This is a genomic window from Agrobacterium tumefaciens, from assembly GCF_013318015.2.
GTDB lineage: Bacteria > Pseudomonadota > Alphaproteobacteria > Rhizobiales > Rhizobiaceae > Agrobacterium > Agrobacterium tumefaciens.
Genome location: NZ_CP115843.1, coordinates 400,369 through 631,054 on the forward strand (window position 1 = coordinate 400,369; position 230,686 = coordinate 631,054).

201 protein-coding genes, 3 pseudogenes and 2 riboswitches (1 of these 206 cut by a window edge) are annotated in these 230,686 nt (G+C 57.3%); of the genes and pseudogenes, 82 read left to right on the top strand and 122 right to left on the bottom strand.

Annotation, left to right across the window (positions count from 1 at the left end):
• On the bottom strand, window positions 1-856 hold the 5' portion of the coding sequence (locus tag G6L97_RS25140; RefSeq protein ID WP_174004096.1) for a Gfo/Idh/MocA family protein. It extends 305 nt beyond the left edge of the window; 856 of the gene's 1,161 nt are visible here — the first part of the coding sequence; it begins with the start codon at window positions 854-856; its stop codon lies off the left edge, out of view.
• 31 nt (window positions 857-887) lie between these two features.
• Entirely contained in the window at window positions 888-2,138 is a 1,251-nt protein-coding gene (locus G6L97_RS25145; protein WP_111783769.1) for an ROK family protein, read from the bottom strand.
• A gap of 212 nt (window positions 2,139-2,350) precedes the next feature.
• On the opposite strand from G6L97_RS25145, the gene G6L97_RS25150 reads away from it, so the two are divergent.
• The 4 genes from G6L97_RS25150 to G6L97_RS25165 are packed head-to-tail and all read left to right on the top strand — an operon-like array spanning window position 2,351 to window position 7,181.
• A complete protein-coding gene (locus G6L97_RS25150; protein ID WP_111783770.1) occupies window positions 2,351-3,310 on the top strand; it encodes an extracellular solute-binding protein in 960 nt (319 codons plus the stop codon).
• Window positions 3,307-5,313 (top strand): ABC transporter permease, encoded by a 2,007-nt coding sequence (locus G6L97_RS25155; RefSeq protein WP_065687597.1) that lies wholly within the window; start codon window positions 3,307-3,309, stop codon window positions 5,311-5,313. The genes G6L97_RS25150 and G6L97_RS25155 overlap by 4 nt, the downstream gene beginning before the upstream one ends.
• Window positions 5,306-6,367, top strand: coding sequence for an ABC transporter ATP-binding protein (locus tag G6L97_RS25160; protein ID WP_174004098.1), 1,062 nt, complete (start codon window positions 5,306-5,308; stop codon window positions 6,365-6,367). Before G6L97_RS25155 ends, G6L97_RS25160 begins: the two co-directional genes overlap by 8 nt.
• 1 nt (window position 6,368) lies before the next feature.
• Window positions 6,369-7,181 carry an inositol monophosphatase family protein gene (locus tag G6L97_RS25165; protein ID WP_111783772.1) on the top strand — a complete coding sequence of 271 codons (813 nt, stop codon included), beginning with the start codon at window positions 6,369-6,371 and terminating at the stop codon, window positions 7,179-7,181.
• Between the two features lie 259 nt (window positions 7,182-7,440).
• Here G6L97_RS25165 and G6L97_RS25170 read toward each other — a convergent pair whose 3' ends face one another.
• Window positions 7,441-9,345 (bottom strand): AI-2E family transporter, encoded by a 1,905-nt coding sequence (locus tag G6L97_RS25170; protein WP_174004120.1) that lies wholly within the window; start codon window positions 9,343-9,345, stop codon window positions 7,441-7,443.
• Between the two features lie 434 nt (window positions 9,346-9,779).
• On the opposite strand from G6L97_RS25170, the gene G6L97_RS25175 reads away from it, so the two are divergent.
• Window positions 9,780-10,199: a DUF4112 domain-containing protein gene (locus G6L97_RS25175; RefSeq protein ID WP_076844305.1), complete on the top strand. Its 420-nt coding sequence runs from the start codon at window positions 9,780-9,782 to the stop codon at window positions 10,197-10,199.
• A gap of 184 nt (window positions 10,200-10,383) precedes the next feature.
• On the opposite strand, the pseudogene G6L97_RS25180 reads toward G6L97_RS25175, so the two are convergent.
• The 3 genes and pseudogenes from G6L97_RS25180 to G6L97_RS25190 all read right to left on the bottom strand — a co-directional run.
• Window positions 10,384-10,526, bottom strand: a pseudogene (locus tag G6L97_RS25180) (IS630 family transposase); the annotation flags it as partial.
• Between the two features lie 205 nt (window positions 10,527-10,731).
• Window positions 10,732-11,358 (bottom strand): GDSL-type esterase/lipase family protein, encoded by a 627-nt coding sequence (locus tag G6L97_RS25185; protein ID WP_174004099.1) that lies wholly within the window; start codon window positions 11,356-11,358, stop codon window positions 10,732-10,734.
• Between the two features lie 67 nt (window positions 11,359-11,425).
• Window positions 11,426-12,337 carry a 2-dehydro-3-deoxygalactonokinase gene (locus G6L97_RS25190; protein ID WP_174004100.1) on the bottom strand — a complete coding sequence of 304 codons (912 nt, stop codon included), beginning with the start codon at window positions 12,335-12,337 and terminating at the stop codon, window positions 11,426-11,428.
• 115 nt (window positions 12,338-12,452) lie between these two features.
• Here G6L97_RS25190 and G6L97_RS25195 point away from each other — a divergent pair, with 115 nt between their 5' ends.
• The 9 genes from G6L97_RS25195 to G6L97_RS25235 all read left to right on the top strand — a co-directional run bounded on the left by G6L97_RS25195 (window position 12,453) and on the right by G6L97_RS25235 (window position 22,164).
• On the top strand, window positions 12,453-13,361 hold the full coding sequence (locus G6L97_RS25195) for a dihydrodipicolinate synthase family protein (RefSeq protein WP_003517164.1): 909 nt from the start codon (window positions 12,453-12,455) through the stop codon (window positions 13,359-13,361).
• Complete coding sequence (locus tag G6L97_RS25200) at window positions 13,358-14,524, top strand: mandelate racemase/muconate lactonizing enzyme family protein (RefSeq protein WP_174004101.1); 1,167 nt, start codon at window positions 13,358-13,360, stop codon at window positions 14,522-14,524. Before G6L97_RS25195 ends, G6L97_RS25200 begins: the two co-directional genes overlap by 4 nt.
• Window positions 14,525-14,548: 24 nt before the next feature.
• Complete coding sequence (locus G6L97_RS25205) at window positions 14,549-15,820, top strand: ABC transporter substrate-binding protein (RefSeq protein WP_174004103.1); 1,272 nt, start codon at window positions 14,549-14,551, stop codon at window positions 15,818-15,820.
• Window positions 15,821-15,887: 67 nt separating this feature from the next.
• Window positions 15,888-16,814, top strand: a complete 927-nt coding sequence (locus G6L97_RS25210; protein ID WP_013637453.1) for a carbohydrate ABC transporter permease — start codon at window positions 15,888-15,890, stop codon at window positions 16,812-16,814.
• 10 nt (window positions 16,815-16,824) lie between these two features.
• On the top strand, window positions 16,825-17,655 hold the full coding sequence (locus G6L97_RS25215; RefSeq protein ID WP_003492168.1) for a carbohydrate ABC transporter permease: 831 nt from the start codon (window positions 16,825-16,827) through the stop codon (window positions 17,653-17,655).
• A 2-nt stretch (window positions 17,656-17,657) separates the two neighbouring features.
• On the top strand, window positions 17,658-18,740 hold the full coding sequence (locus tag G6L97_RS25220; RefSeq protein ID WP_013637454.1) for an ABC transporter ATP-binding protein: 1,083 nt from the start codon (window positions 17,658-17,660) through the stop codon (window positions 18,738-18,740).
• Entirely contained in the window at window positions 18,737-19,720 is a 984-nt protein-coding gene (locus tag G6L97_RS25225; RefSeq protein ID WP_112401558.1) for an NAD-dependent epimerase/dehydratase family protein, read from the top strand. Before G6L97_RS25220 ends, G6L97_RS25225 begins: the two co-directional genes overlap by 4 nt.
• A complete protein-coding gene (locus tag G6L97_RS25230; RefSeq protein WP_174004105.1) occupies window positions 19,717-21,399 on the top strand; it encodes an SMP-30/gluconolactonase/LRE family protein in 1,683 nt (560 codons plus the stop codon). Before G6L97_RS25225 ends, G6L97_RS25230 begins: the two co-directional genes overlap by 4 nt.
• 3 nt (window positions 21,400-21,402) lie before the next feature.
• On the top strand, window positions 21,403-22,164 hold the full coding sequence (locus tag G6L97_RS25235; RefSeq protein WP_174004107.1) for an SDR family NAD(P)-dependent oxidoreductase: 762 nt from the start codon (window positions 21,403-21,405) through the stop codon (window positions 22,162-22,164).
• A gap of 457 nt (window positions 22,165-22,621) precedes the next feature.
• On the opposite strand, the gene G6L97_RS25240 is transcribed toward G6L97_RS25235, so the two are convergent.
• Window positions 22,622-23,428, bottom strand: coding sequence for an AraC family transcriptional regulator (locus G6L97_RS25240; RefSeq protein ID WP_013637459.1), 807 nt, complete (start codon window positions 23,426-23,428; stop codon window positions 22,622-22,624).
• Window positions 23,429-23,499: 71 nt separating this feature from the next.
• Between G6L97_RS25240 and G6L97_RS25245 the strand changes: the two genes are divergently transcribed.
• Window positions 23,500-23,871 carry a hypothetical protein gene (locus G6L97_RS25245; protein ID WP_174004109.1) on the top strand — a complete coding sequence of 124 codons (372 nt, stop codon included), beginning with the start codon at window positions 23,500-23,502 and terminating at the stop codon, window positions 23,869-23,871.
• 342 nt (window positions 23,872-24,213) lie between these two features.
• On the opposite strand, the gene G6L97_RS25250 is transcribed toward G6L97_RS25245, so the two are convergent.
• A complete protein-coding gene (locus G6L97_RS25250; RefSeq protein WP_060643013.1) occupies window positions 24,214-25,143 on the bottom strand; it encodes a LysR family transcriptional regulator in 930 nt (309 codons plus the stop codon).
• 116 nt (window positions 25,144-25,259) lie between these two features.
• Here G6L97_RS25250 and G6L97_RS25255 point away from each other — a divergent pair, with 116 nt between their 5' ends.
• Complete coding sequence (locus tag G6L97_RS25255) at window positions 25,260-26,126, top strand: aldo/keto reductase family oxidoreductase (RefSeq protein WP_065703213.1); 867 nt, start codon at window positions 25,260-25,262, stop codon at window positions 26,124-26,126.
• A 116-nt stretch (window positions 26,127-26,242) separates the two neighbouring features.
• On the opposite strand, the gene G6L97_RS25260 is transcribed toward G6L97_RS25255, so the two are convergent.
• Window positions 26,243-27,145, bottom strand: coding sequence for a LysR family transcriptional regulator (locus G6L97_RS25260; protein WP_083211563.1), 903 nt, complete (start codon window positions 27,143-27,145; stop codon window positions 26,243-26,245).
• A gap of 91 nt (window positions 27,146-27,236) precedes the next feature.
• Here G6L97_RS25260 and G6L97_RS25265 point away from each other — a divergent pair, with 91 nt between their 5' ends.
• Window positions 27,237-28,253 carry an NADP-dependent oxidoreductase gene (locus tag G6L97_RS25265; protein ID WP_065703215.1) on the top strand — a complete coding sequence of 339 codons (1,017 nt, stop codon included), beginning with the start codon at window positions 27,237-27,239 and terminating at the stop codon, window positions 28,251-28,253.
• Window positions 28,254-28,489: 236 nt separating this feature from the next.
• On the opposite strand, the gene G6L97_RS25270 is transcribed toward G6L97_RS25265, so the two are convergent.
• Complete coding sequence (locus G6L97_RS25270) at window positions 28,490-28,645, bottom strand: hypothetical protein (protein WP_158006605.1); 156 nt, start codon at window positions 28,643-28,645, stop codon at window positions 28,490-28,492.
• Between the two features lies 1 nt (window position 28,646).
• A complete protein-coding gene (locus G6L97_RS25275) occupies window positions 28,647-29,660 on the bottom strand; it encodes a LacI family DNA-binding transcriptional regulator (RefSeq protein WP_065703216.1) in 1,014 nt (337 codons plus the stop codon).
• A 133-nt stretch (window positions 29,661-29,793) separates the two neighbouring features.
• Here G6L97_RS25275 and G6L97_RS25280 point away from each other — a divergent pair, with 133 nt between their 5' ends.
• From G6L97_RS25280 to G6L97_RS25290, 3 genes are all read left to right on the top strand, one after another.
• Complete coding sequence (locus G6L97_RS25280; protein WP_111795197.1) at window positions 29,794-30,717, top strand: sugar phosphate isomerase/epimerase family protein; 924 nt, start codon at window positions 29,794-29,796, stop codon at window positions 30,715-30,717.
• A gap of 20 nt (window positions 30,718-30,737) precedes the next feature.
• The gene (locus G6L97_RS25285) at window positions 30,738-31,910 is read left to right on the top strand and encodes a Gfo/Idh/MocA family protein (protein WP_174004110.1); all 1,173 of its coding nucleotides are present in this window, start codon (window positions 30,738-30,740) and stop codon (window positions 31,908-31,910) included.
• A gap of 133 nt (window positions 31,911-32,043) precedes the next feature.
• Window positions 32,044-32,943, top strand: a complete 900-nt coding sequence (locus G6L97_RS25290; RefSeq protein ID WP_112401537.1) for a sugar phosphate isomerase/epimerase family protein — start codon at window positions 32,044-32,046, stop codon at window positions 32,941-32,943.
• Between the two features lie 282 nt (window positions 32,944-33,225).
• Here the strand turns inward: G6L97_RS25290 and G6L97_RS25295 are convergent, their stop codons facing one another.
• Together G6L97_RS25295 and ggt are read right to left on the bottom strand one after the other, a co-directional pair.
• On the bottom strand, window positions 33,226-33,456 hold the full coding sequence (locus G6L97_RS25295; protein ID WP_060643007.1) for a BrnA antitoxin family protein: 231 nt from the start codon (window positions 33,454-33,456) through the stop codon (window positions 33,226-33,228).
• Window positions 33,457-33,751: 295 nt separating this feature from the next.
• Window positions 33,752-35,509, bottom strand: coding sequence for a gamma-glutamyltransferase (ggt, locus tag G6L97_RS25300; RefSeq protein ID WP_174004112.1), 1,758 nt, complete (start codon window positions 35,507-35,509; stop codon window positions 33,752-33,754).
• A 1,018-nt stretch (window positions 35,510-36,527) separates the two neighbouring features.
• Between ggt and G6L97_RS25305 the strand changes: the two genes are divergently transcribed.
• From G6L97_RS25305 to G6L97_RS25325, 5 genes are all read left to right on the top strand, one after another.
• Entirely contained in the window at window positions 36,528-37,982 is a 1,455-nt protein-coding gene (locus G6L97_RS25305; protein WP_065703224.1) for an HlyD family secretion protein, read from the top strand.
• A 138-nt stretch (window positions 37,983-38,120) separates the two neighbouring features.
• The gene (locus tag G6L97_RS25310; protein WP_065687614.1) at window positions 38,121-40,088 is read left to right on the top strand and encodes a glycosyltransferase family 2 protein; all 1,968 of its coding nucleotides are present in this window, start codon (window positions 38,121-38,123) and stop codon (window positions 40,086-40,088) included.
• A gap of 92 nt (window positions 40,089-40,180) precedes the next feature.
• Window positions 40,181-41,461: a hypothetical protein gene (locus G6L97_RS25315; protein WP_065687615.1), complete on the top strand. Its 1,281-nt coding sequence runs from the start codon at window positions 40,181-40,183 to the stop codon at window positions 41,459-41,461.
• A 221-nt stretch (window positions 41,462-41,682) separates the two neighbouring features.
• Window positions 41,683-41,895, top strand: a riboswitch (cobalamin riboswitch).
• A gap of 103 nt (window positions 41,896-41,998) precedes the next feature.
• Window positions 41,999-42,976: a DUF1852 domain-containing protein gene (locus G6L97_RS25320; RefSeq protein WP_174004114.1), complete on the top strand. Its 978-nt coding sequence runs from the start codon at window positions 41,999-42,001 to the stop codon at window positions 42,974-42,976.
• 24 nt (window positions 42,977-43,000) lie between these two features.
• Entirely contained in the window at window positions 43,001-44,029 is a 1,029-nt protein-coding gene (locus G6L97_RS25325; RefSeq protein ID WP_065703228.1) for a methionine synthase, read from the top strand.
• A 352-nt stretch (window positions 44,030-44,381) separates the two neighbouring features.
• Here the strand turns inward: G6L97_RS25325 and G6L97_RS25330 are convergent, their stop codons facing one another.
• Window positions 44,382-44,789, bottom strand: coding sequence for a helix-turn-helix domain-containing protein (locus G6L97_RS25330; RefSeq protein ID WP_236762717.1), 408 nt, complete (start codon window positions 44,787-44,789; stop codon window positions 44,382-44,384).
• A gap of 233 nt (window positions 44,790-45,022) precedes the next feature.
• Here G6L97_RS25330 and G6L97_RS25335 point away from each other — a divergent pair, with 233 nt between their 5' ends.
• The 9 genes from G6L97_RS25335 to G6L97_RS25375 all read left to right on the top strand — a co-directional run bounded on the left by G6L97_RS25335 (window position 45,023) and on the right by G6L97_RS25375 (window position 54,980).
• Window positions 45,023-45,532 (top strand): molybdopterin-dependent oxidoreductase, encoded by a 510-nt coding sequence (locus G6L97_RS25335; RefSeq protein WP_035201449.1) that lies wholly within the window; start codon window positions 45,023-45,025, stop codon window positions 45,530-45,532.
• Window positions 45,529-47,727 (top strand): ATP-binding protein, encoded by a 2,199-nt coding sequence (locus G6L97_RS25340; RefSeq protein ID WP_244517126.1) that lies wholly within the window; start codon window positions 45,529-45,531, stop codon window positions 47,725-47,727. Before G6L97_RS25335 ends, G6L97_RS25340 begins: the two co-directional genes overlap by 4 nt.
• Before the next feature lie 11 nt (window positions 47,728-47,738).
• On the top strand, window positions 47,739-48,881 hold the full coding sequence (locus G6L97_RS25345; RefSeq protein ID WP_065703230.1) for an HD domain-containing phosphohydrolase: 1,143 nt from the start codon (window positions 47,739-47,741) through the stop codon (window positions 48,879-48,881).
• Window positions 48,882-49,104: 223 nt separating this feature from the next.
• The gene (locus G6L97_RS25350) at window positions 49,105-49,398 is read left to right on the top strand and encodes a hypothetical protein (RefSeq protein ID WP_065703232.1); all 294 of its coding nucleotides are present in this window, start codon (window positions 49,105-49,107) and stop codon (window positions 49,396-49,398) included.
• Between the two features lie 390 nt (window positions 49,399-49,788).
• Complete coding sequence (locus G6L97_RS25355; protein WP_065703234.1) at window positions 49,789-51,606, top strand: methyl-accepting chemotaxis protein; 1,818 nt, start codon at window positions 49,789-49,791, stop codon at window positions 51,604-51,606.
• 55 nt (window positions 51,607-51,661) lie between these two features.
• Window positions 51,662-51,922: a hypothetical protein gene (locus G6L97_RS25360; RefSeq protein ID WP_065703235.1), complete on the top strand. Its 261-nt coding sequence runs from the start codon at window positions 51,662-51,664 to the stop codon at window positions 51,920-51,922.
• A 103-nt stretch (window positions 51,923-52,025) separates the two neighbouring features.
• Window positions 52,026-53,243, top strand: a complete 1,218-nt coding sequence (gene hemA / locus G6L97_RS25365) for a 5-aminolevulinate synthase (protein ID WP_065704574.1) — start codon at window positions 52,026-52,028, stop codon at window positions 53,241-53,243.
• Between the two features lie 155 nt (window positions 53,244-53,398).
• Window positions 53,399-54,133 (top strand): helix-turn-helix transcriptional regulator, encoded by a 735-nt coding sequence (locus G6L97_RS25370; protein WP_035200844.1) that lies wholly within the window; start codon window positions 53,399-53,401, stop codon window positions 54,131-54,133.
• A 292-nt stretch (window positions 54,134-54,425) separates the two neighbouring features.
• The gene (locus G6L97_RS25375) at window positions 54,426-54,980 is read left to right on the top strand and encodes a peroxiredoxin (protein WP_035200842.1); all 555 of its coding nucleotides are present in this window, start codon (window positions 54,426-54,428) and stop codon (window positions 54,978-54,980) included.
• Here the strand turns inward: G6L97_RS25375 and G6L97_RS25380 are convergent.
• From G6L97_RS25380 to G6L97_RS25400, 5 genes are all read right to left on the bottom strand, one after another.
• Window positions 54,970-55,755 carry an SDR family oxidoreductase gene (locus G6L97_RS25380; protein WP_065704014.1) on the bottom strand — a complete coding sequence of 262 codons (786 nt, stop codon included), beginning with the start codon at window positions 55,753-55,755 and terminating at the stop codon, window positions 54,970-54,972. The genes G6L97_RS25375 and G6L97_RS25380 overlap by 11 nt on opposite strands.
• 23 nt (window positions 55,756-55,778) lie before the next feature.
• Complete coding sequence (locus G6L97_RS25385; protein WP_013637520.1) at window positions 55,779-56,738, bottom strand: sugar-binding transcriptional regulator; 960 nt, start codon at window positions 56,736-56,738, stop codon at window positions 55,779-55,781.
• Between the two features lie 20 nt (window positions 56,739-56,758).
• Window positions 56,759-58,228, bottom strand: a complete 1,470-nt coding sequence (locus tag G6L97_RS25390) for an FGGY family carbohydrate kinase (RefSeq protein ID WP_065704012.1) — start codon at window positions 58,226-58,228, stop codon at window positions 56,759-56,761.
• Window positions 58,229-58,343: 115 nt separating this feature from the next.
• Window positions 58,344-59,300, bottom strand: a complete 957-nt coding sequence (locus G6L97_RS25395) for a transketolase family protein (RefSeq protein ID WP_003517089.1) — start codon at window positions 59,298-59,300, stop codon at window positions 58,344-58,346.
• Entirely contained in the window at window positions 59,300-60,109 is an 810-nt protein-coding gene (locus G6L97_RS25400; protein ID WP_065704009.1) for a transketolase, read from the bottom strand. Before G6L97_RS25400 ends, G6L97_RS25395 begins: the two co-directional genes overlap by 1 nt.
• A gap of 438 nt (window positions 60,110-60,547) precedes the next feature.
• Here G6L97_RS25400 and G6L97_RS25405 point away from each other — a divergent pair, with 438 nt between their 5' ends.
• The 4 genes from G6L97_RS25405 (at window position 60,548) to G6L97_RS25420 (ending at window position 64,993) form a co-directional block, all read left to right on the top strand.
• Window positions 60,548-61,528, top strand: coding sequence for an ABC transporter permease (locus G6L97_RS25405; protein ID WP_003517084.1), 981 nt, complete (start codon window positions 60,548-60,550; stop codon window positions 61,526-61,528).
• A gap of 132 nt (window positions 61,529-61,660) precedes the next feature.
• On the top strand, window positions 61,661-62,590 hold the full coding sequence (locus G6L97_RS25410; RefSeq protein ID WP_065704007.1) for a sugar ABC transporter substrate-binding protein: 930 nt from the start codon (window positions 61,661-61,663) through the stop codon (window positions 62,588-62,590).
• A 120-nt stretch (window positions 62,591-62,710) separates the two neighbouring features.
• Window positions 62,711-64,189 carry a sugar ABC transporter ATP-binding protein gene (locus G6L97_RS25415; RefSeq protein ID WP_065704005.1) on the top strand — a complete coding sequence of 493 codons (1,479 nt, stop codon included), beginning with the start codon at window positions 62,711-62,713 and terminating at the stop codon, window positions 64,187-64,189.
• A 15-nt stretch (window positions 64,190-64,204) separates the two neighbouring features.
• Window positions 64,205-64,993, top strand: a complete 789-nt coding sequence (locus G6L97_RS25420; RefSeq protein ID WP_003517081.1) for an SDR family oxidoreductase — start codon at window positions 64,205-64,207, stop codon at window positions 64,991-64,993.
• A gap of 121 nt (window positions 64,994-65,114) precedes the next feature.
• Here G6L97_RS25420 and ribB read toward each other — a convergent pair whose 3' ends face one another.
• The 5 genes from ribB to G6L97_RS25445 form a co-directional block, all read right to left on the bottom strand.
• A complete protein-coding gene (ribB, locus tag G6L97_RS25425) occupies window positions 65,115-65,756 on the bottom strand; it encodes a 3,4-dihydroxy-2-butanone-4-phosphate synthase (protein ID WP_035200834.1) in 642 nt (213 codons plus the stop codon).
• A 119-nt stretch (window positions 65,757-65,875) separates the two neighbouring features.
• A riboswitch (FMN riboswitch) is annotated at window positions 65,876-66,025 on the bottom strand.
• Between the two features lie 667 nt (window positions 66,026-66,692).
• Entirely contained in the window at window positions 66,693-67,019 is a 327-nt protein-coding gene (locus G6L97_RS25430; RefSeq protein WP_141680510.1) for a hypothetical protein, read from the bottom strand.
• A 106-nt stretch (window positions 67,020-67,125) separates the two neighbouring features.
• Window positions 67,126-67,515, bottom strand: coding sequence for a DUF302 domain-containing protein (locus tag G6L97_RS25435; RefSeq protein WP_083211621.1), 390 nt, complete (start codon window positions 67,513-67,515; stop codon window positions 67,126-67,128).
• 89 nt (window positions 67,516-67,604) lie between these two features.
• A complete protein-coding gene (locus G6L97_RS25440; protein WP_035200829.1) occupies window positions 67,605-68,300 on the bottom strand; it encodes a VIT1/CCC1 transporter family protein in 696 nt (231 codons plus the stop codon).
• Window positions 68,297-68,701, bottom strand: a complete 405-nt coding sequence (locus G6L97_RS25445; protein WP_060642919.1) for an OsmC family protein — start codon at window positions 68,699-68,701, stop codon at window positions 68,297-68,299. The genes G6L97_RS25440 and G6L97_RS25445 overlap by 4 nt, the downstream gene beginning before the upstream one ends.
• A 295-nt stretch (window positions 68,702-68,996) precedes the next feature.
• On the opposite strand from G6L97_RS25445, the gene G6L97_RS25450 reads away from it, so the two are divergent.
• Complete coding sequence (locus G6L97_RS25450; RefSeq protein WP_065703999.1) at window positions 68,997-69,203, top strand: hypothetical protein; 207 nt, start codon at window positions 68,997-68,999, stop codon at window positions 69,201-69,203.
• A 41-nt stretch (window positions 69,204-69,244) separates the two neighbouring features.
• Here G6L97_RS25450 and G6L97_RS25455 read toward each other — a convergent pair whose 3' ends face one another.
• From G6L97_RS25455 to G6L97_RS25470, 4 genes are read right to left on the bottom strand one after another with little or no spacing between them, the layout of a single operon-like run.
• Entirely contained in the window at window positions 69,245-70,081 is an 837-nt protein-coding gene (locus G6L97_RS25455) for an oxidoreductase (RefSeq protein WP_272438509.1), read from the bottom strand.
• Between the two features lie 50 nt (window positions 70,082-70,131).
• Complete coding sequence (locus G6L97_RS25460; protein ID WP_174004801.1) at window positions 70,132-70,437, bottom strand: putative quinol monooxygenase; 306 nt, start codon at window positions 70,435-70,437, stop codon at window positions 70,132-70,134.
• A gap of 1 nt (window position 70,438) precedes the next feature.
• The gene (locus G6L97_RS25465; RefSeq protein ID WP_272438510.1) at window positions 70,439-71,170 is read right to left on the bottom strand and encodes an SDR family NAD(P)-dependent oxidoreductase; all 732 of its coding nucleotides are present in this window, start codon (window positions 71,168-71,170) and stop codon (window positions 70,439-70,441) included.
• Complete coding sequence (locus tag G6L97_RS25470) at window positions 71,167-71,628, bottom strand: VOC family protein (protein WP_013637024.1); 462 nt, start codon at window positions 71,626-71,628, stop codon at window positions 71,167-71,169. The genes G6L97_RS25465 and G6L97_RS25470 overlap by 4 nt, the downstream gene beginning before the upstream one ends.
• Before the next feature lie 117 nt (window positions 71,629-71,745).
• Here G6L97_RS25470 and G6L97_RS25475 point away from each other — a divergent pair, with 117 nt between their 5' ends.
• A complete protein-coding gene (locus G6L97_RS25475) occupies window positions 71,746-72,630 on the top strand; it encodes a LysR family transcriptional regulator (protein ID WP_003517057.1) in 885 nt (294 codons plus the stop codon).
• Window positions 72,631-72,968: 338 nt separating this feature from the next.
• Entirely contained in the window at window positions 72,969-74,225 is a 1,257-nt protein-coding gene (locus G6L97_RS25480) for an MgtC/SapB family protein (RefSeq protein WP_003517054.1), read from the top strand.
• Window positions 74,226-74,558: 333 nt separating this feature from the next.
• Here G6L97_RS25480 and G6L97_RS25485 read toward each other — a convergent pair whose 3' ends face one another.
• The 4 genes from G6L97_RS25485 to G6L97_RS25500 form a co-directional block, all read right to left on the bottom strand.
• A complete protein-coding gene (locus G6L97_RS25485) occupies window positions 74,559-76,694 on the bottom strand; it encodes a hybrid sensor histidine kinase/response regulator (protein ID WP_236773690.1) in 2,136 nt (711 codons plus the stop codon).
• A complete protein-coding gene (locus G6L97_RS25490) occupies window positions 76,636-78,144 on the bottom strand; it encodes an ATPase domain-containing protein (RefSeq protein WP_003517052.1) in 1,509 nt (502 codons plus the stop codon). The genes G6L97_RS25485 and G6L97_RS25490 overlap by 59 nt, the downstream gene beginning before the upstream one ends.
• Before the next feature lie 589 nt (window positions 78,145-78,733).
• Complete coding sequence (locus tag G6L97_RS25495) at window positions 78,734-79,483, bottom strand: pirin family protein (protein ID WP_003517051.1); 750 nt, start codon at window positions 79,481-79,483, stop codon at window positions 78,734-78,736.
• A 67-nt stretch (window positions 79,484-79,550) separates the two neighbouring features.
• Window positions 79,551-80,126, bottom strand: a complete 576-nt coding sequence (locus G6L97_RS25500) for an isochorismatase family protein (RefSeq protein WP_174004281.1) — start codon at window positions 80,124-80,126, stop codon at window positions 79,551-79,553.
• Between the two features lie 138 nt (window positions 80,127-80,264).
• Here G6L97_RS25500 and G6L97_RS25505 point away from each other — a divergent pair, with 138 nt between their 5' ends.
• Window positions 80,265-81,146, top strand: a complete 882-nt coding sequence (locus G6L97_RS25505; RefSeq protein WP_013637529.1) for a LysR family transcriptional regulator — start codon at window positions 80,265-80,267, stop codon at window positions 81,144-81,146.
• Window positions 81,147-81,159: 13 nt separating this feature from the next.
• Here G6L97_RS25505 and G6L97_RS25510 read toward each other — a convergent pair whose 3' ends face one another.
• Window positions 81,160-81,489 (bottom strand): winged helix-turn-helix transcriptional regulator, encoded by a 330-nt coding sequence (locus tag G6L97_RS25510; RefSeq protein WP_003517048.1) that lies wholly within the window; start codon window positions 81,487-81,489, stop codon window positions 81,160-81,162.
• 108 nt (window positions 81,490-81,597) lie between these two features.
• Here G6L97_RS25510 and G6L97_RS25515 point away from each other — a divergent pair, with 108 nt between their 5' ends.
• Window positions 81,598-82,584, top strand: a complete 987-nt coding sequence (locus tag G6L97_RS25515; RefSeq protein ID WP_013637530.1) for an NADPH:quinone reductase — start codon at window positions 81,598-81,600, stop codon at window positions 82,582-82,584.
• Between the two features lie 19 nt (window positions 82,585-82,603).
• Here the strand turns inward: G6L97_RS25515 and G6L97_RS25520 are convergent, their stop codons facing one another.
• The 7 genes from G6L97_RS25520 to G6L97_RS25550 form a co-directional block, all read right to left on the bottom strand.
• Entirely contained in the window at window positions 82,604-83,494 is an 891-nt protein-coding gene (locus G6L97_RS25520; protein WP_076844223.1) for a LysR family transcriptional regulator, read from the bottom strand.
• A gap of 77 nt (window positions 83,495-83,571) precedes the next feature.
• The gene (locus G6L97_RS25525) at window positions 83,572-83,847 is read right to left on the bottom strand and encodes a hypothetical protein (RefSeq protein ID WP_065687678.1); all 276 of its coding nucleotides are present in this window, start codon (window positions 83,845-83,847) and stop codon (window positions 83,572-83,574) included.
• Between the two features lie 61 nt (window positions 83,848-83,908).
• A complete protein-coding gene (locus G6L97_RS25530; RefSeq protein ID WP_174004279.1) occupies window positions 83,909-84,373 on the bottom strand; it encodes a nuclear transport factor 2 family protein in 465 nt (154 codons plus the stop codon).
• A 67-nt stretch (window positions 84,374-84,440) separates the two neighbouring features.
• A complete protein-coding gene (locus G6L97_RS25535; protein WP_025591651.1) occupies window positions 84,441-84,989 on the bottom strand; it encodes a carboxymuconolactone decarboxylase family protein in 549 nt (182 codons plus the stop codon).
• Between the two features lie 123 nt (window positions 84,990-85,112).
• Window positions 85,113-87,173 carry a 2Fe-2S iron-sulfur cluster-binding protein gene (locus G6L97_RS25540; RefSeq protein WP_174004277.1) on the bottom strand — a complete coding sequence of 687 codons (2,061 nt, stop codon included), beginning with the start codon at window positions 87,171-87,173 and terminating at the stop codon, window positions 85,113-85,115.
• 54 nt (window positions 87,174-87,227) lie between these two features.
• Window positions 87,228-87,839, bottom strand: coding sequence for a glutathione S-transferase family protein (locus tag G6L97_RS25545; protein ID WP_065687675.1), 612 nt, complete (start codon window positions 87,837-87,839; stop codon window positions 87,228-87,230).
• A gap of 195 nt (window positions 87,840-88,034) precedes the next feature.
• Window positions 88,035-89,450 (bottom strand): aldehyde dehydrogenase family protein, encoded by a 1,416-nt coding sequence (locus G6L97_RS25550; RefSeq protein WP_174004276.1) that lies wholly within the window; start codon window positions 89,448-89,450, stop codon window positions 88,035-88,037.
• Window positions 89,451-89,548: 98 nt separating this feature from the next.
• On the opposite strand from G6L97_RS25550, the gene G6L97_RS25555 reads away from it, so the two are divergent.
• The 3 genes from G6L97_RS25555 (at window position 89,549) to G6L97_RS25565 (ending at window position 93,102) form a co-directional block, all read left to right on the top strand.
• Complete coding sequence (locus G6L97_RS25555) at window positions 89,549-90,451, top strand: LysR family transcriptional regulator (RefSeq protein WP_174004274.1); 903 nt, start codon at window positions 89,549-89,551, stop codon at window positions 90,449-90,451.
• A 341-nt stretch (window positions 90,452-90,792) separates the two neighbouring features.
• A complete protein-coding gene (locus G6L97_RS25560; RefSeq protein ID WP_065687674.1) occupies window positions 90,793-92,160 on the top strand; it encodes an enoyl ACP reductase FabMG family protein in 1,368 nt (455 codons plus the stop codon).
• Between the two features lie 318 nt (window positions 92,161-92,478).
• Window positions 92,479-93,102 (top strand): pyridoxamine 5'-phosphate oxidase family protein, encoded by a 624-nt coding sequence (locus G6L97_RS25565; protein WP_035200808.1) that lies wholly within the window; start codon window positions 92,479-92,481, stop codon window positions 93,100-93,102.
• A 392-nt stretch (window positions 93,103-93,494) separates the two neighbouring features.
• Here G6L97_RS25565 and G6L97_RS25570 read toward each other — a convergent pair whose 3' ends face one another.
• The 3 genes from G6L97_RS25570 to G6L97_RS25580 form a co-directional block, all read right to left on the bottom strand.
• Window positions 93,495-93,683, bottom strand: coding sequence for a hypothetical protein (locus G6L97_RS25570; protein ID WP_236773688.1), 189 nt, complete (start codon window positions 93,681-93,683; stop codon window positions 93,495-93,497).
• 265 nt (window positions 93,684-93,948) lie between these two features.
• Entirely contained in the window at window positions 93,949-94,572 is a 624-nt protein-coding gene (locus G6L97_RS25575; protein WP_174004287.1) for a hypothetical protein, read from the bottom strand.
• A 294-nt stretch (window positions 94,573-94,866) separates the two neighbouring features.
• Window positions 94,867-95,595, bottom strand: a complete 729-nt coding sequence (locus tag G6L97_RS25580; protein WP_174004272.1) for a DeoR/GlpR family DNA-binding transcription regulator — start codon at window positions 95,593-95,595, stop codon at window positions 94,867-94,869.
• A gap of 338 nt (window positions 95,596-95,933) precedes the next feature.
• Between G6L97_RS25580 and G6L97_RS25585 the strand changes: the two genes are divergently transcribed.
• The 8 genes from G6L97_RS25585 to G6L97_RS25620 all read left to right on the top strand — a co-directional run bounded on the left by G6L97_RS25585 (window position 95,934) and on the right by G6L97_RS25620 (window position 105,993).
• Window positions 95,934-96,980, top strand: a complete 1,047-nt coding sequence (locus G6L97_RS25585; protein WP_003517012.1) for an autoinducer 2 ABC transporter substrate-binding protein — start codon at window positions 95,934-95,936, stop codon at window positions 96,978-96,980.
• Window positions 96,981-97,051: 71 nt separating this feature from the next.
• Window positions 97,052-98,551: a sugar ABC transporter ATP-binding protein gene (locus tag G6L97_RS25590; RefSeq protein WP_065662796.1), complete on the top strand. Its 1,500-nt coding sequence runs from the start codon at window positions 97,052-97,054 to the stop codon at window positions 98,549-98,551.
• A gap of 13 nt (window positions 98,552-98,564) precedes the next feature.
• Window positions 98,565-99,542 (top strand): ABC transporter permease, encoded by a 978-nt coding sequence (locus tag G6L97_RS25595; protein ID WP_003517007.1) that lies wholly within the window; start codon window positions 98,565-98,567, stop codon window positions 99,540-99,542.
• Between the two features lie 14 nt (window positions 99,543-99,556).
• Window positions 99,557-100,555 carry an ABC transporter permease gene (locus tag G6L97_RS25600; RefSeq protein ID WP_003517006.1) on the top strand — a complete coding sequence of 333 codons (999 nt, stop codon included), beginning with the start codon at window positions 99,557-99,559 and terminating at the stop codon, window positions 100,553-100,555.
• A 4-nt stretch (window positions 100,556-100,559) separates the two neighbouring features.
• Window positions 100,560-101,642 carry an aldose 1-epimerase family protein gene (locus G6L97_RS25605; protein ID WP_013637543.1) on the top strand — a complete coding sequence of 361 codons (1,083 nt, stop codon included), beginning with the start codon at window positions 100,560-100,562 and terminating at the stop codon, window positions 101,640-101,642.
• Between the two features lie 25 nt (window positions 101,643-101,667).
• Window positions 101,668-102,606 carry a ribokinase gene (gene rbsK / locus G6L97_RS25610; protein ID WP_149916692.1) on the top strand — a complete coding sequence of 313 codons (939 nt, stop codon included), beginning with the start codon at window positions 101,668-101,670 and terminating at the stop codon, window positions 102,604-102,606.
• A gap of 19 nt (window positions 102,607-102,625) precedes the next feature.
• A complete protein-coding gene (gene deoC, locus G6L97_RS25615; protein ID WP_026330875.1) occupies window positions 102,626-103,585 on the top strand; it encodes a deoxyribose-phosphate aldolase in 960 nt (319 codons plus the stop codon).
• 11 nt (window positions 103,586-103,596) lie between these two features.
• Window positions 103,597-105,993 carry an aldehyde dehydrogenase family protein gene (locus G6L97_RS25620; RefSeq protein ID WP_174004270.1) on the top strand — a complete coding sequence of 799 codons (2,397 nt, stop codon included), beginning with the start codon at window positions 103,597-103,599 and terminating at the stop codon, window positions 105,991-105,993.
• Window positions 105,994-106,407: 414 nt separating this feature from the next.
• Here G6L97_RS25620 and G6L97_RS25625 read toward each other — a convergent pair whose 3' ends face one another.
• The 13 genes from G6L97_RS25625 to G6L97_RS25685 form a co-directional block, all read right to left on the bottom strand.
• Window positions 106,408-108,159, bottom strand: a complete 1,752-nt coding sequence (locus G6L97_RS25625) for a nitrilase-related carbon-nitrogen hydrolase (RefSeq protein ID WP_065687646.1) — start codon at window positions 108,157-108,159, stop codon at window positions 106,408-106,410.
• A 24-nt stretch (window positions 108,160-108,183) separates the two neighbouring features.
• Window positions 108,184-108,879: an urea ABC transporter ATP-binding subunit UrtE gene (gene urtE, locus G6L97_RS25630; protein ID WP_003516996.1), complete on the bottom strand. Its 696-nt coding sequence runs from the start codon at window positions 108,877-108,879 to the stop codon at window positions 108,184-108,186.
• Window positions 108,879-109,628, bottom strand: coding sequence for an urea ABC transporter ATP-binding protein UrtD (gene urtD / locus G6L97_RS25635; protein ID WP_013637550.1), 750 nt, complete (start codon window positions 109,626-109,628; stop codon window positions 108,879-108,881). Before urtD ends, urtE begins: the two co-directional genes overlap by 1 nt.
• Before the next feature lies 1 nt (window position 109,629).
• Window positions 109,630-110,769, bottom strand: a complete 1,140-nt coding sequence (gene urtC / locus G6L97_RS25640; RefSeq protein ID WP_013637551.1) for an urea ABC transporter permease subunit UrtC — start codon at window positions 110,767-110,769, stop codon at window positions 109,630-109,632.
• 1 nt (window position 110,770) lies between these two features.
• Window positions 110,771-111,664 (bottom strand): urea ABC transporter permease subunit UrtB, encoded by an 894-nt coding sequence (gene urtB, locus G6L97_RS25645; protein ID WP_013637552.1) that lies wholly within the window; start codon window positions 111,662-111,664, stop codon window positions 110,771-110,773.
• 156 nt (window positions 111,665-111,820) lie between these two features.
• Window positions 111,821-113,071: a transporter substrate-binding domain-containing protein gene (locus G6L97_RS25650; protein ID WP_013637553.1), complete on the bottom strand. Its 1,251-nt coding sequence runs from the start codon at window positions 113,069-113,071 to the stop codon at window positions 111,821-111,823.
• Between the two features lie 249 nt (window positions 113,072-113,320).
• On the bottom strand, window positions 113,321-113,929 hold the full coding sequence (locus G6L97_RS25655) for an ANTAR domain-containing response regulator (protein WP_003516987.1): 609 nt from the start codon (window positions 113,927-113,929) through the stop codon (window positions 113,321-113,323).
• Between the two features lie 12 nt (window positions 113,930-113,941).
• Window positions 113,942-115,093, bottom strand: a complete 1,152-nt coding sequence (locus G6L97_RS25660) for a transporter substrate-binding domain-containing protein (RefSeq protein WP_060641975.1) — start codon at window positions 115,091-115,093, stop codon at window positions 113,942-113,944.
• Window positions 115,094-115,463: 370 nt separating this feature from the next.
• Window positions 115,464-115,937, bottom strand: coding sequence for a hypothetical protein (locus tag G6L97_RS25665; RefSeq protein ID WP_013637555.1), 474 nt, complete (start codon window positions 115,935-115,937; stop codon window positions 115,464-115,466).
• Window positions 115,938-115,980: 43 nt separating this feature from the next.
• Window positions 115,981-116,628, bottom strand: a complete 648-nt coding sequence (locus G6L97_RS25670) for a MarC family protein (protein WP_003516981.1) — start codon at window positions 116,626-116,628, stop codon at window positions 115,981-115,983.
• 65 nt (window positions 116,629-116,693) lie between these two features.
• The gene (locus G6L97_RS25675) at window positions 116,694-117,125 is read right to left on the bottom strand and encodes a hypothetical protein (RefSeq protein WP_013637556.1); all 432 of its coding nucleotides are present in this window, start codon (window positions 117,123-117,125) and stop codon (window positions 116,694-116,696) included.
• Between the two features lie 52 nt (window positions 117,126-117,177).
• Complete coding sequence (locus G6L97_RS25680; RefSeq protein ID WP_113292222.1) at window positions 117,178-119,343, bottom strand: mechanosensitive ion channel family protein; 2,166 nt, start codon at window positions 119,341-119,343, stop codon at window positions 117,178-117,180.
• A 52-nt stretch (window positions 119,344-119,395) separates the two neighbouring features.
• On the bottom strand, window positions 119,396-120,655 hold the full coding sequence (locus G6L97_RS25685) for an alpha/beta hydrolase (RefSeq protein WP_065687664.1): 1,260 nt from the start codon (window positions 120,653-120,655) through the stop codon (window positions 119,396-119,398).
• Window positions 120,656-121,081: 426 nt separating this feature from the next.
• Here G6L97_RS25685 and G6L97_RS25690 point away from each other — a divergent pair, with 426 nt between their 5' ends.
• The 3 genes from G6L97_RS25690 to G6L97_RS25700 are packed head-to-tail and all read left to right on the top strand — an operon-like array spanning window position 121,082 to window position 123,524.
• A complete protein-coding gene (locus G6L97_RS25690) occupies window positions 121,082-121,366 on the top strand; it encodes a hypothetical protein (protein ID WP_035200796.1) in 285 nt (94 codons plus the stop codon).
• A 39-nt stretch (window positions 121,367-121,405) separates the two neighbouring features.
• Window positions 121,406-122,512: an HlyD family secretion protein gene (locus G6L97_RS25695; RefSeq protein WP_113292224.1), complete on the top strand. Its 1,107-nt coding sequence runs from the start codon at window positions 121,406-121,408 to the stop codon at window positions 122,510-122,512.
• Window positions 122,502-123,524 carry a DUF2955 domain-containing protein gene (locus tag G6L97_RS25700; RefSeq protein WP_174004268.1) on the top strand — a complete coding sequence of 341 codons (1,023 nt, stop codon included), beginning with the start codon at window positions 122,502-122,504 and terminating at the stop codon, window positions 123,522-123,524. The genes G6L97_RS25695 and G6L97_RS25700 overlap by 11 nt, the downstream gene beginning before the upstream one ends.
• A 174-nt stretch (window positions 123,525-123,698) precedes the next feature.
• Here G6L97_RS25700 and G6L97_RS25705 read toward each other — a convergent pair whose 3' ends face one another.
• The 3 genes and pseudogenes from G6L97_RS25705 to G6L97_RS25710 form a co-directional block, all read right to left on the bottom strand.
• Window positions 123,699-125,504 carry an adenylate cyclase gene (locus G6L97_RS25705; RefSeq protein ID WP_174004266.1) on the bottom strand — a complete coding sequence of 602 codons (1,806 nt, stop codon included), beginning with the start codon at window positions 125,502-125,504 and terminating at the stop codon, window positions 123,699-123,701.
• A 349-nt stretch (window positions 125,505-125,853) separates the two neighbouring features.
• Window positions 125,854-126,024 (bottom strand): annotated as a pseudogene (locus tag G6L97_RS28270) (AraC family transcriptional regulator); the annotation flags it as partial.
• Between the two features lie 178 nt (window positions 126,025-126,202).
• A complete protein-coding gene (locus tag G6L97_RS25710; RefSeq protein ID WP_174004264.1) occupies window positions 126,203-127,120 on the bottom strand; it encodes an AraC family transcriptional regulator in 918 nt (305 codons plus the stop codon).
• A gap of 156 nt (window positions 127,121-127,276) precedes the next feature.
• On the opposite strand from G6L97_RS25710, the gene G6L97_RS25715 reads away from it, so the two are divergent.
• Window positions 127,277-127,663 (top strand): limonene-1,2-epoxide hydrolase, encoded by a 387-nt coding sequence (locus G6L97_RS25715; RefSeq protein WP_025591684.1) that lies wholly within the window; start codon window positions 127,277-127,279, stop codon window positions 127,661-127,663.
• Between the two features lie 146 nt (window positions 127,664-127,809).
• Here the strand turns inward: G6L97_RS25715 and eutC are convergent, their stop codons facing one another.
• The 16 genes from eutC to G6L97_RS25795 all read right to left on the bottom strand — a co-directional run bounded on the left by eutC (window position 127,810) and on the right by G6L97_RS25795 (window position 146,258).
• Window positions 127,810-128,616 (bottom strand): ethanolamine ammonia-lyase subunit EutC, encoded by an 807-nt coding sequence (gene eutC, locus G6L97_RS25720; RefSeq protein ID WP_003516961.1) that lies wholly within the window; start codon window positions 128,614-128,616, stop codon window positions 127,810-127,812.
• Between the two features lies 1 nt (window position 128,617).
• Window positions 128,618-130,009, bottom strand: a complete 1,392-nt coding sequence (locus G6L97_RS25725; protein WP_060641971.1) for an ethanolamine ammonia-lyase subunit EutB — start codon at window positions 130,007-130,009, stop codon at window positions 128,618-128,620.
• Window positions 130,010-130,018: 9 nt separating this feature from the next.
• Window positions 130,019-130,807 (bottom strand): histidinol-phosphatase, encoded by a 789-nt coding sequence (gene hisN / locus G6L97_RS25730; protein ID WP_113292228.1) that lies wholly within the window; start codon window positions 130,805-130,807, stop codon window positions 130,019-130,021.
• Window positions 130,807-131,742: a choline/ethanolamine kinase family protein gene (locus tag G6L97_RS25735; protein ID WP_113292229.1), complete on the bottom strand. Its 936-nt coding sequence runs from the start codon at window positions 131,740-131,742 to the stop codon at window positions 130,807-130,809. The genes hisN and G6L97_RS25735 overlap by 1 nt, the downstream gene beginning before the upstream one ends.
• A gap of 47 nt (window positions 131,743-131,789) precedes the next feature.
• Window positions 131,790-132,755, bottom strand: a complete 966-nt coding sequence (locus tag G6L97_RS25740; RefSeq protein ID WP_236761972.1) for a phosphotransferase — start codon at window positions 132,753-132,755, stop codon at window positions 131,790-131,792.
• Window positions 132,752-134,041 (bottom strand): Zn-dependent hydrolase, encoded by a 1,290-nt coding sequence (locus G6L97_RS25745; RefSeq protein ID WP_003516956.1) that lies wholly within the window; start codon window positions 134,039-134,041, stop codon window positions 132,752-132,754. Before G6L97_RS25745 ends, G6L97_RS25740 begins: the two co-directional genes overlap by 4 nt.
• The gene (locus G6L97_RS25750; RefSeq protein ID WP_003516955.1) at window positions 134,034-134,795 is read right to left on the bottom strand and encodes a DeoR/GlpR family DNA-binding transcription regulator; all 762 of its coding nucleotides are present in this window, start codon (window positions 134,793-134,795) and stop codon (window positions 134,034-134,036) included. Before G6L97_RS25750 ends, G6L97_RS25745 begins: the two co-directional genes overlap by 8 nt.
• Before the next feature lie 58 nt (window positions 134,796-134,853).
• A complete protein-coding gene (locus G6L97_RS25755) occupies window positions 134,854-136,689 on the bottom strand; it encodes a dipeptide ABC transporter ATP-binding protein (RefSeq protein WP_111783828.1) in 1,836 nt (611 codons plus the stop codon).
• Window positions 136,689-137,606, bottom strand: coding sequence for an ABC transporter permease (locus G6L97_RS25760; RefSeq protein WP_003516951.1), 918 nt, complete (start codon window positions 137,604-137,606; stop codon window positions 136,689-136,691). The genes G6L97_RS25755 and G6L97_RS25760 overlap by 1 nt, the downstream gene beginning before the upstream one ends.
• A complete protein-coding gene (locus G6L97_RS25765; protein WP_013637573.1) occupies window positions 137,606-138,586 on the bottom strand; it encodes an ABC transporter permease in 981 nt (326 codons plus the stop codon). Before G6L97_RS25765 ends, G6L97_RS25760 begins: the two co-directional genes overlap by 1 nt.
• 71 nt (window positions 138,587-138,657) lie before the next feature.
• Window positions 138,658-140,241, bottom strand: a complete 1,584-nt coding sequence (locus G6L97_RS25770) for an ABC transporter substrate-binding protein (RefSeq protein ID WP_173998657.1) — start codon at window positions 140,239-140,241, stop codon at window positions 138,658-138,660.
• 917 nt (window positions 140,242-141,158) lie between these two features.
• Window positions 141,159-142,208: an ABC transporter ATP-binding protein gene (locus G6L97_RS25775; RefSeq protein ID WP_003516945.1), complete on the bottom strand. Its 1,050-nt coding sequence runs from the start codon at window positions 142,206-142,208 to the stop codon at window positions 141,159-141,161.
• Window positions 142,208-143,254, bottom strand: a complete 1,047-nt coding sequence (locus tag G6L97_RS25780) for an NAD(P)-dependent alcohol dehydrogenase (RefSeq protein ID WP_035200777.1) — start codon at window positions 143,252-143,254, stop codon at window positions 142,208-142,210. Before G6L97_RS25780 ends, G6L97_RS25775 begins: the two co-directional genes overlap by 1 nt.
• A 7-nt stretch (window positions 143,255-143,261) precedes the next feature.
• On the bottom strand, window positions 143,262-144,080 hold the full coding sequence (locus G6L97_RS25785; RefSeq protein ID WP_003516943.1) for a carbohydrate ABC transporter permease: 819 nt from the start codon (window positions 144,078-144,080) through the stop codon (window positions 143,262-143,264).
• Complete coding sequence (locus tag G6L97_RS25790) at window positions 144,077-144,940, bottom strand: carbohydrate ABC transporter permease (protein WP_003516941.1); 864 nt, start codon at window positions 144,938-144,940, stop codon at window positions 144,077-144,079. The genes G6L97_RS25785 and G6L97_RS25790 overlap by 4 nt, the downstream gene beginning before the upstream one ends.
• A 67-nt stretch (window positions 144,941-145,007) precedes the next feature.
• Window positions 145,008-146,258, bottom strand: coding sequence for an ABC transporter substrate-binding protein (locus tag G6L97_RS25795; RefSeq protein ID WP_013637578.1), 1,251 nt, complete (start codon window positions 146,256-146,258; stop codon window positions 145,008-145,010).
• 135 nt (window positions 146,259-146,393) lie between these two features.
• Between G6L97_RS25795 and G6L97_RS25800 the strand changes: the two genes are divergently transcribed.
• Together G6L97_RS25800 and G6L97_RS25805 are read left to right on the top strand one after the other, a co-directional pair.
• Window positions 146,394-147,332 (top strand): AraC family transcriptional regulator, encoded by a 939-nt coding sequence (locus G6L97_RS25800; RefSeq protein ID WP_013637579.1) that lies wholly within the window; start codon window positions 146,394-146,396, stop codon window positions 147,330-147,332.
• A gap of 360 nt (window positions 147,333-147,692) precedes the next feature.
• A complete protein-coding gene (locus tag G6L97_RS25805; RefSeq protein ID WP_407655366.1) occupies window positions 147,693-148,952 on the top strand; it encodes a RhtX/FptX family siderophore transporter in 1,260 nt (419 codons plus the stop codon).
• A 54-nt stretch (window positions 148,953-149,006) separates the two neighbouring features.
• On the opposite strand, the gene rhrA is transcribed toward G6L97_RS25805, so the two are convergent.
• Window positions 149,007-149,966, bottom strand: a complete 960-nt coding sequence (gene rhrA / locus G6L97_RS25810) for a rhizobactin biosynthesis transcriptional regulator RhrA (protein ID WP_026330878.1) — start codon at window positions 149,964-149,966, stop codon at window positions 149,007-149,009.
• 161 nt (window positions 149,967-150,127) lie between these two features.
• Here rhrA and G6L97_RS25815 point away from each other — a divergent pair, with 161 nt between their 5' ends.
• The 3 genes from G6L97_RS25815 (at window position 150,128) to htpG (ending at window position 155,085) form a co-directional block, all read left to right on the top strand.
• Window positions 150,128-152,380 (top strand): TonB-dependent receptor, encoded by a 2,253-nt coding sequence (locus G6L97_RS25815; protein ID WP_174004261.1) that lies wholly within the window; start codon window positions 150,128-150,130, stop codon window positions 152,378-152,380.
• Between the two features lie 391 nt (window positions 152,381-152,771).
• The gene (locus G6L97_RS25820) at window positions 152,772-152,960 is read left to right on the top strand and encodes a DUF4172 domain-containing protein (RefSeq protein WP_407655367.1); all 189 of its coding nucleotides are present in this window, start codon (window positions 152,772-152,774) and stop codon (window positions 152,958-152,960) included.
• Between the two features lie 232 nt (window positions 152,961-153,192).
• Window positions 153,193-155,085: a molecular chaperone HtpG gene (gene htpG, locus G6L97_RS25825; protein WP_174004259.1), complete on the top strand. Its 1,893-nt coding sequence runs from the start codon at window positions 153,193-153,195 to the stop codon at window positions 155,083-155,085.
• Between the two features lie 297 nt (window positions 155,086-155,382).
• Here the strand turns inward: htpG and G6L97_RS25830 are convergent, their stop codons facing one another.
• The 3 genes from G6L97_RS25830 to G6L97_RS25840 all read right to left on the bottom strand — a co-directional run bounded on the left by G6L97_RS25830 (window position 155,383) and on the right by G6L97_RS25840 (window position 157,824).
• On the bottom strand, window positions 155,383-155,949 hold the full coding sequence (locus G6L97_RS25830; protein ID WP_236759223.1) for a class I SAM-dependent methyltransferase: 567 nt from the start codon (window positions 155,947-155,949) through the stop codon (window positions 155,383-155,385).
• Between the two features lie 182 nt (window positions 155,950-156,131).
• Entirely contained in the window at window positions 156,132-156,776 is a 645-nt protein-coding gene (locus G6L97_RS25835; RefSeq protein WP_236759222.1) for a YbhB/YbcL family Raf kinase inhibitor-like protein, read from the bottom strand.
• Window positions 156,777-156,930: 154 nt separating this feature from the next.
• Window positions 156,931-157,824: a helix-turn-helix domain-containing protein gene (locus tag G6L97_RS25840; RefSeq protein ID WP_174004255.1), complete on the bottom strand. Its 894-nt coding sequence runs from the start codon at window positions 157,822-157,824 to the stop codon at window positions 156,931-156,933.
• 571 nt (window positions 157,825-158,395) lie between these two features.
• Here G6L97_RS25840 and G6L97_RS25845 point away from each other — a divergent pair.
• From G6L97_RS25845 to G6L97_RS25855, 3 genes are all read left to right on the top strand, one after another.
• Window positions 158,396-160,249, top strand: coding sequence for an ABC transporter ATP-binding protein (locus tag G6L97_RS25845; protein WP_174004253.1), 1,854 nt, complete (start codon window positions 158,396-158,398; stop codon window positions 160,247-160,249).
• A gap of 602 nt (window positions 160,250-160,851) precedes the next feature.
• Window positions 160,852-161,259 carry a pyridoxamine 5'-phosphate oxidase family protein gene (locus tag G6L97_RS25850; protein WP_236759227.1) on the top strand — a complete coding sequence of 136 codons (408 nt, stop codon included), beginning with the start codon at window positions 160,852-160,854 and terminating at the stop codon, window positions 161,257-161,259.
• A gap of 167 nt (window positions 161,260-161,426) precedes the next feature.
• The gene (locus tag G6L97_RS25855) at window positions 161,427-161,744 is read left to right on the top strand and encodes an ATPase inhibitor subunit zeta (protein ID WP_019565897.1); all 318 of its coding nucleotides are present in this window, start codon (window positions 161,427-161,429) and stop codon (window positions 161,742-161,744) included.
• 192 nt (window positions 161,745-161,936) lie between these two features.
• Here G6L97_RS25855 and G6L97_RS25860 read toward each other — a convergent pair whose 3' ends face one another.
• Entirely contained in the window at window positions 161,937-162,239 is a 303-nt protein-coding gene (locus G6L97_RS25860; protein WP_174004251.1) for a hypothetical protein, read from the bottom strand.
• Between the two features lie 177 nt (window positions 162,240-162,416).
• Between G6L97_RS25860 and G6L97_RS25865 the strand changes: the two genes are divergently transcribed.
• Together G6L97_RS25865 and G6L97_RS25870 are read left to right on the top strand one after the other, a co-directional pair.
• The gene (locus tag G6L97_RS25865; protein ID WP_174004249.1) at window positions 162,417-163,235 is read left to right on the top strand and encodes a universal stress protein; all 819 of its coding nucleotides are present in this window, start codon (window positions 162,417-162,419) and stop codon (window positions 163,233-163,235) included.
• A 280-nt stretch (window positions 163,236-163,515) separates the two neighbouring features.
• Window positions 163,516-163,782: a GrlR family regulatory protein gene (locus G6L97_RS25870; protein ID WP_003516916.1), complete on the top strand. Its 267-nt coding sequence runs from the start codon at window positions 163,516-163,518 to the stop codon at window positions 163,780-163,782.
• 203 nt (window positions 163,783-163,985) lie between these two features.
• Here G6L97_RS25870 and G6L97_RS25875 read toward each other — a convergent pair whose 3' ends face one another.
• On the bottom strand, window positions 163,986-164,513 hold the full coding sequence (locus G6L97_RS25875) for an Hsp20/alpha crystallin family protein (protein WP_174004285.1): 528 nt from the start codon (window positions 164,511-164,513) through the stop codon (window positions 163,986-163,988).
• A gap of 302 nt (window positions 164,514-164,815) precedes the next feature.
• On the opposite strand from G6L97_RS25875, the gene G6L97_RS25880 reads away from it, so the two are divergent.
• Complete coding sequence (locus G6L97_RS25880) at window positions 164,816-165,646, top strand: universal stress protein (RefSeq protein WP_236759221.1); 831 nt, start codon at window positions 164,816-164,818, stop codon at window positions 165,644-165,646.
• 42 nt (window positions 165,647-165,688) lie between these two features.
• Here the strand turns inward: G6L97_RS25880 and G6L97_RS25885 are convergent, their stop codons facing one another.
• From G6L97_RS25885 to G6L97_RS25895, 3 genes are all read right to left on the bottom strand, one after another.
• Window positions 165,689-167,461 (bottom strand): heavy metal translocating P-type ATPase, encoded by a 1,773-nt coding sequence (locus tag G6L97_RS25885; RefSeq protein WP_174004283.1) that lies wholly within the window; start codon window positions 167,459-167,461, stop codon window positions 165,689-165,691.
• Window positions 167,462-167,633: 172 nt separating this feature from the next.
• Complete coding sequence (locus tag G6L97_RS25890) at window positions 167,634-170,021, bottom strand: phosphoketolase family protein (protein WP_174004247.1); 2,388 nt, start codon at window positions 170,019-170,021, stop codon at window positions 167,634-167,636.
• 47 nt (window positions 170,022-170,068) lie between these two features.
• Window positions 170,069-171,253, bottom strand: coding sequence for an acetate/propionate family kinase (locus G6L97_RS25895; RefSeq protein WP_174004245.1), 1,185 nt, complete (start codon window positions 171,251-171,253; stop codon window positions 170,069-170,071).
• A gap of 300 nt (window positions 171,254-171,553) precedes the next feature.
• Here G6L97_RS25895 and G6L97_RS25900 point away from each other — a divergent pair, with 300 nt between their 5' ends.
• The gene (locus tag G6L97_RS25900; RefSeq protein ID WP_141680509.1) at window positions 171,554-171,997 is read left to right on the top strand and encodes a hypothetical protein; all 444 of its coding nucleotides are present in this window, start codon (window positions 171,554-171,556) and stop codon (window positions 171,995-171,997) included.
• On the opposite strand, the gene G6L97_RS25905 is transcribed toward G6L97_RS25900, so the two are convergent.
• Window positions 171,940-172,680 (bottom strand): response regulator, encoded by a 741-nt coding sequence (locus tag G6L97_RS25905; RefSeq protein WP_149916675.1) that lies wholly within the window; start codon window positions 172,678-172,680, stop codon window positions 171,940-171,942. The two genes, G6L97_RS25900 and G6L97_RS25905, sit on opposite strands and share 58 nt — an antisense overlap.
• Before the next feature lie 113 nt (window positions 172,681-172,793).
• Between G6L97_RS25905 and G6L97_RS25910 the strand changes: the two genes are divergently transcribed.
• The gene (locus tag G6L97_RS25910) at window positions 172,794-173,549 is read left to right on the top strand and encodes a helix-turn-helix domain-containing protein (protein ID WP_065703969.1); all 756 of its coding nucleotides are present in this window, start codon (window positions 172,794-172,796) and stop codon (window positions 173,547-173,549) included.
• A gap of 24 nt (window positions 173,550-173,573) precedes the next feature.
• Window positions 173,574-175,493, top strand: a complete 1,920-nt coding sequence (locus tag G6L97_RS25915) for a hybrid sensor histidine kinase/response regulator (protein ID WP_112401986.1) — start codon at window positions 173,574-173,576, stop codon at window positions 175,491-175,493.
• A gap of 177 nt (window positions 175,494-175,670) precedes the next feature.
• Here G6L97_RS25915 and G6L97_RS25920 read toward each other — a convergent pair whose 3' ends face one another.
• Complete coding sequence (locus G6L97_RS25920; protein ID WP_127966318.1) at window positions 175,671-175,862, bottom strand: hypothetical protein; 192 nt, start codon at window positions 175,860-175,862, stop codon at window positions 175,671-175,673.
• Between G6L97_RS25920 and G6L97_RS25925 the strand changes: the two are divergent.
• Window positions 175,842-176,027, top strand: a pseudogene (locus tag G6L97_RS25925) (LysR substrate-binding domain-containing protein); the annotation flags it as partial. The gene G6L97_RS25920 and the pseudogene G6L97_RS25925 sit on opposite strands and share 21 nt — an antisense overlap.
• Window positions 176,028-176,223: 196 nt before the next feature.
• Here the strand turns inward: G6L97_RS25925 and G6L97_RS25930 are convergent.
• From G6L97_RS25930 to G6L97_RS25945, 4 genes are all read right to left on the bottom strand, one after another.
• The gene (locus G6L97_RS25930; RefSeq protein WP_060641966.1) at window positions 176,224-176,484 is read right to left on the bottom strand and encodes a hypothetical protein; all 261 of its coding nucleotides are present in this window, start codon (window positions 176,482-176,484) and stop codon (window positions 176,224-176,226) included.
• Window positions 176,485-177,117: 633 nt separating this feature from the next.
• Window positions 177,118-178,119 carry an IS30 family transposase gene (locus tag G6L97_RS25935; RefSeq protein WP_112401988.1) on the bottom strand — a complete coding sequence of 334 codons (1,002 nt, stop codon included), beginning with the start codon at window positions 178,117-178,119 and terminating at the stop codon, window positions 177,118-177,120.
• A gap of 219 nt (window positions 178,120-178,338) precedes the next feature.
• Window positions 178,339-179,712 carry an ISNCY family transposase gene (locus G6L97_RS25940; RefSeq protein WP_174004810.1) on the bottom strand — a complete coding sequence of 458 codons (1,374 nt, stop codon included), beginning with the start codon at window positions 179,710-179,712 and terminating at the stop codon, window positions 178,339-178,341.
• A gap of 239 nt (window positions 179,713-179,951) precedes the next feature.
• The gene (locus tag G6L97_RS25945; protein ID WP_174004292.1) at window positions 179,952-180,374 is read right to left on the bottom strand and encodes a metallophosphoesterase family protein; all 423 of its coding nucleotides are present in this window, start codon (window positions 180,372-180,374) and stop codon (window positions 179,952-179,954) included.
• 901 nt (window positions 180,375-181,275) lie between these two features.
• Between G6L97_RS25945 and G6L97_RS25950 the strand changes: the two genes are divergently transcribed.
• Both G6L97_RS25950 and G6L97_RS25955 read left to right on the top strand, forming a co-directional pair.
• Window positions 181,276-188,205 (top strand): calcium-binding protein, encoded by a 6,930-nt coding sequence (locus tag G6L97_RS25950; protein ID WP_174004294.1) that lies wholly within the window; start codon window positions 181,276-181,278, stop codon window positions 188,203-188,205.
• 131 nt (window positions 188,206-188,336) lie between these two features.
• Window positions 188,337-189,164 carry a hypothetical protein gene (locus G6L97_RS25955; protein ID WP_174004296.1) on the top strand — a complete coding sequence of 276 codons (828 nt, stop codon included), beginning with the start codon at window positions 188,337-188,339 and terminating at the stop codon, window positions 189,162-189,164.
• Between the two features lie 8 nt (window positions 189,165-189,172).
• Here the strand turns inward: G6L97_RS25955 and G6L97_RS25960 are convergent, their stop codons facing one another.
• From G6L97_RS25960 to G6L97_RS28180, 3 genes are all read right to left on the bottom strand, one after another.
• The gene (locus tag G6L97_RS25960; RefSeq protein ID WP_174004298.1) at window positions 189,173-189,862 is read right to left on the bottom strand and encodes an SH3 domain-containing protein; all 690 of its coding nucleotides are present in this window, start codon (window positions 189,860-189,862) and stop codon (window positions 189,173-189,175) included.
• Between the two features lie 315 nt (window positions 189,863-190,177).
• A complete protein-coding gene (locus G6L97_RS25965) occupies window positions 190,178-191,596 on the bottom strand; it encodes a DUF2235 domain-containing protein (RefSeq protein ID WP_174004300.1) in 1,419 nt (472 codons plus the stop codon).
• 303 nt (window positions 191,597-191,899) lie between these two features.
• Entirely contained in the window at window positions 191,900-192,199 is a 300-nt protein-coding gene (locus G6L97_RS28180) for a hypothetical protein (protein WP_323131705.1), read from the bottom strand.
• A gap of 121 nt (window positions 192,200-192,320) precedes the next feature.
• Here G6L97_RS28180 and G6L97_RS25975 point away from each other — a divergent pair, with 121 nt between their 5' ends.
• Entirely contained in the window at window positions 192,321-192,551 is a 231-nt protein-coding gene (locus G6L97_RS25975; RefSeq protein WP_174004302.1) for a hypothetical protein, read from the top strand.
• A gap of 359 nt (window positions 192,552-192,910) precedes the next feature.
• Complete coding sequence (locus G6L97_RS25980; RefSeq protein WP_174004304.1) at window positions 192,911-193,471, top strand: hypothetical protein; 561 nt, start codon at window positions 192,911-192,913, stop codon at window positions 193,469-193,471.
• A gap of 317 nt (window positions 193,472-193,788) precedes the next feature.
• On the opposite strand, the gene G6L97_RS25985 is transcribed toward G6L97_RS25980, so the two are convergent.
• The 3 genes from G6L97_RS25985 to G6L97_RS25995 all read right to left on the bottom strand — a co-directional run bounded on the left by G6L97_RS25985 (window position 193,789) and on the right by G6L97_RS25995 (window position 199,109).
• Window positions 193,789-194,640 (bottom strand): hypothetical protein, encoded by an 852-nt coding sequence (locus G6L97_RS25985; protein ID WP_174004306.1) that lies wholly within the window; start codon window positions 194,638-194,640, stop codon window positions 193,789-193,791.
• A gap of 148 nt (window positions 194,641-194,788) precedes the next feature.
• Window positions 194,789-198,373: an anti-phage defense-associated sirtuin Dsr1 gene (gene dsr1, locus G6L97_RS25990; RefSeq protein ID WP_174004308.1), complete on the bottom strand. Its 3,585-nt coding sequence runs from the start codon at window positions 198,371-198,373 to the stop codon at window positions 194,789-194,791.
• 418 nt (window positions 198,374-198,791) lie between these two features.
• A complete protein-coding gene (locus G6L97_RS25995) occupies window positions 198,792-199,109 on the bottom strand; it encodes a hypothetical protein (RefSeq protein WP_174004310.1) in 318 nt (105 codons plus the stop codon).
• Between the two features lie 193 nt (window positions 199,110-199,302).
• On the opposite strand from G6L97_RS25995, the gene G6L97_RS26000 reads away from it, so the two are divergent.
• On the top strand, window positions 199,303-199,797 hold the full coding sequence (locus G6L97_RS26000) for a nitroreductase family protein (RefSeq protein WP_236762750.1): 495 nt from the start codon (window positions 199,303-199,305) through the stop codon (window positions 199,795-199,797).
• Between the two features lie 287 nt (window positions 199,798-200,084).
• On the opposite strand, the gene G6L97_RS26005 is transcribed toward G6L97_RS26000, so the two are convergent.
• The 9 genes from G6L97_RS26005 to G6L97_RS26045 all read right to left on the bottom strand — a co-directional run bounded on the left by G6L97_RS26005 (window position 200,085) and on the right by G6L97_RS26045 (window position 208,378).
• Window positions 200,085-201,308, bottom strand: coding sequence for a metal-dependent hydrolase family protein (locus tag G6L97_RS26005; RefSeq protein WP_174004312.1), 1,224 nt, complete (start codon window positions 201,306-201,308; stop codon window positions 200,085-200,087).
• A 21-nt stretch (window positions 201,309-201,329) separates the two neighbouring features.
• Window positions 201,330-201,794, bottom strand: a complete 465-nt coding sequence (locus G6L97_RS26010) for a GAF domain-containing protein (protein WP_019567208.1) — start codon at window positions 201,792-201,794, stop codon at window positions 201,330-201,332.
• A complete protein-coding gene (locus G6L97_RS26015; protein WP_019567207.1) occupies window positions 201,791-202,702 on the bottom strand; it encodes a branched-chain amino acid ABC transporter permease in 912 nt (303 codons plus the stop codon). The genes G6L97_RS26010 and G6L97_RS26015 overlap by 4 nt, the downstream gene beginning before the upstream one ends.
• A complete protein-coding gene (locus tag G6L97_RS26020; protein ID WP_019567206.1) occupies window positions 202,702-203,565 on the bottom strand; it encodes a branched-chain amino acid ABC transporter permease in 864 nt (287 codons plus the stop codon). The genes G6L97_RS26015 and G6L97_RS26020 overlap by 1 nt, the downstream gene beginning before the upstream one ends.
• Before the next feature lie 7 nt (window positions 203,566-203,572).
• Window positions 203,573-204,778 carry an ABC transporter substrate-binding protein gene (locus G6L97_RS26025; RefSeq protein WP_142851252.1) on the bottom strand — a complete coding sequence of 402 codons (1,206 nt, stop codon included), beginning with the start codon at window positions 204,776-204,778 and terminating at the stop codon, window positions 203,573-203,575.
• Window positions 204,779-204,823: 45 nt separating this feature from the next.
• Complete coding sequence (locus G6L97_RS26030; protein ID WP_142851251.1) at window positions 204,824-205,525, bottom strand: ABC transporter ATP-binding protein; 702 nt, start codon at window positions 205,523-205,525, stop codon at window positions 204,824-204,826.
• A 2-nt stretch (window positions 205,526-205,527) separates the two neighbouring features.
• Complete coding sequence (locus G6L97_RS26035) at window positions 205,528-206,292, bottom strand: ABC transporter ATP-binding protein (RefSeq protein WP_025591729.1); 765 nt, start codon at window positions 206,290-206,292, stop codon at window positions 205,528-205,530.
• Window positions 206,289-206,948, bottom strand: coding sequence for a TetR/AcrR family transcriptional regulator (locus G6L97_RS26040; protein ID WP_003519311.1), 660 nt, complete (start codon window positions 206,946-206,948; stop codon window positions 206,289-206,291). The genes G6L97_RS26035 and G6L97_RS26040 overlap by 4 nt, the downstream gene beginning before the upstream one ends.
• 524 nt (window positions 206,949-207,472) lie before the next feature.
• Window positions 207,473-208,378, bottom strand: a complete 906-nt coding sequence (locus G6L97_RS26045) for a LysR family transcriptional regulator (protein ID WP_174004314.1) — start codon at window positions 208,376-208,378, stop codon at window positions 207,473-207,475.
• Window positions 208,379-208,499: 121 nt separating this feature from the next.
• On the opposite strand from G6L97_RS26045, the gene G6L97_RS26050 reads away from it, so the two are divergent.
• Window positions 208,500-209,555, top strand: coding sequence for an aldo/keto reductase (locus G6L97_RS26050; protein ID WP_174004315.1), 1,056 nt, complete (start codon window positions 208,500-208,502; stop codon window positions 209,553-209,555).
• A 99-nt stretch (window positions 209,556-209,654) separates the two neighbouring features.
• Here G6L97_RS26050 and G6L97_RS26055 read toward each other — a convergent pair whose 3' ends face one another.
• The 10 genes from G6L97_RS26055 to msuE form a co-directional block, all read right to left on the bottom strand.
• Complete coding sequence (locus G6L97_RS26055) at window positions 209,655-210,029, bottom strand: VOC family protein (protein WP_112291687.1); 375 nt, start codon at window positions 210,027-210,029, stop codon at window positions 209,655-209,657.
• 187 nt (window positions 210,030-210,216) lie between these two features.
• Window positions 210,217-211,665 (bottom strand): FAD/NAD(P)-binding protein, encoded by a 1,449-nt coding sequence (locus tag G6L97_RS26060; RefSeq protein WP_174004317.1) that lies wholly within the window; start codon window positions 211,663-211,665, stop codon window positions 210,217-210,219.
• Window positions 211,666-211,935: 270 nt separating this feature from the next.
• Window positions 211,936-213,183: an SfnB family sulfur acquisition oxidoreductase gene (locus tag G6L97_RS26065; protein WP_112157879.1), complete on the bottom strand. Its 1,248-nt coding sequence runs from the start codon at window positions 213,181-213,183 to the stop codon at window positions 211,936-211,938.
• 26 nt (window positions 213,184-213,209) lie between these two features.
• Window positions 213,210-213,986, bottom strand: a complete 777-nt coding sequence (locus tag G6L97_RS26070) for an ABC transporter ATP-binding protein (protein ID WP_025591740.1) — start codon at window positions 213,984-213,986, stop codon at window positions 213,210-213,212.
• Window positions 213,987-214,057: 71 nt separating this feature from the next.
• Window positions 214,058-215,392 (bottom strand): ABC transporter substrate-binding protein, encoded by a 1,335-nt coding sequence (locus G6L97_RS26075; RefSeq protein WP_174004319.1) that lies wholly within the window; start codon window positions 215,390-215,392, stop codon window positions 214,058-214,060.
• 98 nt (window positions 215,393-215,490) lie between these two features.
• On the bottom strand, window positions 215,491-216,552 hold the full coding sequence (locus G6L97_RS26080; RefSeq protein ID WP_174004321.1) for a branched-chain amino acid ABC transporter permease: 1,062 nt from the start codon (window positions 216,550-216,552) through the stop codon (window positions 215,491-215,493).
• 1 nt (window position 216,553) lies between these two features.
• Entirely contained in the window at window positions 216,554-217,450 is an 897-nt protein-coding gene (locus G6L97_RS26085) for a branched-chain amino acid ABC transporter permease (protein WP_174004323.1), read from the bottom strand.
• The gene (locus G6L97_RS26090; protein WP_174004325.1) at window positions 217,450-218,367 is read right to left on the bottom strand and encodes an ABC transporter ATP-binding protein; all 918 of its coding nucleotides are present in this window, start codon (window positions 218,365-218,367) and stop codon (window positions 217,450-217,452) included. Before G6L97_RS26090 ends, G6L97_RS26085 begins: the two co-directional genes overlap by 1 nt.
• Window positions 218,368-218,473: 106 nt before the next feature.
• A complete protein-coding gene (gene sfnG, locus G6L97_RS26095) occupies window positions 218,474-219,577 on the bottom strand; it encodes a dimethylsulfone monooxygenase SfnG (RefSeq protein WP_019567191.1) in 1,104 nt (367 codons plus the stop codon).
• A gap of 22 nt (window positions 219,578-219,599) precedes the next feature.
• The gene (gene msuE, locus G6L97_RS26100) at window positions 219,600-220,190 is read right to left on the bottom strand and encodes an FMN reductase (RefSeq protein ID WP_019567190.1); all 591 of its coding nucleotides are present in this window, start codon (window positions 220,188-220,190) and stop codon (window positions 219,600-219,602) included.
• A 670-nt stretch (window positions 220,191-220,860) separates the two neighbouring features.
• Here msuE and G6L97_RS26105 point away from each other — a divergent pair.
• From G6L97_RS26105 to G6L97_RS26115, 3 genes are all read left to right on the top strand, one after another.
• On the top strand, window positions 220,861-221,802 hold the full coding sequence (locus tag G6L97_RS26105; protein WP_174004327.1) for a LysR family transcriptional regulator: 942 nt from the start codon (window positions 220,861-220,863) through the stop codon (window positions 221,800-221,802).
• Between the two features lie 169 nt (window positions 221,803-221,971).
• Window positions 221,972-222,727: an SDR family NAD(P)-dependent oxidoreductase gene (locus G6L97_RS26110; RefSeq protein ID WP_142851239.1), complete on the top strand. Its 756-nt coding sequence runs from the start codon at window positions 221,972-221,974 to the stop codon at window positions 222,725-222,727.
• Window positions 222,728-222,955: 228 nt separating this feature from the next.
• Window positions 222,956-223,657 carry an alpha/beta hydrolase gene (locus tag G6L97_RS26115; RefSeq protein WP_174004329.1) on the top strand — a complete coding sequence of 234 codons (702 nt, stop codon included), beginning with the start codon at window positions 222,956-222,958 and terminating at the stop codon, window positions 223,655-223,657.
• 510 nt (window positions 223,658-224,167) lie between these two features.
• Here the strand turns inward: G6L97_RS26115 and G6L97_RS26120 are convergent.
• From G6L97_RS26120 to G6L97_RS26150, 7 genes are all read right to left on the bottom strand, one after another.
• Window positions 224,168-224,443, bottom strand: coding sequence for a hypothetical protein (locus G6L97_RS26120; protein ID WP_003519315.1), 276 nt, complete (start codon window positions 224,441-224,443; stop codon window positions 224,168-224,170).
• Window positions 224,444-224,513: 70 nt separating this feature from the next.
• The gene (locus G6L97_RS26125; RefSeq protein WP_174004331.1) at window positions 224,514-224,894 is read right to left on the bottom strand and encodes a DUF6481 family protein; all 381 of its coding nucleotides are present in this window, start codon (window positions 224,892-224,894) and stop codon (window positions 224,514-224,516) included.
• Window positions 224,895-225,256: 362 nt separating this feature from the next.
• The gene (locus G6L97_RS26130) at window positions 225,257-225,466 is read right to left on the bottom strand and encodes a cold-shock protein (RefSeq protein WP_003519318.1); all 210 of its coding nucleotides are present in this window, start codon (window positions 225,464-225,466) and stop codon (window positions 225,257-225,259) included.
• A 450-nt stretch (window positions 225,467-225,916) separates the two neighbouring features.
• A complete protein-coding gene (locus G6L97_RS26135) occupies window positions 225,917-227,041 on the bottom strand; it encodes an NAD(P)/FAD-dependent oxidoreductase (protein WP_174004333.1) in 1,125 nt (374 codons plus the stop codon).
• 22 nt (window positions 227,042-227,063) lie between these two features.
• A complete protein-coding gene (locus tag G6L97_RS26140) occupies window positions 227,064-228,092 on the bottom strand; it encodes a Gfo/Idh/MocA family protein (protein WP_065704127.1) in 1,029 nt (342 codons plus the stop codon).
• A 19-nt stretch (window positions 228,093-228,111) separates the two neighbouring features.
• Window positions 228,112-229,620 carry an amino acid ABC transporter permease/ATP-binding protein gene (locus tag G6L97_RS26145; RefSeq protein WP_013637619.1) on the bottom strand — a complete coding sequence of 503 codons (1,509 nt, stop codon included), beginning with the start codon at window positions 229,618-229,620 and terminating at the stop codon, window positions 228,112-228,114.
• Window positions 229,621-229,680: 60 nt separating this feature from the next.
• Window positions 229,681-230,514, bottom strand: coding sequence for an ABC transporter substrate-binding protein (locus G6L97_RS26150; protein ID WP_174004335.1), 834 nt, complete (start codon window positions 230,512-230,514; stop codon window positions 229,681-229,683).
• Window positions 230,515-230,686: the final 172 nt, after the last annotated feature.

Sequence of the window (230,686 nt, forward strand, 5' to 3'; positions counted from 1 at the left end):
CCATTCCCTTGCTACCGATCACGCAGAAGCGGCGAAACTGATCTGGAACGTTGAGATTGGTATGAAACGTCATCGTCGCCCCGCCATTATATTCGATAATCGCGGTCTGATAGTCGATAATATCGCCGTCACTCTCAAACACCGCGCCACCCTCTAGCCAGCCGCTCGGCTTTTTATAGAATTCCCGCTGTTGAAACGCGGAGAACTGATCCGGTTTGTTTTCCGCGATAAACGACTTTCGGCCGCCGAAGCTGGCAACGGCCATCGCCCGCTGCCCAACAACGCTGCCATAGAGGTCGAGATCGTGGCAGCATTTCTCCAAGATAAACGGCCCGGCATAGCGCGTATGCCGTCGCCAGTCCCGCATGAAGAATGCTCCGTGGTAGGGTGCGATATGCTCGGATGCCTCAATCGACGTGATGGCGCCGATTTGGCCTTGCGTCTGCGCTGCGCGCAGATCCCGATAAAGGTCAGAGTACCGCAGAACGAGCCCCACGATAACGCTTTCATCGCCATATTCGGCAAGCAAACGCGCCATCGTCATCGTCTGGTTTTCGTCGATCACCACCGGTTTCTCCGTGAAAACCCGCACGCCTGCGCGCAATCCCGCGGTGATATGTTCCAGATGGAAAAGATTGGGCGAACCGACCATAAGAAGATCCGGCTTCGTCTGCGTCAGCATAGCCTCGATGGTTTCGAAACGTCGCGGCGCCGCCATGCCTGCCGACTGAATGGCTGGAAGGCCAGCAGGCTGCGGGTCCATCAAGCCGACAATTTCCAGTTCAGGGCAGGCCTTGCGGAAGGAGGCAATGACATTGGCAAGCAGAAAGCCGAGCCCGGCAATTGCGATTTTCATGTTTTGGTCCTGTCGGCAAGAGTCATGTAAATCAGGATGACGTGTCGTCATCCGTTGGCGCGCCTGCGACCCGATCGAAGCGTCTTTCGAAATCGATCGTCTGGCTGCGTCCGCGCATGGATGAGAGGCGCCTGAAGTCTGGGCTGCCATGGGCAATCACAGGTAGCATGGCAGCGCCGATCGCGGCGGCCTCCGGCCCTAGAGCGCCAGCACACAGCCGGGGAATTTCGCGGTGGCTTCGGGCGCTGACTGACGGCAAAAGGGGATAGGCCCGGTCGATGAGGGAATTGATGAGCGCTGGTGGAAAGTGCCCTCCAACCACGATGGTCTGCGGGTCCATGATGTTTTCAAGCAGCGACACCAGCAACCGCAGGCGCTTCGAATTGAGATCGAGCCATCGCATCAGAATACTGTCGCGTTGAGCGTAAAGTTTCTCCAATGCCCCAGGCCGCGCAATCTCCCTGCTTTCGCACGACAGCATCGCTGCAAGCTCGTCGATCGAAAACGGTGTCTGTTTCCCCGCATCTGGATTGGCAAGTTCCGCCGGCCATGTCAGGAGACCGATTTCTCCGGCATTGTTCCAAAATCCCTGGAGCGGCATGCTGTCATTGATAATGCCTGCCCCAAGTCCGTGCCCGACGAAAATATGGACGTAGTGGCTCAGTCCTCCCGCACTTCCCACCCTCAGTTCGGCAACTGCTGCGGCTGTGGCGTCATTCTCGATAATGGTGGGAAGGCCACATGCATCTTCGATGGCTTCCGCCACCGGCATACGGCTCCACGCATCCCAACCCGGCGGGCCGACGGGATGTTCGAATTCCGCCTCCTGCAATGTGGGCATCGCGATGCCGATGCCCCAGGCGGGACGATCCACCGTAACCGACCGCAGACGCTGTGTCATATCGGCGATGGCACGGATGGTGTCGGATGGATCTTCGAGCGATGCGGATGCGGTTTCGCGACCCAACTCCTGCCCCGCCAGATCGCAGACGATGCCCAGAAGCCCGTCGCGATCCACATGAATACCCAGGCAGCAACCGGCATCGGCCCTGACCCACATCTTCTTTTGCGGCGCACCGCGCGCGCCCTCTTGTTGGATGGTTTCCACAACCACTGAACGGTCTATCAGGTCCTTGCAGATATTGGACATGGTCTGCGGCTTCAAGCCTGTCACATAGACAAGGTCACGCCGGCTTATGCCATTGCCGGATCGGATCAGATCGAAAACGAGGCGACGGTTGTAGCGGCCGGAATATGTGTGATTGCTGCCCATCAAGCTCATCGGGGCCGATTCCTATTTAATAAATTAAATGGAATTTATCAGCCCAGCCTGTGGGCGTCAAGCAGGTCGCAATGCAGATAATCTTAGTCTTCAGTCATAATACTGTAACGCAAGGACCGTAATTCCGCAGAAAAGGCGGCTTGATTTTTAATCTGGTAAATGGATTAATAGGGTCGCCTTCTTCTCAGTGACTTTAAAAAGGGAACATAGTCATGCTGAAATGGACCTTGCGGCGTATCATAGCGGGCGCGTTGGCGTCGGCGTCGATCATCAGTGTTGCGAATGCCGGAGAACTGGTGGTCTACACCGCTCATGGGGAGGCGACATCTGCTCCCATCCTCGACGCTTTTGCCAAGGAAAATCCGGATGTGAAGGTGACCGTCGTGCGCGGCGGTACTGGCGAGCTCATCGAGCGCCTGCGTGCAGAAGGTGGCAATTCCTCGGCAGACGTCATGTGGGGCGGACCGACGCAGACCTTCGAAGAAAATGCAGCCCTCTTCCAATCGTTCGAAAGCAAGTCCGACGCCGACATGGTGACTAACGATCCCAATCGCATCTGGCATCCGTTCACGGTGCTGCTGCAGCCGCTGGTCGTCAGCACCAAACGCGTCGAGGCCGGCTCCATACCAAGGACGCAGAAAGATCTCGTCTCACAGGACTTCGCAAAGAACGGTGGCCTGATTATTCCAGACCCTGCAAAATCCGGCACCGGCTACGTCATTCTTTCCGCTCTTGCTGGCAATTTCGGTTGGAAGTTCGTCGGTCAAATGGCCAAGGGTGCGCGCATTGCTCCCGGTTCCGATGACGCCTTCAACGCCGTACGCGACGGTGAAGCAGCAGTTGGCTGGATTAACGAGGATCTGGGTGCCAAGTGGAAGGCTCAAGGTCTGCCGATCGAAATCGTCTATCCGACCGATGCGGTTACCGGCCAGATCGATGCGCAAGCCATAGTCAAGGGCGCGCAGCACATCGAAGACGCCAAGAGCTTCATCGATTTCCTCGGCAGCAAAACGGCGCATGAAATCGTTCGCGACGCCACCGTTCGACGCTCGGCACGCAAGGATGTAACGCCTCCCGCCGCTCTGCCTGACATGGCTACTCTCACGATCGTATCCGCTGTCGATCCGCGCCCTGTGGTCGTGGCTCGCTTTCAGGAGCTTCGCGGAAAATGAAGGTGCTGCGCGACAATTGGCTGATATTTTCAATCGTCGCGCTCGTGCTCTGCGGCCTGACGATTGTTGTCCCGCAGGTTCGCCTCATGGCCGCCTCCCTCCTGGAGGAGGGCGGCCGTTTTACTCTTCTGCATAATAAAGACGGCTTGCAATTCGTCCCGGAAATGACCGCCCGATACAGCGTTGCTAAACTTTCTGACGGCGTTGCGATAACGCTGAGTTCGACTGACAGTCTGACTGTAGACGTCCAGGATGACCGAACGCTGCGCCTCTCTTCGCAAGAGCCGATTTCGGTTGGTAAGGACGAGGCAGGTTTACTTGAACTCGATCTGGGCTCGGCTCGGTTCACGCTTTCGCAGCAGGCGCCCCGGGGGCTATTCGCGACAACTTCACCAGCGCCTTTAGATATCAACGCGCAGTCGCTCAACACTGTCCTGCTCTCACATGCCGCGAACGCCTACATCACCTTCGAAAACAAATCGCTGTCGCTCTCTGCTGTCCACTATACCGACTTCTTTACACGCTCGGAAACCCTTTCCGCCACGGTAAACAGCCTGCTGATCGCGTTGACGTCCACCGGACTTGCCGCTTTGATCGGCGTATCGCTGGCTTATCTTATCGCACGTTACCGGGTCGCGGGCAGCACTGCTATCGTCTTTCTTGTCACTATGGCTTCCGTGTCTCCACCATTTCTGGGGGCGTACGCCTGGCGCTTGCTCCTGGGACGAAACGGCGTTCTGACCAACTATCTCGGCCTCGATGTCTCGATTGTCGGCTTGCATGGCGTCATTTGGGTCATCACCTGGCTGGTCTTTCCAATCATCTTTCTGCTCAGTCACAGCTCGTTTCAGAGTTTGGACGCTGGCCATATCGAGGCAGCGGAAAGCCTTGGTGCCAAGCCGCCTCGTGTGCGCATGACGGTCGAAATTCCGCTGGCACTCCCCGGCATCATCACCGGTCTCTATCTGGCAACGATGGCAGCCCTGTCTGACTTCGGAACGCCGCGCATCATTGGCCTCGATGTCAACGCACTGCCGGTTCTGATCTATACGTCCTTCCTGAGTGAGGCAGGACGCAATCCGGCGCTTGCGGCCACAGGATCGATTGTGCTCATCACCATCTCGAGCCTGTTCCTCATGGCGCAGCAAATCTATTTGGCGCGACGCGGTTTTGCCGTGGTGTCGTCGCGGGCGCTGGAACGCAAGCCGCTATCGCCTCTTGCTCATGTCACAGTGCTTGGCGCGGTCATCATTGCCCTTCTCATGGCATTCACGCCCCACCTGACGGTGCTGGTTTCCAGCTTCATGGAATGGCGGGTCGGCCTACCCAGGGCGAACTTTACGCTGGAAAACTACGCCACTATGTGGCGCACCGGCATGGGGCCGGCTTGGGTGACCTTGTCGCTTGGTATTGCCGGAACGCTGGCGGCAACAGCAATCGGGTTGGGGATTGCATATGTGATTATACGCAAGCGCTACCGGATCATCGCCCCCGTTCTCAGCCTCACTGTCATGATGCCCTACGTCATTCCCGGCACGGTGCTCGGTATCGGTCTCATCATGATGTTCAACAAGGCGCCGCTGCAACTGACCGGCACCTGGTTCATCCTTCTCCTTGCCTATCTCATTCGTAACCTGCCTTTTACGGTGAAGGCGTCAGAGGCGGCCCTGAGGCGCGTTCACCCGGCTCTCGAAGAGGCCGCAATCAGTCTTGGAGCGCGTCCATTCAGGGTGTTCTTCACCATAACGGCACCTCTTGTTCTGGCGGGTGCGGTAACCGGTGCAACGCTCACCTTCCTTCACATCGTCACGGAGCTGTCGTCTACCATCGTTCTCTATCGTCCGCCGTGGAAGCCGATGACAGCCGTGATCTTCGAGAACACGCTTGTCGATGCCGATTTCGGTGTCTCCGCAGCACAGACCATCCTGCTGATGCTGATCATTTACATCCCTCTCTATTTCATTGTCCGCTACGGCCAAATTCGAGGAAATTCCGGTGGTTGAAACCTCATCTTCCAAAACTCCAACCCAAGGCTGCGAGGTCGTCATCGACGCCGTCTCCAAGACCTTTGGCAATCATGCAGTTCTGAAAGACATCAGCCTCACGATCAGGCCCGGCGAATTCTTCACGCTGCTAGGGCCGTCCGGTTGCGGCAAGACGACACTTTTGCGCGCCATTGCAGGCTTCCACCCAATCGATGGCGGAAAAATCCTGTTCAACGGGCGGAACGTGACCTCGCTCGCCGCCTGGGACAGAAATATCGGCTTCGTCTTTCAGAACTATGCGCTATGGCCAAACCAGACCGTGTTCGACAATGTCGCTTACGGGCTCAAACTGCGTAAGGTTCCGAAGAACGAAGTTGCTGAAAGGGTTCGGGCCGCACTGGCCCAGGTCGAGCTTCACGGCGTCGAGAAGCGCTATCCCGCAGAAATGAGTGGGGGTATGCAGCAGCGCATAGCGCTGGCGCGTGCACTCGTCATCAACCCGCCGCTGCTTCTCATGGACGAGCCCATGTCCAACCTTGATGCGCGTCTTCGCGTGGCTCTTCGCCATGAACTGCGCAGTCTGCAGAAGAGACTCGGTCTGACAGCAATCTATGTGACGCATGATCAGGAAGAAGCCCTCGAAATGTCGGACCGGATCGCCGTGATGCAGAATGGAATCGTGCAGCAGCTTGCAGATCCCGAAACAATTTATTCGCGACCGGCGAACCGCTTCGTTGCCGAGTTCGTCGGTAGCGCAAACTTTCTGGAGGGTGAATTTGATGAGGCCGGCTTCCAGATGGCTGACGGATCGCGACTTCCTATCATAGGAAGTGGCCACCGCGGTAAAGGCACACTTGTCGTACGTCCCGAACAGGTAATGACCCGCGAAAACGGCAGCGCTCTCGTCAATGCAACGGTGAAAGATCGCCGCTTCATGGGCAAGGCCTGGACGCAGAGCCTTCGACTTGAGAACGGTGCGACCATCTCGGTGGAAACACGACACGCACTCGATCTCGACTCTCGCGTCGGTGTGGATTTCGAGACGATAACTTTTCTACCCTCGGGAGTATGAGATGGCGGACCTGTCGCTTGACGAACTGATGCAGCTTGCATTGTCCGCCGCACTTGCCGGAGGCGCTGAACTGAAGACGCATTTCGGCGCCATGTCCCGCGATAGTGTTCAACGAAAAGCTTTGGGTGATTATGCGTCCAAGGCCGATCTTGCTGCCGAGGAGGCTATTGCCGCAGTTCTGGCAAGGGCAGGTGATCGCTACGGTTTCGTGGGTGAAGAAACCGGTACGCGCATGCCAGACGCACGACGCCGCTGGGTGGTAGACCCGCTCGACGGAACCAGCAACTTCATCTGGGGCATTCCCTATTTTGCTGTCAGCATCGCTCTTTGCGACGACGAGGGCGAAATACTGGGCGTCGTCCTTGACCCATTGCGGGATGAGATGTTCACGGCAGTTCGAGGGCAGGGTGCCCGGATGAACGGTAAGGAACTGACACGGTTGGAAGAGAAAAAGCCCGAAGAATCCATCATATCTCTATCTATGCCGATCCACGGACAGTTGAAGTCGATGGACCGCAGTAGTTTCTTCCGGGCCCTGGATACCATCACCAACGAGACGGCAGGCATCCGCAGACTTGGCTCGGCCGCACTTGATCTCGCATATGTTGGCGCGGGCAGGCTAAATGGCTATTTCGAAGACGGCCTCAGCCATTACGACTACGCGGCTGGAAAGATCATTGCCCAGGAAGCCGGAGCGCTTGTTACCTCGCTTAGCGGCGGTGTTGTAAAGGACGGCGGTTCACTGTTGGCGGGAACGTCATCCATACATCAGTGGCTCCAATCCAAGTTTCAGCAAGGGGAGACTCCAAGCTGAAAGGTCTCACAACCGCAAGCCGCTTTTGATGTCGCAACTGTCAAGCTTTAGACCTGACTGCTCTTAGTTCGCCGTAGATACCTAGAGACGCGTGACGTTTTCAATCTTCGTATCGATGCATCGTGCTTTTTCCAGAATAAAGGTTTGTGCGGTGATGAGCGTGCGCAAGTCCAGGGGCTGAAGCTTTCGGGTGGTCCTATACGTTATCAGACGAGATGCGTGCCCCTTGGTAACATCGACAGACTTCTCGTGGCTGCGTTCAGGCAGCCACCGGCGGCACTCGGCGCTGGCGCGCCACTTTTCTCACGGGGCTTTTCAAGACCACAGGGCCTGTGTCGCTCAGGGCTGACACGACGGCCTGCGTCAGCGAAGCGGCAACGAAGTCGGCGCTTATGTCTTGTGGGTCGATTGGCGCTTCGCGCCCGCCTTCTCCCATCGGCAACAATATGCCGACACGAAGAGAAGGTCTTACACGCTTCAAACGACGCACGATCTGTCGTGCGTGCGATTTCGAGTTCTCATTGAGAAACGTAACGACAACGGTGTCGATATCGTCAGCCACCAGAGCCTTTAGATCTCGTCCTTCAATCCTTGTATAGTCTGCTTGTCTGATCTGCGCACCCTGAACCAAGAGAACTTGCGATAACATCGCAGACGCTGCGTCGTCCATGGCCCCTCGGCCTCCCAGGGATAGAATGGATCTGCCTTTACCGTCCGGTAGCGCGATTGTTTCTTTGGTCTCTGGCGCTGAAGTCTGTTCGTCTTCCGACATTCCCTCGTTTTCCTCTTCGCTCGCAATCTCTGCAAGATTTTCAATGAGGGCATGGGCGCTGGAGGCAAGAAGCGTGATCTGAGCCTCTGTCATCACGCCGCGCTGGCGGTCCGCTTCGCCCAGGATCAAGGCAGGAAGACCAACTTTTTCGTAGTAGTCGATGAGATATTCCTCTTCGAGAAACTCTTCGGCGTTGTCAGTCGCTTCGTTGGGGTCGCCGGAGAGCAGCCGCTGGTAGAGCTTTTCCTGCGGTTGGAGGACTGGTTCATTTCCGAGCAGAACATCCAGAAAACTAAACTCGGGGACATATCTGCCAAGAACGACCAGACACACCGTGAGAGGTGTCGACAGCATTAACCCCAGCGGTCCCCAAAGCCAGGACCAGAAGATTGCGGAGATGATGATCGCCATTGGAGACAAGCCGGTGTGGCTACCATAGAGCCAAGGTTCAACGACGTTATTGCTGATCAGTTCGGTGACGATGAAAAGTGCCGCGACCCACGCGACCAACGACCAGCCGGGAGAGATTGCAAGGGCGAGGAACAGCGGCAATACCATTCCGATAACGGGACCAATATAGGGCACGAAACGCAGAACCAGCGTCAGCAGACCCCACAGGATCGCGTTCGGAATGCCAAGCACCCAAAGCCCAATGGTGATGGGAAAGGCGTAAAGTGCATTTACCACCAATTGCATCAGAAGGTATTTCCCAACCCGTTTTCCAGCGTCCTGCAGCGCTGCCGTCGTGCGATGCAGGTCACCAAGTCCAACCAGTCTGATAAACCTGTCGCGAAGGTCCTCACGCTCGATCAACATGAAAATCACAAGAACGATGACCAAACCTGCCGTTGCAAACGGGCTGATAAGCGGAAGAATGAAATTGCCAAGTGTTTCGACCGGATGGGATCGCGTGACGATCTCAACGGGCATCGGCTCTCGCATGGTTGGTGCGGTCGACTGCTCGTCCTGACTTTCGACGGCGCGTGTCTGCAACTCGGCGCCGACACGCTCGACAACCTTGCTCAGATGTTCGAGCACACCATTGCCTGATCCTGCCTGGCTGAGCGCCTGAACCTTGGTGACGATATTGCGCTGATATGTCGGGATGTTTTCGGCAAGATTTGTCACCTGCGTGGCGACGACGAAACTGAACAGCGCAATTGCCATGAAGGCTGAGGCGACCGCCAAAATAACGGCGGCAATCTTGGGCACAGAGTGTTTTCGGAGAAAGGAGACAATAGGTGCCAGAGTGAATGTCAGGAGGAGAGCCAAGGCTAATGGCACGAAGATTTCCTGACCCACGTGCAGGATGACCGCGACGCCAATCAGAATGAGAATCGTTCGTCCAGAAAGCCTGGTGTTAGCCAGCGGACCTTGATGAGAAACGGCCATAAGTTTTCCGATGTCGTTTGTTGTTAAAGCGCCAGTGTCCATCAGCAGTCCGCCTTTAGATGCACCGATGAACTCAAAAAATATGTGCCATGTCCGCATCTGCTTTATGAAGATCAGCTTTAACTCGCGAAAGACGTTAAAGATGCAAGGGCGTGCCTCACATCTTTCTCTCGACCTAGCAGTCCTGTAGTAGCGCCAATGTAAGGGAAAATATTGCTTAAAAATTACTGTGGCCTATCGGAATCGAAAAAGGGGTGTAGGGCCCGAGCGATGCCGGGCGATTGGTGCTGTCACATAGGCAGGATCGAGGCGATTGAGCGTAACTGGTTCGGTTTCAATGGATGCAGATAGCTTGCGCAACGCTCTTGAACGCAACTCTCCACATCCCCATTCATATTAGGCTGAGGCATATCTCTTTTATGGAGCACGATTGTATGACAGCGAGAACGTGGAACGCCCACGGCACATCGGACGACTTCGTGGATGGTGCTGAGCGGCTCCGCCGTCTGCGGCGGCTGTCGGGCATCGCTCGTATGATGGACACAGCGATCCGCATTCCTGGCACGGGAATCCGTTTTGGTGCAGATTCCATCATGGGTTTGCTGCCACTGATTGGTGATGGTGCGGGTGCTATTGTCGGCCTCTATATCGTCAATGAAGCGCGCCGCCTTGGTGTGCCGCAGGAAAAGCTTGCGCGAATGGTTGGCAACATTGCCATGGATGCTCTTGTGGGCAGTGTTCCTGTCTTCGGTGATCTGTTTGATATTTATTTCAAATCGCACCGCCGTAATGTCGATATGATCATCCAGCACTTTGGCATCCATGGCGACGAGTTGCGGCGGAAGCGCAAATAAGCCTCGACGATGGCCCGAAAAAACCTGGCTGCGGTTCTGGAGTCGCAGTCGAGGTGTACCGTTTCCTCGTCGGTGGTCGAGACTGCGTCTTTCAGCCTGTGCGCATTGTTGGCTGTCGCCTTAGGGCGGGTAGGCTCAACTAAGATACTTCAGTGCCGGATAGAGGCCGCCTCGGCGGACGGAGTCGTCCCTGTTTCGCCGGGTCAGCCGGCTTTCCTGCTCGCTCGCAATCCACGCGATGGCTGTCAAAATACCAATCCCAAATCTGGACGCTGCTGAGCGCGTCGATATGCCATCCCGTGACGCAGCTAGAACGCGGCTACGCAGATCATCGTTGAAAGCTCAGGCCATGTTGCTTGCGACCAAATCACCAGTCGGAGCGATGGAATCAGAATTCCGCCAGTAAGGGGGGCCTAAACGCGATTCCGCGTTCAACGGACGTGATCTATAAATCCAATGGAAATCAGCCTGTGAACGATGCTGGGGACAGTTCGGCTCCTTTCAAGAGCCAAAGATAAAGATGCCCCTTGTCTCAGTTCAACAGACCCAACTTTTTTCTAAGTGCTTCCGACCAGACCGCGTAGCCTGCCGCATTCAGGTGAACCAGATCGGGTAAATAATAACGGAACATCGGCAGGCCATTTTCACCAATGAGGCCGGCGTTCGGATCAAGCCATGTCGTGTGTTCGCGGCCGTTGCACCAGTCGCGCGCCGTCTGGTTGAAAAGATCGAATTCGTGGCGGTATATCCAGCGCGCCGGACTGGGCTTGATCGCCAGAACAAAGACGTCCGCCTGCGGTAGCGCTCGAGAGATGCGATCGCGCAAATCCCGCAGGTGCCCAAGCGTCGTCTGCGCCTTGAGGCCGTCGCTGGCAATATCGTTTTCGCCGAAATAAAGCGCCACTCTACCTGGCTTCAAGGGAACCAGGAGCCGGTCGAGGTAGTGGCTGGCAGAGAGGTAAGTGCCACCGCCAAATCCCAGATTGACGATCTCCAGCGAGCCGAGATCCTCGGTGATGGAGCTCCAGATTCGAAACGAGGATGAGCCATAAAAGGCGATCGGATTGTCTGGAAGGCCGATGCGCTGAATGCGGGCCAGAACGGCAATGATATCGTTTTCGTGACGGCTGGTGCCGATATTGGCTGGGAAGTCGTACATGATTGGTCCTAAAAAATTGTCTTGAAAGCCGGATGCCGCCATTTCGGCAACCGGCGATCGGCAAGGGTTATAAAAGCGCTTGCCGCAGGATAGTCAGAGCGCCTTTTGTGAGGGCGTCATCCGCACCCATGGATGTCTTGAGCCCGAACACATCGGCGGCAACCAGATAGAGATCGTTCAGCCCGTCATTGCCGACGATAGCTGCCTCGTCTCCTTCCGCATACCATCCGGCCTCGCGGGCTTGCCGAAACTCCTGCCCGATGACCAGTCCTCGCACATAGGATCGCAACTGATCCGGCGAAAGCCGGCCCGCAAGCCCGCCGGTTCGCGCCGAAAACAGCAGCGACAGCATGGCGGCGGATCGTTTTGCCTCTGTCAGACCCCAGCGATAGGCCTCGTGATCATCGACCGGCGGCTGCGTGGAACCGCGCGCGATGAAGGAGTGATTGATAAGCAGGTTGAAGATTTCACCGGTGACGAATGTCTGGAAGCCATCGATCCTTCCCGCCGTCACCCGCGCCCATTTGCTGTGTGTTCCAGGGATGATCAAGGTGGCGTCTTCGCCAAGGCCGTGGCCGACGATCTGGGTTTCTTCGCCGCGCATCACGTCCGGGAAGGGCTGGCGGGCGGGGTCGGTCAGACCGGGCAGGAAGACGAGATCGGACCCGTTCGGCAGCGACCTGCGCACCGTGCCGGCGGCAAGTTCCGCCGGGCCTGCCGGGCACGGCACATAAGCGACCTCGACCCAGCCGTTGCGGCTGGTGATCATTCCGAGTGCGGCGACGGGCAAGGCACCATGGCTTGAGAACCAGGGTGCGAGTGCATCCATCAGCGCCGCCTCGTGCTCACCCTTACCAAGGCTCGAAATACCGTTGGCGGTTTCCAGATGATCGAGTTCTTCGCCGCCTTCACCAACGAGCGTTGCCCTCAGTGATGTCGTTCCCCAATCAACGATGATCGATGTCGCCGGTGCTGCCATGTCTTGAACCTCCTCGTTCATTTCATCTTGGGGCTTGTCATAGGTCGCAAGTCTATATAGTGTCAATTAGTGAATTCAAGGTATCAAAATATGATACTAAATCGGGAGGAGAAAGATGGTGGCTGGCCTTAAGGGGATTTTGCCTGTTCTGCCTACGCCGTTTCTGGCTGATGGCGGCATTGACGAAGCGGGTATGAAGCGACTGGTGGTCTTTGCGCTCGACAAGGGCGTCGATGGTGTCGTGTTTCCCGGTTTCGCCAGCGAGGTGGAGACTTTGAACGCCGCCGAGCGTGCGGCGTTGCTGAAAATTGTCGTGGATGTGGTGGCTGGGCGGGTGCCGGTCGTGGCCGGGGCAAGTGCGGCCGACTGGCGTGACGTGGTTGAGCACGGGCGGGCGGCATCGGCGCTTGGCATCCGCCACCTGATGGTGCAGGTGCCCAAGTCGGTCGGCACGGATGCGCCGGCGCTGATCGAATTCCTCGGCAGGATCGTCGAGGCGTTGCCCGAAGTTGAAATCATTCTGCAGAATGCACCTGCGCCGCGCGGCTCCGACCTTTCGCCGCAGGCGATCGTGGAGATCGTGCGGGCGTTGCCGCAGGTGACCTATGTCAAGGAAGAGACGCTTCCTGCCGGCCCGGCTATCAGCCACATCGTCGCCCATGCGCCTTCGACACTGAAGGGCGTCATCGGCGGGGGCGGCGCGCGCTACATTCTCGACGAATATGCCCGAGGTGCTACGGCCGCAATGCCGGCGCTGGAGATCGCCGAGGAACATGTTGCCATCGATCGGGCGCTTGTTGCCGGGCGGCAGGAGGAGGCTCGTCGGATTTATGTGCGCACCCTGCCTCTTCTGGTGCTGCAGGCGGTCTATCGCATGCGGCTGACCAAATATGTGCTGGCCCGTCGCGGCGTGATCGAAGGGGTCGGTGTGCGTGCGCCGACACCCGAGCTTGATGCGGCGGCCATTGCCGATATCGACGCCAATCTGGTTGAACTAGGCCTCGTTGCCGTGGAGGCCGCATGAACAGCCCCGTCGCAAGCGTCGAAGTCTTCACGCTGACCCAGCCGCGCAAGGTGCCTTATCTCGGCGCCTTGCGTGAAGGTGAGGTGGTCAATCCCAACGGCTATATCGTACGCAAGGGAAATCGTACGGTCTACCCGACCTTCGACCGCAGCGTGCTGGTGCGCATGACGACCGAGGCCGGTGTTGTTGGTTGGGGTGAGACCTATGGTATCGTCGCCCCCGGTGCGGTCGCCGCTCTCATCAACGATCTTCTCGCCGGTTTCGTGATCGGCCGCGATGCTTCGAACCCTTCGGCGATCTATGACGACCTTTACGACATGATGCGGGTGCGCGGTTATACCGGCGGCTTCTACGTGGATGCGCTCGCCGCGCTCGATATTGCGCTATGGGATATTGCCGGACAGGAAGCCGGCAAGTCCGTTCGCGACTTGCTCGGCGGCGGCGTGGATACGTTTCCGGCCTATGTTTCAGGCCTGCCTGAAAAGACGCTCAAGGCCCGCGGGGAATTGGCGAAATACTGGCAGGACCGCGGTTTCAACGCCTTCAAGTTCGCAACGCCGGTGGCAGACGATGGCCCGGCGGCCGAAATGGCGAATCTCCGGAAGGTGCTTGGACCCGATGCAAAGATTGCCGCCGACATGCACTGGAACCAAACGCCGGAACGGGCGCTGGAACTGATTGCCGAAATGCAGCCCTTCGACCCTTGGTTCGCAGAGGCTCCGGTCTGGACGGAGGACATTGCCGGTCTGGAGAAGGTTTCGAAGAATACCGAAGTGCCGATTGCAGTTGGTGAGGAATGGCGCACCCATTGGGATATGCGCGCCCGCGTCGAGCGCTGCCGCATTGCGATCGTGCAGCCGGAAATGGGCCATAAGGGTATCACCAATTTCATCCGTATCGGTGCTCTTGCTTCCGAGCACGGCATCGATGTCATCCCGCACGCCACCGTTGGCGCCGGCATATTTCTTGCCGCCAGCCTGCAGGCGTCGTCGACATTGCCAACGCTCAAAGGTCACGAATTCCAGCATTCGATCTTCGAGCCGAACCGTCACCTGCTGGAAGGCGACATGGATTGCCGGGAGGGCAGGTATCACCTGCCGTCCGGACCCGGACTTGGGGTAAGGCCGTCGGAGGCGGCACTCGGTCTGATTGAACGTATCTGAACTGGTTTTTTGGAGGAGGAAGCCATGAACAAAACAATAAGCCGATTGGCGCTCGGCACCGCGACCGCCGTTTTGATGACAATGGGCAGCCTTGCCCCGGCCAAGGCCGATACCGTTCTGAAATTCATTTCCTGGCAGACGGACGATGCCGGCACTGGCGAATGGTGGCATTCGGCCATTGCCGCCTTCGAAAAACAGCATCCGGGCGTGAAAATCGAATTCACCAAGGCCGAGCGCAGCTCCTATGCCGACACGATGACGACGCTTTTTGCGGCCAACCAGCCGCCGCAGATCGTGCATCTGGCGTCGTTCGAATTTCAAATGTTTGCCGATAGCGGCTGGCTCGAGCCGCTCGACCCCTGGCTGAAGAAGGACGGCATCGACATGACGGGCTGGGCCGGCCAGCAGAAATGCGAATGGAATGGCGAAACCGTCTGCATCATGACCAACTATTTCGGTTTCGTCATGGCCTACAACAAGAAGCTTCTCGAAGAAGCGGGCGTCGCGGTTCCGAAGACCTTTGACGAGTTTCTGGCCGCTGCGAAGGCGACGACCAAGGATCTGAACGGCGACGGCATTATCGACCAGTTCGGCACAGGCCATGAAACGAAAGGCGGTCCGGGTCAATATCTGACGGAGATGCTGAACTACATCCTCGACGCTGGCGCCTACTGGACCGACAAGGACGGCAATATCACCATCGAAACGCCGCAGATGGTGGAGGGTCTTTCACGCTGGAAAACCGTGATGAAGAGCGGGATCAGCCCGGTCGACATGAGCGCCAGCGACGTGCGCAAGCTGTTTGCCGATGGCAAGATGGCGATGCGGCTTGATGGGCCCTGGCTTTACGGTACGACCGAAAAAGGTTCGGCCAAGGCTGATATCGTTTACGCCGCACCGCCGCTTCATCCGCCGCTTGGCGGCTCGTCCAATGTACTCGCCATGCCGGCCGATATTCCCGACGACCAGAAGGCATTGGTCTGGGATTTCATCAAGCTGACGATGTCGCCGGAATTCCAGCGCAGCTATGCCACCCTTGGCGGCAACACCCCGCCAAGCCCGAAGGCCGACGTCTCGGGTGTTGAAAAGACCATCCCTCATTTTCCGGTGCTGATCGAGACGATGAAGGCCGCGTCCGAGGCGGGGATCGACCGCATTCCGACCGGACTTGAGCTCTTCTACAACGAGTTCAGCAAGATGGTGATGGAAGAAAGCCAGCGGATGATCATTCAGGATCTCGATCCGGCGGCGGTGGCGAAAACCATGCAGGCAAAGGCCGAAGCCATCAAGGGTTGATCCCGTTGTCTTGCCATGGCCCGGAAAGGGCCATGGCCATCATCCGCATCCGGCAGGAGGACCATCCATGACCGAACCCGTTCGGGCTGGGCGTCGCAAGTTCTTCGATCTTGCGCGCCCCAGCCGGCAACATCTCCTCGGCTATATTCTGATTGCGCCCGCAGTCCTGATGGTTGCCGCCATCATCGTCTGGCCGCTCGTTTTGGCCATCGACCTGTCGTTCCAGCAGGTCAAGATACCACGGCTTGGCGGTGCCAGCCGGCCGTTTTCGCTGAGCAATTACACATGGTTGTTCTCCTCGCCGGAATTCTGGCTGGCCTGCTGGGTGACGCTAAAGCTGGTCATCGTCGTAACCGCCGGCAGCGTCGCCGTTGGTCTCAGCACGGCGCTTCTGGCCAATAATCGCTTCAAGGGCCGCACCGTCGCGCGGCTGGGAATGGCGCTGCCCTGGGCGGTGCCGGAAATCATCGCGGTCGTCATCTTTGCGTGGATGTTCGACACCTCCTTCGGCCTGTTCGGTTGGCTGGCGATCAAGCTCGGTTTCACCGACCAGATGATCCCCTGGGTCAGCAGTTCCACGGCCGCCTTCTGGGCCGTTGCCATCACCATGGTGTGGAAGGGCTTTCCTTTCGTGTCGATCATGTGTCTGGCCGGTCTGCAGTCCATTCCCACCGATTATTACGCCGCCGCCAAGGTGGATGGCGCCAGTGTCTGGCAGCGTTTCCGCTGGATCACCATGCCGTTGCTGATGCCGGTTCTCGGGGTCACGCTGGTGCTGACCCTGCTTTGGGTGTTCCGCGACTTTTCCATCATCAAGGTTCTGACCGGCGGCGGCCCGCTGCGTTCAACCCAGACGCTGTCGATCATGACCTACGACCAGGCCTTCCAGTATCACAACTTCGGTCGCGCTGCCGCCGTCGGCGTGCTGACGCTGGTGATCTGCATCATTGCCAGCCTGCTGATGCTCGGCCGGCGCTCGAAATCAATCTACTGAGGAGGCTTTGATGAAACGTAGCTTTGCACAGAGCCTTGCCCTCTACGCGACGGTGATCTTTACGCTGGTGATGATCCTGTTCCCGGTCTACTGGCTGCTGGTTACCGCCCTTTCCACCACCGACGAACTCTACCGCCTGCCACCGACTTTCTGGCCGGACGATCCGCAATGGGACATTTTTGCCCGTGTCTGGGCGGCAAAGCCGATCCTTCTGTGGCTGTGGAATTCGATGCTTGCCGCTGTCGGCTCGGTTGCGCTGTCGATGCTGGTTTCGGTCAGCGCCGGTTACGCCCTGTCCCGCTATTCGATGCGGGGCGGCGCTACCATGGGAATGTTCGTTCTCACAGCCAAGATGTTGCCTGCCACGCTACTCGTTATCCCGCTGTTTTCGATCTTTTCGAGCTTCGGTCTGATCGGCAGCCTATGGACGCTTGTGCTTGCACATTCGACCATGATCATTCCCTTCGCAACCTGGATGCTGAAGGGTTATTTCGACACGATCCCCAAGGAACTGGAACAGGCTGCCATGGTCGACGGCTGCTCGCCGATCGGCGCCATGGTGCGTGTCGTGCTTCCCATCGCAACACCGGGGCTTGCCGCCACCGCGCTTTACGCCTTTGTGCTCAGCTGGGCCGATTACGCCTATGCGCGCACCTTTCTGGTCAACTCGCCGGACAACTGGACCGCCAATCTCGGCATCACCACGATGCAGGGCGAATATGTCACCTATTGGAACGACATCTCCGCCGCATCGGTGTTCATCGCGCTGCCGATCATCGCAATCTATCTGTTCCTTGAACGTTATTTGGTCGGCGGTTTGACCGCTGGCGCGGAGAAATAAGCATGGCCAATATTTCCATTCGCAACGTCAGCAAGTCCTATGGCGCGCTCAACGTACTCAGGCCCTTTTCGCTTGAGATCGAGAACGGCGAGTTCGTGGTGCTGGTTGGACCTTCCGGTTGCGGCAAGTCGACGATGTTGAAAATCCTTGCTGGTCTCGAACCGGCAAGCGAAGGGCAGATCTTCATCGGCGACAATGAAGTCACGGATCTGGCGCCCGGGGACCGCGATATAGCCATGGTGTTTCAGAATTATGCGCTCTATCCGCATCTGACGGTTCGCCAGAACATCGGCTTCGGGCTGAAGATGCGCGGCACGGACAGGCATGAGATTGACCGCCGGGTCGACGATGCGGCGCGCATTCTGGAAGTGACGCCCTATCTGGATCGCAAGCCCAAGGATCTGTCAGGCGGTCAGCGGCAGCGCGTGGCTCTGGGACGAGCGATCGTGCGCCAGCCGCAAGCCTTCCTCATGGACGAGCCGCTGTCCAACCTCGATGCCAAGCTGCGTGTCCATATGCGTGCCGAAATCGGCGCTTTGCACAAACGCATCGGGGTCACCACCGTCTACGTGACGCATGACCAGGTCGAAGCCATGACCATGGCGGACCGGGTCGTGATCATGCAGGGCGGCATCATACAGCAGATTGCCGCACCAGACGAACTGTTCAACAACCCGGCCAATCTTTTCGTTGCCGGTTTCATCGGCTCGCCGGGCATGAACTTCCTCAATGCGCAACTGCGTGACGGCACTGTTACCCTGTTTGGGCAACATGTTTCCGTGCCGGGCGCGGCTGATCGTCAAGGCAGCGTGATCGTCGGTCTGCGGCCGGAACATCTCGTTCTCGGCGATGCGCCGGTCACCTTCGATGTTCACCCGACGCTGGTGGAAAGCCTCGGATCGGAAAAATACGTCTATTTCGACGCGGAAGGCGCAAGGGTGGCCGATGGCGAGGAGGGCAAGTCCAAGGGTCTGATCGCGCGCGTCTCGCATACCGGCAATCTTCCTGGCAACGAGGCACTCCGGCTCGGGTTCGATCCGGCCAAGCTTTATCTCTTCGATGCAAAGACCGGAGAACGGCTATGATCCTCGTCACCGGATCGGCGGGCCGTGTCGGCCGTGCCGCTGTCGCCACCTTGCGCGCACAGGGCCGCACCGTTCGCGGTTTTGATCTCAGGCCATCGGGAACCGGCGGCGAGGAAGTCGTCGGGTCGCTGGAGGATGCGCAGGCACTGTCCGAAGCTATGAAGGGCGTGAGCGCCGTCCTGCATCTGGGAGCCTTCATGTCCTGGGCTCCGGCGGATCGCGATCGTATGTTCGCTGTCAATGTCGAGGGTACGCGCCGGCTTCTGGATGCCGCTTCAGCATCTGGCCTGCGGCGTTTCGTGTTCGCTTCCTCAGGCGAGGTCTATCCGGAAAACCGACCGGAATTCCTGCCGGTCACCGAGGATCATCCGCTTTGCCCCAATTCGCCCTATGGCCTGACCAAGCTTTTGGGCGAAGAGCTGGTGCGCTTTCACCAGCGAAGCGGCACCATGGAAACGGTGATCCTGCGGTTTTCTCATACGCAGGATGCGGCGGAACTGCTGGACGAAGAGAGTTTCTTTTCCGGTCCCCGGTTTTTCTTACGGCCACGCATTCGCCAGCAGCAGAATTTCGGAAACGTTGCTATCGCCGAACTGCTCCAGTCCCGAGATATCGGTGAGCCGTCGCACATTCTGTCGCGCAACGAAAACGGCCGTCCATTCCGTATGCACATCACCGATACGCGCGACATGGTAGCAGGAATTCTGCTCGCCCTCGACCATCCCGACGCGGCGGGCGGCATCTTCAATCTCGGCGCGGATGAACCCGCCGACTTCGCCGTGCTTCTGCCGAAGATTGCGGCGCTGACCGGCCTTCCCATCGTGACAGTCGATTTTCCCGGCGACGGCGTTTATTACCATACGTCCAACGAGCGGATCAGAAACACTTTGGGGTTTGAAGCAGAATGGACGATGGACCGGATGCTGGACGAAGCGGCGGCCGCAAGGCTGGAGCGACGCGCGAAGGAGCAGAGGCGATGAAGCCCGATACCCCGGGCGGCACGGCGGCGCTGGCCAAAGGGCTGACCCTGCTCGATATGGTTGCCGACGCGCCGGAACCGCTACGTTTTGCCGAGTTGTTGCGCGCCTCCGGCCTGCCGAAGCCGACCTTTGCACGCATCCTGCGCACCCTTATCGCCTATGGTCTCGTCCGTCAGGATGCGGCCCGTGGCACTTATGTTCTGGGCCAGCGTTTTCTGGAAATGTCCCATAGGGTCTGGGAGAGTTTCGATCTTGTCTCGGCGGCGACCCCGGAACTCGAGCGGCTGGCGGCCGAACTGGGGGAAACGGTTGCGCTGTGCCGGCTTGACGGCACGGTGACGCAATATCTGGCCGAACGTTCGCCGAATGGCCTTTCTGTGCGCGTCGAGGTGGGGCGCCGCGTCCCCCTGCATTGCACGGCACCCGGCAAGGCACTGCTCGCCTTTCAGGACCCCGCCGTCGGCCGTGCCCTCTTGGACCGTCTGACGCTGGATGTGCAGACCCCGAAAACCATCACCACGCTCGATGCGCTTCAGGCCGACCTGACGTTGACCCGGGCACGTGGTTATTCGATTTCTTATGAGGAGCACTTGCCAGGTGTAAATTCGGCAGCCGCGCCTGTCATGGGTCGCGACAATACGCCGATCGGCGTGCTTGTTGCGCTTGGCCCATCATCGCGGCTCAGTTCCTCCAATATCCATCCAGCCGGGCGCGAATTGATTGCTGCCGCCCGCCGTATCACGGGTGCGGCTGGGGCTGTCGCCATTAGTTCCAGGCCCAGGCCCCGGTCTGTCACCGGCCGTCCGAGTGCCGAGCTGAGTTGCGTCTTACCGTGGGGCGCACAGCTTGGCGAGAGTCCAGTGTGGCACGATGGCGAAAATACGCTCTACTGGGTCGATATTCTGCATCCCGCTGTCCACCGGTTTGATCCAGCGAGTGGCCGGAACGAAACCTGCGAGACCGGGAAGTTGGTCAGCGCGGTCATTCCGGTTCGCGGTGGGCGTCTGCTGGTGGCGTCTCAGGATGGGATCGAATGGCTGGATTTTGCATCAGGTCGCCTCACACCCTTCGTCAGCCCGGAGGCAGGCATCGTCGACAACCGCTTGAATGATGCCAAATGCGGGCCTGACGGCGCGATATGGGTGGGATCGATGAGGATTGACGCCTCCAAGCCCACGGGTGCGCTTTATCGTATCAGCACCGATGGCGCATTCGAACGCAAGGAAGGCGGCATCATCGTCTCCAACGGCCTCGGCTGGAGCGCGGATGGGAAAACCTTCTACTTTGTTGACACGGTACCTGGCCTCATCCACGCCTATGATTGCGATCCCGCGACCGGAACGCTGTCGGGATGCCGCGAATTCGCACGCATTCCCGTCGCTGACGGCCGGCCGGACGGTCTTGCGGTGGACGCGGAAGGAGGGGTCTGGTGTGCGATCTGGGATGGCTGGTCCGTGCGCCGTTATCTTCCAAACGGGAAGCTCGACCAGGTAATTGAGATGCCGGTGCCCCGTCCCACCAGCATCGCCTTTGGTGGCCCGGATCTGTCGACGCTGTTCATCACCAGCGCCCGCACCCGCCTGCCGGCCTCGACACTCGCCGACGCGCCTCTGTCAGGTGGACTGTTTTCCTGCCGCCCGGGAGTTTCCGGTGCGCATGTCTCATTGTTCGAAGGATAAAGGATGAACCTTGAAAACATCTTTGGCCTGAAGGGCCGCGTGGCGCTCGTTACCGGTTCAAGCCGTGGGATAGGGGCGGCGATTGCCGAAGGGCTGGCTGGGGCAGGTGCCCATGTCATCCTGCATGGCGTCAAGCCGGGCGCCACAGCGGCTGTACATGAGCGGATTGTTACGCACGGGGGAACGGCGGATCATCTGGCAGGCGATCTCTCCGAAATCGGGGCTGGTCGGGATCTTATCGAACGAGCAGAGGCGATCGCACCACTCGATATCCTTGTTATCAACGCCAGTGCCCAGATCAATGCCACTCTATCGGCGCTGACGCCAGGTGATCTGGCGTTTCAACTGGCGGTCAATCTGGGCTCGACGGTCGACATGCTGCAGACGGCACTGCCGCGAATGTCGGCTCGGAAATGGGGCAGGATCGTCTCCATAGGATCAGTCAATCAGCTAAGGCCCAAAAGCGTCGTTACCGCCTATGCGGCGACGAAGGCCGCACAGCACAATTTAATTCAAAGTCAGGCTAGAGATTATGCCCGCGACAACGTGTTGCTCAATACTCTCGCTCCCGGCCTCATCGATACGGATCGCAACGCTCATCGCCGCGTCGAGGACCCGGAGGGCTGGAATGAATATGTAAGCGCACTGAACTGGATGGGGCGGGCCGGGCGACCGGAAGAGATGGTGGGGGCAGCTGTCTTTCTGGCGTCGGAGGCATGTAGTTTCATGACGGGCGAAACGATTTTTCTCACCGGAGGTTATTGAGCGGGCGGATATTGGAAAAGTGCAAAATGTCCCGAACGCAGGTGTTGGCCCAGCAACTTTTGCGGTGATCGTCTGGAGAGGTCGTCATTTGAAAAACCAGCGCCGATAATGCGGCGATTGTGCGGGCCTGGCCTCGACGTTGTCATCACCGAGCTGCCGCATACTATCGTCCACTCATGCGTCTGCTTGATTTGCCGAACTTCATCCTCACGCCGCATGTGGCGTGGGCAAGAAGCGCAGCGGTCCAGTCGCTGGTCGATCAGCTGATCGACAATGTCGAGGCGTTCTAGCGCGCCCTTCGTTTGACCGTTATAGCTTCTCATGTAATCGAGAAATGCGCGCATGGCGGCACGTGGGAGGCGGGTCGTAAAAACCATTGCGGTAGGAGAGTGTCCATTGGGAGGAAGCTCCGCCAGCCGGCCGATTTCCTTTCAGGTGTCGCTGTACCTTCTAACGTTCAGCGGTCGAAGTTTCCCAGATATCGGGCAGGCGATGTGCCAAGCGCTTTCTTGAACATGGTTATGAATGCAGAGACGGATTGATATCCAAGATCCCCCGAAACCTGCTGCACCGTTGCCCCCGCTGCAAGGCTTCGGATTGCGACAATCACCTGCAATTGTTGTCGCCAGCGGCCGAAGGTAAGGCCCGTTTCGCTTTGAACGAGACGGGCGAGCGAATTCTCACTCATCGCCACTCGTTTTGCCCATTGCGCCATCGTACTGCGATTGGATGGATCGTCTGCCAGCTCGGATGCAATGCGTGCAAGCCGGGGCTCGTCCGTCAGCGGGAGGTGAAGATGCTCGACCGGCATCCGCGACAATGCCGACAGAAGCAGCGTTTCCATGAGCTCTAAGTCAGCAGTCGCGGCAGCCGATTGGTCGGCCATCTCGATGATCAGTTCCCTGACGAGCGGAGACAGGGAAAGCGTGCAGCACCGGTTCGGCAGATCGGCAGCCCCCGGCTCGATGAACAAGAAGAACAAACGTGCGTTGGCGGTGGCCACATTGCTGTGACGCATGCCCCCTGGAACCCAGACGCCACAATGAGGCGGAACCATCCACATGCCGCTTGGGACGCGACAAGTCACGCCTCCCAGCAGCGGCATGACAAGCTGGTCCTTACGGTGCTGGTGTTCGGGAGCCTCGCGTTCATTTTGAGACACGTCGATCCTCACAGCGCGAACGCGCGATGAAGAGCTTTCGACATCATGGTCGGCGAGGGCACCGGACAGGGATAGTGGTGGCTGGAGGTATTTAGTGATCATTAGAGGGAATATCTAAATTCGTCCGATCGGTTTGTCGATAGGGTCATCTCGCAAGAAGCTGGAGGGTGATCATGACACTTCAAAAACACAACGACCGCTGGTGGTCGGATATCGTCCGGACCGAAATTCGTCTGACCTCGAAAGGACCTCGCAGGCTCTGCATCCTGCCCCCATCCCTGATGGGGACAAGGCCGGATCGTGCCGCTGTTCTGAAAACGATTACAGGCATTCTTTTTTCGAAAGCCCGAGCATTGCTTGCCCGCCAGCCTCCGGCCATGTCGACTGTTGTGCGCGCTGACCCTGTCGAAGCCTATCTGCACGCCTGCCTCGCTGCACCATTCTTTTTCTATGTGTCGCCAGCGACCTACGGCCTCGCAGACAATGTTACCACCGATGAAAAAGGCATCGAGCGCAAGGCCACACTGCCGGGGGATGAGGTGTGAGTTCCCGGCCAGTTGTCACCAGCGGGAACGTCATCTTTTCGCTGAAAACATTTCTTGCGGCCATGGCGTGGCCGATGCGCTGGAACCGCTTGAATCGCCTCACATGGCAGATGGCTCACGTAACCCGCTTTTCAGGCCCATCCTCTACCGTCAATACGAGGGCAAGCCAAAGTGTCTCCGCTGCATCTGTTGCATCCGATATCTGATTAACGGACTGGATTACTGCAAGACGTGCCCATGTCTGAATAGTCGCTCTAGTCCAATGCATGATGCGGGTTATCGCGATATGCACGATGGATCGACAAATGCCTGCGGCAAGAAACAGAGCTAAGGACTTTGAATTCACGGGCCGGGCTGCAAGGATTTCGCTGCATCTTTGTGCGATTGTCTCACGAAATCGATAAATGCGCGCAAAGGCGCGGGCACAAGCCGCCGTCCGGAATAATAGAGGAACGGGCCGGAAAACCGCAGCCACCACTCTTCCATCACCGGTACCAGGTTTCCTCTATCGAAGTGTGGCCTTAGCCAGTCTTCAAAAATATAAATGATGCCAGAACCGGCAATGGCTGCGTCGATACCAAGATCAGTGCCGCCGCCGAACTGAACAACGAGGCTACCTTTAGGATTTATGGCGATTTCTTCCCCATCGCGTTCGAATTCCCAGGAGGGAAGCGCGCGCCCCGAAAACCGGCCTAAAATACAATCATGCGAAAGCAGGTCTTGTGGATGTTGCGGTTTGCCTCTTCTTGCAAGGTAACCCGGCGACGCGGCAAGGGCGTAGCGCTGCTGGCGCGGTCCGATCGGCAAAGCCACCATATCCTGTTCGAGACGTTCGTCATAACGGATGCCTGCGTCGCAGCCGCTCTTTATGATGTCGACGAAATTCTCATCGGTCACGATTTCCAGCCTTATTTCCGGGTAGGCCTTTAGGAACGGCGGCACGATCGGAGGCAGGACCAGCCTTGCCGCACTCATCGGAACATTGAGTCTGAGGTCCCCCGAGGTGCGGCCGCGGCTGCTTTTCACCTCGTCGAGTGCCGATGCCACCTCTGCGAATGCGGGTCCGGTGCGCTCTAGCAAGAGACGTCCTGCATCCGTCAGGAGCACGCTGCGGGTGGTGCGATTGAATAGTCGTACCCCAAGGTCTTCTTCGAGACGCTTCACCGCATCGCTCAACGCCGAGGAGCTGACTCCACTTTCGCGCGCGGCCTGCCGAAAACCTTTGGATCTAGCCACCAGTAAAAACGCATTCAGATCCGTTAAATCCGACACCCTGCTCTCCAAACGTAAAAACAATTGTCCGCCTTCACGGACAAGCTGTCCGGATTATAGCTTCTTGTAGCGTATATGCCACCTGTCTATTTTGGAGGAACACAAGGAGATGGACCATGAGCACTATTGCAACTTCAGGAACCTTCACGCTTGGCGATCATACGGTGCGCCGGCTGGGCTATGGCGCGATGCAGCTTGCAGGCAAGGGCGTTTTCGGGCCTCCGAGCGATCGTCCGGAGGCCATAGCCGTCCTGCGCGAGGCGGTGGAAAGCGGCGTCAACCACATCGACACCAGCGATTTCTATGGCCCGCATGTTACAAACGAGATAATCCGCGAAGCTTTGCATCCGTATGACAACGACCTTGTGATCGTCACCAAGGTCGGCGCAGGCAGGGGCGCGGACGCTTCTTGGTATCCTGCGTTCGCCCGCGCGGAGCTGATACAGGCCGTTCATGACAACCTCCGCAATCTCGGACTCGATGTGCTCGATGTGGTTAACCTGCGCGCTATGTTCGACGTGCACGGTCCCGCGGAAGGCTCACTGGATGAGCCACTTGAAGTTCTGGCGGGTTTAAAGCAACAGGGACTGATCCGGCATATCGGACTGTCTAACGTCACGGCGAAGCAAATCGAGGACGCCGGAAAGATCACCGACATCGCTTGCGTGCAGAACCAGTACAATCTTGCGCATCGGCAGGACGAAACCTTAATCGACACACTCGCCTCCCGAGGGGTTGCCTATGTGCCGTTCTTTCCTCTTGGCGGCTTCTCGCCGCTGCAATCCTCTACCTTGTCTGACGTGGCCGCCCGGCTCAACGCCACGCCGATTCAGGTTGCGCTTGCCTGGCTTCTCCAGCGATCGCCGAACATTCTCCTGATCCCTGGCACATCGTCACGGGGACATCTGCGAGAAAACCTCGCCGCGGCCAGGATAGAGCTCCCCTCGGAGGCACTGTTGGAGCTGGATAACGTGGCTGCTTAATGTCGCTTGTAGAAGTCTGGGGAATTTGTCGACGGGTTGTGATCTGTCCTCACGCCCGCTTTTGGCAACTGCTGCCTAGGCAGCGTCGCCCCAAAAGCAGACATTCGCTGCCATTGTCAGGACAACTTCACTAAGCTGTCGAGGAAAGCGCGGACGGCCGGGTTTGACCGCCGGCTCTCGGGCCACAGCGCCGTGATGTTGTGCCGTTCCACCGCATAATCTGCCAGAACCGGAATAAGCGCTCCACGCCTCACCCAAGTGCTGGCCATGAAATTGGTTGCCATTCCGATTCCGGCACCTGCTGCGATCGTTGCCAGCACGGCTTCGCTCGCGTCAACGATAATGCTAGAGGTGGGCACAATCTCCACCTCCCTGTCTCCTACGTGGAAAGGCCAGCGGAACAGCTGGCCACTACTCTGGTAGCGCAGGCTGACAGTCTCGTGCTCTTCCAATTGGTCTGGGCTGGTCGGCGGGCTGCGCCCGGCCAGATACTCGGGCGAGGCATAACAGCATAGCCGATGTGGCAGAAGGCGGCGCGAAAGCAGGCGCGAATCTGCCACATCACCAATGCGGACCGCTACATCGTAGCCGCCTTCGATAAGATCAACCATGTGATCGCTCAAACGTAGATCTATATTGACCCTCGAATGGAGCCTGCGAAACTGAGGAAGCATCGGCGCTATTACGTGCAGGCCGATAGGCAACGATGCTGCAATCCGTAAAGTGCCGGCGGGCTCGGTGCGCGCTGCTTTTGCCGCCTGCTCTATATCTTCGGCGTCGTGCAGCAGCCTGAGCGCACGCTCATGAAGATCGCGCCCCTCGGTCGTCAGGGCCAGGGAACGTGTCGTACGCGCAAAAAGCGAAACGCCGAGCTGCTTTTCCAGCCGCTGAATGCTTTTGCTGACCGCCGAGGGTGAGATGGACAAGGAGCGGGCGGCGGCGGTGTAGCTTCCGAGCGAGCCGGCCCGAGCGAATGCGATCAACCCAGTCAGTCTATCAATTCCGATTTGTTCCTTCATGGCACTATTAAAGCGAATTATCTGATGATTATCAAGCGAAGGAGATGATCGTATCTTCAGTCATCAAAACGAATATTCAAGCGAGGCCGTCATGACTGATATGATGAAAGCTGTGCGGTTGCACGAATTCGGTGGGCCAGATGTTCTTCGTTATGAAGATGCGCCCCGGCCGGGAATCTCGGCGGACGACGTGCTTGTTCGCGTCCATGCCGCCAGCCTCAACCCGCCGGATCTCTATCTGCGCGATGGTTATCGGGCTCTACCGCCGGAATGGCACCCCAGGCCAAGCTTTCCGCTGATCCTTGGCACGGACGTTTCCGGCACGGTTGCGGCCGTTGGTGAAAACGTGTCGCAGTTCAAGGTCAACGACGAGGTCTATGCGATGGTCCGCTTCCCGCAAAACCTCATGACGGGAAGCAGCGCCTATGCCGAATATGTTCGCGTTCCGGTATCGGAGTTGGCGCTGAAGCCCGCCGGGATCGACCATATCCAGGCTGCCGGTGCGCCCATGTCGCTTTTGACCGCTTGGCAATTTCTGGTCGATTTGGGACATGATTTGCCGAACCCATTCCAGCCCTTCCGGCATGCACCGGTTCCGCTCGACGGCAAGATCGTGCTGGTGAACGGCGCCGGCGGCGGCGTTGGCCATCTTGCAGTCCAGATCGCGAAGTGGCAAGGCGCGAAGGTGATTGCCGTTGCTTCCGGCAAAAACGAGGCGCTTCTCTATGATCTCGGTGCCGATATTTTCATCGACTATACGAAGGCGGCTGCCGAAGCAGTGGTGAAGGATGCTGATCTGGTGCTTGACGCCGTCGGCGGCGCGAATATGGAACGCTTTCTCCCCAGCATTAAGCCGGACGGCGCCCTGTTTCTCGTCAACCCGCTGGGTTTTCTAGGCCATGACGAAGCCGCCCGGCGAAAGATCACCGTCTCAACGACACAGGTGCGTTCGAACGGTGCGCAATTGGCAGAGGCCGGTCGTCTGCTCGATGATCGCTCCTTACGGGTGGTGATCGACAGCACCTATCCGCTGGCCGAGGCATCGACAGCGCATCGTCGTGCTTCAGAAAGTAGCATCCAGGGCAAGATCGTGCTGGTTGCCGCCTGATCACCACTTGACCAGTCAAGGCCCCGGTCGCCGAAGCTTGCAAACTCGCTGCCCAAGGGTTTTGCGGTCGAATCGACCGGCCAATCGCTGCAAGAGCGCCAGTCTGGCGAACAGGCGCCTTTTTTGATGGCGTTTCGTATCTGGTCGTTGTCCTTGTGCTTACAGCGCTTTATGGAAGTCGCCACGTTGATTTCAAATGGTCACGTCTTCACTTTCAATTAGTCATCAACATAGTTTCAAACGGTCATCGGCGAATGGTTTGATGGCTCAAGCTCAATCAAACCTGAATTGCAACAACGGATCGCCTCTTCTGATCCCATCAAGAGGTCGTCGGCAAAGGCGGTGCGGCTCTGCTTATACCCAGCTTTATCAAGGAAAATCTGATACACCACGCTAGGCATTCTCCGCGAGAAAGATCTGGATGTCCGTTGAGATAGAGACCGCTTCTCCAGGCATTCTACCGAGGAGCTTTGCGATGGTCTCAACTGCCAGGCGTGCTTCCAAAAGGGGTCTCTGGTCGATAACCGCGTTGATCTTTCTGGACTTTAGCAGCATCCGTCGATTGGGCGTGAGTTCGTGGGTGATGACCACCGTATTGTCGATTCGGCCAAGGCGTTGCAGGGCACTGACAATCGGCAAAGCACCCGCGGACAGATGATATATGCCTCGTAATCCCGGGTCATCCCGAAATGCAATCTCTACGACACGGCCAGCTTCCTCCTGATTTTCTCCGGTCTCCAGAACCACGGCCAGACTGCATTCAGGATAACGCTCGGTCATGATGTCGCGAAACCCGGCTTCCCGTTCGCGATGGCCAGTGATATCGCGTGAGCCGGCAACCACGACGACGCGGCCGCCTTGCCGTCCGAGGAAAAGGCCCATCAGGTCGCCAGCCACCCGACCGGCCTGCCTGTCGTTCGGCCCCACATAGGCGGCACGCCCGCAATCTGTGAGGTCGGTCGCCAGAGTAACCACCGGGACATTGCGCGATAGGAATGCTACGGCTTCCCGAACCCTGATATCGTCAGGGCTGGTGATGACGAGGCCATCATAGGAGCGACAATCGCGGACGGCTGCGGCGATCGCCGCCGGCTTTCGTGGATCGATGTGATGGACGAAGAATTGCACGTTCAGTGTTGCGTACATTCGCGATGCAAGATCGATACCCTCGCGCAAAGACGAGTGAAACGGGTTTACTGGCGGTTGGATAAGGACCGCGACGCGTAGCGCGCGTGAAGGGGTACGATCTAGGGCCCGGTCAATACCGAGCGCCCGTGCAGTGGCCAAAACGCGGTCTTCTTTGTCGGTACGCACGCCGCCACGGTTGTTGAGAACCCGATCCACCGTCGCGGTCGAGACCCCGGCTGCCTTTGCAACATCCGAAATGCTTATCTTGCGTGCAGTCATTTACCTCTCCGCCCGGTTTTCTGATTGAATCCCATCAAATCCCAACTTTGTAAATCGGAGATCTCCAGCTAAATCTCTGCGTCAGGGAGGGTCGCCCACCAAGTGAGCGACACCAGGGAAGGACCAGAATATTATGGGTATAACAGTCACCACAGCACCGTGCTGCTGGGGCGTCGATGACGTGCGCAATCCAAACCTACCGCCGTGGGAAATGGTATTCGATGAAGTCAAGGCGGCCGGATATGGGGGGGTGGAGCTTGGCCCCTATGGTTATGTTCCGCTGAACATCGACATGGTCTCTCAGGCTCTGACAAGTCGAGGGCTCTATATCGTCGCCGGAACGATCTTCAATGATCTTGTCGCTGAGGAAAACCGCGATAGCCTGCTGCACCAGACGGACGAGATTTGCGCTCTGATCACCCGTCTGCCGACGCCGCCGAAGACGCCGGGCCAGCGATTTCCTGCACCTTATCTGACGGTGATGGATTGGGGACACGACGAACGCGATTATGCGGCGGGTCATTCCGACAGGGCACCCCGGCTCGATGACGCGGCATGGAACGGCATGATGGATAATATCAGGGCGATATCCGCTCTTGCCCGCGAGAAATATGGCGTTCGCGCCACCATTCATCCGCATGCCGGCGGTTACATCGAATTCGAGGACGAGATTGCCCGTCTCGCCATTGACATACCCCAGGAGGTTGCCGGTTTCTGCCTCGACACTGGCCATACCTGGTACGCCGGCATGGACCCTGTCCAAACCCTGCGCAAATACGCCGACCGTCTCGACTACATCCACTTCAAGGATATCGACAGGGCCGTCTTCGGACGCGTGATGGGTGAGCACATTCGCTTCTTTGAAGCCTGCGCGCAGGGGGTCATGTGTCCCATTGGCAAGGGTTGTATCGATTATCCCGCCATTCGCGCCCTTCTTGATGAGCTTGGTTATGAAGGCTTTATCACCGTTGAGCAGGAGCGTGATCCGCGCAACGCGGGCGGTAGCCTCGCCGACGTAAAACTCAGCCGTGACTATCTCAAGTCGGCTGGCTTCTAACAATCCGGGACAGAAACCTCATGATTTACGGAACGCGTCAGACAAAACGACCTCTTCGCTGGGCTATGGTGGGTGGTGGTCGCGGCAGTCAGATCGGCTATATTCACCGCAGCGCCGCCCTGCGTGACCGCTACTTCGATCTGGTCGCTGGCGCCTTCGACCTCGATGCCGATCGCGGCCGCGCCTTCGGTGTTGAACTGGGGCTCGAGCCCTCGCGATGCTACGCCGACTGGCGTGCGCTTTTCGCAGAGGAGGCAAAGCGTCCGGATGGGATCGAGGCAGTATCGATCGCAACGCCCAACAATACCCACTACGAGATCACCAAGGCTGCACTGGAAAGCGGGCTGCACGTTGTGTGTGAAAAGCCGCTGTGCTTCACGGTGGCCGAGGCCGAGGATCTTCAGCGTATCGCCGCAGAGCGCGGCCGTATTGTTGGAGTGACCTACGGCTATAGCGGCCACCAAGTCATCGAGCATGCCCGCGAGCTCGTTGCTGCCGGCGAGCTCGGGGAAATTCGTCTGGTCAACCTGCAATTCGCCCACGGGTTTCACAACGAGGCTGTCGAGCTTCAAAACCCGGCGACCCGCTGGCGCGTCGATCCGAAATTCGCAGGCCCAAGTTATGTGCTCGGCGATATCGGTACACATCCGCTTTATATTTCCGAGGTCATCCTGCCCGACCTCCGTATCAACCGCCTTCTGTGCACCCGGCAGAGCTTCGTCAAGACGCGTGCACCGCTCGAAGACAACGCCATGACCCTGATGGAATATGACAATGGCGCGTTTGGCACCGTCTGGTCGAGCGCCATCAATGCGGGTTCCATGCATGGACAAAAGGTGCGCGTCGTCGGATCAAAGGCTTCGATCGAATGGTGGGACGAGCAGCCAAACCAGCTACGATTTGAGGTTCAGGGCGAGCCGGTACGCATTCTTGAGCGTGGCATGGGCTACCTGCACGCAAAGGCACTTGCCGACGATCGTATCGGTGCAGGCCATCCCGAGGGCCTCTTCGAGGCCTGGTCTAACCTCTACGACCGCTTTGCTATCGCTATGGAGGCGCGCAACGAAAACGATGGCGAACGCCTTGCGAGCCTCCGGTTTCCGGGGATTGCGGCAGGGGTTGAGGGCGTTCGCTGGGTTGAGAACTGCGTTCGTTCCGCCGATCTCGGCGGCGTCTGGGTCGATTATCGGTAGCGCGATGGAGGGAGCAGCACCATTGGCGCAGCTCCATAAATGATTGCCACCCACGCGACGTGGTCCAGCAAGCGATGCTTGTCCGCATCGACGCTCCCGTGAAGGGGCGAATTTATATTATCAGGAGGTTTTGATGAAACACGCACTCGATCCGCATATGATCCGTCATTTATCTCTGGAGGAAATTTGCCGAAAGACCGCCGAGCTGGGATACGACTATGTTGAGCTCTCACCCCGTCCGGACTTTCTCTCCTGGTGGACGCGTCCGAAGGTTTATCCCGAGAGGGTAAAGAGCTTCAAGAAGGCCCTCAAGGACCATGGGGTGGGCCTGGCAACGCTGCAGCCAATGTACCGCTGGGCCAGCCCATACCAAGACGAGTGGGAAACGGCGATAGAGAACTGGAAGCGTGCCATCGAAATTGCGGCTGAGATGGAATGCCCGATGTTGGTCTCGGAGTTCGGGCGAGGGGGATCCCCGGATCGAAGCCTGAATGACCGCAGTGGGTTGCATCGTCCGGAGACGTGTGAGGGGCAGTTTTTCCGTGCGATGGATATCCTCGTGCCAATTCTGGAGCGCGAAGGGCTGATCCTCTCGCTCGAAGCGCATCCAGAGGACTGGATTGAGGAAATCGCCCCTGCCATCGATATCATCAAGACGATCAATTCAAAGGCTGTAAAGGCATCGTTCATCGCGCCCCATACCTTCTTCTACGGTCCCGACATGGTTGCTAACCTGCGAGCGACCGAGGGGCTTCTAGCACATGTTCGCCTCGCAGACACCTATGACCATAACAAGTCTTCGCAACTGCGCTACATTGTAAATCCGCCTGGAGCGAAGGTGCGCGTCCATCAACACACCGACTTCGGCCAAGGTGAGATCAACTGGGAAGTATTCTTCTCAACTCTTGCCGACATGAAATTCGACGGTGTCCTTTCAAATTGCGTTTTCGCTTGGGAGGACCGAGCCGAAGACAGTGCCCGTTTCATGCTTCGTGAGACACAGACGTATGTGAACAAGTACTGGCCAAAGTAACTCCTCCTCAATCGCGGAGTGGTCGAAAAGGCCCTGCGATATGACCAGGCTTTTGTGGCTCGACCAGATCAACCGGCCTTTCGATGCTATCCCACAGTCGCGGGATCGTTCACTGGGCCACCTCTGGTACGAGCGCCTTCAACGCGGAGAAGGCCTTCTCGATTCGACAGAGGTCCGGGCTGACTGTGAATGGCGCATGATTGCGCCACGCTTGCCCAACGAGCCGCGAGGCCGAGAAGCGGCAGCTATTGACGGGGCATGGGGTCGGGACTCTTCAAGAGCTTATTTGGACGCATTCATTGCGGCTCGCAAGGTATCGTTGATGCGCTCCTGCCAGCCCGGACCGTCGGCTTGAAAATGCGCGAGCACATCGCTGTCGATTTTCAATGATACAAGCTCTTTGGTGTTAGGAATTGCAGGCCGTTCAACGGCTGGCGCTGCGACCTTCTTTGCCGGTTTGAACAGCGCCTCGGCTGCGTCTTTCGGATTGGACGGTCGTCGGGGTGTTGCCATGGTCATATATCCTCTTGTGTCGTGCGCTCGAACAGCGCAGCCTGTCAGTTTCTGTTTGCAGGCTGTATGTCAAACACAGCGGTGGTCGCAACCCACGTGTAGTGGTTAGCCGGAAGAACGTAATTGCTGCCGATAAACCGTCAGCCTCCCCCGCGCAATCTGGAAGAGATCGTGCACCGTTATCCACACTTGCATTCGGAGGCCGCAGGTTCTTGTCAAGGTGTTAGCGCCCCTTGGCGAGATACACACCCTTCGTGTTGACCTATTCTCATGCCCTTTCCGCTGGCGGAGCGTTTCACTCCCCTGCCGCCACTCCCTCGCGTCGTGGATCCGCGCTGCCGATCAAACCTTCGGCGGTTATCTCGATGGCATGCAAACCGGAATTCATCTCGCCCGGTTTCACCTCGTAACCCAGCGCCTTCAGTGGCCCTGCAAGACCCTCCGCGCTTGTACCGGCCTCGATGTCGTAGGTGCCGAAGCGGTTGATGAGATGCGGCTGGGAGACGATCGCCTCTACAGGCATGCCCCAATCGATATAGGCGATCAGCGCCTGCGCTACATAGCCGATGATCTGGCTGCCGCCCGGCGAACCGATGGCGAGCAGCGGTTTGCCATTCTTCATCACGATCGTCGGGGCCATGGAGGAGCGCGGTCGTTTGCCTGGCTCAACGCGGTTGGCGATTGGCAGACCGCCATCATGGGTCTTGAAGGAAAAGTCCGTCAACTCATTATTGAGCAGGAAGCCGTTCGTCATCAGACGCGAGCCGAAGCCACTTTCGATCGTTGTCGTCATCGAGACCACGTTGCCGTCCTTGTCGACGATGACAAAATGGCTTGTGGAGGGCAACTCGATCGCCGCATCCCGGCCGAAAAGAAGCGCGTGGTCCCATTCCGGCTCGCCGGCCTTGACGGCATCGTTGGTCAACGCCTTATCGCCGTCGAGCAGCTTTGCCCTCTCGCCCAAATAGGTCTTGTCCAACAGGCCCTTGATCGGCAGCGGCAGGAAATCGGTGTCAGCGACGTAACGCTCGCGGTCGGCGAAGGCGAGACGCTGGGCGTCGCCGATAATGCGCCAACTGTCGACATTTTTTGGCCCAAGCGCCTTGAGATCAAAATTTTCCACCAGACCGAGCATCTGGCCGATGGCGATTCCGCCCGACGACGGCGGCCCCATGCCGCAAACGTCAAGAGCACGATAGGCAAAGCAGACCGGCTCGCGCTCGACGACCCGATAGTTGGAAAGATCGGCCAGCGACAGCACTCCGGGATTGTCGGCCGCCTCGCGCACAGTCTTGACGATCGCCTCGGCAATTCGCCCTTTGTAAAAGGCATCGGCGCCGCCTTTGGCCAGCGCCGCAAGCGTCTCGGCATAGGCCGGGTTCTTCAAAGGAACGCCGGCCCGCAGGGCGGCCCCGGAGGTGTCAAAGAAATAAGACCGGGGTTCTGTATATTTCTTCAACCGGTCTCCCTCGGACGCGATCAGGGAGGCAAGACGCGGTGACACCTTAAAGCCCTCTGTAGCCAGCGTTTCCGCCGGCTTCAGCAGGCTTGCCCATTCGGCCTTTCCATAGCGTTTGTGGGCTTCCTCCAGAAGTCGCACCGTTCCCGGCGTGCCAACAGAGCGGCCGCCGACCACTCCGTCCATGAATTTTAGCGGTTGACCTTTGTCATCCAGGAATAGCTTCGGTGTGGCTTCCATCGGCGCCGTCTCGCGGCCGTCAAACGTGGTCAACTTGCCGCTTTTTGCGTCGTAATAGACGAGGAAGGCACCCCCACCGAGACCGGAACTCTGCGGTTCAACGAGGCCGAGCATTGCCTGCACCGCCACCATTGCATCGATGGCGTTGCCGCCCCTGGCGATCACATCACGCCCTGCCTCAGTCGCCAGCGGATTGGCCGCCGCTACCATGAAGCTCTTTGACTCGATGCGTTTGGCAGTCGCAATATCGGTCGCTTTTTCGGGCGCCACCGTGTCGGACGCCTGCTGCGCGGAGGCGACTGCGGTGGAAAGCATCAAGGCGAAAAATGCCTCACCGAGAAATTTCATTTTCATCAGCCAAATCCTCCAGCGACGTACAACTCGTTAATGTAGCAGGGCATTCAACTGAGCCAGCAGGCAGGCCGAACCTCTATCGACCACGGCACGGCCACTTTTAGAACTCTTCCTTCACTGATGCAAAGCTTCGGTCTTCACCTGTATTTCAGCCCCGTCCGTTGGCTCGCTCCGCTGTTAAGCGTCTGTCTGGCGCGCCGCTCTTTTTCGGCACTATGGTGGCTGCGTCGCCGCATGTCCATCATGTCGAAGGGTCGACCTATCATTCGAAGAATTGGCGGCTTAGACAAGAAGGATGTCGCGTACATGGCGCTTTGGCTGATATTCCCTGTGGTGGTGGCTTTAGCAGCTTATATTTTCGAGAGGTTTATTGAGCGGCCCCTCGCCAGACGTTCCAAGCCGATGAAAGAAAAAGCTCGAAAAATATCGCTTGCGCTCCGATAACTGACTAAGGGGAGCTATTAAGGCTTGAAAAGTGATAGCCTTGGGCAACACTTCAGGTCGCAATCAGTCCCTTCGGCAGCGAGCCTTCTGTTATGATTACCCCTGCACGATGAACGGATCGATGGTAGCAGGGTTGGGAGCCTGTTGCGACGCGATCACGCGAAGATAGCTTCACACCTTCAGGCAGCATCATCCGAACCAGCAAACCACTTACCACGAACACAGACATGTGGACGCTGGCTGTATCGCCAGCCGGTATGGGAAATCAGAATCGCAACGCTGCCTGAAGTAGGCGGACGCGCCTATAGGTTGCAAATTAGGCGGCCGGGTGAGAGCTCGTTCAATAACCAGATGCCATTTAAAAGGCACAGCTGATACGAAACGATTGAAATTTAGCTCTGTAGTTTTTCGTGGACGAGTTTTTGCGATTTCAACGCTGGCAGATGCCTATGATTTAGGCGATATCGAAAAATTCATTAATGCAATCTTAACGATGTTGCGTCGCAAAAAAACTTGGTGGACTATTTTAATACTGCGGGAGGAAAGGCTGTTCAACAAAACAGGAGTTGATATCATGCTGTTCCGCAATAGAAACAAAGAAGTGCGCCAAAGTGCGTCGGTGAAGCTGGCCTCCTATACTGTCCTTGGCGTTGTCGCCACGGTGTTTTCATCTTCTGTGTTTCCGCCGGTCTTCACATCTCAGACGAACCGCGCCCTCATAAATGCACCAGTCATTCCGCTGACGACACCGATCAGCGGTGTGGTAAAGGTATCCGACAAGAACGGTAAGGCTGCTATTGAAAACGACAAGGTCGACAATACCACGCTCATCGGCCTGAAGGTGCAATTGGCAGCACTCGATAATGAACTTCGCCAGAAGAACGGAATTATTGGCGACTATGCCAGCCGCATCGACGATTTGAACAGGGATCTTGCCAGTCAGCAGGCGGCGTTACTGCAAAGAACCGAATCTGACCTACAGGCAGCCAATGCAGCCTTGCAGATGGTGACCTATTCGACCCGAATTGCAAAAGCGGAAGCCACGCGAAAACAGAAGCTGATGGCGAAGGGGATGTATTCTGGAATCGGAGAAGATATAGCGGACACAATACAACTTGAAGATACAAAGCTGCAAGCTGCCAAAGTCGCCGTTGACAAACTCACCAAGGAAATGAACTTCGCGCGCCAAGGCATCTATATCGGCTCCGATTTGCAATCTCTGCAAAATCTTCAGCAGGAAATTCGCACACGGGCCGCAGATCTGCTGCAGATCCGGATGCAGATGACCACCATGCAGACGCGCAAAAGCGAGCTTGAAACGCTGGCATCGGCGGAGAGCGCACGTATTGAAAGGCTGACCCGCGCCGATCTTTCCATTCCACCGGGCACAACGCTCTACAAGCCCGTGGCTGCGACCGGCCGTGAAGTGGTTGCAGGCGACACGCTGGCGGAGGCGCTTGACTGTCGCAACGCTTTCGTCGTGGCGATTTTTTCAGAGCGTCAGGCACAGGCGCTTTCCGTCGGTTCTCGGGTGAAGGTGAGTTCCGATGCCTGGGCGGAAGAATCCGATGGGGTGGTGGAGCGCCTGGTGCCACGTACTACCGAACGTGTCGACCTGGATTATGCCGTGCCCTTTCCACCAACAGAGCGGCGAGAGCTTTACGCCTATATTCGCATGGACGGCAGGGCACAGGAAAAATTGACCGAGAACGGCGCCTGTTCGGTCGGCACGTGGGTGAGTGTGAGCCTGCCGCGCGAGTGGCTCGGCAAAACCCGGAACTATGTGCATGAAGCATCAGCCAGCCTGTTCCAGTTTGCAAAGACCTCCGTCAGCGAATTGCCGGATGTCAGGCAGGCCGCATGGGCACTGATCGAAACGTCGCGTGATACGCTATCCGCACACACTGGTATCGAGTGGCCACAACAGCGGCCGGACGTGCCTGGCCGGGCACATCAGCCCGATATCATCACCCAGCACCCTTTCGGCAATACGGATGCCACCGGAAAGGCACCGCGCACCCAATCCTGACACCCGCATGGATTGGACGGGCCCCGGCGGGAGTGCGATGCAAACCCGCAGGGCGACCCACCACCTGTTTAAGACACTCGAAGCAACCTCATTCACGCGCGGCGTGCCGCGCGCCTGACCAACCATGAGGATAAGTCGATGTATTTCAGCCCTGATGGCGATGTTCAGTCGGTACTCTACGTCAATCTTGTCATCGCCCTTTGCGCGATCCTGTTTACCATACTGGCCGACCCGCGCAGGGTCCTGGACCGGTTGGCCTTCAGTGCGATTATGCTGCTGTCTCTTGGCCTTTACATATTTTGGCGCGCCACCGATACGCTGCCACCCTTCGAGCTTTCTCTGGAGACTGCCTGGAACTACATTTATTTCACCTTCGAGCTGATCTCCGTTCTTTACGCCATCGGCTCGATCCTGATCCTGACGAGGCGGACGGACTGGTCTTTTTTGGCTGATAGAGGGGAAGCCGCGATTGAAAATAATTCGGATGCGCCACTCGTCGACGTCTTTATCTGCACCTACAACGAACCTTTGAATGTCCTTGAGAAGTCGGTTATCGCGGCCCAGGCCATGCAATATCCGCAGCTGCGTGTTTTTGTCTGCGACGACACGCGCAGGCCGGAAGTGAGGGACTATTGCGAGACGGTCGGCGTCAATTATGTGACGCGCCCGGACAATAGACATGCCAAGGCGGGAAATCTGAACAATGCACTTGAACACACCAATGCGCTGCCACAGGTTTCCGATTTCATCATGGTTCTGGATGCGGACTTCGCGCCACAGGCCAACTTCCTTCGTCGCGTAACCGGTCTTTTCGCCGATCCCAAGGTGGCAGTTGTGCAGACACCGCAATTTTACTTTAATTGCGACCCAATCCAACACAACCTCGGCATCCGCAATTCCTTCGTCGATGATCAACGTGTATTCTTTGATGTATTCCAGCCGGCCAAGGACGCGGTCGGTTGCGCTTTCTGCGTCGGGACGAGTTTTGTCGTGCGGCGGGCGGCGGTCAACGAGCTCGGCGGGTTTCCGCATGATGCACTTTCCGAAGATATGCTGCTGACCTACCGCCTGATGGAGCGAGGTTACGTCACACGCTGGCTCAACGAAAAACTCAGTGTCGGTCTATCGGCTGAGGGCCTGCCAGAATATATCACGCAACGCACGCGGTGGTGCCTGGGCACCATTCAGATCGGCCTTCTGCGGACGGGACCATTGTGGCGCGGCAAGTTCACGCTGACACAAAGGCTGCATTATCTGCACGGGCTGTTTTGCTGGCTGTCGAAGCCTTTCATCCTCTGCCTGTTGCTGGCACCATCGATCTACTGGCTCACAGGCGTTTCCGCCCTCCAGGCTGACGAGCTGATGTTCATGAAATTTGGACTGTCGTCACTGGCTTTGTTTTGGGCCTACTCCACCTGGATATCGGGAAAACGCACCCTACCGCTGTTCACCGAAGTGACGCATGCGCTGACCGCTGTTCCCATCACCATCACCTTGTTTCAGGCTATGCGCAAACCCTTCGGACGTCCCTTTAAAGTCACGGAGAAAGGTGGTGACCGGTCACAGGTGCGCATTCATGGGCCTACAGCGCTATTTTTCGCAATCGTCACCGTCACCTCCGCGGTTTCAGTTCTGCTCGCCGTTTACGCATGGGACGCCCCTGTAGAATTTTCGGCGCGAGATTGTCTCAACCTCATCTGGTCGGCGGTCGCCATGGTGATTGCCTTCACCAGCCTCATCTGCTGCATTGAGTTACCACGTGTCGACAAGGAAGAGCCGATCGGCGTGGATCTCGAAGGCCGATTGCGGTGCGCAAGCGAGGTGAAGGCGGTACGGATCGTGGCGCTTTCGACCGAAACCGCGACCCTGGCGGATTTCAACCGGTCTTACGCCGAGGCAGAGTCCCTGTACGTGCCCGATGTGGGCTGGCTGCAGATCGATGCAACGAAGGTGTCGCAAACGCCCGGCAAATTCACTCTCACCCCCACTGCCGACCAGCATCGTGCAATCTTGAGGCTGCTTTTCCGCAATGCGCCCGAAAATGTCGCGGAACAGGGCGACCTCTTGAAGTCCATGCAGATGTTACTCGCAAGGGCCTTCAGCTAAGACAATTCGCGCCAAACCCGGGACCGTGCTCGACGTAAACCGCAAGCTAGAGGCGGGCTTGTTTGGAAGAGCGCCTACCAAACGGAAAACTCATGTCTGTCAAATCGATCGTCGCGACAGTTCTCATGACCTGCTTCACAACAGGAGTGGTCGCTGCTGGCGATGGGCGCACCGGTTCCGGATCAGTTCGCGACCGCCTTGCTGTGAGCTTGTGTGCGGGTCTCGTTGGGAAGATGGACAAATCCACCACCCCCTTCATATTTCGGAGCTTTGAGCCTGCACCAGGCGGCAAAGCGCTTGATCCCGCTCTTTCAAATGCGGGTTTCACCTATGACAATGCCTTGGCGACGATTGCCCTTTTTTCCTGTGGCAACGACGCCGAAGCAAAAAGGGTTGCCGATGCGCTGCTGCTCGCCGTCAACAACGATCGCTATTACAGCGATGGCCGCCTGCGCAACGCCTACCGTTCCGGCCCCGTTGCGAACGAAAATGATGCGATGCTTTTGCCCGGTTTTTGGAGTGAGGCCAGCAAGACGTGGGTCGAGGATGACTATCAGGTGGGCAGCGCAACGGGCAACCTGGCCTGGGCGGCACTTGCGCTTCTCACTGCCAGTGAACGATTAAGCAATCCGTCCTATGTGCAGGCAGCGACCAAACTCATGCGCTGGATCGATGCGCATACGGCGGGCGTCCGTGATATCGGCTACACAGGTGGCACATTCGGTCATGAGCCTGCACCGACCAAACTCGAGTGGAAATCGACGGAACATAATCTCGATGTATATGCCGTTGCGGGTTGGCTCGCCGAAATTGAGGGAGCGCGCGCCTGGCAGGCGATGCGGGACAAAACACGCAAATTTCTTGATGCGATGTGGAATGAGCAGCAGGGACGGTTTTACGTCGGCAGCCAACCGGGAAGCGACACACCCAACTCGAGCCAGTCCGGAATAGATTCCGAGCTCTGGCCCATTCTCGCCGTGCCGGAGTTTCGGGGCCGCAGTGGGCGTGTTCTGCATTGGGTTGATCGGCATTATGCGGTTGCGGGAGGTTTTGATTTTAACGACGATCGGGATGGTGTGTGGCTGGAAGGTACGGCCCAGGCCGCGCTGGCGTTTCAGCAGGTCGGCGATGCCGACCGGGCCGAGGCGCTGCTTGCCACCATTGCCGCACAAATATCTCCCGATAACCTGATCTACGCGACAGTCGGGGACGAACTGACGACCGGGCTGATGATCGGGCCGACCTCGACATTTGCCGACTTCAAATATTTCAGGTTGCCGCATGTCGGGGCCACTGCCTGGGCAATCCTTGCAGCGAAAGGCTGGAACCCTTTTCTTAGAAAGAGCGGTTGTATTCGTCTTTGTGAGGGATAATCGTCCGTCTCGGCGGCAGCAGAAGGATATTGCTCCAGGCCGTTGCGCCGGAGATTGAAAACTGGGACGCATGACGCTGCTGAAAGCGGCGAAAAGCGTAAAACCGCAACGTTGACTGCCGCGCCGAATGCAAGCTACTCGGTCGGAACCGGCGATGGAAACGCAGACTTAAGGACATAAAGATATCGTTATATGATGTTGACCGATGACGTAGCTTACAATATGGTCGTCACGCCTAAGGTTCCCCAGTCGTTGCACGCAACGTGCCGGGGCTAAGAGGGAAGTCGGTGCTCCGTGTCATGCGGAAAAGCCGACGCTGCCCCCGCAACTGTAAGCGGCGAGCTGAAGTCCAATATGTCACTGGTTTACCCCGGGAAGACGGACGGAAGTGATGATCCGTGAGCCAGGAGACCTGCCTTTGGTGAAATAACGTCCACGGGCGGGGTGTCCCAGTGTGCCGTAGCAAAGGCTGCATTGTCGCGGCCTGTCTTGCTATGCGTCCGCAGACCCATGCCCCCAACTTTATAGGGGCACAACATGTCTCAGACCTGCATTTTTACGATCACGAGCGTACCCTTCGATGAGGACTATCGTCCTTCAGAAAATACGCGCATCACCACCAATTTCGCCAATCTGGCCAGGGGCGAAAAGCGGCAGGAAAACCTGCGCAATGTCATGCGCATGATCGACAGCCGCTTCAACGCCCTCGCGCACTGGGATAATCCCAAATCGGACCGATACTCGGTCGAGTTGGAGATCATTTCGGTCGACATGAGCTTCGATGTCGCAGGTGAAAAATTTCCCCTCATCGAGATACTGAAGACGACGATCATCGATCACAAAACCAGTGAACGTATCGACGGCATTGTGGGGAATAACTTCTCCTCCTATGTGCGAGACTACGACTTCAGCATTGTGCTGCCGGAGCATAACAAGAGCGTTCCTGCCTTCAGCATTCCGGCCGACTTCGGCGACCTCCATGGAAACCTGTTCAAGTCTTTTCTGCGGTCGGATGCCTACCGCTCGTACTTTCGCAAGCCGCCGGTCATTTGCATCAGCGCCTCGACCAGCAAGACCTATTACCGGACCGAAAATCATCACCCCGTGATGGGCGTCGAATACCAACAGAATGGGTTCTCGTCCACCGACCAGTATTTCGGGAAAATGGGATTGCAGGTTCGCTACTTCATGCCTGCAGGCAGCGTTGCGCCGTTGGCCTTCTACTTTGTTGGGGACTTGCTGGGCGACTACTCCAATATTGAGCTAATCGGCGTCATCAGCACGATGGAAACGTTTCAGAGAATTTATCGCCCCGAAATCTACAATGCGAACGCAGCAGCTGGGACATTTTACCAGCCCAACCTGAAGCACCAGGACTATTCGCTGACCCGGGTCATTTACGATCGCGACGAACGAAATCGCTTGGCGGTGGATCAGGGTAAGTTCACCGAAAAACACTTCATCAAGCCATACCGCGCCGTCCTTGAGCAATTGTTTGCTCACTGCCCCGCCTGAGCATCACTTAGAAGAGGTCCCATCGTGAAGAAACTTCTCCCCACATCGACCGCTGGCAGTCTGCCGAAACCCTCCTGGCTTGCGCAGCCCGAAAAACTTTGGTCGCCCTGGAAGCTGGAGGGCGAGGAATTACTGGAAGGCAAGAGAGACGCCCTGCGCCTTTCACTGGACGATCAGCAACGTGCCGGCATCGACATCGTCAGTGATGGCGAGCAAACACGCCAACATTTCGTCACGACTTTCATCGAGCACCTCGACGGGGTCGATTTTGCAAAACGCGAGACAGTCAGAATTCGCGATCGCTACGATGCGAGTGTCCCGACAGTCGTCGGCGCCGTGTCTCGCCAGAAGTCCGTGTTCGTCGAAGACGCCAAGTTTTTGCGCCAGCAGACCAAACAACCCATCAAATGGGCGTTGCCGGGTCCGATGACGATGATCGATACTCTCTTTGACGGCCATTATAAGAGCCGTGAAAAGCTTGCCTGGGAATTTGCCGGGATACTCAACGAGGAAGCAAAGGAATTGGAGGCTGCCGGCGTCGATATCATCCAGTTCGACGAACCTGCCTTCAACGTCTTCTTTGACGATGTGAATGACTGGGGTGTTGCCACTTTGGACAGGGCAATTGAAGGGCTGAAGTGCGAGACCGCCGTCCATATCTGCTACGGTTACGGCATAAAGGCCAATACGGATTGGAAAAAGACACTCGGGTCAGAATGGCGGCAGTATGAGGAAACTCTCCCCAGGCTGCAGAAATCCGGCATCGGTATGATCTCCCTCGAATGCCACAATTCTCATGTCCCAATGGATCTTCTGGAACTTGTTCGAGGTAAGAAAGTGATGGTCGGGGCCATCGATGTGGCAAGCAATACCATCGAAACCCCGGAGGAAGTCGCTGCAACGCTGCGCAAGGCGCTTAAGTTTGTCGACGCAGATAAACTTTGCCCCTGCACCAATTGCGGCATGGCCCCCCTGTCTCGTCGTGTGGCAAGAGACAAGCTGAATTCCTTGAGCGCAGGAGCTGAGATCGTCCGAAGAGAGCTCACTGTTTAGTTTTTTGATAGTCTGAACCTTCGGATGGCAGCCGTTCGCCGCCACCGCGCCCATCGCGACAAACGCTGGGAGACTTACGAATGGCTATAAGGTCACGACGCGGATCATCCTGAAGGCTTCGACGGATGTCCGCCTCTTGGCGCCAAGCTGCCAAGACGGCCTGTTCAAGCCGGCAATTCCGAAGAGCAGGTCGTCCCCAGATTAAAAAATTTACACATTCATTACCACTCAACTGAGGATTTGATGGTTTTGATCCTGTCGAGGGTTAAGACAAGTCGCCGGCCGCGGTAATTCCGTCGTTATCCACCGTCCACGAACCCGTATACGTCAAACGGGTGCTGCTTGCTTTACACTACTGCACTCGATATTCGCGTGGCGCGACACCGAACTGGTTCCGAAACGATCGGCTGAAATGCGAGAGGTCATTGAATCCCCATCGGAAAGCGATCTCTCCAATAGAGCAGCCACCTTTGGTACGCAGATCGTCCGCGCATTTTTGCAACCTTTGCCGAAGCAAGAACTGGCTAAATGTCTCGCCGCTGTCTTCCAGCAGTCGGTGAACATAGCGAACCGAAATGCGGAAATGTTCGGCTGCCGTCGCCGGTGTCAGTGCCGGGTCTACCGCATGTGGGAAGATTAGTTTCCGTTTTATCGGCTGCCGCCATCTCCATCCACGAACGCCGATTCTGGCTGCGCCCAAGGTGAATGGGATTGATTTTGTATAATCCCGGCACCACAACGCCTTGAAAAACAGTCTCATTTATAATCTTCTTGTTGAGATTAATATAATTTAAGGAGTTCACCCCTATATTTGGGGTGTCCTTTTGGACGAGCGATGGACGGCATGATGCCGATCCGGCACAGTTTGGCAGTGAGATGTCGTGCTACGTATGTGCCAGCAATCTATGGTCTTCTAGGCGTTTTCCCGAAAATATTGACGCTAAAAGCTGCGCGGAACACCGCTTGCGTTGTCGCGTCTACATGGAGTTCCCGATGCAGATTCGTGTGGTTCTCACATCACTAGCTCTGAGTGCGATATGTTTTCCGATCGGGGCCTTCGCGCTCGATCAACCAAAAGGCGAGGTGGTTTTGACCGTGTCGGCCCATGACTTGGGCCATCCTAACATAAATGGCACAGCGCAATTTGACCTTCCCATGCTCGAAGCACTCGCCAGCCGCACCGCGGAGATGGAAACTCCATGGACAGAAGGCAAGGTTAAGTTCTCCGGCCCACTGCTGAGATCTATCCTTGAGGCGGCTGGTGCTCATGGCTCCCAATTGAAAGTCATTGCACTGAATGACTATTCGGCCAACGTTCCAATGGAAGATGCTGCAAAGCTCGACACAATCCTCGCGACAAGAATAAACGGTGACACCATGTCAGTGCGTGACAAGGGGCCGCTTTTTCTTATCTATCCTTTCGACAAGGATGCGAGCCTTTTTAACGAGAAATACTTCTCGCGCTCCGTCTGGCAGATTAAGACCATTGAGGTTTCCGAGTGACGTTCTCGGCCCGAAGCAGCGGCGATATCATCCGCAAGGCCAGTAAAGCGACGGTTGTTCTACAAGGCTTTGCGGTCATGCTTCTGGTAGGCCTCATCTTCCTCTTCACGGACATTTCCCAAAGGTACCTGTCGTTTCAGGACGGGGTGCGGGAGAACGCATTGTGGTCTGTGTATCAACTCGACCGCGAGGCGCGTCGCCTGCATGAGGCACTTCATGTCATGTTGGCTGAGAGGGACTACTCAACCGTCGCTGTGAAGGCACTCGTTACCCGCTACGACATCCTGTACTCACGGATAAATATTCTGGAGAAAACCTCATTCGAAAGAAAGTTCAAACTCGACTCGTCCGTTGAGCGCCATATCTCGGAGATTCGCTCGGTTGTACTGGGGAAGGTTGGCTTCTTCGACGCTCTCAATGCGCGTGGAACGTTCGAGCCCGAAAAATCGGAAGCTGTTGACGACGACCTTGAAAAGCTCGTGTCAGCGACCGAGAGCCTTCTGGTCTATACAAATAGCAATGTGAGTTCAGAACGCGCTGACGCGCGTGAAGCGTTACTCGCTCTTCAGTTGAAGTCCGGCGGACTGGTCATCCTCTTGGTGGGCTGTGTCGTGGTTCTCATTTTCACGTTGCGCCGCCAGTTGAAATCCGTGCGTCTCGCGGGACTTAGTCTCGAAATGATCTCGAATGAACTCAACGAGGCCTATCTCGACGCCGAGGCGGGTAACCGAGCCAAGTCCCAGTTCATGGCAACGATGGGTCATGAAGTCCGCACACCTTTGAATGCCATCCTCGGTACCGCTGAACTGCTTGAGCTTTCGACATTGACGCCATCGGTGGCGTCGGGCATGCAAACGATCAGACGATCGGGACATGCCCTCCTTGAGGTTATTAACGAGATCCTGGATTTTGCAAAGATTGAGCACGGTAAGCTCGACATCGAGATGAGGCCCGTGGATCTCTCATCCGTTCTTTCGACGACTATCGAAATGGTTCGCGACCGCGCCACCGAACAGGGTAATCAGATCGCACTTGTCGTGCCGCAGAGGTTCAAGACCCCCGCAGTTAGTACTGATCCTACTCGGTTACGGCAGGTTCTTCTCAATCTCCTCAGCAACGCCATCAAATTTACCTCCAACGGGACGATCACTTTATGCGTCAGGGAGCTTGAAACGCCTCAAAATTCGATCCTTCGCTTCGAAATATCAGATACCGGCATCGGGATTGACGAGGATGGCCTTGGCAGGCTTTTCCAGCCTTTTTCTCAGGTGGATGCATCGATCAGTCGCAAATATGGAGGTACCGGCCTTGGTCTGACGATCTGCAAACAAATTGTCGAAGCGATGATGGGCCGAATTGGCGTCGAAAGCGCGAAGGGGCAGGGAAGCACATTCTGGTTCGAAATTCCCGTCGTGGCCGCTGCAGTGCCAGTCCCGCCAGCTAACACGGTCGAGCGTGGACCGTCGGGCACATTGCCTATGCTCAATGTCCTTCTAGTCGAAGACAATCTCGTCAATCAGCAGGTCGCAGCCGGCTTCCTTAATCATCTCGGGCAGAAGGTCACGATTGTCAGTGACGGTTGTGAGGCGGTCGAGGCGGTTGCCCGGCAACCTTTCGATCTGATTTTGATGGACATGCAGATGCCCAGGATGGATGGGATCGAAGCCACACGGCTGATCCGTGACGCCGAAAAGTCCAAGCCCCAAACGCCGATCATCGCAATGACTGCAAACGCCTCGGACGACGATCGCAGACTTTGCGCCGAAGCGGGAATGAGCGGTTTTCAGTCGAAACCCGTTTCGTTGCAGCAGTTGCGTGGCATCATAGAGGCGCTTGACCCTTCCGAACCGGAGGCAATGAACATCGTCGGGCAGGCTCTTGATATCGACAATTCATTCGCGACACGCAGAGCTGAAATCGTTGAAGCTCTCGGGGAAGAAACCTTCGATGAACTGTTGTCCAGCTTCTTCGACGATGCAACCACTCTTCTGCAGGGGCTTCATGAAGCAATGGCCGCAAATGATTATCGCAGCGCTGACCATCTCCTTCACACCATAAAAGGAGCGGCAAGCAGTGTCGGTTTACAGCAGATTGCCGACACATCACAGCAGCTTCGAAGTGGGCCCGTGTCGAAAAACGGCATAGAAAAACTCTCAGAAACCGTCGACGAATTCAGGCAACGCCTCGCCGCTTAAGGAATAAATGCATGCGCATTCTTCTGGTAGACGACAATAAGACGAACCTCTCGCTGCTTACCAAGCTGGTTGAAAAGCTTCCTGGCTGCGAGTCAGTGGCTTTTTCGAAGCCCGAAGAGGTGCTGATATCGGCACCGCGGCTCGACTTTGACATCGCAATTATCGATTTCCAGATGCCTGTTTATAACGGGATAGAACTGCTGACCGAGTTGCTCTGTTTTGAACGGCACCGCGATAAACCAGTCGTGTTCGTCACGGCTGACACAGACACCGCAACCCGGATGGCGGCACTCAATGCAGGCGCAATCGATTTCCTGACGAAACCGGTTAATCCGCTGGAATTTCAAGCCCGCGTTCGAAATCTCGTAGCGCTTGTGGAGGCACGCAACAAGCTTGCCGACAAGGCTGAGTGGCTGCGCACCGAGGTCGATAAAGCGGTTGCCGAACTTCGGGCACGCGAAGAAGAAATCATCGATCGGCTAACAATCGCCGCCAGCTACAAGGATTGTGAAACCGCGTGCCATACCCGTCGTGTAGGGTTATATTCCGAGGCCATTGCAAGGTCCTATGGAATGGATGCAGCACTCTGTTCTGACATCAGGCTTGCCTCACCAATGCATGACATCGGAAAGGTGGCGATCCCAGACGCTGTCCTCTTGAAAAACGGCAAGCTGACAGACGACGAGTTTACCGTCATGCAGGGGCACACGGTGGTCGGATTTGACATCCTTCGCGAGTCGAAATCGGGCCTGCTGCAACTGGCAGCCGAGATTGCCAGCAGCCACCATGAGCGCTGGGACGGGCAAGGATATCCGTTCGGCTTGTCGGGAGACGACATTCCCATATCCGGACGGATTGTTGCGATTGCCGACAACTTCGATGCTCTGACGACCGTGAGGCCGTATAAGGAGGCTTGGTCAGTGGAACGGGCGGTAGCGCACATTCGTGATAACGCGGGTACCCAGTTCGACCCGGGATGCGTCAGCGCATTTGAAACAGCATTGCCGGCTCTGCTAGCTGTCATGGAAAAGGATCGCGCAGCTGCCAACAATCAGGATCCCGTTCACGCGCGCTTCCACTCTGTTGCCGCTGCCGAGGCTCGCCGATCAACGGCAGACGGAACTGGTGTTCAGAATACAATGCAGGTTGCGTGACGCCAAACGCCTAACCACCGACGATCTTTCAGTCGACGTCTAAAGTGAGCGGCAAATGACCGCACGCACACGCAGTCCAGCACGCGGCAGGCGGATGAGCGAAATCAGCGCGTTCCATCTCCGGTATGAGTTTTGCACAAAACGGTCACGATCCGTGAGGTTTGCCAAGCGCCATCACCGCACTCTCCAAAAGAGGTTTTTGGTGCAGTAACCCTTGGGGGGAATGGCGATACCTACGGTCGATCTGGCAGATAAATTCGGATTCTCAGCAGAAAAACCAGCGAATACATCGCGATCGTTTGTTGCCCAAGTGCATGGGGCTTCGATCCTTCTGGTGGCAGACAGAGCGAGTGTTGGGCCTCTTGACCGATTCCAGACGGACGGAATCGTCATAGAAGCGGACAGCACGATTTGCTTCCTCGATCCCGCTTTTGCTTATGGTGTGCGACAGGTTACCCGGAATTCTACTGCCGTGGATAACGACAACAATCGGCAGGAAGTGAGCGACACCAAATAAAGGCTATCCTGATGGAATCGGCGATATACTTTAGTATTGTATATATTAGCATTCAGCAAAGCTTAATCATTTTACCCTATTAATAGGGTGTCCAGACGATAAGTCGGGATCGACATGAGGTCGGTCTCTCCAGGAAAAAGCAAGTCGCTTTCGCGACAGGCTGCTTGGCATGGGACGGCAAATGTCCAATTCCGAAATTTTGATGCGCCGTGACCGGATATAGCACCCCGCGACGGCGGTAACGGCATCACCAACCGAGCTGTCTGCTCCATGGAAGTAGCGTGATTTGCTGCCTCCAACCGGCTGAGTGTGGCTTTCGCACGACTACAAACACGATCAGGGGCCGTGTGTTAGCCTCTCTTACAAGATCGCCCAAGGAGAGATCTGAAGATGTTCGGCAGTTCCAAAATTTCCCGTATGCAGACGATGTCGTTGAACTCCATTACTGCCAACATCATGATCGCGGACGCCGATCTGAAGATCAGATACATGAACGAGGCGGTTACTGCACTGCTCAAGGAAGCGGAGACGGATTTAAAGAAGGAACTCCCGCGTTTCGACTTTGGAAAGCTCGTCGGCAGTAACATCGACATATTCCATAAAAACCCGTCGCATCAACGAAATATGCTCGCCGCGCTAAAGGCGCAGCATCGGGCGACTATCTGGGTCGGGCACCGCGCGTTTGATCTTATCGTTACACCGCTCCTGGAGGGTACCAAAACCACCGGCTTCGTCGTTGAGTGGGCGAACGCGAAAGAACGGCTGCAAAATGTTGATTTGCAGGGCCAGATGGTCGCAATCAGCCGGGTTCAGGGCATCATCGAGTTCACAACCGAGGGTGAAATTATCACAGCGAACGAAAATTTCCTGAAGGCTATCGACTATCGGCTGGACGAGATAAAGGGACGCAGCCACAGTATTCTGGTCGATCCGGAATATGCCAGAACACCCGCATATAAGGAATTTTGGGATGCCCTGCGCCGCGGCGAGTTTCAAGCGGCCGAGTTCACCCGCTTTGGAAAGAACGGCAAGCGGGTTGTCATCAACGCATCCTATAACCCGATTCTGGACTCCAAGGGAAAAGTTACCAAAGTCGTGAAGTTCGCGACTGACGTAACCGAGCGCGTCCACGCGGTTAATACGATCGCCGAGGCGCTGAACAAGCTTGCTCAGGGCGACCTGTCATTTTGCGTTGATCGCCCGTTCGCGCCTGATTTTGAAGGCTTGCGGAACACAATGAATGACGCAATTAGCCAAATGCGCGACACGCTAAGTGATGTCGCGCGCTCGACTGATCAGATCGACACGGGTACGCGTGAGATTAGTCAAAGTGCCGAGGACCTGTCCAAACGCACCGAACAACAGGCAGCTTCGCTTGAGGAAACGGCCGCTGCCCTTGATCAGATAACAGTCAACGTCAGCAATGCCGCAAAGCGGGCCGAGGAGGCTCGTCATGCCGCGGCTACCGCGAGTGGGAACGCAGAGCGTTCGGGCAAGGTTGTTGCCGATGCCGTTGGCGCGATGTCGCGGATAGAGAGTTCGTCCAACCAGATATCCAATATCATTGGCGTCATCGATGAGATCGCCTTCCAGACCAATCTCCTGGCGCTCAATGCCGGAGTCGAAGCGGCCCGCGCCGGCGAAGCTGGAAAGGGATTTGCGGTGGTGGCGCAAGAGGTGCGAGAACTCGCGCAACGTTCCGCACAAGCAGCCAAGGAGATCAAGGGTCTGATCCGCAATTCATCCGAAGAAGTCAGCACAGGGGTGAAGCTGGTTAGCGAGACCGGCGAGGCCTTGCGTACCATCCAGCAGAACATTGTGGCGGTCAACGACCACATGGAGGCTATTACCAGTTCGGCCAAAGAGCAAGCGACAGGTCTGTCGGAGGTAAACTCTGCGGTCAACCAGATGGATCAGGTGACCCAGCAAAACGCCGCAATGGTTGAAGAGACCAATGCTGCCAGTGCGACGCTTGCGCAGGAAACAGCTCGTCTCCGGGATCTCATTGAAATGTTCCAGTTGGGCGGGACTGCGAGCAGGGCTTCGTTGCGGGGCGCCAATCATTCGTCGGACAACACGTCTAACCGGAAGCTCGAGCTTGCGCAGCCTGGCCACCGGCCCGTGCCTTCGCCTGCAAGGCAATTGATCACCAGTATGACTGGCAGAGTAAGTGGCGGAGCTGTTCCCGACAATTGGCAAGAGTTTTAGAATTGACCCTGCTCTGCACGTCACGTCTTCAATTCCTTCACGGAAGGCAGCTCACATGACAAACGTTTTGAACTTTCCAATCGACATATGCAGCAGTGTTAAATTGCCCATAGCTGCCCAGGAAACGATCCGGCAAGACTACGATTTTATGACCGGTGCCGTCGAGCGCCTGCGCGACGAGTTGGCCAAGTTGGCCGTGGAGCTGGAATTAGGAAAGGCGCAGTTGGCTGCGATGATATCCGCGAACGCGCTTGTTTCAGCGATCGCAGAGAAACGCCGACGAATTGCTGCTTCCCACTGGATGGAAGATTCTTGACGGTTCTTTCTGGGTTCAATCGCCTTTTTGTCGCGCCCAGGTCATTTGGGAACCTGGACAGGACAGATGAGGCTACCGGTTCGAGACGATACTGGAGCATGGCATGGACTTCGAGGCATTTTTTACGACGGAACTGCAGAGCCTGCATTCTGAGGGACGCTATCGCGTTTTTGCGGATATCGAACGCCAGCAGGGCAATTTCCCCCGCGCGACACGGTACAACGCCAATGGCGAGCGCAAGGACGTAACCGTCTGGTGTTCCAACGATTATCTGGGCATGGGCCAGAACCCCAAAGTCATCGAAGCCATGAAAGCCGCCATCGATCACTGTGGCGCGGGTGCGGGAGGCACCCGGAACATTTCTGGGACCAACCATCATCACGTCCTGCTGGAACAGGAACTTGCCGATCTGCACGGCAAGGAATCGGCGCTGATCTTCACGTCGGGTTACGTTTCCAACTGGGCGACACTCGGTACACTTGGCCAGAAAATTCCGGGCCTCATCATTTTCTCCGATGCGCTCAACCATGCCTCGATGATCGAAGGCATCCGTTACGGCCGTTGCGAGCGGGTGATCTGGAAACACAATGATCTCGAAGATCTCGAGGCAAAGCTCAAGGCAGCCGATCCAAGCGCGCCGAAGCTCATCGCCTTTGAATCCGTCTATTCGATGGATGGCGATATCGCCCCGATCAAGGAAATCTGCGATCTTGCCGATCGTTATGGCGCCATGACCTATCTCGACGAAGTCCATGCCGTTGGCATGTACGGACCGCGCGGCGGCGGTATTGCCGAGCGCGAAGGCCTGATGGATCGCCTGACGATCATCGAGGGAACGCTCGGCAAGGCTTTCGGCGTGATGGGCGGTTATATTGCCGGGTCCACGGCGGTCTGTGATTTTATCCGTTCTTTCGCCTCCGGCTTCATCTTCACGACGGCCCTGCCGCCGTCGCTCGCTGCCGGCGCAATCGCCTCGATCCAGCATCTGAAGGCAAGCCCCTTTGAGCGCACCCGCCATCAGGACCGGGTGCGCAAGCTGCGGGGGCTTCTGGATGCACGCGGCATTCCGCATATGGACAATCCCAGCCATATCGTACCGGTCATGGTGGGCGATGCCGCCAAGTGCAAATGGATTTCGGATATCCTGCTCGACAATCACGGCGTCTATGTCCAGCCGATCAACTATCCGACCGTGCCGCGCAAGACCGAGCGTCTGCGCATCACGCCGACACCGCTGCACACCGATGCCGACATCGAACAGTTGGTCGGCGCGTTGCACCAGCTCTGGTCGCATTGTGCGCTGGCGCGTGCCGTGGCTTAAGGCCCAACACTGATATTTGGCAGTATATGCAGATCCATACATCTTGGCGCGACTGCATCGTCAAACATTCGGTCATCCGATCATGCCAGACGTTAATTCGTCGTTAACTATTCAACTCCATAAGTAGGGTAGCACATTCAACAATTGAGTCGAAGATGCCAGTCAGCGCCTTGTCTGTCCTCGCACCTGATGCGCTGGATCCCTATGTAGACCTTAGCTCGGTACCCAAGTACCGGTACTTCGGTAAAAACGATCTCATCGACAGGTTTCGCCAAGGCGTGCCATTCGACTACATCTCGATCTCGGGCCTCGACGTTGACCACTATCGTTTCGGTGACGGGTTTTCCATCGATACAGACCTTCCGCCGGGATTTATCGAGGCATATATGGAAGGCAAGCTGTCCAAGGTCGATCCGTTTATTGCTGCGACAAAGGCGTCAAAAACCGTGATGGTCGAAAGCGAAGTCTACCAGGATGCGGAAGTCCCACAGCGGTTGCTATATCTCCAGCGCACCTTCGGCGTTCATAACAGAACTATGGTGCCGATTTTGCGAGAGGATACAGTTTACGGCGCAGTTGGCTTCGCCCGTACATCAGCTTTTACGGAGAGCGAGCTCACATTTCTCACGCTTATAGCGGAACCGATCCACACGGCTATAACCAAACCACTAATGGAGCGCTTCGCCGCTCAACATTTACGTCTGTCGAAGGGCGAGATAGCCTGTCTTTCTCAAGCCAGTCTTGGCCTGACGAGTGCAGGCATTGCCAAGGTGACAGGTTATCAGGTTGATACCGTTAATAGCTACATTAAGTCGGCAGTCAAAAAACTTGGAGCGTCGAACAGAACGCAAGCGATTGCTGAGGCGATACGTCGACGACTGATTTCCTAATGGCTGTTTTGACAAAAAAATTTTAGCAGTGTCGGCACATGCTAAAACAGCCTTTCTTTAGAAGGTCATGAGATCATCAGTTCAGATCGTCCATGCAGCCTGTAATCGGAAGCTTCGATTCCGCTTGGGCTGATCGTCGCTGCTGCCCGCGTGAGACGCCGGTTTGCAACGCGCTGGACGTTTTGAGCCTTATCCGCGGATTACCAGTTGCGTGTGACGAAGACGCGGTACACCCGTCTAAAAATCGGCTAACGTCGCAACGTCGACAGACAGGAAGAGCAACGAGGTGGCAATGATTGAACCCGGCGGGGATGAGCAATTAGTTACCCCACGTGACGACGGAGCAGCCAGGCATTTACCCGGGATGGAGTTGCCTGGCATTGGTTTGGCTGCGACGGATGGCACGACCGTCGATCTGCGTGAGCCGGGGTTAACCGTGGTCTATGCTTACCCCCGGACAAGCCCGCCCGGAGGAAAGGCGATTGACGGATGGGACGCAATACCCGGCGCGAGGGGATGTACACCGCAGTCCTGTGCCTTTCGTGATCATTTCGCTGAACTGAAGGCATTGGGAGCAACGCGTCTGTTTGGCCTTTCTACGCAGACCACGGAGTATCAGCGAGAGGCAGCAGAGCGGCTTCACCTGCCGTTTCCTCTGCTTTCCGATCATTCACTCCTTCTGGTGTCAGCCCTCCGCCTTCCAACTTTCCAGGCTGGAGGCCTGACACTGCTCAAGAGGCTCACGATGATTATCGAAACGGGCGTTATCAAGCATGTCTTTTACCCGGTCCATCCGCCAGAGAAGAACGCAGATGCCGTCATCGATTGGTTGAGTGCTACGACATGATCAGCCCGCCATCGACATTAATTGTCTGGCCGGTGATGTAGGCCGCATCCTCGGAGGCGAGAAACGCCACCAAGGCTGCCACTTCGGCTGGTGTTCCTGCGCGGCGCATTGGAATGTTGCGCACCCATTCGGCCATGAGTTCGCCGGGCTTGTAGTCACCGAGCATCTGGCCCCAGACGCGGTCGTTATAATCCCACATTTCGGTGTGGATGATGCCGGGGCAAATGGCGTTGACGGTGATGCCTTCGGGCGCCAGTTCCTTGGCCAGACTTTGCGTGAGGCCGACGACGCCGAATTTTGAAGCGGCGTAGTGGGGGGTATAGATAAAACCCTGGCGGGCCTGGCCGGAGGCGGTGTTAACCAGGCGGCCCTTGGTGCCACTTGCGCGGAAGCGGCGGATCGCTTCCTGGCAGCACAGGAACGCGCCCTTGGTGTTGACATCGAGGTTGAAATCCCACTGTTCCTGCTTCAGCTCCTCGATCTTGGAGATGGTGATGACGCCGGCGTTCTGGACCGAGATGGAAAGCGGACCGATTGCCTCTTCGGCTGCGCCATAGGCCTCGCGCACCGCCGCCGCATCCCGCACATCGAGGATCACGCCATGGGTGACTGAGCCGGTTTCGTCCGCCAGCTTTTTGGCGGCGTCATTAGTGTCCTTGTCGACAGAGGCGATGGCGACTTTCGCGCCTTCCTCGGCAAAACGGCGGGCGATGCCGTAACCGATGCCCTTGTTGCCTCCGGTCACGAATACGGATTGACCTTCAAAGCGCCTCATGTCTCCTCCTTATGGGATAACGGCTATGTTTCTGTGCCGACCAGTCGTTCGGCGGTGAATTTGTCGGTGACAAGGACATCGATCACGCCGGTTCTGAGCGCACCGGCGATCGCCTCGGTTTTTTTCGAGCCGCCGGCGAGTGCAATGACGCGGTCGACATTGGAGAGGTTCTCCAGCGGAAGGCCTATGACCCGGTCATCGAGCGGTGTCTTGACGGGCTTGCCGTCCTTGTCGAAGAACCTGAGCGAAATATCGCCCACGGCGCCCGCCTGTGCGAGATCGGCAAGCTCCTTGGCGGAAAAGATATTGCCGGAACGTGCAAGAAGCTCCGATGGCTCGACGGCGCCGACACCGACGATGGCGAGCGTGATAGAACCGAAAAGATCGATGGTTTCGCGCACGAAGGGATCGGCCAGCATCAAAAGCTTGGCCTCGCGAGAGGTGGCGACGCCGGGGACCGGCAGCAATTTCGGTTCGGCCTCCGTCAGCCGCGCCAGCCGGGTGGTGATCTGGGTCGCGTGCGTCTGCACGGAAGGATCGCCCATGCCGCCCAGCGTCTGGACGATGTAACGCGCTTTGGCGCCCTTCAGCGGATGGATGTTTTCCACCATCTTGAAGATCGTCTGGCTCCAGCTGGAAACGCCGATGATCTCGTTTTGCGACAGCGTCACCTCGAGAAAATGCGCGGCAGCCTCGCCGATGCGGGCCATGATCGCGCCGTCGCGATCCTCGCTGCAATCGACGACAATGGCTTCCGGCAGGTCGAAGCGTTCGCGAAGCTGTGCTTCAAGATCGCTATAGGTACCGGGCGGCGGAATGATGCTGGTGCGCACGATACCTTCCGTTTCGGCACGCTTCAGCATGCGCGAGACGGTGGCCTGCGAAAGATTGAGATGTTCGGCAATCTCCGCCTGCCGCCTGTGCTCGCTGAAATACATCTGCGCCACGCGGGATATCATCCGAAGTTCGTTGATCCTGCCCATAAGCCCTCCAGGGTGAATTTTTATTCACCCTTACCCGACGTCACAGGTAACGTCGAGCGCGCAATCGCGTCGCGCCAGACGGCAAGCCGTTGCCTGCCGTCACTGGACGAAGGCGGGATGGCGTTGCCGTGACTGTTGAGCGCGGCGATGGCGTCGAGATCGCTCCACAGACCGAGGGCGAGGCCGGCAAGATAGGCCGCGCCAAGTGCGGAGGCTTCCGGCGCGTCACGCTGGATGACGGGGTGGTCCAGCATGTCGGCGACGCATTGCATGAGGAAACGGTTCTGGCTCGGCCCGCCATCCACGAAAAGCTGTCCGAAGCCGGAGGGCGACTGCGCGCGCATGGTCGAGAAGACGTCATAAACCTGAAAGGCGATGGAATCGGTAACGGCGCGGGCCATCTGCGCGCGACTTGTGCTGAAATTGATCTGCGAAAATAGCGCGCGGCAATTGGAATCCCAATAGGGCGCGCCAAGGCCGACAAAGGCCGGGACGAAACCGGGGCCATCTGGTTCAGCGGTCGCGGCAAGCTCCACTAGAGATGCGACATCTGGCAGGCCGAGAATGTCCGTCATCCACGGCAGGGAGGCGGCAGACACAAGAATATTGCCCTCGAAGGCGAAAGTCGGCTTGCCGTTAATCCTCCAGGCAACAGTCGTGGTGATGCCGCGCTCTGGCGCGATGAAATGCGGCAGGGTCGTCATCACCGATGAGCCGGTGCCGAACGTCACCTTGCCGTCACCGGGATTGAAGGCGCCGTGGCCGAAGAGGGCGGCGTGGCTGTCGCCGACGGCAGCCAGAATAGGCGTGCCGTCCTTGATGCCGGGAACACCTGATGTCACGCCGAAGTCGCCGCTGCTGTCGCGCGGGTCGGGCAGGGCGTTGATGTCGATGCCAAAAAGGTCACAAAGCTCTTCGCTCCACACCTGCCGGTTGAGATCGAGCACCTGGCTTCGGGCCGCGTTGGAGGCGTCGCAGGCATGCACCTTGCCGCCGGTCAGGCAGTGGATCAGCCAGCTATCGATGGTGCCGAGGCGAAGGCTGCGGCCCTTCGGCGCACGCTCCATCAGCCAGCGCATCTTGGCGCCGGGAAACATCGGGTCAATAGGCAGGCCGGTCAGCGCCATGACACGTTCGGAATGGCCCTTGCCGATGAGATCGGTGCATTCCTGCGCAGTGCGGCGGCATTGCCAGCTCAAGACCGGGCCAAGCGGCTCGCCTGTTTCGCCGTCCCAGATCGTCACCGATTCGCGCTGGTTGGAGATGGCGATGGCTTCAATGTTGACGGCAGAGGGTGCCGAAGACAGGCAGGCGGAAATCGCTTCGCGCACCGAGGCCCAGATACGGTTCGGATCCTGCTCGACCCAGCCGGGCTGCGGATATGTGATGCCGACCGGCGATGAACCGCGCGCCAGCAATTCTCCTGTTTCAGAAACGAGAATGGCCTTTGAATTGGTGGTGCCCTGATCGATGGACAGAATGGCGCGCATCACTTGAGTTCTTTCGTCGGCAGTTTTTTCGTTTCAGCCTTGCGGTGATTAAACGACGATATTGCAAAGGGTGTCGCCGCGCATCCGAAGACACGCGACGACCCTGGGAGGAGACTTACTTTCTCTTGAGCAGCGCTGCTGCAGCCTCCGCGATGGCCGCGGGTGCCATGCCAAACTCATCGAGCAGCCATTCTGCCGAGCCGGTATGGGCAAAGACGCCCGGAACGCCGAGGCGCTTCATCGGCACGGGGGCGTGATCGACAACAACTTCGGCGATGGCAGAGCCGAGACCGCCGAAGATCGAATGTTCTTCAGCCGTCAGGATTGCGCCGGTTTCCTTCGCTGCGGCAATGATGGCCGCCTCGTCGATCGGGCGCACGGTTGCCATGTTAAGCACACGCGCCTTGATGCCACGACCGGCCAGAATATCGGCGGCCTTGACGATGCGGTGTGTCAGCGTGCCATTGGCGATCAGCGTTATGTCGGAACCTTCGCGCAGCAGGTTGGCGCGGCCGAGTTCAAAGACGTGGCCATCAGGCAGAAGGTCCGGCACGCCGACGCGCGACAGGCGAAGGAAGCAGGGCCCGGCATAGTCCGCAGCCCATTTGACGGCGGCGGCCGTTTCGATGCGGTCGCAGGGGGCAATGACCGGCAGGTTCGGCAGAACGCGGGTCCAGGCGAAATCCTCGATCGAGTGATGTGTCGGACCCAGTTCGCCATAGGCCATGCCCGAGGAGATGCCGATGAGCTTCACATTGGCGTTGGAATAGGCGAGGTCTGCCTTGATCTGTTCCAGCGCGCGACCGGTCAGAAAACAGGATGCGCCGCAGACGAAGGGAAGCTGGCCGCCATTGGCAAGGCCGGCGCCGACGCCCACCATGTTCTGTTCGGCAATGCCGACATTGACGAGGCGCTCGGGGAATTTCGACTTGAAGCCGCCGAGCTTCGAGGAGCCGACCGAATCGTTGCAAACGGCCACGACCCTGTCGTTTGCAGCGGCCAGCGCTTCCAGCGTTTCGGCGAAGGCGTCGCGGCAATCATAGAGTTTGGCGGCGGTTACGGGCGCGTTCATTACAATGCCTCCGAAAGTTCTTTGACGGCAATTTCGTATTGTTCCTTGCTTGGAACCTTGTGGTGCCAGTCGACGCGGTCCTGCATGAACGAAATGCCGTGACCCTTATTGGTGTGCGCGACGATGCAATGCGGGCGCTCGCTGCGATGTTCGAGCGCCGGAACGATCTCTTCCATCGCGTTGCCGTTGATTTCGCTCACCTCCCAGCCGAATGCTTCAAGCTTCGGGCGAAGCGGCGCGACATCGTTGGTTTCCGAGATCGCAGCACCCTGCTGGAAACGGTTATGGTCGATGATAAGCGTCAGATTGTTAAGCTCGAACTGCGCGGCGGACATGATGGCTTCCCAGTTGGAGCCCTCCTGCATCTCGCCATCGCCGGTCATGACATAGGTATGGTAATCCGCTCCCGAAAGCTTGGCCGCCTTGGCCATTCCGACGGCAACTGGAAGCCCGTGGCCAAGCGGGCCGGTATTGGTCTCGACCCCAGGTACCTTGTTACAGTTGGGGTGGCCATTGAGGCGGGAATTGGGTTGCAGGAAGGTCGAGATTTCCTCTTCCGGGATAAAGCCACGTTTGGCGAGCGTCACATAAAGCGCGCAGGCGGTGTGGCCTTTCGACAGCACGAAACGGTCGCGGGCAGGGTTCTTCGGTTCGTCCGGCCAGATGCGCAATACGCGGAAATAAAGGGCGGTCATGATGTCGATCGCCGACATTTCTCCGCCGATATGGCCGGCACCCGCTTCGAAAACAGCCTGGACGTCGCGAAGGCGAATCTGGCGCGCAATGCGCTCTAGCTCTGTGGGCTGCATGGGATCCTCTTCAAAACATGCGTGTGAATATTTATACAGCTGTTTATATAATTGCAGACGTGGCGTTTCTGTCAAGCCGGAATTGTGAATTGTCCTGTTTCAATCCGTGCCGATTATTTCTGCCGCTTCATTTTCACCAATGATGAAGCGCGCCTCTCCGCCTCATTCCTCGGTCCGTAAAAGGAACCTGCTCAGCCTAAGTCCTTTGGCTGAAAGGGCTCTCCTTGCCACGCAGGCGCGCTTGCGCTGGATTCCCGCGATGCGCACCGGAACGGGATGAGAGGCGCAGGTGTGAAGCCATCCCATCACCCGCAAGGCCCGTCCCGCCCTCCAAGCCTATTGACAAGTTTCTCTCAACTGGCTTATGCATGTTTCACCGAGCATGAATAATTATTCTAATCGGTTTAAAAAAATGCAAGATAGCCACTTGGAGGAGCCATGTCCGTGCTTGAACGCAATGAGGGGGTTACGCACACCAGAAGCCCGCTTGCCTGGCTAAGCGGTGCGACCGGACCTCTTTTGGGCCTGCTGCTGCTGTGTGTCTTCCTGACCTTCACCAGCGAAAATTTTCTGTCGCTTCGAAACGGTCTCAACATCCTCGACCAGATCACCGTGCTCGGCATCATGGCCGTTGGCATGACCTTCGTCATTCTGCTCGGCGGCATCGATCTGTCCGTCGGTTCGGTGCTGGCGCTTTCGATGATGATCATGGGCTGGACAGCCAATGTCGCGGGCATGCCCATGGGCATGGCCATCATGCTGGCGCTCATCGCATCCGCAGCCTGCGGCCTTGTCGTCGGCGTTCTCGTCACCGCCTTCCGGGTTCCGGCCTTCATCGCGACGCTTGCCATGATGTCGGTGGCGCGCGGCCTTGCCAATATGATCACGGACGGTCAGCAGATCGTCGGTTTCCCTGACTGGTTCATGATGCTGGCCATCGACCGCCATTTCGGCGTGCTGACGGCGACCGTGCTGCTGATGCTGGTCGTTGTTCTGGTGTCGTTTCTTTTCCTGCGCTTCCGCTCCGAAGGCCGCACCGTCTATGCGGTTGGCGGCAACCCGGAAGTGGCGCGACTTGCCGGCATCAACGTCGCCCTGGTGACGATCTGCGTCTATGTTGCCTGTGCGGTTCTTGCCGGTCTGGCGGGTATCGTTCTTGCAGCCCGTCTCGACTCGGTGCAGCCCTCCAGCGGTTTTGGCTACGAGCTGGATACGATCGCGGCTGTCGTCATCGGCGGGACCTCGCTTTCGGGCGGTGCCGGCGGCATCGGCGGAACGCTGATCGGCGTGCTCATCATCGGTGTGCTGCGCAATGGCCTCAACCTGCTCAATGTCTCTCCCTTTCTGCAACAGGTCATCATCGGTGTGGTTATCGTGCTGGCCGTGGGCGCTGAAACATTGCGCCGGCGCAGAAGCTGAATTTGCCTGCGGAGGGCGATGAGCCGTCCGCGCAATAGACGACCCTCCCGGTATGGGAGGCGTGAAAAGCGGCCGAAGGGGAGGAGGTTTGATCTGCCCGAAGGTCAAAAATCAACAAATGGAGGAATAATCATGAAATTTTCACGCATTCTGCTGACATCCGCCGCCCTTCTCGCCCTGTCGCTCGGTCCAGCCAACGCCGCCGAAGTCAAGAAGATCGGCCTTGCCGTTGCCAATCTTCAGGCGAACTTCTTCAACCAGATCAAGCAGGCCGTCGAAGCCGAAGCCAAGACGCGCGGCATCACCGTTGTCACCGTCGATGCCAAGGGCGACGGTCCGACGCAGGTCAACCAGATCCAGGATCTCCTGACGCAGAACATCGACGCGCTGATCTATATTCCGGCTGGTGCCGCTGCGGCGACCGTTCCGGTCAAGCTTGCCAAGGCGGCCGGTGTGCCCGTCATCAACATCGACCGCAATGCCGACGGCGCACCGGGCGATACCTTCCTCGCAACCGATTCCGTCGCTTCCGCCAAGTCGGTCTGCGACTACATCATCAAGCAGGCAGGCGGCTCGGGCAAGATGGTCATCATTCATGGCCAGAAGGGCACGACACCGGAAGTCGACCGCACCAAGGGCTGCATGGAATCGGTCAAGGCCAATTCCGGCGTGAAGATCGTTGCCGAACAGTGGTCCAACATGTGGAGCCAGGATGAAGGCTTCCAGATCATGCAGAACATGCTGCAGGCCAATCCTGATGTTTCCATCGTCTTTGCCCAGGCAGACGGTCTGGCGCTCGGCGCGGCACAGGCGATCAAGGTCGCCAACCCTTCGCAGAAGATCGTCGTTGGCGGCTTCGATGGCGACACGGCAGCGCTTGAGGCGCTGAAGAACGGCGTCTTTGACGTGACAGCGACGCAGCAGACCCAGAAGATGGGCCGCACGGCTGTCGAGATGGCCGTCAAGATCGTCGGCGGCGAGAAGGTTCCGGCCGTGCAGCTCTCCGAGGCGACGCTGACGACGAAGGAAAACGTCGACGGCTTCATTGCCAATCATCCCTGATACATCCGCCCCCGCGCACTCCATCCGGATGCGCGGGGGCGTCATCTGTTCGTTTTCAGGCAATTCGGACGCAAAGCCGTGGCGCATCGCTGCCACGCGTGTTTCCCAGGAGGTCCCGTCATGCGCGAGCCGGTTCTTTCGCTCCGTGGCATCAGCAAACGTTACGGCCCGCTCGAGGTTCTGAAAAGCGTCGATCTCGACGTCTATCCGGGTGAAGTCGTGGCGTTGCTGGGTGAAAACGGGGCGGGCAAGTCCACCCTGTCAGGCATCATCGCCGGTTCCCGCGAGCCGTCCGAAGGAAAGATGACCTGGCTTGGCCAGCCCTATACACCCGCTTCGCCGCGTGAGGCGATAGACAAGGGCATTGTACTCATCCATCAGGAGCTGAAGCTTCTGCCGGAGCTCTCCATCGCTGAAAACGTCTTTATCGGCCGCTGGCCGATGAAGAACGGCATCGTCGACCGCGCCGAAATGGTGCGAAGGGCGCAGCAGCAGCTGGCGCGGCTCAATCTGCATATTCCCGCAACCCGCAAGGTTTCGGGCCTTTCGACCGCGAACCAGCAGCTGATCGAAATCGCCAAGGCGCTGGCGCTCGATGCCAAGCTCCTGATCCTCGACGAGCCGACGGCGGCCCTTGGCGGTGCGGAAACCCAGGCCCTGTTCGAGCAGGTTCGCAAGCTGCGCGCCGAGGGCGTGGGCATCATCTATATTTCCCACCGCATGGAAGAGATCAGGCAGATCACCGACCGCATCGTCGTGCTGCGCGACGGTGAGCGGGTGCATGAATTTGAAGACAGCGCGACACCTGTGCGCACCATCGTCGAAAGCATGGTCGGCCGGTCGCTGGAACGCCTGTTCCCGGCGCTGCCCGAACCGCAGGAAAAAACGGTGCTAGAGGTCAAGGGGCTGACTGGCACGGGCAATTCTTTCCGCGACATCAGTTTCGGCGTCCGTGCAGGCGAAATTCTTGGAATTGCCGGGCTGATCGGCGCGGGGCGCACCGAACTGGTGCGTGCCATTTCCGGTGCCGATCCGACCAGTGCGGGCGAGGTTTTGCTCGATGGACAGGTGCTGACGCTGAAAAGCCCGGCGGATGCGATTGCGAAGGGCATCGTCATGGTGCCGGAAGACCGCAAGCTTCAGGGGCTGGTTGTCGAGCATGAGATCGGTGAAAACCTGATCTACGCCAATCTCGACCGTGTCGGCACCGGCTGGATAACGCCTAGCATCAAGCGTGCTTTTACGAAGGAGGCAATTGCCAAATTCGGCGTGAAGGGCCGCAGCGAACAGCCTGCCTCGGATCTCTCCGGCGGCAACCAGCAAAAGGTCGTCATCGCCAAATGGCTTGCACGTAACCCGCGCGTGGTTGTGCTGGACGAGCCGACGCGCGGCATCGATGTCGGCGCGCGGGCTGGCATTTACGATATTATCGTCGGTCTGGCCAAAAGCGGCGTTGCCGTCATCGTCGTCAGTTCCGATCTCGAAGAGGTGCTGGGCGTTTCAAACCGTATCCTCGTTCTTGCACAGGGAAAACAGGCCGGAATCCTCAATCGCGACGAGGCCAACGACGTCTCGGTCATGGAACTGGCAACCATCTGAAGAAGGAAATAGAGAATGTCCACCATCACGCTCAACGCGCCGAAACTCTTCGATCTTTCCGGCCAGGTGGCGTTCGTCACCGGTGCCGGTTCCGGCATCGGCCAGCGGATCGCCATGGGGCTTGCCCAGTCCGGTGCCGATGTCGCGCTGCTTGACCGCCGCACCGATGACGGCCTGGCGCAGACGGCCGATTTCATTGCCAGGGCTGGTCGCAAGTCGATCCAAATCGCCGCCGATGTCACCAGCAAGCAGGCGCTGAGCGAAGCGGTAGCACGCACGCAGGCCGAACTCGGTGCTCTCTCGCTTGCCGTCAACGCCGCCGGCATCGCGAACGCCAATCCTGCCGAGGAAATGGAGGAAAGCCAGTTCCAGACGATGATGGACATCAACCTGAAGGGTGTGTTCCTCTCCTGCCAGGCGCAAGCCAATGCCATGCTGAAGAACGGTCGCGGCGCAATCGTCAACATTGCCTCCATGTCCGGCGTCATCGTCAATCGCGGCCTGATGCAGTGCCACTACAATGCATCTAAGGCTGGCGTCATCCACATGTCCAAATCCATGGCGATGGAATGGGTGGGGCGCGGCATCCGCGTCAACACCATCTCGCCGGGTTACACCGCGACGCCGATGAACACGCGGCCGGAAATGGTGCACCAGACGAAACTGTTCGAAGAGCAGACCCCGATGCAGCGCATGGCGGGCGTCGATGAAATGGTCGGCCCGGCGATCTTCCTGCTGTCAGATGCGGCGAGCTTCGTGACGGGCGTGGACCTTTTGGTAGATGGCGGGTTCTGCTGCTGGTAGGGTTTGCGCGGCAGCTCCGCCCGAATTGATGACCACGTGCAAGAGGTAAGGTGGTCTGCCTTTTGATTTTACGCCCGGCTTTCGCCGGGCGTTTTTTATTCACCGCACAGGCGCGTGAAGACTAGGCAACCTGCTTCTGCGCCACTTCCTCGACAACCTCGCCCTTCAGATAGGCAACGAGGTCCTTGATCGTCACGACGAGCAGACCGTGGCGTTCGGCGAAGATTTCGAGCTGGGGCAGGCGGGCCATGGTGCCGTCGTCATTGGCGACTTCGCAGATGGTGCCGCAGGGGTACTTGCCGGCCAGGCGGCACAGATCGACGGCGGCTTCCGTGTGGCCGGTGCGGCCGAGCACGCCTTCAGGGTTGGCGCGTAGCGGGAAGATATGGCCGGGGCGGGCGAAGTCTTCGGGACGCGAGCCTTCCGACACCAGCGCACGCACGGTCTTTGCCCGGTCGGCAGCGGAAATGCCTGTCGTGGTGCCGGGAATATAGTCCACGGAGACGGTGAAGGCTGTCTTAAGGGATTCGGTATTGCGCGACACCATCAGCGGAATGTCGAGCGCGTCGAGGCGCTCTCCCGGCATGGCGACGCAGATCAGCCCGCGCGCATGGTTCATCATGAATGCGATCTGCTGCGGGGTTATGCTGTCGGACGCGGCGATGATATCGCCTTCGTTTTCGCGGTCTTCGTCGTCAACGACAATTACCATCTCGCCACGGGATATGGCTTCGATTGCGTCTTCAATTTTAGCAATGGTCATTTTCTTTCAAGCCTTTCAAGGGTTATGCCGTTTTGCGGCATTTTCGCGCTTCAAGAAGCGCCAAATATCCCTTGGGCGAACAATGCAATGCGAAGCCCGCTGCATGCGGGCGTCTTTTGCCTTGTCCTCTTCCATCCGGACTATACCGTCGGCTCCGGCCTCTCACCGGATCTGCTGACCTTCCGGCTTTGGAGACCGGAAGCGCTCGCGGGCTCCGGGAATATCCCGATACCGCCGGTGGGGAATTACACCCCGCCCTGAGAACATTGCCAACATAAGTTATCAAATGGGGAGGAAGCAAGCGGCAATATTTTGACAGGCTCCGCGCGTGCGAAACGGATATCCCGATTATATTCGAGACCGGGTATTTCATTTCGGAATAAGAATTGTCTGGGGTAAGAGACCGGACGGTGGCGGTTATGGGTAGCGCAATTGCAAGTTCGGCGACGAGAAGCATTTGGTAGGCTGCGTCGCGGTCGATCCAAAAGGAAGGCTGTTCAATGAGTTGAGCTGTTCTGAGGAAGCGAACTCGAGGCACTAGATCTCCCAAGTCTTTCAGCGTGCCTTTCCTCGACGAGGATTGATGATTTCGATCATGTAAAAATCTCGCTCATTATTGGTGAACAAGCAGCTATTGGATTGAGCAATGGCAGCCACGATTGTGTCCAACCCGCTTCGCGGGCTGCCCACTGCCTTTCCTTGCGCCATTAGCTTTTCCCAAATGAGCGCAGCGTCCTTATCAAGTGCAATGTCAAGGCATGATGCCTTATTAGGAAGTTGCGGCCGCTGCAGTTGCGGTTCGTGGATAGGTTACCAGACCCTGTTTTATGCTGGTCGTTACGCCAATCGTTTCCATTCGGGAACCGAGCAATGCATGCGCCTCACGCCGAGCAAGTGAAGGCACTTTTGGTCGCTCACCCTGACGCTCTCATCTTTTCATTCCGTTTCATATTCGGCTTTCGGATGGTAAGTGCTGTCATCACCCGTCTTTCCGGTGTGTCCCCCTTTGGTTTTTTCACTATCAATCTGGTCAGTGCTTTGTTCTGGGGGATAGTCGTGGCGACCGCCGGCCATTTTTTTGCAAACGCGATCGAAACAGCTTTTGGCCATTTGGGATTCTACCCTGACCTCGTTGTTGCGCTGGTGATCGTTCGGATCGTTTGGGGACTGGTCATTTGTCTCACACAAAACGAGCCAGGACCTCCAGGCCGAGCTGCGTTTGGCGGCAGAAGACAAGCCACGCTGTGCAATCATCCGCAACATCTGGCGTGCCCTGGAGACCTGAGCGCGAAATCGGAGACACCGCCACAAGCCGGGCGCAATCAAGACCCGCTCAGGCAGCCTGCGACAGTGCAGGGGAACCAATGCCTCAGATCGCGGCGACGGCGTCTTGCAGCAGACACCTCACCTGGCCAGCGACCGTCTTGAGGTGGGGATTGTCGATCGCTTGCATCGAGGCGACGGGATCGATGGCGCTGACCATGATGGTCCCTTCCTCCAGCGATCGCACGATCACATTGCAGGGCAGCATGGCGCCGATCCTGGGCTCCATCTTCATCGCCTCAAGCGCCATCATCGGATTGCAGGCGCCGAGAATGAGATAGTCAGCTATATCGACGTCGAGCTTCTTCTTCATTGTCGCTCGCACATCGATTTCGGTTAGCACACCGAATCCTTTGGTCGACAGGGCCTCCCTCGTGGCTGCGACCACAGCGTCAAATGGCATGCCTTTGATTGTCTTATCGAGTGTATAGGCCATGATCTCACTCCCTGGCGACCGGCGCATGCCGATCTTGTTGCCGGTGTTGGACCCACACCGGAGTATATCCTCTGAGGGTCGCGCACCTCCTAGACGGCGGTGCCCACCAGCGCGCCAATGCCTGCCGTCAGCGCCATGGCAAAGGCACCCCAGAAGGTGACCCGGATTGTGGCTTTCATCACGTCTGCCCCGCCAGCCTTGGCGCCGATGGCTCCAAGCAGCGCGAGAAACAACAGCGAAGCAGCCGAGACGAGCCAGACAAGTTGGTCTGCCGGCGCCAGCCACACCATTGCGAGCGGCATCGTGGCACCGACAGCAAAGGTCAGCGCCGATGTCAGGGCAGCCACGATCGGTCTCGCAGTGGTGATCTCGGAGATGCCGAGTTCTTCGCGGGCATGCGCCTCAAGCGCATCCTTCTGCATCAACTGCTCGGCCACCCTTCTGGCCAGATCGATATCGACACCGCGTCTGGCATAAAGTTGCGCCAATTCTTCTCGCTCCAGATTGGGTTGGCTCTCAAGCTCCAGTCGTTCGCGGTTGAGATCGGCCTGCTCGGTGTCCGCTTGGGAGCTTACCGAGACATATTCGCCCGCCGCCATCGACATGGCCCCTGCCACAAGTCCTGCGATGCCGGCGATCAGAATCTCGGAACTCCCCGCCGCAGAGGCTGCCACCCCGACGATCAGGCTTGCGGTCGACACGATGCCGTCATTGGCGCCGAGAACGGCCGCTCGCAGCCATCCTATCCGGGAAACGAGATGCGTTTCGCTGTGAAGGCTCCTCATAAGGCCCTCCGGATGACGCCATCAAGGCGAGCTGCGAGAGCGATGGTGTTGGAGATCGTACCGTATTTGCGGACGTTCTTGTGCAGGAGTTCGAGCCGCTGTTCGCTCTCCTCGGTATCGACCAAGAGTTCGTAGTCGATGGAGACGATACGCGGCAGATCATCCTGCCGGACGGCATGAAGCATCACTTCGACACCATCGAGAGAGAAATCGAGGAGGGGCAGGACGCGCTCGATCCCCTTGATCATGCAGGCTGCAATCGACGCCAGCAACAGTTCGGCCGGATTGAAGGCGTCGACCGGGCCGGTCAGTCCGGTAGCAAGCCTGATATCTGCATTCTCTGTGCGCGCCACGCTCTCGCTGGGATCAATCCGCCGTGCCGAGATTCTGTATTCAAGCATCGCAAGTCCTCCCTCATGTGACCCTCTTGGAGGAACACGAGAGACACCGTATCATCTGACCTCGTGCGGGACTTGATCGACGTCAAGACAAGGGAAGACCGTCCACCACCAAGATCATGAGGCTCGCTGCAAGGACAGCATAGGATATGCAGTTGGGGCAGACTAAGACCTCGGCAGGCGAGACAAGCTCTAGCCACTTGATGCAGATCAGCACCAAATTTACAGTTGCAAACGGAGCCAGTGTGTCTCACGAGGTCAGTTCGCCGGCCCCTACGGCGGTATGGCGGTTGAGAAGATGAGGATCAGCATCATGCCGATCCCGGTGGCGACAATCGGCGTGCCCGTCCACCTGCTGACCCGATCCAACACCGGCTGGAGGTTTGCATGTTGCGCCAGGCCTACCCGCGTGATCATTATTATCGTACGCGCGATGATGCTGTTCAGCGTCGCGACGACGGCGCTCGCGCTCAGACGGTTCGTATCCTTTCAATGGGAGGCCTGAAAGCGACCTCCCATCGGATGAAATTAATCAGACCCACGTCGTTATGAGTCAACGGGGAAGTCGGTCGAGACCGAGACGGCGCGCCATTCGGAGAGAATGGCGTTGTCCTGTGCATGCTTCTTTTCGATCGCTGCGACGGTATCACTACCGAGCGGGAGGCGGACCGGCGGATTGGGGGCGTCAGCGAAGGCGATCAGGACCTCTGCCAGTTTTTGAGGGTTGCCCGGCTGGTTGTGGCTGAGTCCGGCCGCTATCGTGCGGACCTTGCCAGCGGTCGCTTCGTAGTCGCCAATGATATTGCCGCTCACCGACAAGGACGAACTGTCGAGGAAATCCGTGCGGAAATAACCCGGCTCGATGACGGTGACATGGATGCCAAGCGGCGCCAGTTCGTCATGCAGGGCTTCGCTCAGCCCCTCGACGGCGAATTTGGTCGAGGAGTAAACCCCGAAACCTGCTGCGCCGCGATAGCCGCCGATCGACGAGATATTCAGGATGCGGCCGGAACGGGCCCGGCGCATAAAGGGCAGGACGGCGCGGGTCACGTTGAGGAGACCAAAGACGTTGGTGCGGTATACAGCCTCGACCTCAGCCACGGTTGCTTCTTCGACGGCACCCATCAATCCGAACCCAGCATTGTTGAGCAGGATATCGATGCGGCCGAAGCGCTCGATCCCTGCTTTGACCGCTGTGGTTGCCTGTCTGTCGTCGGTCACATCGAGGACGACCGGAAGCAGGTTGGGATGCTCGCCGAACCGATCGGTGATCGCTTTGGGATTGCGGGCGGTAGCGACGACGGCGTCGCCCTGTGCAAGAGCGCGTGTGGTGACGAGGGCGCCAAAGCCGCGCGAGGCGCCGGTGATGAACCAGATTTTCATGAGGGTGTTCCTTGATGCTGGATTGATGGGGAAAGCGTTGGGCCGGGGGCTCAAGGGCGCGGCGATGTGATGGTGCAGAATGTCAATTCCATGTCGCGGGCCAGCAGCTCCGGAAAGCGCGCCATGACGGCTTTGGTGTAGGGCTGCTCAAAATGCGCATCGAGATCAGCGCGCGATCGCCAGTTCTCATAGAGAATCCAGACGCTGGGATCATGGTTGTCGCGGTGCAGGTGATAGTCGATCGATCCCCCCTCGGCGCGGGTCGGTAAGACCAGAGCCTGCAACGCTTCGCCAAGCGTCGCGGCACAGCCCGGCTTGGCCGTCAGCCTGGCAATCAAAGTCAACGTTTCGGTCATGTCAGTCTCCCTTGAAGGCGTCTGCGGGGTAAACGGCTTCCCACCCTGCGGTCGGGTCCGTCGCCAGCGTCCAGATTGTGTCGGCTGCCTCTCTCGCCTCTGTCGATCCGGGGCCGACGAGTGTGGCGATTGTCGCCACCGCGATGCGGATGCCGCGTTCGGCGAGAGGGCCGGCCAGACCTTCGACGACATTTCTAAGGGCCGCCTTGCCAAGGCCGAGACTGGCATAGCCGGCATGGGGTGAGACGGCGAGGCCGCCACCTGTGACCAGTATCGTACCGCCGCGGGCACCGAACAACTCAACGGATGCCCGGATCGTGTGAAGGCCGGCAGCGACATTGGTGGCGAGGTCGTCCGTGACCTCATCGTCGCGCATGCTGAACAGATCCTGTTCACGCACGAACGCGGCATTGAAAAGGACCGCCGTCAGCCCGCCGGTGATCCGGTCGCCCTTGGCGACCGCCTTGCGCAGTGCGATCGGGTCGGTCGCATCTGCTTGCAAAATCGAGACGTGGAGACCTTGCCCGGAAAGGGTTCTGGACAGACCGGTGAGACGAGCGGCATTGCGAGCGGTGAGCACGACATGCCAGCCTTCCCGTCCGAATTTCTCCGCAACAGCCTGCCCGATGCCGGGGCCGGCGCCGATAATCATGATGGAGTTCGTCATGGGATATTCTCCTGATGTGCTGGCCATCGCGATGCCGTGACGGCCAGCCGGGTGAGAAAGGGTCACGGCAGGACTTCCGCCAGCTCGATCAGATTGCCGAAGGGATCGCAGAAGAAGGCGAGGCGGCGGCTGATTGCCAAAAGCTCGAACGGCTCGGTCACGATGGTGACGCCGCGCGCCCGCAATTCCTCGACAGTGGCGTCGACGCTTGCGACATTCAGGCAGAAATGGTGGTAGCCGGCATATTTGAGGCTATCGCCGAGATCGGTATAAGGGCGGACCTCCGCCGGCGCCGGATCGCCGCCACCCAGGATTTCCACATAGAAATGGTCGTCAGTCGCGGGTGCGAGATAGGCCAATTGTTCGTCGGCGTAGTCCCATTCGGCAACGACACGGAAGTCGAGTTTCTCGACATACCAGCGCTTTGCGGTTTCGAGGTCCGGCGTGCGGACGGCAACGTGATGACCGCGCATGTCGGCAAAGGGTGATGCAGTGTTGTGGGCGGGAGGAATGAAGTCGGCCATTGTCCTATCTCCTGTGTGGTTCGGCACAAGCGCCGGTTTGCGAGGAGAAATCTGGACCTTTTCAACGATCAGGATTAGAGAGATAATTTTCCTCTCAATGATGAGTGAGATTTGACAATGCGCAGTACGGATCTCTCTGAACTCGCGGCCTTCGATGCGGTCGCCCGTCACCGCAACTTTCGCCGTGCCGGTGAAGAGCGCGGGGTGACGGCCTCGGCGATCAGCCATGCGGTGGGTAATCTCGAGGCACGCGTCGGCATTCGTCTGCTCAATCGAACGACCCGCAGCGTGTCGCTGACTGATGCCGGGGCAATGTTGCTTGCGCAACTGTCGCCCGCCTTCGGCGAGATCGGCTCGGCGCTCGATGCCCTCAACCAGTTTCGCGATACGCCTTTTGGCAAGGTTCGCATCAATGCGCCCAATTCGGTCGCACCGTTCGTATTCCGGTCAGTCATCGGTCCTCTGATTGCAGAAAATCCCGGGCTTCAGCTGGAAATCGTCGCTACCGACCGGCTTGTCGACATTGTGGAGGAGGGGTTCGATGCCGGCATCCGTCTTGGAGAAAGTCTGCGCGATGGCATGACGGCTGTGAAGATCAAACCGCGGCTTCGGTTTGCCGTCGTGGGCTCAACAAGCTATTTCGAACGTTATCCGCTTCCTAAAACCCCGGATGATCTGCGTGGCCATGTCTGCATCCGCAATATTTATCCAAGCGGCAAACCCTACCCTTGGGAGTTCAGCCGCGCTGGCAAGATCATCGAATTCGAGCCGACCGGATCTCTGTCGCTCGATGACCATGAACTGATGGTCGAGGCGGCACTTTCGGGCGTGGGGCTGGCTTACGTCTGGGAAGAGCGCGCGCGTTCCTATGTCCAGAGCGGCAGCCTGGTCGAATGCCTGGCATCCTGGAGTGCGCCCGAGGACTGGCTCTATCTCTATTACCCGACGCGGAAATACCTGTCGGCCGGCCTGCGCGCCGTCATTGATGCGCTGCGTGTGTGAAGGGACTGCAGCCCGACGGTTCGATTTCTATGAAGGCGCTAAACCTCGTCGAGCGAACTAAGGCGAGATTGGTGGCCACTCGTGAAGTGGGGAATGTTAATTCGGCACTTCTGAGGAAGCTTCGCTCGACATTGACAGGTTTTTCGCTGATGGCACGCTTGCGATCAAGACGGGTACCAGCGTTCATGAGGGACAAGGTTTCTTGGGTGCCCAATGGCTTTACGTGATGCAAGAGCAACGCGAGAAAGTCATGCAGGAAACTGGCATCTGTGTTTAAGGTTGGGGTAGCTGCGAGGCTTTCAGTTGGCTGCCACACAGATGACCGGACAGGTGATGACATGACAGAGCTGATGCTTAGGTTTGGCGTCGCTATCGCCATAGGGCTGCTGGTCGGGTTGGAACGGGGCTGGCGTGAACGCGACGAACTGGAAGGCAAGCGTGTTGCCGGCATAAGAACGTTCTCAATCACGGGACTGCTCGGCGCTGTGATCGCAGCTCTCTCCCAACTGTCTGGGGCTCCCTGGATGCTTGTTATTGGATTTTCAGTGTTGGGTGCATTAGTCGGCTGGTTCCAGTTTTGGAAGGCGAGTCAGGACGAAGATTTCAGCGTCACGGTCGTAATTGCGGCGCTGTGTGTCTTCGCATTGGGTGCACTCGCTGTTGTCGGTGATTACAAAGTGGCCGCCGCTGGTGGAGCAGCTTTGGCAGGGCTTCTGGCCAGCAGGGAAATCCTCCATTCTCTGCTGAAGCGGTTGACATGGCCTGAAGTCAGGTCGGCGGTCCTCCTGGCTGGGATGACCACAATCGTACTGCCGCTGCTGCCGAACCGGACCATTGATCCGTGGGGTGGATTAAATCCTCACGAGGTTTGGCTGTTCACCGTCCTGACGGCCGCACTGTCCTATCTCGGCTACATTGCTGTCCGCATGCTTGGACCGACGAAGGGTACCCTTATCACTGGACTGTCGGGCGGCATTATCTCATCGACATCGGTCACCGTCGCCTTGGCGAAAAGCGCACATGGTGTAATGAATGCCTTTCCACTGGCGGGCGGGGCTTCGCTTGCAGCAATGGTCTCGATTATCCGTGTCTGCATCGTAGTCGCTCTGCTGAAACCTGATTTGCTAAAGATAATTGCGCCATCGGCGATTGCTGCAGCGTTGGCATTTGGCCTGTGCGGTTTGCTATTGCTTTCGTTCGGGCACGCGCAGAAGGCCGACGAGAGCTCGCTCCCCCGCAATCCTTTTGACCTTATGCAGTTGCTGATATTTGCTGCAGGTTTCGCGGTTGTTTCAACGCTCAGCGCGGCCTTGGTCGAGCGATTTGGGTCAGTCAGTGTTCTTGCGAGTTCTGCTCTGTCTGGCGTGTTCGATGTCGATGTTGCCGTGCTGAGTGCAATTCGCCTCGATGGTGCTATCATTTCGACAGGTCAGGTAGGAGAGGCTATCCTCATGGCAATAGTCGCAAACGGGGCTGGACGCCTTTCACTGGCAATGGTCGCCGGACCCAGTCGATTTTGGCTTCCCCTTTCCGGAGCGACGTTGCTTGCAGCGGGAATTGGCGCGGCCGTCTTCTTTGTCACCGATTTCTCGTGATCCTGCAAACTAGGGATGTTGAGTCAGTCATAGGAAGGGACACTGATTCATTGCCGGGTGTTAGAAAGATGACTGGTCCTGGATAGTCCAAGCCTGTGCTTGAGGAGATTTGTGGAAGCCTCCGGGTGCACAAGAGAATTCTTCTGATATGACTTCTGAGTTTGGTGCGGACATGTGTTCCGCTTCTTTCGCGGCAGAACATAACCGCCAGCCAGTATGGAATACGTAGGCTCGGTCTACTTCACGCTTGTGTGCTCATGACCGAAGCCCGTTAAACGCATTCTCACCGATATTTGGTCGGTAAGTTAAACCGCTTGCGCCACCATCCTCATATTACTGTCCATTCCTGACAACGTGGCCTGTCAGGATTGGATCGTTGAACAGCTTATGAAGCTCCCGCTCAAGCTGATCCTGCGTATAAGGCTTGCCGAGCCGGGAAACGTCAAGATCAACTCCAGGCGGCAGTTCTGCATAGCCCGAGGCGATGAGTATCGGAAGCTTTGGGACAATATGGCGCACTGCAATTGCCAGATCTCCGCCGGTCATACCAGGCATTGAATAGTCGGTGATCAGGAGGTCAAAGCCGGTTCCGTCTCCCAGCTGTTCCAGTGCCTCTTTCCCCGAATGCGCTTCAACGACATCGTGACCGAGGTCCATCAGCATATCGGCTGAGCTCATCGCTATGAGAGGGTCGTCATCCACCAGCAGTATTCGTTTCGGTCCTGATGCGCTCGCGGTCGGGCCAGCCGAGACCTCAATCGCTGCGGAGTCATTTGTGATTTCGGATGTCGAGATTGGGATCCACAGTTCCGCCCTTGTGCCCTTACCCAGTTCGCTTGTCAGCTTGAGGTCGCCTTTCAACTGGGACGCCAGGCCATGGATCATGGAAAGACCAAGTCCGGTGCCTTTTCCAAGTTCCTTGGTCGAAAAAAACGGCTCGATAGCCTTTTGCAGTGTGTCACGATCCATTCCGTGGCCCTGGTCGACGACCGAGAGGGCGACGTAATTGCCTGCCGCAAGCTCACCGGCCTGGACGTTCTGATGGACATGGTCCAGCCCGATAACGATCTCGCCTCCGTCAGGCATGGCATCACGGGCATTGACAACGAGATTGAGGAGCGCGAGCTCGACCTGGTTGGCGTCGGCCGAGACCAGAGGAAGGTGATCTGGCACGTCAGTTTTGATCACCACGGTCGAGCCGACGGACCTTTTCAGAAGGTCTTCCATTCCGGTAACCAGCGCTCGCATATCGACCGGGTCAATGCGTAGGTCCTGCCTGCGCGAGAAAGCGAGAAGCCGTTGGGTGAGGGAAGCGCCACGTTTTGCGCCCTGTTGGGCACCCTCGATGAGGCGGATTGCCCTTGCGTCATTGCCAACGCACTTTCGCAGCAACTCAAGATTACCGAGGACGGCCATCAGGAGGTTGTTGAAATCGTGCGCCACGCCGCCGGTGAGTTGGCCGATCGCTTCCATCTTCTGGGACTGGCGCAAGTGTTGCTCAGCTCGTTCTCGTTGGCTTACCTCTTCCATGACAGTAGCATATGCTTCTTCCAGTTCACGCGTTCGCTCCGCGACGCTCTCTTCCAGAACCTCATTCAACTGCCGTTGATGCTCTTCCGCTTTCAGACGTGAGGTTATGTCGGCCGATACGCCAACAAGCTTGATGGCCTTGCCAGTGCGGTCCCTGTAGAGCTGGGCACGGATCTCCACCCAGTGGGTAGACCCGTCATTCCAGACCGTTCGGTATTCTATCGCGTAGTCGGCGCCCGTTTCGATCGTTGCTCGAACAGCCAACTGCATGCGCTCGAAGTCATCAGGATGGACCGATGCTAAGAGGTCCGCATAGGAAAACTCTTCGTCGGGACCGCGGCCAAAAATTAATCGACATGTTGCCGAAGTGGTCAGTTCATTGGTTGCAAGATCGAGCTCCCACGCGCCAAGCCGGCCGGCGGCAAGGGCCGTCTGGAGGCGACGCTCGCCTTCATCGAGTGCTTCCATTCGGGCCCGGGCATCGAACTGCCGCCGGCGACCGCGCATGGCCGACCGGGCAACACTTATGAAAGTCGTCGCATGAAAAGGTCGCTCGACAAAGCTCACATTTCCCAGAACCTCAGAGAGCCTCGCCGCAGTCGGGTTGCGTTCAGGTCCTCCGCCGCGGTTTGTCAGGATAATGAATGGCAAATCAGACCAACTGGGCTGCGCTGCGATCCAAGCAAAAATCCCTTTCAGGTCCGCTGAACGAAATGCCTCCTCGGTCAACACAGCGAAGGCGATGTTGTCCCCCAGACCTGCGACAAACGACGCAATGTCAGCCACGGTGGTGGAAGATACACCAGCTTCCTTCAGGAGTGACGCTGCAATTTGCGCATCGCGGCCGATCGGAGCATAGACAAGTGCGCGTGTGTCGCCGTTAGGAATTCTTGCTACCCTCCCCGTTGAGAGGAAGAAGCGGGTGTTGATCGCCGACAAAGTTTGGAACGCCGCGAAGGATGCCCTGGAAGTCGGAAAGTGGTTCTCCGAGGGTCAGTCCGTTGCCGGATATTCTGAACTCACGGATCGTGTCTTCGTGAGGGCCTGTGCGCTTCTTGATCACTGATACGGCGCGACGCACTTTTCCGAGCGCCTCGAAATATCTCAGAAGGATGACGCTATCTGCCAGATAAGTGACATCGACGGGCGATTTCATGTCCCCGACGAGGCCATGCTGGGCGACCGTCAGGAATGTGTTGGCTCCCTGCCTGTTGAGGTACTGTAGCAGTTCGTGCATGTGCAAGATGAGAGCATTCTCTTCCGGCATGGAAGCCTGGTAGCCATTGATGCTGTCGATCACCACTGTCTTGGCATCGAAAGTTGATACCCGGTCGCGCACACGCTGTGCAAATTCCCCCGGTGATAGTTCGGCGGCATCGAGTTGCTCGATGTGGACGTGCCCATCTGCCTGCAGCTTCTCCAAGTCGATACCCATTGATCTGGTGCGTGCGTAAAGGAGACCAAGTTCCTCATCGAAAATGAAGACCGCAGCCTTTTCCCCACGCTCGACTGCGGCGTTGACGAACTGCAGAGCAAACAGGCTCTTTCCGGTTCCAGCAGGGCCGATGAGGAGAGTGCTTGATCCACGCTCCACGCCCCCACCGAGAAGGCCGTCGAATTGGGAAAGACCGCTCGACAGGGTCGTTCGTTCGAATTCGGTTCTGTGCTCAATCGCGCGAAGGCGCGGAAAAACTGCAACGCCACCAGTCTTGATAGTGAAATCATGATAGCCGCCGCGAAACGACTGACCGCGATACTTGATCACTCTCAACCGACGCCGCTCGGAGCCGTAATCGGGAGCAAGCTGTTCGAGATGAATGACACCGTGGACTACGCTATGGACCGTCTTGTCAAAATTTTCCGACGTCATGTCATCAAGCAGCAGCACCGTTGCATCGGAGCGAGCGAAGAAGTGTTTCAATGCGAGGATTTGTCTGCGGTATCGCAACGAACTCTGCGCTAGAAGGCGAATTTCAGAGAGGCTATCAATTACGACGCGCTGGGGTTTGATCCGCTCAAAGGCTTGGAAAATCAGTTTTGTCGTTTCACCCAACTCGAGATCTGAGGAGTAGAGCAGGCTTTGCTGTTGCTCGGCGTCGAGAAGGCTTTCCGGGGGGACGAGTTCAAATATCTCGATCCCGCTACCAATCTCCATGCCATGCGATCTGGCGCAATCGCGCAATTCTTCGTCCGTTTCCGACAGGCTGATGTAAAGGCAGCGCTCGCCGCGTATTTCTCCTTCAATAAGGAACTGCAAAGCAATCGTTGTTTTGCCCGTCCCTGGAGAGCCCTCAAGTAAAAAGACATGCCTGCGCGTAAAGCCACCGGAAAGAACATCATCCAGTCCCTTGACGCCAGTTTCTGCTTTTTGACTTAAAACCTGATGCATGTTTCCTCCGGACTTTCTAAAACATCTAGGGCGCGACCTCAGGAGAATCAAGGGCGTAGCGGCGGGAGTGTCTGAGCCCGGACTGCCAATGACGCCCGCCTCAGCGCCGCAGCGCGCAGCGTTTGGCGACGGTTGGCACCGTAATTTGTAGAGGCCTGAAGCTGACTTCGCCGGGTACGCGTGGCTCTTTCGGGAGTAATCTGCGGAGGTCAGGTCACAAACAGCATGATCTCGATTGCGTCCCCGGGGAAGAAGGTTCTTCTTCCGAAGACTGGATCAACCTTAAGCACTGAAGCAAACCCTCCTCAGTTGCGTGTTTTCAATGGCACGCGCTTTGTGTCCACTCGGACGCCACGGTCTTCGTGATCCGCACCAGCGATCGCTATGAAGATTGGGATGGTAGCGACGATTAGCCAGAACTGCTCTTCCGTTCATCGAGGGTGGCCACGGAAGGCGCTGGCGATGGTGCCGACCTAGTGGTGCCCTTTGCTATGCATAAAAACACCATCGGTGGGTGACACCGAAACGTTGGAAGAGACTTGGCGCGAGAAAGCCCCTGGTTCACGTTTGCGCCGCTCGAAGAACGACTTCAGCGGCCCCGTTTCTGGTTGCCGCTGAACATGCCGCCACGATATACCTGGACGTCAGTATCGAACGAGAACAAGACGATATCGGTCTCGGTCAATGCCGTTGGATGTTGTTCGAACGAGGTCACGAACACGCTCTCTCCGTCGGAGACCGTCTCGTTTCCAAATCGAATTTTCCCCTTGAAGACAAAGAGCAGGCAAGCCAACCCGGAGTTATCAGGGGTTGGCAATCTCAGCGTCGTGCCTGCGCTGAGGCGCACGTCAAAGACCCAGACATCGGATCTTACCGTCAATGGCGCTTTTCGTGGCCCTGCAATCAGTCTCCAGCTATCGTCACTGAATTCATCGACGAAATCATGAAACTGCACCATTGGCTCAAGATTTTGAGCGTTAGGACGCAGGAAAATCTGTAGGGCCCGGACGGGTGTTTCCCCAAGCATAAGCTCTTCATGCTGGAAGTGATGGCCGGCGTTCATCATCATGAAACGTGTCTTGTCGAGCTTTTTCTCGTTTCCGACGGTGTCTCGGTGCAGCATCTCGCCGCCGCGCATGTAGGTCAGTATTTCGTCGTCCTTGTGCGGATGCATGCCTATGAGATGACCCGGCTGAACCTGGGCGCGGTCAATCCTGCCGATGGGACCGATCCCGCTGTCGTCGGTTGTCAGTGACAGCCCCGGATACATGATCTCGACGCCGAAGCCCTGGCCTATATTGCCGCGCATACGTCCTGCAGGGATTTTGGTGATGGTCATTGGACTGTTTCCTTCGATCTCGGGCGCGGGCGACAATCGCCCGCGCCGAACGCAGCGACTTGCGCTGTCAGTGGTAGTTCAGGATACCGACGAGCTTCTGGCCGAGCGGGCTCGTCCAGTCGACGGCGAGTTCCGAGATGATCTGGTCGACAGTGGTGATAATTGCGCCTGCGTTTTCCATGCGCCTCAGGGCGATATCGTCGCCGTATTTGGTGTAAGAGGCGGATGCGTCCGCCGAGACCTGCACCTCGTAACCTTCGTCAAGCATCTGGAGGACCGGAAAGGTGACGCAGATTTCCGTGGTCACGCCTGCGACGAACAGCTTGTTGCGGCCGATCGCCTTGACGGCCTGGTTGAAGCCGTCGTGGTGCATGGCGTTGACGATACCCGGGCGCTTGATGCGGGCTTCGAACGCCTCGGGCAGGATTTCCTTGAGTTCCGGAATCAGCGGCCCCTGGATTTGTTCTTCCATGCTGGACGTCAGGATGGTCGGGATGTTGGCGGCTTTGGCGATCCGGGCGAGCTTGAGTGCGTTCTGCTTGACCAGGTTGATGTCGTGGGAGTGGGTCCAGGCCATCGTGCCGATCTGATGGTCGATCAGCAGCATGGCGGAATTCTCGGGAGTAAAGACGTCCTTATGCATTGTCGTATTCCTTTTTGCGTTGTCGGCGGCTGTCGGGTTGGATTTAGGTCCGCTCGATGAGTGGAATTTAGCGTTGCGATAGACGGCACGGTAGCTCTAGGATGAGCCACTCTGTGGAACGGAAAATGGAACGCAATAATGGTCAGCTTCGAAGATATGCAGACTTTCGTTGAGGTCGCCGATGGCGGCGGGATCACGGTTGCGGCGCGACGTCTCGGATTGCCGAAATCCATCGTCAGCCGTCGCCTCGTTCGTCTAGAGAGCGAGCTGGGCGTCCAGCTCCTCGCCCGGACCACACGAGGTGCATCGCTGACGGAGGCTGGAGCGTCGTTTCGCGAGCATGCCGCGCGCATGTGCCTGGAAATGGAGGTTGCGCGCGAGGAGATTGCGCCGACCGGGGAGCTTCGGGGACGGCTGCGCGTCGCCGTTCCGTCATCCTTCGGTCCGCGGCATTTTGCGCCAGCGCTCGCCGAACTGGCCCGCCAGCATCCGCTCTTGCAGCTCCATGCGCACTACAGCGACCGTTACGTCGATCTGGTGGCGGAAGGCTTTGATTGCGGGATACGTGTCGGTTATCTGCAGGACTCGAACCTGACGGCGAGGAAGATCGGTGCATTCGCGGCTGGATTGTTTGCCAACCCCGAATACCTCCGGAAGCATGGCGTCCCGCGAAAGCCTTCCGATCTGCTTGACCATCAGGCGATCCTGCAGGGCACCGAGAGCTGGAAGGTGTCCGATGGCAGCCGAACCATCGTCATCAATGCGCAGGGAAGGTTCAAGGCGGATAGTGCCCTTGGCATTGCCGAAGGGACGGCAGCCGGACTGGGCATCGCTGCACTGCCGGTTGTGATCGCGGAAAGCTATGTTGCCGCAGGGACCCTTGTGCCGATTATGTCGGACTACGGCCTGCCGGAGATCGGCGTTTACATCGTGCGTCCGCCAGGATCGCACGTGTCCCGGAAGGTCAGAGTGCTAATCGACTTCTTCGTGCAGCGCTTCGCGGCAAAGCCCGGTCCCTGACGCGGACGACCGGTCATGCCTTCGTGGATTGACAGCGACCCTGGAAGGAAACTCCCCAGTCGCGCATCGCCATCAGCACGGGGGCCAGCGTTTTTCCGAATTCGGTGAGGGAATATTCGACGCGCGGAGGGACCTCGGCGAAGACCTCGCGGCTCACGATCCCGTCGGCCTCGAGTTCGCGGAGCTGCATCGTGAGCGAGCGCTGGCTCGGATCGCCGACCAGGCGGCGCAGCTCTCCAAACCGGTACGGACCGTCGAGTAGACGATAGATGATCATCGGCTTCCACTTGCCGCCCGTGACATCGACGGTAACTTCTACCGGGCATTTTGGGCCAACAGCCATTCAGTTCTCCATTAGTGCACTTTTTATTCCTATAGGCAAAACTGTTGCCTACTTGCAAGTTTGCCTGTGTCACGCCCAGATGGAAGCCACATTTAGGAGAGGTGTGTTATGCGAGCTGCGTTCTACGAACGGCAAGGAACTGCGAGAGAAGTATTGACCGTTGGCGAGCTTCCCGATCCCCAGCCCGGGGCGGGGGAAGTCCGGGTCAGGATCGTGGTCTCGGGCATCAATCCTTCGGACATCAAGACGCGTGTCGGCTTCGGCGGTAAGGCCATGCCATTTCCCAGAATCGTTCCGCATCAGGACGGGTCGGGCGTCATCGACAGTGTCGGCCCCGGCGTGTCGCAGGAACGTATAGGCGAGCGGGTGTGGGTCTACATGGCCCAGACGGGGAGGGCGTTCGGGACGGCTGCGGAATTCGTCGTGGTGCCGTCGAGGCAGGCAGTCAGGCTGGCCGACAACGTGCCCTTCGGGGTCGGTGCGTCGTTCGGCGTCCCCGCGATGACGGCGCATCGATGCCTGTTTGCCGATACAAACCTGCGAGGTAAGCGGGTTCTCGTGCACGGTGGCGCCGGTGCGGTCGGTAACGCCGCCATTCTTCTTGCAAAGTGGGCAGGGGCGTGGGTGGCGGCAACGGTGAGCCGCGACGAACAGGCAGACGTTGCCCGCGCAGCCGGAGCCGATCTCGTCGTCAACAGGCATGCCGGTGATGTTGCTGTGAAAATAAGGTCGGCGACCGATGGTCACGGCGTCGACCGTATTGTCGACGTGGACATCTCCGCCAACATCGACACGGCAATCGCCTGCCTTGCGCGTGACGGGGGCGTGTCGGCTTACTCCACGGGATCGCCGCAAGCCAGGCTCTCGATCCCGTTCTTTCCGGCGCTCGTTGGTGGCTTTTCTTTCCGTTTCGTCTACGTCTATACGATGCCGGAAACAGCGATGCGCGATGCTGTCGAGGAAGTCTCGGCCTGCGCGGCTTCGGGAGCCTACGTTCCCAAGATCGCCGTAACGCTCGGGCTTGATCAGATTGCCGAGGCCCATGAACTGCAGGAAAGCGGCAAGGCCATTGGCAAGATTCTGATTGGTTTTTGATCTGCCCGCTGCGCCCGGATCAGTTCAGGAGACGGTTCTCACGCAGGCGGGCAACTGCCATGTCAACGAAAGCCCGCACCTTTGCGGGTGCATTCCGACCCTCTGGATGCATGATGTGGATAGGCAGGGGCGGCTCTTCAAACTCGCTGAGCACGATCTGAAGGTCGCCCGCCATAAGGTCAGGGCCTATCTGGTAGTTCAGCACGCGCGTCAGTCCCCAGCCCTCGCGTGCGGAGGTTATGGCCGCTTCGTTGGTGTTGCACTGAAGAGCAGCGTCTATCGTCACGCGGAAATCGTCGGAAAAGCGCCATTCAGGGGAGGCCCAGGCGCTGGTGGACGCCGCGATGCGATGATCCTTGAGGTCGGATGGCGTTGTCGGAATGCCATGTCGGTCAAAGTATGCCGGTGAACCACACACGACACGCCTGACGCTCCCGACCTTTATGGCGGAGAGGCCGGAGTCGGGGAGGTGACCAATGCGGACAGCGACATCGATGCCTTCATCGACAATATTGACAGGCCGGTCGATAAACAGGGTTCGCGCCTTCATGGTTGGAAATGCGTCCAGAAAGCCCGTCACGACGGGCAGCACATACATCTGCCCGAACATGACCGAAGCAGTTACGGACAGGGTGCCTGTCGGTGTAGCGTAGGAGCCTCCCGCTGCCGCCTCTGCTTCAGCAATGTCTGACAAAATCTTGCGGCAGTCCTCGAAATACCGGGCACCCGCCTCGGTCATTTTTACCGAACGGGTCGTTCGCACGAACAGGCGTGCTCCGATGATATCTTCCAGGGCTGCAACAGACCGTGTGACGGCAGGAGCACTCATGTGCATCTGGCGGGCGGTATCTGCGAAACTTTCGGTCTCCGCTACTTTCACGAAAATCCGCATTGCCTGCCAACGATCCATCCGGTCCCCCATGCCCTCGATACGGTGTCCATAGTAGAATCCTGGACGACAAGACCGCAAGCCGTCCGCGGCATGGATTAGCTGCCAGCGACCTGTCGGTTGGCAGCAGCAAGGTGCTCGATTTCGACGCAGCTTCGCTCACAAAGGCCAGCGGCGCTTGCACGTGCACGTGTGTGCTCATTGATCGCGAGCGCAAACGCTATGGCCCTCGCTATTTTCAGATCGAAGCTCAGGCCACGGCGTGCCAGATCGATTTCCGCACCCGTCAGCCCAAGCGCACGGCTATCGTCTTCCTGCTTGCGCTTCCGCGACAGGTCGCCGCTCGATGCGGTAAGAGCGAGTTCAACGGACACTCGAACTCGCTCGTTGAGTTTGAACGACGGCATTGACGAGGCCAACGGACCGACGCCCGGCTCAAAAGCCGAAGTCGCTGAGACCGGGATGGTCGTCAGGCCTTCGGCCGAGCGGCCAGTGAAACCTGCGGTCGGCTTCAGCGATCGGGTGTTCGTTGATGCTGGCGTGACGCGCCCGCATCAGGCCGTCTTCGGCAAACTCCCAATTCTCGTTCCCGTAGGCCCGGAACCACTGGCCGCTGTCATCATGATATTCGTAGGCGTAGCGCAACGCGATCCTGTTGCCCGTGAATGCCCAGAGTTCCTTGATCAGGCGGTAGTCGAGTTCCCTGTTCCACTTGCGGCCCAGAAAGGCCTCGGCTTCATCGCGGCTCGTTACGAATTCGGCACGGTTGCGCCAGCGAGTATCCACCGTGTAGGCGAGCGCTACCCTGGCAGGATCGCGGCTGTTCCAGCCATCTTCCGCAAGGCGGACCTTTTCGATGGCGCTCTGTTCAGTGAAAGGGGGAAGCGGGGGACGGGACATTGTGATGGCTCCAGGTTTCGTAAGGGGAGGGAAGGATGACGGCTCTCGCGTCACCCCGTCCTGAATGTCATGCCGCAAGACGATCGATACGCGGGAAATCGATCTCGGTATCGAGGGCTTCGTTGACGTAGTTTGTAAAGGTATTAAGCGCGACATGCGCAATGATCTCGACGATTTCCGCGTCGCTGTAGCCGGCGTCCCGAACTTTTACGATTTCCCCAGGTGCCACCGAGCCACGCGCGGTCGTCAGGGCGCGGGCGAATTCGACGGCTGCCGCAGCCTTGGCGTCGTTCGATGTTCCGCGGCGGTTCGAAGCGATCTCCGCTTCATCGAGCTTGGCGAACTTCGCTCCGGTGAAGGTGTGCGCCGAAAGGCAGTAGTCACAACCGTTGGCTTCGGCCATAGCCAGGGCGATCCTTTCCCGAGTGGCGGGTGCAAGCTTGCCCTTGCCGAGCGCACCCTGCAACGAGGCGAGGCCGTTGAGGGCCGCTGGGCTGTTGGAGACGAGGCGGAAGATATTCGGCACGGAGCCGATCTGCTTCTGGATGGTCTCCAGGATCGGCCGTGAGGCTTCGGGCGCCTCCTCAATCGTGGCGGGGGTAGGAATGCGTGACATGGTATTCTCCTTTAATGGTTTTGAGAGACGTCGCTCTCTGATCCTCAAGATGATTGGTAACCGGTTGTTGTTGAACGTCGAAAAGCAGGAAGGGACTGTTGCGTCAGGCGTAGTAATGTTGGTTTAGACGGCGATCTGGATGCCGCCTTCCTGGCTCGCTGGAATGGCACAGCAAAGGAGGATCTCGTCATCGTCAACCTTCGCTGTCGGCTCCTTCAGGTACGTCACAGCGCCTTTGACGAGTTTTGTCTTGCAAGTACCGCAATTGCCTTCGCGGCAACTGAACTCGGGCTGAAGACCGCGTGCTTCTGCAAGTTCCAGCAGCGTTCCGGAGCCGGGCGCCCAGCGGGCCTCCTTCAGAGAGTTCGTGAATATGACAGGCACCGGCTTGTCGGATGGCAGCGCACGCAAAGGGGCGGCCCTGGCATCTTTGGCCTCTACAGACCGAACCAGCGACGAGGGCCCGAACGCTTCCGCGTGGATACGATCGTCTGCAATGTTGTAGCCGCGTAAACCGTCATAGAGCGCCTGCGTAAACTGCGGCGGACCACACAGATAGAAGTCGTAGTCGTTGAACGGCAGATGCTTGGTGAGCATAGCCATGTCGATACGGCCGGCAGTATCGTAGTCGGAGCCCTCTGTGGCATCGCCGATGTCGCTGAGAACTCGCACTAACCGGACCACGCCCTTGGCCGCAGCCACGAGTTCGGCGATCTCCTTGTCGAAAGGTCGCTCGGCTTTCGTGCGGGCAGCGTGGAACAACGTGATCGGCCGGATGCGCTGTTTGCGAATTCCCTCGTAGACGACATGACGGAGCATGGCGAGCAGCGGCGTGATGCCGACACCACCGGCAAGGAGCACTGCAGGGCGCGTGGCACGGGCGTCAACACCGAACCCCCCTGCGGGGGGCCGCGCCTCAATCACGTCGCCAACGGAGATGCTGTCGTGCAGAAACTGCGACACGAGCCCATCGCGTTTGACACTGATGCGGTAGATGCCATCGGACGGTGCGACAGACAGGGTGTAGGTCCTGATAACAGGCCGCTCGCTTCCCGGCAGCACCAGCCGGATCGGGAGGTGCTGCCCGGCAGCATGCGGCAGCAACCCCAAGCCGTCGCTTGGCTGGAGATGGATCGAGCGGATCGTCGTGCTTTCCTCGACGATCCTGGTGACCGTCATCGGCCGCCACGTGTCTGAAAGTGCGGTGGCACGCATCCGGTCTGCTGCCTGCGCCCAGTTCCCGGTCATCAGAGAATTCGGCGACCATCCATCCTTCTGAAATGCCCAGCGAAGTGCGAGTGCATTCGGTCTCCGGACGATCCGGGTCGGCCTGAACGTCCAGAGCCGTTCCGCGCCCTGGAAGGCCGCAATCTCGGGTGATTCCAGGATGACGTCGGCTTCGCCTGTCATCTGCAGGACATCGCCCGTCGCGAAGTCTACGAAGAGCAGACCTGCTTTCTTGTTCAGCAGAATATTCCCCAGCGTCGAGAAGAAAAGGTTTCCGTCGAAATCGGGAATTGTCAGAACGTCATCATCGCCAACGCGGACGAAGCCGGCATTCCCGCCGCGATGCGACACGTCAACCTGTCGCCTGTCTTCGCGGTCGACATAGGAGGCAACGAAGAACGCGTCCGCAGTCTTGATCGTGGAGCGAGCAAGGTCATCAAGCTCGGACAGGTCTTCACGCTGGTTCTGGCTTGGTTGGCCGGGTGCTCTCTCGAATTGGAAATCCCGCAATTGTATGTAGCGCGGGCAGTTGCCGAAGCTCTGATCCACATCGATCCGATAACCGTTCGCTGCGGTGGAGACAAAGCCGTTCATGCGATTTCGGCGACGCGTGTGCATCTCGATGCCGAGCAGGCCGATCGGTTTGCCGTCTGCCATTCCTTCGCTGGCGGGGTCGCTTGGCTCCAAGGTAGAGCGGATATCGAGCGTGGTCGCCGTAGGGGAGGACATGAAGCCGGGTGGGCCCTCGACAAAGGTGGCCCAGGCGTCATCGTGGCCATCCACACTGCCAAGGACGATGAACGGGAGCTGGGCATAGAAGTCCCGATGCTGATCCGGCATGAAATCGCGAACGACCCGTTGGCCGACGACCTCCATACGCTCGGCGACACCGACTTTTTCCTGGATGAACTTCTCGCCTTCGTGCCAGGTCGGCAGTTTTGTCAAAGTGTCGGTCATGTCAGCTCTCCTAAGAAGGGATCGGGCACGCTTCGGCGCGCACCCGAATGCGGATCAGGCGGCGAGGCCAACCGGAGTCCCGATAAAGTCCACGAAGCCCGGAAGCGCTTCGATACGACGAAGCAGCCTGTTGACCGCAGGATAAGTTGAGAGATCCACGTTGCCTTCAGGGGCGCGGGCCACGTAGCTGTAGATTGCGACGTCGGCGATCGTCGGGCGTTCGCCTACCAGCCATTCTCGGTCGGAAAGCTGAGTTTCTAGTTTTCCAAGGACCGCATGGGCGCGACTAATGACTTCTTCCGGATTGAACTTGGCACCAAAGACGGTGACCAGGCGGGCCGCCGCCGGACCATAAGCGATCTCACCGGCAGCTACCGACAACCAGCGTTGGACCGCTGCGGCGCTCTTCAGGTCATCGGGCAGCCAGTCCGTCCGTCCGGTTTTCTTGGCAAGGTAGACCAGGATCGCGTTGGAATCCGATACGTATTCGCCGTCGTCGTCGAGAACCGGAACCTGGCCAAACGGGTTCATCTTGAGGAAATCGGGCGTCTTGTGCGCGCCGGACATGAGGTCCACCTCAACCAGCTCATGCGGCAGGTTGATCAGTGAAAGGAACAGACGGGCCCGATGCGAGTGGCCCGACAAAGGATGATGATAGAGTTTCATTGTGCGCTCCTGCGAGTATCGTTCGGGTCAATTCCCGATCCGCACCTGCAGATTGCTATTATTACGTGGTGATGAGAACGATCGTGCTTCACACTTCATCATTACACCAGGTGCAACAATGGCCACCCAACAGGGCTCGCTCGACGGTATGTGGCATCAGGCCACGCAGCCAAGAAGTTGCGTGGCCTTTAGATGTCACGACAGTACGGCACGGGGTTCGAGAAAGGCCTCGAGCCCAAAGACGCCGAATTCCCGCCCGAAGCCGGATTGCTTGAATCCGCCGAATGGTGCCATTGGGTCATGCGGCGCATCGTTGATGAACACGCGGCCTGCCTCGATCTGGTTTGCGACGCGTTTTGCCCGCGCGACGTCGGAAGAAAAGACGTGCGCCTGCAGGCCGTAATCGGTGTCGTTCGCGATCGTGATGGCGTCTTCCTCGTCGCGGTAGGAGATCAGCGATAGCACGGGGCCGAATATCTCCTCGCGCGCGATGCGCATGTCGTTGCGAACGCCGGTAAAGATGGTGGGCTTGACGAACCAGCCGCGCTGCAGCCCTTCCGGACGACCTTCGCCGCCTGCCAGCAGTCTGGCGCCTTCCTCCTGTCCCAGGCGAATATAGCTTTGCACGCGATCCCACTGCTTCTGGCTGACCATCGGACCAACCTGAACCTGTTCGTCGGCCGGTTCTCCCGACCTGAAGTCTTTGATGGTGTGGCTGAGCCGTTCCTCGATTTCACCGAACCTGCTTTCTGGAGCAAGAATGCGGGTTCCGGCAATGCAGGCCTGACCGCTGTTGCGGAACCCTGGCACCAGCACCTGCGGGATGGCGACCTCAAGATCGGCATCGTCCAGAATGATGCTGGGGCTTTTGCCGCCAAGTTCCATTGTGACGCGCTTCATAGTGGCCGCTGCCGCCTGAACAATGCCGCGACCTGTGGCAGTGGAACCGGTGAAGGTGATCTTGGACACGTCGCGGTGAGCCGTCAGTGCCGCACCAACGACGCCTCCATACCCGGTGACGATATTGAAAATGCCATCGGGAAGACCGGCCGCGTGCAGGCATTCAGTGATCACCTGCGTCTGCAGGGCGCTCATCTCCGAAGGTTTGATCACCATCGTTGCTCCGGCTGCAATGGCGGCGGAGAGCTTGCCGCAGATAAAACTGTAGTTGCTGTTCCAGGGCGTGATCGCCACAGCAACACCCGAGGGTCGCATCTCGACATCGGCGCTGCCCATGCGGCGTTGGAACTCGTAGTCCTTCAGCGTTCTTGCCATGTCGAGAAAGACGCTACCTGCGCGTGACGCTGAAAAGCCGATGAAGCCCGATGGCGCACCATATTCTTCACGCATGGCGGACGCCAGATCGTCGGTTCGGGCGGACACCGCGGCATGCAGCCGGTTCAGCATGTCGATCCGCTCTTTTCTGGTCGTATTCGAAAAGGCTGGGAAAGCGCGTTTGGCGGCAGCAACTGCGCGGTCGGCGTCCCGCTCATCTGCGAGCCGCACGCTGCCGATCTGGTCCTCGGTTGCCGGATTGAAAAGCGGCGCCCATTGATCGCCGTGCGGCGTGACAAACGCCCCGTTGATATAGATCCGATCGATGATGTGCATGTTTCTTCTCCTGTGATGGCTTCACAGCAAAAATGGCATGCGGTAAGTGTCGCGTGTAGTAGGACAAAATCGGACAGCCTGATGAACTGGATTGCGCAATGAGGGCAAGCCTGATCGAGCTTGAAGCGGTTGCCGGCGTCGCGCGTCACGGTGGATTCCGGGCTGCCGCGCGCGAACTCGGTATGTCGTCATCGGCTTTGAGCCATGCGATCGCCGCACTTGAGGAGCGCCTTGCCGTCAGGCTTTTCAACCGCACCACGCGTAGCGTGTCCTTGTCTGCAGCCGGTGAGCAATTCCTATCTGAAATCGCACCTGCCCTGCAGACGCTCGAGAAGGCGATCGAAAATGTCGGTGAACATTCAGATCGGCCCTCCGGGAGACTCCGGCTGAATATGGCGCCGGGCGCGGCGCGCATTCTGCTGCAGCCGCTCATCCTCGAGTACAGCCGTCGATACCCGGATGTCGACATCGAGATCGTGACCGAAAATGCGCTCGTGGATGTGATCGGCAAAGGTTTCGATGCGGGCATTCGTCTCGCCGAGGCTATCTCGCCCGACATGGTGGCCGTACCGATCATTCCGAAAATGCGGTCTTTCGTCGTCGGCTCGCCGCGCTACTTCGACGGCCGTTCAAAGCTTGTCGTCCCAGCCGATCTCGCCCGGCACGTCTGTATCCAGATGCGCATGACAAGCGGGAGACTCTATCGCTGGGAGTTTGAGAAGCACGGGGAAACACACTTGATCGATGTCAGCGGCCATCTGACATTTGATGGGTCTGACCTTATTCTGGAGGCCGCTCTTGCCGGATTTGGGCTCGCCTATCTGGGTGAACATGCACTTGCACCCCATATTGCCTCAGGCGATCTCATTCCTGTTTTGGAAGACTGGTCTCCCGAATATCCGGGACTTAGCCTTTATTTCTCGCAACGGCGACACATGCCAGCCAAACTGCGTGCCTTCATCGAGCTGATCCGAGAGCGTTCGACTGGCGACAATCGATAACGAGGATGCCTATCTTTGTCGTAAGCCTGGTCGTTGGTGCATATTTTGTCGATACCGGTCTTCTTGCAAGCTTGCGAGAAGGCAGTCTCTCTTCGACGCGACAAGATTCGGCGTGGTGCGCCACCGGAGAGGCGCGATGTTTCCAGCGAGCTCTTTTTGGTATCGGCGCGCCGATCCCCCGGCCTCGGCATCCCCTGTATTGTAGGGCGAACAGAGACCGACTTCACGTTTTGAAATGAACGGTCACCGAAAATGAGTTCCCATTCCGTGCCAATGCGGTCATGTCTTTGCAAAACTTGCACGAGCCAGTGTTCGATGACAAACTTTAAAGAGTTGACAGCATGGAAAATCCGGTTGCATTGAATCGCCTTTCTGAAAACACGGTCTTCCGTAAAGGCGACGTTTTCGTACTCTTCGGCGAACTGTTCGGCCGCGGATACGCCACCGGCTTGCTCGACGAAGCGAGACGGGCTGGAATGGAGATTGTGGGAATCACCGTCGGGCGGCGTGACGAGAACAACACGCTGCGGCCGCTCGACGCCGATGAACTGTCTTCGGCGGAGGCCCAGCTGGGCGGCAGGATCATCAACATACCTCTTATGGCGGGTTTCGATCGCGATGCGCCCGCAGACGGGCCGACTCCCACCGATCTCCTGGCAAAAATGACGCTTGAGAGCTGGGAGCACGACAAGCTCGACTGGGACTATGTCAGGCAATGCCGCGACATTGCCAATGCGCGTTTTACGGAATCGCTTTCGAAAGTCATGACCGTTCTCGACGGTATGATCGCCGATGGCCGCAATGTTTTCTTCGCCCACACAATGGCAGGCGGCATCCCGAAGGCGAAGGTGTTCCTGGTCATCGCCAATCGGATCTACAAGGGAACCGGAACCCGCCACATGTCCTCGCAGACCCTGCTCGACAGTGACATGGGAAAACTCATCCTGCAGAATTTTGACGACGTCTCCGCAAACACCTTTCGCCATCTCATCGATTTCAGTGCGGCGATCCGCGAGCGCGTTGAAGCTTCAGGCGGTCAAGTGCGATATACGGCCTATGGTTATCACGGATCGGCGGTCCTCATCGACGGAAGTTATCGTTGGCAGACCTACACCAATTACACCCAGGGTTACGCGAAGATGCGGCTCGAAGGCATTGCAGAGGAAGCCTGGGCTAAAGGGATCAAGGCAACAGTTTATAATTGCCCCGAAATCCGGACCAATTCGTCCGACGTGTTCACCGGTATCGAGCTGCCCCTGATACCGCTGCTGCTTGCGTTGAAGAAAGAAAACGGCGGCCAATGGGCAGATGACCAGTGGCAGGCCTGCCAGCAGCTGCTGGTAGATGGCCTAACTATGGAAGACGTCTTCGGCAAGATCGCCGCCATGCAGGCCAGCGATGTCATGCGTCCGTTCTATGACTTTTCGGCATGGCCCATGGCAAACAGCCAGGCGCAGGCTGATCTCACCATCGGCACGTCCAACGAAATCACCCAGATGCATCGGGATAGCAAGGTGATGATCAGCGATCTGTTGAGCAGTCTCGTTGTGACGGCAACAGGGCAGCTAATCTTCGGTGAATCTTCCGAACCCTCCGGTCCAGTTCTGTGGCTCAACCATGACATTGTGGCCCGGCGACTTAACGCGTCCCACGCGCATTCGAAGTCTTCCGCGCCGCTAATGGGATCCGCGCAGCCTGAGATGGCGTGAAGGCTTCCCAGCCTGGCCTGAAGACCGGGTGCTTTAGCCATGAACGATCCAGAACCACATGGGTGGACTGGTCCCTGGTGGTAAGAAACAACTACCCCGATGCCGAGCTTTTTGTTGATCGTCTCTCCCGGGCCTTGGTCGGATCGTCGCTGATCGCGGCGAGATGCGTTGGCAAGTTGCAGGCTAGGGCTTGCAGGACTAACGTCTACGCCAGATCTGAAGGATATAGCAGCGCAAAAAAATCGGGCTTGCTATAAGACAACTTAGGCTCACACCGGGACACAGCGGTGCGAGCCTGCGTTAACAGGGGATTGAGACATGCCATATCATTTTCTTGAAGTCGCCGTGACGCCAAGCGTCAGAGCCGCTCAGTCTGCCATGGGCGTGGACCAGATCTGGTTGGGTAATGATAGCCGTCCCTCCGATACCCTCACAGAAGACGAGATCGCTTTCATCGCCGCACGTGACAGCTTCTATATGGCATCGGTCTCGGAAACGGGCTGGCCCTACGTTCAACATCGTGGAGGCAATGCCGGTTTTCTCAAAGTCGTTGATCAACGAACTCTGGCCTTTGCCGATTATCGCGGTAACCGACAGTACATCAGCACCGGCAATCTGGCTGCCAATGACCGGGCCTGTCTTTTTCTGATGGATTACGCGCGAAGGGCGAGGCTCAAAATCTATGTCCATGTAGATCGGCTCACACTTGATGCCGACCCGACGCTCAACGATCTGGTATCCGACCCCACATATAAAGGCCGTGCGGAGGGGATTTTCAGGCTTCGGCTTGAAGCGTACGACTGGAACTGCCCCCAGCATATTACTCCGCGCTACACCCAACAGCAGGTCGAGCAGGCAGTCGCTCCTCTTCGTGAAAAACTGATGCAATTAGAAACCGAAAACGCAGCCTTGCGAGCACAGTTGGGAGGACTTCAAACATGAATGAAGTTCTACGACCACCATGTCCCCCGTTCAGCGTGGTGGAGAAAGTCCTGCTTGCCGTCTGTTAGGATATCTGGCAGGCGTTCTTGGCCGCTCCTTTGAGTGCGCGCAACACCTGCAGTGATCAGCCTCATGGGGTACTCACGGTCTACCGGAAATAATTGTCAGCTTTCGGGCTTCGAGTTTGCGGTGAGGCCGTCACAACGCTTCCGACCGCCTTGTGTCGATCGCGGTAATTGTGGAAGAACGGCCAAGAATGTTGGCCGAGCCGCTGCCTTGAGGCTTGTGCCAATGCGTATCGGAGCAAGCCATCAGGCAAGCACAAAAAGTGAGAGAAAATGTTCCGTTTTTCAGTGATAGTGGCTGCGTGCTTGAGTATCAGCGGATGCGGACTAACCAAAGTACCTGATTTTGTGCATGATCGCGACGTAAGCAAGCTGGATGCGGTAGGTGTCAGCCTGGAGGCCGCAAGAGCGATGGTGACGCGAAACGGCTTCCGATGCAACCAAAGCCTTGATCGAAACCGCACAGTCGTGACCAAAGACAACGTCCAACGCAAGACCGATATCCTCGAGTGCCATAAAACCTCCTTTGACCTAGTCTGCCCGCAGCGAAGATACGTGGTTTTCAATGCCGATCCGCAGAGCGGCATAGTTTACAGCGTAGGCCGGCGTATAACCCAACATTCCTGTTTCTAAACCGATGAGCTTAAAATGCTCCGGCGTTGAACCTGCCGACGAATGTTCTTTCACGGCAAAGATCGCCGCTGCAACATTGACCCTGTCGATGAAATGTCAGGCCAGGTGCTGTGATCGCGCGTGATACCAAGAGTGTTGGCATAAGTGCTTAACGAAGCAGTCCGTCCACGTCGAACTCCTCCCAGCCGCCGAGCTTCGAGGCCGGATCATCGGAAGACGTCGTTGGCCGCTTCGCAACCTTCTTCTTGAGCGACCGTGTCAGCTTTGCCTGATATGCTGCGCGCCGCCTCTTTTCGGCTTTCGCCTCTGCATCCTCCACCCGCCATTCGTCGACAACGCCACGGTCGAGAAGGTCTTCGACCACCTTGGGGTCAAAGACATGGAACGTGATCTGACGGGCGCGGCCGTTCAGTCTGACCGTTCGCGTCCCCGCGCTCGGCAGGCGACCGTCGGCAAGCCAACGATGCCGCTCGCTCGTCTTGATAGTCAGGATGTCCTCGATTTCGCGCGGGATTACCGGCAGTGCAGCGGCCTCCGTCACCACATTTGTGACGATGGTCGCTGCTGCATTGAACGCGGTCTTTTCACTGGCCGTCATCGCCAGGGTGAGATCAACTCCTTCGAGCGAGATCAACTTTTTTGCATGAGCGGGCAGCCTTGCCTGTATTTCTTGAAGGACGCCTTTGGCGCGAACGGCCGACCCCATTGTCACGGTAGCCGGCAGGGTCCATGTTCTGATCAGTTCGATGTGATGTTTTTCATGCTTCGGCATGTCGCACAGATGGTGTTTGAGCGCGTTCAAGTCAAACAGCTAATTGATGGCACTCGTTCACTCGGCCAACTTGCTACGAGGCATGAAAGACAAGTCTGATGAACATCAGCCGATCTTTCTTCTCCCTTCGTATTGCTGAAATCTTCCATCAAGATACGCAAGAATGGTGTAGCAGCAGGGGCGTTCTGCCGGCTTTCTGGCCGGACTGCGGTGATGTTCGCCCTGGTGGGGCGAAAGATATCGCTGAGCTCTCTCTGCCGAGGCTTATTTGGGAGCCCTCGTTGTCGGTTTGTCTCAAGCCCAGGGTGAAGGCTGATCTGCAATAACTGAGTTGAAGTCGCTTATGGCAGCGTAGCGCGCGGCTCGCACCTTTCTGAATTTGCTGCTGTCCACCACCAGATGCTTTTGAACCGAGCGTTGCATAACCATCTGCTTGATCGGCACTTCATGAAAATGTGAGCAGGTGACGCCATGCTGTTCGTCCACGCCACCGGCAGACAAAAATGCCTTGTTGATATTGATGCGCTTCAGCACCTCGATACCCTCATCACCCGAAAACGAAGCCGCTTCCGGATGATAGACCCCCCCGAGCATGATCAGGCGGACATCGGTTCTGCTCGCCAGCTCCTCTGCAACATTGAGGGAATAGCAGATGACCGTGACATGGGCGTTTGCCGGAATTTGCCGCGCCAGATGCGGCATCGTCGTTCCGCAATCGATGAATACAGTGTCATATGGTTCGATTAGAGCTACCGCCTGCGTGCAGGCGCGCGCCTTGGCAGTTGCATGGCTGTCCTTCTCCTGCTCGAGCACATAGTCGCTGCTGATGGCGCCATCCTGAACCGGAATGATGTAGCCGCCAAGACAGCTAAGCCGCTGACCGTCGGCGGCAATGTCGCGGCGAATGGTAATTTCGGATACGCCAAGCCGGGACGCTGCGTCCCGCAGCCTCAGGACACCCGTTTCCTGAACCAGCCCGGCCAGTGCGTCCAACCTGGCATTGTGTGCACTTATTCTGCTCACCTTATCTCCGCTTTCGGTTTGTCCCTGCGCTTCATATTTCGGTGTTAGTTTCCTTGCAATCGCCCCTCTCTACGCTTGACAGAAGAACAACAAACATGAAACGATCGAAACATAATGATCGGATTGTATCATAATAGTTCGCATTATCGGGAGAGGAAGACAACAGGTTTCTGGGTCACATCGTGGTCCATCTACCGGGGCGTGGGAAGCCTTTTCCGGGAGAATGAGGAGGCGTCGGACGCGTGAGGAGCGGATACCGGCGTTAGGGATCGACCATTGTCGGGTGCTGCGACTGGAATAGGTCCGGCACAGTGCAGTTTCAAAGGGAGGAGTTATCCGTGAACAAGATTTTCGCAACCATCGCGCTTGCTGCCACGCTTTCGGCGTCGGCTGTCTTTGCGCAGAGCGCCGTCGATACATCGAAGGTCAATAAGGAATTGATCACCGCGGCGAGTGGCAAGAAATACACCATTGCGACCGTCGTGAAGGTGGATGGCATCGCGTGGTTTGACCGCATGCGCGATGGCGTCGAGCAGTTCAAGGGCGATACCGGAAACGATGTCTGGATGGTTGGCCCAAGTCAGGCCGATGCCGCCGCCCAGGTACAGATTGTTGAAAATCTCATCGCGCAGGGCGTTGACGCCATCGCCATCGTGCCGTTCTCGGTGGAAGCGGTGGAACCGGTGCTCAAGAAAGCCCGCGATCGCGGCATTGTCGTCATCAGCCATGAGGCTTCCAATATCCAGAACGTCGATTTCGACATCGAAGCCTTCGACAACAAGGCCTATGGCGCGAACCTGATGAAGGAGCTCGGCAAATCCATGGGCGGCAAGGGCAAATATGTCGCCACCGTTGGCAGTCTGACGTCCAAGTCGCAGATGGAATGGATCGATGGCGCCGTCGAGTACCAGAAGGCCAACTTCCCGGAAATGTCGCAGGCGACCGAGCGGCTTGAAACCTATGACGACGCCAATACCGACTACACCAAACTCAAGGAAGCGATGACCGCCTATCCTGATATCACCGGTATTCTCGGCGCGCCGATGCCGACATCGGCAGGCGCGGGTCGCCTGATCGCCGAAGGCGGTCTGTCGGGCAAGGTCTTCTTCTCGGGCACGGGCCTGGTTTCCGTTGCCGGCGAATACATCAAGAACGATAACATCCAGTACATTCAGTTCTGGGATCCGGCCGTTGCCGGTTATGCCATGAACATGCTGGCTGTCGCGGTTCTCGAGAAGAAGAACGAGCAGATCAAGGCCGGCCTGAATATGGGCCTGCCCGGTTACGAAAGCCTGCTGGTTCCTGACGCCTCCAAGCCACATCTGCTCTATGGCGCAGGTTGGGTCGGCGTGACCAAAGAAAACATGGACAAGTACGACTTCTGATCCGCACCACGGGGGGAGGGGCAACCCTCTCTCCTTACACCCCGTGTTTTCCAGCCTTGCACGAGGCCATTATGACTGAAAATCTGATCGAGCTGCGCCATATCGGCAAGCGGTTTGGCGGCGTGAAGGCGCTCGACGACGTGTCGCTGAGCATTCGCCCGGGAGAAATCCATTGCCTTGCCGGTGAAAACGGTTCCGGTAAATCCACCGTCATCAAAATCATGTCCGGGGTTTACACGCCCGAGGACGGCGAGATTCTGATCGACGGGAAGCCTGTTGGCAAACTCGATCCGGTAAAATCCGTTCACCACGGTATTCAGGTGATCTATCAGGATTTTTCGCTGTTCGGTAACCTGACGGTCGCCGAAAACCTGGCGATCAATACCTTCCTGATGGAAGGCCGCAAGACGGTCGACTGGCGACAGGTTCGTCAGCTGGCTCAAAAGGCGTTGGACCGCCTCGGCGTGAGCATCGATCTTGATGCGGATGTCGAAAGCCTGCCCACGTCGGGCAAGCAGATCGTGGCGATCGCCCGCGCTCTCATGGCCGATGCGCGCCTGATCATCATGGATGAGCCGACGACGGCGCTAACGCGCCACGAGGTCGATGCCCTGTTCAAGATCGTGCGCGATATTCAGGCGCAGGGCATTGCCGTTCTCTTTGTCAGCCACAAGATGCGCGAGATGCTCGAAATCAGCGAGCGCCTGACCGTTTTCCGCAACGGCAAGAAGGTTGCCGAAGGACCGATTGCCGAATTCGACGAGCCGGCAATCACACGCGCGATGACGGGGCAGGAACTGACCGCCCACAGCTACCAGTGGGCTCCTCGGGAGGGCGCCGACATGCCGGTGCTGGAAGTGCGCAATCTCTCGGTTCCGGGTTCGGTGGAAAATGCCGACCTGACGCTGAGGTCGGGCGAAATCGTCGGTATTTCGGGCTTGATCGGTTCGGGTCGTACCGAACTTGCACTGGCGCTGTTTGGCATGCGCCCTGACTTTACAGGTTCAGTGCGCCTTGCAGGCCGCGAGGTTCACCCGAGGACCGTTCAGGAAGGTATTGCCTGCGGTGTCGCCTATGTTCCGGAGGACCGCCTGACCGAGGGGCTATTCCTGACACAATCGATCGAGCGCAATATCATTGTCACGTCGATTGAGAAATTTGTCCGTGGTCTCTTCATCAATCGTAAAAAGGCCGACGAAACGACCCGCGATATGTTCTCGGCCATGCAGATCGTGGCGCCGGGACCGCACACGCCGGTCAACCATCTGTCCGGCGGCAACGCACAGCGCGTGGTTCTGGCCCGCTGGCTGCTGACGGGCGCCAAAGTGCTGATCCTGAACGGCCCGACCGTCGGTGTCGATGTTGGTTCCAAAGCACAGATTCATAACATCATCCGCAAACTGGCCGAAAAGGAAGGCCTGTCCGTGCTGATGATTTCCGACGATGTCCCGGAACTGGTGCAGAACTGCAATCGCGTGGTGGTTATGCACCGCGGCCGTTTCGTTGACGAATTGTCCGGAGAAGGCATGACCGAAGACGCCGTTAATGACCGGCTCAAGACGCTGAATTGAGGGGCCGCAAAACATGAAATTCTTCAGAAGCACAGAGTTTATTATTGCCGGCGTCTTGCTGGCGGCCATGGTCATTATTGGTACTATCAACCCGGCATTCTGGTCGCTGGACAACATTTTCGGGCTGCTGCGTTCCAATGTCGTGATCGGCATTATGGCGCTCGGCGTCCTGCTGGTAATGATTTCCGGCGGTATCGATGTTTCGTTCACGGCCTTTGCCATTGCAGCGATGTATCTGACTGTGCGCGCCATGGTCTATCTCGGCTATGACGGCGTGCTCGTTCCCTTCGTTGCGGCAACGCTGATAGGGCTGGCTCTTGGTGCGTTCAACGGTTTCATTATCCACCGTTTTAGGATGATCCCGCTGATCGTGACGCTTGGAACCGGATCGATCGTGCGCGGTCTGGTTCTCGGCCTCGTCGGCACCAGCATCGTCAACATCAACAAGATGCCAAAGGAACTGATCGGGTTCGGCAAAACCGACGTCATCTCGCTGACGTCGGCCACGGGATCGACTTTCGGACTGACCGCGATGTTTGTGGTCTATATGGGTCTGGCATTGGTTATCCACCTCGTCCTCACCTACACCATGATCGGGCGCAGTGTTTATGCCTATGGCGGCTCGCCCGAAGCGGCCAAGCGCGTTGGCTTCAATACCGGCGCGACGATCTTCTTTGTCTACTGCGTTGCCGGTGCGCTGGCAGGTTTCTCAGGGCTGCTGCACTCATCGATGATCTGGCTTGCCAACCCGCGTGACTTTGTCGGTCTCGAACTCGACGTGATAGCGGCCGTGGTTCTGGGCGGGGCATCGATCTTTGGCGGACGCGGCACGGTTCTCGGCACCTTGATGGGCGTGTTCATGCTGGTGATGGTCAAAAACTCACTGATCATCATGAAGGTGGACACCACCTGGCAGCGCGTCGTTGTCGGCCTGATCATCATCGTCGCCACCGCCATCACCGCATGGCGCGATCGCAAAAGCATAGCGTAACGGGAGAGCGCATCATGAAAAATTCGTTCGATATGCGCCGGCTTCTCGGCAACGACAACAACATCCTTCAGCTCCTTGTGATCACCGTCATCGTCTTCGCGCTGATGACCTGGATGAACCCCGGCAAGTTCCTGAATTATTACAACTTCGAGTCCATCAGCTATATCATGCCCGAACTGGGGATCCTCTCCATCGCCATGATGATTGCCATGCTGACCGGCGGCATCGATCTTTCCGTGGTGGGCATTGCCAATCTGGCGGGTATCATCGCCGGCGTCTATTTCCATTCCACCATGGTTCAGGCAGGGCAGTCCTCTACGTCGGGCATGGTGTTCTACACCGGTCTTGGCATCCTGCTCGCCATGGCAGTCGGCTTGCTGGCCGGTTTGGTCAACGGCCTGCTGGTCGCGAAACTGCGCATTACGCCGATCCTTGCCACGCTTGGCACAGGCCAGGTCTTGATGGGACTGGCACTGGTGATGACCGGCGGGCCGGCAATCGTCGGTTTTCCCGATGCATGGAACTGGATCGGTAACGGTAAAATCTTCGGCATCGCGACTCCGTTCCTGCTGTTCGTCGCCGTGTGCATCATCGTGGCTATCCTGCTGACGCGCTCGACGCTTGGCATCAACCTGATGCTGATCGGGACCAATCCGCGGGCCGCAGTGTTTGCCGGCATCCGCAAAGATCGCATGATGCTGTATTCCTACATGCTGACCGGCGTTCTGGCGTCACTGGCGGGGATCATTCTGTCCGGCCGAACCAATGCAGCGAAATCCGACTACGGTGCGTCCTATCTGTTGCAGGCGGTGCTGATCGCGGTACTCGGCGGCACCAATCCCGCAGGCGGAAAGGGGCGGGTTCTTGGCATCGCCATCGCACTGATCGCCCTCATGCTGCTTTCCTCCGGCTTCCAGATGATGCGGTTCTCCAACCACCTTATCGACTTCATCTGGGGGGCATTCCTCATTCTCGTCATCGCCATCAATGCGTGGCGCAACCCCGGCAGGTGATCTCATGCAGGCGACGGAATTTCATCTCCGCAGGCAGGACTTTACAGACGTCCCGCATCTTCTGGCCGCAACCGATGGGCTGAAGGTCACCGCCTTCCGCTATGCCACCGGCATTGAGGCACTGCAATTGGACAACCGCCTCGGCCGGATCGTCATATTGCCTTTCATGGGGCAGATGATCTGGAGCGTGGCGTTCAACGGCGTCGACCTGACCATGGGAAGCCGCTTTGCCATACCACGACCGGCAGGTTCAATCGTCGAGACCTATGGGTGTTTTGCATTCCACAGTGGCATGCTGCGCAATGGTTGCCCGTCGCCGCAGGACAATCACCCCCTGCACGGTGAAATGCCCTGTGCCGCCATGGACAAGGCCGGTTTTGTCGTCGCCCACGACGCGCGCGGCGCCTATGTTCGGGTAACAGGCGAAGTTGAATATGTCATGGGCTTCGGCGCCAATTATCTCGCCCGCCCCAGCGTGACTTTGCACGCTGAAGACACGCTTTTTGACATGGTCATGGATATCCAGAACCTGTCATCAGCGCCCATGGACCTCATGTATATGTGCCATGTGAACTTTGCTTATGCCGAGGGTGCACGCATCGTTCAGCCCGTGCCGTATACGCCGGAGCAGGTGAAGGTGCGCACGGCCGTGCCCGGCCATGTGACGCCAAACCCCGATTATCTTTCCCTGCTGGAGACGCTGGCAAAGCAGCCTTCAGCCATGGAAGTGCTTAACGAGCCGCAACGTTACGACCCCGAACAGGTGTTTTACATTAACGGCCTGCCGACGGACGGCGAGGGGCTTACGCATCTGATGATGCAGCGGCGTGAGGGCGATGGCTTTGCCATCTCCTATCCGCTTGCCGCCTTCCCGAAGACGGTGCGCTGGATCCTGGTCAATGGGGATTCGCAAGTTGCCGCATTTGCCCTGCCGTCGACCTGCGAGCCGGAGGGCTATCTGGCGGAGAAGGCCAAGAACAACGTGCAGAGCCTGGCACCGGGCGAACGCAGGGCGTTTCCGGTACGGCTCGGCTATCTCGATTGCGCTGCCGCCGATCAGTTCGGCGCCAGGATCAGCGCCCTTTGAAACAGGATATCCAGGGAATTTCGGCATGAGCAAGAAAATCGGGGTCGTAGGCTCCAACATGGTCGACCTTATCACCTATGTGAACCGTATGCCCGGACCGGGCGAGACGCTCGAAGCTCCCGCCTTCGAAATGGGTTGCGGCGGCAAGGGCGCCAATCAGGCGGTGGCTGCGGCGCGTCTTGGCGCTGACGTCATGATGGTCACCCGGGTCGGTGAAGATGTCTTCGCCGACAATACCATTCGCAATCTCGAGAGCTTCGGCGTGGATACGCGTCACGTGGTGAAGGTTGCCGGCAAGTCCAGTGGCGTCGCGCCGATTTTCGTCGAGCAGTCTGGCGAGAATTCGATCCTCATCGTCAAGGGCGCCAATGCCGATCTTCTGCCGGCAGAGGTCGACAAGGCGGCCGCCGATCTGAAACAGTGCGGTCTGATCCTCATGCAGATGGAAGTGCCGGTTGAGACAGTCTATCACACCATCGAACTTGCGGCCCAAAACGGTATCGAGACGATCCTCAATCCTGCGCCCGCCGCTGCCAATCTCGATCCGGAGCGTATTCGCCAGGTAACGTTCCTCGTTCCGAACGAGAGCGAGCTGGCATTACTGTCCGGCTTGCCGACCGAGACCGACGAAGCAATCATCACTGCCGCCCGTTCCCTGATCGCACGCGGTATCCGTACCGTCATCGTGACGCTGGGCGGACGTGGCGCGCGCATGATTACGTCAGATGAGATCGTCAATATCGAGCCCGTCAAGGTAACGCCGAAAGACACCACCGGCGCTGGCGACGCCTTTATTGGCTCCTTTGCCCGCTTTTATGCCGAAACGGGAGAGGTCGTGTCTTCACTGAAGAAGGCATCTCTCTATGCGGCGCATTCCATCACCCGTCCCGGAACACAGAAGGCCTACGCCAGCATCGAAGAGTTCGAGGCATTCTGCCGCGAACATGCCAATGCCGCAGCCTGACCAGAAGAATGGACAGAAAATGAGCGAAGCATTCCCCAGAAACAACGGCACGGCTCTCAAACCGGAATGGTTTGAAGATGTATCGGTCAATCGCAGTGCCTCCGAACGGCGGGCAGCAACAATCACCACCCGGCGCTCGGTCAAGAAGGAATATCAGGTTGCCTGGCAGATCAAGGCGATTACCTGCATCGATCTGACAACGCTGTCCGGCGACGACACGCCCGGTCGTGTGCGCCGACTGTGTGCGAAAGCGCGACGTCCGGTTCGGGACGACATTCTTGAGGCACTCGGTCTTGCTGACGCCGGTATCACAACCGGTGCCGTCTGCGTCTATCCGACCATGGTGCCCCATGCCATCAAGGCACTGGAAGGCACGACTATTCCGGTCGCATCGGTGGCGACGGGCTTTCCCTCCGGCCTCACTCCGCTACCGCAGCGGCTGGCAGAAATCCGCTATGCCGTCGAGCAGGGCGCTAAGGAGATCGATATCGTTATTACTCGCGAGTTCGTTCTGACGCAGAACTGGACCGCACTTTATGACGAGATCGCCGCGATGCGTGAAGCCTGTGGCGACGCCCATATGAAGGCTATCCTGGCGACGGGTGATCTCAATACGCTGACCAATGTCTATCGCGCCTCGATGGTGGCGATGCAGGCGGGGTCGGACTTCATCAAAACCTCGACCGGCAAAGAGGAGGTCAACGCCACTCTGCCGGTCAGTCTGACCATGGTGCGTGCGCTGCGCGACTACGGCGAACTGACTGGCCAGATGGTCGGCTTCAAGCCTGCAGGCGGCTTGAAGACAGCGAAGGACGCGTTGTCGTGGCTGACGCTGATGAAGGAGGAGCTGGGCAATCGCTGGTTGGAACCGGACCTGTTCCGCATCGGCGCCAGCTCGATGCTTGGCGATATCGAGCGGCAGCTCGAACATTTCGTAACCGGTCGCTATTCCAGCGCTCACCATCACGCTGCTGCATAAGGACTGAAAAAATGCGACCCATCAAGGACATTTTGGAAACCATGGAATATGGACCTTCCCCCGAAGCCAATGGTGATGTGAAACAGTGGCTCGACGCGCATGGACGCTCGTTTGGACATTATATCAACGGCCGGTTCGTTTCTCCCGAGGGCCGCGAGACCATTTCCGTGTCAAACCCCGCAAACGGGGATAAGCTGGCGGAAATCATTCGCGGCAATGAGGAAGACGTCGATCAGGCGGTCAAGGCCGCCCGCACGGCCTTCGCAAAATGGTCGAAGCTGTCGGGTCACGAGCGCGCTCGTTACCTCTATGCTATTGCCCGACATGTACAGAAGCGCGAGCGCTTCCTGTCCGTTCTGGAAACGATGGATAACGGCAAGCCGGTTCGCGAAACACGCGATATCGACATCCCACTCGTCGCCCGCCATTTTTACCATCACGCCGGATGGGCCGAAATGGTGGAAGACGAGTTCCGTGGTTTCTCGCCGGTCGGTGTTTGCGGTCAGGTGATCCCGTGGAATTTCCCTCTGCTGATGCTGGCCTGGAAGATTGCGCCGGCGCTTGCTGCCGGCAATACCGTGGTACTTAAGCCTGCAGACCTGACACCGCTGACCGCTGTCGCCTTTGCGGAAATCTGCCACGAGGTCGGCCTTCCCGCCGGTGTCGTCAACATCGTGCAGGGCGATGGCTCGACAGGCGCTGCAATCTGCGGCCATGACGGCATCGACAAGGTTGCCTTCACCGGCTCCACTAAGGTCGGTCGCGTTATTCGCGAGCAGATTGCTGGTTCGGGCAAAAAGCTGTCGCTGGAACTGGGCGGCAAGTCACCATTCATCGTTTTCGAGGATGCAGATCTCGATGCGGCGGTTGAAGGTGTTGTTGACGCGATCTGGTTCAATCAGGGCGAAGTCTGCTGCGCCGGTTCCCGCCTGCTGGTGCAGGAAGGTATTGCCGATAAATTTTATGCACGGCTGAAAAAGCGGTTGGAAACCCTGCGGGTCGGCGATCCGCTCGACAAGTCGACCGATGTCGGCGCGATTGTTTCGGCCACGCAGGTGAAACGCATCACGGATCTGGTACGCAAGGGCGTGGAAGAGGGCGGTGAACTCTGGCAGAGTTCCAACCCGTTGCCGACCACCGGCAATTACGTCGCTCCCGGCTTCTTCACCGAAGTCGATCAGGCATCGACGGTTTGCCAGGTGGAAATCTTTGGCCCGATCGCCGCGGCGACCACCTTCCGCACGCCGGATGAAGCTGTTTCGCTGGCCAACAACACCCGTTACGGCCTCGCCGCCTCCATCTGGTCGGAAAACATCAATGTAGCGCTTGATCTGGCCGCCCGCGTCAAGGCAGGCGTGGTCTGGATCAACTGCACCAACATGCTCGATGCCGGTGCAGGTTTTGGCGGCTACCGCGAAAGTGGCTTCGGTCGCGAAGGTGCGCGCGAGGGGCTTTACGAATATCTGGCGGCAGACTGGGAAAAGAGCCTGCCGGTGACAAAGCCCGCTGAAGCCTTCACGCCATCTGCATTGCCGAACGCTGACAGCAAGATGGCGATCGATGGCCTTGATCGAACCATGAAGAACTATATCGGCGGCAAGCAAGCCCGCCCCGACGGTGGCTACAGTTATTCGGTGACCGGCAAGGGCAACGCCGTGATTGGCATGGCCGGAATAGGCAGCCGCAAGGACATCCGCAATGCTGTGGAAGCAGCGTCCAAGGCAGGCAGCTGGAGTTCCGCAACCGCCCATAACCGTGCTCAAGTGCTCTATTATCTTGCAGAGAACCTCGATGCACGGCGTGACGAATTTGTCGCCCGCATCATCGATAGCACCGGTGTCAGCGAAAAGAAGGCGAAGGACGAAGTCGACGCATCTCTGCGCCGTATTTCCTATTATGCCGCCCAGGCAGACAAGTTCGATGGCGCCGTGCACTCCACCAAGTCACGTCACGTCACGCTTGCCATGAACGAGCCCTGGGGCATCGTCGGGATCGTTTGCCCCGATGAGGCACCCCTCCTGTCGCTGGTGTCGCTGGTGCTGCCTGCAATCGCCATGGGCAATCGCGTTGTGGTGGTCCCGTCGTCTCGCCATCCATTGATCGCCGGTGATTTCTACCAGGTGCTGGACACGTCGGATATGCCCGGCGGGGTCATCAACATTGTGACCGGCGAAAGCGATCTGCTTGCAAAGACACTCGCCGAGCATGATGACGTTGCGGCTGTCTGGTATTTCGGCTCGACCGAGGGAAGCACGATGGTCGAGCGTGCTTCTGCAGGCAACCTGAAGGCCACCTGGGTCAATAATGGCCGTCAGCCCGATTGGCTAAATCGCACCGAAGCGCAGGGTCGTGATTATCTGCGCAGGGCGATCCAGGTGAAGAACATTTGGGTGCCATACGGAGCCTGACCGGCATTGTGCACGGGCGACAACTGACAAAATGGCTTACGGAGGCCAACGGTCTCCGTAGGTTTTTTGAGTTATACTAATTGCTGCAACCGCATCTTTGCCCTGTTGGTCAACCTGGGAAAGTCATTGGCGCAACTTCTGGGTTTCGAGCGGAACGAGGGACTGCGCTTCAGCGACTTGCCGGTTTCCGGCGGATCGGCGATGACGCCAGTGAAAATTGATGTTCCAGCGCCAGTCTGAGCGAGGCTGGCGAGGGGCGGCTGATCAAGTCCCGCCTTGACGACCCCACCGTCGGAAATCACCAGGACACGCGCTCCGAGCTTGGACTTGAGCTTTGAAAGCCTTGCGCTGCAGCCCGTCCCGCAATTATCTGCGGGACGGGCGTGAACGTGAATGTCAACATTGTGCCGACTTTTACTGATGCCATTTGACGAGAGGCTGATAGTGATGCGGCTGACGCATGACGACCAGGTCTTTTCGCCGGACGATGTTCGTCGGATATGGCGTGTCGAGATTGGTGGTATCGACAGCCGCAGCGGCAATCCCCTCCTCATCCAGAATCGCCGATTCCTGACGTGGAAAAGCAAAGGAATCCGGCCCGAATACCGCACTCTTGCCCAGATAACCCTTTTCCTGGTCCAGCACATTGGCGAAGGCGAAATAGACGTTGTTCTCGCCGCCGCGAACGCGAAGCGCATGCCAGTGGTAGGGATCGGCGCCCTTTGGGATCGGATAGTTGTGCGGGATTTTCGTACCGCCATGGCTGCCGGTGAAGGTGCCGGCGATCGCCGAAGGGCAGGCAACAAGATCGCATCCCATGAGTGAAAGCGAACGGATGGCTTCCGGATAAAGCGCGTCGTGGCCAATCGCCAGGCCCACCCGGCCAATGGCAAGGTCGTAGATTTTCCATTCGTCGCCGGCCGTTGCCCAACTGTCGGCGACGCCCAGATGCGTCTTGCGATAGCTGCCCACCAGCCCCTCGGGCCCTGCAAGCACCACGCTGTTATAGATCCTGTCTTCGTCCGCTTCGGCAAATCCGGCGACGAGATAAAAGCCGAGCTTCATGGCCAGACGAACGAAGGCGGATACGGTGGGACCAGACAGCGGCTCCGCCCGCGTTTGCGGGGCCTCAAGTCCGGTCAGCGACAGTTCCGGGAACACCAGAATGTCCGGCGCCGTTGTCGCCTTAGCCTCGTTTGCGAGCCTTGTTATGTGGGCAATATTGTCTGCAATGACCGAGGTTGGCGCGAACTGGGCAACGGCTGCACGCGATCTGCGTCCGCGCGGGATTGGCTGATAGCCATAGAGGCGGAAATAATCGCCAGGGTTCCAGGTGAAACTGTTGGTCATCATGTTCATGTAGAGCTCGGGCCGGCGCGTCTTGAAGACCGGTTCGCTTAAGACCTCGCGGCGACGGGCACGGGCAAGATCGACCTTGCCATAGGCAATTCCGTCGCCTGTGTCGATGGATGCGGCAACCGTTCCGTCGGGCTCGATCAGGCAACTTCCCCCGGAAAACTGCACGGTTCTTTCCAGACCCCACCGATTACTTTCGATGACATAGCAGGCATTTTCGAAGGCGCGGTTGATCCAGTAGGGAGCGGGCGCGCGCTCCTGCAGCCAGTTGGAGATGTGGCATATGATGTCGGCACCGGCCAGAGCCTCCAGCCGCGCCGTCTCGAAGAAGTGCAGATCCATGCACACCAGCATTGAAATCCGTCCGATCTCCGTTTCGAAGACCTCGTGCACGATGTCGCCATTTGCGGCCCATTTTGGCTCGGCGATATAGGGATGCGACTTGCGGTGCCGACCAACGATGCCATCCGGACCGATCAGAACTGCCGTATTGTAATAGAGATCGCTCGCCGGATCGACTTCCGGCATGCCGACGACGATGTAGCAGCGGTGTTTGCGGGCAATCGCCTGGAAAACATCGGTGGTCGGTCCGGGGATCGCCTCGACGAAGGGCTTCACTTCGGCCCTGTCGAACCAGCAATAGCCTGTCGTCCCCATTTCGGGGGTGACGATCAGGCGGGCGCCGGCCTGCGCCGCTTCCTCGCAAAGGGCGCTCAGCCGGCTGATATTGCGCGCCTTTTCGAACATGGTCGGTTCGAACTGGATAGCGGCGGCGGTGTAGCTCTGTGTCGGTGTCATGATTGTTCCCATTGTCTTATGAAAGGATGCGTCTTTTCAAACAGCCATATGCCTATGAACCAGCGCGTCGGAGAGCGCGTCGATGGCGCCGGCCGCGACCACACCTCCCTTCTCCAGCATGGCGAAGTGGTGAGAGGCATGCCGCGCAAATGCAACGTTCTGCTCGACGAGGATGATCGTCATGCCGATCTCGCGATTGAGCCGGATGATGATCTTTTCAATCTCCTCGACGATCGAGGGCTGGATGCCTTCATTGGGTTCATCGAGAAGCAGTACCTTCGGATCCGCGGCCAGTGCGCGGGCGATGGCGAGCTGCTGTTGCTGGCCGCCCGAAAGCACACCGCCCGGCCGATCGAGGTTGGCCATCAGGTATGGAAAAAGCTCCGGCACCAGTGCCGGAATTTCGCGTTTGCGATCGGTGCGCGCAAAGGCGCCCATCAGGATGTTCTCGCGGATGGTGAAATCGGGAATGATCTCCCGGCCCTGGGGGACGTAGGCGATCCCGGCCCGTGCCCTCATATGCGTCGAAGATGAGCCTATGTCTTTCCCCTGCAGATGCATCTCGCCCGTCATACGGTCGGTCAGCGCCATCAGGGTTTTCAACAGGGTCGTCTTGCCGGTACCGTTGCGGCCAAGAATGCTGGTTACCTTTCCCGCCGGGATATCAAGCGTGACGCCGTGCAGGATATGGCTGCGGCCGTAGTAGCTGTGTACGTTTTTCAATGTCAGCATCAGGATATTCCTTTCGAACCGAGATAGGCCTCGCGGACCTTCGGATTGCTCTCGATATCCCCGACGCTTCCTTCGGCGAGCACCTCTCCCAGATGCAGAACGGTGATGCGTTCGGCGATTTCACGGACGAACCCCATGTCGTGCTCGACGACGAGGATGGTGTGGCGGCCTTTGAGATTTTTGATGATCTGGGCCGTCTTGCGGGTTTCGGCCTGGGTCATGCCCGCCGTCGGCTCGTCCAGCAGAACAACCTTGGGATCCTGGACGATGAGCATGCCCAGTTCCAGCCATTGCGTCTGGCCATGACTGAGATAAGCCGCAGTCACATTCTCCTCCGCTTCGAGGCCGGTGAGGGCGAGTACCTCATCGACGCGTTTGGCTTCGGCGCGTGAAAATCCAAACCGGAGATTGGCAAACACCGATGGATTGCGGCAATTGGCGACCTCCAGATTCTGCCGCACGGTGAGATCGCGAAAAATGCTGGGGATCTGGAATTTTCGACCGATCCCGGCGCGGGCGATCTTGTGTTCCGGCCAGTTGGTGATGTCTGTGTCGTAGACGAAGACCCTGCCTTTTGTGCTGCGGGTCTTGCCGCTGACCAGGTCCATCAAAGTTGTCTTTCCGGCGCCATTTGCGCCGAGCAACACACGCAACTCGCCATCGCGAACGGTAATGCTGACATTGTTGACGGCTCTGAATCCGCCAAAATCGACGCTGAGACCGTCGATGGTCAATGCGATTGCACTCATATTACAATGCCTCGCTTTGTTGCTGTAACGATGAGGATGCCGGGCCTGGTTTGACACGGCGGATAAACTGCCGCAGCACATCGTGCGCGACGCCGCCAAGGCCCCGCGGCATGAACAGGACGACAAGGACGAAGATGAGGCCGATGATCGCTTTCCAGGCCTCGACCAGCGCTTCGGTCTCGCTGACCTCGGCCTCGATCATGTTGATCAGGATCGCGCCGATGCAGGCGCCGAGCAGGGAGGAGCGGCCGCCGACGGCAGCCCAGACGACCATCGTCACCGAGAAAGACAGGTCCATGAAGGTCGGCGAGGCGAACTCCGCGACGACCACATAGAGCATGCCGGCAACGCCGGCGATGCCTGCAGAAATGACAAAGAAGAATACCTGGTAAAGAGAGACGTCGAAGCCAAGATAGCGGGCGCGAAGCTGATCGTCGCGGATCGCCTGTAGGATCATACCTGCACGGGTCTCCACGATGAGACGCGCGCCGATGAGCGTCAGGGACAGGCATGCGGCGCACAGATAATAGGTTGCCCGGCTGTAGGGGTCGAATTCGATGCCGCCGATCGTCAGCCAGCCAAGATCGGTCAGGCCGTTGAAACCGTTCGTCACCGGTTGCGCATCGACCATGACGAGACGCACAAGCAGAACAAGCGCCAGGGTGATGATCGAGACAAAGACACCGGAAATACGCTTGCGGAAAACCAGCATGCCGAGTGCCCCGGCGATCACGACGGGAAGCACGATGCCAAGCACGAGACCCACGGACTGGCTCTGAAACGGAAGCCAGAGGAAGGAGCCCTTGTTGATACAGCAAAGTTCCGTCGGCGCGCCGGGCTCGGCATTCCACAGCATGAAATCCGGAACCGGCCTGTCGGAGCCCTGTTGCAGACTGGTCAGGCTCGACAGTTTCAGCGACATGGCGAGCATGTAGGCGCCCAGGCCAAAAAACAGCCCTTGGCCGAGATTGAGAATGCCGGCATATCCCCATGTGAGCGCAATGGCGACGCCGAGCATGCCGTAGACCAGATATTTCGAAATGCGGTTCAGCCAGAATTCGTCACCGAAAACCGGCGCTGCAAAAATCACCGCGATGAAAAGCACATAGGCGGCGATCTGGAATTTTCGTTCGATGCTCATGTTAGCGCCCCTTGAACGAGAATAGCCCGCTGGGCTTGACGAGAATGACGAGGATGACGACCCCGAAGACGACGGCGCGCGCCAGAATGTCGTTCGTTCCAATCGCCACCAGCGCATTGATTTCGCCCAGAAGCCCTGACGACAGGGCCGTGCCGAAAAGGCTGCCGACCCCGCCGGTCACCACGACCATGAAACCGTCAACGACCATCGTCGTGCCCATGTCGGGGAAAACGGTCTTGAAGCCGGACATCATTACGCCGGCGACGCCCGCAAGGCCGGAACCGAAGGCGAAAGTCAGGGCATTGATGCGTTTCACATCGATGCCGCAAGCGGCGGCCATTTTTGGATTACGGATGATGGCGCGCACCTGCATGCCCGCTGTCGTCCGGTAGAGAATGAACCATGTCGCCAGCGTCAACGTGGCCGTCACCGCGATGATGAAGGTGCGATACGCGTTGATGTCGGCGCCGGCGAACCTGAAGGTGCCCTGCAGATACGAAGGCACGGCGACGTTTTGCAGTCCGGCTCCCAGGCCCTCGATATGAATGCCGAAAAAGCTGAGGCCGAATTCGAGCCTTACGGCCTGCTGCAAAAGGATGGCAATGCCCCAGGTGGCAAGAAGCGTGTCGAGCAGGCGGCCGTAAAGCCTGCGCACCACCACCCGCTCGATCACCAGGCCGAGCAGGGCGGTCACGACAAAAGCCAGGGGAATTGCGAACAGAAGGCCTGTTTTCAGCCAGATGCCCGAGAGGACGGCGACGTAGGCACCGATCATGACCATTTCGCCGTGGGCCATGTTGATGACGCCCATGGCGCCGTAGGTGATGGCAAGACCGAGTGCCACCAGAAGAAGGATTGAGCCGAGACTGAGGCCGATAAAGAGAATGTCGAGCATAACGCCACCGTTCGTGAGAAGGGCGGATCAGACTTTGTCCTGCTCCTTGCCTGCCCTAAAATCGGGTTGGCACCGAGCAGAGGAAAAAACGCAGATCCGCCTTGCCGAGACATGATCCCGCCAGGCATGGCTGGCGGGAGGACGCGGAAAGAGGGGTCAGCCCTTGAGCTTTGCTGCGTCGAGACCGTTGCTGGTGCAGAAAAGATTGCTTTCCGTCTCGCCATAGGCCGAATAGGGCAGCGGCTTGATCGGTGACGGGTAGGCGTTGACGACCTTGCTTTGTCCATCCGGCTGCCATTGGCCGATACGCGGCGTCAGCCAGCAATGCAGGTTGTCGGGGTCGGTGGTCACCTTGCCGCCGGGCGCGTCATAGGTCTGGCCACGAATGCCGGCCCTGATAGCATCGGCGGACAGATCGCCGGATTTCTCCACTGCCTGCTTCCACAGGAATACCTGGAAATAGGCGGCCTCGAGCGAATGGTATGTCACTGCCTTCGGATCGTTGACGAAGGTCCTGAAGCGTTCGATGAAGCTCTTGTTGGCCGGCGTTTCGATCGACATAAAATATGGAAATGATGTGTAGCTGCCCGCCGCATATTCGGCGCCCATGGCGGCGATCTCGATTTCGGAGGTCACTGTCGCGCAGATCGGGATGACCTCCTGCGAGAGGCCCTGGTTCTTGAACTCGCGGTAGAAGGCGATGATCGAGTCGCCAACCACGTTGGAAAGAACCACGTCGGCACCCGATTCTTTGATCTTGCTGACCATGACAGCCCATTCGGAGTGTCCAAGTTCCAGATATTCGTCCGCCACCCATTCTGCGCCCGCCGCCTCGATCAGTTTCTTGGAAACCTTGGCCATCTCGCGCGGATAGACATAGTTGGAGCCAACGATGAAGAACTTCTTCTTGCCCAGTTTCTCGACAATCCAGGGAATGTAGTTGGAGAGCTGCTGGTTTGGAACGGCGCCGGAATAGACGACGTTGCGCGAGCACTCAAAGCCCTCATAGTGCGTCTGGTAGAACAGCATCGCGCCGCGCCGTTCGAAGATCGGCAGCACGGCCTTGCGGCTGGCAGAGGTGTGGCAGCCGAAGATGGTGGAAATCTTGTCCTTGAGGATCAGTTTCGATGCTTTTTCGCTGAAGGTCTTCGGATCGGAAGCGCCGTCTTCGACGACGACTTCCACTTGGCGGCCAAGAACGCCGCCGGCTGCGTTGATTTCGGCCACGGCCATCATGACACCGTTGGCGAGAAGCTTCTCGGCGACAGAAAGCCCGCCCGTCTGGGAGTAGAGCGCACCGACCTTGATAGCATCGGCTGCAAATGCCCGGCCGCCCAGCGCCGGCAAGGCGAGTGCGGCGGAAGCTGTGGCTGCGGTTTTCAGAAAGTCACGTCTGTTGAACACCATCTTGGTTCCCCTTTTTTTGATTGGCGCACGCGACGGCACTGCCCGGCTCTACGGCGAGGCTTTCATGCCGAAAAAATACTGGAAGGCCGACTTCACTGTCAGCAGATAACAAAAAACCCGCGAGGCTTTTCACAGCCTGCGGGCACCCTTGCCATCATCGCATCACGGCTGCGCCGCGTGCAACAGCGGCACATGGCTTCGCGAAACGAAGGGATGTGCCGGAGGTGTTCATCTGGAACACATCAAAAACTAATCATGTTTTTGGGAAGGGCGCAAGAGCTGTTCGGCGTTGATAATCGAATTGGCGATTTCATCGATTGGGACCCGCCGAGCCATCGCTTGCTCGCGCATTTCACGATACGCCTCATTCTCGCTCGTGCCGCGATTGGCCATGAGAATGGCCTTTGCCCGGGCAAGCTTCTGGTCTCCCAAGACCTTGCGCTTATATTTACGGGCTTCCTTGACGAGCCTTTGGCGCTCAAGCCAGAGACTGCGCGCTATGGCGAGATTTGTCAGCAGGCCGAACGGTTTGATCGGTCTCTCGACAATGGCAAGCGCGCCGCTTTCCAGAACGATCTGCAATGTGGAGGGATTTTCGTAACCGACGATGGCGAGCATGGTCGGAGCGGGATTGGGGAGGCACTTCAGCAGGCGTTCGATTTCCGGTCGCGCCTCGTCTTCCATGGCAAGAAAGACGACATCCGTGCCGTGTGGCAACTCGGCAGGGACCGGCCAGAGGCAACTGACCGTACAACCGATACGGCGCAGGTGATCAACGAGAAACTCTCCTTCGGATGTCCGGGGATGAATCACCAGAACCTTGAGGTCCCGCAAATCTCTGAGAAGGGCGAAAGACATCGTCGCTCCTTCTCAGACCTGAACACGATGTGGGAACGGCTGCGTCAGATCCGGGCGATATTCTCGCATGAAGGGATCTGGCGCCACGCGCAGCGACGGGTCATGGACGATGTCATAGCTGCCTTGCGCATTTACTTTTGCAACCCTTGGCCACAGATGGGTGTGGTTCGTCAGCCGGTCTATCTTCACAGCGCCCTGCGGAGCGTCGTACTCGACCTCGTAAAGGGCTGGAAGAAGCTGCTCCAGCCCGTCGCCACCGGCCCGCTGCAAAGCTCCCGCATAGAGATAGACCTGGAAATAGGCCGCTTCGGCCGGCGCGGTCGGCAGCATCTGCTGGCCGTATCGCTGTTGGTAAGCCAAGACGAAGGCACGCGCGCGAGGCGTATTCAGGGAGGCGAAAAACGGGGCCGCGGTGATATGCCCCTCGGCCACTTCCGGCCGCATCCGGATCACGTCGGCCTCGCTTGTCGACTGACTGGCGATTGGCATCGTCGCTGAATCAAAACCCGCCTCTTTGAACGCCGTGTAGAAGGGAATGATACCGTCGCCGACGATTGTCGAATAGATGACATCCGGCCGTGCCGCGCGAATATGCCGGATGATTTTGGCGACATCTTCGGGTTTTAGGTTGAGAGGAACATATATTTCGTCCAGCACCTGACCGCCCAGCTGAAGAAAGAGATCGCTGATCGTCCGGTTGGATTCGTAAGGGTAGACGTAGTTCGAACCCACAAGGAAAACCCGCTTTCCATAATGCTTGGTGAGGAAGTCGACCAGCTGCACGGAGTTTTGGTTGGGTGCGGCCCCGGTGTAGATGCAGTGCCGAGAGTATTCAAACCCCTCATACAGTGTCGGATAGAATAGCAGGGCATCTCGAGCTTCGATGACGGGCAGTACGGCTTTGCGGGTGCTAGACATATGGCAACCGAAAACGACCCGGACCCGATCCTCGTCGCAAAGCTTGACCGCAAGTTCCTTATAGAGATTGGGCGTCGATTTAGGGTCATAGGCGACAGGCTCGATCATCCGGCCAAGGACGCCGCCAGCCGCATTGATTTCGTCAATCGCCAGCAAGGTCGCGAACCTCTGGGTTTTTTCGACGGCTCCGGTCACACCCGTCTCGGAGAACAGCACACCGACCCGCCAGCTTTCTGAATGCATCATCGCCCACCAAAAAATAAAAAAGCTCCCGCCCGTTTCCGGTCGAGAGCTACCCTGCTCATGGAATATCAGCGGCCCGTTGAAGCCTGCAAAACGATGATGTCAGTTTCCTTGTCCGGTGGCAACATAGAGGAGAGCTGAAAACACTCGCAAATCTAAAATCATGGGATCAAAATTCTTCCGCGTGTTCGCCTGAGCATCGAGAATACGCACACACCCTCTTTGCTCCACCGAGCGATGTCTAACTACCCTTCATCCGCGCGGCGCTATTCGGTAGCCTGGATGGAACGCGATATGGACATCGGTTCCACCGCCAAGTCGGCTTCGACAGCGGCGGCCAACACCACATTGCTGAGCTGTAACCGGAGGCAATTTATGTCTCAGCTGGATCTTCGATCGCCTTCGCAAGGCGTTCAAGTTCGACGGAGTAGCAAAAAAAACTGAACAGTACCAACAGGATCAAAGCCCCCTGCAGAACCGTGTGACCAAGCGGAGGCAGCGTGTTGGATTCCGGCAAGTGTCGAAAGAAGATCGTTGAGAACAAGACGCCTCCGAACAGGAAGGCCAGGCGTGCGGCAAACGATAAGAGGTGAGATACGAATATGGAGTGGAACGGTGCGCGGACCTCGACCCAACGCATTCTTGTCCAGTAGCTTGCCTGTAAAAGCAGCGCAACCGCAAGGATTGTGAGCAATGTCGACACGGGCACTTGTTGGCGTTCGCCAAGATGGGTGACGACGGCGTAAAAGATCGGGAAGATAACCCGGAGCAGGAATGCGACCGCCAGGGACTGGAGCACGATGAGTGATCCGTAAGCGAGAGCATTTTTCCTTCGATCAGTCATCATGCGCATTCCCTTCGAGCCGCCTGGAGAGGCTGCGCCCTATGGGTCAATGGCCCACCGCCGGCGCAATGATCCCTAGACGCCCTAGCCCACTGACAATCAGCTGGACTGCGACAGCGGTCAGCAAAATCCCGAACACGACCTCTGAGACGACCATGCTCGCTGGCTTCATGTGTTTGGACAGCTTGTCGGTATTGGTAAAAACGACATAGTCGAAAGCAGCGACAATCAGGATCAGAACAGCGACAACTACCGCGCTGGCGACTGAGACAACTTCGCCAGACGCCAGGATTATGACGGTTATGCCGACGGGGTTGAGCAAATAGGGAACCGCAAGCGGGAACACTGCGAGTTTGTCCGGATCGATCGGATCGGCAAGCTCGTCATGCGGCTTTTCCGTCGGTCCGGATGCCATCTTGATCGCTATGAGCGCAAGGATGATGCCACCTGCCACAGCGACGGCGCCGCCGGTTATGTGGAGAAGTCGCATCAGAAGCGCGCCGGTCGCAAAGAGGATCAGTGCTGTGACGAGTGCTGTCAGTACCATCTGGCGGCCGATGCGCACTTTGGTCGCGGTGTCGAAACTATGGGTTTTCTCAAGAAACGGCACGAGGGCAATTTTTGGACCCATGCCGATCAAAAGCAAAAGAAGAAGCTTTCCGACAAGCGTGGCGTCGATGGTGTTGAAGTCCATGGAAGATCCCCTTCGTTGATGATCTGCGCGTGCGCGAGCAGCATGATTGTCCCAGCCAAGCAGTTTCAGTGCGGGCAAACGTCCCAGAAGCCGGTCGTTTTGGCCGGAGACGTGTAATACCAGCACTGGCCGGGCTGCGGCGGTGTACCAGCCAGTGCGACAGCTGCTGCACCGGTGACGACGCCAATGGCTGCGCCTGCAGCTATCGCGGCGCCCGGCCGCCAGTAGCGGCGGGGAGCAACAACGACAACGCCGCGCCGCGCTGGCCGGTAGGCCGGGGCCGCAGGCCGATGGGCAGGGCGATATGCGGGTGCATGACGACGTCCGGCAGCAGCGCAACCGCGCGGTCCGCACGCCGCCACACCGCAGCCTCGGGGGCCGCAGGCTGCAGCCCCACGACGGGCTTCAGCGGTCGAGGGTAAAAGAACCGGTATGCTGATCAGCATCAGCACGGCGATCAGGCTGAGTAGGTGTGATACGATTTTTGAGGTTTTCATTTCATATCCTCCTTGTGATCTTTGATGGCGTTTCGCCTGGTTCACTTCGTGATCAAGCTGGCCCGGGCACGGTCACGGCGTTGTGTTTTGCCAGCGCCTGTTGGGCAGCGGCAGCAAGACCCTCTTCCTTTCCGCCTGCGACTTGCACGGTCGGAACGGCGATCTTGATGCCTTGGGCGTTGAATGCTTCCCGCAGCATTGCATAAGCTCTGCGACGGATGGCCGATTGCAGTTGGGTAGGTTTCAACGTCATCCCAAAGCTCAATTTTATTCCAATGTCTGTGATCTCTTCGACGCCTTTCATTTTGAGGTTCTCAATAATGAACGGCTGGAATTCGGGGTCATCGTACAGGGCTTTGCCCACGGCTTTGGTGATTGCCTTGACCTGGGCGACGTCGGATTCGTAGGACACGGACAGCAGGAATTTGACCACTGACCAGTCGCGGCTCATGTTCTGGACGGCACCCAGTTCACTGAATGGGACGATGAATATCGGGCCCCTGTGGTGCCTAAGCTTGACCGAGCGGAGACTGAACGCCTCGACGGTTCCTTTGTAACTGCCGCTCTGAATGTATTCACCAATCCGGAATGCATCGTCGAGTAGATAGAACATGCCGCTGATGATGTCCTTGACGACGGTCTGCGCACCAAAGCCAATGGCGACGCCTACGACGCCAGCACCGGCGATCAATGGTCCGATCTCGATTCCGAGTGAAGACAGGGCCATCATGATCGCAATCGCTGCAAAAAGGATCATGACGAAGTTGCGCAGGATCGGTAGAAGAGTTCTCAAACGGGTACGCCGCCGCTCCCGCTCGCTTCCAATCTCAAGCGCGGCTTCCGTGTCTCCCATTTTCCGATCGATCAGCACTTTAACGACATTCCATGCCAGATCGACGACGAGGAGAATGATGCCGGCGCTTAGCACTCCACGTAAGAGCCGTAGCGCGGGTGAATCCTGCATCGTCATCTCGGTCAGTCGAACGTCCATGACATCGGCGAGGAAGAGGATGGCTGCAACGATCAGGGCTGCCCTTATCCCACGCTCGACGACAACCGAAACCACTGTGACACGTTTATGACCATCCTCTTCAGCGCCGGAGCGGCGCAGAATGTTGTTTATAGATGCTTTGGTAAGAACGATCGCGCCTGGCAATGCGGCGCAGACGACCATAATCCAGAAAAGCGTCGTCGCGCCCGCCACCCAGAGCAACCAGATACCGGTTAAATAGGCAGTCCAAAGCCAGTTGCGACCATTCAATCCAATCCGGCTGCCCTGTAACGTGGAGGAATGAGGCGGGCGTCGCCATATGGCCTCGATAGCAATGCCGAGAAGAATGAAACCCAGGAAGTAGGCCGCGAGCTGCCGCGCCGGGATCGATAGGCCAAGCGTACCGAGAAGCCGAATGGTCACCCAGCCAAAGGCGTACCAACCCACGAGATAGCTCAGTCGTTTTGCCCAGTGACCTGCCGTCTCGTCAGAGATCGGAACCACGCGGAAACGGCCTTTCTCGTTCGAGCGTGGCGCCAAAAACACATCCAGTACTGCGCTGGCGAGGCGGTAAATGACGACAGCGAACAGGAAGCCGACGACGATTTCCCTAACGATCGGTGGCCACTCAAAAAGCAGGAAGAAACCGATGCTGCCCAGCCCGAACGACAGCACGTAAAAAGCCGCCCAGAGCAGCCGGGCGGTTATGGCAATAATCCTGTGCCAAACGGTCGTGAACGAGGCTTCCGCCATCCATGACCGCCAGCCAGCACTGATCCACCAAAATGCCCATTGAGCGGCAAGTCCTGCGACAACAAACGCGACCACCAGCACGATGGGCCGGGTCCCGCCAATCGTCTTGATGTCCTGCTCAAGTAAAGCGGCGCCACGCATTGCTTCGGACGGAAAAGAATGTGCAGCGTCGACCATTGCGGCGGCATGGGCGCGGAAACGCATTGTCGATGCGGCAAACGAGGGACCCGCCTCTGCGCTGGTCGAAGGCGGCGCTTCAGGATTCGCTCCACGAGCGACGTGCTGCAACCATTTCTGAACATCGGGATCCGACATTAGGGTGATGAAGTGCTGGACATTGGGTGGTTGTTCCGCCGGAGCGGGCGCGTCAGGCATTTGCGCTGCTACGGCTGAGATGCCAACGAAAAGGATGAGCATCGCCGCAATAGACGTGCGAGATATTTTCATCAGCAAAAATTTCAGGCGCATTACCATTGTCTGTCCCTGTTGTGGTACCTCGGCGCCCTTCCGAAGGACGCTCGACCCGCTAGTGATGACATGCTTCAGTCGAAGTGTTCGGTGTGTTGCAGTGCGATGATTTGCGTGTCGTGCCACCTGAACCAAGAAGGGACTGAACGCCCCCGGCATAATTGTCTCTGGTGTCGGCATCGACGACGGCAACCGGAGCGGCAAGGATCAGCCCTGCGGTACTGCCCACTGCCGCTGCCGTGCCGGTTGTTGCTGCAAGGATCGTATCTCCAAGGCCAATCTTGCTGTCCGTCAAAGTCTGTCCATCAGAAATCCGGGCTCCAATCAGCCGGACGATCTCTGGCGACTCCGCGAACTTCCCGTGGTTGAGGCTGTCCCCGGCTTTGATCATGGTGAGGTCGATTACCGAGATCTGGCTTTCGGCCAATTCACTCTTGTAGGGAGGCTGCTCAGGGTCGATAGCGCCAAGCCTCGCGACGTTGCCCCACACTCGGCGGGACACGGCCAATGCCCGATCATCCCGGGAGACAAATAAAGTGAATTTCGGATGCTTTTTGCCCATGTCGGCGATCTGTTGCCGGAAGACGTCGACGTCGACGTCGGGAGATGCGAGCATCACATTCTTGAACTTGGCCGGAAGGCTTCCATTGCGAATGGCCATTTGACGAAGCGCCTCGAGCGCGAGCCAGTTACCCATGGAATGAGCAAGGATCGAAACTTCCTTCACCTGCTTATCCCTGGCCAGATATTGAAAAAGCAACTCCAGGGCATTGCGCGTATAGTTGGTGCTCTCGCGGTCGTAGCCGTACGCAAGCAGGCTTCCGCGCGACGGCCAGGTGACCAGTACGGGAGCGCTCGCTACGCCGGAATCCTGGACGATTTGGGCAAAGCGATAGACCGAGTCTTCAAATCGATTGTTGAAGCCGTGAATGAAGACCAGCACGCTGCCGTCACGGCTCTTTCTGACGGAAGCGCTCAGCCATTTCCGGGCATCGTCGCGGCTGATTTCCTGTGCCTTTAACGTCGCAAAATCAGTGGCTGGATTGGGAGGAATCCTTTTCGGCCAGGCAACATTACCAATCTTGCGGACATTTCCCGGAGGGATGGACACGGTGATCTCCGCGAAGGCCGCATCCCTTGCGCGTTCACCCGTAAACATCTCGCCTTTGTTCGCGGAGCGACTACGCGTTGTTGTGATCAGCATGTCCACCTTGGTGGATGCGGGGGCGCTATCGGCAACAGGGACAAGAACGTTTTTCGCGTGGCCGCCGCAACCAACGAGAGCTGCGAACATCACACAAAAAGGGAGCCTTCCCATTCGATATGGAAAGCGTCCGTTACGGAGGTCCCTTGTATCGTTGCCGTTCACCAGATCGCCCGCCGCCATTTGTCACAGCTTTGTCCTCGCCACGTCGGCGCACAAAAAACCTATGCGAATGACGGGCTGTTTTCCCGTAACATCGGGTATGTTACGGGCATCCGGCGGACGATGCCGTCATCTGAATGCGTGAAAGTGTGGAAGTTGCCAGAGACAATCACACGCGGCCCCGTAACCGTCGTCTTTCTCGCCCGCTCGCTAGCGTGGTAAAACATGCGAGGCCTTGACGGTGCTGCAATCCGACCCCGGTAAGTTGACCGCACCAGCGTATATTACGGTAACATACTGCACGAGCCGCGCTTCATCAAAGAATATGCCATCGAGACATTCGGCGTCGCCGTGACGCTGTGACGGTGGGAGAGGACAATGGATGAAGGTGTGGCTGCGGTCAGGCTGCGGTTTCCCACAAGAGTTCAGGCCATCAACGAGCTTGCCTCGCGGGACGTCATATTCTGTGAAATCTGCCAGGATTTTGCCGAAGCCCAGACGGAGTTGGCAAGATGGGAGGCGGCTTCTTCCGATCCAGTCCGAGATGACCGTGTGGCCGAATACAGGGAATTGTTGGCGGCCCTTGGCAGAGAGATTGAAGATGCTCTCGCCCGAGCCACCGTTGTCTCTCTTCATCGCTCACCTGGTCCGCGCCCGGTGTAATTCCGCCGGATGGGCAGTTAACTTCGAAGGAACGAGATCGTGGCTTCCGAGATATCACACGAGCCTGTAACTACCCCGCCACCCCGCAATCCCCTGCGGAGGATCGCTTTCGCTGTCGTTTGTCTGGCGCTGGTCCTGTTCGTGCTGTCAATCTTCATGGAGCGGCGGACACCATCAACATCTCAAGCGCAGGTCCAGGCGTATGTCGTTGGTATAGCGCCTGAAGTCACAGGTCGCGTCGTGGAAGTGGGCGTTAACGACAATACGCGGGTGGAGGCCGACCAGATCCTGTTCCGAATTGATCCCCAGCGCTACCAACTCGCCGTGAACGAGGCGGAGGCCGGTCTGGCCAGTGTCGGCCAGTCAATCGGCGCATCGACCGCTGCGGTGGATGCCGCCCAAGCAAAGCTTGTCCAGATCCGTGCCGACAGGGACAACCTTCGCGACCAATATGCCAGGGCCTCCGAACTCCTCAAAAACGGCGTGTTTTCAAAAGCCCGTTTCGACGCCGCCAAATCTGCCTTCGATCAGGCAGAGGCCTCGGTTTCCGGTGCGCAGGCTGATCTCACCAAGGCCCGCGAGCAGCTCGGCCCTTCCGGAAACGACAATCCGCAACTGCGCGCAGCTCTTGCGGGATTGGAGAAGGCCAGGCTGGACCTGATGCATACCACAGTGCGGGCGCCTTCGTCCGGGGTCGTGACAAACCTTCAGCTCACCAGTGGCAAGGTCTTGCCAGCCGGCCAACCGGCCATGACCTTTATCGATGTGGGCACCATCTGGATCAATGCCGCGTTCAAGGAGAACAGCCTCGAAAATGTCGTCGTCGGCAACAGGGCGGAAATCCTTTTTGATGCCCTTCCAGGCCGACTGTTCCCTGCCACGGTAGAAAGCGTCGGCTTCGGTGTCTCGCAAGGGAGCACGGATCCGAGCACCGGGTTGCCAACCATGCGCAGTGACAGCGGCTGGGTCAAGGAAGCGCAGCGGTTTCCGGTCCGTCTCAATATCGATGAAGCTCAAAGACCCAAGGGCGGCGTGCGCTACGGTTCGCAGGCGACCGTCATCATCTATACCGGTAACAATCCGGTCACCAATGCTTGGGGATCATTCTGGATCCGTATCATGTCGGTGCTCACCTATGTCAACTGACAGCACCGCCGCCCAGCAGAAACGAAAAGGATTGCGGGTCGCTCTTGCGGTTTCGATCGGCTTTGTGCTGGCGGTGTATTGGGGGGCCTTTGTTCCGTTCCTCGGGCCGCTTTTCGCCGCGCAATTTCTGCTGGGAAGCTCTCGACCGATGCCGCTTGCCAAGACACTTGGCGCGGCGCTCGTCATTCTGGTCGCGGGAATGGCGATGATGATCTTGACCAGCAGCCTCGGCAATCGTCCTGTTCCCTTTCTCCTGCTTCTGGGGCTAACCTATTTCCTGTGTTTTGCCTTACAGGCGTCGGGAAAGGGCGGGCCTGCGGTCTTTCTGGTGTTGGTGGTCGCGATCATCGTTCCGCTGCTCGGTATTTTGAACGATGAGTTGGCCAATTCCATCCTCTCGATTCTTGTTGGTGGCGTGTTGTCGGGCACGCTTTTGATGTGGCTCGCCCATGCGATCTTTCCCGAACCGGTATTTCTGGACGGAAGTGCCGCGCCATCCTTCGACCAGCCGCCGGCTCTGCTGAGAGCATTGGCCAATACGCTGATCCTGCTGGCATCTGTCGTGATCTGCCTGACGAGCGACAATCTGACGGCCGCGGCGGTCATTCCGATCACCGTTGCATCCTTACTCGGCCAGCTCGACGTCGCCGCAAGCACGCGGGCAGCTGTTGGGCTTATAATGGTCAATCTATTCGGCGGCGTCCTCGCATCTTTAGCTTATGCGATCCTCACGCTTCGCCCCAACCTGTTCTCGATCTTTCTGATTGTCCTTGTCGTTGCCCTCTTTCTGGGAGGTCGGGCAGCAGCTCGTACCAGGGAGGCGCCGATGTTTGCCGGTGCACTGACGATTTTCCTTATCCTGTTCGGGCTCGGTGTGTCGCCCCTGCCTGGCAGTGCTGCGGAAAGCTTCGCCACCCGCATTGTCTATATCGCGTTTGCTTTGACCTACACTCTGTTGCTCGCCACCATTCTGTGGCCCAGAAGGCCGCACCTGAGAAGGATAAACCCATGAAAACGCAGCTCGTCTGATTTCTACAGCGGTGCGTGGATCTGGAAGTATCCGCGTAAGATGTGGGCGTTCGAAAAAGGCCTGAAGGAAAGAGATATTGGCGTCACCTTTCCTACCTGCCCGTTTGGTACGTCGCAGCGGGCGGCATTTCGATTTTCAGCGTATTAAGCCTCTGCGCTAGCGCGGCTGCAAATCCGAAGCACTGATGGTTATCGCAGCGGGTTCTTTAACCTTGGGAGGCAGCATTCCGGCTTTGCGAAGTCCCTCTACCAGTCGGTCACGATCACCTGGCTGTACGTTCCGCATCGCCAGTTCTTCAACGACGTTTGGCAGGAAGTCCGGGCGCATTCGAACGAAAATCTCTGCCTCGTGCCGGGCTTGATCCATCATTCCGGCATCTGCGTATATGACCGCCGCAACCGCATGAAACAGCGGAAATTTTTGCATATCAGCCTTGGTGATCTCGCGGACGGCGGTTGAATTGTCGTGGAGCATGTAGGCTGCAAGAGCGCGTGTGCCGTTATAATAGCCGCTGCCGCCTGGATTGAGTGCGATAGCCTGATCAAGCAGGTTGGCTCCCCGTTGCCACTGGCCGCCAAGGGCTAGTCTGGTGCCGAACTCGCCCATCAACTCGGTGTCGTTGGGGTTGGTAGCGAGGGCCACTTCGCCTACTCGCATCGCCTCGGTAAGCTCCCGGTTGAAAAACAGGGCCATCATCAACGCCTGAAGCCCTCGCGTGTTGCTCGCATCAAGCTGGGTCGACCGCCGCGCCGCGCGAAGCGCCCGCTGTAATGGTGTTTCCGGACCTTGGCCCCTATTGAATTTGAAGCGGTCTTCATCGAGATAGATGATTGATAGCATCGCCCAGGCAGTGGAAAAGGTCGGATACCGCGCAACGGATGTTTCCAGGCATTCGCGAACGTGTGCATGCTCTTCGGGGCTGAGCTCGCTACGATATGCGTAAAAGCGCAGGCTGCATTCGTATGCACCAAGATCCTGCGGTGGAGGATTTGCGGTGTCGGCCTGTGCCATCACACCATATGGTTGCGCAATGGCGGTGGCGACTCTTCTGGCCACGTCCGCCTGTATGGAAAACAGGTCTTTCGATCCGAGATCGTTGTCATAATCCCGGGACCAGACTATTTCGCCATCGTCGGTGTCCAGAAGACGGGCTGTCACGCGCAGGCTGTTTCCAGCAGTTCGCACACCCCCGGTCAGAAGATAACGGGCCCCAAGCTCTTCCCTAACTTTGGATACACCGACGTCCGACGGCAGCGCTTTGGACGTCTCGCGACCAAAGACCTTGATCTCCTTGAAGCGGGGCAGGGCAGTCAGAAGCTCCTCCGTAAGCCCGAGGCTGTATAACTGGGCGTTTGGTCCATCGCCCAAATTGGCGAAAGGAGCCACAATTAGGGCGGGTCTGTCGGGAGCCGTGCTTTCGGCTAACTGTTCTGTTGGCGCCAATCTTGAGTGACTTGAGAATTGATAGGCAGACGCAGCCGTAAGCAGGGCAAGGCAAGTAAGTGAAAGCCGCCTCACGCTCCACCATCGGACCATCGGCGATAGCTGTGATGCCGGAACGGACCCATTATCGACCTTCTTGGAAACGACCGCAGTATTCAATGAGAACACCGGGGCATATCCGCCCTTCGGTATGTCGATCCTGACCGGGTCCTTGTGACCTTCCACCAGATAATAACGTTCTAGCGAACGCCTTAGACGCGCGGCCTCGATCCGCACGACCGGATCGTCCTGCGTGAAGCTTTCATTGCGGCCGAATACCTCAATTGCGATGGAGTAACCCTTGATGCGGGCGGCCCGCCCGGCGATGGCTTCCTCGACAACATATCGCAGAAATGCGGCACTTCGCCCCAAGCCGGGAAACTCCGCGCTCGCGACGATGCGTTCGAGTTGCGACCGGATTTCCTCTACTCCCGGAGGGTCTCGTGCTGCAGTTGAAGCCGTGGACACCGTCGTCTGCATAGCCGCCTCCCGTCCCCCTCGAGATTCATCGCATGCGTGTAGTGTGTTGTGAGCTTACACCCGAGATATGGGCGCGTCCATTGTTCCGTCGAGCCGTCGCCTGTGAAAGCCCGCTGTTTTTGTCTTTATATGCACATAAGGCTAACGCCTTGAGCAAACGTTTCGTTAGTTGCGGTGCCCGACGATTGCACCCGATCAGGCATTTAAGATCGAGAGCGAGCTGGTTGCCATGTTCTTGGCGTCCCAACAGCATGTTCCCGGTGGTGCTACATTTCCATCATCTATGCCGACTGATACGTCCGCTTTCCGTGGACGGCAACGCCGTAGTTTCGACTGTAACAGAGTTGACTCTGGCAACTGGGCAAAGCGCCTGCATTCCAGTCGTGAATTGCGAGGCGCTATGGCCGGCTGCTAGTCGGGCCTCCTGCAATCTGAGATGCTTGTGGTACTGACTAGGACTGAACGCTGTTATCGCCAGAAAATGGCGATGCAGGCTTGCGCGGCTCATGCCGCTGGCATCGCGATCTTCGAGATGGTCGATGCGGTGTTCGCGCCTCTTTTCCGGTACTTCGGTTTCATCGACCCAGCCATAACGCAGACGATATCTCAGGGTCTCCCGCGCGTCACGCGATGGCGCGAGGCTTTGACTCTACGAGCGAGTGTCGTCGCAGCGGTCAGTCAGGACTACGGTCAGCGGTTCAAGCAACCTCTGGCCGCGCACCGGGTGCTTTTGGCGGATTGATGCCCCCCAGGCCAGCCTTTGCTCGCTTGGTGTCTTGACCCGGGGGCGCTCCGAAGAGACGCCTGTATTCGCGGTTGAACTGCGACGCGCTCTCATAGCCGACGGCGAACGCAACTTCGGCTGCACCTGCCTGGTTCGCGATCATGCGTCGGCGGGCCTCGTGGAGCCGGATATATTTCTGATACTGAAGCGGACTGACGGCGGCGACGGCTTTGAAGCGATCGTAAAAGACGGATACACTCATGCCGGCAAGTGCCGCGACCGCCTTGAAATCGAGACGTTCGGCGTAGTGGTCGCGTATCCAGGCCATTGCCTTTCGGATGTGCATCAGACGCGAGTCAGCCCCGGCAATCTGACGCAGCAGGCCGCCATGCGGCCCCATCAGTAGCCGAAACATCAGCTCATGCTCCAGAGACTGAGCCATAACGTGGATTTCGGATGGGCGATCGAGCAGTTCTACCAATCTCCCCCAAGCACCGAGAAGCGACGCGCTCGCGGTGCTGACGCCGTATCCCGATTCCATCGGTAACTCCGGCATCGCCGCCATCTCAAGGACGAGGTCGGACAGCATAGGCGGGTCCAGATATAAACCGATTGCGACAAACGGTCTGTCTGGCGACGCTTCGCAAACTTGGCCCAAGGCGGCAATCTCGGCTGCGACGATCATGCTTTGGCCGGGTCCGTATTCAAACATCTTGTCGCCGATAAACATGCGCTGCGTACCCTGGATCACCAGGGACGCCGCAGGATCGTAGATCAGCGGATCGACCTCGGTCGTATGGTCGAGAGTATACGCGAACAGTCGCGGCAATTTAAGACTGGGACGGCCAGCATGACGCATGGCGATGGCGCGTATTTTGTCGAGTTCGCTCATGGAGTCACCCTAAGTCGATTGCCCAGTTTTATCAAGTATTCCGGAAGATCAGGCAAGAGTGCCGGAAGTTTCGGCATCGTGGCATTGGGGTCGAAATCCTAATATCGCGGCAAGACAGAGGCCAACGGGGCTTCTGATGGCCCAGGAGAAACTGCCATGCCCACCCCAATCGAAACCGTTTCGGCTTTTTGCGCCACGTTCGTTGAAGACGGCGGAAGGCCAGCCGTGCGCCGCTGGTTCACACCCGCCACGCGCTGGGTCAATGAAGGCGTGTCAGTCACGACGGGCGCCGACGAGGCCATTGCGATGATCGACGGACTGGAGACATCGCTGGGAATATCGACAGTCCATATCGATATGCTCGCGATTGCCGCCGATGGATCCCGCGTTCTCACCGAAAGGCTTGACCGGTTCGAGCGCGCCGACGGCAGTGAAATCGGGCGCGTGATGATCATGGGAATTTTCGAGCTCGAAGGCGACAAGATTGTCGAATGGCGGGACTATTTCGACGTAACCGCCGTCCAGAAGTTCTCTGCCGGCTAGCACGGCAGCTTGCGAACGATGATGTTGAGTGCAGGGACTATTGTCTCCGCACTCAACACAAGGCAGTCGACTGGACTTTCGACGACAGGCCGCAATCCTTCCAAAGCAGATGGGCCACGTCCCGAAGGCTTCGCACCGCAAAGACTTCAAATAGTCAGTAGGTCTTTAGCTGGAAGCGAATTGTCATGTCTTTCGAGAAACTCCACCATGGCAGCCTTGAGCGCCACGCCACTGACGCGGGTCCTCATCATATCCCTGGTCAGCGTCGCAATGATCTCGGCAGCTTCGCAGACCGGCAGACCACCATCCCTGATATTGGAGACACAATTTCGGCTGGAATCCAGGTTTCCCGACTTGGGACCGTAAGTGATGTAAGCACCGAGGCTGTCGGCAGCTGAAAGTCCCGGACGTTCGCCGACAAGCACGATCGTCAGTTTTGCACCTAATGCCTCACCGGCAGGATCGCCGAGCGCGACGCGCGCCTGGCTCGCCAGCACAATTGGTGCAGCGGTCAGGTTCAGGATAGCGAGCTTCGGAACAAGCGCCTCGATCAACGGCACGGCATTGAGATCGATCGCGTGGGACGACAGGCCATCCGCGACGATAATTGCGACATCATAGCCATTGATCGTTCTCTCATGTTTCAGCCGTTTTTCGGATTCCGCCGCAAGCCGCCGGCCAAGATCCGGCCGCCGCACATAGGTGCTGCGGTCACTTGCCATGCTATCGACATTGACAGCCGGAAGGCCGAGACGATCGAGCCTGTCTGCCAGCGAGGGCCGGTCGACGCTCGTCCAGACCGCTTCGCGTGCCCGCGCGTGGTCGAGAAGGAAGGCAAGTTGAGCGCGTGTCGGAAGACCCGCGCCATGACGGCCGAGCGAAACACGCGCATCGGTCATATCCTTGATAGTGAGGTTTTTTCCGGCAGCAGTGGGTTCTCTCACCTCTTCCATGTCAGGCTCCGATCAATGCGCTGTTGCGGACATAATTGGAAAGCGCGACAGGCTCGCCGACCAGCGCGCCATCTGGATCGGTCAGGCCGATTTCGAAAAGCCATTTCTCGAACTCTGGTGCGGGTGGCCGCTTCAGCGTCTCGCGGCAATAGACGGCATCGTGATGCGATAACGACTGGTAGTTCAGCATGATATCGTCGGCGCCGGGAACGGTGATGACGAAATTGACATTGGCTGCGCAGAGGAGCGTCAACAGCGTATCCATGTCTTCCTGATCAGCATCGGCATGGTTGGTGTAGCAGACGTCGACGCCCATCGGCAGGCCAAGGAGCTTGCCGCAGAAATGATCCTCGATGCCGGCACGGATGATCTGCTTGCCGTTGAACAAGTATTCCGGCCCGATGAAACCGACGACCGTATTGACGAGCAGTGGATCGAACTCGCGCGCCACGGCATAGGCACGTGCCTCCATCGTCTGCTGGTCAACGCCGAAATGCGCATCGGCCGAAAGCGCCGCGCCCTGCCCAGTCTCGAAATACATGACGTTTGCGCCCGGCATGCCACGACCAAGCGACCGCCCCGCCTCATGTGCCTCCTTCAGAAGCGCCAGATCGATGCCGAAGCCGCGATTGGCCTTTTCCGATCCCGCCACCGACTGGAAGACGAGATCGACCGGCGCACCGCGTTCGATTGCCTGGATCGCCGTCGTTACATGGCCAAGGCAACAGGTCTGTGTCGGGATCGCAAGCTTTTCCCGCAATTCGTCGAGCAAGGAAACGATGCGGATATAGTCATCCGTCGCATCGGTCGCGGGATTGACGCCAATCACGGCATCTCCCGACCCCATCAGCAGCCCGTCGATGGCAGACGCGATGATACCGCGGCTGTCATCGGTCGGGTGGTTGGGCTGGTTGCGGGTGGAAAGCCGCCCGGCGAGCCCGATCGTGTTTCGGAATCGCGTCACGACACGTCGCTTGGCAGAAACAGCTATCATGTCCTGCAGGCGCATGATCTTCGACACGGCCGCGACCATTTCCGGCGTCAGTCCGAAGGTCACCGCCTCCAGCCGCTCATGCGACGTCTCGGGCTTGAGCAGCCATTCGCGCAATTCACCGACAGTAAGCGAGGAAACTGCGGAAAAGGCTGCCGGATCGTGCCGTTGCGCGATCAGTCGGGAAACCTCGTCATCCTCCGACGAAATGAGCTCCTCGCCGAGAAATGCTTTCAAGGGGAGATCGGCCAGCGCCATCTGGGCTGCCAAGCGCTCGACCGGGCCTTGCGCCGCAATGCCGGCCAGCTGGTCGCCGGAGCGCTCCGGGGTTGCTTTCGCAAGCAGCATTTTCAAGTCATCAAAGCGGAAGACAGTCTGCTCGATTGTCGTCGTATAGGGCATTTGTTCACGTCACCGGTTGAGGAGGGCCAGGGCTTCGTCATGAAGTCTCGGGGTGGCCGACGCCAGAACCCGTCCGTCGGAATGGATCGAAAGCGCATTTCCCCGCCAGTCCGTAATGCATCCGCCGGCACCCGTCACAACGGGCACGAGAGCCATGTAGTCGTAAGGTTTAAGTCCCGTCTCGAGAGCGATGTCGCAATGGCCGGAAGCGATCAGACCATAGATGTAGCAGTCTCCACCGAAACGCCGCAGCCTGGCTTTGCGGGAGAGACGCTCGAAGCTTTCAGCTTCGATGTCCACGAACATATCCGGCGAAGTCGTATAAAAACGGGCGCTGGAGAGGTTTTCGCAGCCGCTGGCGTGGGCCGGCTTGCCAGCAAAGAGTGTCTCTCCCGGCCGGCCCTGCCAGCGTTCGCCGGTGGCTGGAATATCGATCAGACCACAGAATGGCTTTTCCTGAAATGTCAGTGAGACAAGCGTACCAAACAGCGGGAAACCGGTGATGAAGCTCTTGGTGCCGTCGATCGGGTCCAGCACCCATGTAAAGGCGTTACCTGCCTTTACGCCGAACTCCTCACCATGGATGCCGTGATCGGGAAAACGCGCCTCGATCATCTCGCGGAGATGTTTTTCGATCGTCCGGTCGGCGATTGTCACCGGGCTATCGTCGAGTTTTGAGATCACGTCGAGCGGGGTCCGGAAATAGGAGAGCGCCAGCGGACGCGCGGCGTCGGCAAGTTCCGCGGCGAAGGTGATATAGGTCGCAGCTTCTTGCGGGCTGATATCGGTGACTGGCATCAAAGGGCTTTCAGGAACAGGGGCCAACGGGGGTCGTGGATGATCGAGCGGGCGCGCATATGCTTCCAGATTCCGTACTTGTAAAAGTCGAAATCGAGGGTCGATATCCGGTTTTGTACCATCGCCCAGGTGCTCCACTTGATGTCGGCGAGTGCCTTGTGGACGATGAAGCGAGCGTGATGCGCCTTGTCGTAACGACCGAAATACTCCTCGATTATCTCGCAGTCGGTCGCCTCGGAATAGAACATCTCGCCACTCCAGATCGCGAGATCGTAGAGCCTCTCATTATTCGACGCATATTCGAAATCGATCAGCTTGATCGACTTGTCGTCACCGATCAGGAAATTGCCCGGCATCGGGTCGTTGAAACAGGGAACCAGATCGAGCCCGGATGCCTCAAGCGCGGCGCGCGCCTGTCTGTAGTTGCGCAAGAGCCAGTCGTGGTCGAGCGGCCAGTGGCCGTCAAGCTGGCGCACTTGGTCGAAATGTTCCTCGATCATGTCGAAGACGTTTTTGGTCAGCGGCAGGGCAGGGGCATCGTGAAACTGCCGGTAGACGCGCACCGCTTCGTTGCGGATCGCCGGGTCTGCAAAATCCCTATGTGTCGAGGCGCGGCGACCGTCGATGAACTCGGCGATTTCGATGTCGAGGTGATCGAGATAGTCGAATGTCTTCGGGCCGATTCCGATCACTTCCGCCTGCTTGCTGGCGGCAGCGGCGGCCTTGCGATCGATGAACATCTCGGTGCCGCGGCCGGGAATCTTTAGAAAATACCCACGCTCTTCGCCTTCGACCTCGATGCGGAAATTGGTGTTGCTGATTCCGCCGGAAACCGGACTGTAGCGCAGCCTCCGTCCTTCCCAAGGTGGTACCTGGATGATTGCAGCCTCAACTGCCCGTTCGGCATCGGATCGTGCCATTCCCAGTTCATTCATAGGCTTGTTCCCGTTATTGTTTCTAGCCCGTTATCGTTCTCGTATGCCTAGAGCGCTCTCAGCCTGGCCTCGAAATCCGGCTGGCCGAGCAGCATTCGGCAACGCAGGAACCGCCAGCCGGCATATTTCAGGAATTCGACACCCCGCGGCGGCGAACGAAGCTCCAGTACGAGGCTGCGCAACGCCCAGTAGAGGTCGTCTGCCGCCGCATAGACACGGCAGCGGTTGAAGTTTCTTTCGCTGAAACCTCCATCGTGCATTTCCAGCAAGGGCCTCATCTGGCTTTCGAACTGGTAGAGTTCGTTCATCTGAACGCCGAGCTGGTAGTAGGGGTCGATGTCGGCGGCCATGTCGAAGTCCACGAGCTGCATTTTCCCGTCTGGGCCCAGCATGACATTCGAAGCCTGCGGATCACCATGGGCCGGTTTCAGGTCCACGCCGGCCGCTGAAACTGCCTCGCGGATCGGCGTCATCCAGGAGAGCATCCATTCGACATCGCCGGGCAGGCTGGTGGCATCGGCACTCACGATCGCCCACAGCTGATCGATGCCGTCGAAGACTGACCATGTTCGGCCGGTGGAAACACCCCCTGCGATCGTCGTCTGCATCTCGATCAGGCGGGCAACAGTTTTCGGCTGCATCAGATCGTCGATCCTTGCCGCTCGCCAGCCGTCGCCAAGTCGGGCAATCAGCATGCTGGCCGTCCCGGCATCGTAACCAATCGGCTCTGGCGAAAGACCAAGGCTGTGAAAACGGTGTGCCGCAGCATTTGCGGTCTCGGCATCCACGAGATCGGTTACCTCATCGGCACCGAGACGCAGGAAATAACGTGCCTCCCCGTCTGTCGGCGCGACCACGAAACCGCAGGATTCGACGGCATGATAGGACGGCGATGCGACAGCTGCCGTCGCCGGCGCATAGGAAGGGGTGTCGCCAATCACTGCGGAAAAGACTGAAAGCGCCTTCTCCGCGCGGGCTTCCATCGGTGATTGAGGAGAGCCCGATCTCTTCATTCGGCAGCCTCGCTGAGTTCGACAACTTTCAAACCTTCGCAGGCGATCTTGTAAAGCATGTCCGCCACTATCTGCGTGCCAAGAGCCTGGTCTTCAGGCGAGGTATACTCGGTTGGGTGGTGGATGACGCCGTCACGGCTCTGAACCGCCAGCACCACCGCCGGGCAGACATCGGAAACGGCAACGGCATCATGGCCGCCGATCGTATCGAGGTGACGGGCGCTCTGGCCGAGATGCGCCGCAGCACTTTGCGCAAGCGTTACCAGGCCCGGCGCGAACCTTCCCGCCTTGCGGCGGTCAATGGAGCGGACCTCCGAGGTGACGCCGGCTTTCATCGCCGCTTCCTCGATCTTGATCTTCATCTTGCGTTCCGCCTCCGTCAGGACGTCTGGCGATCCCGAGCGCAGCTCGATGAACAGCACGGCTTCGGCCGGCACGACATTGGGTGAATTGGGGAAGACTTCCAGGCGGCCAACCGACGTATGCAGGTCCAGCCCGTGTTCGGTCGATATCTGCTTGAGATCGGCGATCAGATAGGCAGCAGCAAGCAGCGCATCCTTGCGATCGGCCATCGGGGTTGCGCCGGTATGTGCCTGGCGTCCATGGAAGGCGAGGCGATATTTTGTCGCGCCCCAGAACCGCGTGAAGATACCGAACCGCTCCCCGGCGCGGCTGAGCGTCGTGTCACCTTCTATATGCAGCTCGATCAATGCGTCGGGAATTTCCACCTTTTCCTTGCCAGCATAACCGATCTCGTCCAGCGACTGGCGCACCGTAATGCCATCGCCGTCGGCCCGTTCCAGCGCCCATTCCAGGTCAATGGCGCCGGTAAACACGCTGCTGCCGAGCAGGCTCGGCTGGAAACGGGCGCCTTCCTCATTGGTCCAGTTGACGATCTGGAAGTTGCAGGCGGACAACCTGCCTTCCGCCTTGAGACGTTCGCTGACGGACAAAACCGCCTCGCAGGCGGCTACGACTCCAAGCGCTCCGTCGAACCGGCCGCCGTTCGGCTGGCTGTCGATATGGGAGCCGACCATGACGACGGGCGCATTTGCGCCCGCCAAGGTCATCTTGCCGAACTGGTTGCCGATCGAGTCCACGGCCTGCTCGAAGCCGTTTTCGGCAAACCAGTGCCCCAGCCAGTCGCGCGCCATTCCGTCTTCCCTGGAAAGCGTCAGGCGGGTCATCGAGCCATCGGGGCCGCCGCCAAAAGTGGAGAGGGTCTCCATCAGCATCTGGAGCCGCTCGGCATTGATCGGGACAGGGGAGGAGGAGACGTCAGGCATGTATGATTTCCACTTTGGATTGATTGAATTGATCTGAAAATTCCCGCGCGATGACGCCGCTGGTCACCACCGCGTCGATTTCGCTGAGGCCGAATGTGTGGATGGAGCCGAGGCGACCAAACTTGGAACTGTCGGCAACAATGATCGAACGTTTTGCCTGGGCCTTGGCGACGCGTCGCAGGATCGCCTCGTCCTCGCCGAAATCCATGAACCCGCGTTCGGCGTGAATGGCGCTGATGGCGATGATCGCGAGATCGAAGAAATGCTCCTTCAGCGCGGCCACGGTCTCATGGCCGTATGTCGCCTGATAATCTGGGCGCATGCGACCGCCAAGAACGCGCACACTTGCCTGCGGCAGATTGAAGAAGTGGGCTGCGACCGCCAGCGAATTGCTGACAACGGTCAAGTCCCTGCGCGTCTCGATATGTTTCAGGCAGGCAATCGTTGTGGTGCCGGTATCGATGAACACCTTCATGCCGTCCTCGACCAGCGACGCTGCGGCCTCGCCGATCTTGGCTTTCTCGCGTGAGCTGACACGCAGTCGGTCGGTAAACGGCTGATCGCTTTCCTGCTGGTCAAGGACCGCGCCGCCATAGACGCGGCGGGCATAACCGCGCATCTCAAGTTCCTTGAGGTCGCGCCGGATCGACTCCTGGCTGACCTGCAGATAATCGGCAAGCTCCCTCACATTGACGCGCTGGGTTTGCTTCAGCATGTCGAGGATAAGCTTGAGGCGATGTTCGGTGAAACTCATGAATGCACCCTGGATTCTAGTGATCGTTGCGGCCCCGTCTGTGGCGCCGCAACCATGGTCAGGCTAAAGCCATTTGACGGGTTGCGTCATCGAGAGCCAATGGCTGGATGAGATGACAGGCGGCGAAATCCTGGCTGCCACGCGCGGTAAGCGCGGGCTGCAGGCTGCCGCATCTCTCCATCGCACGCGGACAGCGCGACTTGAAGCTGCAACCTGGAGGAATATCGATCGGGCTTGGCGGTTCACCTTCCAGAAGGCAGTCTTCCGCCTTGTAGCGGCGTTCTTCAAGTGTCGGCATCGCGCTGAGCAACGCCATTGTGTACGGATGTCCGGGATCGAAGAACAACCGCTCGTTATCAGCCAGTTCGAAGACCTCGCCGAGATACATTACCGCCACACGGTTGCAGACCTTGCGGACCATCGCAAGGTCGTGGGAGATGAAGATGTAAGTGAGGTCGTATTCCTTCTGCAGCTTCTGGAAAAGATCGAGAAGCTTGAACTGTTCTGTCTGGTCCAGGGCAGAAAGCGTTTCGTCCATGATCAGTATTTCAGGCTCCAAAACCAGCGCACGGGCAACATTGATGCGCTGGCGCTGGCCGGCACTCAGGCCGATCGGCAATTCCTCGTAGAGATCGGCGGAGAGGCCGACTTCGCCCATGACCTTGAGAACCCGCTCACGAATTTTGGCACTGTCCTTCCATCCGTGCGTGCGAAGCGGGCCCTCCAGCATCTTCCCGACCGATGTGCGTGGCGGCAGGGAACCGAACGGATCCTGAAGTACCATTTGCAGCTTCTTGCGGAAGGTCAGAAGGTCTTTGCCACCGAGCATGGCGATATCGTCGGCACCGCACAGAACCTGGCCGGAGCTCGGCAGTTCCAGCCTGCTCAGAAGCCGCATCAGCGTCGACTTGCCACAACCGGATTCACCGACGATCGCGAAACTGTCGCCGCGCCGGACATCGAAGGTGACGTTGCGAACCGCACGCACATGGTTGAAGCCACCGAAGCCGGTCTTCTTCTTTACCCTGTAGACCTGTGAGGCATCGCGCAGGCTCAAGACAACGTCGCGTTTGTCGTTGAGACGCGGCATCTCGGTCTTTTCGATCCAGATCTTCGGCGTCTGTTCTACAAGCTCTTTCGTATAGGCATATGCAGGGGCGGCGATCAGCCTTTCGGTTTCCTGTTCCTCGACGATGCGACCTTTCTCCATCACCAAAATCCTGTTGCAGGCTTCGCGGGCAACGGGAAGCGAGGAGGAGACGAACAGCACAGCGGTATTGAAACCGTCGGTCAGTTCCTTCATCAGACGGATGACCTGGGCTGCGACGGTAACGTCGAGCGGCTGGGTGACATTATCTGCAATCAGCAGCGCCGGGTTCGTCACCAACGCATCAACGATCAGTGCGCGCTGCATCATGCCGCCGGAAAACTGCGAAGGATAGTCGCTGAAACGGCTGCGGGCCGAGGGAATGCGGACGGCCTCCAGAAGCTCGATCGTGCGCTTTTCCGCCTCTTTCCGCGAGGTTCCTGGAACGACCGCACGCAGCTTCTCGACGATCTGGACGCCGACCGGCAGCGTCGGATCGAGTGCACCCATCGGATTGGCGCCGACATAGGCGACCCGGCGGCGCAGGGTACGCATCTCGTTCTCGGAGATGCCGTAAATATCCTTGCCTTCGAAGAGGACGCTGCCGGAACGCACGGAAAGCGGCGGTTCCAGCCAGTTGACGACTGCCTTGGAAAGCACCGTCTTGCCGGCTCCGCTGGCCCCGACCACACCGACGATCTCTCGCGGCGCGAGGCTGAAGGAGATATTGTCCAGAATAATCTTCGCCTTGTCCGAGCGACCGGCATTAACGGTGAGGTTTTTCAGCTCAAGAAGCGGCTTGATCATCACTCGGACCCTCCATGAATGGTGTTGCGGGCCCGTTCCAGCGAAGCGCCTATGAGATTGATGCTGGTTAAAGTGAGGCCGAGGAAAATGCCGGGCATGGTAGCGATCCACCAGGCGTTCAGAAGATACTTTCGGCCATCGGCAATGATATTGCCGAAGGTCGGGGTCGGCGGCTGGACACCCAGGCCGAGGAAGCCGAGTGTCGATTCAAAGATCATCATGCGCGCCACATCAAGCACCGAGGTGAAGATCACCGGCGGCAGGAGCAGCGGCAGAAGCAGGCTGACGATAATGCGGAAATCGGTCGAGCCCCCAAGTTTGGCAGCGCGCACATATTCCCGCTGCCTTTCCGTCATCACAATGCTGCGCATGATGCGCGCATAGACCGGCCAGCTTGAGAGACCAAGCACCAGGACGATGGCCGGAATTGTCGGGCGCGACACGCCAAGAACGGCGATCGCCAGAATGATCATCGGGATAGACAGCTGCGCATCGGTCAGACGCATGATCAGCATGTCGATACGACCGCCGAAGTAACCGGCGATCGTGCCGAGGGCACAGCCGATGATGAGTGTCACTGCAACCGATGCAATCCCGATCAGGAAGGAGTAACGCAGGCCGACAAGCGACCTCACCAGCATGTCGCGGCCAATCTGATCGGTGCCAAGCGGGTGGCCCCAGCTCCAGTTGTCGCCGAAGAAAAGTGGCGGCAGAAGGCGGGCCTTCACATCCATCTTGGTCGGGTCGACGCCACTGATTTCCGGATAAAGTGCGGCGGCAATCGCAAGCAGCAGGAAGATCGCAAGGCCAATGCGAAAACCGGGCGTCGATGCGGCGCGATCGAATATGCGGCGCGCAATCGAGCGGCTTGCCATTTTCGAAATGATCGGGGTGTCGAGTGCGGATGTGATGGACATCAGTATTCAAGCCTCGGATCGATGGTTGTTGCGACGAGATCGACGACAATGTTGATCAGTACAAAAATGGCGCTCGTGACGATCGCGATACCCTGGATCAACGGAAAGTCGCGCTGCAGCACGGCATTGATGGTCAGAAGGCCGAGTCCGGGATAATCGAAGATATATTCGACGATGATGACCCCGCCGAGCAGGCTGGAGAATTGCACACCGAGCAGGTTGAGAAGCGGCACCGAGGCGTTGCGCAGGGCATGGTTGGAGATGATCCGCGAACGGCTCAGGCCACGTACGCGTCCGACTGCCACATAGGGCTCCATCATCTGGCTGGATACGGAACTGACCAGCGTGCGGATCAGCACCGGAGACAATTCGACCGCCAGCACGATTGCCGGCAGGATTGTGTAGGCAAAGCCCTGATAGCCAATGGCAGGAAGCCATCCGAGCTTCACCGAGAAAAGCAATGCCAGAACGATGCCAAGCCAGAAATTTGGCAGCGAGATGAATATCGATGAGATGTAGAAGGCAAGCTTGTCTGGCCATCTGCCGATCGCAAGCCCGCCGGCAATGCCGATGATTGCCGAGAAGATCAGTGCAATCACCAGCGTCACGGCCGCCAGTTGAAGCGTCATTGGAAGTGCATCGAAAATCAGGTCGAAGACCTTTGCTCGTTCGCCTCGAGTTGAGTCGTTGAATGTCGCGCCACCGGTCGAGGCGCCGTTTGCCGGGCGCACGAAGGACTGGCCAAGATCGCCACGAACCACACCGCCCATGTAGCGACCGAATTGCACCAGTATGGGATCGCGAAGGCCCATGTCGGTTGCGATCTTTTCGATCAGTGCTTCGGGCGCCATGCCGCCCGCCATAAGGCGTACCGGGTCACCCGGCACCACCCGCAAGAGGGTAAAGATCAGCAAGGACACAAGGAATATGATGATGGCGCCCTGCATGAGGCGTCGCATCAGGAAGTTCACGGCAAACATTCAGTCACTCCGCTCGAGAAGTCACGGGCAAGTCCACACGCCGCCTGATCGCGGCGTGTGGCTGATCACGGTCAGGCAGCAGGTTTGGCGGCATCGATCGACCCGTCGGGATAGATGTACATGCCCTCAAAGTCCTTCTGCATTGCGTGGATCATCACGGATGTGAACAGCGAGAGTGCCGGCATCTTGGCGGTGATGAGAGGCATGGTCTCTTCCTGAAGGATCTTCTTGCGCTCTTCCAGCGTTGGTGCCGAACGTTCCTTGTCGAGGCTGGCATCGATCTCCTTGTCCTCGATGCCGCAGATGCGGTGCGAAGTGGAATGGAAATGGGTGCGCAGGACCAGATCCGGTTCCGGAGACGCTGTCGACCAGCCGCAATCGACCATATGGCCCGGGCCGCCACCGGGGCGATGATAGAGTTGCTCGTTCCAGGCCGCAGGTTCAAGCACGGTCAGGCTGACGTTAAATCCCTGCTCCTGCAGCATGGCGGTCAGCATCTCGCCATATTCCTTGGTCTTCGGATAGAAGCCGACGGACGTGATGTATTCAAGTGGCGGCAGGCCCTTGCCGTTTGGGAAACCGGCTTCGGCGAGCAGAGCCTGGGCCTTCTCGGGGTCGAATTTCGGGTAGTTCGCCAGATCGACATAGCCGAATTTGACCGGCGAGACGAAGTTCGACGAGGCATGGCCGGCCGAGCCCATCAGTTCCATGATCATGTCGCGATCGATCGAATGGCAGGCGGCAAGACGGATACGCGGATCGTCGAAAGGCGGTTTCGAGCAGCGGAACCAAAGATACTTGTTCTCGACGGAAACGACCTTGTTGATGAAAATCGCCGGATTGTCCTTGATCGTGTCAACCTGTTCAGGCTCCAGACGTTCAACGATCGAAGCCTGGCCGTTCATCAGCGACAACATACGGGTGGTGGAGTCGCCGGTGAAGGTGAAGTTGATGCCGGGGATGGCCGGCTTGCCCTTGAAGTAGCCGTCATAGGCCTGCATCACGGTGTCGTTGCCGCGCTGTTCGACGAATTTGAAAGGACCGGTGCCGTTGAGCCGCTGGGAGAGCGGGCCGCCGGGGCCGCCGGCGACGTCCTTGGCCGACATGATCGGCAGGAACGACGCAAGAAAGACGAAGAGATGGGCCGGATAGCCGCCCTTGGATGTGTCCACGATGACGGTGTAATCGTCCGGTGTTTCGATCGTCAGCGTCTCGGTCGGGCCGGGATACCACTGCGCCGGACGATCTGCCCTGGAGCCGTATTCGAAGGTTGCCTTGACGTCTTCCGCCTTGAACGGCTTGCCATCATGGAAGACGATGCCTTCGCGCAGCTTGATCTGTAGCCGGTGCGGGTCAAGCAGCTTGATGTCGGTGGCCAGTTCGTAGACGACCGCGCCGGGATCGTCGAGTTTCATCGGCGTGCGGGTAAGAAAGCCCATGACGAAACCTTCGATATTCTTCTGAGAAAGTGTCGTATGAGCGGTCGGGTCCCAGTTGCCGGTGATGTTTTCGGCCGACAGGAACGTCATGGTCTTGCCGGCCTGTGCGAAGGCCGGCGAGATGAAGAAGTCAGGATTGATCTGCATGTAGCCAGCGACGACGGCTGCGCCCGCGGATCCTTGCAGGAAGCGACGACGACTGAATTCTGAACCCATCGAGTTCCCCTTTTCTATTTTGAATAAACCGTCAAATCAGTCAAAACGGTCAAATCAGTCACAAGCAAACAGCGTGCCAATCTCGATTTCCTGCGAGAATCGCGCTTTCGGTTTGATGCAATTTGTGGGATCTGACCATTTATTGGTCGAATGAGAAAGATTTAAGCGACCAGCCGGATCGCTAAAATTACGGGGTCATTTCTGCCGTTGAATCGGGGGATGCTGATCCGTTGTCAAATTGTGTCCGAAACGGACAGCGACGATGATTGCAAGCGCCGCCGGATTGAAACTCTCACGAGAGTTCAACTGAATATTTCGTTTGCTCTTTTGATGGCGTGAATACATCAACAGCGGGCAGTACATCCGCCGATCCATTTCGTGCATGCCCGCCCGCATTTTTGCTGCGGTCTCATCTCTCTGCCGCCTCAGTTGATCACTTCATCCTTCATAGTGATTAATGCTCTACGATGGGTGATCGCGGTTATAGTGACGTCGCCGGCAGGGGCTGTCGATTCCGTCGTTTCACGCTGGCCTGGCCTCAGTAAGGAAAATAAGAGCAGGACCAGAAGAAGGTTCTTGCCATGGCAATTGGCCGTCTTTCACCGCCCGAGAGGTTTAGGCCATGCTTGCCGACCTCACTGGTAAGGCCGCTCGGTATGGCAACGGTTCGGTCATAAATAGCAGCCTGCATATTGCGTGTTTACGGCTGATATCAGCCGCTATCCTGCTCTTTCAATATCCCGATGAACTGCTCGTCCGCGAATGCCTGGCGTTGCCCGTCTCTTCAGGGTAACCGACCCTACCAGGATCGAAGGTCGTTTTGCGGCTCAGATCACCGGCCACCTGCCGGAAGCCAGTTAGATTGCAGGCGTCCAGTTGCCCTGCGCGACGTGATTGAAGGTCCCACCTGAGTGGGTTTAAATCAACCTCAGTCCCGTGCCGGGATCAAACACGTGTAGGTCGGACGATGCCACTTCAACACCAAGCACCTCGCCGATGGCGGGTCTTATGTCTGCTGGAACAGAAATATTGATCTCGTGGCGGTCGTTTTTCAGGCAGATCAGACGTGTCTCACCGTGGAACTCGTTCCGCTCGACGGTGCCGCGAAAGGCTTGAGCATCCTGGTTTATGCGAAATGATCCGGGCCGAATTCCAACGGTAACCTCACCGGAACGGAGGCCTGCCGGAGCTGTAAACCTGACAAGATTGTCGCCCAGCCACTCCTGCGTCATCTGCAACTGAAGAAAATTCATGTTCGGTGTGCCTATGAAGCCGGCAGCAAACACTGTCCGAGGCGCCTGATAAATTTCTTCGGGCGTGCCCATCTGCTCAATACGGCCGTCCTTCATCAGGACAATACGGTCGGCAAGCGTCATGGCTTCGAGTTGGTCGTGAGTGACATATATGCTTGTCGTTTTCAGGTCGCGGTGGAGGCGCGCGATCTCGACCCGCAGGCTGCCGCGCAGCTTGGCATCAAGGTTTGAAAGCGGTTCGTCAAACAGGAAGACCTCCGGGGTCTTGATCATGGCGCGGGCGATGGCCACTCGCTGCTGCTGTCCGCCGGACAGTTCCGTCGGCTTGCGCGCAAGATAGACGCCAAGACCGAGCGCGTCGACCACAGGCGCCAGGCGCTGATCGATCGCGGCTTTTCCTATTCCGGCCCTCTCGAGACCGAAAGTGATATTGTCCCGCACGCTCATATGGGGGTAAAGCGCGTAGTTCTGGAACACCATCGCGATGCCCCGGTCACCCGGATCGCGATCGTTCATCCGCTCGCCACCGATGAGCAGATCCCCGCCTGAAATCTCTTCAAGCCCGGCAATCATCCGCAGCATGGTGGATTTTCCGCAGCCTGACGGGCCGAGAAAGACGACGAATTCGTGGTTGTCGATCTTCAGGTCAAAATCCCGCATGACCTCAAGCGAACCATAGACTTTCCTGATCCCCCGGCACTCAACAGTGGCCATCACTTCGTCTCCCCGTCCACGACGATCTGCAGCTTTACGTCCTCTGGCCGGCCTTCGGCCGCCCTTTCGAAGGCCTTGATCGATTGATCAAAGGCATAGGTGCCGGAAACCAATGGCTTCAGGTCGACCTTGCCTGCGGCGATCAGCGCCAGTGCACGGTCAAACACGTTGGCGTAGCGGAAAACCGTTTCAATACGGCATTCGCGGAAGCAGGCCGCCGCAAGGTCTACCGCGACGGGTTCGGGCGGCAGACCGACGATAACGACTGTTCCGCCCGGGCGCACGACCTTGAAGAGATCACGGACCGCGGCCGGTGCGCCGGAGCATTCAAAGACGATATCGGCTCCCCAGCCTTCTGTCGCCTCGTTGACGGTCTCAATGACATCGACCTCCTTGAGGTTGATACCAGTGATGCCGCCATAACTTTCGGCCAGTTTAAGTTTTGTTGCGGAAATGTCCGAGATCAGCACTCGCGAGCAGCCGCCGGCAAGGGCAGCCAGTGCCACCATGATGCCGATGGTTCCGCAGCCTGTAACAACCGCCGTATCGCCGGGCGTGATCTTCGCCCGGGCGGCCGCCTGCATGCCCACGGCAAATGGTTCAACCATCGCGCCTTCGGCGAAGGAGACATTGTCAGGCAGCTTGTATGTGAAGCTTGCCGGATGGACTGTCTCCGGGCACAAGACGCCGTGCACCGGCGGCGTTGCCCAGAATGTCACGGCAGGATCAACATTGTAGAGGCCGAGCCGCGACGCACGCGATTTCGGATCGGGGATGCCCGGTTCCATGCAGACGCGGTCGCCGGGCTTAAGATGGGTGACGTTGGCGCCGGTCTCGGTGACTGTTCCTGCTGCCTCGTGGCCGAGAACCATGGGCGCGTTCACGACGAAGTCACCGATGCGACCATGGGTGTAATAGTGTACGTCGCTGCCGCAGACGCCAACAGTATGGATACGAATGCGAACGTCATCCGGCCCCAACTCTTGAGGAATTTCGATATCGCGCAGGGAAAGTTCGCCGACATGTTCGAGGACAAGTGCTTTCATGGGTCAGTCAACCTTGGTCAGTTTTCTTGGAAAATGCGGCGTTGAGGCCACCGGCAAGCACTCCGAGCAGGATCAGCGGTGGCAGCGACAACAGGACGACGGCGGCGTTCAGAATTCCCCAGGGCACATTCATGCCGAGCTGCGACATCTCGGACGCGATGATCGGCAGGGTCTTTGCCTTCGAGGTCGTGAGCATCATGGCAAGCAGGAACTCGTTCCAGACAAGGACGAAGGAGAAGGCAATGGCGCCGAAGACCTGGAAACGGGCAATCGGCAGGGCGATGCGGAAGAAGGTCGCATATGGGCCAAGCCCATCCACCCGGGCAGCTTCTTCAACGTGAAGGCTGACACGCTCGAAAGCCGGCACGGAAAGCCAGATGGTGATCGAGGCTGTCACAATGAGATAGGTCACGATCAGCGACAGCCGGGTGTCATAGAGATCAAGACCGAGCCAGATGACCAGCATGGGAATAGCGATCGCGACGGGCGGCAGAAAGCGCAGCGACAGAACGAAGAACTGCGCCTCCGCCGTGATCCTGTTCTTGAACCGGGCGATCACATAGGCCGCCGGTACACCGAGTACGGCGCCAAGCACGACCGCACTCGAGCAGATGATCAACGAATTGGTAAGTGCGCGCGCCACCGAGCGGCGATTGAGCACATAACTCATATTGTCGAAGACAGGCTGGAAGATAAGCTTTGGCGTTGACACCAGCAGATCGGCATTGGTCTTGAAGGCGTTTAGCAGGGTCCATAGGAGTGGCAGCACGACAAGTGCAGCGGCAAGAACCAACAAAAGCCTGAGCAGAAAGGTGGATATCTTCATCGGTTCAGCCTCTTCCAGGTAAAGGTAAAGGTGACGATGGTCAGGACCATCATGATGACGGCCATGGAGGACGCATAGGAGATCTTGCCGGCTTCTATGAAGCCTTGGGAATAGGCATACATGTCAAGCGTCTCGGTTGAGATGCCGGGACCGCCGCGCGTCATGACGTAAACGAGGTCGAAGGAGCGAAGACTCTCGATCGCCTTGACCAGCAGCAGACTGATCAAGGGTGCTTTCAGCATCGGCAGGGTCACGAAACGATGGATTTCGAAGCGGGTCGCCCGATCTATGCGTGCGGCTTCCAGCGGCTGAGGCGGCAGGGATTCGAGAAGCTTCAAGATGATCACTGAAAAGAACAAGCCCCATTGCCAGACATCGACGAAAGCAACAGCAAGGAGGGCGCCGAGCGGCGTCGACAGAATGTCGGGCGTGATGCCGGTGAGCTCCCTGACCGGCCAGGTCAGCGCGCCGTAGAGCGGATGAAAGGCGAACTTCCACACAAAAGCGGCGCACACGCGTGGCAGGAGAACGGGAATGATGAAGAGCACGCAGAGGACGTTGCGCATACGGGGGCTCGCTGCCTCGAACATGGCAATCCCGAGCGCAACCCCCGTCACCATGGTCAACGAGACGCTGATGACCTCCCACTTGAAAGATACCCAGAGCGCGTTCAGGAAACGGGCATCCGAAAACAGCGCCAGATAATTGGCTAACCAGACATAGTCTGCATCGGGTGCCGAAAGGGTCCGGTTCTGCAGGGATATATTGATAGCGTAGATCGTCGGCACGAGCGCCAGAATGATCAGGATACCCAAACTGGGCCCAAGAAAGACGTAAGGCAGCGAGCGGCCTCGGCGCATGGCAGATCCTCGGATTGGGAAAAAGGGGCGCGTCATCAGACGCGCCCGTCAGACGGCTTGGGAGGCGTCAGAGTTTGGCTGCGAAGGCTTCGAGGTCGTTCAGCGTCGCCTTGATGTCAGTGCGGCTACCGGTGATCAGCTCTTCCAGCATGATGCCCCACTGGTTGCCCAATTCCTGCCAGCGCGGATCCTGCCAGAAGGTGACGGTGGTCTTTTGACCGGTCGCCGCCATGGCGTCGGCAAGGTTCTGGCCAAAGGTCTTGGCGTATTCCGGGCTCTGATAGGTGCTTGTGCGCGTCAACTCGCCCGGCTGGCCGGCGGCGAGGCGGCGGGCTTCCTGTTCCTTGGATGTTGCCCAGGCAACAAAGAGACCAGCGCAGGCCTTTTCCTCATCTGTCTTGTTGGCCTTGGACGCGATTGCAAAACCATGGGCGTAACCGGCCCCCGGCAGCGGCGACGGCGGAACGGAGAACGCAACCTTGTCTGCAACCTGGCTCTGTGCCTTGTCGACGGACATGCCGCCAAGGGGTGCGGATTCGATGATGATCGCCACCTTGCCGGAGCGGAAGGCGCCGGTGGACTCGTCCCAAGAGCCGGTCTGAGTGCCCGGCGCCGAATATTTGAAGAGCTCGAGATAGGTCTCTGTCGCCTTTACCGCGGCATCCGAATTGAAGGCCGGCTTGCCGTCCTTGAACCACTCGCCGCCGTTTGCTTTGAAGAACGGCATCCAGCGCCAGACGTTGGCGCCTGAACCGCGCTGTCCGCGAAGCGCAGTGCCGTAGACGCCGTTGGCCGGATCATGCAGCTTCTGCACGGCTGCGAAATATTCGTCCCAGGTCTTCGGCGGCGCGATGCCTGCCTTTTCCAGGAGGTCGGTACGGTAGACCATCAGGTCGCCGCCACCCTGCACCGGTGCAAACCACTCTTTGCCGTCATAGGTCGCAGCTGCGCGCATACCGGCGTCAAAGTCTTTGTAGTCGTATTCGGATGGATAAAAGCCATCAAGCGGGACGATCCAGCCAGACGAGGCAAAAAGCGCCAGATTGGCTTCATCAACATAATACACGTTGAAGCTTCCGACCGTCGAGGCGTCGGCCTGCGACTTCGCGCGGCGATCGTTCTCGTTGAGATAACTGATCTCGAAGCCTGCGCCGGAGAGCTCTTCGAACTCATCGACATATTTTTCGAGAAGGGTCAGTCCGTCGCGCGGCTGCGCCAGGACACGCACGTCGCTGGTGCATTGTGCGGCGGCAAAAGCGCTGGATGCGGCAAATATGGCGATAACCGCGCAACCGGCGCGGAGAGCGTTGAGTGTCATGATGTCCTCCCTGAATGGCAACTCCCTTGCCATCGACCAGCCCACATTTACGCGAGCGACGGGCGCGTACTAGTTTGCCTCCGTCACAGAACTGGTATTATATTGACATTTGTGCGCTGTAACATGAGCAATTGAATGCCTATTGCATCAGACTTTCCTCAAACAGTCTCTGAGACTTTCACCGCCACGCGCGAGCAGATCGTCTTACCCGGAGGCGCTTCCTATCTGATCCGGAGGGACGACTATCCCAATCCGATCTGCATCTGGAACTATCATCCCGAATGGGAGATTCACTTCATCCCTGACGCTTCAGGATTTGCTTATGTGGGGGACTATATCGGCCCGTTTCGGCCCGGGCATCTGGTGCTCACCGGGACAAATCTGCCGCACAACTGGATCACACCCGGTGCACCGGCTTTGCCAGGCCGAGACATGGTCCTGCAATTCGACGCGGATGCCCTGATCGGTATTCGCGCAGTATGCCCTGAGTTCGAAGTGCTCCACCGGCTGAAGCCTCTGGCCCAACGGGGGATCGAGGTTCTGGGCGCCGACGCGCTCTTGATTGGAGCGAAGATTCTCGAGCTTCACGCGGTGGGACACCGTGGTGGGCTCGGGCTGTTTTTAGAGATACTGGAGGCAATCGAAGCGGCCACCGAAAAGAGGTTGCTCGCCAGCGAACACTTCATAGCGGTCTATAACCAGGTGTCGGACCGCAGGCACCGACGGATCGACCAGGCAATCCAGATCCTGCAATCGGATCCTGGTGCGCAGATGCATGAAGTGGCTGCGATGGTTGGTTTCGAGCCGTCCGCCTTCTCGCGTGCCTTTCGGCGTCTAACCGGCATGAACTTTTCTGACTACAGCCGATCCGTCCGCGTCTGGCGAGCAAGAACCCTTCTCGCGGAGACCGAAATATCGATCACCGATATCTGTTTCGAGGCGGGCTTCAACAACCTGTCGAACTTCAATCGCTATTTCCGGATGGAGATGGGACTCACGCCCCGGGCCTACCGAAAGGCCGCGCGCATAAGAGCCAAGTCTGTCATTGGAGGAGTGCCGGTTAAGTCCATTTAATGGTGGTCACGCCGAGATATCATCGATCCCTGGGGCTGCAATCGGTTTTTATCGTATCACCGCCGCTTCGATATGTCGGCCTCTTCGCTCACAACAAAACTGGCATCTCCATTTCCCTGAACCAGTCTTGCGAGGGGGGTGGCAGCCGGCCGCTGCATTTGTTGCTTCAGCTCTGTCGCATCGAGCGGCTGTTCGCAATTGTCTTATTCGGGTTCGCCCATATCCAAGCATTTGCTTGCCGGTGAGATAAAGACGATTAAAAAATACTCCTGTTTACGCTCCGGGACAGACCGGCGTTTGAAGCGCTGAAAACCTTACCTGGGTCTGTGGTGTTCCGGGCTCATGAATTCGGTTCTTGCAATGGCCCAAATCGACGACGCGATTCCTAGCGACACCGTTTCGACTTCGACGTTCGAGCGGCGGTTGATGTATGTGCTGGGCGGTCTTTACCTCGCTCAGGGGATACCGACGTATCTGCTTTTGGTGGCCCTGCCGCCGATCATGCGCGAGAGTGGGGCATCGCGCACGTCTATCGGGCTGTTTTCGTTGCTGATGCTGCCGCTCATCCTGAAATTTGCGGTCGCACCGTTGGTGGATCGATGGTCTCCGTTACCCAAGCTTGGCCATCGCCGCGGCTGGGTTGTGCCGACCCAGCTTCTCGTCAGCGCCGGTATCGCTTCCATGACGCTGGTGGATCCGAGCGATGCCACGGTCCTTTTTGCAATCTGCATATCGATCACGCTTGTCTCCTCAATCCAGGATATTGCAACCGACGGCTACGCCGTAAGATGCCTGACCGACCAGACGCGCTCGCTGGGGAATGCCGTGCAGGCGGGTGCCGTAGCGCTGGGCGTAATCGTTGGCGGGACGGCGGCACTGGTGGTGTTTCATGTCGCTGGATGGCGCACGATGATACTGCTGGTAGCCGCGCTGTCGTTGCTGCCCCTTCTTGCAGCCCTGGCGATGCAGCCGGAAGCGCCCACGGTTGGCAAAGAAAAAAAGCGCGCAAGCCTTGCTGGTTTCTTCCGCCGTCCGAGTGCCTGGCTGATCCTCGGATTTGCGCTGACATACCGGGCGAGCGAAGGTCTCGTGCGCGGGATGGAAGGCACCTATCTGGTTGACAGCAAGGTCCCGGCTGACTGGATCGGTTACCTCTCTGGCGGAGCGGCGGCAACTGCGGGCCTGATCGGCGTGGGTATCGCTGCCTCCATTATCCGCAAGGTTGGCCTGACGACAACGCTTATCCTGCTGGGTGGCCTCAGAAGCTTGTGTTTCCTCGCCTTCACCCTGAATGCGTCCGGCGTCTGGCCCGGCATGTGGGTGGCGATGTCGGCCTCGGCATTCCAGACGCTGATCCGCTACATGGAGCTGGTCGCCATCTATTCATTCTTCATGAAGAACTCTTCGGACGATCAGCCAGGAACGGATTTTACCATTCTCACCTGTGCCGAACTGGTCGTCTACATGGTTGGTGCATCCGCAGCCGGCCTGGTTGCCGACCGGATGGGTTATTCCGCGCTGTTTTCGACGGCAACAGTTCTTTCGCTTGTCGGAATGGGACTTTCCGTCTGGTTCCTTGGAAGGATCGGACGCGGTTCAGGCGCGTCGTTACGGCGATGATGACAAGCGGCCGGAGTGACGCTTTCCAGCGGTGTCACGAGACGCCTTAATTCCTCACAGGTTTTTTGCCCCGTCAGGCGCCGTCATGCGGCGAAGGTCTGTAGGTCGTATTCCGTAACGACTGCGGAAGGTGCGATTGAAATATGACAGGTCGTTGAAACCGACGCTGTAGACGATCTGGCTGATCGGAGTTGCGGTGTTCTCGGCAAGAATCAGGCTCTTGGCGAGCACCAGCCGCCGCTCCAGCACGTAGCGCGAAAAGGTCGTGCCTGTCCGACTGAAAAGTTTCTGGATCGCGCGCGGTGTGATGCCTTCGGTGCGTGCCACATCAGCTATCGAAAACGCACCGTCGGCAAGATTTTCCTCAACCATCGCCTTGATCGCTTCAATGCGGTTTTGCGGAACTGCCGAAGGCGCAACCTCGTTCCCATATCGGGCGAGAACGGGAAGCAGGGAGTAGAAGTGCGCCACCATCATGGTGGCATGCTCTTTGTCCTGATGGTCCTGTTGAAGAAGATATCCTGCATAGTGGGTCAACAACTGCAATGGCAGGCATTCTGCTGAAAAGGGCCGCAACAAGATCCGGTCGATCGACTTTCGTGCAAGGGTGAGGGCGGCATGGGGAAGATGGGCGCAGTCGAGTCGCCCGCCTTCCGGCAAAATAATTTCCGATGCCATATCCGTGGGAAGGATGATGACATCACGGGGTTCCAGTTCGAAAGTGTGCTTGCGATGATGGACAATCAAGGTTCCGTCAGTTGCACGCAACATCGCGATATCAGGCCTGCCGATCCCATGAGCTGTCAGCCGCAAGGGTGTTTTGGGCAGGTAAACGGTTGCGAGAGAAAGGTTTTCGTGTTTCCAGACAAGGCCGGTGACACCCGCCAGATCACCATCTTCAACGGTGATTGTTGCTTCTCCCAACATGTCCAGAAGGATTGTGCGGCAGACCAGTCTGCTTTCTGGATCAGGTAGCGAGAGGGTTCCAAGTTTCAGGGGGCGGACAACTTCCATGAAAAATCAAACCTGTCTTTGCTGTTGATGTTCGCATCTATCCAAATCGGGTTCGTTCCCATCCAAGCCCGGCGGTTTCATAGCGCATAAAACATGATCAAAACAGTCTTGTATTTTCCGAGGGACGACTTGGAAGATATTTTTTGCGCATTGGGGGCGACATGATCGGAAAGTGGAATGTCGGCGTTAGCCTTGTGGCTATCGTCGTCGCAATCGGGGGCGGCAACGACGCCGCTCAGGCGCAGGATACGTCTCAGAACGCGCAATCAGACAATGGTTCTACGGTGCTGGAGCCGATCGTTGTAAGTGGCAACCGTATACCCCAGCAAATCTCGCGGACGGCGCGAACGATTTATGTCGTTGATGCAAGGGCCATCGAGGCTGAAGCCCGTTCAGGCAAGTCGCTTCAGCAGATTCTTGCTGAGAAAGTTCCAAGTTTCGACCCCGCCAGCGAAGGTGCGCGTACAGCCTATGGCCAGAACCTGCGCGGACGCACGGCCCTCCTTCTCATCGATGGTGTTTCGATGAACTCGGCGCGCTCCCTCAGCCGCCAATTCGATTCAATCGACCCGTTCAATATCGAGCGTGTCGAGGTTCTGTCCGGCGCGACGGCAATCTACGGCGGCAATTCAACAGGTGGTGTCATCAACATCATCACGAAGAAGGGAAAGGATGCGCCTGACGGTTTGCGCGGTGAAGTGACGGCGGGCTTCGGCAGCGGCTTTGGCCGTACAAGTGATCTTGACCGCAACGGCGCGGGTGCCGTGACCTATAACAGCGAAAACTGGGATGCGCGTTTCTCCATCGCCGGCAACCAGACCGGAGCCTTTTACGATGGCTCAGGCACAATGCTCACCCCCGATATCACCCAGACGTCCACAGCATTCAACAAGCGCATCGATGTCATGGGAACTGTCGGTTTGCAGATCGATGACGACAGGCGCCTTGAGGTGTCCGGCCAGTTTTATGACAGCGCCCAGGATTCGCCGTTCGGGCTTTATCTTGGCGCAGGCCTTGCCGGGATCCGCAATTCCAACCTGGTTGAAACGCGGGACGGATACCGATCGGATTTCGACCCCCGCACACGCCGTACCATGGTAAACGCGACTTACACCGACAATGATTTCCTGGGGCAGGAACTGCTTCTGCAGGGCAGTTTCCGGCGGGAAGAAATCCGGTTCCACCCGTTTCCCGGTAGTGCGATTTTCTCCCCCTTCGTCTATTTCGGCGGCAGCTCGCAGGATACCGATTACTATAGCCTGAAGGCAGCGATGATCTCGGAGCCGCTGGACGGGCTTAAGGTGACATATGGCATCGACGCCGACCGGGATTCGCTGAGTTCCAAACAGAACGTCTTCGATTTCCTGACAGTCGCGACGACCGGTGCGATGGACTTCAGGACACGCGGCTTTACCGGGCTTTATCCCGATATCGATGTCTCGACCCTGGCCGGTTTCATCCAGGGATCTTATGAGGCGACGGACCGGCTGACGGTCAACGGTGGTGTGCGTTATCAATATGTCACCACCGACGTATCGAGCTTCGCCGGCGCGGCACAGCAGGTCGCCGTTCTCAACCGGGTCGGCTCCTCTGTGGATCCCATTCCCGGCGGGGAAGTCAGCTACGATGCGGCTCTGTTTAACGCCGGCGCGACCTATGAGCTCACCGATACGCAGCAAATCTACGCCAATTTCGGCCAGGGTTTCGAGCTTCCTGACCCGGCAAAATACTACGGGATCGGTAGCTATAGGCTTGTCGGGGGCCGTTACGTCCTCCTGGACAGCGTCAATGTTGCCGACTCCGCACTCCAGGCGATCAAGACCAACTCTTTTGAAGTCGGTTATCGTTTCAATGACGATAGCTTCAGCTTCCAGACCGCGGCATATTACTCGCTCTCCAACCGATCCATCGAGTTGAACCGCACGACCCTGGCTGTTGATGTCGTTGATCGTGAGCGACGTGTCTATGGTCTGGAGGCCAGCGCCAGCGCGACACTGGATTACGGGTTTGATGTTGGCGCATCCGGTCACTGGGTGAAGTCGGAAATCAAGTCTGACGGTAACTGGGAGAAGGAAAGCATCGGTACCGCCAGTGTTTCCAAGCTCGGCAGTTATATTGGCTGGACGAAAGATAACTTCAACATCAAGCTGGCTGGGCAACATGCCTTCAATCTCAGCGACGACGACAGCCGGAAGATTGATGGTTACACCCTGTTCGATCTAACGGGTGCCTATCGCTTCGAAGCGCAGGACACAACGCTTCGCTTCGGCGTGATGAACCTGTTCGACAAGGATTACACAACCATATGGGGCGCGCGCGCCAACGCGCTTTATGGTGCTTTGGCCAATGAAGCCGTGTTTGACTACAAGGGACGCGGACGCACATTCGCCGTTTCATTGACGAAAGTTTTCTGATGGATCATCAGGGCGGCATGTGGCGGGGATATTTACTCCCGCCACGTGCCGCCAGGTCAGCGCAATGACCGGTCTGACCTGCTATGGTGCCTTCAATCTCCATGGCTGCGGAACAGCGGGCTTATCGGGAGGGCGCGCGCGTTCTGGGCGCGGGCGCTGAAGGAGCAGCGGCAATTTCGATATTTCTAAGGCTCGCAGTGGTGGAAAGATCGCGGTTGGTGACATGTCGGCAATGCGTCAGGCATCGAGTGTCTGGAAGCCGCCGTGTTTGAATGTCTGTCTTGCACATCTCCCGCGCTTCGATTTCTGACCCTGTCGGACAATGGCCGGGCAGGGCTTAAAAACGAATTTGCGGCCCAACTTTACCCCATCTGCAATGTGGACCGATAGGATGGGGCAGACGCCCGTTCTCAGGAACGGCGAGGTTGTCGGTGCTGTTCGCCATTTCAACGAGGACAACAGCAAACAACGTTGTATCGAGTTGCTGGGCGATGAAACGGTCAAGACTTCACAAGTTGAGGGGGAATTTATGGACCGCGTGAGTGTCCAGTCATCATTGCGCCGGAGTTTCGTTAGGTAACGGTTGTATCTCTGCTGATTTACCGGGAAAAACCTACCGAATGTCATCTTTTTTCGCAGCACTATTTGCGAGGAGGTTGTTGGCGCAATCTCAAAGGCTCACTGAAACTGAAAATCGGAAACAATCTAGTCGAAAGACGATCCAGGAACGCTGGCGCAAGCGCTAGATAGCGCTTGAAATATGACTCTGGAAAAACCATTTGACCGGCGATTTATGTGCAATGGAGGTATCAATGACGACCGTACAAGAGCGCCAGCCCGAGCAACACGTATTCGAAGCCGATGTCAGCCGACTTCTGCACATGATGGTGCATTCGGTCTACTCGGACAAAGATGTATTCCTCCGCGAATTGATCTCGAACGCGGCGGATGCCTGCGAAAAACTGCGGTATGAGTCGATTTCCAAGCCGCAACTCTCGGCCGATGGGATCCAGCCGGGAATTCTCGTGACGCTCAATGAAGAGGCGCAGACACTCGTTGTCGAAGACAGCGGCATTGGCATGGACCGCGACGAGATGATCGACGCGCTCGGTACGATCGCGCGCTCGGGGACAAAAGCATTCATGGATCGGCTTGACGCGGCCAAAGCTGGAGAGAAAGCGCAACTGATCGGCCAGTTCGGCGTCGGCTTCTATTCATCGTTCATGGTCGCTCACCGGGTCGAAGTAATCTCGCGCCGCGCCGGCAAGGACGAGGCCTGGAAATGGTCATCTGACGGCAAAGGAAGCTATGACATTGTTGCGGTCGACCCGGGACAAGCACCGACACGCGGTACTCGCGTCGTGTTACATCTTTTGGAAGATGCAAAGAAATATACGAGCAAATGGACGGTGGAGGAGATCATTCGAAACCAGTCCGGCCACGTCCCCGTACCTATCCGTCTGGTCGAGAAGGAGGGTGCCGAGCCCTCACAGGTATCCGATGGTGCAGCGCTCTGGATCAAGCAGAAGAACGAAATATCCAAGCAGGATTATGTCGATTTCTATCGGAGCGTTTCAGGCCAGTACGACGAGCCGCTGAGTAACGTCCATTTCCGCGCTGAGGGCCGACACGAATATACGACTCTTGCCTTTATACCCGGTTCTCAGCCATTCGATGTGTTTGTTCCGGACCGACACGGTCGGATGAAGCTCTATGTGAAGCGCGTCTTCATAACCGATGATGCCGAACTGCTACCGCGCTATCTGCGCTTCGTCCGTGGCATCGTTGATACTTCGGATCTGCCGCTCAACATCTCCCGTGAGATGATCCAGGAAAGTCCGGTCCTCGCGGCCATCAAAAAGGGCGTGACGAGCCGGATCCTTTCCGCGCTGGAGAAGATGGCCGAGCACGACGGCGAGACCTTTGCCAAGTTCTGGGATATGTTCGGGGCTATTCTCAAGGAAGGCATCTACGAGGACTTCGAACGGCGCTCACAGTTGCTGAAGCTGGCACGCTTCCGCAGCACCGCATCGGGCGAGGCGACACGCAGCCTGGCTGACTACCTGGCCACGATGAGGGAAGGACAATCGGCGATCTACTATATTAGCGGCTCCACTTTGGACCAGCTGAAATCGTCGCCGCACCTTGAGGGTTTCCGGGCCAAAGGGATCGAAGTCCTCCTGCTTACAGATGGTGTCGATAACTTTTGGCCGACCAATGTGCCAGATTTTGAAGGCAAGCCATTTAAATCTGTCACCCAAGGTCTTGCCGATCTGAACACTGTTACCGGGGAGGGGGACGCTGATGAGGCTGGCCGGCAAGCTTCTCCCGAGGTTGGAGCCTTCATCGATTTCGCGCGAAGCGCCCTCGGTGAGGAGGTTGCTGACGTGCGTATTTCTGATCGGTTGACCGAAAGTGCGGTCTGCCTTGTCGCGTCGGATTATGGCCCCGACCGCCAACTCGAAAAACTCCTGAAAGGCGCCGGGCGGTTGCAAACAACGTCGAAGCCGATCTTGGAGATCAATGGGCAGAGCGAACTTGTGAAAAACATTGCTTCAATGGACGATCAGGCGTTTCGCGAGGATGCTGCGTGGCTTTTGCTTGACGAAGCCCGCATCCTTGACGGGGACAAACCAGCCAACCCGCGCGCGTTCGCCGATCGGCAGGCCAGGTTATTTGCCCTTGCGATGAGATCCGGTAAGTGACAAGCCTTGGCAAGGCGGCCTTTGGCCGCCTTGCCAACACTCGGCCGAAGAGGACGATTGGTGGTTGCCGATGGTGCGCAGGTTATCAATGAGTGTGACTGCGTTTTCTCAGATGATGGATCATGACAGCGCCAATTGCGCCCGGCACAGCCCCTTCAGTGCCGCTTTACCCTCTGGAAGATGCAACTGCACTGCAGAGCCCACCATAAGTCATCATTGGAACTGCAGACTGCCAGGGGCCCGTTATAGAACCCCTGCAGATTTCATAAACCGCTGATGCCAGGTCTTGCTGCTATCTCAAAAGTTCGTAGTGGCTTGCGGCTCGCCCTGACGTCGGCCACTGAGCACCGCGAAACGCCATGCTTTGAAGCTGCAGTCCACCTCGGAAAATCCCGTATCGTGCATCCATTGCAACTGGTTCTCGATAGGGGAGCAACGATCGTGGGACATCCGCTCGAGCGCTTTGGTGATTTCCTCTTCTGGTACGTCCAGCCTCCTGACCTGTTGCAGCCAGATACGGGCGTAACGGGCCTCTACCTCGCAATCATGGCCGAGGACCTGCTCGGCGTTGACGAACAGGCCACCCTCCGACAAGGCGTTCCGAATTTCACCGAAGAGATGCTTTTTCGCGGCGTCTTCCAGATGATGGATCGCCAGCGCTGAGATGATGAGATCCCACGGACCGCCGAGTTCGGTATCTGACATGTCGGCCACGGCATAGGTAATGGCCGGATTGCCATCGAAGCGTTGCCGGGCCTGCTCGAGCATCTTTTCGGAGGCATCGACGAGGTGGATCTGGGCATCGGGGTGGCGGGCCAGCAGCATTGCCGTGAAAAGGCCAGTGCCAGCGCCAAGATCGAGCACACGCAGTTTCGCGGCGTCCCGCTAGTCGTCGATCAAGTCGAGCGCTGTCCCGTAAAACGTATCGAAACAGGGAATAAGGCCGCGCCGAAGGGCGTCGTAGCCGGATGCATCCCGATTGAAGACGGGTAAGGACGAAACATTTATCGGTGCCATGGTGTGTCTGAACCTTTTGGGATTGTAATCTACTTCGCCGTGGCGGCGGGGATCAGGCTCGGGTTCAATGAATATGTCGCTGTCGCCTTGCCGCTTGCAAGGATGTGGCCAGCCATGGCTTTTTCCACGTCTTCGCCAGTGAACGGCCCCGCAAGGCCCAGTGTCACAACGTCGAGCGCGACCACTTCAAGGATGTAGCGGTGAACGCGCTGATCGTTTATGGGCGGGCAGGGGCCGTCGTAACCACCATAGGTGCCTGCCATGCCATCAGTTTTGGCCAGAAAACTCGTATAGACATTGGCGCCGCGCAGTCCGTGTGGTGTCAATCCGACCGGCTTGCCGCCCAGCACGAGACCATCGCTTTCCGTACCTTCGCCGATGGATATGATGCCGGCGGGAATATCGGCCAAAACCCAGTGGAAAACGTTGATCCGCGGCGCGTCGTCTGGAATCGTGGTGCCAGGTTTATTGATGAGGCTAAAATCGAGTGGTACGTCCGGATCGGTCATCAGTAACACATAAGATCTGGTGCCCTCTGGGCCTGCCGACCATGAGACCCCCGGGCTCACGTCCTTCGCCCCTTTTCCGGGCGGGCAGAAGGCGGCGGAATCTGAAAACCGGCCATAACCGTCAAGCCCTTCGATCTTTACGGACAGCGTGGAGTCCGCGGCCATGGGCGCTGTCGCCGAAAATGCGGCGGCCACAGTGGCGGCGCATATGCTTCTTTTATTCCTGTTCATCTCGTCTCGCCTGGTTGATTTCAGTCGAGCATAGGGAACGATGCCAGTGCGGGTGGGCCCGATCTGATCAGCAATGAGCCTGAAGCGGTCAGGCTAATGGTTTTTTACGTGCCCTGCGAACGGTCGAAGGAGCCTGTCCGAAGGCATCCTGGAAGTGCCGCGAGAAGTGTGAACGCGATGCGTAGCCGGTAGCGGCTATTGCGTCGGCGACATCGGCATCCCGATCCGAGAGTATGAGGTAAGCGGCATGCATTCTTTCGGTGAGCAGCAGCGCGCGTAGTGAGTGGTTTTCGTCGCGTAGTCGCCGCCGCAGGGTGGCCTCTGACATCGACAGGGACGCGGCGACCGCGGCGGTTGACCACGCGTGATCGAGCCGGTGGCGGATCAGGAGGCGCACGGCCTCTGTGATTGAGCGGTCGACATATTTGGGCATCAATGGCAGCGCACCTTGTTCGGCCAGGATAAGCAGAACCTCGAGAACACGGTGATCTACGACGCGCCGGGAAAGGTCGAGCGCACCCGCCAGCGCCTCGCCACTATGGATGATTGCCGAGCAGAGCGTCGGACTGATCGTGATGGGCGAGCCGAGGGGTATGTCGCGCTTGGTGAGTTGCGGCCAAAGGCGTGCCGCCTCAATGACCAGGGTGCGAGAGAAGCGGACGAAGAGGGCGCGATAGACGCCAGTATCGGCATCTGGTTCATTGACAACATCAACCTCCGCACCGGCCGGCAGCACGAAGGCGTCGCCGGCGTGGTAGATATTGCGTTCCGCGCCCCACAGCACTTCTTTGCGGCCTTCGATGACAATGACGAGGCCGGCGGCGGGCATGCTGAGCTCGGAAATGGTTTCCCGGTGACGGGCGACGAAGGCCGAGATGAACGGTGGATCTTCGTTTTCGAGCATCAAGCGCGTGTCGCGCTCGGCCAGCGGGCGAAGGGCATCAACGAGACGCCGCCGTAGTGTTTTGTCGCTGTCACGCATTGAACAAGCTATCTCGAAATTGGATCAGGCGTCATTGCTATGTTGAAATCAAGTCGCTGTCGATACACCGCCGAAGGGCGCTGAAAACGGAAAGGTACTGTCTGCCATTGGCGATCTTTTGGAGGGCTACAACGTCTGAGATGGTCGGATATTGCAAGCCGGCAAAGCGCCGTTATCTTGGTCGTAGAGGTTCTCATCGCGCGCCTGGACGCAGAGTGCTGGACGCCTGAACGGTTGGAATTACGTTCAGAAGCAGTCAAAGTGTTCACCGCGTTTGACGGCAGCTATTTCACTCTCGCCGCCATAAATCAGACAGGCCGGTCCCGCCCCAAGGCGAAAATAACTTCCGTTTTGGACCGTCGGGTTGCCCATTCGTTCCGGCAGAGGCGCATCCCAAAGCGGTCACTTATGTTTCGAAATGATGGAGTTGCTGGCCGAGATGTGTTGGATTCGTGGCGTTGGCTCGTGCCGGGCGTCGGCTTAGGGAACGAGGTCACAATTGATGCCGTCGCAGAAATGCTAAAATATGCCGAGACCCTCTGATCTTTCCTCAATTGGAGTTCGAGCCCTGATGTCGATTTCCGATACGATCTATCGACCCTTTGAAACGCTGATCCAACCCCTCGACATCCCCTATCAGCCGTTGCCCGCGAAAGGCCCGGTGGCTGTTCTCCTGCACTTCATCCGGATGTTCCGCGGCATCTTGCTCGTGCTCGCCCTTTCCACAATGGCAATCGAGGCCATGAATCTGGCGATTATTTGGGGACTATCGGTCATCGTTGATGGCGTGACGCAACAGGGCGCAAGCGCCTTCCTGCACAATGAATGGTTGCTTCTCACCTTGCTTGGCCTGATGCTCTTTCCCGCAATCCCGATTGGCTCCTTTTTCGTCAACACGCTGAACTCGCATACGCTTGGCATTGGTATGCCTGCCGCCATTCAGTGGCAGGGCCACAAGGCGGTGGAGCGGCAGGATCTGGCCTTTTTCCATGATCTCTATGCCGGTCAGGTCGCCTCACGTCTGCAGCAGGTGGCCTCGGCCGTGCAGCAGCAGATCATATCGGCCTTCCAGTCCATCCCCCGCTTCGTGATGCAAATGGCTGGGTCGGTCATTCTCTTGAGCGCTCTCTCCTGGCAGCTCGCCTTGCCGACCATCGTCTGGATCACGCTTAACGTTCTGCTCGCTGTCAGACTGGCACCTGTTTTTACCGAGCGCTCGCGCCGTTCTGCCAAGCGGCGCAGCCTGATTTCTGGCGCGATCACCGATCTCTACGGCAATATGCAGATGGTGAAGCAGTTTGCCGCCGAAGACAGCGAGGCGGGCGCTATCCGCGGCATTATTGCCAAGGCCATCAGTGCCCAACAAAGTGAACAGCGGATCTACCGCACCTCGGAGGTCATTGTCGTTGTCCTCAACATGATGCACTGGCTGGCGATACTCTCGATCGGCTTTACCGGGCTTGTCGATGGTTTCGTCACGGTCGGCGAATTCACGGCTGCCGTTTACGTTCTCAGCCGGCTGTCTGCTCACACCTTCACGTTCCTACAGATGGGCCAACAGATCTTCCAGGCAGTCGGTACGATCAAGGATGCCATGCCCGTCATGACGACACCGCCCACCATCACCGATCGTCCAGACGCAGCGGAACTTACCATTCGCCATGGCGAAATCCGTTTCGAGAACGTCCGTTTCGCCTACAAGACTGGCAAGCCGGTTATCGATGATCTCTCGCTGACGATCCGTCCGGGTGAAAAGGTTGGACTCGTCGGGCTATCGGGGGCTGGCAAGACCACACTCGCCAATCTCCTGCTGCGCTTCTACGACATCCAGGACGGCGCTATCCTGATCGACGACAAGGATATTCGCTCGGTCACCCAATCAAGTCTGCGCCGCGTGATTGGCGTTATAGCCCAGGATGTGTCGCTGCTGCATCGTTCGGTCGGCGATAATATCCGCTATGGGCGACCGGAGGCGAGTGCGCGGGAGGTGGAAGATGTCGCCAGAATGGCTGCTGCCGACACCTTCATAACAGAACTCTCCGATAGCGATGGCCGCAAGGGCTACGACGCCTACGTCGGTGACCGCGGCATCAAACTGTCCGGCGGCCAACGCCAGCGTGTCGCGATCGCCCGCGTTCTACTGAAAAACGCTCCGATCCTGATCCTCGATGAAGCAACTTCGGCCCTCGACAGTGAATCCGAAGCCGCGATTCAGGAGAAACTTGATCTTGTGATGCAAGGCAAGACGGTTATCGCCATTGCCCACCGCCTATCGACCATCTCCAGCATGGACCGCATCGTCGTGCTCGAAAACGGCCGCATAATAGAGGAAGGCCCGCCGGGGGAGTTAATTGAAACCAATGGTCTTTTCGCGCGGCTGTGGCAGCGGCAGACTGGTGGATTTATTCCTGACGACATCAACTGAACCCGCGTTTGCGATAAAACCCCAATTATTCGAGACGCATTTCGGAATTGTTTGCTGAACAGATGGTCTGCTTCACGGTGAATAGTGTTGCTTCTCCAAAGGGCAGCAGACTCGGCTCCCTGTTTAACCTGAGCGTCGCGCGTTCTTCCTCCGGTCAATCGTGGCCAAAGGACAACTCAAATCGATATCGCAAATTGATCCTGCTGGATTGGGGTGGCCAGCACGCACCTGGCACAACTATGGAACCCGTCCAGCGCTCGGCGATCAAACCTCATCGCCCACAGGAGGCGAAAATCGGATAGAAAAAGGGGTCAATGTTCCGTGCTGATTTACGGGCTCTGCGTCGTCATAAGGTTCTGCGATTGATAAAGGTCAATGGCGGATGGCTGATATTTCTATTTACTAATGGATACGCTGCACCGAGATGAAAATGTAGAAACGGAAAAAGTACTTCGGACGCGGGATTTCCCGCGTGGCGGAGCGACGTTTGTACATCTCCAGATGCAAGCTCCATTTCTGAGTACGGGAGGTAAGCGATGCTGGTCCGAGAAATGACGCACAACGAGTGTCTCGCCGTCATCGCAGTCCAGAGGCTGGCGCGAATGGCGTGCGCGAGGGATAATATCCCTTATGTTGTTCCAATATATTACGCATATTCGGGAAACAGCCTTTACGCGTTTACAATGCCGGGAAAGAAACTTGAATTCCTTCGGTCAAACCCGCGTGCCTGTTTGCAGATCGACACTCCGGAAGGTGCGCATCAATGGGCGAGCGTCATAATCGACTCCTCTTTTCGGGAGTTGCCAGACGAAGACCCCCCCGTTCGGGAACGCTTACATGCTTGGGAGCTGCTTGCGGAACACTTTGACTGGTGGGAACCCGGCGCCCTGAAACCTCGATCTGAACCTCGTCGAGGGACCTCTCCACACGTCTTTTTTGCACTGGATATCGTGACTTTGAGTGGTAGAGAGGCGAGAGAGGGCCAGCCGGAGCGTGTTTTGTCGCAATAGGCGACGCTGGACTCTTGTGCACTGACCTGTCCGCAGCAGTTTTGTCGGCGTGTACATGGGGCGTTTGTTGCTTTGGGCGCCGACGGGTCGAGATTTCTGCCGCACTTTCTACGCAATCGGCCAGATTCGGGTGATCCCGAAGGCCGCGATTTGGGGAGAAGCGTACCATGACGATCTACGATGAACGCGAGAGAGCTGCAGAGAGGCAATATGTCCTGATGGCTGAGAAACCGTTCAGAATTCGCGCCAGGCGTGACAAAATGCTGGCGAGTTGGGTGGCCACGCTGCTCGGTCGCGATATTGCGCGTTGTCTTGAGGACATTATTGAAGCTGATTTTGCACGGGGCGACGAGGGTGTCTTGAAAAAACTGGAAAGCGATCTGGCGATCCTCGGGCTTTCGGATACACGTAATTTGATACGGCACAAAATGCAAAAATGCTTTGCCGATGCGGTAAGGGACGTTGAAGGCTCAGTGAACCAATAGACGAACTAGACCATTCCATCGTGAGACAAACATCAACGTGCCGGGTCGATTTGGGTAGTTAAAGCAGAATGCGTAAAGCGACCGCTGATACTTAGCGGCCTTTGCCGAAACGAGGGTCAGTGCGAAGCTGACGGCTGATGATGAGCCTGCCAAGCTTAAGTTCATCACGATCAACTGGAACACAGATATTTCTCACGATGCGGCGGAAGTCCACGTCGAGAAGGGCTGGATAATCTCAGGCATGAGATCAAATGGAAAGGTAAAAAAGAAGCGGCTGTCGATCGAGTGCAAGCCTTGCGTGGTGTATCCGATCGGCAGGTAATGCTGTAGTGATACGTCGATGCCTGAACAGGGTTTAGGCTGCAGGAAGTCCAGCTTTGGCGGCGTCAGGCGTTTATTTTGTCGCGAATGATTGCGTGACTTTTTAACCCGTGTGCGCTTCGGCGCTTCTTTTCCATGTCGCACCGTTTCCAAAATGTACGGGGTGACTTGCACTAGGCCACACCTGCACCGCAGGACTGCGCGCACGGCAGAATTTTCGCGTGCTGGCTAGCGGTGTCGCTCACAGGTTACCCTTTCCCACCGGAATTTCATCGAATGGCCCATTGACGAGGATCAAGGCTATCTTACCGCAACTGCTTCATCCTGAAGTGAAAGTTCAGGAGGAACAAAATGAGCTTCGCTACGCTATTGCAGATCACGACAGGTGAGCCTGCCTCGCCCCAGTCAAACATGGATTTCAATTTGGCCGATGCGATGGAAAGCCATCTTTCCGTGCTGTTGATCGGCATTGCTTCACCACCACCCGTCGGTGCCCATATGGAGAGCGTGTCAGCAGCGTGGTTAGACGAGCGGCAGGCCGACCAAGACAGGCTGGCACGGCAAGTATTTGCTCTCGAAAATTATCTGAAAGGCAAGATTTCTTCGTTTGATATTGAGGAAGCCTATACCGAAATATTCAATCTGGACAATGTTGTCGGGTATCGAGCGCAATTCGCCGACGCTGTTGCGATCGGCCCGGATATTCTAAACGATCCTGGCGTGCGTGATGCCATCCTTGACGGAGCTCTTTTTCACGCCGGTGTACCGATTTTGGTCGATCCCTTGCGCAGCCTTTCTTGGGACAAGAACTCCGTTCTGATTGCCTGGTCTGATGCGCCGGAAACAGCTGCGGCCGTTAGGGCGAGCGTTCCCTTTTTGAAAAGGGCGCGGTCTGTCGAGATCATTGTCGTCGATCCTGACGACGATCGGGAGCTGGCGCCAGGATTGCGATCGTATCTATCTCATCAGCAGATTAATGCTTCGATTGAAAGCATAAAGAGCGAAGGCCGGACGATAGCCGATACGATCGAAACCTATGCGGAGCGCTTGCAGTCAAGTCTCATCGTCATGGGCGCATACGGCCACTCCCGGCTGCGCGAACGTATTTTCGGCGGCGTCACGCGCACTATGATCGAAAAGACCAGGCGACCGCTCCTTCTGGCGAAATAATAACTTGAAAGAGGAGGCTGGGTGCCTTTGCGTGAAGATAACCGCCTCGCGCGACTTTTGATCAAGAGGAGAAGAATGATGAATGCTTTCGTTTTTCAAGGGCCGGGCCGGGCTTCCATGTAAAACTTCGCCGACTATCCCGGCTTGATCGCTTGGCCGGTGAGCACGTTGCTTCGGGCTTTATAGGATTTCCTGTAGAGCCCTGCTAGACTTTTGCGCGCATCCATTATCAACCTTTAGTGTAAATGGAGAGCGAGGCATGAAAAACGGGCTATAAAGCGTGAAATTCACTGTCTCAGTTGGCGAAGGCGGTGGAGTAGTCGTCCTGAGAGACGGGAAACTACTTGGAGGGGAACAAGGCTCCTATTACGTCGGCAATTACCATACTGAAGACAGCAAGCTTGTCGCGGATGTCAAAGTCAAGACGCGCACCATGGTTCCCGGGATGACCTATGTCTTGGGAGCGAATGGCAGAGTATATCTTGAGGGGTTATTTTCGATTGCCATTTTCAATGGCTTTCGGATTGATCGGTTTTTCGAAGATTAGAGATTGAGAAAAAGGGGAGCGTATCACCATTCTTCGGTTAGTTGTGATGCAAAGAGCGCTCATCGGAAGCCTGCGCTGATGCGATGGTGCATTACGGTTTCAGGATTCCTCATTCTGAATTTATCGGTCGTGCCCCACTAATAGAGTTAGAGCGGGATGGCGAATACCGCTTACACTTTTCACCGCCCCGATCAAATCGAAGATCAAGCTGCCTTGATCTCGATCTTCCTCTGGTTCTTCTTTGCTTCAGCGCTTTTTGGAAGCCTCGCCTTGAGGAGGCCGTTTTCGAACGTGGCCGCTACCTTGTCGGCATCGACGTTAAGCGGCAAGGAGAAGCTGCGCTGGAAGGAGCCGTAACGGCGTTCGGAAACATGATATTCTTTTTGTTTGTCTTCTTTTTCCTCCCGCTTTTCACCCCGGATAGTCAGAAGACCGTTTGAAAGCTCGACCTCTATGTTTTTCGCATCAAGGCCGGGGCATTCAGCAATAACCTCGTAGGTATCATCTTTCTCGACCAGATCGACCGCCAGTGAGGTGCTCCATCCATTCAGGCCGGAAGAGGTGCCGCCGAAAGAGGAGTGATCAGGTGCATGCCACGATGAGGGAGCGAAGCCGTCAAAAAGCCGATCGATCTCGGAGCGAAGGGTATCAATCGGGGGCCAGAAATTTCCCATCGATTTGACCGGCGTTTCATTGGAGCTCACCGGAAGTTTGGTTTGGGCCAAAGTCATGATATTTCTCCTGTAATTGAAGAAAGATGACGCTTGAAACGGCAACTTGACGTCATTTCAACCGCGTACCGCACTTCATTGAGTGTCCCGATTAAACACCGCGCAATCAGGCCCGCATTGACAGGATCAATGCCACTCTTCACCGAGTTCAAGCCGTTGATCGCGTCGGCAGGGCACCTTGCAATGATCGGTACGGGATTTGGAGTTTCTCCATTGCGATTGACGAAGATCATCGCGGGTCTGCAATCCTTTATGCACACTCTACTCATCGAATTGATCATCAATAGGAAGGAGCCATGTCCATGTCCGTGAAAACCATACTTGCTGTCATCGGTGCACATGATGCCGCGGCAGATATCAGTCAGGCGATCGACCTTGCTCGCGAACTAGACAGCCATCTCTCCATTCTCGTCCTCGGCGCGGCGCTCTCGCCCGTTACCGCCGACTATCCCGTTACGACGGTCTGGCTAGAGGAGCGGCAAAACGAAATTGATGAACTGATGAAAATCAGGAAGGAGGCGGAGAACCTTTGCAACATAAATGGCGTCACCTACGACGTAGATCAACTTTATGAAGACCGTTTTATCATTGAAAACAATCTCTGCATGCGGGCCATGTGTGCCGATATCGTCGTCGCCGGTAATGGTATACGTAAAGATATCGACCTTCGTAAAACGGTAATGGCTGCAACGATATTCGATGCTCGCAGCCCGCTGATGTTTATGGCAACTCAAGGCAGAACAAGCCTGAAGCCCAAAAGAGTGCTGCTGGCCTGGAATTCCCGGGCCGAGGCAGCACGCGCGGCCAAGGAGGCTTTGCCTATGCTGGTGCGTGCGGATGCGGTTCATATCGTTCTGGTTGACCCGGACGGGTCCTATCTCTTCAATGGCGGAGAACCGGGTGCAGATATCGCTACCTTTCTTTCTCGCCACAACGTTAAGACCATCGTCGAACAACTGGCGAGTGCTGAAAGAAGTACCGAAGCCGTTATCCAGCAGCGCGCACGGGAGATCGGTAGCGACATTATCGTCATGGGGGCCTATGGCCATTCGCGACTGCGGGAGCGGATTTTCGGGGGCGTCACGGCATCGATATTGGACGAATGCCAGTTGCCGGTCTTTTTCGCCCGATAGCGCTATCGGATCTGCCGGAGAGAATTACGCTTGCGTGTAATACTATACCGCGACTATGGGCGCCTTTGCTCGGATTAACCATCTTCTTATTCGAAGGGCGCGCAACGCATTAAGGACGACCGCGACGTCAATCACTTCCTGGACAATTGCGCCCTCGACTGGTTTGAGATACCCGAACGATGCAACGGTCATGGCGGCTACGGATAGCCCGATTCCGGCCACGACGCTCTGCATCGCTATCCGCCGGCAGTCTCTTGCGATTCGTACGCCGTCGCCGATGCGTTCCAGCCGTTCGGCAAGCAGAACCGCATCCGCTGCTTCAACTGCTGCTGCCGATCCATGCAGGCCCATGGCCAGTCCGATATCCGCCGCAGCAAGTGCCGGCGCGTCGTTCACCCCGTCGCCAACCATCATGGTAGGCGCTTGACGGACTTCCTTTTGCACCAGTTCGATCTTTTGCAGTGGCGTAAGTTCGGCCCTGATTTCATCGAGGGGTAATCCCTCGGCAATGCGGCGCGCCACATCGGCGCGATCGCCGGTCGCTAGAATGATGCGGTTAAGCCCGAGCCGTTTCAGTTCGGCCAGGGCTTCTCCAGCACCCTCGCGAAGCGCGTCGCTAAAAAGCAGTGTGCCGGCAAATTTTCCATCAACAGCAATCGCGGCGGTCATCACTTCTGCCTGCCCGAGAGTTGGCACGTCGGCTACCTTCGAAGCTATATAGTTCAGACCACCTCTGGCAACTTGCGTGCATCCTATCGTTCCTGAAATCCCTTCGCCCGGTTTTTCCGAGACGTGCGTGGGCGGCGTCAAAGCAAGGCCGCGGTCAAGGGCGGCCGCAACCACGGCGCGCGCGGCCACATGGTTGGAGCCCTGGTCGAGAGAGGCAATCAGCCGGAGCAGATGATTTTCATCCGCCAATGCATTGATGACTGCAAGATGGGGCTGACCGTCGGTAAGAGTTCCGGTCTTGTCGAGAACGAGTGTTCTTACTTGCCCGAGCTTTTCAAGAATATCGGCCCCTTTTACGATGAGCCCAGCACTCGCTGCACGCGACATACCTGCAGTCCACGCCATAGGAACGGCCAGGATGAGAGGGCAGGGGGTTGCGACGACGAGCACGGCGACCGCACGGACCGGATCACCACTCAGCAGCCATGCAAGTCCCGCTATCGAAAGCGTCGTCAGGAGAAAGGCAAGGGCGTAGCGGTCGGCCAGACGCGACATATGTGCCTTGCTGTTGTGAGCAGCCTCGACCAGCCGGATGATTCCAGCGTAGGTGCTCTCGCTTGCCGGTTTGGTGACAATCATTTCGAAGAGGTTGCCAGCATTGGCAGACCCGCTCATGACAGGCTGTCCGCGTTTTCTGTTGACGGGTAAGGCTTCGCCGGTGAGTGCCGCCTCGTCCAGAACGGCGTCTTCTGCAAGCGCACCGTCAGCAGGCACAATGTCGCCCCTTCGCACCACAAGCCGATCGCCGGTTTCGACCGCCTCGATGGTGATTTCTTCCAGATTTTCGCCCCGGCGCCGCGTTGCCAATCGGGGTGCCCGCTGCAGAAGCGCTGTCATGTCTCGTCGCGCGCGACCTTCGGCGATGCTTTCCAGATATTGACCGCCGGAATACATCAGGGCGACGACGGCGGCAGCCAGATGTTCGCCGAAAATCAATGCCGAGCTCATTGATAACAGCGCGATCGTATCGAGTCCGAATTCCTTTCGCCGAAGGCTGACGAAAATCTGTCCCGTAAGCGCAAGGATCACAAGAATGGTCGTAGCTATCAGCGCGGTATCGTAGACAACATTGAAACCACCAAGCATCCCGATGAGGGCAGTTGCAAGTCCCCCGAGCGAGGTGACGACTAGCGCTGGACGTAGTCGCTTCAATATATCGGCAAGGGAGTGATTGCGCATTATGGCCCTCCACGATGGATGTCACGGAATTGTCTATGATACCGACTGTCGCGCGGGCGGCGTTGTCTTGCCCGCAACCTCACCCTTGCCAGGTCCAGTTGCGGATTTCTGGCATGTCTTCGCCATATTCCCGGACGTAACGTGTATGTTCCGCAAGTTTTGCCTCGAGCATTCCCACAACGCCTGCAGCCTTATTCCTGAGGCCTGGCACACGATCGATTGCCGAAAGGGCGAGGTGGAACCGGTCGAGTTCGTTCAGAACCGTCATATCGAAGGGCGTCGTGGTTGTCCCCTCTTCGATGAAACCGCGGACATGGATATTTTGGTGGTTGGTACGCTTGTACGTGAGCCGATGGATCAGATATGGATAGCCGTGATAGGCGAAGATGACCGGCCGATCTGTGGTGAAAAGGCGGTCAAATTCCTCATCCGACAGCCCGTGCGGGTGTTGTTCCTGCGATTGAAGCGTCATCAGGTCAACGACATTGACGACGCGGATCTTCAGTTCGGGTATCGCCTGTCGTAGCAGGGTCACGGCGGCCAGCGTTTCCATCGTCGGCACGTCGCCGGCGCAGGCCATCACGACGTCGGGTGCTATGACGCCATCCTCATTGCCAGCCCAGTCCCATATGCCGATACCGGCCTCGCAATGCTTCACCGCCTCATCCATGGTCAGCCATTGTGGTTCCGGTTGCTTGCCGGCTACGATGACGTTGATGCGGTTCCATGTCCTCAGACAATGGTCGCCGACCCAGAGCAGGGTGTTGGCGTCCGGCGGCAAATAGATGCGGACGATATCGGCTTTCTTGTTGGCGACGAGGTCGATGAAGCCAGGGTCCTGATGGGAAAAGCCATTGTGGTCCTGCCGCCAGACATGCGAGGTGAGCAGATAGTTTAGAGAGGAGACCGGCTTGCGCCAAGGCAGTTCACGAGCGACCTTCAGCCACTTGGCATGCTGGTTGAACATTGAATCGACAATGTGGATAAAGGCTTCGTAACAGGAAAAGAAGCCATGCCGGCCGGTGAGGAGATAACCTTCCAGCCAGCCCTGGCACAGATGTTCGGAAAGCACCTCCATCACCCGTCCGTCGCGTGACAGGTGGACATCGTAAGGCTTGATTTCCTGCATCCAGACCCGGCTTGTGGCGTCGAAGACCGCTCCGAGGCGGTTCGATTCCGTTTCATCCGGTCCGAAGATGCGGAAGTTGGCGTCAGTACGGTTAAGCTTGAGAATATCGCGCAGATATCTGCCGAGGATTTCTGTCGTCTGGATCATAAGCGCGCCACGTTTTTCCACCGGGATCGCATAATCGCGGATATCCGGTACGCGAAGCTCCTTGCGCAAAATGCCACCATTTGCATGCGGATTGGCACCCATGCGCCGTGTGCCCACCGGAGAAAGGGCGCGCAGCTCCTCTTTCAGCCGGCCGTTCGCGTCGAAAAGATCATCGGGACGGTAACTGCGCATCCAATCTTCGAGGATCCTGCGGTGGCCTTCATTCTCGCGGCAATTGGCGACCGGCACCTGATGGGCACGCCAGAAGTCTTCGACCTTCTTGCCGTCTACTTCCTTGGGTCCTGTCCAGCCCTTGGGACTGCGCAATAAGATCATCGGCCAGCGCGGCAGGCCATCCAGTCCCCCGCCACGGGCATCAGCCTGAATGGCGCGGATGCGGTCGATGGCCTGATCGAGAGCGGCCGCCATTTGCCGGTGCATCTTTTCCGGTTCATGTCCTTCGACAAAGAATGGCTCATAGCCGTAACCCCGGAAGAGATGGTCGAGTTCCGTATCGCTCATGCGGGCGAGCAGGGTTGGACTGGCGATCTTGTAGCCGTTAAGATGCAGAATGGGCAGCACCGCCCCGTCGCGCGAGGGGTTCAGGAATTTGCTGGAATGCCAGCTTGCCGCGAGCGCTCCGGTCTCGGCCTCTCCATCACCCACAACACAGGTGACGATCAGCTCCGGATTGTCAAAGGCCGCGCCATAGGCATGCACCAGAGCATAACCGAGCTCGCCGCCCTCGTGAATGGAGCCGGGTGTTTCCGGAGCGGCATGGCTTGGTATGCCGCCTGGAAACGAGAACTGCCTGAAAAGTTTCCTCATGCCCGCAGCGTCCTCGGAAATCTGCGGGTAGATTTCGCTGTAGCTTCCTTCGAGATAGGTGCTTGCCACCATGCCAGGGCCCCCATGACCGGGACCGCAGACATAGATCATATCGAGATCGCGGTTGCGGATGACACGGTTGAGATGGGTGTAAATGAAATTTAGACCAGGCGTCGTGCCCCAGTGGCCGAGCAGGCGCGGCTTGATGTGCTCTGCCCGCAGCGGTTCGCGCAGAAGCGGATTGTCGAGCAGGTATATCTGGCCGATTGAGAGGTAATTGGCGGCGCGCCAGTAGCGATCCACAAGCGCGAGTTCCTGAGAGGTGATCTCGCAAGTTGTCATCGAAACATTTTCGGGCTGCATGGTACTGCTCCTTGAAATTCAGTTCAGTTTGCGACGTGCGGAGGACGTCATCCGCCCGGTGAGAAAATGGAGAGGCACTCCTCGGCAATCATCTGCTCTTCGTCTGTGGGGATGACATGGATGGCAATCCGGCTTGCCTTGGAGCTGATCGTCAGCGCGTTGCGCTGATTGGCGTGCTCGTCAAGCTCGGCGCCCAGCCAGAGCAGCCGGCTTGCGATCCCGGCGCGGATATCCGGCTGGTTCTCGCCAATGCCGGCGGTGAAGACCAGCCCGTTCAGCCCGCCAAGTGTTGAAGTCAGACGACCGATCTCGCCGGCGACCCTGAGTATGAAAAGCTCGATCGCTTCGCGAGCTTGCCTACTATTGTCCTTGAGAAGCTCACGGGTGTCGCCGCTAAGGCCCGAAACGCCGAGAAGACCGGACCTGTGGTAAAGTATATCTTCGAGTTCTGCTCGCGTTTTCCCCAGCGGCCCAATTAAATGAAGCAGCACCCCCGGATCGATTGCACCGGGACGCTTCGCCATGGGAATGCCGTCGAGGGTGGAAAAGCCCATACTCGTATCACAGCTTTTGCCGCGCTCGATGGCGCAAAGACTTGCGCCGCTCCCGAGATGGGCGATTATTACCTTTCCGTCGGCGATCTCGGGCGCCCTTTCGGTCAGAGCTCGCGCCACGTAACGGAAGGAAAGCCCGTGAAAGCCGTAGCGCTTTATGCCCTGGTCGTGAAAGGCGCGGGGAATGGCGAAGCGTCGTACAAGGTCGGTCTGCGTTGAATGAAAAGTCGTGTCGAAGGAGGCCGTCTGCAAGAGTTTCGGTCGCAGGTGCGTCACTGCCCGAACCAGTCGCAACGCCTGCGGCTGATGCAGCGGCGCCATGTCCACGAGTGATCGCATCCGTTCCATGGTTTGATCGTTGATCCGGACCGGACCGTCGAATATGTCGCCACCATGCACGATGCGGTGACCGGCAGCCGTGACGCTGTCGAGATCGAAATGGGCTGCCAGCGCGCAAAACACCTCATCCATCAGTGCGGCAAGGTCTTCCTCAACATCGCTTTTCAAGGGTAGATCAAGCCGGGTCGGTCCCTCCGCCAGATGCAGCGTCAACGGCCGATCGGAAAAATCAACCACTGCCTTGCCGATGCGTTTCGGTGTTTGCCGGTCGAGCCTGAAAATACCGATCTTCACCGTTGAGGAACCAGCATTAAAGGTCAGGAGGAGTGTCTCATGCATGCGAACTCTCCGTTTGCGGCGGGCATATCGCCAGTGCTGGCGGCCATTGCGTTTCCGTAGTGGCGTGATGCTCCCTCCTGGAGCCTCTTTCATCCTTCAGCTTCTCTAACCTATCGGCGATCTTTCGCCCTTCTGCCTTGACATAGCGCAATCCCCGGTCGTTTCCCGAGTGGTTGTCGCCAGCAAATTCATGCGTTGGTCGACCGCTGTTGATCGCTGTCAATGTGAAAATCCCCCGGAACCGGAAGATCGGAAAGATCATTCGGGAGATTATAAATGTCAGGAGATTACGAGGTCGGTTTGCTCACCGTTTCCAATGTTGTTCGCGCCTATGCCGTCATCCAGCATCTTTTCTCGTCGGTTTCCTTTAAGGAGTGGCAGGCTGCCACGGATACTGATCATAAACGGCGCGATTGGCTCACCGTAACCGATAGCGCGGGAGTGATCCGCGGTGTCTGCTATGTATTCGTCACCAGCTACCCACAATCGCCGCAAATGGAGGTTCCGGTCTTTGCCTCCTTCAGCCTGTTTGACGAAAAGGGCGTTGCGCGGCTGCTGTTCGAAAAGATCAAACAACAAGCCAGAGAGCTGAAATGTCAGCGTATTCATTTCTGGCCTGCCGGCCCGAAAGGCTGGTCGATCGTCGTAAACCCGCACGATCGACACGCACCCGCCACCGGGCTGGTCTATGATCTTCGTACCGTTGAAGGTGACGGCTCTTCAATCGATGCGACAAAGACATAACCGACGCCGCGAACAGACTTGATGATGTTTGGATGCTTGCTGTCGGTTTCGATTTTTCGGCGCAGACGTGCGACCTGCGCGTCGATGGACCGGTCGAATGCATCCAGACGGCGCGATCGCGTTTCCTCCATTAGAAAATCACGTGTCAAAACCCGACCTGGATGCCTGGTAAACGTCACAAGCATATCAAATTCACCGGTCGTCAGCTCAATCTTGGACCCTCCGCACGAAAGAAGCTGGCGGCGAGACAGGTCGAGTGACAAGCCGTCGAAGCAAAGCATTTCATGTGGGCGCGGCCGATTGACCGGCAGACGGCGGCGCAGGATCGACTTCAGCCTCGCCTGTACCTCGCGAAGATGAAACGGTTTGGCAATATAGTCGTCAGCGCCGATCTCAATGCCCACGATGCGATCCACTACGTCGTCACGGCCGGTCAGCATGATGATAGGCACATCCGAATCCATCCGGACTTCTCGGGCGAGATCAAGACCATCCTGAGCACCCGGGAGGGTGAGATCAAGGAGGATCGCGTCGATTTCATTGCGTCTGAGATGTGATCTCATCTGGACACCGTCCGCCGCGGCGCTGACGTGATATCCCTCTCCTTCAAAAAAACGCGTGAGCATCTGTCGCACCCTTACGTCGTCATCGACAATGAGCAAGTGACCCTGGTTCGCTGCCATTCTCTTGACCTCGCGTTACAATTTGTCACGAACTGAAGCCGTTCGTCACAGTTCAGGCATCATTCAGTTATCTTGCCGGGCTTAACTCCATCAGGAAGCAGATGGAGAACAAGATGTACAGCACCGGCGAATATCGCGCTTCAACTCATCAAATTTCGGCACCCGCGCACGATATTTATTGTTTGCGGGACATTTTTCGCAATCAGCCTGCCGAGCATCTGAAGGTCGGACGCTCGCTGTTCCTTGAAGGGGACGAAGCTGCACATATTTTCGAAGTAAGTGATGGCGTATTGCGGATGTTCAAAATTATAGCAGATGGCCGCCGTATCATCACCGGTTTTCTCTATGCAGGCAATGTTCTCGGCGTATCGTTCGGCAAGCGCTACCTTTACAGCGCAGAAGCGGTGTCCCCTGTAACGCTGCGCCGGGTTACGCGCAGGCATTTCGAGAAAGCCGTCGGCGACAATGACAGACTGCGACCCGAAATGTTTGCGCTTGTTTCGGACGAAATGGCTGTCGCCCAAGACCAGATGGTGCTGCTGTCAAGCAAAAGCGCCGAGGAGAGAATGTGCACGTTTCTTCTGAAGTTTCTCCAGCGTAAAGCACAGCAGGGGGAGTGGGAAAAAACGATCGAACTCCCCATGTGTCGTCAGGACATTGCCGATTACCTCGGGCTCACGATCGAAACCGTTTCGCGGACCCTTACAAAGCTCATCAAAAGGGGCGTCCTTCGGATCGAAAATGCCGGGGCGCGTCAGGCAATAATAGTCGAGAAGCCGCTTCTGCTTGCACAATTGGCGGGTGACAGCGATGATTACTCCGACGTGCGGCAGCAACTGGTCGTTCAAGGTGGACGGCACCGCCACTAGCAAGCGTCGCTCGACGGGACAACGATGCCTGAAATTTTGCCTATCGAAGAGCAGGGCAAGCTGCAGCTTGAGGCCCTCATTACTCTCCTGGATGGTGCAAGCATCGTCATTCACGGAATGGACGGCAGGATCAAGGGCTGGACCGCGGGTAGTGAACATCTTTATGGCTGGAGTAAAAACGAGGCGCTTGGAAAAATTGTCCACCAGCTTCTCTCCACCCAGTTCCCGATGCCGCTTTCGGAGCTCAGACGGCGTGTTTCCCGACAGGGATCATGGAGCGGCGAAGTCGTTCATTACCATAAGAATGGTCACAAACTTCTGATCGCAACGCGATGGTCATTTGTCGATTTCGGCGGCGACCAGGCACCTGTGGTGGTTCAGACAAACAATGATGTGACGGACTTGAAAAGAATGCAGGACGAACTGGCCCGGCGCGAGGCGCACCTTCTTTCCATTCTGGAAACCGTTCCCGATGCGATGGTTGTCATCGACGACCGGGGCATCATCTCATCCTTTAGCGCGGCGGCTCAACGGCTGTTTGGCTACGAAGCGAACGAAGTCGTAGGGCATAATGTACGGGTGCTAATGCCGGATCCAGACCGGGCCGCGCACAACGGTTATATAGAGCGTTATTTGTCTACCGGGGAAAGGCGGATCATCGGATACGGTAGGGTGGTAACCGGACAGCGCAAGGATGGATCACGTTTTCCGATGGAGCTGTCGATAGGTGAGTCGATTGCCGACGGCAATCGTATTTTTACCGGATTTGTCCGCGACCTGACAAGCCGGCAAAAAGTAGAGGAGGAGTTGCGCCAGTCGCAAAAAATGGAAGCGATTGGTCAACTGACCGGCGGTCTGGCGCACGACTTCAATAACCTTCTCACTGTCATCAGCGGCAACCTTGAAATGGCAGAAAGCATGCTCCGCGACGAAGGCGTTCGACGTCTGCTTCGAGAAGCCCAGGATGCCGCTGAGGACGGCGCGAGGCTGACACGACAGCTTCTGGCCTTTGGCCGCCGCCAGCCGCTCAACCCCCGTAGGGCAGACATAGGTCAACTCATTAGCGGCTTTTCTGAATTGATGCGACGCACGCTCGGTGAGACAATCGAATTCAAGACGGTCACAACCGGTTCGCAGAACGAGGCCCTGGTCGACAGTTCTCAACTACAAAACGCGCTTTTAAACCTCGCTATTAATGCCTGCGATGCCATGCCAAAGGGTGGAACCCTGACAATAGAGATAGCGCCGGTCAAATTTGATATAGACCATGCGCGAATGTTCCCGAATATAAAGCCGGGTAATTATGTGCAGATTTCGGTCACCGATACGGGAACGGGTATGACGCCGGAGGTCAAAGACAAGGCATTCGAACCTTTTTTCACCACTAAAGACGTCGGAGCCGGGACGGGTCTGGGGTTAAGCATGGTCTATGGCTTTGCCAGACAGTCGGGTGGCAATGTCCAGCTTTACAGCGAATTGGGGCGGGGGACGACGGTGCGGATTTTTCTTCCTGCGGCCCCGAACATTGCCATACCGTCGGAGGACGCCACCAATGATCCACCAGTCACAATTGCTTGCGGCAGCAGGGAACGAATTCTCGTCGTTGAGGACGATGCCCGCGTCCGTCGTATCGCGGTCGCGCGACTTGTTGCTCTTGGCTATGGCGTTGTGGAAGCCTCCAACGGCGTCGAGGCTCTCGAGCAGCTTGAACGCCATCCCGATATTGACCTCCTTTTTTCCGACGTCGTGATGCCAGGTGGCATGGCGGGCGATGAGCTTGCAGACCGTGCCCGGGGTTTGCGACCGGACATCAAGGTTCTGTTTACGTCGGGTTATGCCGAACCGGCTGTTGCCGGGCGGCAGTTGGCGGCCAAGGGAAGGTGGCTAAGAAAACCCTATACCGCCCGCGAACTGGCGGTGAGCCTGCGCGAAATCCTGGATTAGACTGCTGTAGGCGGTAAGTGGCGTCGTTCTTACTTCATATAATAGCCGTTGCTGGGAAGACCGACAGCGGCAATGACAGGATGACGTCCGATAACTATCGCCGCACTCCCATTACTACGAAAGCAACCCAGCCAAATCGCTCAGTATCAGCCATTGTCCGGAAGCGTGCCCTTTTTTTCAATCGCGGTCGTCGGTCAGGGGCAGTGCCTGAGCTCGGCGGCGTACGTCGACCTCCAAGGTACCTGAGACGATTGCGCCCATTGCGAGCAATGCGAAGGTCGCGTTGGCCAGCCAGCCAATTACGGGAATGAAGTTCAAGAGGGCCATCACGGCCAGCCCTGTGAGGAGCTCGCCTATCTGGGTGAACATGCACTTGCGCCCCATATTGCCTCAGGCGATCTCATTCCTGTTTTGGAAGACTGGTCTCCCGAATATCCGGGACTTAGCCTTTATTTCTCGCAACGGCGACACATGCCAGCCAAACTGCGTGCCTTCATCGAACTGATCCGAGAGCGTTCGACTAGCGATAACTGATAACCAGAGTCTATCTTACTCCTTAACCGCGTCGTTGGTTCATAGCTCTTCAACGCGAATACCGCCGCAAATTGTTTCCATTTTCAAGTTGCGGACGTAGCTTGGCGGGAAGTCTCCCGATCAATGCGCGGGCGACTCTCAGATGCAGATCGTCCCTAGGTGAGGCTGGATGATGCAGGTAAAGGTCTCGGCCGCTTCAAACATCGGCGTGCTTTATGACGTGAGGCGCCCAGGTGGATCGCGAGATTTCGTCTTCGGTCGGGTTCACCGTGTCATACTCCTCCAACAGCGTTAGGAACGCACTATTTGAATGCATGATATCCTCAGGCTTGAGGAATCCCCACTCACATTCCTCGCAATGCGCATAGATCATCTGCCGGGTCACGTCCTTCTGGAGATAAAGGCGGCCCTGATTGTCACACTGTGGGCAGGTCCCGACATAATAGAGTCTCGCCATCAATGATTGCCGCTCCCGCCATCCAAGCCGGTGTCGTTGCAGCCGCCGGTATGTGGAAGGTAGTCGTGACCGCCAGAGCTATCCGTAACGCCGCTGCCGAACACTCGCCGCAATCCCTCTCTCCGAGGCCAGATGAAGACCAACAGCACGAGCAGGACCAAGGCGAAGCTACCAGCCATCATGAATTGCAACAACAATTCCAAGTCTCCTCACTGCGTGATTTCACGGCTAGCATAGTCCGATCAGCATGAGATGGAACCAGAAAGAGACCGGGTAAGCCGCCGAATTGCATAAGTTCCCAGCATATATCTATAGCCGATAAACTCTCCTGCATCCAAGTTGATATTGAGGGGGCATCGATATGCTGGCTGGATGCGCGTTTTAAGTTCAACCATCCTGCAATACTGTGGATCGGATACCGGGTGTTTTCTCAGGACTAAGAAACGGATGATTTTACCGGTAGCAAATTCAGCTGAAACGTAACCCAGCATCGTACGGTGGGGGGCATTATCGGGGGAGGACGTGCCTGAAGGCCAATTTCACTGGCTTACAGTTTCCGGACGTGGGTTAGATGAAGTGCCAGTGGGGGAGAATCTTCCCGAAGTGCATCATGCCTGTTTTGAGGGTAGGGGATCAGGCCTCTCCTTGCAAATGTGCCATGAACGCTTCGGTTGGCGTCTTGTAGCCTAGGCACTTTCTGGGTTGGTTGTTGATATGACGCGTGAGGTGGAGAAGGTCGCGCTGTGACACGACTGCCAGGTCTGTGCTGCCTGGCAGGAAGCGTCGAATTCGCTTGTTGGTATTCTCGACGGTCCCTTTTTGCCAGGGCGCGCTTGGATCGCAGAACCAGCTTCGTGCGCCAATTCCATCCTCCAAAGCCCGGAATGCAGCAAACTCCGTGCCGCGATCGAAGGTAAAACTCTGGCGCGCGAATGCGGGCAGGGACGAGAACGCACGCACGATCTTGTCCATGATCGGGCGCGAATGCCGGCTCGGGTTTTTGATCAGCACCGTGTAGCGGCTTTTGCGCTCTACAAGTGATGTTACATTGGCATGTCCAAACGGACGCTCGAATATGATGAGGTCACCCTCCCAGTGCCCGAACTGCGATCTGTCTCCAATAAAATCAGGCCTTTGCGATATGCGATGGCTCGCGGGGAATACGCCGTCGCGAGGCTTCCTTGAGCCCCGTGGGCGACGTTTGCGACGCGCTTCCGGCAGGTATCTATAGAGACCGAGTTCGTAATCTTCCTTGCTGTAGATGAACCGGTAGATCGTTTCTGCAGACACGCGAACGGGGCTTCTTCTTTCCGACAGCAGACGTCCGGCGATCTGCTCTGGAGACCACCGAGCCTCCAGTTGACTGATAACTTCAGCACGAAGATCTGGATGGCGTCGAAGCTTTCTCAGACGCCGCCGACGTTCGCGCGTAATCTCATCAGCAATGGTCGGAAAGTAGCCGCTGTATTCAGGAAGTTCCTGATCGCGGAACGTGTTTCGACGGATCTCCCGATAGATCGTCGATCGGTGGCGTCCTAGCCGACGGGCCATTTCATTGACAGCAAGTTTCTGCTCTACGAAGCGATGAAGAAGACGACGATCGGCGAGGGTCATTTGCTGATAACAGTCAGACATGCCAAAATCTCCAAAGTGAAGCCATTGAAAATATTGGCATGTCGCACTTGGAAATAGAATGTACCCGGCTACATACGATGTGGCGGGAGAGTTGAAATGTCCGCCGGTTTGCAAAGTAGAAATGTCCGATCAGCCCCGATCTGAGCGGCTGATCCCGATTGCAAGATCAGATCGGGGCTGGTGGTAAACACACCTCTTCGGCTTTAGCGTTGAGACGCCTCACTCAGCAGCCTGCTGCCGCGACAGCGCCTTCTTTCGCCGCGAAATTACAGCCGGATCGTTGGTGAAGTCTTTGCGGCGACCGGGTCCACGAACGCGTTTGACATAACCATTCTTGTCGCTGTTGCTCTTCACCTCAGGTTTTGCCTGCGCGTCCTGGCGTTCTTTGATATAGGCCAAAACATCGCCGAGCCGCTTGTTCTCGGTGATCGCCGCATGCGTCACCCGCTGATCCTTGGCAAACACCGTGTAGGGCAGGTAATGCCCTTTCCAGCGCACATCCATTCGGCCATCGGCATAGGCGTAGGTCTCGACATATTTGCCAACAAGGCCACGCGTGACGTCGCTTTCTTCCAGCATGATCCGCTGTCGCTCATAGGAAAATGTCAGCTGCGATCCGACATAACGCTGTTCTCGCTTGCAGAGGATCTCTTTCAATCGATCCGACGCCAGGTTCATCGGTCGATGCAAATCCTCGGATCGGGCAGGGCAAACCGCAAAACGGGCGTTGTAGTCCTCCATAAAGCCGGGCAAAAAAGCATTGCCAGCCTCCATGCTGTCGATGCCAGCCAACCGCAATTCCTTGACCAGACGGTCCTGAAGCGTCCGGTTCATCCGCTCAACGCGACCTTTGGCCTGGCTCGAATTTGCACAGAGAATTTCTATATTTAGCTCGCAAAGCGCTCGCCCGAACTGCGTCATGCCCTGACCACCTCTGGCATCCTTCTTTGCCACCCGAAACACCGAATGTTTGTCGGAATAAAAGGCAATCGGCGCGCCGTGGCACTGGAGATAGAGCTCCAATGCCTCGAAGTAAGTGAAGGCACTTTCGGACCGCACAAAGCGCAATTGCATCAGCTTGCCGGTCGCGTCATCAACGAACACCAGCAGTGAGCAGGGTGGTCCGCGATCCTCAAACCAACGATGCTCCGACCCATCAATCTGCACCAGTTCGCCATAGGCCTCGCGTCGCAACCGTGGCCGATGAAACGTCCGGCGCTGCTTGCGCGACAGCCAAATGCCAGCATCGACCATCCAGTTGCGCACCGTCTCGCGCGACACAGACAAGCCATCGCGCTCAGCCAGCTTCTCCGTCGCCAATGTCGGCCCAAAATCCGCATAACGTTCCCGAACCAGCGCCACCGCATAATCACGAACCCCGTCACTGATCCGGTTGTTGGACGGCCGGCCGATCGCCTTGTGCCGGATCGACGCAGCGCCGCCACTCCGTATTCGGTCCAGCAGCCGACGCACCTGGCGCTCACTCAGATCAAGAACATGCGCCGCAGACACCGTCGTCATCCGCCCGGAAACAACCTTCGACAAAACCTCGATCCGCTGCAGATCGCGCTCGCTCATCGCTATCAATCCCATCTGCAATCTCCCAGATGCCAATCAGACCCGGGGAGTGTGACATTCCAACTTTGCAGAAACAGGACACTTTAACTTTGCGGCTACATACGATAATCGCATAACATATATTATGGAACTTGATTTATCGAAAAGGCGATGTTCTTTTGTAAAAACGGAACCAGGTATGGCCCAAACAGCGGGCTTTTGGCCCAAAACGGAGCCTGGCGTGGCCCAACTCAAACAGTTGCGTAGAAGCAATGTCATTTTGGGTTGGTCGGATACAGACGAACCTCGACGGTGACGAACCCCAGCCATCGACAACGCCTACCTAAGACATCTGGAAAGCTGTTTTCAGTTGGCGTGTGACCGTGTACGACCAGTCGTTCAAACGGCAAATCGTGGTCCAGAAAACCTTCTCTGATCCATCTCAGGTCACGGGGGTCTTGTTGGTCAAGTGGAACCCCAGGCCGAATACCAGCCTGGACGAAGCAAAGGTTGTCGTTGATGATTTTATCGGCTGCCCCGTTCAGCAGTTCCTGGTGATGACTGAACTGCTCAACAAGGGCATCTTGGATATCATCCAGTTTGCCTGGCCGGTTCGGCAGATAGCTGTCAATCGTCGCCATGCCACCCATCTGCGTCAGCCAATATGTGATCAGATTGTCGGTATATAAGCCGTTCATGAACGCGCTCAGGGTACGTCCCCAATCTCCGCAATAAGATCGTTATGTCGTACAAGTGACATGATCAAGGCAACGTTATCACCGTTGAAAAGAACTAACGAACCGCCTGATCTTTATCTCAGCAGATATACTTCAGCCTACTCGCGATCCAGAGAACGACATGTGTTGTAGGCTTTTCGCCCCAACCCTGCTTCGGTCGATCCGGTGCTCGATTGTTCGAGGCGATAATTCCAATCTGACACCGACTTCCTTCTGCGTCGCATCTATCGTCAGAAGCTGGAGGATACTCAGATCAACGCCGTCAACTTTGGACCTTGGAACCTCCCGTGGTAGCCGGTCAATCTTCACGAGCAGGGTGAAGCGAAAACAAGGGCATATATCCGTAAATAGCAAAGCCCCTATGAAATGTAGCCGTAACCGATTTGCGGACGATGCCGACATCACAAACATGAGTAAAAAATACAACTTTCTATTGAAACCTGTACGAAAACCGGGTTTAAGATTTTTGGTGCCCCGTTCTCAGTTGGTTGAAATAATACTGGGACGGGCGGGTCAGAGGTTCTGCTGGTTACTGATGATAGTAGTGTCGGCGATAATATATCACTAGGAGGACAAAGTGTTCTTGACTATCAAGGAATATCTCCTAAGCGAACGATTTTTTTTGGACGCTTTATTATCTGCCTGTTTGTATTTTTGTTTCTTTTATTACGTGCCTTACTTAGTGAAATCCACTTTTTCCGGGGAAATAAAAACCGGGATCGGCTCATATAGAGCTGCAGAGAAACCGTTCAAATATTTTTCTTTTCTTCTCTTCAACGTAGCACTGTTCCTCATCACAGGATTTGGTGCGTTTGTAATTCTTCGTCACAGATATGGATTTTTCTAAGTAGGGGGTGGTGATATGGCAACTTTTTTTGATGATTTTACACGACGAACATTTGATAATCTCACCAAGCCATTTCACAGTGCCCCAGACGCGGTAGCCAGCGGCTACTCTGCCTATGTAGGGATATCCAGTGGGTTGTTAGACAATGCCCTGAAGGGAGGCATTAAAGGCACGGCGGCTGGAAAGCTGGCGCTTTCTTTCAGAGCTATTGAAGATGTAGTTGTTTCCGTTGCGACGGGAGCCACCGATCGCGATCTAAGCGGTGCGGCGAATATTGCCGGCGGGCTATTTGCCAGCGCCGTTGTGGGCATTATAGCAGCCCCGACGCTCACAGGGGTCGCCGCCGTTGTCGTGGCCGGATATGTCGGTTCTGCGGCAGCTGAAGCTCTCTACGATACCGTCAATCAGCACTACCCGAACGCGTCTGATGATCTTTATGAGTTTACGGCAAACTTTGCCTCAGATTTGCGAAGTGCCGTTACGGACGCCGCTGGACGATACTCTGTTGGAGACTTTTTCCAGTCGATTAAATCAATGTGGGACGATGAAAGTGGTGACTCGGAACCGAAGCCTGCTTCCTCATCTCAAGAGGGATATTCTGACGAAAACACAACTGTTTTAGAGCCGATCATCATCGATGCCGAGCCGCCCGCTGCGGGGCAAGTGCATGTGGTGGAATCCTGGTTTGACCCTGTCGTTCTCGATCTGACAGGCAGCGGCATTAATATAACCGCGGTTGGTTCGTCGAATACGTATCTGAATATGGAGGGGGACGCGCTACAGCATAAAACCGCCTGGGCAGGAAGCGGCAACGGCGTGCTGGTGCTTGACCAACAGGGGTCCGGAGACGTGAATTCCCCGGAAGCCTTTATCTTTACGTCCTGGGACCCAACGGCAAAATCAAACACCGAGGCGCTGGCCAACGTCTTCGATACGAATAGAAACGGCAAGCTTGATGCGGGCGACGCACGCTGGTCCGAGTTCAAGATACTTGTTTCGAATCCCGACGGCACGCAGCAACTCCAGACCCTTGAACAACTCGGCATCGCGTCCATTGACCTGTCGACCGACAATAATCGCACGGTTTTGGGAGATGGTTCAGTCGTGGTGGGTCAGGGAGGATACACCCGGACCGACGGTACGACCGGTACTATGGCCGATGTCCAGTTTGTTTATGATGGGCAGGGCTACATCGTCGACAGGGAGACTGTCGTCAACCCCGACGGTTCGACATCGATTTTAACGTCCGCCTTCCATCCCGACGGGAGTGTTGCTTACAAGTCGACACTGGTCACGAGCGCTGATGGGCTCACGAAATCCTTAGAGTATGACATTGGTGGGGATGGCGTTCTCGATACCCGCCAAACAGAGGTCACGACGATAAACAGCGCTGGAGATCGCACGCAAACGATTTCCAACTACTCGCCAAGTGGGCACTTGCTGAGTAGGGAGATTACGTCGACAAGCGCCGACAAGAAAAACATAACGATTACGCGCGATCTGGATGGTAACGGCACCACAGATCAGGTTGAGACACGTATTATCGGTTCAGACAACAGCACCACCACCACGATAAAATATCTCAACCAGAACGGCTCCGAAAAGGAGGCCATTTCCGTCTTCTCAAATGCCATCGGAACCGCTTCGAGCGTAAAATCCGATTTGAACGGGGATGGCATTTTCGACGTCATCGAAAATCGCTCTGTCACCGTCAACGGTAGTGGAAGCGGGACGGAAGAAGTCCTCACCCAATCAAGTAATGGAACCGTCACCCAACGTGTGGTGACGACGACAAGCGCTGACGGCCGCTCGAAAGAAATACTGACAGACAAGGACGGGAATGGCGTCGTAGAGAGCAGGCAGAATTCTGGAATAGTTGTCGCAGCTGATGGAAGCTCGATAACAACCCAAAATAATTTCAATGGCGATGGGTCGTTGCGCAGTGGTCTTGTCACTACTTTGAGCGCGGACGGCTTGAGCAAGACCGTCAAAGCTGATTTTGACGGAAACGGCGTTTTCGATCTCGTCACGGAAGAAATCACCGTGGTGAACGCAGACGGTGGGCGAACGAAAACAATTGTGGAATCGAATGCCGATGCCAGCCTTCGGGCCACATCGATTTCAAACTGGAGCGCCGACGGCAAAACGAGATCGGATACTTTCGACACCGATGGAGATGGCGACCCGGACTTCGTGGAATCGGTTTCTGTTCTGGCGACCGGGGAATCGCAGAACGTGGCTAGCCTATTCAATCCTGACGGCTCGCTCCAAAGCAGAACAACGACCATCACGAGCGCAGATGGTCTGACAACGACGATTCTTTATGCTGGTAATTCTGCCGGAACGACGGATCGGACGCAAATACGCCAGACGGCCACGAATTCCGATGGGAGTTCCACAGTCACGACGAGCCAATACAGCGCCTCTGGCGTTTTGCTCGACAAAATGATCGTTACGGCTGGTGCAGACGGGCTAGAGAAAAATACCCAATGGCACAACGCCGGTTCCGGGACAATCAGTCGCTCGACGAACGAGACTACCGTCCTTAACCCTGACGGCAGTCAAACACAGACTCTGATCGAATATCATGCTGATGGCTCCGTGCGCGCGACGGTTATTTCGACGCTCAGTGCTGACCGGTTGGGTTCAATATCCCGATTTGATGCAAACGGCGATGGCCACCTTGATCGCCAGATCGAGCGAGTGACCGCGAGCGACGGCAGCTTTATTGAAACCGTGTCCGGTTATAATCCTGACGGGTCACTAAAAGACCGTACGATCACCACGCGCTCAGATGATAATCTGAATACCGTTGTTCAGAGGGACGCTAATGGAGACGGCGTTTACGAACAAAAACAGACCACAAGTGTCGTCCTGAATGGCGATGGCGGTCAAACGACCACCGTAACTGAATTCCACCCGAATGGCTCGACAAGTTCCCGATTGGTCACGACTGTCAACGGAAATGGGCTCGTTCGTGTCGTGGAATATGATCGCAACGGTGATGGTGTTGTTGATGAAAAAATTACCGACACAACTGTTCTGAAAAATGACGGTGGCAAGACCCAGACGATAACGCACTGGAATGGCGACGGCACGGTCAAGCAACAGAGCGTCACGACCACCAATGGCAACGAACTCTCGCAGACCGCCACCGTTGATAAAACGGGAGCGGGAAGGATCGACAACACTTGGACTGAAGTCACAGTCTACAATGCTGACGGCAGCCAGACGCATACCATCACGGAGTTTCATCGTAACGGCTCTTTGAAGGAAAAGACCGTCAAAACCACCAGTGCCAATGGCAATGAGACCGTCGTGTACGATCTTGATGGCGATACAATTACAGATCAGCGAAGCGTGACTCACACCGCAGCCAACGGCGATGTCGTAACAACGGTGAGAGACTACAACAGTGACGGTAGCTTGCGAGATAAGGCCGTCAACACCACGGGTTCCGATGGTCGCTCAATGACACTTGAGCGGGACACGGACGGTGATGGAACTATTGACCTGACCGAAACTCTATCAGTTGTTTCCAACCAGGATGGTAGTCAGACCGAAACGCGCTCCAGCTTCAATGGTGATGGCAGCCTCCGTGAAAAGGTCGTGGTTACGACGTCGGTAGATGCCCAAGTGGAGACAACACAATGGGACACAAATGGAACCGGCGGCTTTGACCTCACCCAAACGAAAACATCGGTTTTGAGCGCCAGTGGCGAAAGCACCGAGACGGTTTCGGTTCTCGACGGTCTTGGTGTCTTGCAGGAACGGGTTGTCACAAAGGTCAGTCCGGACGAGCGGACAACGACTGTCACCACTGATAAAAATGGCGACGGCCACATTGATCAGATAGAGACATCCGTTCTCGATGCAGCCGGAAACACCGTGGTGACCATGTCTGATTTCAACGCAGGCGGAGGCCTTGAGCGCCGCCTCATCACCACGACAAGTGACGACGGCCTCTCAATAACCAAACAGTGGGATACAGACGGGAACGGTTCGGCCGATCAAACACAAAGCGACGTGACTGTACTGAATTCCAATGGTAGTCGGACACAGACTGTCAGCAATTTCACAGCGAGTGGTGCACTCGCGGACCGGACCGTTGTGACGACGAGCGTCGATACCGCGACAACAACGTATAATTGGGACAATAACGGCGACGGAATTTTCGATCAGAGCAAAACCGAAACACTGACCGTTGGTGCCGATGGAACACGCACCGAGGTGACTTCGTACTTCAAGTCGGACGGTTCACTTGAAGCTCGATATGAAGAGTCGAAAAGCGATGACGGTCTGTCTATTGCCAAGCGGTGGGACAAGGATGGTGACGGCACATTCGAGGAGAGTGCAACTGACGTAACTGTCTTTAACAGTGACGGCAGCATTACTCAGACAATCAAAGATAACCCCTGGTTTGATACAGTAGTTTCTACCAGCGCGGATGGTCTTACGAAAACAACCGCAACAGTTAATTCGAACGCGACAACAAATGCTCAGGGAAAAACATACGCGCTCGAAAACGCTGATGGTTCCAAACTGGAAATTCGTGAAGACCTGAGTTTCAAGACCATCACGCACACGAGCGCCGATGGGCGCGTAGTGGAGGTGATGCACCATAATTTGCTGACGAATACGATCAGCCAGACTGCCGAAACCAGAATTGCGGTTGATGGAACAAAGACCGTCACGGTCGAAAATTTCAACCACCTGGGGATTCTAACAGACCGCCAAACATCGGTCACCAGCAGGGGTGGCCAAACCATTACCGACTATATGGATATCAATGGAGACGGCGTTACTGATCGCATTCAGCGCGACGTCTCAGTTGTCCGAGCGGATGGAAGTGTTGTCAGGACACTTGTAGAAACCAACAGTGACGGTTCTGTCCGGGAAAAGACAATCACTACGACGTCCGCCGATGGAAGATCATCTGTCTTGCAGCGTGATTCTGCAGGACTGGGATATTTTGACCATGTCGAGACCACCACCCATGACGTCAGCGGTGCTTCCAAGACAATATATCAGACATTCCTGAGTGACGGTTCCCTTCTACAAAGTTGGCAGAAAAATGTGAGGGCCGACGGGAACGTAACAAAAATTACGACGAACAATAGTTCACCAGACGGCCTGAGTAATGTGGAAACGCATATAATCTCCATTGATGGCTCTACGACGGGCAAAATCAACTATGTCGATATGCAATTCAATCAACCGCTATCTTCAATAACGACCACGCTGGGTAAGGATGGAAAATCCAGAGGCTTAGATGCTTTTAAATACTTGAATACAGCAGAAGTTATTTCATCTAATACTATTCGATATGAGTCGAAGCCCGACGGTTTTACCAGCGAGTTCTCGTCTGTTTTGGCCGACGGTTCAACCACTAAAGAATCATTTGGATTCGGCGAGGACATCGCTCAGCTGTTTGAAGAATTTTCTTGGCTAAGCGCTAACGGAGAATCTAAATTCACGTTAAATAGTAGCGAAAATGGAATACAAATTAAAATAGACGGCGACAACAACTCCGTTGCTTTGTCAAACCAGCTTTTCCACGCGCTTACGTTGTTCAATGGAGATGGTTCGCAATACGACTATGCAAGCCCAAGCCTTAGCAACTCGACTATATCAATAAGTGGTCAGGCGAATAAAATATGGTCGAATAATAGCACTGTATTACTCGCTAAAGGTGGCTCTGCGACGATAAACGGCATGTCTAATATCGTCATCGCCGGGATTAATACAGAGGTTTCAATTAACGGCACCGACAACCGTGTTCTGCGGACGCAGGCTGACATCTCGGGTAATCGTAGTATAGATTCACGCCACCAGGAAGACGTTCGCCTTGATAATAGGTATAGCTTCAGTTACGTCGCAGCGGATAAGACGCAAAAGACGTATCTCGACGCTAACAAGATACCGGTGATGATATTCGGGACTTGGGATGAAATCTGGGTTTATACTGTTACAACTCATGTTTTCCTGAACGGACCCATTCCTGCTATCGGCCCTTGGGGTACCTATGATGCGATTTCGGTGAACGATGCTCGAACTTACGTCCGCGGTTCCCCTGCCCTGATGCTTGAAACTGACGGCTATGTTGGCTTCGATGGCGGGCAACGCGTTAGCAGCGGCGTTGCTGGCAATTGGGTAACGGCACTCGGTGATCGCTCCGTCTCGCTTGTCGGGTCGAATATGAGGCAAGCCGTCGATTACCTCATCGGAGGCAACGGTAATGACATTATTGATGGGCGGGCAGGAGAAAGCGATATCCTTCATGGAGGCGCAGGTGACGACACAATTTATTTCGACGCTGCGAGCTATGGAAAATCCGGCGGAACATCGCTACCCCAAGCCATCGACGGCGGGTCCGGCTATGACACTGGCATCGTGACTTCCACAGGCGATGTGAATATATCGCTCGCTACTGGAAACTTCGAGGCGTTAATATCTAATAGTGGGAACGACACGATTACCGGAAATCCAAATGCCGCAGGATATATCGACGGCGGTGCTGGTAATGACATCATAATCGGTGGATTGCTTGACGATATTTTGCTGGGCGGTACTGGCAACGATACGATTTACGCCGGACAGGGGAATGATTTTCTCATTGGCGGTGCGGGGAACGACTTCCTAAGCGGGCAGGACGGAAATGACGTCCTTAATGGGTCCGACGGGAACGACGTGCTCAATGGCGGCGCTGGTAGCGACACGTTTATTTTCAATTTGGGTTTTGGTCACGATACGATCCAGGACTTTACCAAAGGCAAGGACATCATCGAGTTTGAGTATGGTTTGTTTGCAAACTGGCAGGACCTTGTCGCCAAGACGAGCCAAGTCGGCGCGGACACGAAAATTTCTTACGATGCAGAAAATTCCATTCTGATCCAGAACGTAGCATGGGCTCAACTCGGAGCTGACGATTTCCGTTTCGCCTGAATTTACGCGCTAATGGAGATTTCGACAGTGTTGTACCGATCTTATGCTTCGGTACACTCGCCGTTCCAGATGATTGTATTCTTCACTCGATGATTGCATAAAGAGCGACAGGGAATTATTTGGAGGCAAGCTTGGGAAAGCTCGTTCGTTTGTTTGTTTTGACTGTCACGTTCCTAGTTGCGGCCCAGATCAGCGTCGCCGGAGCCGCTACCTTCGAAATGAAAATGTTCGGGCATCACGTGACCATTCTCAAACGTGATTTTGAACAGGTCCTGACCATCGATGGTCGTGAAGTTCTTAAAAACGAGATTCTCAGCATCGAAGACATTCAGCTGATTTCAGGAACACCGGCGATTGTTGGATCATCGTCTGCTGGTGGGAACGCCTATGACTCGTCTCCTTTCGTCATATCATTCCCGACAAACGCAAATCCAAAAGTCGATGGCCCAGTGGACAGCTGCCGCCCGGTGAAAATGCAAGTCTCGGCCGACAAGTTATCGTTCTCCACAACAGCATTGCCAAATTCGCCGGGTGAAACGTGGGTGTGGACACCAATAAGCGGCTTCTCAAAACCTGAAGAACAGGCTTTCGTTGCCAACGTATCTAAAGGCTGGGCAGAGCTTCGTGAGAAGACGATTACTCACCCTGGAGATATTTTGGAGTTCGCCGAAGTTGCGGCGCAAATCAATAGGCTCTTAGGTCCGGAAAAGGAAACCTATTCAGACATCATTATGGGAGTTGGCTCGGGTTCTTTCAGCGGTGATTATTTCGTAGGTTCAGCATGTACCCGGCACTTATGCAACGAAGAGGAGGCATTGCTCGTCGCCTCGATCCAGGAAAAGCAGGTTTTCCTCGCCTGGAAGCCGTCCGGTAAGAAAATTGTTGTTAGCCCGCCCGTCAAAGAATGGCCTGAAAAGGCGAAAGCTGCACTGAGAGAGTGGGCGGCTAAATGGAAATAGCCTGAAAACTATTGTCGCCGAAACGCTTCTATCATGGTGCTCGTTACGTCTTGAGGAAAACACACTGGCGAATAACCACCCGGTTTCGAATAGGCGCTTCGCTTGCCACAGCGCCGCCCTCCCCGGTCTGTGTTGTAAGGACAGGCACACGAACTGGGATAACTTGCTAGTGATTCAGCAATAATGCGCTGGATGATCACAGAATCGGGAATCGTGGGGATCGATTTTTCCCGTTCTTTTGTCTTCGACACTTTATCGGAAGGTTTGTCTTCATCCGTTTTTTGTTTGTCACCGAGAAGCCTTGAAGACATCCAGCCTTCGCGTTGGGTGAGTTCGTCTCGAATATGAGACCACTCACCAAACTGATCAATCAAAAGAACTCTCCGCCCACTATCCAGGCGATCAATGATGTTCCCATTCTTGGACGGGGCTGCACGGAAGGCTACACGATTGCCGGTAACAAAACGGATTGGAAAATCTTGAGCAGATTTCTCTCGCTCCAATTTTCGCAGGCTTGGCGGATTGGGCTGCGGTTCGCGAGAGCTGGGAACTGGTTTGGACGGCTCTACGTTGCCCGACTGGGATGGCACAGTAGGACGCGTGGTGACACCGTCCTGATTCACATTAGACTTGCTGCCCATCTGATTGACTGCAGCGTAGATGAGAATTACCCCAATGATCCAGTACCGTTTCCGCATCCCAGTCCCCCATCAGGACTTTGGCGCAGACGGAAAGAACATACAAGTCTGAGATGCAGGCGGAAAGAGTTTCCCGCAGTTACTGGTAAAAACTTCTTCAACCTAGTTGAGTAATCAGCCGAATTGTAAGAGTTTCCTCTCATCCTGTGTTCGTCGTCCACCTCAGTGTCGTGACACAAACTCATCGCATGTTCAATCGGCCAAACCTGCTGGTTGGGTCTGCGACTTATATGAAGTCTCCAACGTTATCGAGCCGTCCAAAGGCAAACCGGGCATACAGCATTCTTGTCACGTGAGAGCGTCCCCGAACCGATCTCATATCTTTGCTACGGTACCACCCTGCTCTATCGGCACCCCACCTGAGTAATATTGCTTCACAGCGACATGATCGCGTAACCCTGCGGGCCGATATGCCTTTGTTTCATCGTAGTGGACAACGCCATCCAGTTTAATCCGGTCAATGACGCTCGGATGTATTGGTGCATCCGTAGGAACTGCGCGGACGCACGCCTTCCACGGCAGCCATCCAGATTTGATCTCGTCATGCTGGACGCCCGCGCTGGACGGATAAAGATGGAGCCATCTTTCATCGGTAACAATGGGATGTGGAACATTTGCCGCTCTATTCACCATCCACGAGAGCGCTATGTCTGACAGACGAGATTCCGTTTCGAGATAGCTACCGCCGATATCAGAGTGCACGCCTGCGAACCAAACCTGTTCGAACCAACCATCTTCTTTGTTCGCAGCATTTGAAGATTGATAGGTCCACGGTACACGAGCAAATTTTGCTCGATTCTCGTCTATTGAAAGCGCATGTTTTGCATGCTCGACCCTTGGATTGAGAAAAGTGTCGTAGAATTTCATCCGCCAGCCCGTCAGGTGGACAGTTTTCCACCATGGATCGCTCAGTCCTCGCGCCCATTTCAAGTGGGTCGCCAAGTACCACGCTCCTATGACGGCCCCTGTGAAAACCACGCTGGAGATGAGCCAAATACTTAGCCCAATCTCCCAAGGCATGAGTGCCCATACTGCTGTAGCTACTGCTGCAATTCCAATTGCGGCCGCGAGGATAATAAGCATCTGCTGGACGGCATTAATTCCCAATGCGCCCACGGTATCCCATACTCCGACGAAGTACGGTACAGTGTTGGCCTGATCGTTTTCATCAGCAGATCGATATTTCTCCCGAAAGCGAACAGCCAGTTCTTTCCGCTGGGTATCCAGCAACTTATTGCCCTTACCGGCACCATGTTGATAGATGGTCTTTACCGCTTCGTTCGCAACCTGACGGGCAGTTTTTGGATCGCGGTAAAATGGAGTGATACCATCCTCCATAGTGGTTGGAACACCGCATAGACCTAACACGCCACCAACGCATCGTGCGGTGTAGGCACCACGGCTGAACCCAAACAAAAATATCCTGTCCCCAGGCTCCCAGGACTGTAGAATGGCCGTGTAACAGTCGACAATATTCTTGGTTATCCCAAGGCCAGTAGCTTGTGAGAGAACATTATAAATTTTCCGAATTGGTCCGATTTTAATGTCAACGCCGTCTGAAGCTGATCCCAACCCCGCGTCGTAGAAAGCAACTTGGTCGTCGGGATTAATGGCAGACTCGGGACCGCATCTGGTTGCGCGAAACAACTTATAAACGTTGCTACGGCGCTCGTCCGGAAGGAGGCCGCCAGCTTGTCCCGTACCGTCTGAAAATATGAGAATATTCTTCGGCATGTAAATCGCCCCAATGAATTCAAATCATTTTGAAGAATTTCAGTCACTATATAAGTATTATTTTGCCGAAACAAAAAAACTATCCCCAGCTATTTTAGGTAATCCTAAGCCACATGTATTAGCATGCGGTGGTTCACCTATTAACAGTCATTGTCAGGAAGGCCGACGTGACAAGCTGACGGCGAAAGCGCGAGCATCAACAACAGGATTCTAGCTAATGCGCCGCAGAGAAATTTAGTTTGTCATCACCCGAGCCGCGTGAGCGTCCGGCGAAAGCATTTTTCGGGTTTCGAGAGATGGAATCTAAAGGCCGCGCTTCATCTCATCGGCCATGATGCGGTCGATTATTTCAGGATCGCACTGTGTGTCGATGAGGAACTCGCGGATACCGCCGTCCCACGTCCTGATGTCGGCAAGTAGGCTTTGAAGTTCTTTGATGCCGTTCTCGGTCAGACCCTTCGTGCCATCTTCAGTGCCATCGCTGACGTAAACCAGCCGGACATGATCTCCATGCGGGCCATGAAACCTCTTTGCTCTGGTATTAACGTCAGCACTAATGCTGGTTCTAATGCCAGAACATCGCCTGATTTTCCCGATCAGCAAAAACAGTTCACCGGACGCTCACCGAGCCGCAATATGATCATTGCGCTCAGCCTGAGCCTACGTTCAGTGATTTGCACCGAACCGCCTTTCTTCGGCCAAAACACTCCCTCTATAAGCACGTATGGAAACCCTTGAGACCTGTATCCCTGAAGACTTCTATTCCATGCTGGTGATGGGCGTCGGCGTGGTCATCGCGAGCTGGCTGATGATGTTCGTCGTGCGTAGATTAATCAGCTTAGCCCTAGTGGCGGCTCTTATTATTGGTGGCCTGACAGTCTGGCAGAATCCCGCAGCGCTGCGGACCGCTCAAGATACCGCCGTGCGGTACTACGACCATTGGCGTTATGATTGAAGACCACCAACGGTGGCAGCGCCTGGGATTGATGCAAAGGTCCACGGATTACCACTTCCACCACTCGTGCATCATGTCTGGGAATTTTTCTTCCTTCTCCTCACCGTCTGTTGCTCTGAGTTTTACAAAGTCGTGGCGTCGATGAATCCTGATCGCCCGCAACTAAAATATCGTCTTCACGCGGTGATCGCCAAGGATTGGTATGCTCCCAAGAGGGCGTTCACACTCACTGGCTAGCGAGCAGACTGCATTTGCAATTCGCGGATGATGTCGGAAGTTTGCTGTGGACGTGAGTAGTGCTCGGTTCGAGGTGTATCGCTTCCCGTGTATAATCATACCGTTTCCTGGAGAAATCATAAATGGCCAGCAGCTACGCAGAGTGGAAGCGCAGAATGTCGGAACTCGATGCTCTGATTGCCCAGAGGGGTGCCTATATCCTAGTGATACGAAAACTCCGTGGTATAGCGGAATTTGAAAGCAAGCTATTATTGAACCCGCCCAGGAACGGCGAAGTAGTCCCTGAGCTTGAGGAATATTTTGATCGACTTTCCAGCAACCTCTTTGGCATAACCAGAGACGACACTCGCTTCAAGTATCCCTCAAACTTCGAGAACCTGATCGAGGGAACGGCGGAATGGTGCAGTATTCAGGTCGGTGCGAAAGAATACGAGGATCAATTTGTCACAGAATACAGCGCTGACGACGAGGCTGTCTCCACGCTCCTCATACTGGGAGTCGATTTCCGTGACGACCGGGGAGACCCGCTCCGCTGCACGAAGCTTTTTGGCCGTCAGGTAACGGCTGCAGTCCTTAAGATAATGGGCGGTCTGCCCGATGCCGATGCCCTCGGGCTGAAAAGTTGGGAAAGGAAGCTTGAGAAGGATGCCCAGCTGCATCTAGCCCGCAAAGGGAAACGGTAAAGCGAGAAATGGACGCGTGTCCAAACAAGCGGCGATCAGAGAGAGGAGGTTTCAGGCGCAAATCCCTTGCACCCTAATGCGACAACCTTTCCGTTTTCATAGCTTCCGGCTTTTCCAGGCCTAAAGGACCGTCCCCACGATCCGCAACATGGGCCATGTTGTATCGACCGACCTAGATTTCCTTCGCAACATCAGAGGCCCATTCTCCGGCTGACCCCAATGCACAGATAAAGCTTGGCCAACTTTAGAGGCGTCCCCGGTCTTTGCAGCGGATTCAGCGGAGGCAATGGTTCCTACTGCAGTATCGTAGCCAGTCCCTACCGACGATAAGGGAAGTAAGCGGTCAACCTCGATAAGACGGCCCCAACTACATTTCTACAGACTCGGCGTATTCGATTTAGGCGAGACTCCGGAGTTATCTTGATCCGGCCAATAAGTGGCTCTTGATTGTCGCCGCGCGGCCGCGCAACGCGCTCGTTCCAAACCTCCGCGATCCATTTGATCTTCCTGTTGACTTTGGGGTTCGAAGTCGACTTGTCCAGCATCGTCTGAAGCTGGTCACGGATTTTTATCCCATCGACGTACAAATGGTGCGAGCGCACGGCAAGATTTTGTGGATCGGCCCGATTGAAGAGCGAGACTTCAAGAAAGAAATCTAGGTAGTGAAGGCCGTCTGAAGCACGAGCGATTCTAGCTTTTCGATATACTTCGGCGATCTCATCGATTGCAGCGAACTCGTCGCAAGCTCGAACGACGCTGTCGTCCAAAATGACCCGTGGGAAGTCGGCGACTTTACTTTCGAGTTCGTACGCGCTCAGAACACCGACGCCATACACGATCTCTTCGTCGTGGTGGGCCTGCCCTATTGTCACACCGCCGCGAACCAGAACACCAATATCAAGTAAATACCAAGTCAGTTCGTGGATGGCAAACAACAGTCGCCATAAGCCGCTAGCTGTCTTGTCTGCGGTCAGGATAATGCAGTCCGAAAAATTTTGAGCCCGGAAGCTGCTATCACCCTCCATGGGACCCCGGAGCACGCTGACTTGGCGGAGAGCATGAGCAATTCTTTGGCGCAATTCCGGATTGCGGTCCGCCTCGCGGACCAAGGCGCTAAACCCCAAGATATCTACGAACGCCACAACCCGCTCTCTATATTCTGCGGTCACCCTTTTTCCTTTACAAAAAATTTAAATGTCGACCATTTGGCATAGTCATGTAGTTCCTTATACTTCCTAGAGGAGCACCAATATTATTAAAACAACGAGGCGCAATTAATCATCGAACAATCCGCAGCTTGGCATTCCCGCTTACTTGTCAGGCTCGTCCATGTTGTTGCAGCAATTGGCTTAAGGCAACGAACCGAGGATCACGTTCAAGGTCCGGCATCGCAGCTCGTATTTTCTTGAGGCATTTATCGAGGGAGCCGAGTGACCAAATGACTTCTCGGCTGACGACCAGGTCAAGAAACTTTAGCGCTTCAGCAGGGAAGCGTGTAGCGAGACCATTTTCATTGAGGAGATGAAGCGCGTAATCTGCTTGTTCCGTTCTTTGAAGCCAGTCCTTGAGAGTTTCCAGTGCTTCAGGAAACTTGTCGCCCGTTGAGACAACCAACCGAGCAAAAGCTGCAGCAATCCCTGGTGTCAACAGGGCCTGCGACTTAGGCCAGACATACCTAAAATAGGGCTTAGCGCGGTTTTCCCAATACTCCTCGATTTTTCCACCCGAACTGTCCAGGCCATCGGTCACGGTCTGCAGTGCTTGAGCAAGCCCGGCTTCAGGAAGTCTGCTAGTCGCGAGAGAAAACTCGGATTTCAGGAAACCTTCCACGGAGTCGAGAGCTGAGAAAGTGAGCAGCCCCGCATACTGATCCGAAAGCTCCCCAAGCTCACCATAGTGTTTGGCCGTCTCTAAGAACTCATTCTTCAGTCTTCGCATCAGTGGCCAAAATAGCCTGGGAGACCAAAGGAAGCCTGACCAGGCGATTTTCGCTTCGTACTCAGACGAATTCCAGTCGAAGAGCGGCAGCAAGTTCTCCTTCGTCCACTCCTCATCCACTCGATAGAGCGAAATGGCATTTGAACATAGGAACAGCCGCCCATTTGCGAACGCCGCAATTCCCACATTGCACAGTGTCGTCAACAAAGGCGCAATATCTTCGTCGAGTCCCTGCCCATCATCCAAGTCCTGGGAATACCAGAGTTTGATCAGGCCTTCAGTCAACTCGCCGATGGGATTATTCAAAGCATCCAGAAGAGGCGAAGCGCCAGGGGCTTCCTGAATATCCCTATTATGGTCGAGAAGACGTCCGGCCAACCGTAGGAACGCAGTGCGATGCATGGCCGCGAATTTCCCGCAGGCCTGAAGCCAGTTGCTAAGACCCCGATTAATGTCTGACAGGACATTGTCCGGGGCATCGACAATTCTAGGGCCTACGCATCGCCACGAACGAGCCGCAAGGTCATCGCTCGACCAAGCTTGCAATGCCTGTCGCCAACGCGCCGTGACCCAATCACCTCCGTGTGCAAGCTCTAAAAGGGCGAGTGACGTTCTTGGAAAGTCTCGGCGGCATCGCTCCAAGAAGTCATCGCTATCGCGAAAATCGGCAGCTTCACGATGATTTTTGAGCCATTCTTTCAGCTCTCTACGACTTGCTGGCGCTGCTTCAAAGGTCTGCTCAAAGTTTCCAGCTTCCATATAGACCGGGAACTGATCCCTATCACGGACCTCTTCCCACTGGGGGTATCTTCCCCGAATTGATTCGAGTCTTGCTTGCGTCTGGGCATTAATTCGCCCTCCCGACTGCTGATACAAGGCCAGTATCCGCCAAGTTTCCCGGTCATTTCGCCGTTCCCTCCGATCCTCATCGCCCTGATCCCACGGCTGCTGGGGGTGATTGAGAACGGATGCGCTGAAATAATCGGCTTGCTGTTGGTCAAGAACAGGAGCAATTGCAGCAACGAGCTGCAGTGCCTCTCGTTGAGTTTCTATCGACCAGAGCCACCTTCCGTTATCGGCAAGTAGAGCGTCAACAGCCTGCTGCGGTCCGAATAGGTCGAGATGGGTTGCCAACGCGAAAAATCGTAGTCGTCGGAATATGACGTGTTCGAACTCGCCCCATCGATCAAACTCTCGAACAGCGCGGGCGGGAAAGTTCGCAACGTTGGCAAGCCACGCGTCACGCACAAAATCAATAAGCGCCGTCCAGTCTCTGAAGGCTCGGTTTTGCGGGTGTTCCGCGATAGAAGGGTGCTGGAAATGGGTTCGGTCTCTCTCCCCTTTCCCGCCATCCACCAAAACGGCTATATCCATCGCGTCGAGCAGCAGGTTTGTCGCATCAGTAAGGAGCAATGGCAGCGCGGCTTTCCAAGCCTGACTCTTGAACAAATCGCGCAAGGCATATGCGGTGTGGGCTCCGGGAAAAATAAGCTCCCAGTCTATGCTGCCGTCGCCCTGAACGCCGTCCTCCTCGTCGGATGGCCCGTACCCTTCCGAGATTTTCAAAAGGATGGTCAGGTGTTCCCTCAACCTTGAGCGGAGAAGTGGGGTAAGTCGCCCCTCCCTTTTCAGTTCCTCGCTCCAAGCGTAGAGGTCGGAAGGATCGTTTGGCTGGTAGAGCCTTCCCGCAAGCGCCACTTTCCAGTAGGCCTTCATGCTTGGAGATGTGACCACGCCATTTTCTAATGCTTCTCCGATAAGATACCGGAGATGATCTGAGATCGCGCCGCCTTGCTTCGAAAGCCATATCAGAGATCGCGGGTCATCTGCGTGCTTGGCGAACCAGCGAGCTATATTCCGCATCACATCGTCGGAGCTGTCCCAGAACCCGCGCCGACGTACAAGCCGCATCCAAGGCGCTCGATTATATGGTGAAGGGCGTTCAATCAGGCTGAACCTTAGCTTTTTGTCTTCCTCGACTGTAGGCGCGACCTGGAACCGCACCAAGTCCCTATGATTGAACGTGGCTTTCTCGAACTCCTCCAGCCATTCGAACGGAGCTGCCGGTGTAAGATCAGCGAATGCTTTTGCGGGCAGACCCGTCCTATCACTAAGAGCCCAAAGCATCCGTCCGACAAAATTGTCCTGCCGTGTGCTGCCTTGTGGCCGCGAACGCCCATGTCTAGAAATAATTCCTTCCTTGCCTCGCACCCCGTCTCGGTAGCTATCAGCCCAAGCTCTCAGTGTCCGATGAAGCAATGAATGTTCGTTGCTACTGTTGTACAGAATTGGCCGAACGTTTTTGGCTATCCATTCGTCGGCGACGTCGGCTTCCTTGCCCCGAGCATGCCCACCGAACGCATAAGCGTCAGGTGATTTTTCTCCGAGCAGACGGTCAGCGGCTAGTGCGTCCATCATATAACGGAGCACAGGATCATCGATACTGTATCCGACAAAACATAAAGTGTAGCCACGAAACAGCTCACTTACGAACCGCGAAGCCCAGCGCTCGGTCAAATAAGCCAGACCGAAATCACCACTGGAAACAACCAAACGCTCCAGGTCGCTGGCAGTTGGAGGTTCCGTCAGAAGGCCATGGAGATAAACGAGACCATCCCACTTCTGTTTCTTGGGCACAGGAAGAAGCGGAGCGCAATATGATGGATACTCAACTTTCAATTGCTTCATCGCCTCAATGAAGAGGCGGTCAAAGTTTGTCGTGATGAGCCTGATGCGATCATCACCAGTTTTACTCAAGGATAGTAGCGCCTCGTGGGTCGCTAGCGCATTTCGCTTTGCAAGATTGGGCGTCAAAATTTGAGCGATGGCAGTTCGAACGCGCTGACGGTGTCCCACCAGGCGGCTTTCTAAAAGACCAATCGCCGTGTCGAAGGATTTGTTAGTCAGCGCAGACTGTTCAACGGAAGATGGAACCTCGCCCAATTCGACGTATAGTCGATCCACAAGCCCACCAAAACCCGGCAGATCGGCTGGATATGATATCCCGCTCCGCAAAAGAAGACGACCTGACCATCTTCGTGTGATTGGAGAAGTTCTTCCGGAATATTCGGGCCACTTGCTATGAACTGCACCTGATATTCTCCTGGATAATGGCCGATTTTTTTAAAGTAACACAGTAACACTCAAGCGCCATCCATGATGTATTAACATTTTTCACAGCTATTCAGGGCTGCCACTTGTTGTAAGATTTGCGCAGGCTAATTGAGGTTGAGCTTTTCACGTTGTGGCCGCGCTTACAGAACAATCCCGCCAATCGAAGCTCTAGTATGCACGAATATGACTGCGGCGGGTTCAGTCAGAAGAGGGGCTTATGGCGGAACGCCTGGGAACGTTTGTCTGGTTATCGACGGCCGCCGTTCATTTATCTAAACTGCATGGACAACGGAATCGCTTGCGCGACATCAATGTAACCTGCCGATCTTTCGGTCGCGCAGATAAAGCGCGGCGCTTCGTCTGTCTCGATGACCACCGCCGTCAGCCTGCCGGTTCCATATGCACCCGTGTCGACCGCGATCCGGTTGGGGTAAATTTCCGGTAGATCAGTCTCGGTCGGTGTGTGACCATGTACGATGATCTTTTCAAATTGACCGGTGTGATCGAGAAATTCATTGCGTATCCATCGCAGATCAAACGAATTCTGCACGTCGAGGGGAACACCCGGCCTGATGCCTGCGTGCACGAAGCAATGCTGTCCAACGACCACCTTAACGACAGCGTTTCTTAGTAGCGCATGATGATGCCCATAGTATTCATGGACGAACGCTACGAACTGCTGAACGGTCGGACTGTTGCCAGGAAGATACGATTGCACGGTCGCCAGACCACAATTCCCCTCCAACCAATTTACTGCATCTGTCGTCGTCAGAAGGCCTTTGAGAACGGTCGCTTCAAACCATGGCAACAACGCAGAAGGGCTGGATTATCTGGAAAGCTTCCTAATCGGTGCCATCGATGCGGCACTGGCTGCGCAGAACGCTGTTGCCGCTATCGATTCACTCGGTCTTGGTTCCTGCTACGTTGGCGGTATTCGCAACAGACCGGAAGACGTATCCCGCGAACTGAACCTGCCCGCCGAGACGGTTGCTGTCTTTGGCCTTACCGTAGGCTATCCCGACCCGAACGTGAAGACTGACGTCAAACCGCGCCTGCCACAATCTTCCATCCTGTTTCATGAAACCTATTCGGAGGCCGCACGGGATGATCTCGATTCCTATGACGCGGTGCTTAAGACGTTTCAGGAAAAACAGGGCCTGCCACAAAACGGCTGGACAGCGCCCATTGCCCAGCGCGTCAAGGACACCGATGCCCTGAAGGGTCGCGCGGAACTGAGCCAGACATTGCGTCGCCTGGGGTTCGGCATCAAATAATGTTCGACGAGATTGCTTCCGACTGGGTGTCGCCCCCACGATCCCTTGTTAGCCGTCGCGGTCGAAGACGCGGCCTGCCGATTTTTGCGCGTGTCTTAGGTGCGGTTATGGTTCTGGACGACGAAGCCAGTGCGCATTTCGTAGCGGCAATCGCGAGCCGAGCTCGCAAGCGCCCGGCAGAATGACGCGAAGCCCTCGCGGCTTATCGGGCGCGCAAGACCCCGGACTGTTAGACGCCCGGCCTTGGTCGGGCGTACAGAATGTCAGCTGAAGTCGGCAACAGGCAATCAGCGCTTGATGAAGACACCAGCCTTCATGATCATTGGCATATATGCGCCCTGATGGGTCAGCAATGTGAGATCCTCGAGAGGGTTGCCGTCGACCACAATCAGGTCGGCATAAGCCCCCGGCGAAACTGCGCCGATTCTGCCTTCCATGCGCAACAGACGGGCTGCGATATGCGTTGCCGATGCGATAACCTCTACTGCTGGCAGGACACGCCCGCGAATAACGAATTCTTCCGACTGATAAACATGCATGCCGCCAAGCAGATCGCTGCCATAGGCCATTTGCAGCCCGGCCTCACGCATGATGGTCAGCGATTCCATGCCTGCCAGACGCACGTCATCTACCTTTGCGATGGAGGCGGCAGGCAGCCCCATGGCGGCGCCTTCGCTGGACAATTTGTCATAGGTAACAAGCGTCGGGACGGCGAAAGCACCTTTTTCGGCGGCGAATTTTGCCGTTTCGCTGCCGATGAGGTTGCAATGTTCGAGCGAGTGAACACCGCATTCCACTGCGCGGCGAATGGCCTGGTCAGTATAAAGATGGGCCGAAACATAGGTTCCGGCATTTTCAGCTTCCTCAACGACGGCAAGGATTTCTTCGCGGGAAAAACCGAGGAAATGAATGGGATCCGTGGGCGAAGATACGCCGCCATTGGCCATGATCTTGATGAAGTTCGCGCCGCTCTTCAGTTCTTCGCGCGCCGCTTTTCGCACGTCCGGCACGCCGTCACAGATGCGGCCCAACGCACCGAGCGCAAAGCCGCGTGTGCGCGTCTGGTCGTCATTATAGGGACCGCGATAATCACAGTGGCCCCCCGTCTGGGCCAGCGCCTTGCCGGAAATGTTCAGGCGTGGTGTGGGCCATGCGGCCTCAAGGGTTGCGGCCACGAGACCGGAGGTTGCACCGCCAACATCGCGAACGGTAGTAAACCCTCGCGCCAGCATCTCGCCCATGATTTTGAAGGCGCGCACCGTCACCAGCGCATCTGGCAGCATACCATTCTGGCCGAGATCGGCAGTTGAGGCAACGACGTGAACGTGAGCATCGATCAGGCCTGGCATCAGCGTCTTGCCTGAAAGGTCGATGCGCTGCGCCGAGGCAGAGGCAATGTTCTTTTCCACCTCGCGGATGGAACCGCCCTCAACCAGAACCTGAACGGGTTCGGACGGGCGGTCGACGGTGCCATCGACGATGCGGGCATTTTCGAAAATAATAGCAGTCATAGGTTCATTCCTGGGAAAGTATCAGCGACGACGCGCTTCCAGATATGCGGGGATGAGAAGCGGCGCCACGGCCTGCGCCTGGCGCAGATGCTCCTGCGTGTAAGCGCCGCTTTTGTCGAGCAGGTTCATGGTGCCGATTGTCTCGCCATCGTAAACGACGGGAATATTGATGACCGCGCCAAGTCCGAGGCTGAAAATCAGGTCGTGATCGTAAAAGGCCCAGATGATGGCTTCTCTGTCGGGGCCCAGAAATGCCTCCTGGCGATCTATTACCTTTTCACCCCAAGGCGTTGGCCCCATCTGTTTGCGGCCGAAGACGGGGTAAGCCTCTTCGTTGGTCGAATAAACACGGGCGACCTCCTGACCGTCCCGGTAGAGGAGAGTGAAGAGGCCAAAGCCGATGGTTTCCGAGAGGTGTTTTTCCAGCGCCCTATACAGCGTTTGCGGCTGTCCGGGGCTTGAAAGAGCCGCGAGAAGATTGGTCAAGGTGATGTCTCCGTTTTGGGTGCGGGGGCGATACGTTCGGGCAAAAGACCCTGCGGGCGAAGATGCAGCACGCCCAGAAGCGCCAGTCCGACGAGAATTTCGCGCACGGCGGCGACTTGTCCAGGCTGGAGGCCGGGAAAGATTTCTCCAAGGAAGCGTGTCGCCTCAAGGAAGAATACGACGAGGTAAGCGCCGGCCAGCGCGCCGAGCGGCCGGCCGACACCGCCTGCGGTGACAGCCAGAAAGATGTAAATGGTAATCAGCGGCTGGAAGTGGTCGGGCGAGATATAGGTCTGGAAATGTCCGTAGAGTGCGCCCGCAAGTCCGGCGATCGCTGCGGAAAGCGCGAAGGTCTGGATCTTGAAGCGGGTCACATATTTGCCCGCGAATGTCGCCAGTTCCTGGTCCTCGCGGATAGCTTTGAGAACACGCCCGAAGGGCGATCCATCGATGCGTCGCATGGCGAAGAAGACGATGAGAACGATGACGCTGACGAGCGCGAGATAGAACAGGTTGAAACCGTCTATGCCGAGTTCGGCCCGGAAGGGTGCCGGAATGCCGGAAATGCCGTCGGAACCGCGGGTAAGCCAGCGTTCGTTCAGCGCGACCATGCGCACCACTTCCGCAAAGCCGAGCGTGACGATGGCGAGGTAGTCGCCGCGCAGGCGAATGGTTGCAAAGGTGGCGATGACGCCCGCCAGCGCGCCGATGACGCAGGCGAGCAGCATTGCCAGCGGTAGCGGAACCCCCGCTATCGCCACCAGTGCCGAAACATAGGCACCCACGGCGAAAAAGCCGGCAAGCCCCAGATTGACCATGCCCACGCCACCCCAGATGAGATTGAGGCTGAGCGCCAGTAGACCGTAAATGCCGCCGAGCGTGAGCGTGAAAAGCAGATATGACAGCATCAGGTGTTCCTTTCACCCAGTATTCCCGCAGGCCGCAGCGACAGGATAAGCAGGATTGTCGCGAAACCGACGGCGGAACGATAGGTGGCGGGCAGCACGAGAACGGCCAGTTCCTCGCCGATGCCGATCATCACCGCGCCGACGACGGCGCCGGGGATCGAGCCAAGCCCGCCCAGCACGGCGGCGGCGAAGATGGACAAGAGCAGGCGCGAGCCGGTCATCGGATCGATGGCCGTATCGAGGCCGAGCAGCACACCGCCAACGCCCGCCAGCCCTGCACCGAGAGCAACGGTGATCATGGCGATGCGCGAGGGATCCATGCCCAGCAATCTGCCGAGATCGGGATTATCTGCCACTGCCCGCATGGCTTTGCCGAAGCGTGTGAACCGCAGGAAGAGAAACACCGCCGCCATGATGGCAATGGCGATCGCCGCCGTCTGCAGCTGCTGCGGGCCGAGGCGCAGGCCGGAAAAACGCCAGTCGCGTGCGACAGGCAGATCGAAGCCCTGAAGATCATTGCCGAAAATGAAGCGGATGACATTTTCGAGAATGAGATTGACGGCAATTGAGGCGATGGCCACGGCCAGTGCGCCCGATGGCCGAAGCCTTGCGAGCGCCGTCTGCTCTGCCACGAGACCGACGATCCCGCCCGCCACGAAGGCGACGAGCGCCGATGGGAACACACCTAGCCCCAGCCTGGTATTGACATACCAGGCTGCAAAAGCGCCAACCGTGGCATAGGCCCCTATGGCAAAGTTGACATAACGCAGCACGGCAAAGATCGCCGTGAGGCCAAGGGCGGGAATAGCGATGAGCATTCCCGTCATCATCCCGTTGAGTATCGCCTGAGCGAGGGTTGTCATCAATGCCTCACGCGATTTTCAGCAGCTTGAGCTTGCCGTCTTCCACCTGTTCGTAGCGGAACTGGCTGTCGGAAATGTCGCCGGTGTCGGTAAAGTCACAGGGGCCGGAGGCGCCCTCGTAATTGACGGCCTTGCCGGCGGCGATCAGCTTTAGGCCATCGAGCGCGTTATCCACGATTTCGCCGTCCTTGCCCTGGGAGATCGAACGGATGGCGTCGCGAATGGATTTTCCGTCCGCTGCACCAGCCTTAGCCATCGCCATGATGACGAGATTGGTCTGGTCATAGACCTGCGTTGTGTAGGGATCGGGATTTTCGACGCCGATCAGCGACACAAGCCGCTTGTAAGCGGTGGACGACTGCGCGGGTGAAGGCGCAATTGTGTAGATGCCTTCCACTATTTCCGCCGGGACACTGTCGATCAGCTTCTGGTTCACCGAATAGGCGAAGGCGATTTTTTTGCCTTCGTAGCCGGAGCGGTAGATGTCCTTCAGCAGAACGGTCGTATCGGCTGCGTAACCGCCAAGCACGATGACGTCAGGCTCATAGGCGAGCATCTCGTCGACCTCACTGCGATAGGAGGGCTTCTTGTCGTCATAGATCATCGATTTGGTTTCACCGCCCGCAGCTGTCACGGCGGCGGTTATGTTGTTAAACTGGCTTTCGGCAAACGGCGTCTGTGGCGAGAAGAAGAATAGCTTCTTCACGCCCTGTTCGACGGCGAATTCGCCGAATTTGCGGCCCTGAAGAATGGTCGTCGGCTGGGTGCGGATGATGTAACCCTGGTGCGGCAGCGCGGTGATGGCGTCGGCACCCGATACGGTGGCAAGCAATGTACCGGATTCCCAGCAGATCGGCGCAACGGCTGTGGTGACGGAGGATGCCCATGTGCCGAGGATCGCCGAAACCTTGTCGACATCCACCAGTTTGCGGGCGGCGCGCACCCCCGCCTCGGGGTTGGTCTGGTCGTCTTCGGAAATGATTTCAATCTGACGACCGAGGACACCGCCTGCATTGTTGACCTCGGCGGCAACAGCCTGGATGGCCTTGACCATGGCCGGGCCGTATGGACCGCCGGAACCGGTCAACGGCGTCAGCGCGCCAAGCCGGATCGGGCCTGTCTGCGCCAGAACGCCCTGCGGCAACAGGCCGGTTGCGGCCAGACCAGCGACGCTGCCCATGAAACCGCGACGATTGATTTTAAAGCTGCTCATGCGTTGTTCCCTTTTTTTTAATAATGAATGTCAGGCAATTCGATGTCAGCCACCCAGAAACAGGCGACGGATTTCGGGGTCGGCGGCGAGTTCCGGGCCGCCGCCGGTGGCGGCGTTGCGACCGGTGACGATGACGTAGCCGCGTGTGGATATTTCGAGCGCCTCAAGAGCGTGCTGCTCGACCATCAGCACGGGCAGCCCGGACTGGTTCAGTTCGATGATAGCCTGAAACAGCTCTTCAGCCGCCTTCGGGGAAAGCCCGGCCGTCGGCTCGTCCAGCAGCAAAAGCTTCGGCTCGGTCATCAGGCCCATTCCCATTGCCAGCAATTGCCGCTGGCCACCGGACAGTGTACGCGCAAGCGCTTTGCGCTTGTCAGCAAGGATGGGATAACGACCATAGACGCTCTCGCGCCTTTGCGACATGCCGGAAGGATTACCGAAGCTGGCGATCTCGAGATTTTCCGCCACCGACATGGTACCAAAAACGTTTTTTTCCTGCATCACAAAGGCGAGGCCGGCTTTCGATCTGCCCAACGCATCTTTTCTGGTCAAATCCGCACCATTCATCAACACGCTGCCGCCTTTCAGCGGAACCAGCCCGGCGATCGCCTTTAGCAGGGTTGATTTCCCCGCGCCGTTGGGGCCGATGATTGTAACGATCTCGCCCGCATGCACCTCGACCGATGCGCCTTTGAGAATTTCCTCGGCGGCCCCGTAACCGGCCACCAGGCCTTCTGCCTTCAACATCGTCAATGCCTTCCGCCCAGATATGCTTCCTGAACCCGCTCGTCGGCGACGACGGTATCGAAACTGCCCTCGGTCAATTTGCGCCCTTCCGCCATGACGATGACCGGGTCGCAAAGGCTGCCAATCAGCTTCATGTCATGTTCGATGAGGCAGATTGTGACACCCTCGGCATTGAGGCTGCGCAAGTGATCGGCAATCTCCGCCGTCAACGTCGGGTTGACGCCCGCCATCGGCTCGTCAAGCAGCACGAGCCGGGGCTTCGCCATCAGCGCACGGCCTATTTCCACCAGTTTTTTCTGCCCGCCCGACAGGGCAGTGACCGGATTGTCCAGAACGTGGGTGAGGCGCAACCGGCGGGCAATCGAGATGGCTTCCTCGGCAAGCTGCTCTTCGCGCCGCTTGCCGGCCGCGCTGCCGGTGATGCTGGCAAACAGGCCTTCGCCCGGATGGTCCTGGCCATAAAGCATCAGGTGCTGGAAAACGCTGAGTTTGGGAAAACCACGGGCAAGCTGAAAAGTGCGCACCAGGCCCGTCGACACTCTTTCCTGCGGGCTGAGGCGGGTTATGTCGACGCCCGCAAAGGTCACGGAGCCGCTGTCAGGCATGTAGAGACCGGAAATGCAATTAAAAAACGTCGATTTCCCAGCACCATTCGGCCCGATCAGCCCGGTAATCGACCCGTCGATCACCTCGATGTCGACGCCGTTCAGAACCCGCACTCCGTAAAAAGCACGCTCGAGATTTTTTACCTGAAGAAGAGGCTTCATGGCTGGCGCTCCGCATCATCGGCAAGCGTTGCAAAATAAGCCCTCACCTGTTGTTTCCAGAACGTCAGAAGGTTTTCGTAATAGGTCGGGTCTGCCGGTCGCAGCACCGTCTGGGCAATCATGCCCCGGATCAGGCACATGGTTGCGTTCATGACGATGCGCACGCTGGCCGGATCGACGTTGCGATAAGTCGCAAGCGCCGTCCAGATATCGTCCAGCCTGTCATGGAACTCCTGCACGACCGGAATGAGTCCGTTGCGAAAACCGGTATTGTGGCGCGCTTCCGGAAGGTATTCGAGCGTGACATAGAACAGTCGGTCGAACATCGTCTTCCAGAGATAATCGACGATCTCGTCGGTCGAGCCGCTACCGGACCCGAACGCGTCAGCAAAGTCTGCCAGCCGCCGATTGACGCTGGTCAGGTCATCGGCCACAGCGCCGATGACAAGGTCTTCCTTGCTGCTAAAATGATGGGTCAGCGCGCCGCGAGACACACCTGCCCTGCGGGCAATTTCGGGAGTGGACGTCTTGTTGAAACCCGTTTTGTACAGGAGATTAATCGTCGCATCGAAAATGGCCTTGCGCGTATCCTCAGACCGCTCACTTTGCGTGCGTTTACGCCGAGCCGGCTGCTGCAGCTCCTTCCCAGTTACCATCAGTTCCCTCGTGTCGTTCCGACTACTTTTTGTGCATTTGTTTTTGCTGCCGCATTCCGGGCATAACTCAAATCTGCACTAAACTTACAAACAATCAAGCCTGTTTTTAAAGTGCGCGATTTCTTATTTGAAGGCATTGGGAATTGGCGACAGATCGTCGGGTCCTGGTGGGGCTGAAATCCGCGTAGCGTCAGCGTCAGTCCGTTTTGACACCGCAATACAGACTGCCTCGTTGGCAGGGACGAGGCCTTCTATTTCACGCAGGATCGCAAGGAGTTATGTGGTGTCACGACTGCTCGTTTACATGAAAAGACCTTCGGCTTTTGCCGCATAAGGGAGCGGGACGGCCAGGATTTTTCCTTTGGACTTGACGCGCTTTAGATCTGATTTTTTGCGCTCCACGAGCAGATCAAGTTCATTTTAGCTCAATGGCGCGGGACAAACATGCCGGTGCTTGAAACCTAACGCGAGACGTCGACTCGAGTTCGGGCGAGGGTATCCTCCCCGATAGGCGGGTTTCTCTGCTATGTAACTTTGCCTTGTTTGGCCAGGAAATCAAGAAGAGCGCGCACTCTGGAAGGCAGCGGGCCACCCTGCCCTATATGAATGGCATGAAACTCCTCCCGGTCCCCAGGATTATACTCGTCGAGCACCGGCACCAGTCGGCCGGCCCTCAAATCATCGCGCATCGTGAAGTTGGCGAGGCGGGCAATTCCATTTCCAGCGAGTACCAGCTGGCGCAGCGCCTCGCCGTCATTGGCCTGGACACGGGCGACGACTGGGGCAAAAATCGTCGCGCCTGCCGATATTAACGGCCAGCCATCCATCGAGCGGGTGTAACCAAGGCCCAGCCTGTCATGCCTTTCAAGCTCCTCGATAGTCCGGGGCAGGCCACGCCGGTCGACATAGGAGGGAGCAGCGACGATCGTCATTGCAGTATCGCCAAGCCTACGCGCGACGAGGCTCGAACTTTTAAGCGGGCCTGCTCGAACTGCAACGTCCACTCGCTCCTCAAGCAGATCGACGACAAGGTCGCTTTGTACGATATCGACGGTAATTTCAGGATATCGCTCCAGGAATTCCGGGAGTATGCCGGCGAGGACATGGGTGGCATAGGAGGCGCTGGTACTCAGGCGGAGGCGGCCACTGGGCACCTCTCCCGCACTGGCGATCCGCTCGGCATCTTCGATGTCTGCCAGGATACGCGTGGCGCGCTCGAAAAAGACGCAGCCTTCCGAAGTCAACTTGAACACGCGCGTCGAGCGATTGATGAGACGGGTACCCAGCCGCGCTTCCAGTCTCGCGACCAGTTTGCTCACCGCCGACGGCGTCATTCCGACGCTGCGAGCAGCTGACGAGAAGCCACCGCGCTCGACAACCTGCACGAAGACTTCCATTTCTCCGGATCGATTGACTTCCGCTCGAGCCATCTGGTCCCTGATTTCACAAATGTTGTTCCCGCCCGCAATCTATATCACGAAAGCCGGATCTCCTATCTCTTCCCCATCAGGTGGCGCAAGTCGCTTCCATTTCTCAAGAAAGGAAGACCAGATGGAATATCGTTCTCTTGGCCGATCAGGCCTCAAAGTCTCGGTCCTGAGCTTTGGTGCAGGCACGTTTGGAGGGGCAGGTCCCCTTTTCAGTGCGTGGGGCACGACCGATGTCTCCGAGGCAAGGCGACTTATCGATATCTGCGTTGAAGCAGGCGTTAATCTGTTCGATACCGCAGATGTCTACTCGAACGGTGCATCGGAGGAGGTGCTGGGTGCAGCGCTGGAAGGTCGTCGCGAGACCGTGCTGATATCGACGAAGACCAGCCTGCCTATGGGAGAAGGGCCGAACGATGCGGGTTCCTCCAGGTTTCGCTTGATCAGATCGGTCGAAGACGCACTACGCCGGCTTCGGACGGACTATATAGACATCCTGCAACTTCATGCCTACGACGCCCGGACGCCCGTCGAAGAAGTCTTGTCGACCCTTGATACGCTCGTTCGGGCGGGAAAGGTCCGCTACGTCGGCATTTCGAACTTTTCGGGATGGGAAATCATGAAGTCGCTGGCGGTTGCCGACGCGTACGGATGGCCTCGCTACATTACCAATCAGGTTTACTATTCCCTTCTCGGCCGAGACTACGAGTGGGATCTGATGCCACTGGGTATGGATCAAGGCCTTGGAGCACTCGTCTGGAGTCCGCTTGGCTGGGGGCGGCTTACGGGAAAGATTAGGCGCGGCGCTCCCCTGCCGGAGAGCAGTCGTCTTCACGAAACCGCAAGCTTTGGTCCTCCGGTCGATGAGGAGCATCTCTACCGCGTCGTTGATGCCCTTGAAGACGTCGCAAGACAACTCGATAAAACAGTTGCGCAGGTGGCGCTCAACTGGCTTACAGGCCGGCCCACGGTGTCTTCCATTATCATGGGAGCGCGAAACGAAGAGCAGCTCCGGCAGAACCTCGGAGCGGTCGGTTGGCATCTCACCGATGATCAGGTTGCTCTCCTGGACAATGCGAGCGTCTTGACGCCGCCATATCCGCATTTCCCCTATCATCGTCAGGAGGGCTTTGCCCGTCTTAATCCGCCGATGGTAGGTTCCAAGATGCGTGGATGTTGAGCGTAATGTTGCGATTAATGTGGTGGATCCGGCTGCAAAAGTTATGCAGAAAGACCAACCCACAACAACTGTGAGAATACCAGCGCTATTGGCGCTGCGTTACTTTGCCGGCTGAGACCGTACGCTCAGTTTATGTCCGTCCGGATCACGAAGATAAGCGACGAAGGCCCCGTTCGGTCGCTCATTCGGCGGGCTCTCGATCGATGTGCCGCCGTGCATAACACCGGCGTCGTGCCACGCCAGAACATGCTCGCGGCTCAGGGCGGCGATTCCGATTGTCCCGCCATTGGCAACGGTCGCCGCCTTGCCGTCGATCGGTTTCGTGATCATCAGTCGTCCGCCTTCGTGGACGTAAATCAGTCTGCCTCTCGCATCCATCTCGCCGGGCCTGCCGCCCAATGCAGCGAACGTGGCGTCGTAGAAGTTTCTTGACCGCTCCAGATCATTACTTCCGATCATGATGTGCGTGAACATGGTCTCATCTCCCGTAAGGCAGCGCGCTGGCAGCAGGGGGCGAGCTCCCCCTGAGCCAGGAACTCGTTTGTATGCTTTCACCGTACACCGTCCTGAGGGCCTCGCAAAGCGTGGCGAATTTGATGGAATTATCGTCCCAAGGCTTTCTCAAAGATTGGAAGAAATGTATTCAAGAAACGCCAGGCCGTCAGCCTTCCACCGCCTGGCCCGTGCGATGCGAAATCCCACATTCATCGATCAGGTCGCGAACACGCTGCGCGACGAAGATTGCATGCTCGGTAACCTGCGGCAGCCCCATCAGTTCTCCGAAAGTGCCGCGTGCAAGCGGCCCGGCAATAAACAGTGAAGTCGTGCTCTCGCCTGAAGCCGATACGGGATTAGACTTGGCATCAACCAAGATGCCAAGCCCGGTCGGGCAGGGTTGCAACAGGCCCACCTGCTCAAGTTCTCGAAGCATGGCTTGGCTTTGAAGAATGCCGCCATGCGCCGGGCCCGTGGTGACGACGATCGCATCGACATCAAGCGTTTCGAGAGACTTGGCGCGCTGGGGTCGCAACGTCACCCTGTAGCCGGCGTCTATCCGTGTCACGGAAGAAAGCGAGGCAGCCCGGACATCCATTTGGCCGCTCGCGATCGCCTGCTCCACAGCAGCCTCGACTTGCGGCGCGATGCGAAAGCGATGCACATCCCAGACCGGCCGCAAGTGTCGGGCAACGCGCCGTCTCTCAATGACAGGCAGATTTTCCCATATGTCCCTCCCCTGCGCCCTCAGCGCATCCACGACGCTATGCCACGTCATGCCCTGTTCATGTGCTTCTCGCAGCGTTTGGCGAACCTTATGGAGCAACTTGCTTGCAGAGGTGAACGGTTCAGACAGGAAATCGCCGAAAGGCTCCTGCCCGACGGGGCCATGGCCGCGAGACCGCAAGCCCCTGCGAGAGAACGACGTTATCTGGCCGACATGGCCCCGTCTCTTGAGCGAGGCAACCACATCGGCGGAGGTCAAGCCATTTCCGACGATGAGAACACGATCTCCAGTCTCGACGGCGTCGATCGCATCGGTCACGGTGACATCCGCAATCAACTTGTAGTCATCTTTGAAGGGCTGGAGCACCCGAGGCAAAGAAGGTGGTGGATGGCTGACGGCCAGTACGACTATATCCGCAATGAGCGCTGTACCGTCAGACCCCGCAATCTCATAGCGGTTTCCTTTTTGTAACACCGAGATCGCTTTGGTCCGCCAGTGTCTGATACGGCCGTCATCCAAAAACGGTTGAATCCGTGCCGAGACGTATTCGCCGAAGACAGACCGCTTGGGATAAGGCAAGCCATCGTGCCCTATGAGCTCGGCATCGTCACGGGTAGGAATACCGCCAACATAACGCTCGAAATCATCGGGAATATCCGGAAACAACGTCATTCTTGCAGCGGGAACGTTGACCCGATGCGCCGGATCGGTTGCGCTATAGGCCAAGCCACGGCCCAACTCCGATCGAGGTTCGATGACGACAACGGATGTATCAGTCGGGTATCCGTTACCCGCTACCAGATGCATTGCCATTGCCGCGCCGGTGAAGCCACCGCCGACAACTGCCACGGTCAGGCGGGCAGAAGCTATGGGAACAAGAGAATTCATTGCCTCTACGTTCTCCCCAAGGAGATCTGTGCCCTGCACGATTGGAAGGCCCTAAAAAGCGTTTTCCGCTTCCTGCACATAAGGCTCATCGTAACCACTATTCTATGTTCCCGAGGTTTCCGGCAAAGCTCCTCGTTACGGGGCGCTTGATTGGAAACGCGCTTGAGGGGCGCCGTCTCATCACGTCACTATATCTCATTACTGCTGGCAGATGTAGCAAGATCAATTGCCAACCGGGGCGCCTTGCGCGCCCCGGGCTCCAGAGTTTACTCAGCTCCAGGCGTGAAGTGGCGGCTTCTCGCCATTGAGGAAGTACTTGCCGAGGATGGAATATTTCCACCGGACCGGATCGTGCAGCGTGTGGGTACGGGCATTGCGCCAATGGCGATCGAGGTGGTGCTCTGCAAGCGTGGAGCGGGTGCCTGCAAGTTCGAACAGCTTGTTGGTCGCCGTAATGGCTATCTCTGTCGAGAGAATTTTCGCCTCGGCCGTCACGATCTGTGCTTCGGCGACCGTGTCAGCATTCGGGTTCCGGATGGCGCGATCGATGGCATAACCGGCTTTTTCAAGCAGCGCCTGGGCCGCATGCAGTCGCAGCGTCAGATCGCCGACAGCCTGGATCGTGTAGGGGTCATCCCAGGCATGATCTACGCCGCTATCCACCCATGCGCGGCTCTTGGTGCGCACGAAGGAGATGGTTTCATCGATTGCCGCCTGCGCTATACCCGTATCCACCGCGACCTGGATAATCTGGAAAATCGCACCATCCGCAGTGGGTTCCGCATAACCCTTGTAGCCGGGAACCAGATGGGTTTTCGGCACTTTGACATTGTTCAGGATCACCGTACCGGACAGCGTCGTGCGCTGCCCGAAGGATGACCAGTCGTCGATGACGGTCAATCCGGGTGCATCCCGCTCGGCAATTGCATACCAGGCGCGGCCTTCATCATCGAGCGCAACGATGGGCACGAGATGGGCGAGAAGTGCGCCGGAGGAGTAGAATTTCTGGCCGTTGACGATCACATGGTCGCCCGCATCGACGAACTTCGTTTCGAAGTCCGCCGCCCGCTTGGAACCGAATTCGGAGAAGGCATTGCCGAAGCGTGTGCCGCGCAGCACTTCTGCGAAAAGCAGCGTCTGCTGAGCCTCATCGGAAACCGTGCGGATCGCGGCAACGACGCCGAGATGGTTCTGCGCGATCTGGCCAATCGAGGAATCGGCCGCGGAGACGATCTCGATCACCTTGGCGAGCGTCGCATAGGAGACTTCAGGACCGCCGAACTTCTTCGGCACGTTGATCGACCAGAGCCCGCTTTGCGAGAAGGCATCGAGTTCCTTTACCGGCCAGATGCGATCGCGATCGCGAATGGCTGCGCCGGGGGCAATTTCGGCGGCGAGGTTCTTCGCGACTTCGATCGCTTCGGCATCGCTCTTGATGATGTGTGCCGGCTCACTCGGCCGCGGCACGGCGGGAACGCCTTGAGCCGCATCTTTCGTCTTCACGTTGGAAATGGTCATGCCATGTCTCCTCTTTCCTTTGATTTTCAGTGAATATGCGTGACGAGCACGGCTGGCTTCTGGCCCAGATAGAAGGCTTTCACGTCATCGCGCGCCTTGAGTTCGGCGGCCGTGCCTGACAGCACGCTCACGCCGTTTTCCAGAATGATGGCCCGGTCGGCATAGGTCAGCGCGACTGCTGAGTTTTGTTCAGCGACCAGGATCGAAAGCCCTTCTTCGCGATTAAGGCGCTTCAGCGTGCGGAAAATATCCTGCACGATGAGAGGCGCCAGCCCCATTGACGGTTCGTCGAGGACAAGCAGCCGTGGCCGTGACATCAGTGCCCGGCCGATGGCCGTCATCTGCTGCTCGCCGCCCGAAGTGAGGCCGGAAAGCACCCGGCGCTTTTCCTTAAGTCTTGGGAAATGCGTGTAAATTTTCTCAAGGTCGGTCGCGATTTCAGTGCGCGTGGCGGATCGGCCAAGGCCGCCGGAGACCAGGTTTTCCTCGACCGTAAGTGTCTTGAAGCAATGGCGACCTTCGAGCACCTGCACGAGACCGCGACGGACAAGGCTTGCTGGGGTTTCGCGCGTGACATCACGACCGTCAAACAGGACATGACCGGCGAGCACCTGCCCCCGTTCGGCCGGAAGGAGGTTGGAAACCGCCTTCAGCGTCGTCGTCTTGCCAGCGCCGTTCGCACCGAGAACGGCAAGGATCTCCCCCCGTCCGAGCGAAAAAGTGACCCCATGCAATGCGGTGATGGCATGATTGTAGGTTGCGTGGAGCCCCTCCACGGCAAGCAGCCTGTTCCCCTCGGTCATCACGATCTCCTTGGCGCTTTTCGGGATGTTGTGGCCGGACACGGGGAGACCCTTGCCCGACCACGCGAACATCAGTTCGTCACGGAATTCGCATCTTCCGACGTGCGAAGCTTGATGCCCTTTTCAGCCGCATAGGCCTCGGACGACTTCTCGATGATCGGGCGCAGCAGGGCCCAGTCCGGTGCGATCCAATCGGAAACCACGTTCCACTTCTTGCCGTCCCACTGCTGGAACGTCACGTAGCCGTTACCCTCATGGTTATCCCAGGTGACATTGATCGAGTGGAAGAGATCCTTGGCGCCCAACGCCTCGACACGGGCTGGATCAAGCTGCAGATGCTCGAAGCCCCAGCGAACTTCGTCGCCGGTCAGGGTGCGCTTGCCGAATTTCTCCTGGGCGATCCGCACCGCCCCGACATTAAGAATACCGTTGACGATACCGAGATTGTGATAGACGGAGCCGATGCGGCTCTTGTCATCAAGGTTGCCCTTGCCGGCGTCGTAGACGGTTTTCACGATTTCCTTGACCACCGGATATTCGGCACCTGATGCCTGGGTGGTGATGGCGGTGTAGCCCTTGGCCGCATCGCCGGCGGGAATAACGTCCTCTTCCGAGTTGGACCAGACATTGCCGATGATGTGATCCACCGGGAAACCGGTTTTCGCCGCCGTCTTCAACGCCACCGGGTTCATGACGCCCCAGCCGCGCAGCACGACATAATCCGGCTTGGCACGGCGGATCGTCAGCCACTGCGACTGCTGCTCGTTGCCCGGATGCGGGACTTCGATCTGCTGGAGCTCGAAGCCATACTTCTTGGCCAGCAGGTCATAGATCGGGATCGTTTCCTTGCCATAGGGAGAGCCGTGGTAGAGCACAACGATCTTCTTGCCCTTCAGTCCTCCAACCCCGCCTTCCTTGGATGCAATGTAGTTCACGATGCCGGAGGTTTCGCTGTAGGGATTGAGCAGCAGCGGGAAAACATAGGGAAAAACACGGCCATCGGTCGAATCCGTGCGGCCGTGGTTGATGGTAATGAGCGGCACCTTGTCCTGGGTGATGCGGTCGATCATGGCATAGGCTATGCCGACCGACAGCGGGTTCCAGGCCGCAACGCCGGGGTTGCTCTTCAGGCGTTCATAAGCCTCGACCCCTCGCTCAACTTCGTACTGGGTTTCGGCTTCTGACCATGTCAGCTTGACGCCGTTGATACCGCCGTCCCTGATGTTGACGAGATTGAGATAATCGATGAATCCGCCGAAAAAGCCCGTGCCACCGGCTGCATAAGGCCCGACGCGGTAGCTCTGCAGGGGGAAGTACTGTTCATCGGCCATGGCCGGGAAGGCGATGGCGGTGAGGCTGATGCCGGCAGCAAAGGCTGCCGCTTTTATTTTGGTATAAAGGGTCATATCTGGACACACTCCGTCTGTCGGCTGGCGCTCGGCCATCCGTGTAGGTTTCAGGAATTCATTGCTGATAAGCTTTTCTTGTTGGAAGCCTTTGCCTGTCAGGGCCGGCTTCGAGGAATCCACGCCCGCCTGACGGCAGCCGTAACGCGTAACTTCAAGCGATCCCACAATGACACGAGGCCATCAGGTTCCAGGATCAGAAACAGTATGATCAAGGCACCGAGAACGATGCGCTGCGTCATATCGAGCACTCCGGAATTAAAGACATCGCCTAATAGCAAAGAGCCAAGCCGCGAGAGGACCAGCGGAAAGACGACGATCAAAGCCGCGCCGAAGAAGGCACCCCGGATCGAGGCAAGCCCGCCAATGATGACGATGAAGAGTATTTGGAACGAGCGGTCTAGATTGAAGCCGGCCGGCTCCACCGTGCGAAGATAGGCAAAAGCCCAGATTACCCCGGCAATCCCGACGATGAAGGACGAGATTGCAAAGGCGAGCAGCTTGGTGCGAAGCACCGGAATGCCGATGATGCGTGCGGCGGTCTCGTTGTCGCGCACGGCAATGAAGTTGCGGCCGGTCTGCGACGACACCAGGCGGTAGGCGAGGAACGTGAGGACGGCGACAATGGTCAGCGCGAAGAGATAACGCCCGATCGGCCCTTCGAAAGAAATCCCGGCTAGCGATAGCGCTGGCGCATCGATCACGCCGGATGCGGATTCGTTCGAGAACCAGCTGAATTTCGTCAACGCCCATTGCACGAAGAACTGCGCCGCAAGAGTCGAAACGGCGAGGTAGAAACCGCGCAGTCGCAGGCTCGGCAGGCCAAAAACTATGCCGATTGCCGCGGCGGAAAGACCGGCAAGTACAATCGAAACAATAAGCGGCAGCGCATCGATACGCAGATTGAAATTGTATGCCGCGAAGGCACCGACGGCCATGAATGCGGCCGAGCCAAGCGAGACCTGACCCGCATAGCCAGTTAAAAGGTTGAGACCAACCCCGGCAAGGCTGAGCGCAAGAAACGGCAGCAGGATTGCCTCGAAGAGGTAACTGGTGCCGACGAACGGCACGACGAGATAAGCAACGGCGAGCACTGCGACCGTGCCGGCATGGCGCGGCAGGGAGAACGACGATGAAAGATCGGCTGTAACGGCGGACATATTAGACCCTTTCCACGAGCTTTTGACCGAAGAGCCCGGACGGGCGGATCAGCAGGAAGGCAAGGGCCACGACATAGGCAAACCACCCCTCGATGCCGCCGCCGAAGCACTCACCGATATAGACCTCGGCGAGCTTTTCCGACGCGCCGACAATCAGACCACCGATGATCGCGCCTAGAATGGAATCGAAGCCGCCGAGAACGAGCACCGGCAGAGCCTTCAGCACTACCAGCGACAGCGAGAACTGCACCCCGAGCCGCGCACCCCAGAGCAGCCCGGCGACCAGGGCAACGAGGCCTGCCGCCGCCCAGACGCTCGCCCATATCCAGGGCAGCTTGAGACCGACGGCAAGCGCCGCGAACTGGTCATCCGCGACGGCGCGGAAGCCGAGGCCGATGCGGGTATAGCGGAAGAAGGCCGAGAGAGCCGCCACCATGCCGGCCGCGACGACTGCGGCAAAGATGTCGAACTGGCTGATGAAAACGCCACCAACATCAAAGGGAATGTCCTCGATACCGAGATCAAGCCCATGAACCTGCGTACCCCAGAGGAGTTGGGCCGCTCCCTCGATGATGTAGGATAGGCCAAGCGTCGCCATGAACAGCGTGATCGGTGGCTTGTTGGTGAGCGGCCGAAGCACCGTACGCTCGATCGCAACACCGATGACGACCATGATGGCAAAGGTAATGGCAAAGGCAGCCACAAAAGGCACGCCACGCTCGACAAGGCTGACAAAGGTCAGCGCCGCGAACAGGAGAAGCGCGCCCTGCGAAAAGTTTAGGACACCCGATGTCTTGTAGATCAGCACGAACCCGATGGCGACTAGGGAATACATGACCCCGGAGAGCAACCCGCCGACCAGGACCTCGGTAAAGAACAACCAATCAAACGCAGCCATCAGATACCCTCCCCGTCTTCGTTTTCCGGCGCAGCGCCGAGATAGGCATCGATGACACGTTGATCGCTGGCAATTTCCGCAGGCGTGCCATCGGCGATCTTGCGCCCGTAGTCGAGCACCGCGATGCGGTCGGAAAGACCCATCACCACGCCAATGTCATGCTCGATCAGAACGACGGTGACCGCATATTCGTCACGCGCGAGACGCACATAATCGGCAAGTTCGTTCTTCTCCGTCGCCGTCATGCCAGCCATAGGCTCGTCAAGCAGCAGAATGCGTGGCTCGGCGGCAAGCGCACGCGCGAGTTCCACCCGCTTCTGCAATCCATAGGGCAGCGTGCCGGCAAGCCGGTCAACATGGGGCGTTAGATGCAGAAAATCGATGATCCGCCCTGCCCGCTCGCGGGCATCGGCCTGCTCGCGACGAGCGCTCGGCAGACCGGCTATCTGGCTCAGGAAATTTGCTCGCTCGGCGTAAGCCCGCCCCGTGGCAACATTATCGAGAACACTGAGACCCTTGAACAAGGCGAGGTTCTGGAACGTCCGCGCCACGCCGAGACTGGCGAGCTTCTCAGTGGGCACTGGACGATAGGCTTTGCCATTAATCGCTACATGGCCACGATCCGGGCGGTAGACGCCTGATATAACATTAATCAGCGAACTCTTGCCGGCGCCGTTCGGCCCGATAATACCCAGGATTTCGCCCTGCTGCACGGCCAGGTCGATATTCTCCAGAGCGACGACGCCTCCAAAGGAGAGGTCAATACCGCGAAGCTCCAGCACGAGTTCTTTGGCGGCGTCCAGCGCGCGGCGTTCTTGCCCGACATGCTCGCTGGGCAAGGCCATGTGTTGGCGGATGTCCGTTGGGATCGCCACCTCCGCGCCAAGACTTGCAACCAGAAAACTCGATGCTGACATCGTTCAGTCCATGCTCCGCCCAATGGGCACAGGTTTCCAATCACGGAGGCGGTCCCGCCCGTGGTCCAGGCGGCGGCCAAAGGCCGCTGCCGTCCGATTTGCGACATTACTCCGCAGCGATTGCTGCGCTGATTTCCGCCTGTTCCAGTTCGCGCACGAGCGGGATGACATGCTTGCCGAAATACTCGACTTCTTCCTGAAAATGCAGGAAGCCCAGCAGGATGAGGTCAGCACCGGCGCGTTTGAGGTTCACCACGCGTTCGGCAACCTGCCGCGGCGTGCCGATCAGGTTTGAGCGGAAGCCGTCATTATACTGAACGAGATCTTCGAAGCTGGACTTCGCCCAGTTGCCCTCGCCTTCGGGAGAAGACTTGCCGGCATTTTTTACCTCATGGCCGAAGGCATTGACCGCTTCCGGATTGGCCTTTTCGATGATCTCGGCAAGCACGGCTCTCGCCTCTTCCTCGGTCTCACGCACGATGGCGAAGGCGTTCACGCCGACTTTGACCGCGTGGTTGTTTTCCTTGGCCTTGACGCGAATGTCATTCACCTGTTTGGCGATTTCCTCCGGCGTGTTGCCGTTGGTGAAGTACCAGTCGGATACGCGGGCCGCCATATCGCGAGCCGCACGCGACGAACCGCCCTGGAAGATTTCCGGCTGCGGATCAATCGGCTTCGGCTTGAGGGAGTAGTTGTTGAAGCGGTAGAAATCGCCGCGGAAGGTGAAATTGTCTTCCGTCCAGATGCCGCGCAGAGCCCGGATGAACTCTTCCGAACGGCGGTAGCGTTCGTCGTGATCGAGCCAAGGCTCGCCGATGGCGTGAAACTCGCCGCGGAACCAGCCGCTGACGATGTTAACGGCAACGCGACCGTTGGTGAGGTGATTGATCGTGGCAATCTGTTTGGCGGCAAGCGCGGGGTTCCACGGACCAGGCAGAATGGCGGCGATGACCTTGAGCGTCGTCGTCGATTCCAGCAGAGCGTGACTGAACGACACGGATTCGTGTTGGAATTCGGCGCCGTAGCCGGCGGTGAAGCGGATCTGGCTTAGCGCGTAATCGAAGCCGCTCGCTTCAGCGATCTGCGCGAGCTTGCGGTTGTAGTCAATTGTCCAGCTGGTGCGCTGCTCGATGTTCGATATTACGAGGCCGCCGGACACATTCGGCACCCAATAGGCAAATTTCACGGGCTCGGCGTGGTGTTCAGTCATGGAAATCTCCTCTTTTCTGATGTCAGTTCGCGACCGCGTCGTGTGAAACGAGGCGAAGGGCCGAGCGGTGATCGTCGGCGACAAGGTTTCTGGCCGGCAGTAGATCGATCAATTCGGCGACGGCACGCTCGATGCGCGCCTCAACCACGGGGTTCGAGAGCGTGTATCCGGTGAAATCCGCCTCAACGGCGTAGACCGTCGTTGGCACTGTAACGGCGCCAAAGAAGCCGAACAGCGGCCTGAACTGATGCTCCAGCATGAGGCCGTGCAGTGCTGTACCGCCCGTTGCCGCAAGGATCACGCGCTTGCCTTGAAGCGCACGGAAATCGACGAGATCGAACAGATGCTTTAACGCGCCGGTGTAGGATGCGCGGTAGACAGGCGAACCGACGACAAGTACGTCGGCACCTTCCACAGCATCAATAATCCTGCGGCCGGCCTCATCCAGTTGATCTGCGCGAAGAGCCCTGAACAGGATCGGCGCCGCCACAGCCAGATCGACCGTGTCCACAGAGACGCTTGCCCGTCTCTCGATCGAGTTCAGGATGTCCGAGACAATGCGTGCCGTGCGTGACGGTTGTTTAACGCTGCCGCTTATTCCAAGTACGTTCATTGTTCGCCTCACTCCTGTTACCTTTAATTTCTATAGTTTTCATAGATAATCAAAGATGCAAATTCCAAAGTGAGGGCATTTTGAGGAAACCAATCTTGTGCATTCGCCCTCTGACGCAAAGGACTAAGCAGGCAGTGCCAGTGAGCAGCGAAGCGTTTAGGCGCCACGTGGCTCGTTTGGCGTGACCGACATACAAAAACAGTCGCGTTCTCCCTCACCATAATTGAATATGAGGGTGTCGCTCATTTCACTGTATTAATGGTATGCCAGCCATCGAACCGCCCCGCATCGATTGATGAATGACTGACGAGCGATCTACGTCGATAAAATGCACACTTCGGTAGCGCCCAAGTCAGCGCATGTGCGCAGGATAGGTGTCATCGACTGCGTGCGGTCTTTCCGGCATGGCATTTTGCTTGCCGCCGCCATGCCGCGCCTTACCATCAAACCGATTGGGGCGACGAAACCGACCGAAAACGGACCATTTACCGGACCTCTCTGCACAGAGAAGCCAAACCTCCGGCATGTATGGCGTCGACTGTGTTTTAGCGACAATCAGCATTCGAGGTCTTGTTGGAGGCACGCGACCGACTGAGAGCAAGAAATTAAATGGTCTTGGTCGCGGTTCCGATATAGTCGGTTATCGTAGACCTAATCTGCAGGGCGTTGCATGGACCAGATACTCGCCATACGAACATTCGTTCGCGTCGCCGAAGCCGGATCTTTTACCAAGGCTGCGGACACAATGAATCTCCCACGGTCGTCAGTTAGCAAGCTCGTGCAGGATCTTGAAGCACATCTCGGGACGAAACTCGTTGAGCGGACCACCCGGTCGGTGACAATGACCACGGAAGGTATTGCCTATCACCAGCGCGCCCTTCGCCTGCTTGCGGATATGGACGACATGGACGGCACCGTCGCTGGCGCCCGCAGCGCGCCCAAAGGAAGGCTTCGGATTGATATTGGTTCTGTCCTGGCGAACCGGATCCTCATCCCGTCCCTTTGGGACTTCCAGCGCCAGTATCCGCAGATAGACCTGCTTCTCGGCGTCAGTGATCGATCTGTCGACCTTATTGGCGAAGGGATCGATTGCGTCATTCGTGGTGGTTCACTTGGCGATTCATCCCTCAGGGCGAGGAGGCTATGCGAACTCGACTATGTGCTCTGCGCAGCGCCAGTTTATCTCGCCGGAAAAGAACTGCCGATGCATCCAGACGACATTCAGGCGCATCGTGTCGTCAGCTATTTTTCGGCGTCGTCCGGTAAACGGTTCCCGCTGCGCTTCCAGCGCGGCAACGAGCAGACCGAGTATATGCCGATGTCAAGCGGCATTTCCCTCAACGAAAGCACGGCGCATTTGAATGCGTTGCTAGCCGGGTTGGGTATCGGCCAAAGTTTCGGCTTCCTGGCAAGACCTAATATCGACAAGGGTTTGCTGATCGAACTGCTTCCTGACTGGAAGCCTGAAAACCATTTTCTGCACCTGGTCTATCCCGCTGACAGATTTTCAAACCCGCGGCTGCGGGCATTCTCGGACTGGGCGGCGAAAGTGTTTGAAGGCGTCGACGCAAGGCGCGGCGCGGCGATGGAGACTGTCCATACAGATGGATAATGTCTCCATACGAACTGGCTTCTCCCTGCAGGGCTGAGGAATTACGTTCTGCACATCGGACGGCGACGACGGGCCCCAAGGCCGGCGCCACCTCTCGCATAGCTTTAGACCGTCAACAGGCCGCGAATTCGGACTGACCCTTTCGCGCGCCCAGCCTTAGGAGAATATAATGACCAAGAGACTAGCAAATAAGATTGCAATCGTGACCGGTGCAACGAGCGGCATCGGCCTGTCGACCGCCAGGCTTTTCGCAGCCGAAGGAGCCCGGGTCTACATTACGGGTCGCCGCAAGGACGCTCTGGACGAGGCCGTCGCAACGATCGGCCACGGCGCCGTCGGCATACAGGCGGACTCGGCAAAGAACGACGAACTCGACGAAGTCTTCGCCCAGGTGAAGTCGCAACAGGGACGCCTGGATGTCCTGGTCGTCAACGCCGGCGGCGGCAGCATGCTTCCCCTCGGCGAAATCACCGAAGAGCAGGTTGACAACACGTTCGCTCGCAATGTGAAGGCGGTCATCTTCACTGTTCAAAAGGCTCTGCCACTGATGGGTCGGGGTTCGTCGATCGTTCTAACGGGTTCGACCGCCGGCACAGAAGGCACGGCCGCATTCTCGGTCTACTCAGCCTCCAAAGCGGCCGTCCGCAACCTCGCCCGCTCCTGGGCTCTCGATCTCAAGGGCACTGGCATCCGCGTCAACGTCGTCTCCCCCGGAGCAACGCGCACGCCCGGACTCGTGGAGCTTGCTGGTGATGACAAGGAGCAGCAGCAGGGTCTGATCGACTACCTAGCTTCCCGTATTCCGCTCGGTCGCGTCGGTGAGCCCGACGAAATCGCCAAGGCGACCCTCTTCCTCGCCTCCGACGATGCGAGCTTCGTCAACGGCGCCGAACTGTTTGCCGATGGTGGCCAAGCCCAGGTCTAAATCCTTGGACGGGAGCGGGCCGCACCCGCTCTTTTTTCTCCTGGGGCACCAGCGTTCACAGACCCATCAGAATGCACCAATCTGTTTCGATGAAGTCGCTCTGGTTCAAACTGCCTCCAAAAAGCAGCGTTGAATCGCTGACTGTTCAGGACTTCAATGAATGAGATACGTTGGCTTCGTTTGTCGCGGAAGACGATGATAAACTTATTCTGATGATTGAGAGAAAATATGGAAATTGAATCCAATACCGACATCGTATCCAATGAGTTGGGATCCTTTACCATTACTCGGGTCGAGGCCAAGAACCCAAAGTGCATTGCTTTGTTCGCAGTCGGTCGTGGCGGTAATCCGTCACGCCACCGTCATTTGCTGCAGACCTTGGCTAACGGGAATTGCACGGTCATCGCACCACACTTCGAAATGCTGACCTCAATCGCCCCGACCAAGGCCGAGTTGGACATGCGCATCCGCAGGCTCGAAGCATCTATAGACGATTGCACCTCCAGCAATCTCCCCATCGTGGGTATCGGGCATTCCATTGGAGCTACGGTTATGCTCGCCCTTCAAGGTGCCGAGGGCGAAACCCTTGATGGGCAGCAACTGATTACAGGCTCCACGCCACGCCTCGAGCGACTGGCAGTCTTCGCTCCGCCAACGGACTTCTTCCGCCGTCCAGGTGCGCTTGACCGTATCAAGATTCCGATGAAAATCTGGGTGGGAGCCAAGGACACAATCACGCCCCCCGCCCAGTCTCGATTTCTCATGGATGTAGTAGCCGCTCAGGCATCTGTGGCGCTCCAAGTTGATCCCGATGCCGGCCATTTTACATACATGGACGAATTGCCACTAAATGTCCCGGAACCTCATCCAGATCGACACACTTTTCTCGCTGGCTTGGCCGATGAAGTAACCGCGTTCTTAGTCGCATAGCGGCTAATGCGGTTAGCAGATAACCGTCATGCCGCGACCGTGGGACAAGCATTGCTTTTAAAACACCCGGTAGGTCCGCATGCTGTCAGCGATTTGTCCACGCGCCCTGGCAGACAGCCGTGAACAGGTCGTTTACGCGTCAATCGACGCCAACGTCGTTCCACTTGGTCTACTGGTCGAGGCAAGTGGCTCGCTGCGTTGCCTCAATGCTCGCTGATAGTGCGGCGAGTTGGCCGGCCACCAGTCGCGCTCAGATCCGCATGGGCAAAATGATCGAACAGACCGTGATTGAATAAACTGTTAGCTCTCACGGAGCCGAGAGCTCGATCCACTGATATGGAATACCGGGCACATCAGTTTCAGCTTTAAGGTAAGCTCGGCCACCCTGGCACAGAGAAAGGAGAAAAAGCCAATCACTCAACCAAACCCTGATCAGATAATCGTACTCGGAGGTTGCGCACTTCTCCTTGGAAATCGGCTCGGTTCCTCGTTGAAACCGATGTCCAGGGGTCAGGCACGGTCGTAAGTGAAGGACGTCAGCAATGTCGTCACGAAGTTGCTCGCCCGTTCCTTTACAAGCACTTCAGTCCACTCGTCGGTTCCTCGAAGTCGCAGATCGGAGTGGATGCTGTCGACCGCAGCTTCTTCAATACGTTTTATATGGGCCTTGAAATTCGCTTCTCCACCGTCGTGGTACATGTCGCGAATGACCATGCGCAGGATTTCCTGGATAGCGATTTGCCACGACGTGTTGATTGCCTGGAGCTCGTTATTATCCGGTGCCATGGGGCTGCTTTCGTTAGAGTGTCACCAGCATGACGCCGTCATGTTGTGGGGTCGGCGTGCAAGGGCAAGGTTAGGCTTGTCTTGCCTTGCGGTTAGCGTAGCGCCGGTCGCGTTCAGCCTTTCGCATCGTCTCATCTTCAATGACCCGGGCTATACGTGCCTTTTCGGCACTCTCCCGCGCTTCGATTTCTGCGACTGCGACCGCCTCAATCGCTGCCTGGCGCTCCAAAGCGTCGGTCTCGATACGCTGCTGTTCCTCAAGCTTCGTGCGCTCGCGTTGAAGACGTCGGTCTTCTCGATCTGTGGCAATGGCTGCTCGTTCTGCCTGTCTTGCCAGCCTGGAAGGTTCTAAAGCGGTCTTTGCCGCGCGGTACGCATTGAGCAGAGCAGCTTTGGCTTCGGTAGATGCGGCGCGACGGTCGGCGACGTCATTGTTTCGGGCGTTCTTCATGGATATCCTGATAATGAGTGGAAGAGAGATCATCGCGTTTTGGCGCGTTTTATGACCGGACTGATGGAGCAGTGGCCCTGCCTTCTTGGCAAGACGTGCCGCTGGCAGCCATTCGGTCTACGGGGCGTGGGCGCCGTATTCCGACACTACCGCAAGGTTGCTTTTGACAGAAAACAACATCTGGATGCCGGTGAGGCAGATCGTCGTCTGCAAGGCGGATCCACTTTGTTTTTCTGCTCTTGTAATCTCAATTGGTTCGGCTTGAAACCGAAACGAAAAAGGCCAGGCAAAACGCCTGACCTTAATGAAGCAGCTTCCGACAGTGCCAGTACATCCGTGGTCAAAGGGAAGCAAATCTTGATTTATGCGGCCTGCAGATTGGTAGCAGACATCTTGCCCGACTTGTTGTCGCGCTCGAGTTCGAAGCCGATCTTCTGGCCTTCAACGAGCTCGCGCATTCCGGCGCGCTCGACAGCGGAGATATGAACGAACGCATCAGCGCCGCCATTGTCGGGCTGGATGAAGCCGAAGCCTTTGGTGGAATTAAACCATTTTACTGTGCCAGTGGTCATGTTGAACCCTTTCAAAGCATAGAGTGTAGGACCGCGAAGCTGATGCTGCGCAGCGAGGAAACCGACTATTTTTGAAATGGAAGTTCGCTTAAAGCGCGGTGCCAATCGCGCGGTAGACAAAGCTCGGCAAGCAAAAGATCGATGGTTTATGTATAACGGACTGAAGTCGTCGCGTCAACGATTAGTTTTCAAATAATGCAAACTCGCCTTTAAATTGTGCGGCGCGTCGCGACGCAGGGGGCCAACTCCTGCCTGCGTGGTGCCGGTTTTTCTATGCGTGGCAACGGTCTGATGGTATCTCTGAACCCCAGGTTTTCTTCAGGGTCCATGTAGCCGACAAGGGCATTAGCCTTATGTGAGAGACCGGACGGGCGTTTCCATACCAATAAAAAATGCCGGCCGCGGCAGCGGCCGGCTCATTTTGGCGATAGCTGCCTCACCTTGCTCAATTCAGGGGAAACGCTCAGGTCGGAAGGTTGCGAGCATTTGATGTTCGGTGCCTGTCGCAATCTCGAACGCGAGCAGCTCGCCCACGATGAGGCCGAGTGTAGCACCGCTGTGGCTGAAGGCCACGTAGTAACCGGAAATACCCTTGATGGCTCCAATCACCGGCTCGCCATCGCCGGGGATCGGTTTGCCACCAACGCCGATGGAAGCCACCTCGAGTTTCGGATTGCCTTCCATCACCCGCGCAGCCTCAACCAAAAGCTCTGAAACCACGCTGTCGTCGATATCATAGCTGCCGTCTGCGCGCACTGTCACACCCTCATCGGCCGCCCAGTCGGCATCCAGTGAGAATGTGCGGCCCGGCGCCGGGCGAACGGCGACGCGCGGTGTATTGAGAACAGCGCGCAGGGGATGGGCGAGCGGCCTCGTCTGCACCAGAAGGGCGATCGGTGTCCCGTCGGCAATGGTCTGTCCGCTTTCCGCAGCCATCTTCGGGACGGCCGGACCGGTGGCAAGCACGACGGCGTCCGCCCGATGGAGAACAGCATTTGCAGTTTGCGCGCCAATGACACGACCACCCTCGATCACCACCCGTGCAGCACCCTGGTCCGTTACCAGAACGCCACCGAGTGCGAAAAACTCCTCAAGCAGCACACCAATCAGCGTCGGCAGATCGACCCAGCCTTCGCCGGGATTGTAGATTGCGCCCTGTGGAGTGATTGCGCCGGCGTCGACACCAGGCACGACGCGGGCGACTTCGGCTGCTGAAAGGCGCTGCGCATCATAGGCAAGCGAAACTTCGTGGCGATAGGCCGCGTCGATCTCGTTGCGCTCGTCATCCGCGTCCCAGGTCAACCCGCCATCAAAGCGAAGCCATTCTGCGCCGGGATTCTGCGCCGCGAGTGTGCGATACCGGTCGATGCCGGCCATACGCAGCCGATGATAGGGCTCAGAGCGCATGCCTGCCGAATTCAGCCAGGACAGCGAGCGGCCGGAGGCACCATTGGCCGGCGGCCCGTCATTGAGGATCGTCACCTTAATGCCGCGCCGCGCAAGCTGTACGCCAGTGGAAACGCCGAAGATACCGGCGCCGATGATGACGGCCGAAGAGATGGTGTTGTCGGTCATGGAATTGGCTTTCAATCAATTGTCATACGGATGGGGGTAAGGCATCGGGGATCTCCCAGCGACCGCTGGCTGCGGAGCGGAACAGCGCGTCGATCGCCGTCATATTCGCGATTGCGTCGCCAAGCCCCGTCTCGAGTGGTCCGCCGGAGAGGACAGCCTCGGCGAATGCATCGGCCTGTTCGCGATACTGGTCGACAGGCCCGATCGCGATCTCCTCGCGGCCGCCGCCGGCAAGATCGCGACCATCATCAAAGACAAGGATGGTCGGCTCATCAGCCGGTGCATTGAAGGGAATGGGGATTTCCAGACGCCCGCGCGTTCCAAGCACCGTGACCTTCTGCGTGAGGGAGAGTTGTGTGGAACAGGTGAAGGCAAGCTGCCTTCCCTCTGGAAACGCCAGCAGCCCGCTCGTCAGCCGGTCCGTGCCGAAGACGGGATCGCGCTCCATGAGGGCGATCGCCCGTACCGGTTCCGCGTCGAACAGGAACCGCGCTGTGTTGATGGCGTAACAACCAACGTCGAACAGACCGCCGCCGCCAATATCAGCCTGGTTGCGTACATTCCCGGGGTCGTCGAGATAATAGGAAAAGATCGTCTGGATGGCCCTCACCTCGCCGAGGCGCCCCTCGGCAATCAACGCGCGCGCCTTTTTCCATTGCGGATGGTGGCGCACCATGAAGGCTTCCGCGACCGGCAGGCCCGCCGCCTTTTGTGCCGCTGCCAGTTCCCTCGCCTGCTCGGCATCAAGCGCGATCGGTTTCTCGCAGAGTACGGGTTTGCCCTGCGCCAGTGCCTTTATCGTCAGTGGCACGTGCAGATGATTGGGCAAAGGGTTGTAGATTGCGTCTATTTCCGGATCGGCAAGCAGTTCCTCGTAGCTGCCGTAGGACTTGGCGATGCCGAAGCGGGCCGCCATCTCCTTCGCCTTCGCGGCATCGCGCGAGGCGATTGCCGCAACGCGCCCCAGGCGGCTGGACTGGATGGCGGGAATGACCGCCTTGGCAGCAATGCCTGCGCAACCGAGCACACCCCATCGTATCGTTTGTGTCATTGGTTTCTCCTCCCGGCGCTCAGAGCACTTCCGCAAGGAAGCGCTGGAGACGCGGGCTTTGCGGGTTGTCGAATATTGCCTCTGGCGTGCCGGCTTCAACGACGCGCCCCTCGTCCATGAAGACGACCTGATCGGCCACCCGGCGGGCAAATCCCATTTCGTGCGTAACGACGACCATGGTCATGCCACGCGTGCCGAGCTCGGCCATGAGGTTGAGCACGCCCTTGACCAATTCCGGATCGAGCGCGCTCGTCACCTCGTCGAAGAGGATAACCTCCGGTTCCATGGCAAGCGCACGGGCAATGGCAACGCGCTGCTGCTGCCCGCCGGAAAGACCGCCCGGACGGTGGTGCTGGCGGCTCGCAAGGCCGACATCGGCAAGCCTTGCCTTGGCGATGCGCTCGGCCTCGGCTGCGGGCAGGCCCTTGATCTTCGTAAGCGACAGCATGACGTTTTCCAGCGCCGTGTGGTCGGGAAAGAGGTTGAAATGCTGGAATACCATGCCGACCCGGCGGCGCAGCGTTTCCGGCTTCATTGCGAGAATGCTTTCGCCATCGATAAGAATATCGCCGCTCTTCGGCTCGACCAGACGGTTGAGCCCACGCAGCAAAGTCGATTTTCCGGATCCGGACGGGCCGATGATGCAGGTGACGCTGCCTGGCTTGACTAAAAGATCGACACCCCTCAGCACATCAAGATCGCCATAGGCCATACCGAGACGGCGCACATCAAGGCTGCCGCCCTTGAACGAGACGCCAGTCGCGCGAGCTGCACTGTCGAGTTCACTGACTTCCTCCAGTCCGCTGGTGATGACGGAGGGGCGCTGCTTGCCAACCCGCAGACGATTGTCGATCGCATTGACGACATGGGTAAGCGGCACGGTAACGACGAGATAAAATACGCCTGCCAGCAGGAGCGGTGAAAGATTGCCGGTCACCACTGCCTGGTCCTGTCCCACGCGAAAGATCTCACGCTCTGAGGCCAGAAGCCCGAGGAAATAGACCAGGCTCGAATCCTTGACGTTGCCGATGAACTGGTTGACGAGGGCCGGCAGAACGCGGCGCACGCCTTGCGGCACGACGATAAGGCGCATGCCCTGGCCATAGCTCATCGACAATGCCCGGCAGGCCTCCATCTGCCCACGGTCGACGCTCTGGATACCAGAGCGGAAAATCTCGCCGATATAGGCACCGGCAATCAGGCTGAGTGCCAGAATGCCGAGCGGATAAGGCGATGGACCGAAGAGCTCGCGGCCAATGCGGGCAAAACCCTGGCCAATGAGGAGAATTGTGACGATGGCCGGCAGGCCGCGGAAAATATCGGTATAAAGACGAGCGGGAATGCGCAGCCAGGGCGAGCGGGAAATGCCCATGATCGCGAGCATCATGCCGATGGCCACGCCAAGCACAGTCGAGGTCGCAGCCAGGATCAGCGTATTCTTGAGACCAACGGTGATCATGGTCGGCAGCACTTCGGCCATGGCATTCCAGTCGAGGAAGCTACGGCGCAGGTTTTCAAGCCAGTTCATCAGGATATCCCTTGAAAGAAAGGCCGGTCCGACCGGTAAAGGCCGGACCGGAAGGTGGCATCACTGCTTGGGAAGATATGCCTGCGGCATCGGCGTGCCGGGGAACCATTTTTCGTGCAGCTTTTTCCAGGTGCCGTCCTGCATGGCCTCTTTCAGGCCCTTGTTAAGCGCCTCGCGCAATGCATCGTTACCCTTGCGGATGACGAAGCCGGCGGGCGCGTCGAAGCTCGGAATGTTGACTGCGACTTTTAGCGCCGGATAACGGGCGGAATAGTCCTTTGCAGCCTCGAAATCGAGGAAATGTGCATCGACCGTCCCATTGTTGAGTGCGGAAACGGCAGAATTGTTGTCCGGGAACTTCACGAGATCGGTGCCGACAAAATTCTTCTCGGCATAGATCTCCTGAAGTGTACCCTGCACCACACCGAGACGCTTGCCTTTGAGACCCGCTGCATCGGTGATGCCTGGCTCCGAAGTGAGGACGCTCAAGAAACCTCCAAGATAACCATCAGAGAAATCAATGGTCTCCTTGCGCTTGGCAGTCGTGCCGATCGCAGCGGCCGCAACATCGAAGCGGCCGTTGGCGACAGAGGGCATCAGGGCCGAGAATTCCTGGCCGGTGAACACCACCTGTTCCTTCTTGAACCCAAGACGTTCGGCTACGTTGAGGAACAACTCTATGTCGAAACCGGTAAAGTTGCCGTCGGCGGTGGTGAAGGCATAAGGCTTGGCATCGCCCATCGTGCCGACACTGATGGTGGCGGGATCGATGAGGCCAAGCGGATTGTCGGCAAGTGCGGGCGTCGCCGCGCCTGCAAGGACACTGAGTGTGATCGCGGCCGTGGTCGAGCGAATTTTTGCGAAGGCGGATGTTAAGGCTTGGGTAAATTGCATTGTTTTCTTCTCCTCTGGTGTCGTTGTCTGCGATAAATTCAAGGCGCACGGGTCCCACCCGGTCGGCGTACGATGTCACCTACCCGGCCCACGCAGTTCGCATGTCGGAAGTCTTTTTATATTTGAGACCGGTCTCAATTAGAAAGAGACCGGTCTCTTTTGGTACTGGCAA

Excerpts from the sequence above, each read along its gene's own strand:
- G6L97_RS25145 (WP_111783769.1), bottom strand. The coding sequence starts at position 2,138 with ATGAGCTTGATGGGCAGCAATCACACATATTCCGGCCGCTACAACCGT.
- G6L97_RS25150 (WP_111783770.1), top strand. The coding sequence starts at position 2,351 with ATGCTGAAATGGACCTTGCGGCGTATCATAGCGGGCGCGTTGGCGTCG.
- G6L97_RS25155 (WP_065687597.1), top strand. The coding sequence starts at position 3,307 with ATGAAGGTGCTGCGCGACAATTGGCTGATATTTTCAATCGTCGCGCTC.
- G6L97_RS25165 (WP_111783772.1), top strand. The coding sequence starts at position 6,369 with ATGGCGGACCTGTCGCTTGACGAACTGATGCAGCTTGCATTGTCCGCC.
- G6L97_RS25170 (WP_174004120.1), bottom strand. The coding sequence starts at position 9,345 with ATGGCCGTTTCTCATCAAGGTCCGCTGGCTAACACCAGGCTTTCTGGA.
- G6L97_RS25175 (WP_076844305.1), top strand. The coding sequence starts at position 9,780 with ATGACAGCGAGAACGTGGAACGCCCACGGCACATCGGACGACTTCGTG.
- G6L97_RS25185 (WP_174004099.1), bottom strand. The coding sequence starts at position 11,358 with ATGTACGACTTCCCAGCCAATATCGGCACCAGCCGTCACGAAAACGAT.
- G6L97_RS25190 (WP_174004100.1), bottom strand. The coding sequence starts at position 12,337 with ATGGCAGCACCGGCGACATCGATCATCGTTGATTGGGGAACGACATCA.
- G6L97_RS25195 (WP_003517164.1), top strand. The coding sequence starts at position 12,453 with ATGGTGGCTGGCCTTAAGGGGATTTTGCCTGTTCTGCCTACGCCGTTT.
- G6L97_RS25200 (WP_174004101.1), top strand. The coding sequence starts at position 13,358 with ATGAACAGCCCCGTCGCAAGCGTCGAAGTCTTCACGCTGACCCAGCCG.
- G6L97_RS25205 (WP_174004103.1), top strand. The coding sequence starts at position 14,549 with ATGAACAAAACAATAAGCCGATTGGCGCTCGGCACCGCGACCGCCGTT.
- G6L97_RS25210 (WP_013637453.1), top strand. The coding sequence starts at position 15,888 with ATGACCGAACCCGTTCGGGCTGGGCGTCGCAAGTTCTTCGATCTTGCG.
- G6L97_RS25215 (WP_003492168.1), top strand. The coding sequence starts at position 16,825 with ATGAAACGTAGCTTTGCACAGAGCCTTGCCCTCTACGCGACGGTGATC.
- G6L97_RS25220 (WP_013637454.1), top strand. The coding sequence starts at position 17,658 with ATGGCCAATATTTCCATTCGCAACGTCAGCAAGTCCTATGGCGCGCTC.
- G6L97_RS25225 (WP_112401558.1), top strand. The coding sequence starts at position 18,737 with ATGATCCTCGTCACCGGATCGGCGGGCCGTGTCGGCCGTGCCGCTGTC.
- G6L97_RS25230 (WP_174004105.1), top strand. The coding sequence starts at position 19,717 with ATGAAGCCCGATACCCCGGGCGGCACGGCGGCGCTGGCCAAAGGGCTG.
- G6L97_RS25235 (WP_174004107.1), top strand. The coding sequence starts at position 21,403 with ATGAACCTTGAAAACATCTTTGGCCTGAAGGGCCGCGTGGCGCTCGTT.
- G6L97_RS25240 (WP_013637459.1), bottom strand. The coding sequence starts at position 23,428 with ATGATCACTAAATACCTCCAGCCACCACTATCCCTGTCCGGTGCCCTC.
- G6L97_RS25245 (WP_174004109.1), top strand. The coding sequence starts at position 23,500 with ATGACACTTCAAAAACACAACGACCGCTGGTGGTCGGATATCGTCCGG.
- G6L97_RS25255 (WP_065703213.1), top strand. The coding sequence starts at position 25,260 with ATGAGCACTATTGCAACTTCAGGAACCTTCACGCTTGGCGATCATACG.
- G6L97_RS25260 (WP_083211563.1), bottom strand. The coding sequence starts at position 27,145 with ATGAAGGAACAAATCGGAATTGATAGACTGACTGGGTTGATCGCATTC.
- G6L97_RS25265 (WP_065703215.1), top strand. The coding sequence starts at position 27,237 with ATGACTGATATGATGAAAGCTGTGCGGTTGCACGAATTCGGTGGGCCA.
- G6L97_RS25275 (WP_065703216.1), bottom strand. The coding sequence starts at position 29,660 with ATGACTGCACGCAAGATAAGCATTTCGGATGTTGCAAAGGCAGCCGGG.
- G6L97_RS25280 (WP_111795197.1), top strand. The coding sequence starts at position 29,794 with ATGGGTATAACAGTCACCACAGCACCGTGCTGCTGGGGCGTCGATGAC.
- G6L97_RS25285 (WP_174004110.1), top strand. The coding sequence starts at position 30,738 with ATGATTTACGGAACGCGTCAGACAAAACGACCTCTTCGCTGGGCTATG.
- G6L97_RS25290 (WP_112401537.1), top strand. The coding sequence starts at position 32,044 with ATGAAACACGCACTCGATCCGCATATGATCCGTCATTTATCTCTGGAG.
- G6L97_RS25295 (WP_060643007.1), bottom strand. The coding sequence starts at position 33,456 with ATGGCAACACCCCGACGACCGTCCAATCCGAAAGACGCAGCCGAGGCG.
- ggt (WP_174004112.1), bottom strand. The coding sequence starts at position 35,509 with ATGAAAATGAAATTTCTCGGTGAGGCATTTTTCGCCTTGATGCTTTCC.
- G6L97_RS25305 (WP_065703224.1), top strand. The coding sequence starts at position 36,528 with ATGCTGTTCCGCAATAGAAACAAAGAAGTGCGCCAAAGTGCGTCGGTG.
- G6L97_RS25310 (WP_065687614.1), top strand. The coding sequence starts at position 38,121 with ATGTATTTCAGCCCTGATGGCGATGTTCAGTCGGTACTCTACGTCAAT.
- G6L97_RS25315 (WP_065687615.1), top strand. The coding sequence starts at position 40,181 with ATGTCTGTCAAATCGATCGTCGCGACAGTTCTCATGACCTGCTTCACA.
- G6L97_RS25320 (WP_174004114.1), top strand. The coding sequence starts at position 41,999 with ATGTCTCAGACCTGCATTTTTACGATCACGAGCGTACCCTTCGATGAG.
- G6L97_RS25330 (WP_236762717.1), bottom strand. The coding sequence starts at position 44,789 with ATGAGACTGTTTTTCAAGGCGTTGTGGTGCCGGGATTATACAAAATCA.
- G6L97_RS25335 (WP_035201449.1), top strand. The coding sequence starts at position 45,023 with ATGCAGATTCGTGTGGTTCTCACATCACTAGCTCTGAGTGCGATATGT.
- G6L97_RS25345 (WP_065703230.1), top strand. The coding sequence starts at position 47,739 with ATGCGCATTCTTCTGGTAGACGACAATAAGACGAACCTCTCGCTGCTT.
- G6L97_RS25350 (WP_065703232.1), top strand. The coding sequence starts at position 49,105 with ATGGCGATACCTACGGTCGATCTGGCAGATAAATTCGGATTCTCAGCA.
- G6L97_RS25355 (WP_065703234.1), top strand. The coding sequence starts at position 49,789 with ATGTTCGGCAGTTCCAAAATTTCCCGTATGCAGACGATGTCGTTGAAC.
- G6L97_RS25360 (WP_065703235.1), top strand. The coding sequence starts at position 51,662 with ATGACAAACGTTTTGAACTTTCCAATCGACATATGCAGCAGTGTTAAA.
- hemA (WP_065704574.1), top strand. The coding sequence starts at position 52,026 with ATGGACTTCGAGGCATTTTTTACGACGGAACTGCAGAGCCTGCATTCT.
- G6L97_RS25370 (WP_035200844.1), top strand. The coding sequence starts at position 53,399 with ATGCCAGTCAGCGCCTTGTCTGTCCTCGCACCTGATGCGCTGGATCCC.
- G6L97_RS25375 (WP_035200842.1), top strand. The coding sequence starts at position 54,426 with ATGATTGAACCCGGCGGGGATGAGCAATTAGTTACCCCACGTGACGAC.
- G6L97_RS25380 (WP_065704014.1), bottom strand. The coding sequence starts at position 55,755 with ATGAGGCGCTTTGAAGGTCAATCCGTATTCGTGACCGGAGGCAACAAG.
- G6L97_RS25385 (WP_013637520.1), bottom strand. The coding sequence starts at position 56,738 with ATGGGCAGGATCAACGAACTTCGGATGATATCCCGCGTGGCGCAGATG.
- G6L97_RS25390 (WP_065704012.1), bottom strand. The coding sequence starts at position 58,228 with ATGCGCGCCATTCTGTCCATCGATCAGGGCACCACCAATTCAAAGGCC.
- G6L97_RS25395 (WP_003517089.1), bottom strand. The coding sequence starts at position 59,300 with ATGAACGCGCCCGTAACCGCCGCCAAACTCTATGATTGCCGCGACGCC.
- G6L97_RS25400 (WP_065704009.1), bottom strand. The coding sequence starts at position 60,109 with ATGCAGCCCACAGAGCTAGAGCGCATTGCGCGCCAGATTCGCCTTCGC.
- G6L97_RS25405 (WP_003517084.1), top strand. The coding sequence starts at position 60,548 with ATGTCCGTGCTTGAACGCAATGAGGGGGTTACGCACACCAGAAGCCCG.
- G6L97_RS25410 (WP_065704007.1), top strand. The coding sequence starts at position 61,661 with ATGAAATTTTCACGCATTCTGCTGACATCCGCCGCCCTTCTCGCCCTG.
- G6L97_RS25415 (WP_065704005.1), top strand. The coding sequence starts at position 62,711 with ATGCGCGAGCCGGTTCTTTCGCTCCGTGGCATCAGCAAACGTTACGGC.
- G6L97_RS25420 (WP_003517081.1), top strand. The coding sequence starts at position 64,205 with ATGTCCACCATCACGCTCAACGCGCCGAAACTCTTCGATCTTTCCGGC.
- ribB (WP_035200834.1), bottom strand. The coding sequence starts at position 65,756 with ATGACCATTGCTAAAATTGAAGACGCAATCGAAGCCATATCCCGTGGC.
- G6L97_RS25430 (WP_141680510.1), bottom strand. The coding sequence starts at position 67,019 with ATGTTGCGGATGATTGCACAGCGTGGCTTGTCTTCTGCCGCCAAACGC.
- G6L97_RS25435 (WP_083211621.1), bottom strand. The coding sequence starts at position 67,515 with ATGGCCTATACACTCGATAAGACAATCAAAGGCATGCCATTTGACGCT.
- G6L97_RS25440 (WP_035200829.1), bottom strand. The coding sequence starts at position 68,300 with ATGAGGAGCCTTCACAGCGAAACGCATCTCGTTTCCCGGATAGGATGG.
- G6L97_RS25445 (WP_060642919.1), bottom strand. The coding sequence starts at position 68,701 with ATGCTTGAATACAGAATCTCGGCACGGCGGATTGATCCCAGCGAGAGC.
- G6L97_RS25450 (WP_065703999.1), top strand. The coding sequence starts at position 68,997 with ATGAGGATCAGCATCATGCCGATCCCGGTGGCGACAATCGGCGTGCCC.
- G6L97_RS25455 (WP_272438509.1), bottom strand. The coding sequence starts at position 70,081 with ATGAAAATCTGGTTCATCACCGGCGCCTCGCGCGGCTTTGGCGCCCTC.
- G6L97_RS25460 (WP_174004801.1), bottom strand. The coding sequence starts at position 70,437 with ATGACCGAAACGTTGACTTTGATTGCCAGGCTGACGGCCAAGCCGGGC.
- G6L97_RS25470 (WP_013637024.1), bottom strand. The coding sequence starts at position 71,628 with ATGGCCGACTTCATTCCTCCCGCCCACAACACTGCATCACCCTTTGCC.
- G6L97_RS25475 (WP_003517057.1), top strand. The coding sequence starts at position 71,746 with ATGCGCAGTACGGATCTCTCTGAACTCGCGGCCTTCGATGCGGTCGCC.
- G6L97_RS25480 (WP_003517054.1), top strand. The coding sequence starts at position 72,969 with ATGACAGAGCTGATGCTTAGGTTTGGCGTCGCTATCGCCATAGGGCTG.
- G6L97_RS25490 (WP_003517052.1), bottom strand. The coding sequence starts at position 78,144 with ATGCATCAGGTTTTAAGTCAAAAAGCAGAAACTGGCGTCAAGGGACTG.
- G6L97_RS25495 (WP_003517051.1), bottom strand. The coding sequence starts at position 79,483 with ATGACCATCACCAAAATCCCTGCAGGACGTATGCGCGGCAATATAGGC.
- G6L97_RS25500 (WP_174004281.1), bottom strand. The coding sequence starts at position 80,126 with ATGCATAAGGACGTCTTTACTCCCGAGAATTCCGCCATGCTGCTGATC.
- G6L97_RS25505 (WP_013637529.1), top strand. The coding sequence starts at position 80,265 with ATGGTCAGCTTCGAAGATATGCAGACTTTCGTTGAGGTCGCCGATGGC.
- G6L97_RS25510 (WP_003517048.1), bottom strand. The coding sequence starts at position 81,489 with ATGGCTGTTGGCCCAAAATGCCCGGTAGAAGTTACCGTCGATGTCACG.
- G6L97_RS25515 (WP_013637530.1), top strand. The coding sequence starts at position 81,598 with ATGCGAGCTGCGTTCTACGAACGGCAAGGAACTGCGAGAGAAGTATTG.
- G6L97_RS25520 (WP_076844223.1), bottom strand. The coding sequence starts at position 83,494 with ATGGATCGTTGGCAGGCAATGCGGATTTTCGTGAAAGTAGCGGAGACC.
- G6L97_RS25530 (WP_174004279.1), bottom strand. The coding sequence starts at position 84,373 with ATGTCCCGTCCCCCGCTTCCCCCTTTCACTGAACAGAGCGCCATCGAA.
- G6L97_RS25535 (WP_025591651.1), bottom strand. The coding sequence starts at position 84,989 with ATGTCACGCATTCCTACCCCCGCCACGATTGAGGAGGCGCCCGAAGCC.
- G6L97_RS25540 (WP_174004277.1), bottom strand. The coding sequence starts at position 87,173 with ATGACCGACACTTTGACAAAACTGCCGACCTGGCACGAAGGCGAGAAG.
- G6L97_RS25545 (WP_065687675.1), bottom strand. The coding sequence starts at position 87,839 with ATGAAACTCTATCATCATCCTTTGTCGGGCCACTCGCATCGGGCCCGT.
- G6L97_RS25550 (WP_174004276.1), bottom strand. The coding sequence starts at position 89,450 with ATGCACATCATCGATCGGATCTATATCAACGGGGCGTTTGTCACGCCG.
- G6L97_RS25555 (WP_174004274.1), top strand. The coding sequence starts at position 89,549 with ATGAGGGCAAGCCTGATCGAGCTTGAAGCGGTTGCCGGCGTCGCGCGT.
- G6L97_RS25560 (WP_065687674.1), top strand. The coding sequence starts at position 90,793 with ATGGAAAATCCGGTTGCATTGAATCGCCTTTCTGAAAACACGGTCTTC.
- G6L97_RS25565 (WP_035200808.1), top strand. The coding sequence starts at position 92,479 with ATGCCATATCATTTTCTTGAAGTCGCCGTGACGCCAAGCGTCAGAGCC.
- G6L97_RS25570 (WP_236773688.1), bottom strand. The coding sequence starts at position 93,683 with ATGGCACTCGAGGATATCGGTCTTGCGTTGGACGTTGTCTTTGGTCAC.
- G6L97_RS25575 (WP_174004287.1), bottom strand. The coding sequence starts at position 94,572 with ATGCCGAAGCATGAAAAACATCACATCGAACTGATCAGAACATGGACC.
- G6L97_RS25590 (WP_065662796.1), top strand. The coding sequence starts at position 97,052 with ATGACTGAAAATCTGATCGAGCTGCGCCATATCGGCAAGCGGTTTGGC.
- G6L97_RS25595 (WP_003517007.1), top strand. The coding sequence starts at position 98,565 with ATGAAATTCTTCAGAAGCACAGAGTTTATTATTGCCGGCGTCTTGCTG.
- G6L97_RS25600 (WP_003517006.1), top strand. The coding sequence starts at position 99,557 with ATGAAAAATTCGTTCGATATGCGCCGGCTTCTCGGCAACGACAACAAC.
- G6L97_RS25605 (WP_013637543.1), top strand. The coding sequence starts at position 100,560 with ATGCAGGCGACGGAATTTCATCTCCGCAGGCAGGACTTTACAGACGTC.
- rbsK (WP_149916692.1), top strand. The coding sequence starts at position 101,668 with ATGAGCAAGAAAATCGGGGTCGTAGGCTCCAACATGGTCGACCTTATC.
- deoC (WP_026330875.1), top strand. The coding sequence starts at position 102,626 with ATGAGCGAAGCATTCCCCAGAAACAACGGCACGGCTCTCAAACCGGAA.
- G6L97_RS25620 (WP_174004270.1), top strand. The coding sequence starts at position 103,597 with ATGCGACCCATCAAGGACATTTTGGAAACCATGGAATATGGACCTTCC.
- G6L97_RS25625 (WP_065687646.1), bottom strand. The coding sequence starts at position 108,159 with ATGGGAACAATCATGACACCGACACAGAGCTACACCGCCGCCGCTATC.
- urtE (WP_003516996.1), bottom strand. The coding sequence starts at position 108,879 with ATGCTGACATTGAAAAACGTACACAGCTACTACGGCCGCAGCCATATC.
- urtD (WP_013637550.1), bottom strand. The coding sequence starts at position 109,628 with ATGAGTGCAATCGCATTGACCATCGACGGTCTCAGCGTCGATTTTGGC.
- urtC (WP_013637551.1), bottom strand. The coding sequence starts at position 110,769 with ATGAGCATCGAACGAAAATTCCAGATCGCCGCCTATGTGCTTTTCATC.
- urtB (WP_013637552.1), bottom strand. The coding sequence starts at position 111,664 with ATGCTCGACATTCTCTTTATCGGCCTCAGTCTCGGCTCAATCCTTCTT.
- G6L97_RS25650 (WP_013637553.1), bottom strand. The coding sequence starts at position 113,071 with ATGGTGTTCAACAGACGTGACTTTCTGAAAACCGCAGCCACAGCTTCC.
- G6L97_RS25655 (WP_003516987.1), bottom strand. The coding sequence starts at position 113,929 with ATGTCTTTCGCCCTTCTCAGAGATTTGCGGGACCTCAAGGTTCTGGTG.
- G6L97_RS25660 (WP_060641975.1), bottom strand. The coding sequence starts at position 115,093 with ATGATGCATTCAGAAAGCTGGCGGGTCGGTGTGCTGTTCTCCGAGACG.
- G6L97_RS25665 (WP_013637555.1), bottom strand. The coding sequence starts at position 115,937 with ATGATGACTGATCGAAGGAAAAATGCTCTCGCTTACGGATCACTCATC.
- G6L97_RS25670 (WP_003516981.1), bottom strand. The coding sequence starts at position 116,628 with ATGGACTTCAACACCATCGACGCCACGCTTGTCGGAAAGCTTCTTCTT.
- G6L97_RS25675 (WP_013637556.1), bottom strand. The coding sequence starts at position 117,125 with ATGAAAACCTCAAAAATCGTATCACACCTACTCAGCCTGATCGCCGTG.
- G6L97_RS25680 (WP_113292222.1), bottom strand. The coding sequence starts at position 119,343 with ATGGTAATGCGCCTGAAATTTTTGCTGATGAAAATATCTCGCACGTCT.
- G6L97_RS25685 (WP_065687664.1), bottom strand. The coding sequence starts at position 120,655 with ATGGGAAGGCTCCCTTTTTGTGTGATGTTCGCAGCTCTCGTTGGTTGC.
- G6L97_RS25690 (WP_035200796.1), top strand. The coding sequence starts at position 121,082 with ATGGATGAAGGTGTGGCTGCGGTCAGGCTGCGGTTTCCCACAAGAGTT.
- G6L97_RS25700 (WP_174004268.1), top strand. The coding sequence starts at position 122,502 with ATGTCAACTGACAGCACCGCCGCCCAGCAGAAACGAAAAGGATTGCGG.
- G6L97_RS25705 (WP_174004266.1), bottom strand. The coding sequence starts at position 125,504 with ATGCAGACGACGGTGTCCACGGCTTCAACTGCAGCACGAGACCCTCCG.
- G6L97_RS25710 (WP_174004264.1), bottom strand. The coding sequence starts at position 127,120 with ATGAGCGAACTCGACAAAATACGCGCCATCGCCATGCGTCATGCTGGC.
- G6L97_RS25715 (WP_025591684.1), top strand. The coding sequence starts at position 127,277 with ATGCCCACCCCAATCGAAACCGTTTCGGCTTTTTGCGCCACGTTCGTT.
- eutC (WP_003516961.1), bottom strand. The coding sequence starts at position 128,616 with ATGGAAGAGGTGAGAGAACCCACTGCTGCCGGAAAAAACCTCACTATC.
- G6L97_RS25725 (WP_060641971.1), bottom strand. The coding sequence starts at position 130,009 with ATGCCCTATACGACGACAATCGAGCAGACTGTCTTCCGCTTTGATGAC.
- hisN (WP_113292228.1), bottom strand. The coding sequence starts at position 130,807 with ATGCCAGTCACCGATATCAGCCCGCAAGAAGCTGCGACCTATATCACC.
- G6L97_RS25735 (WP_113292229.1), bottom strand. The coding sequence starts at position 131,742 with ATGAATGAACTGGGAATGGCACGATCCGATGCCGAACGGGCAGTTGAG.
- G6L97_RS25740 (WP_236761972.1), bottom strand. The coding sequence starts at position 132,755 with ATGAAGAGATCGGGCTCTCCTCAATCACCGATGGAAGCCCGCGCGGAG.
- G6L97_RS25745 (WP_003516956.1), bottom strand. The coding sequence starts at position 134,041 with ATGCCTGACGTCTCCTCCTCCCCTGTCCCGATCAATGCCGAGCGGCTC.
- G6L97_RS25750 (WP_003516955.1), bottom strand. The coding sequence starts at position 134,795 with ATGAGTTTCACCGAACATCGCCTCAAGCTTATCCTCGACATGCTGAAG.
- G6L97_RS25755 (WP_111783828.1), bottom strand. The coding sequence starts at position 136,689 with ATGATCAAGCCGCTTCTTGAGCTGAAAAACCTCACCGTTAATGCCGGT.
- G6L97_RS25760 (WP_003516951.1), bottom strand. The coding sequence starts at position 137,606 with ATGTCCATCACATCCGCACTCGACACCCCGATCATTTCGAAAATGGCA.
- G6L97_RS25765 (WP_013637573.1), bottom strand. The coding sequence starts at position 138,586 with ATGTTTGCCGTGAACTTCCTGATGCGACGCCTCATGCAGGGCGCCATC.
- G6L97_RS25770 (WP_173998657.1), bottom strand. The coding sequence starts at position 140,241 with ATGGGTTCAGAATTCAGTCGTCGTCGCTTCCTGCAAGGATCCGCGGGC.
- G6L97_RS25775 (WP_003516945.1), bottom strand. The coding sequence starts at position 142,208 with ATGGCCACTGTTGAGTGCCGGGGGATCAGGAAAGTCTATGGTTCGCTT.
- G6L97_RS25780 (WP_035200777.1), bottom strand. The coding sequence starts at position 143,254 with ATGAAAGCACTTGTCCTCGAACATGTCGGCGAACTTTCCCTGCGCGAT.
- G6L97_RS25785 (WP_003516943.1), bottom strand. The coding sequence starts at position 144,080 with ATGAAGATATCCACCTTTCTGCTCAGGCTTTTGTTGGTTCTTGCCGCT.
- G6L97_RS25790 (WP_003516941.1), bottom strand. The coding sequence starts at position 144,940 with ATGCGCCGAGGCCGCTCGCTGCCTTACGTCTTTCTTGGGCCCAGTTTG.
- G6L97_RS25795 (WP_013637578.1), bottom strand. The coding sequence starts at position 146,258 with ATGACACTCAACGCTCTCCGCGCCGGTTGCGCGGTTATCGCCATATTT.
- G6L97_RS25800 (WP_013637579.1), top strand. The coding sequence starts at position 146,394 with ATGCCTATTGCATCAGACTTTCCTCAAACAGTCTCTGAGACTTTCACC.
- G6L97_RS25805 (WP_407655366.1), top strand. The coding sequence starts at position 147,693 with ATGGCCCAAATCGACGACGCGATTCCTAGCGACACCGTTTCGACTTCG.
- rhrA (WP_026330878.1), bottom strand. The coding sequence starts at position 149,966 with ATGGAAGTTGTCCGCCCCCTGAAACTTGGAACCCTCTCGCTACCTGAT.
- G6L97_RS25815 (WP_174004261.1), top strand. The coding sequence starts at position 150,128 with ATGATCGGAAAGTGGAATGTCGGCGTTAGCCTTGTGGCTATCGTCGTC.
- G6L97_RS25820 (WP_407655367.1), top strand. The coding sequence starts at position 152,772 with ATGGGGCAGACGCCCGTTCTCAGGAACGGCGAGGTTGTCGGTGCTGTT.
- htpG (WP_174004259.1), top strand. The coding sequence starts at position 153,193 with ATGACGACCGTACAAGAGCGCCAGCCCGAGCAACACGTATTCGAAGCC.
- G6L97_RS25835 (WP_236759222.1), bottom strand. The coding sequence starts at position 156,776 with ATGGCCGCGGACTCCACGCTGTCCGTAAAGATCGAAGGGCTTGACGGT.
- G6L97_RS25840 (WP_174004255.1), bottom strand. The coding sequence starts at position 157,824 with ATGCGTGACAGCGACAAAACACTACGGCGGCGTCTCGTTGATGCCCTT.
- G6L97_RS25845 (WP_174004253.1), top strand. The coding sequence starts at position 158,396 with ATGTCGATTTCCGATACGATCTATCGACCCTTTGAAACGCTGATCCAA.
- G6L97_RS25850 (WP_236759227.1), top strand. The coding sequence starts at position 160,852 with ATGGCGTGCGCGAGGGATAATATCCCTTATGTTGTTCCAATATATTAC.
- G6L97_RS25855 (WP_019565897.1), top strand. The coding sequence starts at position 161,427 with ATGACGATCTACGATGAACGCGAGAGAGCTGCAGAGAGGCAATATGTC.
- G6L97_RS25865 (WP_174004249.1), top strand. The coding sequence starts at position 162,417 with ATGAGCTTCGCTACGCTATTGCAGATCACGACAGGTGAGCCTGCCTCG.
- G6L97_RS25875 (WP_174004285.1), bottom strand. The coding sequence starts at position 164,513 with ATGACTTTGGCCCAAACCAAACTTCCGGTGAGCTCCAATGAAACGCCG.
- G6L97_RS25880 (WP_236759221.1), top strand. The coding sequence starts at position 164,816 with ATGTCCGTGAAAACCATACTTGCTGTCATCGGTGCACATGATGCCGCG.
- G6L97_RS25885 (WP_174004283.1), bottom strand. The coding sequence starts at position 167,461 with ATGCTTGGTGGTTTCAATGTTGTCTACGATACCGCGCTGATAGCTACG.
- G6L97_RS25890 (WP_174004247.1), bottom strand. The coding sequence starts at position 170,021 with ATGCAGCCCGAAAATGTTTCGATGACAACTTGCGAGATCACCTCTCAG.
- G6L97_RS25895 (WP_174004245.1), bottom strand. The coding sequence starts at position 171,253 with ATGCATGAGACACTCCTCCTGACCTTTAATGCTGGTTCCTCAACGGTG.
- G6L97_RS25905 (WP_149916675.1), bottom strand. The coding sequence starts at position 172,680 with ATGGCAGCGAACCAGGGTCACTTGCTCATTGTCGATGACGACGTAAGG.
- G6L97_RS25910 (WP_065703969.1), top strand. The coding sequence starts at position 172,794 with ATGTACAGCACCGGCGAATATCGCGCTTCAACTCATCAAATTTCGGCA.
- G6L97_RS25915 (WP_112401986.1), top strand. The coding sequence starts at position 173,574 with ATGCCTGAAATTTTGCCTATCGAAGAGCAGGGCAAGCTGCAGCTTGAG.
- G6L97_RS25920 (WP_127966318.1), bottom strand. The coding sequence starts at position 175,862 with ATGTTCACCCAGATAGGCGAGCTCCTCACAGGGCTGGCCGTGATGGCC.
- G6L97_RS25930 (WP_060641966.1), bottom strand. The coding sequence starts at position 176,484 with ATGGCGAGACTCTATTATGTCGGGACCTGCCCACAGTGTGACAATCAG.
- G6L97_RS25935 (WP_112401988.1), bottom strand. The coding sequence starts at position 178,119 with ATGTCTGACTGTTATCAGCAAATGACCCTCGCCGATCGTCGTCTTCTT.
- G6L97_RS25940 (WP_174004810.1), bottom strand. The coding sequence starts at position 179,712 with ATGGGATTGATAGCGATGAGCGAGCGCGATCTGCAGCGGATCGAGGTT.
- G6L97_RS25945 (WP_174004292.1), bottom strand. The coding sequence starts at position 180,374 with ATGAACGGCTTATATACCGACAATCTGATCACATATTGGCTGACGCAG.
- G6L97_RS25950 (WP_174004294.1), top strand. The coding sequence starts at position 181,276 with ATGGCAACTTTTTTTGATGATTTTACACGACGAACATTTGATAATCTC.
- G6L97_RS25960 (WP_174004298.1), bottom strand. The coding sequence starts at position 189,862 with ATGCGGAAACGGTACTGGATCATTGGGGTAATTCTCATCTACGCTGCA.
- G6L97_RS25965 (WP_174004300.1), bottom strand. The coding sequence starts at position 191,596 with ATGCCGAAGAATATTCTCATATTTTCAGACGGTACGGGACAAGCTGGC.
- G6L97_RS25975 (WP_174004302.1), top strand. The coding sequence starts at position 192,321 with ATGGAAACCCTTGAGACCTGTATCCCTGAAGACTTCTATTCCATGCTG.
- G6L97_RS25980 (WP_174004304.1), top strand. The coding sequence starts at position 192,911 with ATGGCCAGCAGCTACGCAGAGTGGAAGCGCAGAATGTCGGAACTCGAT.
- G6L97_RS26005 (WP_174004312.1), bottom strand. The coding sequence starts at position 201,308 with ATGACTGCTATTATTTTCGAAAATGCCCGCATCGTCGATGGCACCGTC.
- G6L97_RS26015 (WP_019567207.1), bottom strand. The coding sequence starts at position 202,702 with ATGCTGTCATATCTGCTTTTCACGCTCACGCTCGGCGGCATTTACGGT.
- G6L97_RS26020 (WP_019567206.1), bottom strand. The coding sequence starts at position 203,565 with ATGACAACCCTCGCTCAGGCGATACTCAACGGGATGATGACGGGAATG.
- G6L97_RS26025 (WP_142851252.1), bottom strand. The coding sequence starts at position 204,778 with ATGAGCAGCTTTAAAATCAATCGTCGCGGTTTCATGGGCAGCGTCGCT.
- G6L97_RS26030 (WP_142851251.1), bottom strand. The coding sequence starts at position 205,525 with ATGTTGAAGGCAGAAGGCCTGGTGGCCGGTTACGGGGCCGCCGAGGAA.
- G6L97_RS26035 (WP_025591729.1), bottom strand. The coding sequence starts at position 206,292 with ATGAAGCCTCTTCTTCAGGTAAAAAATCTCGAGCGTGCTTTTTACGGA.
- G6L97_RS26040 (WP_003519311.1), bottom strand. The coding sequence starts at position 206,948 with ATGGTAACTGGGAAGGAGCTGCAGCAGCCGGCTCGGCGTAAACGCACG.
- G6L97_RS26045 (WP_174004314.1), bottom strand. The coding sequence starts at position 208,378 with ATGGCTCGAGCGGAAGTCAATCGATCCGGAGAAATGGAAGTCTTCGTG.
- G6L97_RS26050 (WP_174004315.1), top strand. The coding sequence starts at position 208,500 with ATGGAATATCGTTCTCTTGGCCGATCAGGCCTCAAAGTCTCGGTCCTG.
- G6L97_RS26055 (WP_112291687.1), bottom strand. The coding sequence starts at position 210,029 with ATGTTCACGCACATCATGATCGGAAGTAATGATCTGGAGCGGTCAAGA.
- G6L97_RS26060 (WP_174004317.1), bottom strand. The coding sequence starts at position 211,665 with ATGAATTCTCTTGTTCCCATAGCTTCTGCCCGCCTGACCGTGGCAGTT.
- G6L97_RS26065 (WP_112157879.1), bottom strand. The coding sequence starts at position 213,183 with ATGACCATTTCCAACGTGAAGACGAAAGATGCGGCTCAAGGCGTTCCC.
- G6L97_RS26070 (WP_025591740.1), bottom strand. The coding sequence starts at position 213,986 with ATGACCGAGGGGAACAGGCTGCTTGCCGTGGAGGGGCTCCACGCAACC.
- G6L97_RS26075 (WP_174004319.1), bottom strand. The coding sequence starts at position 215,392 with ATGACCCTTTATACCAAAATAAAAGCGGCAGCCTTTGCTGCCGGCATC.
- G6L97_RS26080 (WP_174004321.1), bottom strand. The coding sequence starts at position 216,552 with ATGTCCGCCGTTACAGCCGATCTTTCATCGTCGTTCTCCCTGCCGCGC.
- G6L97_RS26085 (WP_174004323.1), bottom strand. The coding sequence starts at position 217,450 with ATGGCTGCGTTTGATTGGTTGTTCTTTACCGAGGTCCTGGTCGGCGGG.
- G6L97_RS26090 (WP_174004325.1), bottom strand. The coding sequence starts at position 218,367 with ATGTCAGCATCGAGTTTTCTGGTTGCAAGTCTTGGCGCGGAGGTGGCG.
- sfnG (WP_019567191.1), bottom strand. The coding sequence starts at position 219,577 with ATGACTGAACACCACGCCGAGCCCGTGAAATTTGCCTATTGGGTGCCG.
- msuE (WP_019567190.1), bottom strand. The coding sequence starts at position 220,190 with ATGAACGTACTTGGAATAAGCGGCAGCGTTAAACAACCGTCACGCACG.
- G6L97_RS26105 (WP_174004327.1), top strand. The coding sequence starts at position 220,861 with ATGGACCAGATACTCGCCATACGAACATTCGTTCGCGTCGCCGAAGCC.
- G6L97_RS26110 (WP_142851239.1), top strand. The coding sequence starts at position 221,972 with ATGACCAAGAGACTAGCAAATAAGATTGCAATCGTGACCGGTGCAACG.
- G6L97_RS26115 (WP_174004329.1), top strand. The coding sequence starts at position 222,956 with ATGGAAATTGAATCCAATACCGACATCGTATCCAATGAGTTGGGATCC.
- G6L97_RS26120 (WP_003519315.1), bottom strand. The coding sequence starts at position 224,443 with ATGGCACCGGATAATAACGAGCTCCAGGCAATCAACACGTCGTGGCAA.
- G6L97_RS26125 (WP_174004331.1), bottom strand. The coding sequence starts at position 224,894 with ATGAAGAACGCCCGAAACAATGACGTCGCCGACCGTCGCGCCGCATCT.
- G6L97_RS26130 (WP_003519318.1), bottom strand. The coding sequence starts at position 225,466 with ATGACCACTGGCACAGTAAAATGGTTTAATTCCACCAAAGGCTTCGGC.
- G6L97_RS26135 (WP_174004333.1), bottom strand. The coding sequence starts at position 227,041 with ATGACCGACAACACCATCTCTTCGGCCGTCATCATCGGCGCCGGTATC.
- G6L97_RS26140 (WP_065704127.1), bottom strand. The coding sequence starts at position 228,092 with ATGACACAAACGATACGATGGGGTGTGCTCGGTTGCGCAGGCATTGCT.
- G6L97_RS26145 (WP_013637619.1), bottom strand. The coding sequence starts at position 229,620 with ATGAACTGGCTTGAAAACCTGCGCCGTAGCTTCCTCGACTGGAATGCC.
- G6L97_RS26150 (WP_174004335.1), bottom strand. The coding sequence starts at position 230,514 with ATGCAATTTACCCAAGCCTTAACATCCGCCTTCGCAAAAATTCGCTCG.